Annotated in this window: 191 protein-coding genes, 3 tRNA genes and 6 pseudogenes (1 of these 200 cut by a window edge); 113 read left to right on the top strand and 87 right to left on the bottom strand. The window is 42.2% G+C overall.

The features are described 5' to 3' along the window. Both HH214_RS10590 and HH214_RS10585 read left to right on the top strand, forming a co-directional pair. Positions 1-278: the 3' portion of a M1 family metallopeptidase gene (locus tag HH214_RS10590; protein ID WP_169607501.1), read on the top strand. 1,306 nt of this gene lie to the left of the window's left edge; only the last 278 of its 1,584 coding nucleotides appear in the window; its start codon lies off the left edge, out of view; its stop codon occupies positions 276-278. Positions 279-651: 373 nt separating this feature from the next. Then, positions 652-1,704 (top strand): annotated as a pseudogene (locus tag HH214_RS10585) (YifB family Mg chelatase-like AAA ATPase); the annotation flags it as partial. On the opposite strand, the gene HH214_RS10580 reads toward HH214_RS10585, so the two are convergent. The 3 genes from HH214_RS10580 to HH214_RS10570 form a co-directional block, all read right to left on the bottom strand. Further along, the gene (locus HH214_RS10580; protein WP_169607499.1) at positions 1,679-3,169 is read right to left on the bottom strand and encodes a recombinase family protein; all 1,491 of its coding nucleotides are present in this window, start codon (positions 3,167-3,169) and stop codon (positions 1,679-1,681) included. The pseudogene HH214_RS10585 and the gene HH214_RS10580 overlap by 26 nt on opposite strands. Positions 3,170-3,272: 103 nt before the next feature. After that, on the bottom strand, positions 3,273-3,641 hold the full coding sequence (locus HH214_RS10575; RefSeq protein ID WP_169607497.1) for a hypothetical protein: 369 nt from the start codon (positions 3,639-3,641) through the stop codon (positions 3,273-3,275). 70 nt (positions 3,642-3,711) lie between these two features. Further along, complete coding sequence (locus HH214_RS10570) at positions 3,712-4,011, bottom strand: hypothetical protein (RefSeq protein ID WP_169607495.1); 300 nt, start codon at positions 4,009-4,011, stop codon at positions 3,712-3,714. 111 nt (positions 4,012-4,122) lie between these two features. Here HH214_RS10570 and HH214_RS10565 point away from each other — a divergent pair, with 111 nt between their 5' ends. From HH214_RS10565 to HH214_RS10555, 3 genes are all read left to right on the top strand, one after another. Then, positions 4,123-6,894, top strand: coding sequence for an error-prone DNA polymerase (locus tag HH214_RS10565; protein WP_248282259.1), 2,772 nt, complete (start codon positions 4,123-4,125; stop codon positions 6,892-6,894). Between the two features lie 70 nt (positions 6,895-6,964). Further along, complete coding sequence (locus HH214_RS10560; RefSeq protein ID WP_169607494.1) at positions 6,965-7,468, top strand: helix-turn-helix transcriptional regulator; 504 nt, start codon at positions 6,965-6,967, stop codon at positions 7,466-7,468. Between the two features lie 53 nt (positions 7,469-7,521). After that, complete coding sequence (locus tag HH214_RS10555) at positions 7,522-8,130, top strand: nucleotidyl transferase AbiEii/AbiGii toxin family protein (RefSeq protein ID WP_248282258.1); 609 nt, start codon at positions 7,522-7,524, stop codon at positions 8,128-8,130. Positions 8,131-8,723: 593 nt separating this feature from the next. Here HH214_RS10555 and HH214_RS10550 read toward each other — a convergent pair. The 10 genes from HH214_RS10550 to HH214_RS10505 form a co-directional block, all read right to left on the bottom strand. Further along, positions 8,724-9,428, bottom strand: a complete 705-nt coding sequence (locus tag HH214_RS10550; RefSeq protein WP_248282257.1) for a PRTRC system ThiF family protein — start codon at positions 9,426-9,428, stop codon at positions 8,724-8,726. Positions 9,429-9,522: 94 nt separating this feature from the next. After that, positions 9,523-10,242, bottom strand: a complete 720-nt coding sequence (locus tag HH214_RS10545) for a PRTRC system protein B (RefSeq protein ID WP_169607490.1) — start codon at positions 10,240-10,242, stop codon at positions 9,523-9,525. Further along, a complete protein-coding gene (locus HH214_RS10540) occupies positions 10,239-11,060 on the bottom strand; it encodes a hypothetical protein (RefSeq protein WP_169607488.1) in 822 nt (273 codons plus the stop codon). The genes HH214_RS10545 and HH214_RS10540 overlap by 4 nt, the downstream gene beginning before the upstream one ends. A gap of 155 nt (positions 11,061-11,215) precedes the next feature. Beyond that, complete coding sequence (locus HH214_RS10535; RefSeq protein WP_169607486.1) at positions 11,216-11,389, bottom strand: hypothetical protein; 174 nt, start codon at positions 11,387-11,389, stop codon at positions 11,216-11,218. Positions 11,390-11,391: 2 nt separating this feature from the next. Next, positions 11,392-11,610 carry a PRTRC system protein C gene (locus HH214_RS10530; protein WP_169607485.1) on the bottom strand — a complete coding sequence of 73 codons (219 nt, stop codon included), beginning with the start codon at positions 11,608-11,610 and terminating at the stop codon, positions 11,392-11,394. A gap of 11 nt (positions 11,611-11,621) precedes the next feature. Continuing rightward, positions 11,622-12,212: a prtrc system protein e gene (locus tag HH214_RS10525; protein WP_169607483.1), complete on the bottom strand. Its 591-nt coding sequence runs from the start codon at positions 12,210-12,212 to the stop codon at positions 11,622-11,624. Positions 12,213-12,237: 25 nt separating this feature from the next. Next, positions 12,238-12,765, bottom strand: a complete 528-nt coding sequence (locus HH214_RS21950; RefSeq protein WP_211166355.1) for a hypothetical protein — start codon at positions 12,763-12,765, stop codon at positions 12,238-12,240. A gap of 44 nt (positions 12,766-12,809) precedes the next feature. After that, on the bottom strand, positions 12,810-13,874 hold the full coding sequence (locus tag HH214_RS10515; RefSeq protein ID WP_169607481.1) for a DUF932 domain-containing protein: 1,065 nt from the start codon (positions 13,872-13,874) through the stop codon (positions 12,810-12,812). A 43-nt stretch (positions 13,875-13,917) separates the two neighbouring features. After that, on the bottom strand, positions 13,918-14,307 hold the full coding sequence (locus HH214_RS10510) for a single-stranded DNA-binding protein (RefSeq protein ID WP_169607479.1): 390 nt from the start codon (positions 14,305-14,307) through the stop codon (positions 13,918-13,920). A 331-nt stretch (positions 14,308-14,638) separates the two neighbouring features. Beyond that, positions 14,639-14,809 (bottom strand): hypothetical protein, encoded by a 171-nt coding sequence (locus tag HH214_RS10505; protein ID WP_169607477.1) that lies wholly within the window; start codon positions 14,807-14,809, stop codon positions 14,639-14,641. 40 nt (positions 14,810-14,849) lie between these two features. Between HH214_RS10505 and HH214_RS10500 the strand changes: the two genes are divergently transcribed. Both HH214_RS10500 and HH214_RS10495 read left to right on the top strand, forming a co-directional pair. Beyond that, complete coding sequence (locus HH214_RS10500) at positions 14,850-15,059, top strand: site-2 protease family protein (protein ID WP_169607475.1); 210 nt, start codon at positions 14,850-14,852, stop codon at positions 15,057-15,059. Positions 15,060-15,339: 280 nt separating this feature from the next. Further along, positions 15,340-18,195, top strand: a complete 2,856-nt coding sequence (locus HH214_RS10495) for a lantibiotic dehydratase (protein ID WP_169607473.1) — start codon at positions 15,340-15,342, stop codon at positions 18,193-18,195. Here the strand turns inward: HH214_RS10495 and HH214_RS10490 are convergent. Then, positions 18,143-18,898, bottom strand: coding sequence for a sensor histidine kinase (locus tag HH214_RS10490; RefSeq protein ID WP_169607471.1), 756 nt, complete (start codon positions 18,896-18,898; stop codon positions 18,143-18,145). The two genes, HH214_RS10495 and HH214_RS10490, sit on opposite strands and share 53 nt — an antisense overlap. A 441-nt stretch (positions 18,899-19,339) precedes the next feature. Between HH214_RS10490 and HH214_RS10485 the strand changes: the two genes are divergently transcribed. Continuing rightward, entirely contained in the window at positions 19,340-19,492 is a 153-nt protein-coding gene (locus tag HH214_RS10485; protein WP_169607469.1) for a hypothetical protein, read from the top strand. A gap of 20 nt (positions 19,493-19,512) precedes the next feature. Here the strand turns inward: HH214_RS10485 and HH214_RS10480 are convergent, their stop codons facing one another. Beyond that, positions 19,513-20,256 carry a LytR/AlgR family response regulator transcription factor gene (locus HH214_RS10480; protein WP_169607467.1) on the bottom strand — a complete coding sequence of 248 codons (744 nt, stop codon included), beginning with the start codon at positions 20,254-20,256 and terminating at the stop codon, positions 19,513-19,515. A gap of 268 nt (positions 20,257-20,524) precedes the next feature. Here HH214_RS10480 and HH214_RS10475 point away from each other — a divergent pair, with 268 nt between their 5' ends. The 9 genes from HH214_RS10475 to HH214_RS10435 all read left to right on the top strand — a co-directional run bounded on the left by HH214_RS10475 (position 20,525) and on the right by HH214_RS10435 (position 33,445). Next, positions 20,525-21,277, top strand: coding sequence for a LytR/AlgR family response regulator transcription factor (locus HH214_RS10475; RefSeq protein WP_169607465.1), 753 nt, complete (start codon positions 20,525-20,527; stop codon positions 21,275-21,277). A gap of 518 nt (positions 21,278-21,795) precedes the next feature. After that, the gene (locus HH214_RS10470; RefSeq protein ID WP_169607463.1) at positions 21,796-24,096 is read left to right on the top strand and encodes an outer membrane beta-barrel family protein; all 2,301 of its coding nucleotides are present in this window, start codon (positions 21,796-21,798) and stop codon (positions 24,094-24,096) included. 367 nt (positions 24,097-24,463) lie between these two features. Then, positions 24,464-24,661: a hypothetical protein gene (locus HH214_RS10465; protein WP_169607462.1), complete on the top strand. Its 198-nt coding sequence runs from the start codon at positions 24,464-24,466 to the stop codon at positions 24,659-24,661. Between the two features lie 141 nt (positions 24,662-24,802). Continuing rightward, positions 24,803-25,006 (top strand): hypothetical protein, encoded by a 204-nt coding sequence (locus HH214_RS10460; protein WP_169607460.1) that lies wholly within the window; start codon positions 24,803-24,805, stop codon positions 25,004-25,006. 587 nt (positions 25,007-25,593) lie between these two features. Further along, on the top strand, positions 25,594-26,952 hold the full coding sequence (locus tag HH214_RS10455) for a radical SAM/SPASM domain-containing protein (protein ID WP_169607458.1): 1,359 nt from the start codon (positions 25,594-25,596) through the stop codon (positions 26,950-26,952). Between the two features lie 76 nt (positions 26,953-27,028). Further along, positions 27,029-29,248, top strand: coding sequence for a peptidase domain-containing ABC transporter (locus HH214_RS10450; RefSeq protein ID WP_169607456.1), 2,220 nt, complete (start codon positions 27,029-27,031; stop codon positions 29,246-29,248). A gap of 555 nt (positions 29,249-29,803) precedes the next feature. Continuing rightward, on the top strand, positions 29,804-30,967 hold the full coding sequence (locus tag HH214_RS10445) for an ABC-three component system protein (protein ID WP_169607454.1): 1,164 nt from the start codon (positions 29,804-29,806) through the stop codon (positions 30,965-30,967). Next, positions 30,960-31,463, top strand: a complete 504-nt coding sequence (locus HH214_RS10440) for a three component ABC system middle component (protein ID WP_169607452.1) — start codon at positions 30,960-30,962, stop codon at positions 31,461-31,463. The genes HH214_RS10445 and HH214_RS10440 overlap by 8 nt, the downstream gene beginning before the upstream one ends. Next, a complete protein-coding gene (locus tag HH214_RS10435) occupies positions 31,463-33,445 on the top strand; it encodes a DUF3732 domain-containing protein (protein ID WP_169607450.1) in 1,983 nt (660 codons plus the stop codon). Before HH214_RS10440 ends, HH214_RS10435 begins: the two co-directional genes overlap by 1 nt. Before the next feature lie 805 nt (positions 33,446-34,250). On the opposite strand, the gene HH214_RS22105 is transcribed toward HH214_RS10435, so the two are convergent. After that, a complete protein-coding gene (locus tag HH214_RS22105; RefSeq protein ID WP_248282256.1) occupies positions 34,251-36,932 on the bottom strand; it encodes a paraquat-inducible protein A in 2,682 nt (893 codons plus the stop codon). A gap of 153 nt (positions 36,933-37,085) precedes the next feature. Between HH214_RS22105 and HH214_RS10420 the strand changes: the two genes are divergently transcribed. Both HH214_RS10420 and HH214_RS10415 read left to right on the top strand, forming a co-directional pair. Next, positions 37,086-37,499, top strand: a complete 414-nt coding sequence (locus HH214_RS10420; protein WP_169607448.1) for an AI-2E family transporter — start codon at positions 37,086-37,088, stop codon at positions 37,497-37,499. Positions 37,500-37,678: 179 nt separating this feature from the next. Next, positions 37,679-37,918, top strand: a complete 240-nt coding sequence (locus tag HH214_RS10415) for a YtxH domain-containing protein (RefSeq protein ID WP_169607340.1) — start codon at positions 37,679-37,681, stop codon at positions 37,916-37,918. A gap of 387 nt (positions 37,919-38,305) precedes the next feature. Here HH214_RS10415 and HH214_RS10410 read toward each other — a convergent pair whose 3' ends face one another. Beyond that, positions 38,306-38,854 carry a helix-turn-helix domain-containing protein gene (locus HH214_RS10410; RefSeq protein ID WP_248282255.1) on the bottom strand — a complete coding sequence of 183 codons (549 nt, stop codon included), beginning with the start codon at positions 38,852-38,854 and terminating at the stop codon, positions 38,306-38,308. Between the two features lie 738 nt (positions 38,855-39,592). Here HH214_RS10410 and HH214_RS10405 point away from each other — a divergent pair. From HH214_RS10405 to HH214_RS10385, 5 genes are all read left to right on the top strand, one after another. Further along, on the top strand, positions 39,593-40,195 hold the full coding sequence (locus HH214_RS10405; protein WP_169607446.1) for a TetR/AcrR family transcriptional regulator: 603 nt from the start codon (positions 39,593-39,595) through the stop codon (positions 40,193-40,195). 289 nt (positions 40,196-40,484) lie between these two features. Continuing rightward, the gene (locus HH214_RS10400) at positions 40,485-41,621 is read left to right on the top strand and encodes an efflux RND transporter periplasmic adaptor subunit (RefSeq protein WP_169607444.1); all 1,137 of its coding nucleotides are present in this window, start codon (positions 40,485-40,487) and stop codon (positions 41,619-41,621) included. Positions 41,622-41,644: 23 nt separating this feature from the next. Beyond that, the gene (locus HH214_RS10395; protein WP_169607442.1) at positions 41,645-44,860 is read left to right on the top strand and encodes an efflux RND transporter permease subunit; all 3,216 of its coding nucleotides are present in this window, start codon (positions 41,645-41,647) and stop codon (positions 44,858-44,860) included. Between the two features lie 24 nt (positions 44,861-44,884). Continuing rightward, complete coding sequence (locus HH214_RS10390) at positions 44,885-46,297, top strand: efflux transporter outer membrane subunit (RefSeq protein WP_169607440.1); 1,413 nt, start codon at positions 44,885-44,887, stop codon at positions 46,295-46,297. A gap of 238 nt (positions 46,298-46,535) precedes the next feature. After that, positions 46,536-46,826 (top strand): transposase, encoded by a 291-nt coding sequence (locus HH214_RS10385; RefSeq protein WP_169607438.1) that lies wholly within the window; start codon positions 46,536-46,538, stop codon positions 46,824-46,826. 316 nt (positions 46,827-47,142) lie between these two features. Here the strand turns inward: HH214_RS10385 and HH214_RS10380 are convergent, their stop codons facing one another. Both HH214_RS10380 and HH214_RS10375 read right to left on the bottom strand, forming a co-directional pair. Then, positions 47,143-47,532: a nuclear transport factor 2 family protein gene (locus HH214_RS10380; protein ID WP_169607436.1), complete on the bottom strand. Its 390-nt coding sequence runs from the start codon at positions 47,530-47,532 to the stop codon at positions 47,143-47,145. 74 nt (positions 47,533-47,606) lie between these two features. Next, positions 47,607-48,029: a winged helix-turn-helix transcriptional regulator gene (locus HH214_RS10375; protein WP_169607434.1), complete on the bottom strand. Its 423-nt coding sequence runs from the start codon at positions 48,027-48,029 to the stop codon at positions 47,607-47,609. A 133-nt stretch (positions 48,030-48,162) separates the two neighbouring features. Here HH214_RS10375 and HH214_RS10370 point away from each other — a divergent pair, with 133 nt between their 5' ends. Further along, positions 48,163-49,302, top strand: coding sequence for an alkene reductase (locus HH214_RS10370; RefSeq protein ID WP_169607432.1), 1,140 nt, complete (start codon positions 48,163-48,165; stop codon positions 49,300-49,302). Between the two features lie 170 nt (positions 49,303-49,472). Here HH214_RS10370 and HH214_RS10365 read toward each other — a convergent pair whose 3' ends face one another. Continuing rightward, complete coding sequence (locus HH214_RS10365) at positions 49,473-50,039, bottom strand: Crp/Fnr family transcriptional regulator (protein WP_169607430.1); 567 nt, start codon at positions 50,037-50,039, stop codon at positions 49,473-49,475. Positions 50,040-50,128: 89 nt separating this feature from the next. On the opposite strand from HH214_RS10365, the gene HH214_RS10360 reads away from it, so the two are divergent. The 7 genes from HH214_RS10360 to HH214_RS10330 all read left to right on the top strand — a co-directional run bounded on the left by HH214_RS10360 (position 50,129) and on the right by HH214_RS10330 (position 60,167). Then, positions 50,129-50,824 carry an HAD family hydrolase gene (locus HH214_RS10360; protein WP_169607428.1) on the top strand — a complete coding sequence of 232 codons (696 nt, stop codon included), beginning with the start codon at positions 50,129-50,131 and terminating at the stop codon, positions 50,822-50,824. Between the two features lies 1 nt (position 50,825). Then, the gene (locus HH214_RS10355) at positions 50,826-51,446 is read left to right on the top strand and encodes a chloramphenicol acetyltransferase (RefSeq protein ID WP_169607426.1); all 621 of its coding nucleotides are present in this window, start codon (positions 50,826-50,828) and stop codon (positions 51,444-51,446) included. Between the two features lie 454 nt (positions 51,447-51,900). Then, a complete protein-coding gene (locus HH214_RS10350) occupies positions 51,901-52,476 on the top strand; it encodes an RNA polymerase sigma-70 factor (RefSeq protein ID WP_169607425.1) in 576 nt (191 codons plus the stop codon). A gap of 190 nt (positions 52,477-52,666) precedes the next feature. Then, positions 52,667-53,632, top strand: a complete 966-nt coding sequence (locus HH214_RS10345) for a FecR family protein (protein WP_169607423.1) — start codon at positions 52,667-52,669, stop codon at positions 53,630-53,632. Positions 53,633-53,938: 306 nt separating this feature from the next. Next, the gene (locus HH214_RS10340) at positions 53,939-57,196 is read left to right on the top strand and encodes a SusC/RagA family TonB-linked outer membrane protein (protein WP_169607421.1); all 3,258 of its coding nucleotides are present in this window, start codon (positions 53,939-53,941) and stop codon (positions 57,194-57,196) included. Between the two features lie 13 nt (positions 57,197-57,209). Then, positions 57,210-58,601, top strand: a complete 1,392-nt coding sequence (locus HH214_RS10335; RefSeq protein WP_169607419.1) for a RagB/SusD family nutrient uptake outer membrane protein — start codon at positions 57,210-57,212, stop codon at positions 58,599-58,601. A 69-nt stretch (positions 58,602-58,670) separates the two neighbouring features. Beyond that, complete coding sequence (locus tag HH214_RS10330) at positions 58,671-60,167, top strand: redoxin domain-containing protein (RefSeq protein ID WP_169607417.1); 1,497 nt, start codon at positions 58,671-58,673, stop codon at positions 60,165-60,167. 196 nt (positions 60,168-60,363) lie between these two features. On the opposite strand, the gene HH214_RS10325 is transcribed toward HH214_RS10330, so the two are convergent. The 3 genes from HH214_RS10325 to HH214_RS10315 all read right to left on the bottom strand — a co-directional run bounded on the left by HH214_RS10325 (position 60,364) and on the right by HH214_RS10315 (position 63,568). Then, positions 60,364-61,974, bottom strand: coding sequence for a protein-disulfide reductase DsbD family protein (locus tag HH214_RS10325; RefSeq protein ID WP_169611115.1), 1,611 nt, complete (start codon positions 61,972-61,974; stop codon positions 60,364-60,366). A gap of 69 nt (positions 61,975-62,043) precedes the next feature. After that, the gene (locus tag HH214_RS10320; RefSeq protein WP_169607415.1) at positions 62,044-62,493 is read right to left on the bottom strand and encodes a protein-disulfide reductase DsbD domain-containing protein; all 450 of its coding nucleotides are present in this window, start codon (positions 62,491-62,493) and stop codon (positions 62,044-62,046) included. Positions 62,494-62,530: 37 nt separating this feature from the next. Next, a complete protein-coding gene (locus HH214_RS10315; protein ID WP_169607413.1) occupies positions 62,531-63,568 on the bottom strand; it encodes a PLP-dependent cysteine synthase family protein in 1,038 nt (345 codons plus the stop codon). 196 nt (positions 63,569-63,764) lie between these two features. Between HH214_RS10315 and HH214_RS10310 the strand changes: the two genes are divergently transcribed. Further along, on the top strand, positions 63,765-64,223 hold the full coding sequence (locus HH214_RS10310) for an Lrp/AsnC family transcriptional regulator (protein WP_169607411.1): 459 nt from the start codon (positions 63,765-63,767) through the stop codon (positions 64,221-64,223). Between the two features lie 719 nt (positions 64,224-64,942). Further along, a pseudogene (locus HH214_RS10305) lies at positions 64,943-65,032 on the top strand (SDR family NAD(P)-dependent oxidoreductase); the annotation flags it as partial. 221 nt (positions 65,033-65,253) lie between these two features. On the opposite strand, the gene HH214_RS10300 reads toward HH214_RS10305, so the two are convergent. Together HH214_RS10300 and HH214_RS10295 are read right to left on the bottom strand one after the other, a co-directional pair. Then, on the bottom strand, positions 65,254-65,664 hold the full coding sequence (locus HH214_RS10300) for a DUF2000 domain-containing protein (RefSeq protein WP_169607409.1): 411 nt from the start codon (positions 65,662-65,664) through the stop codon (positions 65,254-65,256). Between the two features lie 33 nt (positions 65,665-65,697). Further along, the gene (locus HH214_RS10295) at positions 65,698-66,714 is read right to left on the bottom strand and encodes a bifunctional helix-turn-helix transcriptional regulator/GNAT family N-acetyltransferase (RefSeq protein ID WP_169607407.1); all 1,017 of its coding nucleotides are present in this window, start codon (positions 66,712-66,714) and stop codon (positions 65,698-65,700) included. Positions 66,715-66,759: 45 nt separating this feature from the next. On the opposite strand from HH214_RS10295, the gene HH214_RS10290 reads away from it, so the two are divergent. Continuing rightward, a complete protein-coding gene (locus HH214_RS10290) occupies positions 66,760-67,107 on the top strand; it encodes a nitroreductase family protein (protein WP_169607405.1) in 348 nt (115 codons plus the stop codon). A gap of 554 nt (positions 67,108-67,661) precedes the next feature. Here HH214_RS10290 and HH214_RS10285 read toward each other — a convergent pair. From HH214_RS10285 to HH214_RS10275, 3 genes are all read right to left on the bottom strand, one after another. After that, on the bottom strand, positions 67,662-68,585 hold the full coding sequence (locus tag HH214_RS10285; RefSeq protein ID WP_248282277.1) for an NADP-dependent oxidoreductase: 924 nt from the start codon (positions 68,583-68,585) through the stop codon (positions 67,662-67,664). A gap of 247 nt (positions 68,586-68,832) precedes the next feature. Beyond that, positions 68,833-69,402, bottom strand: a complete 570-nt coding sequence (locus tag HH214_RS10280; protein ID WP_169607403.1) for a Crp/Fnr family transcriptional regulator — start codon at positions 69,400-69,402, stop codon at positions 68,833-68,835. 855 nt (positions 69,403-70,257) lie between these two features. Further along, the gene (locus tag HH214_RS10275) at positions 70,258-70,611 is read right to left on the bottom strand and encodes a winged helix-turn-helix transcriptional regulator (RefSeq protein ID WP_169607401.1); all 354 of its coding nucleotides are present in this window, start codon (positions 70,609-70,611) and stop codon (positions 70,258-70,260) included. Between the two features lie 102 nt (positions 70,612-70,713). Here HH214_RS10275 and HH214_RS10270 point away from each other — a divergent pair, with 102 nt between their 5' ends. Beyond that, positions 70,714-71,586: an SDR family oxidoreductase gene (locus HH214_RS10270; RefSeq protein WP_211166353.1), complete on the top strand. Its 873-nt coding sequence runs from the start codon at positions 70,714-70,716 to the stop codon at positions 71,584-71,586. A 714-nt stretch (positions 71,587-72,300) separates the two neighbouring features. On the opposite strand, the gene HH214_RS10265 is transcribed toward HH214_RS10270, so the two are convergent. The 3 genes from HH214_RS10265 to HH214_RS10255 form a co-directional block, all read right to left on the bottom strand. Continuing rightward, positions 72,301-72,441, bottom strand: a complete 141-nt coding sequence (locus HH214_RS10265; RefSeq protein ID WP_169607400.1) for a hypothetical protein — start codon at positions 72,439-72,441, stop codon at positions 72,301-72,303. A gap of 716 nt (positions 72,442-73,157) precedes the next feature. Beyond that, positions 73,158-73,886: a LytR/AlgR family response regulator transcription factor gene (locus tag HH214_RS10260; RefSeq protein ID WP_169607398.1), complete on the bottom strand. Its 729-nt coding sequence runs from the start codon at positions 73,884-73,886 to the stop codon at positions 73,158-73,160. After that, positions 73,883-74,917 carry a sensor histidine kinase gene (locus tag HH214_RS10255; protein WP_169607396.1) on the bottom strand — a complete coding sequence of 345 codons (1,035 nt, stop codon included), beginning with the start codon at positions 74,915-74,917 and terminating at the stop codon, positions 73,883-73,885. Before HH214_RS10255 ends, HH214_RS10260 begins: the two co-directional genes overlap by 4 nt. 217 nt (positions 74,918-75,134) lie before the next feature. Between HH214_RS10255 and HH214_RS10250 the strand changes: the two genes are divergently transcribed. Genes HH214_RS10250 through HH214_RS10235 form a run of 4 tightly spaced genes read left to right on the top strand, consistent with a single transcriptional unit; the run spans position 75,135 to position 81,149 of the window. After that, positions 75,135-77,603, top strand: coding sequence for a TonB-dependent receptor domain-containing protein (locus tag HH214_RS10250; RefSeq protein ID WP_169607394.1), 2,469 nt, complete (start codon positions 75,135-75,137; stop codon positions 77,601-77,603). Positions 77,604-77,626: 23 nt separating this feature from the next. Further along, positions 77,627-78,262: an O-methyltransferase gene (locus HH214_RS10245; protein WP_169607392.1), complete on the top strand. Its 636-nt coding sequence runs from the start codon at positions 77,627-77,629 to the stop codon at positions 78,260-78,262. Positions 78,263-78,288: 26 nt separating this feature from the next. Then, positions 78,289-79,851 (top strand): subtype B tannase, encoded by a 1,563-nt coding sequence (locus HH214_RS10240; RefSeq protein WP_169607389.1) that lies wholly within the window; start codon positions 78,289-78,291, stop codon positions 79,849-79,851. 59 nt (positions 79,852-79,910) lie between these two features. Then, entirely contained in the window at positions 79,911-81,149 is a 1,239-nt protein-coding gene (locus HH214_RS10235; RefSeq protein ID WP_169607387.1) for a dipeptidase, read from the top strand. Between the two features lie 116 nt (positions 81,150-81,265). Here the strand turns inward: HH214_RS10235 and HH214_RS10230 are convergent, their stop codons facing one another. Continuing rightward, positions 81,266-82,288 carry a beta-propeller fold lactonase family protein gene (locus HH214_RS10230; protein WP_169607385.1) on the bottom strand — a complete coding sequence of 341 codons (1,023 nt, stop codon included), beginning with the start codon at positions 82,286-82,288 and terminating at the stop codon, positions 81,266-81,268. Between the two features lie 6 nt (positions 82,289-82,294). Then, on the bottom strand, positions 82,295-82,807 hold the full coding sequence (locus HH214_RS10225) for a lactoylglutathione lyase family protein (RefSeq protein ID WP_169607383.1): 513 nt from the start codon (positions 82,805-82,807) through the stop codon (positions 82,295-82,297). 130 nt (positions 82,808-82,937) lie between these two features. Between HH214_RS10225 and HH214_RS10220 the strand changes: the two genes are divergently transcribed. Beyond that, the gene (locus HH214_RS10220; RefSeq protein WP_169607381.1) at positions 82,938-83,243 is read left to right on the top strand and encodes a winged helix-turn-helix transcriptional regulator; all 306 of its coding nucleotides are present in this window, start codon (positions 82,938-82,940) and stop codon (positions 83,241-83,243) included. A 73-nt stretch (positions 83,244-83,316) separates the two neighbouring features. Here the strand turns inward: HH214_RS10220 and HH214_RS10215 are convergent. The 17 genes and pseudogenes from HH214_RS10215 to HH214_RS10135 form a co-directional block, all read right to left on the bottom strand. After that, positions 83,317-83,613 (bottom strand): annotated as a pseudogene (locus HH214_RS10215) (winged helix-turn-helix transcriptional regulator); the annotation flags it as partial. A gap of 229 nt (positions 83,614-83,842) precedes the next feature. After that, the gene (locus HH214_RS10210; protein WP_169607378.1) at positions 83,843-84,037 is read right to left on the bottom strand and encodes a hypothetical protein; all 195 of its coding nucleotides are present in this window, start codon (positions 84,035-84,037) and stop codon (positions 83,843-83,845) included. Positions 84,038-84,259: 222 nt separating this feature from the next. Further along, positions 84,260-85,606 (bottom strand): ATP-binding protein, encoded by a 1,347-nt coding sequence (locus HH214_RS10205; protein ID WP_211166352.1) that lies wholly within the window; start codon positions 85,604-85,606, stop codon positions 84,260-84,262. 20 nt (positions 85,607-85,626) lie between these two features. Then, positions 85,627-89,724 carry a contractile injection system tape measure protein gene (locus tag HH214_RS10200; protein WP_169607376.1) on the bottom strand — a complete coding sequence of 1,366 codons (4,098 nt, stop codon included), beginning with the start codon at positions 89,722-89,724 and terminating at the stop codon, positions 85,627-85,629. A gap of 4 nt (positions 89,725-89,728) precedes the next feature. Next, positions 89,729-92,425 carry a hypothetical protein gene (locus tag HH214_RS10195; protein WP_169607374.1) on the bottom strand — a complete coding sequence of 899 codons (2,697 nt, stop codon included), beginning with the start codon at positions 92,423-92,425 and terminating at the stop codon, positions 89,729-89,731. 9 nt (positions 92,426-92,434) lie between these two features. Next, positions 92,435-93,226, bottom strand: coding sequence for a hypothetical protein (locus tag HH214_RS10190; RefSeq protein ID WP_169607372.1), 792 nt, complete (start codon positions 93,224-93,226; stop codon positions 92,435-92,437). A gap of 12 nt (positions 93,227-93,238) precedes the next feature. After that, positions 93,239-97,036 (bottom strand): baseplate J/gp47 family protein, encoded by a 3,798-nt coding sequence (locus HH214_RS10185; protein ID WP_169607370.1) that lies wholly within the window; start codon positions 97,034-97,036, stop codon positions 93,239-93,241. A 34-nt stretch (positions 97,037-97,070) separates the two neighbouring features. Beyond that, a complete protein-coding gene (locus HH214_RS10180) occupies positions 97,071-97,484 on the bottom strand; it encodes a GPW/gp25 family protein (protein WP_169607368.1) in 414 nt (137 codons plus the stop codon). Positions 97,485-97,487: 3 nt separating this feature from the next. Continuing rightward, positions 97,488-97,787: a PAAR domain-containing protein gene (locus tag HH214_RS10175; protein ID WP_169607367.1), complete on the bottom strand. Its 300-nt coding sequence runs from the start codon at positions 97,785-97,787 to the stop codon at positions 97,488-97,490. An 11-nt stretch (positions 97,788-97,798) separates the two neighbouring features. Then, positions 97,799-99,592, bottom strand: a complete 1,794-nt coding sequence (vgrG, locus tag HH214_RS10170) for a type VI secretion system tip protein VgrG (protein WP_169607365.1) — start codon at positions 99,590-99,592, stop codon at positions 97,799-97,801. Position 99,593: 1 nt separating this feature from the next. Next, complete coding sequence (locus HH214_RS10165) at positions 99,594-100,256, bottom strand: CIS tube protein (RefSeq protein WP_169607363.1); 663 nt, start codon at positions 100,254-100,256, stop codon at positions 99,594-99,596. After that, complete coding sequence (locus HH214_RS10160) at positions 100,256-100,417, bottom strand: DUF5908 family protein (protein WP_169607361.1); 162 nt, start codon at positions 100,415-100,417, stop codon at positions 100,256-100,258. Before HH214_RS10160 ends, HH214_RS10165 begins: the two co-directional genes overlap by 1 nt. After that, positions 100,418-100,867 (bottom strand): phage tail protein, encoded by a 450-nt coding sequence (locus HH214_RS10155; RefSeq protein ID WP_169607359.1) that lies wholly within the window; start codon positions 100,865-100,867, stop codon positions 100,418-100,420. It lies immediately after the preceding gene. Further along, positions 100,864-101,322, bottom strand: a complete 459-nt coding sequence (locus HH214_RS10150) for a phage tail protein (protein WP_169607357.1) — start codon at positions 101,320-101,322, stop codon at positions 100,864-100,866. The genes HH214_RS10155 and HH214_RS10150 overlap by 4 nt, the downstream gene beginning before the upstream one ends. Before the next feature lie 44 nt (positions 101,323-101,366). Next, positions 101,367-102,869 (bottom strand): phage tail sheath family protein, encoded by a 1,503-nt coding sequence (locus HH214_RS10145; RefSeq protein WP_169607355.1) that lies wholly within the window; start codon positions 102,867-102,869, stop codon positions 101,367-101,369. Positions 102,870-102,885: 16 nt separating this feature from the next. After that, the gene (locus tag HH214_RS10140; protein WP_211166351.1) at positions 102,886-103,704 is read right to left on the bottom strand and encodes a hypothetical protein; all 819 of its coding nucleotides are present in this window, start codon (positions 103,702-103,704) and stop codon (positions 102,886-102,888) included. A 6-nt stretch (positions 103,705-103,710) separates the two neighbouring features. After that, positions 103,711-104,286, bottom strand: a complete 576-nt coding sequence (locus HH214_RS10135; RefSeq protein ID WP_169607353.1) for a DUF4255 domain-containing protein — start codon at positions 104,284-104,286, stop codon at positions 103,711-103,713. 226 nt (positions 104,287-104,512) lie between these two features. On the opposite strand from HH214_RS10135, the gene HH214_RS10130 reads away from it, so the two are divergent. The 5 genes from HH214_RS10130 (at position 104,513) to HH214_RS10110 (ending at position 111,752) form a co-directional block, all read left to right on the top strand. Continuing rightward, positions 104,513-106,687, top strand: a complete 2,175-nt coding sequence (locus tag HH214_RS10130) for a glycosyl hydrolase family 18 protein (protein ID WP_169607352.1) — start codon at positions 104,513-104,515, stop codon at positions 106,685-106,687. A gap of 3 nt (positions 106,688-106,690) precedes the next feature. Then, the gene (locus HH214_RS10125; protein WP_169607351.1) at positions 106,691-107,293 is read left to right on the top strand and encodes a class I SAM-dependent methyltransferase; all 603 of its coding nucleotides are present in this window, start codon (positions 106,691-106,693) and stop codon (positions 107,291-107,293) included. Between the two features lie 292 nt (positions 107,294-107,585). Beyond that, entirely contained in the window at positions 107,586-109,376 is a 1,791-nt protein-coding gene (locus HH214_RS21945; RefSeq protein WP_211166350.1) for an eCIS core domain-containing protein, read from the top strand. A gap of 445 nt (positions 109,377-109,821) precedes the next feature. After that, on the top strand, positions 109,822-111,027 hold the full coding sequence (locus HH214_RS10115) for an alpha/beta hydrolase-fold protein (protein ID WP_169607350.1): 1,206 nt from the start codon (positions 109,822-109,824) through the stop codon (positions 111,025-111,027). Between the two features lie 344 nt (positions 111,028-111,371). Beyond that, positions 111,372-111,752 (top strand): nuclease A inhibitor family protein, encoded by a 381-nt coding sequence (locus HH214_RS10110; protein WP_169607349.1) that lies wholly within the window; start codon positions 111,372-111,374, stop codon positions 111,750-111,752. Between the two features lie 88 nt (positions 111,753-111,840). Here the strand turns inward: HH214_RS10110 and HH214_RS10105 are convergent, their stop codons facing one another. From HH214_RS10105 to HH214_RS10085, 5 genes are all read right to left on the bottom strand, one after another. Continuing rightward, the gene (locus HH214_RS10105) at positions 111,841-113,223 is read right to left on the bottom strand and encodes a DNA/RNA non-specific endonuclease (RefSeq protein WP_169607348.1); all 1,383 of its coding nucleotides are present in this window, start codon (positions 113,221-113,223) and stop codon (positions 111,841-111,843) included. Between the two features lie 163 nt (positions 113,224-113,386). Continuing rightward, a complete protein-coding gene (locus HH214_RS10100; protein WP_169607346.1) occupies positions 113,387-113,671 on the bottom strand; it encodes an integrase core domain-containing protein in 285 nt (94 codons plus the stop codon). Between the two features lie 121 nt (positions 113,672-113,792). Then, entirely contained in the window at positions 113,793-114,005 is a 213-nt protein-coding gene (locus HH214_RS10095) for an integrase core domain-containing protein (protein ID WP_169607345.1), read from the bottom strand. Further along, on the bottom strand, positions 113,989-114,648 hold the full coding sequence (locus HH214_RS10090; RefSeq protein ID WP_248282276.1) for an IS3 family transposase: 660 nt from the start codon (positions 114,646-114,648) through the stop codon (positions 113,989-113,991). The genes HH214_RS10095 and HH214_RS10090 overlap by 17 nt, the downstream gene beginning before the upstream one ends. Further along, positions 114,645-114,944 carry a transposase gene (locus HH214_RS10085; protein WP_169607343.1) on the bottom strand — a complete coding sequence of 100 codons (300 nt, stop codon included), beginning with the start codon at positions 114,942-114,944 and terminating at the stop codon, positions 114,645-114,647. Before HH214_RS10085 ends, HH214_RS10090 begins: the two co-directional genes overlap by 4 nt. Before the next feature lie 262 nt (positions 114,945-115,206). Here HH214_RS10085 and HH214_RS10080 point away from each other — a divergent pair, with 262 nt between their 5' ends. Together HH214_RS10080 and HH214_RS10075 are read left to right on the top strand one after the other, a co-directional pair. Then, positions 115,207-115,344 carry a hypothetical protein gene (locus HH214_RS10080; protein ID WP_169607342.1) on the top strand — a complete coding sequence of 46 codons (138 nt, stop codon included), beginning with the start codon at positions 115,207-115,209 and terminating at the stop codon, positions 115,342-115,344. A 133-nt stretch (positions 115,345-115,477) separates the two neighbouring features. After that, positions 115,478-115,717, top strand: coding sequence for a YtxH domain-containing protein (locus HH214_RS10075; RefSeq protein ID WP_169607340.1), 240 nt, complete (start codon positions 115,478-115,480; stop codon positions 115,715-115,717). A gap of 387 nt (positions 115,718-116,104) precedes the next feature. Here the strand turns inward: HH214_RS10075 and HH214_RS10070 are convergent, their stop codons facing one another. Beyond that, the gene (locus tag HH214_RS10070) at positions 116,105-116,599 is read right to left on the bottom strand and encodes a helix-turn-helix domain-containing protein (RefSeq protein ID WP_211166349.1); all 495 of its coding nucleotides are present in this window, start codon (positions 116,597-116,599) and stop codon (positions 116,105-116,107) included. Positions 116,600-116,646: 47 nt separating this feature from the next. On the opposite strand from HH214_RS10070, the pseudogene HH214_RS10065 reads away from it, so the two are divergent. From HH214_RS10065 to HH214_RS10055, 3 genes and pseudogenes are all read left to right on the top strand, one after another. After that, positions 116,647-117,132 (top strand): annotated as a pseudogene (locus HH214_RS10065) (magnesium chelatase subunit ChlI family protein); the annotation flags it as partial. Positions 117,133-117,266: 134 nt separating this feature from the next. After that, positions 117,267-117,833, top strand: coding sequence for a biliverdin-producing heme oxygenase (locus HH214_RS10060; protein WP_169607339.1), 567 nt, complete (start codon positions 117,267-117,269; stop codon positions 117,831-117,833). A 231-nt stretch (positions 117,834-118,064) separates the two neighbouring features. Beyond that, positions 118,065-118,439: a response regulator gene (locus HH214_RS10055; protein ID WP_169607337.1), complete on the top strand. Its 375-nt coding sequence runs from the start codon at positions 118,065-118,067 to the stop codon at positions 118,437-118,439. 90 nt (positions 118,440-118,529) lie between these two features. On the opposite strand, the gene HH214_RS10050 is transcribed toward HH214_RS10055, so the two are convergent. Further along, positions 118,530-121,529, bottom strand: coding sequence for an outer membrane beta-barrel protein (locus HH214_RS10050; RefSeq protein WP_169607336.1), 3,000 nt, complete (start codon positions 121,527-121,529; stop codon positions 118,530-118,532). A gap of 567 nt (positions 121,530-122,096) precedes the next feature. Here HH214_RS10050 and HH214_RS10045 point away from each other — a divergent pair. Next, on the top strand, positions 122,097-122,369 hold the full coding sequence (locus HH214_RS10045; protein ID WP_169607334.1) for a hypothetical protein: 273 nt from the start codon (positions 122,097-122,099) through the stop codon (positions 122,367-122,369). Between the two features lie 192 nt (positions 122,370-122,561). On the opposite strand, the gene HH214_RS10040 is transcribed toward HH214_RS10045, so the two are convergent. The 4 genes from HH214_RS10040 to porX form a co-directional block, all read right to left on the bottom strand. After that, positions 122,562-123,542 (bottom strand): YihY/virulence factor BrkB family protein, encoded by a 981-nt coding sequence (locus HH214_RS10040; RefSeq protein ID WP_169607333.1) that lies wholly within the window; start codon positions 123,540-123,542, stop codon positions 122,562-122,564. 85 nt (positions 123,543-123,627) lie between these two features. Then, positions 123,628-124,854, bottom strand: a complete 1,227-nt coding sequence (locus HH214_RS10035) for an alanine dehydrogenase (protein WP_169607331.1) — start codon at positions 124,852-124,854, stop codon at positions 123,628-123,630. 82 nt (positions 124,855-124,936) lie between these two features. Then, positions 124,937-125,365 carry a tRNA (adenosine(37)-N6)-threonylcarbamoyltransferase complex ATPase subunit type 1 TsaE gene (tsaE, locus tag HH214_RS10030; protein WP_169607329.1) on the bottom strand — a complete coding sequence of 143 codons (429 nt, stop codon included), beginning with the start codon at positions 125,363-125,365 and terminating at the stop codon, positions 124,937-124,939. Between the two features lie 134 nt (positions 125,366-125,499). Next, the gene (gene porX / locus HH214_RS10025) at positions 125,500-127,050 is read right to left on the bottom strand and encodes a T9SS response regulator signal transducer PorX (RefSeq protein ID WP_169607327.1); all 1,551 of its coding nucleotides are present in this window, start codon (positions 127,048-127,050) and stop codon (positions 125,500-125,502) included. 140 nt (positions 127,051-127,190) lie between these two features. Here porX and HH214_RS10020 point away from each other — a divergent pair, with 140 nt between their 5' ends. From HH214_RS10020 to HH214_RS09990, 7 genes are all read left to right on the top strand, one after another. Next, positions 127,191-128,417, top strand: coding sequence for an HD domain-containing protein (locus HH214_RS10020; RefSeq protein ID WP_169607325.1), 1,227 nt, complete (start codon positions 127,191-127,193; stop codon positions 128,415-128,417). 59 nt (positions 128,418-128,476) lie between these two features. Then, entirely contained in the window at positions 128,477-129,526 is a 1,050-nt protein-coding gene (gene lpxD / locus HH214_RS10015; protein ID WP_169607324.1) for a UDP-3-O-(3-hydroxymyristoyl)glucosamine N-acyltransferase, read from the top strand. A 22-nt stretch (positions 129,527-129,548) separates the two neighbouring features. Next, complete coding sequence (locus HH214_RS10010) at positions 129,549-130,952, top strand: bifunctional UDP-3-O-[3-hydroxymyristoyl] N-acetylglucosamine deacetylase/3-hydroxyacyl-ACP dehydratase (protein WP_169607322.1); 1,404 nt, start codon at positions 129,549-129,551, stop codon at positions 130,950-130,952. Next, positions 130,949-131,731, top strand: coding sequence for an acyl-ACP--UDP-N-acetylglucosamine O-acyltransferase (gene lpxA, locus HH214_RS10005; protein WP_169607320.1), 783 nt, complete (start codon positions 130,949-130,951; stop codon positions 131,729-131,731). Before HH214_RS10010 ends, lpxA begins: the two co-directional genes overlap by 4 nt. Positions 131,732-131,799: 68 nt before the next feature. Beyond that, positions 131,800-132,417, top strand: coding sequence for an ABC transporter ATP-binding protein (locus HH214_RS10000; protein WP_169611109.1), 618 nt, complete (start codon positions 131,800-131,802; stop codon positions 132,415-132,417). A gap of 102 nt (positions 132,418-132,519) precedes the next feature. Next, on the top strand, positions 132,520-133,083 hold the full coding sequence (efp, locus tag HH214_RS09995) for an elongation factor P (RefSeq protein WP_169607319.1): 564 nt from the start codon (positions 132,520-132,522) through the stop codon (positions 133,081-133,083). Positions 133,084-133,104: 21 nt separating this feature from the next. Next, complete coding sequence (locus HH214_RS09990; RefSeq protein ID WP_169607317.1) at positions 133,105-133,737, top strand: 5-formyltetrahydrofolate cyclo-ligase; 633 nt, start codon at positions 133,105-133,107, stop codon at positions 133,735-133,737. A 96-nt stretch (positions 133,738-133,833) separates the two neighbouring features. On the opposite strand, the gene thiL is transcribed toward HH214_RS09990, so the two are convergent. Next, complete coding sequence (gene thiL, locus HH214_RS09985; RefSeq protein ID WP_169611108.1) at positions 133,834-134,880, bottom strand: thiamine-phosphate kinase; 1,047 nt, start codon at positions 134,878-134,880, stop codon at positions 133,834-133,836. A 273-nt stretch (positions 134,881-135,153) separates the two neighbouring features. Between thiL and HH214_RS09980 the strand changes: the two genes are divergently transcribed. Further along, positions 135,154-136,647 carry a DNA/RNA non-specific endonuclease gene (locus tag HH214_RS09980; RefSeq protein ID WP_169607315.1) on the top strand — a complete coding sequence of 498 codons (1,494 nt, stop codon included), beginning with the start codon at positions 135,154-135,156 and terminating at the stop codon, positions 136,645-136,647. Positions 136,648-136,855: 208 nt separating this feature from the next. Here HH214_RS09980 and nadA read toward each other — a convergent pair whose 3' ends face one another. Then, a complete protein-coding gene (gene nadA / locus HH214_RS09975; RefSeq protein ID WP_169607313.1) occupies positions 136,856-137,857 on the bottom strand; it encodes a quinolinate synthase NadA in 1,002 nt (333 codons plus the stop codon). 402 nt (positions 137,858-138,259) lie between these two features. On the opposite strand from nadA, the gene nadB reads away from it, so the two are divergent. Continuing rightward, positions 138,260-139,852 carry an L-aspartate oxidase gene (gene nadB, locus HH214_RS09970; RefSeq protein WP_169607311.1) on the top strand — a complete coding sequence of 531 codons (1,593 nt, stop codon included), beginning with the start codon at positions 138,260-138,262 and terminating at the stop codon, positions 139,850-139,852. Positions 139,853-139,855: 3 nt separating this feature from the next. Here the strand turns inward: nadB and HH214_RS09965 are convergent. Beyond that, positions 139,856-139,928 (bottom strand) — tRNA-Gly (locus tag HH214_RS09965). 53 nt (positions 139,929-139,981) lie between these two features. Here HH214_RS09965 and HH214_RS09960 point away from each other — a divergent pair. Together HH214_RS09960 and HH214_RS09955 are read left to right on the top strand one after the other, a co-directional pair. Beyond that, positions 139,982-140,623: a hypothetical protein gene (locus HH214_RS09960; protein ID WP_169607309.1), complete on the top strand. Its 642-nt coding sequence runs from the start codon at positions 139,982-139,984 to the stop codon at positions 140,621-140,623. 82 nt (positions 140,624-140,705) lie between these two features. Then, positions 140,706-141,218 carry a gamma carbonic anhydrase family protein gene (locus tag HH214_RS09955; protein WP_169607307.1) on the top strand — a complete coding sequence of 171 codons (513 nt, stop codon included), beginning with the start codon at positions 140,706-140,708 and terminating at the stop codon, positions 141,216-141,218. Positions 141,219-141,282: 64 nt separating this feature from the next. Here the strand turns inward: HH214_RS09955 and HH214_RS09950 are convergent, their stop codons facing one another. From HH214_RS09950 to HH214_RS09930, 5 genes are all read right to left on the bottom strand, one after another. After that, positions 141,283-142,923, bottom strand: a complete 1,641-nt coding sequence (locus tag HH214_RS09950) for an Ig-like domain-containing protein (RefSeq protein ID WP_169607306.1) — start codon at positions 142,921-142,923, stop codon at positions 141,283-141,285. Positions 142,924-143,046: 123 nt separating this feature from the next. Next, positions 143,047-144,909, bottom strand: a complete 1,863-nt coding sequence (mnmG, locus tag HH214_RS09945; protein WP_169607304.1) for a tRNA uridine-5-carboxymethylaminomethyl(34) synthesis enzyme MnmG — start codon at positions 144,907-144,909, stop codon at positions 143,047-143,049. Positions 144,910-144,963: 54 nt separating this feature from the next. Further along, complete coding sequence (locus HH214_RS09940; protein ID WP_211166348.1) at positions 144,964-145,203, bottom strand: CBU_0592 family membrane protein; 240 nt, start codon at positions 145,201-145,203, stop codon at positions 144,964-144,966. Continuing rightward, positions 145,200-147,062, bottom strand: a complete 1,863-nt coding sequence (locus HH214_RS09935; RefSeq protein WP_169607302.1) for an ABC-F family ATP-binding cassette domain-containing protein — start codon at positions 147,060-147,062, stop codon at positions 145,200-145,202. The genes HH214_RS09940 and HH214_RS09935 overlap by 4 nt, the downstream gene beginning before the upstream one ends. Continuing rightward, positions 147,059-147,715 (bottom strand): NAD(P)H-binding protein, encoded by a 657-nt coding sequence (locus HH214_RS09930; RefSeq protein WP_169607300.1) that lies wholly within the window; start codon positions 147,713-147,715, stop codon positions 147,059-147,061. Before HH214_RS09930 ends, HH214_RS09935 begins: the two co-directional genes overlap by 4 nt. Before the next feature lie 79 nt (positions 147,716-147,794). Between HH214_RS09930 and HH214_RS22325 the strand changes: the two are divergent. The 5 genes and pseudogenes from HH214_RS22325 to HH214_RS09910 all read left to right on the top strand — a co-directional run. Next, a pseudogene (locus HH214_RS22325) lies at positions 147,795-148,142 on the top strand (pirin family protein); the annotation flags it as partial. A gap of 30 nt (positions 148,143-148,172) precedes the next feature. Continuing rightward, positions 148,173-148,505 (top strand): pirin family protein, encoded by a 333-nt coding sequence (locus HH214_RS22320; RefSeq protein ID WP_390622384.1) that lies wholly within the window; start codon positions 148,173-148,175, stop codon positions 148,503-148,505. Between the two features lie 68 nt (positions 148,506-148,573). Beyond that, positions 148,574-149,350, top strand: a complete 777-nt coding sequence (locus HH214_RS09920) for an MlaE family ABC transporter permease (protein ID WP_169607298.1) — start codon at positions 148,574-148,576, stop codon at positions 149,348-149,350. 1 nt (position 149,351) lies between these two features. Further along, complete coding sequence (locus HH214_RS09915; protein WP_169607297.1) at positions 149,352-150,137, top strand: ABC transporter ATP-binding protein; 786 nt, start codon at positions 149,352-149,354, stop codon at positions 150,135-150,137. Then, positions 150,134-150,892 (top strand): MlaD family protein, encoded by a 759-nt coding sequence (locus HH214_RS09910; protein WP_169607295.1) that lies wholly within the window; start codon positions 150,134-150,136, stop codon positions 150,890-150,892. The genes HH214_RS09915 and HH214_RS09910 overlap by 4 nt, the downstream gene beginning before the upstream one ends. A 61-nt stretch (positions 150,893-150,953) precedes the next feature. On the opposite strand, the gene HH214_RS09905 is transcribed toward HH214_RS09910, so the two are convergent. The 4 genes from HH214_RS09905 to HH214_RS09890 are packed head-to-tail and all read right to left on the bottom strand — an operon-like array spanning position 150,954 to position 155,708. Beyond that, positions 150,954-151,466, bottom strand: a complete 513-nt coding sequence (locus tag HH214_RS09905; RefSeq protein WP_169607293.1) for a glutathione peroxidase — start codon at positions 151,464-151,466, stop codon at positions 150,954-150,956. A gap of 50 nt (positions 151,467-151,516) precedes the next feature. Further along, a complete protein-coding gene (gene ybeY / locus HH214_RS09900) occupies positions 151,517-151,942 on the bottom strand; it encodes an rRNA maturation RNase YbeY (RefSeq protein WP_169607291.1) in 426 nt (141 codons plus the stop codon). Next, a complete protein-coding gene (locus HH214_RS09895) occupies positions 151,943-152,365 on the bottom strand; it encodes an ATP-binding protein (RefSeq protein WP_169607289.1) in 423 nt (140 codons plus the stop codon). 1 nt (position 152,366) lies between these two features. Further along, positions 152,367-155,708, bottom strand: coding sequence for a DUF4175 family protein (locus tag HH214_RS09890; protein WP_169607287.1), 3,342 nt, complete (start codon positions 155,706-155,708; stop codon positions 152,367-152,369). Positions 155,709-155,987: 279 nt separating this feature from the next. Between HH214_RS09890 and HH214_RS09885 the strand changes: the two genes are divergently transcribed. After that, on the top strand, positions 155,988-157,634 hold the full coding sequence (locus tag HH214_RS09885; protein ID WP_169607285.1) for an ATP-binding protein: 1,647 nt from the start codon (positions 155,988-155,990) through the stop codon (positions 157,632-157,634). Between the two features lie 152 nt (positions 157,635-157,786). Here the strand turns inward: HH214_RS09885 and HH214_RS09880 are convergent, their stop codons facing one another. Continuing rightward, complete coding sequence (locus HH214_RS09880; protein WP_169607284.1) at positions 157,787-158,146, bottom strand: hypothetical protein; 360 nt, start codon at positions 158,144-158,146, stop codon at positions 157,787-157,789. A gap of 166 nt (positions 158,147-158,312) precedes the next feature. Between HH214_RS09880 and HH214_RS09875 the strand changes: the two genes are divergently transcribed. The 7 genes and pseudogenes from HH214_RS09875 (at position 158,313) to HH214_RS09845 (ending at position 163,214) form a co-directional block, all read left to right on the top strand. Beyond that, the gene (locus tag HH214_RS09875) at positions 158,313-158,642 is read left to right on the top strand and encodes an ArsR/SmtB family transcription factor (protein ID WP_169611106.1); all 330 of its coding nucleotides are present in this window, start codon (positions 158,313-158,315) and stop codon (positions 158,640-158,642) included. Between the two features lie 132 nt (positions 158,643-158,774). Further along, positions 158,775-159,254, top strand: a pseudogene (locus HH214_RS09870) (DUF6428 family protein); the annotation flags it as partial. 21 nt (positions 159,255-159,275) lie between these two features. Then, the gene (locus tag HH214_RS09865) at positions 159,276-159,695 is read left to right on the top strand and encodes an arsenate reductase ArsC (protein ID WP_169607282.1); all 420 of its coding nucleotides are present in this window, start codon (positions 159,276-159,278) and stop codon (positions 159,693-159,695) included. Between the two features lie 3 nt (positions 159,696-159,698). After that, the gene (arsB, locus tag HH214_RS09860; RefSeq protein ID WP_169607280.1) at positions 159,699-160,769 is read left to right on the top strand and encodes an ACR3 family arsenite efflux transporter; all 1,071 of its coding nucleotides are present in this window, start codon (positions 159,699-159,701) and stop codon (positions 160,767-160,769) included. 93 nt (positions 160,770-160,862) lie between these two features. Beyond that, positions 160,863-160,936 (top strand) — tRNA-Pro (locus HH214_RS09855). 311 nt (positions 160,937-161,247) lie between these two features. Next, positions 161,248-162,477 carry a site-specific integrase gene (locus tag HH214_RS09850; RefSeq protein ID WP_169607278.1) on the top strand — a complete coding sequence of 410 codons (1,230 nt, stop codon included), beginning with the start codon at positions 161,248-161,250 and terminating at the stop codon, positions 162,475-162,477. Positions 162,478-162,584: 107 nt separating this feature from the next. Next, positions 162,585-163,214 (top strand): hypothetical protein, encoded by a 630-nt coding sequence (locus tag HH214_RS09845; protein ID WP_169607276.1) that lies wholly within the window; start codon positions 162,585-162,587, stop codon positions 163,212-163,214. Positions 163,215-163,583: 369 nt separating this feature from the next. Here the strand turns inward: HH214_RS09845 and HH214_RS09840 are convergent, their stop codons facing one another. After that, entirely contained in the window at positions 163,584-163,805 is a 222-nt protein-coding gene (locus HH214_RS09840) for a hypothetical protein (RefSeq protein ID WP_169607275.1), read from the bottom strand. Positions 163,806-164,134: 329 nt separating this feature from the next. Here HH214_RS09840 and HH214_RS09835 point away from each other — a divergent pair, with 329 nt between their 5' ends. The 9 genes from HH214_RS09835 to istB (HH214_RS09795) all read left to right on the top strand — a co-directional run bounded on the left by HH214_RS09835 (position 164,135) and on the right by istB (HH214_RS09795) (position 174,047). After that, positions 164,135-167,683, top strand: a complete 3,549-nt coding sequence (locus tag HH214_RS09835) for a hypothetical protein (RefSeq protein WP_169607273.1) — start codon at positions 164,135-164,137, stop codon at positions 167,681-167,683. After that, positions 167,664-168,113 carry a response regulator gene (locus HH214_RS09830; RefSeq protein WP_169607271.1) on the top strand — a complete coding sequence of 150 codons (450 nt, stop codon included), beginning with the start codon at positions 167,664-167,666 and terminating at the stop codon, positions 168,111-168,113. The genes HH214_RS09835 and HH214_RS09830 overlap by 20 nt, the downstream gene beginning before the upstream one ends. A 108-nt stretch (positions 168,114-168,221) precedes the next feature. After that, the gene (locus tag HH214_RS09825; protein ID WP_169607269.1) at positions 168,222-169,373 is read left to right on the top strand and encodes a phosphorylase family protein; all 1,152 of its coding nucleotides are present in this window, start codon (positions 168,222-168,224) and stop codon (positions 169,371-169,373) included. Between the two features lie 491 nt (positions 169,374-169,864). Then, positions 169,865-170,152: a helix-turn-helix transcriptional regulator gene (locus tag HH214_RS09820; protein WP_169607267.1), complete on the top strand. Its 288-nt coding sequence runs from the start codon at positions 169,865-169,867 to the stop codon at positions 170,150-170,152. Then, positions 170,153-170,887, top strand: coding sequence for a DUF3825 domain-containing protein (locus HH214_RS09815; RefSeq protein ID WP_169611105.1), 735 nt, complete (start codon positions 170,153-170,155; stop codon positions 170,885-170,887). A gap of 216 nt (positions 170,888-171,103) precedes the next feature. Continuing rightward, positions 171,104-171,271, top strand: a complete 168-nt coding sequence (locus tag HH214_RS09810; protein ID WP_169607265.1) for a hypothetical protein — start codon at positions 171,104-171,106, stop codon at positions 171,269-171,271. Positions 171,272-171,274: 3 nt separating this feature from the next. Next, on the top strand, positions 171,275-171,613 hold the full coding sequence (locus HH214_RS09805; protein WP_169607264.1) for a hypothetical protein: 339 nt from the start codon (positions 171,275-171,277) through the stop codon (positions 171,611-171,613). A gap of 135 nt (positions 171,614-171,748) precedes the next feature. After that, complete coding sequence (gene istA, locus HH214_RS09800) at positions 171,749-173,278, top strand: IS21 family transposase (RefSeq protein ID WP_248282179.1); 1,530 nt, start codon at positions 171,749-171,751, stop codon at positions 173,276-173,278. A gap of 16 nt (positions 173,279-173,294) precedes the next feature. Continuing rightward, a complete protein-coding gene (gene istB, locus HH214_RS09795; protein WP_169605652.1) occupies positions 173,295-174,047 on the top strand; it encodes an IS21-like element helper ATPase IstB in 753 nt (250 codons plus the stop codon). Positions 174,048-174,597: 550 nt separating this feature from the next. Here the strand turns inward: istB (HH214_RS09795) and HH214_RS09790 are convergent. The 6 genes from HH214_RS09790 to HH214_RS09765 all read right to left on the bottom strand — a co-directional run bounded on the left by HH214_RS09790 (position 174,598) and on the right by HH214_RS09765 (position 181,677). After that, positions 174,598-176,757 (bottom strand): CHAT domain-containing protein, encoded by a 2,160-nt coding sequence (locus HH214_RS09790; RefSeq protein WP_169607262.1) that lies wholly within the window; start codon positions 176,755-176,757, stop codon positions 174,598-174,600. A gap of 53 nt (positions 176,758-176,810) precedes the next feature. Continuing rightward, on the bottom strand, positions 176,811-177,974 hold the full coding sequence (locus tag HH214_RS09785; RefSeq protein ID WP_169607260.1) for a GIY-YIG nuclease family protein: 1,164 nt from the start codon (positions 177,972-177,974) through the stop codon (positions 176,811-176,813). A gap of 106 nt (positions 177,975-178,080) precedes the next feature. Further along, positions 178,081-179,391, bottom strand: coding sequence for an AlbA family DNA-binding domain-containing protein (locus HH214_RS09780; RefSeq protein ID WP_169607258.1), 1,311 nt, complete (start codon positions 179,389-179,391; stop codon positions 178,081-178,083). A 394-nt stretch (positions 179,392-179,785) separates the two neighbouring features. After that, entirely contained in the window at positions 179,786-180,241 is a 456-nt protein-coding gene (locus HH214_RS09775; RefSeq protein ID WP_169607256.1) for a BLUF domain-containing protein, read from the bottom strand. A 461-nt stretch (positions 180,242-180,702) separates the two neighbouring features. Then, complete coding sequence (locus tag HH214_RS09770; protein WP_248282251.1) at positions 180,703-181,122, bottom strand: hypothetical protein; 420 nt, start codon at positions 181,120-181,122, stop codon at positions 180,703-180,705. Positions 181,123-181,443: 321 nt separating this feature from the next. Continuing rightward, a complete protein-coding gene (locus tag HH214_RS09765) occupies positions 181,444-181,677 on the bottom strand; it encodes a hypothetical protein (protein ID WP_169607254.1) in 234 nt (77 codons plus the stop codon). Between the two features lie 213 nt (positions 181,678-181,890). Here HH214_RS09765 and HH214_RS09760 point away from each other — a divergent pair, with 213 nt between their 5' ends. From HH214_RS09760 to HH214_RS09725, 8 genes are all read left to right on the top strand, one after another. Continuing rightward, complete coding sequence (locus HH214_RS09760; protein ID WP_211166347.1) at positions 181,891-182,490, top strand: arylesterase; 600 nt, start codon at positions 181,891-181,893, stop codon at positions 182,488-182,490. A gap of 6 nt (positions 182,491-182,496) precedes the next feature. Further along, positions 182,497-183,096 (top strand): alpha-ketoglutarate-dependent dioxygenase AlkB family protein, encoded by a 600-nt coding sequence (locus HH214_RS09755; protein WP_169607252.1) that lies wholly within the window; start codon positions 182,497-182,499, stop codon positions 183,094-183,096. 75 nt (positions 183,097-183,171) lie between these two features. Continuing rightward, positions 183,172-184,668, top strand: coding sequence for a sensor histidine kinase (locus HH214_RS09750; protein ID WP_211166346.1), 1,497 nt, complete (start codon positions 183,172-183,174; stop codon positions 184,666-184,668). Further along, positions 184,665-186,176, top strand: coding sequence for a TlpA family protein disulfide reductase (locus HH214_RS09745; protein ID WP_169607250.1), 1,512 nt, complete (start codon positions 184,665-184,667; stop codon positions 186,174-186,176). The genes HH214_RS09750 and HH214_RS09745 overlap by 4 nt, the downstream gene beginning before the upstream one ends. Next, positions 186,173-186,853 (top strand): LytR/AlgR family response regulator transcription factor, encoded by a 681-nt coding sequence (locus HH214_RS09740; protein ID WP_169607249.1) that lies wholly within the window; start codon positions 186,173-186,175, stop codon positions 186,851-186,853. The genes HH214_RS09745 and HH214_RS09740 overlap by 4 nt, the downstream gene beginning before the upstream one ends. A gap of 328 nt (positions 186,854-187,181) precedes the next feature. Further along, positions 187,182-188,060 carry a hypothetical protein gene (locus tag HH214_RS09735; protein ID WP_169607248.1) on the top strand — a complete coding sequence of 293 codons (879 nt, stop codon included), beginning with the start codon at positions 187,182-187,184 and terminating at the stop codon, positions 188,058-188,060. Positions 188,061-188,147: 87 nt separating this feature from the next. Beyond that, positions 188,148-191,009: an outer membrane beta-barrel protein gene (locus HH214_RS09730; RefSeq protein ID WP_169607247.1), complete on the top strand. Its 2,862-nt coding sequence runs from the start codon at positions 188,148-188,150 to the stop codon at positions 191,007-191,009. 329 nt (positions 191,010-191,338) lie between these two features. Next, positions 191,339-193,531 (top strand): family 43 glycosylhydrolase, encoded by a 2,193-nt coding sequence (locus HH214_RS09725; protein ID WP_211166345.1) that lies wholly within the window; start codon positions 191,339-191,341, stop codon positions 193,529-193,531. 166 nt (positions 193,532-193,697) lie between these two features. Here HH214_RS09725 and HH214_RS09720 read toward each other — a convergent pair. Further along, a tRNA-Gly gene (locus tag HH214_RS09720) sits at positions 193,698-193,773 on the bottom strand. A gap of 241 nt (positions 193,774-194,014) precedes the next feature. On the opposite strand from HH214_RS09720, the gene HH214_RS09715 reads away from it, so the two are divergent. The 9 genes from HH214_RS09715 (at position 194,015) to HH214_RS09675 (ending at position 208,579) form a co-directional block, all read left to right on the top strand. Continuing rightward, positions 194,015-196,330 carry an amylo-alpha-1,6-glucosidase gene (locus HH214_RS09715; RefSeq protein WP_169607246.1) on the top strand — a complete coding sequence of 772 codons (2,316 nt, stop codon included), beginning with the start codon at positions 194,015-194,017 and terminating at the stop codon, positions 196,328-196,330. 416 nt (positions 196,331-196,746) lie between these two features. After that, positions 196,747-196,824, top strand: a complete 78-nt coding sequence (gene kdpF, locus HH214_RS22315) for a K(+)-transporting ATPase subunit F (RefSeq protein WP_169611101.1) — start codon at positions 196,747-196,749, stop codon at positions 196,822-196,824. Between the two features lie 12 nt (positions 196,825-196,836). Then, the gene (gene kdpA, locus HH214_RS09705; RefSeq protein ID WP_169607245.1) at positions 196,837-198,555 is read left to right on the top strand and encodes a potassium-transporting ATPase subunit KdpA; all 1,719 of its coding nucleotides are present in this window, start codon (positions 196,837-196,839) and stop codon (positions 198,553-198,555) included. Positions 198,556-198,563: 8 nt separating this feature from the next. Further along, the gene (gene kdpB, locus HH214_RS09700; protein ID WP_169607244.1) at positions 198,564-200,591 is read left to right on the top strand and encodes a potassium-transporting ATPase subunit KdpB; all 2,028 of its coding nucleotides are present in this window, start codon (positions 198,564-198,566) and stop codon (positions 200,589-200,591) included. Positions 200,592-200,623: 32 nt separating this feature from the next. Further along, positions 200,624-201,187, top strand: coding sequence for a K(+)-transporting ATPase subunit C (locus HH214_RS09695; RefSeq protein ID WP_169607242.1), 564 nt, complete (start codon positions 200,624-200,626; stop codon positions 201,185-201,187). 24 nt (positions 201,188-201,211) lie between these two features. Then, a complete protein-coding gene (locus HH214_RS09690; RefSeq protein WP_169607241.1) occupies positions 201,212-202,294 on the top strand; it encodes a porin in 1,083 nt (360 codons plus the stop codon). A 10-nt stretch (positions 202,295-202,304) separates the two neighbouring features. Continuing rightward, positions 202,305-203,441, top strand: a complete 1,137-nt coding sequence (locus tag HH214_RS09685; RefSeq protein WP_169607240.1) for a sensor protein KdpD — start codon at positions 202,305-202,307, stop codon at positions 203,439-203,441. Further along, entirely contained in the window at positions 203,438-205,210 is a 1,773-nt protein-coding gene (locus HH214_RS09680; RefSeq protein ID WP_169607239.1) for an ATP-binding protein, read from the top strand. The genes HH214_RS09685 and HH214_RS09680 overlap by 4 nt, the downstream gene beginning before the upstream one ends. A gap of 474 nt (positions 205,211-205,684) precedes the next feature. After that, on the top strand, positions 205,685-208,579 hold the full coding sequence (locus HH214_RS09675; RefSeq protein WP_169607238.1) for an AsmA-like C-terminal region-containing protein: 2,895 nt from the start codon (positions 205,685-205,687) through the stop codon (positions 208,577-208,579). A 322-nt stretch (positions 208,580-208,901) separates the two neighbouring features. Here HH214_RS09675 and HH214_RS09670 read toward each other — a convergent pair whose 3' ends face one another. Then, entirely contained in the window at positions 208,902-209,990 is a 1,089-nt protein-coding gene (locus HH214_RS09670; protein ID WP_169607237.1) for a transposase, read from the bottom strand. Between the two features lie 126 nt (positions 209,991-210,116). Here HH214_RS09670 and istA (HH214_RS09665) point away from each other — a divergent pair, with 126 nt between their 5' ends. Both istA (HH214_RS09665) and istB (HH214_RS09660) read left to right on the top strand, forming a co-directional pair. Continuing rightward, positions 210,117-211,646, top strand: a complete 1,530-nt coding sequence (gene istA / locus HH214_RS09665) for an IS21 family transposase (RefSeq protein ID WP_248282179.1) — start codon at positions 210,117-210,119, stop codon at positions 211,644-211,646. Positions 211,647-211,662: 16 nt separating this feature from the next. After that, complete coding sequence (istB, locus tag HH214_RS09660) at positions 211,663-212,415, top strand: IS21-like element helper ATPase IstB (protein WP_169605652.1); 753 nt, start codon at positions 211,663-211,665, stop codon at positions 212,413-212,415. A 13-nt stretch (positions 212,416-212,428) separates the two neighbouring features. On the opposite strand, the gene HH214_RS09655 is transcribed toward istB (HH214_RS09660), so the two are convergent. From HH214_RS09655 to HH214_RS09645, 3 genes are all read right to left on the bottom strand, one after another. Then, on the bottom strand, positions 212,429-213,010 hold the full coding sequence (locus HH214_RS09655) for a hypothetical protein (RefSeq protein WP_169607236.1): 582 nt from the start codon (positions 213,008-213,010) through the stop codon (positions 212,429-212,431). A gap of 131 nt (positions 213,011-213,141) precedes the next feature. Beyond that, positions 213,142-213,591 carry a virulence RhuM family protein gene (locus tag HH214_RS09650; RefSeq protein ID WP_169607235.1) on the bottom strand — a complete coding sequence of 150 codons (450 nt, stop codon included), beginning with the start codon at positions 213,589-213,591 and terminating at the stop codon, positions 213,142-213,144. Positions 213,592-213,675: 84 nt separating this feature from the next. After that, the gene (locus HH214_RS09645; RefSeq protein ID WP_169607233.1) at positions 213,676-214,893 is read right to left on the bottom strand and encodes a site-specific integrase; all 1,218 of its coding nucleotides are present in this window, start codon (positions 214,891-214,893) and stop codon (positions 213,676-213,678) included. Between the two features lie 1,424 nt (positions 214,894-216,317). Here HH214_RS09645 and HH214_RS09640 point away from each other — a divergent pair. The 5 genes from HH214_RS09640 (at position 216,318) to HH214_RS09620 (ending at position 225,470) form a co-directional block, all read left to right on the top strand. Next, positions 216,318-217,259 (top strand): hypothetical protein, encoded by a 942-nt coding sequence (locus HH214_RS09640; protein ID WP_169607231.1) that lies wholly within the window; start codon positions 216,318-216,320, stop codon positions 217,257-217,259. Further along, positions 217,232-217,603 (top strand): hypothetical protein, encoded by a 372-nt coding sequence (locus HH214_RS09635; RefSeq protein WP_169607229.1) that lies wholly within the window; start codon positions 217,232-217,234, stop codon positions 217,601-217,603. The genes HH214_RS09640 and HH214_RS09635 overlap by 28 nt, the downstream gene beginning before the upstream one ends. Positions 217,604-217,748: 145 nt before the next feature. Next, entirely contained in the window at positions 217,749-221,282 is a 3,534-nt protein-coding gene (locus tag HH214_RS09630) for an RHS repeat domain-containing protein (protein WP_169607228.1), read from the top strand. A 35-nt stretch (positions 221,283-221,317) separates the two neighbouring features. After that, a complete protein-coding gene (locus HH214_RS09625; RefSeq protein WP_169607226.1) occupies positions 221,318-224,998 on the top strand; it encodes a DUF6443 domain-containing protein in 3,681 nt (1,226 codons plus the stop codon). Between the two features lie 4 nt (positions 224,999-225,002). Then, positions 225,003-225,470 (top strand): hypothetical protein, encoded by a 468-nt coding sequence (locus HH214_RS09620; protein WP_169607224.1) that lies wholly within the window; start codon positions 225,003-225,005, stop codon positions 225,468-225,470. A gap of 45 nt (positions 225,471-225,515) precedes the next feature. Here the strand turns inward: HH214_RS09620 and HH214_RS09615 are convergent, their stop codons facing one another. Next, positions 225,516-225,866, bottom strand: coding sequence for a helix-turn-helix domain-containing protein (locus HH214_RS09615; protein WP_169607222.1), 351 nt, complete (start codon positions 225,864-225,866; stop codon positions 225,516-225,518). 143 nt (positions 225,867-226,009) lie between these two features. Between HH214_RS09615 and HH214_RS09610 the strand changes: the two genes are divergently transcribed. The 4 genes from HH214_RS09610 (at position 226,010) to HH214_RS09595 (ending at position 230,516) form a co-directional block, all read left to right on the top strand. Continuing rightward, positions 226,010-227,632 carry a P-loop NTPase family protein gene (locus HH214_RS09610; RefSeq protein WP_211166344.1) on the top strand — a complete coding sequence of 541 codons (1,623 nt, stop codon included), beginning with the start codon at positions 226,010-226,012 and terminating at the stop codon, positions 227,630-227,632. Positions 227,633-227,635: 3 nt separating this feature from the next. Beyond that, entirely contained in the window at positions 227,636-228,532 is an 897-nt protein-coding gene (locus HH214_RS09605; RefSeq protein WP_169607218.1) for a tyrosine-type recombinase/integrase, read from the top strand. Further along, positions 228,516-229,478 carry a tyrosine-type recombinase/integrase gene (locus tag HH214_RS09600; protein WP_211166343.1) on the top strand — a complete coding sequence of 321 codons (963 nt, stop codon included), beginning with the start codon at positions 228,516-228,518 and terminating at the stop codon, positions 229,476-229,478. The genes HH214_RS09605 and HH214_RS09600 overlap by 17 nt, the downstream gene beginning before the upstream one ends. Before the next feature lie 228 nt (positions 229,479-229,706). Beyond that, entirely contained in the window at positions 229,707-230,516 is an 810-nt protein-coding gene (locus HH214_RS09595) for an RHS repeat-associated core domain-containing protein (protein WP_248282273.1), read from the top strand. Positions 230,517-230,686 lie beyond the last annotated feature (170 nt).

Below are 230,686 nucleotides of genomic sequence, written 5' to 3'. Positions count from 1 at the left end.
CCATATTCAAACAGTGGTTAACTCAGCCTGGTCACCCGCAACTGGCGTTTAACTGGCATTACGATGAAGCCAAAAAACAGCTGCAAATTAAAATTACACAGCAGCAAAAAAATTTATTCAGCTTCCCGTTAGATTATCTAGTAGATGGCCAGTTCCAGCAAGTAGATGTTAAAGACCGGGAAACCACCATCCTGTTACCGCTAGATAAAAAAGCTTACAAAGTTGTAGCAGATCCGTATGTTAATTTACTAGGCGAAGTAGAAATAAAGGAAATGTAACAACTCATTATTTTAATTCCTCGTCGTCGTGTCTATACCCTTGCCATTGCCTATGTACTCACAGGCAATCTAATTAATAATAAAAGAAGAGTAACCTTTACACTAAGTACATTATGTTGTCTGTGAGGACACAACAACGGCGAAAGGTGCTGTGCTCTGAATTAATAAAAGAGTTCTTAATACTTGCTTGCTACTGTCTGTATCCTTACAGTTAAAACTCGCTTGTTAGTCATACTAAACACCGAGCAACTCCGCTAACCTAAATAAAGCATTTTACGTATAATGCTACAAGGCTATTACAGTGTAATAACCTTGTGTTCGGTCATTTTGGAAACTTTATCTTTCAACCTTCAACTAAACAACTTTTATCACCTTGTTAGTAAAAACCTTTGGCAGCGCAGTTTATGGCATTGAGGCTACCACCATTACGGTAGAAGTAAATATTGCTGCTGGTACTAAATATTTTATTGTAGGCTTACCTGATGTAGCCATTAAAGAAAGCTATTTCCGTATAGAATCAGCCCTAAAAAACTGTAATTACCGAATGCCCCGGCAGCAGGTAGTAGTTAACATGGCTCCAGCCGATATTCGTAAAGAAGGCTCAGCTTATGACCTAACCATTGCTACCGGCATTCTGGCAGCATCAAGCCAGATAGAAGCTGAAAATTTGGATAAATACATCATTATGGGCGAGCTATCATTGGATGGTGGTTTGCAGCCTATTAAAGGTGCTTTACCCATTGCTATACAGGCCCGTAAAGAAGGGTTCAAAGGTTTTATCCTCCCTAAGCAAAATGCCCGTGAAGCTGCCATTGTAAATGATTTGGAAGTGTATGGCGTAGAAAGCATTCGTGAAATAGTTGATTTCTTTAATGGCGATCAACAGCTCGAACGTACTGTTGTAAATACCCGCGAGGAGTTTTATAACAGCTTGAGTAATTACGCCAGTGATTTCAGTGAGGTAAAAGGGCAAGAGAATATTAAACGTGCACTGGAAATTGCTGCCGCTGGTGGTCATAATGTAATATTGATTGGTCCGCCAGGAGCTGGTAAAACCATGTTAGCTAAACGTATGCCTTCCATTATGCCGCCGTTGAGCATCCATGAATCGCTCGAAACTACTAAAATACACTCGGTAGCCGGAAAGCTGGCTGCTGCCGATGCATTAGTAACTACCCGTCCGTTCCGTGCTCCGCATCATACCATCAGCGATGTGGCTTTGGTAGGTGGGGGAGGTAATCCGCAACCCGGCGAAATATCACTAGCCCATAATGGCGTGTTATTTCTGGATGAGTTACCTGAATTTAAACGCAGCGTGCTGGAGGTAATGCGTCAGCCGTTGGAAGAACGCCGGGTAACCATATCACGCGCCCGTTTGACGGTTGATTTTCCTTCCAGCTTTATGTTGGTAGCTTCCATGAACCCATGAATTGATGTTGACTTGTTAGTTTTGAGGACGGAGAAAGGTGTAGAATTCCGACATCAATTGTGTCCTGACCGACGGTAATATATTCTGTAATGGTCTCAATAATAGCGCGTTTCTCAGGAAAAAGCATTTTGGTCCATGATTCATACAGGCCTTTGGCTTCTTTCAATACATGGTCAGTAGAATTAAGCTGTATACGTTCGAAGTCGATCTGTGCCTGGAGTTCAGGAATCGATTTATCAAGCTGATGAACCTGTGCAACAATTGGCTGATAAATCGCAGCAAAATGCTCCTTATCAAGGTCGCCGCTAACCCTTAGGGGAACCAGATCATCCATTTTTTTACGGAGTTGAGCACGCTTCTTCGTTGAGGTGGTCAGTAAGTATTCTTTTTCCGCGATAGCCTTTTCAAGTTCTTCGACATACATTTTGGGTTCAATATCGTTCAAATAGCCTTTGAGAACTTGCTGATAAATCTCATCCATATCGGCTACCTTCACATTGTTCTTGCAGTTTTTGCATGTGAATTTCTTGGCCGTACTAAATACATACATCGATGTTCCGCATGTGCATTTCACATATCCGGCTAAAAGATATTCTGATATTCTACCCTTTCTGGCACGCTTTGATAGTTGTTCTTCTAAGATGGCATTACACTTTTCCCATAGCTCTACCGAAATAATGGCCGCGCATGGAACTATAACCCATTCCTGTTGTGGTTTGGTAATCCATTGCTTACCCTCGCCAACGCTTTTGGTATGATTAGCAAGTCGTTGACCTTTAGCAGTCGTATCCCTTAATAACCTGTCGACTGTAGTGTCTGAAAAACGTGAGCCGTTCCGTGTTCGATGACCTAAGTCATTTAGTCTTTCAGCCGTCGTTTTCTTCCGTTGGCAATCCAGAAATATTTCATACATCAGCTTACGTACCGGAGCCTCTTTCTCGTCAATCACTATGTTTTTGTCGTGCCACTTATAGCCAAAACTAGCCTGTCCACCTAATGGTTTACCCATTTTAGCCCGTATGGGTACTGAAGCTGCTACACGACTGGATATTTCTTCCCGTTCCCATTCAGCCATTGCGGCGACTATGGTAAAGAATAACCGGCCAGCCGGCGTACTGGTGTCAATCTGTTCAGCCAGGGAAACCAAATCAGCTCCCTCTCGTCTAAAGATTTCCGCAAATTCAAGGAGTTCTTTAGTGCTACGGGCAAGGCGGGCAAGCTTGGAAAATACCAGACCCGTTATTCGCCCACTCCTTAAGTCTTGAAGCATCCGCTGCGCTTCCGGGTGATTCATGACGGTTTTCCCTGATACAGCCTCAAGCCGATAAACTTCCTCAACCTGCCAGTCCCTGGATTCTACATAATACCGTGCCCTCCGCTCGTGATGTTCCGGACTATCGTCCTTAACCTGCATGTCCGTGGAAACCCTTATCCAAATACCAACGCGCTTTTTATCTTCCATAATCTGGTGATCTTTGCCTAAATATAAAAATTACAAACTACTAAATCAAACTTTGGTTTAAATAATCGTCTGTTTGTCAAATGGTTAACAACTATAGTTACTTTTATTTCGAATGGTTTTTTTTCATGATGCTCTCGATAATAGCCTTCTTTATGTGAGCTTCCTCCTCGGTAACAATTAAGTAGTGTACAGTGACCCGATAGCTTTTAACGGAATCCTTGGTGATCTTTACTTTTCTAAAAGTAGGAGGTATTATTTCTTTCGAACGGTCGTTTGGTTCCTTATCGTTTATTAAGGATCGTTTTACTTTATTCTCCATTGGTGGCCATTGAATAAAATAGTTCAATGCCCATAGTGCAACCGCAATACGGGTCTCATTTGATTTCAAAAATTTCGCCCTTAATAGCGCAAGCGAAAGAAAAAATTGAGCAAAAAAGGAAGGTCCCGTACGCTCGCCGCCGGGACCTTCCAACCTAAACCTTATCACAATTGCGGGCTGAGGCCCGCATAAGGTTGTAAACTTATAAATTTTTTAATTGCCGTCAATAAAAATGACGGTTAAAAGCAGACGCACGCATGTAATCATTAAAACGCCGCTGGTATTCGCGTTCATCACTCATGCGTTTATAAAGCACGGCACACCGCCAGATACACAGCGTCCAGGTTAGCAGGGCCACGCCAAGACAGGTCAAGTTTTCTTTTTGTACTTCTGCTATCAATGGCTTAGCCGTTTGATGATGTGTTGGTGCCTGTATTTTGGCCTGCTTCTTTCCCAGAACGCCAAACAAGGCAAAAGTGGATATGAAACAGGCTGATATGACGTTGCGAACAATTGCTTTCATGATATTTTCGGTTATTTAAAGATACTAATTTAATTAGCAACTCCCGCTTGTTTTCAATTTATTTCGTAGATATTATTGCCATGACGGGCCTCTTGCACCCGCTCCCGAATCGTGTCTGTAATTTCGGAAAAAGGAATGCCATGGAAGGTAATCACTGAATTTTCGGTGTCTGTACGCCTGTTCCTGTTAAGTGAATTGGGGGTTCCATTAGTGCCCACCAATGACGTACATTATCATCACGTGTCACGGCGCGAACTTCAGGATATCCTGACCTGCATCCGGGAAAAATGCACCATTTTCAATGCGGGCTATAAGCTTCATCAGAACGCAGAACGGCACCTGAAAGAAAAGGTCGAGATGGAGCGGTTGTTCCGCAATTACCCGGAAGCAATCAGTAATACAAGGATCATTGCCGATGCCTGCAAGTTCGATCTTAAATCGCTGAAATATAAATATCCCAGTGAGTTGACCACCGAGGGGCGTACGCCGATGCAGCAGTTGGAATACCTGACATGGAAAGGTGCGAATAGCTTCTACGGCGATAATATACCCCTAAAAGTCAAAGAAGCGATTGAAGACGAACTGGAGATCATTGCGGAGCTGGACGTACCCGATTATTTTTTGACGGTAGAGGATTACGTCACCTGGGCACGTAAACAAGGGATCCTTTGCCAGGGACGTGGCTCGGCAGCAAATTCCGCAGTATGCTTCGTGCTCGGCATCACCTCAGTACCTCCTGATAAGTCCAACTTACTCTTTGCCCGTTTCCTATCGAAAGAACGTAATGAGCCGCCAGATATTGATGTGGACTTTGAGCACGAGCGGCGGGAAGAGGTGATCCAGTATGTTTATAACCGCTTTGGACGCGACCGGGCGGCGATCCTGCCCACCGTATTCATGCTCCATTACAAAGGAGCGGTCAACGACGTCGGCCGTGCCATGGGGCTCTCCGCCGATGTGGTCAAACAATTGTCGGACGCTTACGGCAATCTTACCGATGAGGAAATTACAGCGGAGCAACTGGATGCGTTAGGACTGAATCACCAAGATCCGCATTTGCTCAAGGTGATAGAACTCACTTCCCAGCTGATCGGCTTTCCCCGGCAGCTCGGGCAGCATACGGGCGGCTTTGTCATTACGGACGGTAAGCTTAGCGACCTGTGCCCGATCTTCCACGCCCGGATGGAAAACCGGACCAATATTGAATGGAACAAGGATGACATCGACGCGTTGGGTTTTATGAAGGTGGATATCCTGGCTTTAGGGATGCTGACCTGTATCCGCAAAGCTTTTGATCTGGTGCAAAGCCATTATGGAAAAACCCTTACCCTGGCTAACATCCCTGAGGACGACCCCAAAGTTTATGAAATGATTACCGCAGCGGATACGCTCGGCGTATTCCAGATCGAGAGCCGGGCGCAGATGTCCATGCTGCCGCGCATGAAACCCACCTGCTTTTATGACCTGGTTATCGAAGTGGCTATTGTACGGCCAGGTCCTATCCAAGGCGATATGGTACACCCATACATCAGGCGGCGGAACGGCGAGGAAGACGTCGATTATCCCTCCGAGGAAATACGGTCTATCCTGGAGCGAACCTTGGGCGTACCGCTTTTTCAGGAACAGGCGATGGAATTGGCTATTGTCGCTGCCGGCTTTACGCCGGGCGAAGCCGATCTGCTGCGAAGAACAATGGCCACTTTTAAGTTTAACGGAATGGTCAGCAAGTTCGAGCAAAAACTGATCAACGGGATGACCTCCCGCGGCTACAGTGAGGAATACGCCCGCCGTATTTTTAAACAGCTGGAAGGTTTTGGCAGTTACGGATTCCCGGAAAGTCATGCAGCCAGTTTTGCCCTGCTGGTTTATGTTTCCTGCTGGTTGAAGTTTTATTATCCCGAAGTGTTTGCCACGGCGTTACTCAACAGCCAGCCCATAGGCTTTTATCAGCCCGCTCAGATCGTCGGTAACGCCCGGGAACACGGCGTCAAAATGTTGCCTGTTGATGTGAATCGCTCACAATGGGATTATACGCTGGAGGCTAAGCAGGGGCAGTACTTTGCGATCCGTATAGGCTTTCGGGAAATCAGTGGCATCAGAGAAGATGAAATCGCTAAATTGGTAACAGGTCGGCTTAAACCTTACACTGCACCGCACCAGATCTGCGATGCCGGAGTGAGCGTTGCCACGATGGAAAAGCTCGCCAATGCCGATGCCTTCCGTTCCATGGACATGGACCGGCGCCAGGCGCTCTGGGAAGTCTCCACCCTGCATGACCGCCCGGTGCAGCTCATGCAAGGCCAGCCCTCACCAAGTGATTATGAACCGGAGGTTGTCCTCCCGACGCTGCGCTTGTCCGAACATGTGGTACAGGATTATGCCACGACCGGGCTTTCTATCAAGGGGCACCCACTCAGTTTTATCCGACACACTTTGGAGCTGTTGCATATCAGAACCGCGAAGGATACTAATCAAACGGAAAACAAAACGGTCATCAAAACCGCCGGCCTGATCCTAATCCGTCAGCGGCCCGGAACAGCCAAAGGTGTTTGCTTTATTACCCTGGAAGATGAGACCGGCACTACTAATTTGGTTGTGTTCCCGAAGCTTTTCGATAAATACCGTAAAGACATCCTGCATGCCCGTTTACTCATGGTAGAAGGCGTTGTCGAACGCACAGATGTTACCCATGTGATCGTCAGACGGATATTCGACATCACCAAACTTTTAGGGAACCTGACGGCTATCCGGAACGAAAAGCAACCGGTACTTACACTATCCCGGGCCGATGAGAAGGCCTCACCGTTTGTCCCGATGGACAAGCCGTTAAAAACCTGGCAGCAGCCGGAGGACAGTTTCCATAAAGGCCGAAACTTTAAATAATTATTGCATCGAATGATCAATTAATTTCTGAAAAGTTGAATAAAATAAACAAATCTGTTTATTTTTGAATATGGAGAAGTGGATTGAGAAATATTGTGGGATTCATCCCGGAGCCATTCTTGACCGGCAGCTCAAAAAAAGAAACCTGAAGCAAAATGCTTTTGCCAGGAATATTCACGTTCCTGCCCAGACCATCAATGCCATCATCAAAGGCAGCCGGAAAATGACGCCCGAAGTAGCCGTGAAAATTGATGAGGGGCTCGGATTCGAGGAAAGCACCATGGCCGTTCTGCAAGCACTATACGAAACGCGGCTGGTTAAGGACAAACTCCATAAAACTGACCATCCTGATTTTTCAAAGATCAGGAGGATTCTTTTTTGGGATACCGATTTCGCTAAGATCAATTGGCAGCAGCAAAGGAAAGCGGTTGTTCGCCGCGTATGGGAACGCGGCAACGAAGAAGAAAAACAGGAGATCAAGCGGTATTACGGAGCGGATATAGTGGATGCCATTATTAATCATACGAAAGCACATTCCCGCCAGCCTTCGTTTTTAAGACAAAAGACCAGTTGATGCTACACTGGGAAACAGTTTCGGATCGATTGCGCACAACCCTGCTTACCCTCATGAAGGGCGAGCTCTTAAAAGGCCACCGGCTCGTCGGGGGTACAGCTTTGAGCCTGTACTTAGGCCACCGCATGTCCGTTGACATCGACCTGTTCGCGGATGCCGGTGACTACGGGACGGTTGACTACAAAGCGATTGAGGCGTATTTGCAGGAAACCTTTCCCTTTGTAAGCGGTGATTTCGGCAACGACCCCGTATTTGGAAAATCCTACCTGGTTGGCGAGCATAAAGACGAAGTTGTCAAAGTGGATATTTATTATTCCAGTGAATCCTTTATGAACGAGGTGACGGAAGTGGATGATGTCCGCCTGGCATCAGTGGCAGACATTATCGCGATGAAAGTGGATGTTGTACAGCGAGGCGGCAGAAAAAAAGATTTCTGGGATTTACATGAGCTCCTGGAGCAATACAGCGTTAAACAAATGATCGATTTGCATGCGAAGGCTTATGAATGGACGCATAATGAACAACTTGTCTTTCAGAAGTTTACGGACTTTGAACAGGCTGACGAGGATTTTGACCCTATCTGTCTAAAAGAAAAGGAATGGCCTTTCATTAAGGAAGATTTCGAGGATGCCTTGGAAAGCTTCGCTCAGCCGCCTCTCTGACCATTGCCTTAAAAGCGACCGTTTTCGCATGAATCCTGGGCAAAAGCGCCCCGGAATTATGCCTGTTGCTTTTGTGAGTCAGTGCCTGAAAAAAATAAAGCGGAGTTCAGCTGAATTACCTATCGGTCTGCAATTTGCATAGGGAACCGGGCTTCCGCACGGGAATTTTAACCTTCCCCTTATCCGCATGTAGGGTGGTTAACCTTATCCCGAAAACATAAGTGCCTGAGTTTAGATTCAGCCGGATCCATTTTTTACCTTGACCATTCTTTATATAAGAACAAGCCTGTATTTCAAAAAAGCAAGCTGACCATAGGGGCGTGATTCTTTGAAAGTCAGGCACACCACCTGCCGCACGGCCTGTTGCGGATGCAAGGAGCAAGTGGCCGGGCGGCGCACTTATATTTTAGGTTTTCAGCAGCAATAATTTTAGGCACCAGTCTACCCAATAAGCCTGTCGTTTTTACCAGTAACAGCTACACCGAGTCGGCATAGCGGTAATGCTGGTAATCATCGGCCTGCAGTAAGGCCAGCGGCTAATCTTGATTTCAATAAGCTGCCCGTTCAGGTCGGTGATTTCCATACCGAATGATTTAAGCCACTTTGATAGGCTGTGCCCTGAAATCGTGTAGGTTCAGAAAGAACCCCCGGTGCAGCAAAATCCCTTCCCGGAACAATTGCCACAAAAGAGAGGCCCCCATGTTGGCTAAGGTGGAATTGATAAAAAGATCCTGTTTGGTCAGGGCTTCTGCGAGGGAGCAGCTTGGCGTATCGTCCGTGGCGTCCGCGGTTTCCAGTAAATCTTTAAAGGTCTCCGTCACAAAAGGCAGGTTACCCACCGGGGTGAACTTTTCCGAAGGGGGCTGTTTCAGGTTGCCGATGGTGGATAACAATACCTGACCGGTATCTTTGCTGTTGCCCAAGTCCATCCAATACAGCGGTTTGTTACAGTCATAGCCATAACCTGACCGGTACTGCGCTAAAATCGAACCCACCTCAAAACGTGCGGCGGCATGATCCACGCAGGTAATATACAGGTTGGCCTTGCCGTGGTCGGGCAGGTAGTGCAGCGTTTCGGTATCGTACCGCTTGGTAACCGCTTTCCAGTTCGTTCCGAAAAAGCGGTTAATCCGGTTGACCAGAGCGACACTTTTAGGTAAGCCTACCTCGGCTTCTGCAAACAACTGCCTGCCGAGGTTGGCAGGGCTTACCGTATCATCGTCATAAACGGTGACCATCAGGCCGGGATAGTCGAGACCAAGCATGGCCTGGTTCATCCGGGCAAGGCTGGTGAGCATCTGGCTACCCGTTCCCCCTGCGCCTATGAGGTTAACGGTAATCGGATAGGATTAACTAAATAACTATCGGTGAAATGTACGGCGGTTAAAGTATTCATCGGAGCAAGTTTTTGAGTTGGTATGGGGTTGGGTTCAGTACTTCGGTTGGGAATGGCTCTGCGTTGGCGGTCAGTTGTTGCCACAACTGCACGATATTCCCTTTGATGGGTTCATGGCCGCCGATCAGGTGGCTGAAATAGCTGTTGAAAAAGTACTCCTGCCACCGTTCCATAAATCGTTCCAAGCCACAATCGTTCGGGATGCGGATGCGCACGTTACCCATGCATACCCTGCCATCAGGATAGATGTTAAAGAACGGGGCATAAAAAAGCGGTGTAGTTTCTTCAAATTCCGCAGCATATACGGCAAATAGCTGCAGGCTGCCTTTCCCGGCTTTCCATACCAATGCGGGGATATGGGCCATTGCAGAAGGAATACCTAAATTTTCGGTAAACAATAGTTTAACGGGTTGGGGTGGCGTATGCCATATCACATAACCGTCCGCACCGCTGTTCAGGTGCAAAACGTTCGGGGGCATTAAGTCTTTAGGCGTTAAAAATCCCTGTGCTTTCTTTTCCCCCGCCTGCAAGGCTTTCGCCAAGCTGTTGCTTTCCCTGACGGATAAGGGATGCCCGTTGATGGGGCAACCTTTGTCGTCCATGTCGTAACTTTCGATATAATAATCGCTTTGTTGGCTTTCGCCTGTCTTGCGCAGGATAATTAAAGCCTTTACTGGCTCATATAAATTTCCGAATGTGCCGGTTAAATCTTTCATGGCTTACGGTATAAAAGGGTACATAAATCGTCTATCAACCTGAACGCCCGTTGCTCATAGGCTAATTCATTCATATAGGCGGGTTGGGCTTTGTTAAAAAAGGTAATGATTTCGGGTTCCTGATAACGGGCGCGCTCATTAAAATCATCGTTGACCATGTTTTTCAAACGTTCGCTTAGATTATCGTTCACGCTCCCGATAAAGGAAATATATTCCTGCATGCCTACGTCATGATCTTCGTAATCCTCTACTTCATAATCCTGCAAACTGGCATGCTGAAACAGGTTAGCGTTCGGAAAATCCTTTTCTAATTGCAGACAAGTTTGCGCAACTTTAAGGCATTCCTTTTCAAATGCACTCCCGGCTTTAAAATTGGTGATCAGGCTGTCCAGACTTTGACGAAAGCCCGTTTCCATCATTTTAGCCTGTATGAAATCACCCTGTATCTTCGCATTTTCAAGGTCTGCCTTTTCAAGGACGTATTCATCTTCCTCGCCATCGTCCCCATCATCGTTTATCCAGTCTTCCATGACCTCGTAATTGGCATACATATACGTGTCTTCGTCCCGATAATAACTGATACCAGCTCCGGCATAGAGGTAAGCGCAAACGGCGGTCAGCAGTTCGGCGCAGGGTACATGTGCTTCGTTTTGCCATAACTGGTAAATGGGCATGACAGGGATATAGTACAGGCAAAAATCCTCGTCGAACGTTTCTGCGATGGTCAGGCAGAGTTCGCTGTTCTCCTGCGCTGTAATGGTCAGGTGGCGGTACTTGTCTTTCACCCGCAGTTTGCAAAGCAATTCCCGTTCAGCCATCAGCACATTATAGGGATACGGCAGGGAACGAAAATCGGCCAGTTCCAACTGGTAATGATTCCCGAGGTAAGAACGGGATTTAAAAAAATCCCGTTCTGTGGTAGAACGATCCGGCAGGTCTGGGGCCGGTGCGTACATCGGTGTAAAGCGGTGCCTTAAAAAACCATCGGTAACAAATGCTGCGGTGCGGTGCGTGGCGGATTTTGCCGGACTTCCTGCGCATCGGGTAACCGGTCGAGGTCTTTGGCAAAGTGTGCGATTTGCTGATGTAGTTTCCATTGCAGTGGGTTTCGTTCCTGTATTAATCTGTCTTCGTTGTGCTTTTTCATGGTTAGCCTTTCGTGCCGATGGTCGATACAAATTCGTATTCCCTGAAATCGTTTTTGAACTCCGGGCCGACAATTTTGGCGGTGGTCAGGATGGCATAGAGGTTGGCGTAATGATTGCAAACCGCTTCGGGGCTGAAGTCCTCGTTCGGGTCGGTCAGGCGTATTTTTTGTCCGTTCTCGGTGTGGATAAAAACCCGTGGCAGTAATTTTGTCTGTATCATAGCGGTAAGGGTTAAGCGTTAAAGTTTAAAAGTGCTTTTTCGTAGAGGTTGGCCTGTTGTTCCAGATACTGGCGTTTCTTTTTCAACTCGTTTGCTTTGTTCGGATGGTCTTCGATGGCTGGCAGGATGCTCAGCGCTTCGGAAAATTTGAACTTTTTAATCCGTTCGGTTACCTGTTCCATTGCTTCCTCATAAATTTTCTTCTTTTCCTCTTTGCTGATTTTGGGTTCGGGCAGTTCTACATCGTCGGTTTTTTTCGTAGCGGTTGCGGTGGCTTGTGCCTTTTCCCGGTTCTTTTGATCCTGTTCCATTTTGGAGGCAGCTTGGGCTACCGTTACGCTTTTTAAATGGGCTTCCATATTGGTTTGCAGTCCTGCGCTTTTGAGGGTCGGTTCGGTTACCGTGTCAAAAAAGGCTTCGTCCAATTCTTCAGCGGTACCGGAAAGGGTCAGCGGCACAATGAGGTTGACGGCTTTATCCCCGCAGGCGGTATGAAATAATTGGGATACGATAAAATGGCCTTTGTCGTCGGTGGTAATGGCCAGTTTCCAAACCCCTTTCAGGTTCAGGCTAGCTATATTTTGAAAAAAGTTCGTTGTCATTTTTGAGAGTTCTTAAGGTGGATAATTACTGTTCGTCTTTTAGGATTAGGAGGGTGTTCCCTTTCCTATGGTAGAGGAAAGTACCGTTGGATAGCAGGCTCCTGCGGGTAAGTTCCGTAGCCTCGTCATTCCGTTTGAAGTCAGGCAAACTGTTTGCCCGTGCAATGAGTTCCTGATTGGTCAGGTGCTTAAATTTCCGTTTGGTATGTTTTTCAGCATCGCTTTTTATCTTTTTGAGATAAGAAAGGTAGCGGCCTGTCAGGTCTAAGCCCCTTTTAAATGTGCCCTTAGCGGCCATATAAATTTCCTCGTAAAGGGTAATGTTCTGAGCGGGTAAATTAATTTCATAACGATAGGTGGCGTTACTCCGCTGTTCCTGCATGGTGCAATGTTCCTGAAGGAGTGTTAATTCCGTTTCTGCATTTTTAAGGGATAGTAACGGTAATAAAAGCTGCTCTACGATGTAGCCCTGTTCAGGTGCGCTACTGCTGTCGGCAACACATTGCATACGTTCGCCGTTACTTAAAGTGATATGAAGATTTGAACGTGTCATATTGCGTTTTTTAAGAAAGGGGGATGGCTCCCCCTTTAGGATGATTAATTGAATTGCAGCAAATTATCGTTAAGGTGCCTGTAGAAATCCAGGCACAGGTCAAAGGCGGTTTGCGCTCTTTGTTTGGCTGTTCCTTCGGTGATGGATTTAAATTTGGCTTCACCGTCCTTGTAGTTCCGTACATTTTGAAAGTATCCGGTTACCGAGTTATAAGCCCCGAACAAAGTACCCGCAGTCGTTTTCATTTGCTGTGTCGGACTGCTCATAGCATATTCGTAAACCTTGTCTACCATGTTGGTGTAGGTAGTTGACAATTTATCGGTTTTTCCGGCCATCAGGTTATGGAATACCTCTTTATTGGGTACCATAGCGACTTGTATCAGTTTCTTCACCTCCTGATCCGTAATGCGGACGGTAGACCAATGGTTAAAGATTTCCTGCATTTCATTTGCCATGGTGTTACTGATACCCATCAGCGTATGCGCCTGTTTAAGCCGGTCGCCAGCAGATGCGGTATGACGGATTTTGATAGCGTTGGTATGGTTACGCATTGCAGCGTTAAGCGTATTGTTACACACAATTCTGACGGGGGTGAATGCTGCGGTAATGCTGCCGAAACCATCGTGAGAGGTGGTTAGAAACAGGTACTTTTCTATAAAATCGTCTTTGCCGACACGGATATAGCCGGGCAGCTTGGCGGTGATGAATATGCGTTCGCTTTTGCCTAATGCGCCTGCTGTTTCATACAGCATACCCTGGCCACCGCCGACTATCGCATCGAAAAACTCGAATGCGTTTACATTCTGTACAACCTCATAATCCTTACCGACTACCCCTAAAACCTGCTCGGTGTCGCTGCGGATGGTGGCAAAATAATTTGGTACGGCTATATCGGGAACGGCTTCTTCGTTGTTCCGGCAATCTGTGTTGCTGTCGATGGTAAATAAAGGGCGTTTTTCTACAGTGTAGTTCAAACCGGCGAATTGTATCGCCTCTGCGCTGGTGAGGTATTGTTCTACGATTTTGCCCAATCCATGCCAAGCGCGTTCTTTTACGCTGAAAAAGCTGTATTCCTGATGGGCTTCGTTGAAATTCAGGTGGTGTGCCATGTTTTTAAAATTTGTTGATGAATAAATAGGAGTGGGAATGGGATTAAAATGGCAGGTCGTCATCGTCCTGACTTGCGCCTGCGGTAACCGCTTTTTTTTCCTTGCCTCCGGCGGGCTCTGCGCTTTTAGCCATTGGGCTGAATAGCTTGATGGTGTCGCAGGTGCAAATCAGTCTTGACTGTAAACCTTTGGTTTGGCTTTCATAGGCCTGCGCTTCCACCCATCCTAAGATTTCCACAACGGCGCCTTTGGAGAGAAATTCCGCAAGGCCGGTATTGCGCCAGTAGGTGCAATCGACGAATACTGTTTTTTCCTTTTTTTCGCCCGCTTTATTCTTCCATTTCTCGTTAATGGCTACGGTGAAATTGATGAGTGATTTGTCGTTAACCGTTTTAACTTCTGCTTTTCCGGTCAGTCTTCCTGTGAATAACATGCTTTTGATTTTTTAATGAATAAATTTTTGTTGGTTGCTCTTCTCCCGTCCCAATGCCCTGGTGGATTATTTTTAAAAGAAAAAGGGAAAAAAGAAAGCAATAGGAAGTGCCGGAAAGCAGGCAAAAGGAAATGGAATAATTGGAGGGGACCCTTTGGGGAGGCAGCCGTTTATGCCGGACATCTTTTGCAAACCCAACAGTAAATCCGGCAAGATATTAGCTGCCCTTTTTACCCGTTTCGCCTAAAAATATTCGATGATTAAATAAGAAATACCCTTGGAGTCAAAGGCGATGACCAGGCTCGAAACGCCTAGCGAGTGTTGCCAGCACTTAGTCACAGATTTCCGCCGTTACACTACCAGTTACCATAGGAGGTTCTATTGCTGCTAGTGGCGAACGAACGCTAAATTTTACATCGGATAGCGGGAAAGCGTTCAGACAGATGCTATCCGGCGAAGTGCAGATGAAAGAGGCGCTAAACGGGTCTGTGAAAATCGCCACGATGTTTGGCGAGCACCTCGAATGGAGACGGTTTTGAAGTTTGATTGCCCTGCTATCTATCGGCATTGGTTTTATCAATATCCTACCCATCCCCGCATTGGATGGAGGGCAAGTGCTACTGGTGACCATTGAAGGGGTATGCGGCAAGCCAATTAAACCGGGAACCATGCAAACGCTACAGGTAACAGGTTTTGTAATCACGATAGGCATCCTGGCTGGAGGATACGGAAGCGTTGACCGTTTGGCTTAAAAAGGAGTGACCATATCTTCCGCAATACTTTGACCATCTTAACTACTTGAGTCTAATGTTAGTATTTAGCATTGTTTATTAGCTGAAGTAAACAAGAGAAGTGTGCATTGGTTATCCTAGTGAAATTGTTACCTAATTTCGGTGGTAGCTGATCGCAGTTTCCCTTTCAATTCGATTATAAATAAATTCTTCATCATTGTAACACTTAAATCCGGTGTTCTGTCCTTAAACTTTCTGTTTTAGCAGTTAGCAAATTTGCTTTGCGTATTTCGTAGAGCGTATGAAACCACCCAATCAATTGAATATTTATCCGCAAGTCATCTGCCGGACACCAATTTTTTCCATCCAAGCAGTAATGCCTGAAAAATTTCCTTTACTTAAAGAGTTAATTCGCGATGCCTCGCCAGACTTACATCAGCTCTTCTGTGATTTAGATTACAATTCTTTAAGTAGGAGTCGATCCAAAATTAGTTTTTCCTTATGGAAATACTTTAATAGAGCCAAGTTCAGAGCAACTCCGTTCGGGCGTTTTGCAGCAGTCACGTTGATTACACTACAGACGGCACAGCTGCAAGAAGCTGCTATATACCTGCAGGATGCGCTTACACCGATTATTTTTCATGATTGGGATTTCGGTTTAATCTGCAATGAGTCTATATCTTCTTTAATAAATAAGTCTAAATATTTCATCGTAAATCATACTACGTATAAGGCTGGAAATAACTGGCGATGTGTTGCTTATGTTGATTCTCACTATCAAATCAATTGTATATCACGTTTTGAAGAAATGGATTATATCATTCAATTAACAAATAAATGTGTTTCCAAAATTGATTTGTTGAAAGCAGTGTGCTATAAATTTAATTTAAGTACAGGATCTGTACTAAACCTTATTATGCAGTTAGTCGATATTCAGCTGCTTTGGTGTGATGCGATGATGAACATTACTGGTGAGGATTTCTTCATTAGGACTAAGCAGGAACTGACCGGAAGTAGTAAATATATTATTTCAACACGCGCATGCCACAGTGGCGGATACTTCAATCCTCAAATCAACAAGGTTACTGAACTGGTACATTTTCTCAATCAACATCTTCCATATTCAGCCAGTAAAAATTTACAGAACTTTAAGCATGCATTTCAAAAAAAGTTCGATCGCAGAGCTGTTCCACTTTCAATAGCATTAGATCCGGAATTGGGTTTACCATATGCAGGACGCGCTGTCGTCATAAACGATACCCAGCAGCAGTTAATGGATCAAGTTTTTACCTTCTGTAATCAAGATTCGTCCACTCAATTACTGCTAAATCCTCTGTTAAAATTTATTTTGAACTCCATTACATTAGGGGAAAAAATCACCCGTTTGGAAAATTTACCTACATCCAAAACGATGACTGTGCCGTCCCTGCCCAATACATTTAACCTGCTTTACCACGAATATAAACAGCAGCCGGTCTTACATCATTTCGGAGGATGTTCCGCCAATGTACTACTAGGAAGATTTACTATTGCGGATGACGGCTTGGAAGCTTTGGGCAAAGAAATTGCTCAGATAGAACAACGAGCCAATCCCGATACTTTGTTCTTTGATGTAAGTTACCATGCAGAAAAACATGTAGATAATATCAATCGTCGAAAGCAACTTTATTCCTATGAACTCCCGCTATCCGGATGGTCACCAGGCGAATTAAAACTTCAACTGAAAGACATTGATGTGTTTTTAGACGGCGAGGAGCTTGTTTTGTACTCGAAAGTGCTCCAGAAACGCCTGATACCACGCATACCAACTGCTTACAATTCTAACCGTGCGGAGCTGAACATTTATCGTTTCCTATCAGATGTGCAAAGTCAGTCACTTCGGACCGACCTTAATTTACGAGTTCAGGACTATCTACCCGGCCTTGATCATTATAGCAGAATCGTTTATAAAGAATTTATCTTAAGTCCTGAAACTTGGCGGATATCCGACGAAATTTTAAAGAAGCTTGGTTCAGGAGGAGATGATATCGCAAAGGAAACTTTAAAAGGCTGGCTTGATGCCATTGGTATCAACACCTACTTCAAGGTGGGCCTCACAGATCAAACGCTGACTTTTGATCCAACTCAGGAAGATGACTTATTTGCTTTTGTTAATTATTGCAGGCAGCAACAGAAGACTGCCATCTATATTACGGAAGCACTGATTGACTCAAATACCACAGTTAAGAATGAATACGGTGAAGATTTATCGGCTGAAATATCGTTAACCCTTTATCATCACGAAAAGATCTATGAGGCATGTAGTCCTCCAATGGTGCTTTATGCTGATCAGAAAGCCGCTTTACGAAATATCTATCCGGGTAACGATTGGCTGTACTTCGAAATCTATATGCATCCATCCAGAATGAATCAAGTACTGACAAGTAACATCAAGAGATTTTTGCAGGTCAATAAAAAGCTGATTAAACTCTGGTTCTTCGTTCGTTATGATGATGGCGGCCCACATCTGAGATTAAGACTTCAACTACGGGATGTACAACAAGCATACCATGTGATCAGCCAATTAAACCAAACACTCAAACAGGAATTAAATCTTGGAATAATTTCAGATGTACAGTTAAAGACCTACTCACGGGAGTTGGAACGGTATCATCCATCTCGTATACATCTGGCAGAAGCCATCTTCTATCAAGACAGTAAATATGTATTAACATTGCTGAACGGTAAACCCACAACCACCTATTTATATCATTATACTTTACAAATCATGCTTTCCCTTTTAGAAACCAGTTTCGATGATGAAGCTCATAAACTTAGCTTTGTTATGAACGTAGCTGCAAATTTTAGTAAGGAGTTTGATTTTACTGGCACGAGTTTTAAAGTAATCAATCAAGCGTACAAGCAATTCCGTTCTGACTACCCTTTTGCAAAATGTGACCATGGGCAACTTCCGAAAAAGTATATGTCGGCTTTTAGAACCTATATTAAAACAACAGATTCAGCTGAAACTGTAGCTTTTGTTGCCGACGCTTTTCACATGCATATTAACCGGGTTTTTACCCAAGACCAGCGTAAGCATGAGGCTATTCTTTATCAATATCTGGTCAAGGATATGAAAACTTACCAATATCATTCAAGGAAGACAGGGCAACCCTGATTTTCACATTAAAATATACACCATCAATACTTCCATGCTCAAAATGGAAATTATTCGGATATGCCGTGGCAAGCCTCTTTTGCATATTCAGTAGCCCGGTATTGGACTTCACTGACGCCACCATGGTATTCACCAGATTATGAGTTTCAATGACCAGGAATTGTTGGTCAATAGCGATCCGTATGTGAGCCTGCTGATGCTCTTTGGTCAGGTTTCCGTGTTTGAAAATGTTTTCTGTGAGTGTAAGTACAATTAGCGGTATAAAAAATAAATCCTCGGCAGCTTGGGCAACATCTAAACGAATATGAAGTTGCTGCCGGACCTGATGCAGGTAGATCAAATTCTCAACTTGTTCTACTTCATCTCCTAAACGTATCAATCCACCAATCTTATCCGCATTAATGGCAAACCGCATCATACCGGCTAATGAGCTAACGGCATCTGCTAATTCTGGTGCAATCTTTAACAAGCTATGATAGAAGTAGTCTAGGGTATTAAAGAAAAAATGCGGATTGATCTGAGCCATCAGAAAAGCATTTTGTGCTCTCATAGCTTCTTCTTCGGCTATTTTCCTCTGTATGATTTCGTTCAGCCGATCTCGCTCCAATTGTTCAGATTTTTCTCGTTCGCTCAAGTAATTTCTCAGGTAGAAGTACCCCGTTGAAAATCCCAAAAACAGCAATCCTCTATAAATTGTCTTCATTGTATAAATCAAAGTAGGTCGAAATGAACGGGGCTGAAGATTGATTTTAATGTAGCTTAAGCCTGTATCCACACAATAAGAGAGAAAAATCAAGACAACAATTTCAGTAATGATCACTAACGGAAGCTGCCATAGATAATAGTTTTTGAATTTCGTTGTCCACGGGAGTATCAATAATGCATGCAAGTAAAATAGAAAGATAAGCAGCACATAGTGCCCCAAATAGGTTAATGGGTGTCCAAAGGAACCTACCGATATACCAATGATGAAGGTTTCTAAAACGATATATAATCCCCAAATTAGGATATGCGTCCTGTAGGTAAGAAACCATTTTTTGAGTTGTCCTGTCACTTATTTCTCCTTTTCTAAATCATAAACAAACCATTTTATCCTATGCATTCCGTTAGAGATTGCAAACCTGCTATTTTTAAAGAAAAAATCATGAAACGTAAAACCTTTAAAATCACCCGGTCCACCCTGTGCACCTTTGCCAACCCTGTTTCCGGTCCAAAACCGAGTATGGAAACTGATCCAACTACTAGCGTAGTGACCACTACAGCTACAGGAGTTTTTACAGTGAGGGTGCAAAGGTAGAGCATGGAGCGGGTGACGATCTATTTGTTACCCGTTCTTAATATCTTCTCCGCTAAAAATTGAGCAAATTCCTTTCGATAATAATCGCCAACAGTAACTTGAAGACTATTGGACATCTTTATCGTGTTGCCATAAATATAATCGATATGTCGCTTACCGATGATAAAACTTCGTTGAAACTGTCCAAACCCAGCATAGGGTTTGAGAGATTTTGAAATCTCATTGAGCGACATATGCGTTAATACATTTCCTGCAGTTGTGTGAATCAATACATAATTTTGTTTACTTTCAACCGCAACGATGTCAACGATTCGAATTTTGACTAATTTAAGGTTATCGTTTGAGTTTTTAACAAGGACAAAGTCTTCGACGTCCATAAGCTGCCCCGGCGAGTGAGTCGATGAGTTAGGAAATAGTTTCATCACAGTCGCTGCAAATTTGGAAAAAGAATAAGGTTTAAGCAGATAGGCATCTACATTCGCTTCATAGGCTTCGTATGCAAATTTCTTGTAAGCTGTAGTAAAAATAAGTTTTTGCGTCTTCCCTCGGAGCTGTTGCGATAACTCTATTCCAGATATGTATGGCATTTTTATATCCATTAATATCAAATCGACCTTTTGATTTCCGGATAGATCTGCAAGAGCATCTAACGGATTAAGATAGGCTTTTTTAAGCGTAAGGGTAGGTAAGTTGTTAACGTAACCTGTTAACCAATCGATTGCGAAAGATTCATCGTCAATAATAATACAAGAGTAAGTGTTCATACCTTAAGAATGTGTTTATATTTTGGTACTAAACTTAAGAATGGAAACTCCATGTGTGACTTGGCCTTGAACTCCTTTTAACCGAATAGACTACAAAAAGTACTTTTACATACAGAAATAAAACTGTTTCAAAAAAGGTGGCAAATTGTAGATTTATACTGCTAATTTGCTGTGCACTGTAGGCCAGCTACAGAATTGTAAATATTCCATTTGATAGCTGAAGTGCGTGGATGAAGTGTAGATTTTGATATCTTAAATAGACAAGAATATGTTGAGATGCATAATTATAGACGATGAACAATTTTCGGTAGATGCATTATCGAGTTATATTCAATTACTGCCCGGATTGGAGGTGGTCGGTATTTATCTGGACCCGCTTGAGGCATTAAGTAAAATCGATTCCAGCGACCAAATCAACATCATATTCATGGACATCGATATGCCAAACTTGTCGGGCATTGAATTGGCTAAAGTTTTACGCCACAGGACGGAGCGGCTTATTTTTACCACATCACATTCACAGTACGCTTTTGACGCCTATGAAGTTGATGGAGACGCGTTCTTGCTGAAACCCTTTACGTTCGTAAAATTTACGACCACCATAAACAGATTTTTTTTTAAAAAAGATATTCACCAAAATGATAGGCCGCTTACCTTGAGAAGTAACCACTTTTTCGTTAAAAATAAGGATGAAAACCTGCGCATTCTAAATGTCTGTTTTGATGATGTGATCGCTTTTGAAAGTGCAAATAACTATGTGAAAATTCATGTACAAGAAAAAAAGTATATTACGGCCTATCTAACTATAAGTGATGTGCTGGATATCGTCAGTGATCGTAAAGAATTCCGACAGTTTCATAGGGCTTTTATCCTTTCAACTCGTCATATTGAATATATTGAGGGAACGGTTATCAGGTTAACCAACCTTTTGCAGGTTAATGTAGGCGAAAGTTTTAAACCTGATTTTAATGAGTTTATGAACGAACGCCTGCTGAAAACAAGCAGAAAAATCAAGTCGTAAATTCATTTTGAACCTCTAAATTTACTCCAGTTCCTCTTTTCTTCAGGTGTTTTAGTAACGAATCATTGAAAATGATTTGTTGTTGTTGTGTGATGCTGTTTGCCGAAGAAACATGGCATGCCTGTTAATTAGCTAAAGTAAAAAGTTTAATCCTCGCTTCCTTGCGGCATGAAGTTCCTATATCAATTGTTTCGCTTTTAGCAGTATTATAGACAAAGGAACGGACGATTAATCGGATGTTATTTAGCGCGAACCATTAATCGTCCATAACAAGACAATTCAATAAAGACAAGTTTTCCAATAGGTGACATCAATTTTCTTGGTAGAACGTATGATTTTCTCGGCATAAGGCTGTTAAAAAATTCCCTAACAAAGAACTATCTGCTTAAATTTATAAAAACGAGCCAATGCCCCTAAGTTATAGGTTGACTTGATAACCCTATAAATATTTAAGCTTCAATATGAAATTTTTGTGCCTGTTAAGTTTATTAATCATCACACGTACTGCCCTTAGTCAAATGTTATCAGGAAAAATTTATAATAAGAAAAAACAACCGCTCGAAGCAGCTACGATTGTATTGCAAAACAATTCGAACATAAAGAAGACCGTTTTCTCTAACCAAGATGGTAGCTATTATTTTGAAAAGATACAACCCGGAACCTATAAGATAACAGTTACCCATACTAGTTACAACACTAAAGACACTACATTCACTATTGATAATAATACTGAACTTAATCTCGTCATGATTGAAAAATATGTGCAACTAGACGATGTTGTGATTAAATCCCGGAAAAAATTTATCGAAAAAAAGGTTGATCGTATAGTTTATAATGTTGAAGGAATCAGTTTGTATGAGAATAAGGCCGTTGCTGATATCTTAAAAAGTTTGCCTCGATTGAATGTGACTCGTAGCACAATTGAGATCAAGGGACTCGGACCTGCAGCAGTTATGGTTGACGATCGGCTTATTTATTTAAGCAATAAAGATTTACTTGACTATTTGAATATTTTGAAAGATGAAATTTCTAGTATTGAAGTAATCACCAATCCGCCTGCTAAATATGATGCCCAGGGGAGCGGACTTATTAATATTGTTACCAAAAAGAAAAAGGCTTACGGACTCTTTGGGTATTTGGAGTCTAGTTTCACAAAAAACTCTTACTTTATTAATGATGGAACTATAAATATAGGCTACCGAAACAAAAATCTTAGTTTGATATCGTCTTTAGGTGGCGCTGTTGGAGCTTATAAGGAGACCTTGCAATCAAGCGGCACTTTCTTTGATTCCGGGCAAACCGATTGGAGAGACGAAGGGAAAAACAAAACTAAGTTGAACAACGATAGATTTAATGTAGCTCTGGAGCTATTACTTAGCAAAAACACAAAAATCTATTCCTCATACAGTTTAGCTACCAATCATAACAAAAGCTTCAAAAATCACAAGTTAAGTTATGAATATAATGCAATCATTGATTCTTTGGGGTTGACCAATGGTTTAAACAAAGACCGTGGCTACACTCATATCGCAAGTGCTGGAATAAATTCCGTGTTTGGAAAAAACAATAACTCATTGGCAGGTACAATTGATTATGTAAACAAATCCAATTCCAGCCAAAGTAATTCCACGACTGTTGATTATTATAATAATTTAACACCGACTAATACGCATATTGATCTTTACAATTTTGGTGATATACCTAAAAATGTTTTTAGTACTAAGTTAGATTTCTCCTTTCCGAAATGGTTTGAGAAAATTGACTTGGAAACAGGTCTAAAATATACGTTATTTAACAATCATAGTCGTACTGATTACGACGAGTTGATTAATGGAGTTTCAATTTACAATCACATCGTTACTCCAGATACATTTGCCTACAAGGAGCAAAATCTCGCAGCTTATGTGTCATTCAGTAGAAATGTAAGAAAGTGGAACTTTAAAGGGGGTATTAGATTTGAAAGAACAGTAACTAATGGATCATCAGCTCAACAGGACACTCATAATACCTTCAGTAATTTTTTTCCAAGTTTATTCGCCCAATATAAATTTACTGATGAAACATCAACAGACGTTTCGTATACGAGAAGAATATTAAGACCCACCTTATTTGATGTAAATCCGCTACGCGTCTACAATAGTATTTTTTCGAGCTATATTGGTAATCCTTATCTTATTCCAAGTCTACAAGATAACATTAACTACAATTTTGTATGGAAAAGTAATTACCTTTTTAGTCTATTTTATAATAAAACTCATCTCCCCATAGTATCATTACCTTATAATACAATTGGGAGTACGATTGAATACCAAAAAGAAAACAGTGGGAATCTTTATAATTACGGGATTAATCTGGATGCTAGCTTTAGCTTAAATTCTCGAATAAGGAGTAATCTTAGTTTGGGTATAAATGGCTTCCGGTACCACACGGCCTATAATTACAATTTAAGTAGAAAACCACTGAATGTTACATTTTCTACAAGTCAATCTATACAATTCAACTCTACATTCTCTTCAGATATCAACTTTTCAGCTGTATTCCCTGGAGCAAATAATGTGTCTACCCAGAAAGGTTATTCTTCATTCGATATTGGATTTACAAAAGCGCTGATCAATAAGAAGCTGATCTTAACCTTAGCAATCCAAGATCTATTTCGCTCGTATTCGCAATCGAGCATTACATCAACAGACTCATTCAAAATTTATACTTATAACTATTACGATTTTAGACAATTATCTCTTTCGGTAAAATACAAATTTGGGACTGAACTAAAGGTAGTCAAGAAAAAAACAAACATTCAAGAAATAAGAAGACTGTAATGTCCATATGATGCTCATATAAAGCAAATCGGTTCGAATCGTTGAACACCTAATCTAAAAATGTCATGTTTAAAGAAAGAATGAAAGTACTATTGCCACAAGTGCACACCAGAGAAAACTTTTGGAAATAATTTGCATGCAGCAGGCAGGCGATTTGATTCGAGGCAAAGCAACTTTTGTTGTCAGCTGTAATCCGTTTACTGAACAGGGTATTGATCTCACTTCATGCAGCAATTTTATTAAGTCTGCCGGATCAAACTGTAAAACTAATAGTGTACGCTAATAAGATAGCCAGCTAATGTTAACGATCAACAAATGAGTAATATCGCTAAACTTTCTCAATGGTTTCACTTTATTCATTAACAAAATGCTAAAAAACAAAATTCAAACACTGGTTACCAGGGAGAATCTTGGTGACCGAGGAAATTTTGAGATCATTTATGACTCAAATGCAGCAGACATCTTAGGAGGTTTAGAAGCTTGCCCTTACTTGGGTAAGTGTGGAACTTATACTGGTGATTGCCAAAACTTAACAAACTGCGGTACTTATACCGATGCTGCTTAGTATTTCCTAAACCTTATCATTCAATAATCAAATCAAGAGGATCTTGACATCAGACCTGATAAAATAGGTTCTCTTAAACGTTGGCCACAATGTTCATTTTAATGATTGGCTGATTTCTAACACTTTTTAACTTATTAGAATATGCTTAATAAAAAAATACACTCGCTTGTACTCCAACGTAAGCTTGGACAGTTCGAAGATTTCGAAATCATTTATGATTCAAGTGCATCAACAGTTGTTGGCGGCCTGGCTGCTTGTGACAAGTTATCGGACTGCGGCACTTTCACTGGTTCTTGTGATAGTTTAAACAAATGCGGCACTTTTACTGAACAGCAGGCATCTTGATTTTGAACAGAGTATCAACTTTCAAAAGTAAAAATAATGCTTAAAACAAAACTACAATTACTAGTAACAACGGGGTACCTAGGTAAAACATCCCATTTTGAAATTATCTACGATGCTAATGCAGATAAGATTAAAGGAGGCCTAGCATTCTGTGGTGAACTGCAGAGTTGTGATAATTTTTCGGGAACCTGTGACAAGTTAAGTACTTGCGGCACATTTTCAGAAAAACAAGCTGCTTAGTTCCGAGAAACATGAAGTCAAATTAACAAATTCTTAAACATTTTAATTTTTTAATCATGCTCAAAAAAAAGATTCAAACACTGGTTGCTAAAGAGAATCTTGGTGACCAAGGAAATTTCGAGGTCATTTACGATTCAAATGCCGTTGACATCATGGGTGGGCTAGAAGCTTGTCCAAGGCTATCAAACTGTGACAGCTACACAGGGGATTGCTCCGCATTATACTCATGTGGCGTATATAAGGATGCTGCTTGAGGTACAGAGGTCATTGATTAACAGTTTTACTATCCAATAACATGTGCAGGGGTCTTAACCACCTGCACATGTTTGAACCCAATCATAAATAAAATGAAATTATCGAAATATATTCTATCTACTGATTCACTTGAAGAGGTAGGCTTAAATAACAAGCGTATTATATTTTCTACCCGCTCAGCAACTTCAATCCTGATAGAAAACGAGATCTTTGATAATTTATCAAATGGTAATTTTAATAGCGTTGCACCTGAATTGTTAACTGTGCTTAATGAAAAGGAATTTTTGGTCCCTATCGAACAAGATGAATTTGAACATATTATATCTACTAACAAAGGGGTTAAAGATGCCAGTAACTTTTTGTCTATGACTATTCAGCCTTCTGCTAACTGTCAATTAGGTTGTGGGTATTGTGGTCAAAATCATTCCAAACATTATGCAAGTGATTCGGTGATCGAAAAATATTATGAAAGGATTGTTTATTTACTATCTCAAAAAAAATATGAAGGTATATCGATTACATGGTATGGTGGCGAACCACTTACTGGTTACAGTGCAATTAAGAAAACATCAAAAAAATTAATCCAATTAGCTGAAGAGCGTGGTTTGAAATATGTGTCAGACATGATCACTAACGGTTTAAGCTTGAAGCCGTCCTTATTCAAAGAGCTCGCCGAAGAATGCAAGGTAACACACTATCAGATTACGCTAGATGGCAACGCAGAATCTCACGATCAACGACGATTTACCAAAACCGGAGATCCTACATTTGATATTATTACTAAAAATATCATTGATGTTACCAGTATGAAAGAATATTATGACAACAGATGTCATATTTCAATCCGGGTAAATATTGATAAAACTAACTATCAATATGTAGATCCACTGATAGACTTTATCAAAGACACCGGTTTACAGCGAAAAATTAGTATGTATTTCGCAACCATTGTAGATTTTGGCGGGAACGACGCAGGAAAAGACAGTTTACAAAAAAACTTTTTTGCAGAGAAGGAGATTGAATGGCTTCTCAGATGTTATGAAAATAATATTAATATGAATGTCATGCCTAAACGAACTTACTCCGTTTGTATGGCTGAAAAAAAAGATTCGGAAGTGTTTGATGCATTCGGAAACATATATGCATGTTGGGAATTTCCCTATTCAGACGTCTATGGTGCAGGCGACAGTTTGATTGGAAACTTGTTTTTCCCTAAAGAGACTTATAATGAAAATGCTACTTTAAGGGATTGGAACGAAATGCTACAATCCGGCAAAACCTGGTGCAAAACTTGTACTCATCTTCCTATTTGCGGAGGTGGCTGCCCAAAATCATGGGTCGAAGGGACACCTGCCTGCCCACCTTTTAAATCCAACTATAAAGACAAGCTACTTTTAGATTACTTTATCAGAAAGCAGAGTGAACAAGGAGCAACAAATACATTCGCATAAAGAAGGACTGGCAATTCTAATTCTTTTAACCTGATTATAAAAGAAGTTATTTCTATCAATTTAGAACTTAAAGATTATGGGGTATCCTTTTTATCGTCAGCTTGACTCTTTCGATTGCGGTCCTACTTGTCTAAAAATGATCGCAGAGTTTTTCGGTAAAAAGTATTCGTTAGAGTTTTTACGGGAAGCTTCTTATATCACACGCGAAGGCGTGAGTTTACTGGGTGTAAGTCAGGCAGCTGAAAAAATTGGATTTCGGACACTTATGGTGAAAGTCACCTTAAACGGATTGAAAGAGGAATGTCCCTTGCCAGTCATTTTGCACTGGAACCAAGAGCATTTTGTTGTCTTATATCGTATTCAAACAAGCAACGGATTTGGAATAAAAAACAAAACTTCAAAATATCTTATTGCTGACCCTTCTCATGGAATAACTAAGCTAAGTGAAGATGCTTTCATGAAATATTGGCATACCAATGAAAAGCAACAAGGAATTGCATTATTGATCGAGCCTACGGCAGCCTTTTACGCTCCCGATCTGGGCCGGCAAAAAAACAAAAGTGAATCTTCATTTTTACTAAGTTACCTGCGTCCTTTTAAACTCCCATTGTTAAAACTACTGCTCTGTATGGGACTATCAGTCGGAATAACGATAACCTTACCGTTCCTGACTAAAGGTTTAATAGACAGAGGTGTATTAGGGAAAAGTTATAATTTGATTCTGCTATTTATAGGCTTTCAAATGCTGCTTTATATCAGCAGCAGCATTCTTGATATTCTTCGAAGTTGGCTGCTTTTACACATGAACGCCAAAATCAGTCTGAACATTATTTCTGATTTTTTAAAAAAAATGATGCTGTTGCCAATTAGCTTTTTTGATTCGAAATCAGTTGGTGACGTTTCTCAAAGAATTAGTGACCATCATCGGATCGAAGTATTTTTAACTACAGAAATAATCAACACACTTTTTTCTTTCTTTCAGGTGTTAATTCTTTCCACAATCTTATTGTCCTACAAGCCCACTATTTGGGCTACCTTCATTTCATTTAGCGCCATAGGTGTGATTTGGATTATCCTTTTTCAAAACAAGCGAAAAAAGATGGACTACCTCCGATTTCAACAAGGTAGAACTGCACAAGAAAAGCTCTATGAATTGGTCGTAGGTATGCAAGAAATCAAACTATATGGAAGTGAAACAGAAAAACGCTGGGAATGGGAGCATTTACAAATGCGTCAATATAGACTCAATATCAACAGTCTCAAGCTCGAACAATTTCAACAATCTGGATTTATTTTTTTTACTCAATTCAAGAACATCCTAATATCTTACCTCGCTGCAACAGCAGTATTGCATGGTGGCATCAGCTTAGGAGTAATGCTTAGTATTTCATTCATCATAGGGCAGACCAACGGTCCATTACAGCAGTTGACTCAATTTTTTAAATCCGGACAAGATGCGAAACTTAGTTTCAGCAGATTACAAGAAATTCATGTTAAAGATGATGAAGAAGTTGATGGTTTATATACAATTCAGTCTTCGCAACGAAGTCGTATCTATGAAAGTCTACATTTAAACGCTGTAGGATTTCAATATCAAGGTCCCCGATCTCCATTTGTTTTAAGGAATGTCAGTATAACTATACCCAGGGGCAAGACTACTGCCATTGTAGGAGCGAGTGGTAGTGGAAAAACTACTCTGTTAAAAATTTTACTTGGCTTCTATAAGTCCACGCAAGGGGAAATTCTTGTAGGGGAAGACAAATTAGCTGAGCTATCACCCAAGTGGTGGCGAAGTCAATGCGGTACAGTTATGCAGGACGGATATGTTTTTAATGATACAATAGCAAGAAATATTGTTGTGGATGGTAAGACAATCGACACAGAAAAGTTTAAAGAAGCGATTCGTGTAAGTAACGTCGAGGAGTTTGTTAATCAACTTCCGTTAAAATATAACACTAAAATAGGAACAAGTGGAATGGGTTTAAGTGGCGGACAGAAGCAAAGAATACTAATCGCCCGAGCAGTATATAAGAACCCAGAATACTTATTTTTTGATGAAGCTACGAGCAACTTAGATTCTACTAATGAAACTGAAATTATGGATAATTTAAACGAGTTTTTCTTAGGTAGAACTGTTGTAATTATAGCTCATCGTTTGAGCACGGTCAAAAATGCGGATCAGATTATTGTTATGGAAAAAGGGCGAATTGTTGAAGTTGGAACTCATATGGTATTGACAACCAACAAGGGTGCTTATTATAAATTAGTTAAAGATCAACTTGAATTAGACGTTTAAAGGTATCTGTCATTAAATTTTTAATACACATTGAGATTCCAGTTTCTATACTGCATGTGGCAACGGCAATGAAAAGAGTGAAATTGTAATGCTTTTTAAGCAGATATTCTGTTGTTTAATAATCGGTCTTCATATTGGCAGAGTGTGATGAATCAGTGAAAATACGGAAGTGTTTACCACTTGGCTTGAAAATGCGTGACCATGTATTCTGAAACACTTTGACCATCTTAAATACTTGGATTTATTCTTAAATTCAATCCCAACTCACACAATTGTATGCTCAAAGGAGCAAGGAATGATATGGTCAAGGGCTCCGTATTGTCCATTCTGGACCTCTTAATAAGTACACCTAATAGCAAACTGGAATATGAGCAAATTTAGTTTATTCATAACACAGGCTTGTCGCAATATTATTTAACACTTATTGCTTTTTTTAATTAAAAATAATATCATTACAGTTAATGCATTGAGTACGTGACCCAAACACCAATTTGAAAAGATGGGTACGATTTGTACTAATCGTATTAAAATTAGGATTTAACTTATTCTTATCACATGGCAAATAATGCCCCCGGCCAGCTATTAGGATTTTCATTACAATATCCGAGAGCGCTATGGCACCTCTTGAATTGCAGCCAAGATCATAAAGTTTGTTTGGAGGTTATAGGAGACGTTGGAGTACTTCAACCTGATAATGGCGTTGTGAGTGAAGAAGACAAATCATCTCAAGTAAGCAATCCTGTAACAGACAAATCGATAGATTTATGGAAAACTCTAAGCAACTGGGTTAAAGCTGTAATTGAAGGCGAAATTGATGCCGATAAGACTAAGTTTTTATTGTACACAAATAAAAAAGGGCGCAAAGGAATTGTAGATTCATTTCATGCCGCCAAGGACATTGCTTCTGCTAAAACCGCTGTTCATGCCGCTTGGAAAAATTTAGCTAAGATTAAATCAGATCATGAGATACATAAATATATAGAGTTTTTAAAATCTAACGAAGATATACTTTCTGATATCGTCTCCAATTTTGAATTTCAAATTGGTTCAAGTAATGGAAGTGAAGAAGTAAGAAAAGCCATCCGAGCAAAGCATGTGAGCGATTCTCAAGTCGAATATATTGAGCATGCATTATTAGGGTGGCTGCACACAAATGTAACAAAAAAGCTATCAAACAAAGAGGACGCAATTGTTTCATGGAATGAATTCGATGCCTATGCAAGTGTTGTATTTGGCAGCGCAAGGCGACGGGAACTGATAGATTTTACGCTGCAATATCCTTTAGAACATTCTGATGTGAAGAAGCAAAAGCTTGAGCGTCCTCCATACATCCGTCAACTCGAAGCAATAAAGGGGGACGACGATGATATTCAGCAGGCTGTAACTGATTTTCTAAAAGCTAAAGTGAATCGTTTCAAGTGGATCGAACAAGAACTTATAGATGAACCAGCAGCAAGAGAATTTGAAGAAAAATTAACTGACTATTGGAAGTCCCAAAAGAAAATGGTCAATATAACACACCCAGGCCTTGGTGAGGAAGAGAAAGGGCAATTGGTATATAATCAATGTAGAATCAGGCAACAAGTCATCAAAAATCAAGATCCTCCACCTGCGACTATAGCTGGTACCTATCACTTGATGTCTAACAGCTTTACTATTGGGTGGCATCCTAAGTGGGAAGAATCATTTATAAATAATAAATCGCAGGAAAATGAGTGAATTAATGGAAGAAGTGAGATTGTGGAATACTCCTATTGTTGGCGCATTTTTACTTTATAAATTCACGCAAGGATATATGTCGTCTCATCCAAATGGTGAGGCTCCCATGGCTATTCAACATTTTATCGCAATAGCAATTCTGACAAATGAACGGCTTAAAGCGCCAATTAGCAATTTAAGGGAGAATCTTCAATCATATGTAAAGAGTTTTGAGGATAATCGTAGTTCCGATATACTTCTGAGCATTCAGGAAAGAATAAAAGACAAGCTTCCCTACACTTGGTCTTCGATAGATATAGCAGTTGCAAATGGGCTATTGTACTGGGATGTGGATGAAGCCAAGCTTTATGCAAGGCTTTCTGAAAGGAGTCCCGGCTATGGAAATGCTCCAAAAGCGCAAGTTAAGAAAGATGGTGAAAAAGCTGAAATACTAGGTAGATGGTTTTCACAGCACACTATAAATGCTATAACCGCTTATTTTAAAATAATACTTTAATGCAGTTTCAGATAGTTAGAATTATTATTTGGCCAAAAAAAGAGGAGCTTATTCCCCAAGTAGTTGACTTCGCGAAAGGTAAACTAAACGTAATAACAGGAGCATCACGCACAGGAAAATCAGCAATCATTCCAATAATTGATTATTGCTTAGGATCGAAAGATTGTTCCATACCGATAGATACAATTCGTGATTATGCTAGTTGGTATGGAGTAGTAGTTAGTACCTCTGTCGAACAAATCCTGTTTGCAAGGCGCGTTCCAATAGGTAATCAATCATCGAATGATTTTTACATGCTTCGCGGAATCGCTATTGTGCCTCCTATAAAAATTACTGAGCCTAATGAAAAGTTAGAAAGTATTAAACATATCTTAAATGGAATATCAGCTGTACCATACTTAAGCCTCAATGGAAATGACGAAATTGGTTTTTCAGGTAGGCTAAGTTTTAGAGACTTGATGGCATTTGTGTTTCAAAGCCAGGATATAGTTGCAAATCAAAACATCCTCTTTTATAAAACACATGCTCATGAGCATAGGGAAAAACTTCGAAACTGGTTTCCCTTTATAATTGGCGCAGAAGACACACAAATGCTTCAGTCACGGATCAGGATACAGGAAATTGAAAAGAATCTGAATCGCCTGAAGAGAGAACTGGAGCGGGTCGGAAATATTTCGGCAAATTGGGTGAAGAATATGCAGGGTCATCTAAGAATTGCCAGGGAATATGGTCTTTTGAGTGATGATTATGTTGAAACTAACGATACCGATTATCTTATTGAAATTGCCTCATCATTATTAGAACTAGAACCGGATCATTCACGCACATCTGTTAAAAATATAGAAGGATCAAATGAAGAATTGCGAGCGTTAGAAGATGAAGAAGAGAAGCTTAGCTTTGATATTGCAGCTATCAAAAAGCGGCTGAACGATCTTCGAGGTCTACAATCTGGTTTGCAAGATTATGGCAATTCAGTAATGCGTAGAAGAGATCGTCTTCACATCTCCAAATGGCTTGACGACATGAGCACTACAAGTGGCGCATGCCCCTCATGTGGCAGTACAGAACATCCATCTGAATCTTCTGAATTAGAAAAAATTTCTAGAGTTTTTAAGAAGTTAGAAGAAGAGTCAAAGAAGGTAGCTGAAGTTCCCGGATCATTCCCTCGTGAGGAAGAAAAGCTAAAACTAGATTTGGCGAAATTGTTAGAAGATAAAAGAGTATTACAAGAGAGATACGACCTTATAAGAGCCAGGGACAAAAAGGTTCAGGAGGAATTTCAGCAGCGTAAAAACATGTATCTTTTTTTAGGTCATTTAAGGGCCCACTATGAAATTTTTAAACAGCTGGGTGATGGAGGTGACTTACAAATTCAAATTGATCTTTTACAAACTGAATACGATCAATTGCTCAAATTAGTGGATGCAGAAGGAGTAACAAAAAGGGTGCAGGCGGCTACAGCAAGAATTGCTACTAAGATGCTTACTCACTTAAAAGGCCTTGATGTTGAAGATAAATATAAAGAAGTAGCGCCAAGATTTGATATAAGAGATTTAAACATCCAGGTGCTCGGAAGCACCAGCCATTGGCATTTTCTAGCCCAAGTGGGCAGTGCTTCTAACTGGGTTTCATTTCATATTGCCTTAATGTGCGCTTTACAAGAATTCTTTTTGGGCTTAAAAAATTCGCCAGTGCCTAGTTTCGTCATTTTCGACCAACCTAGTCAAGTATATTTTCCCAAACTTAAGAAGAAGCATAGCGATGAGTCCGTTGATCTTGATGTGAAATTTGAAGATGATGAGGATGCAGAAGCTGTAAGAAAAATTTTTCAAACAATATCTAAGTCAATTTCAGAATCTAATGGTTTGTGGCAAGCGATTATTCTCGATCATGCTGACGATTCGATATATGGCAAAGATGTTCATGAGGTTGCAGTTTGGAGGAACGGAGATAAATTAATACCAAGTACATGGGTTGAATAATCGTTAAAAAACATACCACCTAGTTTTTTTGCCGATACCAGGTATTGATTAGTTAGTATGTAACCTGTGAAAAGCATTCGCTGGCATTCTATGACCGGGTAGAGAGCAAATATTTTGGCACTCTTTTGTCAAAAGTTACCTTGAATCAGGATCGACGGTATAGAGCAGAAATTAAACGGTGAATTGAACACGCGTGCTGCTAAAAAATTTTTATAGCATGGTCCGTTGAAACACCTGAAGACATGCACATCAATATATTCTTGAGGCTTTTTAATTTAAAAAGGAGAGTATGATTTCATTAGAATCTCCACCTCTAATTAATAACTTTCAAAAGTTTGTTGCCATCGCAATATTTAAAAACAGCCTGATAGTAAAAGTTAAATTTATGACGATAAAAACAAATTACATCTCGTCGCCAAATTTCTTAACGGCCCTTTGGTGAAGTAGGCGTAGACAGTTAACCAAGTTGCCGTCTGGGTCACGCAGTAAAAGGGTTTTATTGCCCCATGACATTAGGGTAGGCGGTTGTATCAGCCGGTCTTTGGCGGGATTAGCCAGAGCGCTAGCGGCACTAATGATGCGAGATCGGCTTCTGTAGCTGTTCTGATGGTCTCTATATAGTATGATATACGATTAGATTGGATAACGATGAATTTATTGGCCGATCCGAACCTTTTCTGGTCCGGTGACAATGATCTCCGGTTTGCCTTGTAATCAATCAGTTTATATTTGTTTTCAAACAGGAGGCGGTCGGACTAATGACATCCGTTTATTTCCTGATTCTTTAAAGCTGCTGGCCTCTATCTCAGGCTTTATTCGTGATCTGCTTCAGCATCTTGCTTAATACGATTTCATAAATTACATAAGCCACAAAAACAAGGAAGCCGGGTTGCAAAGATGAATTGTTGGTGGTCACCGTGGTCAACATATCATTATGAATGTTCAAACCTCCAAGCTGGCTCTTCAGAATCCCATTCAAACCAATATAGGTCATGGCAATGCCCACCACCATCACGTCTGCCATATTCCACTTACCGGATTCAAAAGCAAGATAACGGATGACCTTGTTTTCCGCTATTCGCTCGTTTCCTAACACATGCAGACCTGAAGCGATCAGGATGAGTACAGGCAATACAATCACGAACAAGAACAGCAAAACACCTACGAGTACGGCATCAGGTTTAGGCTGCGACACCAGTACCTGGATAATTTCCAGCAAACTTTTGTTCTGATAAAAAAGCACCTGGTTCTCAAAACCCAGTTTTTCACCCAGCAGCATAAAGCTCATGCTGCCAATACGGGCATCGACTTCAATGATGGATGAAGTAACGCCAACCACTAAGAGTACGAGAGCGATCAGTAAAGACAGGATGAACATTGTTGTCTGCAAATGTGCCTTACGGCGCAGCAACCACCATAACAACGTCACAAACAGTACACAACCCAACATGATATACGCATAATAATAATTCACCTTGCGGATATCTTCTAATTGATGAGTAAGTTTTGTATTGAGTTGCGTAGTGCTGTTGACCTGATATTTAGCGTACATCGCCTTTGCCAACACAACCTGAGCTTCCCCAGTACTGTCATAGGTCTGGCGCTCCAGTTGCCCCAGCTTGCTGGTGGCAATATTTTTTAGCCTTTTGGTACTGGCCGGGCTGTTCACTTTTGTGATGATCGTCCGGGCAAATGAAGGTACCTGAGCCTGGATATCCCGAACATCAATGACCTGGTTGAAGGCAAACTTTTTCAACTTGCCGGCAAAGGTTTTCTGAGGCCGGTTGATCTGTGCCGCAGTTTTGGCAACCAGTCCGTGCAGTTGTTTTTCCACCTGTGCCTGCATCGCCTTCTTTTGCTGGCGGCTCAGCTTGAAGTTATCCACCCTGCCATTCACCACCTCCATAATCTGTTCACGCCACTGGTCGATAGAAAAAATGCCGAACGTAATATTATTGATTGTACTATAATCTTGTTTCAACTGCTCCTGCTGGCGGGAGAACAGGCTTAAGTGGTAGCCGCAATAACCAGTGATACCAAGCAGGATGGCGAGGGCAATGGTCAGGATGATATTGCTTGTACGAAATGTGGGCTGCGATGCAGTCGTCGAATCTGTATTTAAAACTAAAGTTTCTGCAGACGGTTCCGGTTCGGCACTGCCCGGCTGATGCGCATCATGCGGTGTAATGAATTTCAGTATGGTTGAAAGAATAAGGCTGTATAAGACGAAGCAGATGAAAATGATATAGCCCGGTTGTAAGGCGGTGTTGTTGGTGGTGACAATGGTCAGCGGATCACTATTGATCTTTAGGAAAGCCAGCTGGCTTTCGAGCAGGCCGTTCAGGCCGATATAAGCCATCAGGATAGCGATCACGATGACATCGGCCATGCTCCATTTACCGGATTGAAAAGCGAAATACTTGATGAATTTGTTTTCCGCCAGTTTGCGTTTACCGAGCAGGTGAATACCCGTCGAAGAAAGCTTCATGATCGGAAATAGAATACTGAAGACCATGATCAATACCCCCACCAAGATGGAATCTACTTTGGGCTGACTGATGAGTACATGGACAACGTCCATGATGCTTTTACTTTGAAAGAACAAGACTTGGTCTTTAAAGACCACGTGTTCGCCCAAGAGCACAAAATCCAGCGACTTGATACGGGCATCCACTTCGATCATGGATGCGGTAAGTCCGATGCCCAGCAAGATAAACGCAAAAAGCAGCGACATTATAAACAAGGTGGCGTGCAATGGGGTGTTCTTCCGGAAAAGCCACCACAGGAGCAGCACCACCACGACAATGCCCAGCATCGCTGATGAGTAAGTGTACATTGTCGAACGGATCTGACCCAACGATCGGTCAAGATGCTGATTCAAGGCATCACGGTCGGTAACATGATACTTTTTGTACAGCCTGCCGGTAATCGCATGATTCGCTTTTATGGTACTGTCCAGATAAGGGGTGCGTTCCAAAGCAGCGACCTTACCCATGGCCATTTTGCTAAACTGATTTTTATTAGCCGGGTTATCTACCCTGGCAATGACCATGCGCGCAAATGAAGGTACCTGCGCCCTGATCTTGTCTGTTTTAACAAATTTATTGATGGCGAACAGCTTGATTTTACCGCTGATCGATTTCTGCGGTTTTTTAACGAGTGCTTCGGCTTTATTGATCAGCGCCAGGATGATCTGTTCAACTTCCTTCTGCAACTGAGCCTTCTGTTTCTTCGTTAAAGTAAAGTGCCTGACCTGATGATTTAAAATGCCGGCTATATCATCATGCCATTCCTCCACCGAAAACAGCCCCAGGGTGATGTTATTGGCAGCGGAATAGTCTTGTTTGATCTCTTCCTGCTGTGCAGAAAGCACATGAAGCCGGTAGGCAAAATAGGCTTCACCAGCCAGTAAAACGGTGAGACCCAGGATCAGCAAAAGTTTACTTAAAAAAGAGCGTTCGCCCTGCTGAGCGGTTTGTTCAGGCATGAAGTTCCAAGTTTATAATTATTGATGCTGTTTAACCAAATAATCGCTCCAATGTTTTGCTCATGTCCAACTGATTTAAACAGTTGGACCATAGCCGTCTATTACGTACAACTTACAGGAAAGTTTAGCGTAATCATCAGGATTTTAATCGAAGTGGCCATCGTTACATTTGTCGTCAGTTTGGCTTTCTTTCTGATGGATGTAAAGTATGCATTCCTATTGGGGCTCATCACCGGACTGTTCAACATCATTCCTTGTAGCCGCATACTGACCGCATTGATCCTGAGTGCTGCAATCACGTTTGCGACCGCCGCTGTGACAAGTGAAGTGTTGCTGGCGATCATCCCACGGGTTATCGCGCATCTGATCGACAGTAATGTATTGTTGTCGGTGATTGTAGGATCCAAGGTACGGACCAACGCCTTTATGACCGTGCCGGGTGTAGTGATCGGCGAAATGATAGGGAGCGTACCGGGCATGTTTTTATCGATAGCAGTCATTGCTGTGTTAAAGAACATATTAGATCTGTGGAAAGCCTGCAATTTGGGGCATTACACTTGGCGATGAAGAGAAGCAGCAAAACAAGTTGGGCAACCAAGCTGATCGCACCTGATAAAAAAGTAAAAGGTCTGTCGTTATCCCATTCAGGTTTAAGCCTAAACGATTTGTAAAGCGGGAGAGAGGATAGGCATGAATATTGTCAATATATCGACATTCCACTATTCATTTAATACATAAGAAATACTATGAAAAACCCATTTGAAAAAGAAGACCACACCGTTCTGATCTCTTCAATAGCCATCGGCGCATTGGTAGCGGGAGGACTGGCCTATCTTTATTTAACAGAAAACGGCAGGAAATCACGCGAGGCAATTGGCCATAAGATCAAGGACGAAGCCAAGGATTTGGCGTCTGGTGTTATCAGCGGAAAGACCGGCATAGGTAAAGATAAAGTAAAAAAAGTGGCTGATTTTGTAGCGGAATAAGCCTGGCTAATGTCGTTTACTGCGTTCGGAACTTTAATCTCCAGGTCACCCTCATCAAAGTTGTTCTGTATGATGACTTTAATGAGGGTGATTACTTGTATGTTTGATGCAAATGAAATAATATTCTTAAGTTACTGTGCTATAATGTAGAGTATAGATAGGCAGACAACTAAACTTTAAAACGATAATCAACGGTTAAGCCTGTTGTATTACAAATGGTGATAAATTACGCAATCCATCATTAAAGGATCGTTAACAGTAGCAACCAGTATCCAATCTTGAGGATATGGAAGCGTTGACCATTTGGCTTGAAAGGGAGTGACCATGTATGCCGAAACATTTTGACCATCTTAAACCACTGACTAGTAAATTATATTTTGTTTCTCATTAACACAACCCACTGATCCGCCTCCTACGGAAACGTCTGGTCAATGCTCCCAGAATAGCAAAATAGATTACCAGATTTGACCTATCCATACTAAATGACGCCCCTGAAAATTTTTTGAAAAGGGTATTGATCTTTTGTAATGTTCGCTGATAAGGCTGACTTTCGCCTTGTTCCCAGCTGCATATGGTAGCACCGTCCACATTCAGCATTGTGCCCAGCTTTTTCTGACTGATCCCTTTTACGTGCCTGTAGGCTTTCAGCTTGCCGGATAGTGTTGTCAGGTCAAAGCTGTATGGCAGGTAACCTAGAAACTGGATGATATTTGGAAAGAATTGTATTTGGGGAATACTTCTGTTTTTTTCCCAGTTAGTGATGCAATCTTCAGTGACACCCAATATCTTTGCTACATCTTTTTGCAATAGCTTTGAATCAATCCGCTTCTTCTTCAGGTGTTCGCCTATCGTACCTGGATTTGCAGGGTAAGAAACGGGCACCTTTTTTCCGGTTTGGCTTGAAAAACGCAAACAAGGCAACGCAGTTATGTCCATTTGCTGGAAATGTCAACATGAAGTTTAGTGGATGAAATGTTTTGAAATTTCACAAAAAAGTCACTTTTATCCTATTTCACAAAAGAGTGATTGCTCAATCATAACCCAGCTTCTTGTGACGCCTAGTTAAACAGATTCATTACAAAGTCCAATTTTCGCCCTAGCAAACGGAACTCCTGAGTAATATGCAGACGTAACAATTGCTTGATCGAAGGAATCGTCACTCCATTAAGCATGTGCATAAAGACAGTATGTATTGCATCTGACAACTCGCGCTCATTTATAAAGCCATCTAAAACCATCCAACGGATATGCTAGATTCCAGTAAGTACATTAGAAGGGGTATCCATTACCGAAAGATTTTCAAGGCTGAGATTGTATTGATGAAATCTACCGGCTATTTGCTCGGTGAATTGCTCGTTTAGCTGGCGTACACTTGGCGTAAAATGCCTATAGCTGTTTTTGATGAACTCATCGAAACCTGCGTTATCAATAAGCAGCGATCGTTTAACAAAATACTCAGTGCTTATAATCTTTGGTTTTGGGGTGCCAAGTCGGTAATATATCAAATCATCGCTAACTTATTGCAATTCCAGGCCGTCTTCAAGCAACAAAGGCATGTTCAAATAGTATTGCACAAATTCGTCTTTAATACAAATGACAATCAAATGAAACGTGTTTTATTTAATAGCTGTAACTTTGTCTAACGGCGTTAAATAATTTAATACTATAAGTAAAATGGCAAGCAAAGACAGGATATTACGTTTGAAGGAAGAAACCAGAATTAACATTCTGGATGCTGCCTTACAAATTGTAAAGCATGAAGGATGGCAGGCCCTGAGCATGCGCAAGATTGCTGATGTGATTGAATATACTGCACCCATTATTTATGAGTATTTTGCCAACAAAGAAGCTATTTTGCTGGAGCTTACCCGTAAAGGGTATTTAATGCTGTCAAGGGAATTGCAGGAAGCCAAACAGGAGCACCGTTTACCCGAAAATCAGCTAGAAGCGATGTGGCTGACTTACTGGAACTTTGCTTTTGCCAACAAAGAGCTGTATCAGGTAATGTTTGGTGTATCTACCAACTGTTGTTGCGAAATGGTTAATAAGTTGCCCGAAGCCGAGTTGCCTTGGGATTTATTCAGTACAGCTATTGGCGAACTGATGCAGATAGAAGATATAGGTTCGGATGTGATTTGCACCAAGTATTACACGTTCTGGTCCATCGTTCACGGGCTCATTTCCATTAATTTAGTAAGTCGCGGATCATCAGATGAGGTTAACCGTCAGGTACTTAAAGATGCAATTACCGGCATTATCAAGTCTATAACACCATAATTTTTTTAAAGTAAATTTTACATTGTTAAGTTATTTAACAATGTAAGGTAAAATTGCCATAGTAGATAGTATTAATTGAATGCAATGACACAACACAGTTCCTATGTATGCGCCATGAGGTTAACGCCGTTAAATAATTTAATACTGTTAAGCTGGTTATTTGGTCAAAGGCCATAACCAGTTCCTTCTATATCCATCAAATTATGAGGCTGTTGAATTATTAAGCACAGTTACCGTCATAGTTTATCAAATCATTAAACAAGAACACACAAACATCAAACAAATAATCATGAAAAATCTCGTTTTAGCAGTTGCTGCGCTAACCTTATATAGCTGCTCGCCCAAACCACCCGCGGCACAGGCGCCGCCGCCACCATCTTTACCAGTTGCCAGTGTAACCTCGGCTACACAAACTACCTATCAGGAGTATCCGGCATCGATTGAAGGTGCTGTTAATGTAGAAATTCGGCCGCAGGTAAGCGGTGCCCTGGACAAGGTATTTGTTGACGAAGGTGCTTTGGTGAGTGCCGGGCAGCCCATCTTTAAAATTAACGAGCAGCCTTATAGGGCGGCGCTCAACAATGCTTTGGCCAGCTTACACGCTGCTGAGGCGGCAAAGGGTAATGCACAACTGGAGATAGATAAACTTACACCCCTGGTGGCTAACAAAGTAGTATCTGATTACCAGCTAAAAACTGCAAAGTCTACCTTTCAAGTAGCGCAAGCAAATATTGAATCGGCCAGGGCCAATGTTGCTACCGCCCGTATCAACCTGGGTTATACACTAATCAAGGCCCCGGTGAGCGGCTACATTGGCCGCCTGCTGAAAAAGCAGGGTAGTCTGGTGACTCCGCAGGATGCCCAGGTGCTTACCCAGTTATCAGATGTGCATGATGTGCATGTTTACTTTTCATTGGGCGAAAAAGATTTTGTAAATTTTAAAGAAGAATACCCGGGTGCAACCTTAAAAGAAAAACTGAAGCACTTACCCGCTGTAGATTTACTGCTCTCTGATGGTACTACCTATGCCAAACAGGGCAGGATAGATATTATTGACGGTCAGTTTGATAAAACAACAGGCGCTATCACCGTTAGGGCAAGTTTTGCCAATCCAAATGGCTTATTAAGGTCTGGCAATACCGGCAAAATTCGTTTGAGCTTACAGCATACCAATGCATTGATTGTACCCGAATCTGCCACTATTGAAATGCAGGACAAGGTATTTGTTTTTACCCTTGCCGACAGCAACAAGGTAAAGAAGGTTCCTATCACCATTGCCGGTAAAAGCGGAAGCAATTACCTGGTTACAGAAGGTATTAAGGCCGGAGACCAGATTGTACTGAGTGGTGTGGACCACTTACAGGAAGGTGTAGTTATTCACCCCGAAAAGCCAACCGATAAAGTAGCAGCCGTATCAACTAAATAATATCCTACTTAAGCTTTAACGTCATGTTTCAGAAATTTATAGAAAGACCGGTATTATCCACGGTGATTTCCATTTTATTGGTCATCATGGGGGTACTGAGTTTAACCAAGCTGCCTTTACAGCAGTTTCCGGATATAGCGCCGCCTGCGGTACTGGTTACCGCGGTTTACCCGGGTGCCAATGCCGAAACGGTACTGCGCTCTGTTGCGCCATCCCTGGAAGAATCCATCAACGGGGTAGAAAATATGAGCTATATGAGCTCAACCGCCAGTAATGATGGTTCCCTGGCCATTACAGTTTATTTTAAACAAGGCACTAACCCCGATCAGGCTGCGGTAAACGTTCAGAACCGGGTAACCCAGGCCACCAGTCAGTTGCCTGCCGAGGTGGTGCAGCAAGGTGTAACTACCGTTAAACAGCAAAACAGTTTAATAGGTGCAGTAGGGATATATACAGAAGACCCTAAAAAGTACGACCAAACTTTTATTGCCAACTACGCGCAAATCAATATCATACCTGAAATTAAACGTATACCCGGCATAGGATCGGCTACCATATTTGGTGGAGTTAAAGATTACTCCATGCGTATTTGGCTAAATCCTACCCAAATGGCCGCTTACCAGATAACTCCTGCCGAAGTAATGGCCGCCATTCAGGATAAAAACCTAGAAGCAGCGCCGGGCAAACTGGGCGAGCGGAGCAAGGAAGTATTTGAATATGTAATTAAGTATAAAGGTAAGCTAACCAAGCCTGAAGAGTACGAGAATATAGCTATCCGTGCTAATCCTGATGGTTCGGTATTGCATTTAAAAGATGTGGCCCGTGTTGAACTGGGCGCTTATTCATACACCAGTATGACCCATTTAAACGGTAAAGATGGTGTTGCCATTGGTTTAATACAACTGGCCGGATCTAATGCTAATGAAATACAGTTAGCAGTTGATAAGGTAATGGAAAAAGCGTCGAAAGATTTTCCGGTGGGTATAAAGTACAATCAGTTTTACCGTACCAAAACTGCGCTGGATGAATCTATTAAACAGGTAGAACATACGCTGATTGAAGCCTTTATACTGGTATTTATTGTGGTGTTTATTTTCCTGCAGGATTTTCGTTCCACATTAATTCCGGCCATTGCCGTTCCTGTAGCAATTTTGGGTACATTCTTCTTCATGAACCTTTTTGGTTTCTCTATTAACCTGCTTACCTTATTTGCGCTGGTACTGGCTATTGGTATTGTGGTGGATGATGCCATTGTGGTAGTGGAGGCTGTGCACGCCAAAATGGAACTGGAACATCTGGCTCCAAAAGCGGCTACAACCAAGGCCATGCACGAAATTACAGGCGCTATTATATCTATCACCTTGGTAATGGCAGCGGTATTTTTACCTGTTGGCTTTATGACGGGTTCTACCGGTATATTTTACCGGCAGTTTGCCTTTACCATGTCTATCGCTATTGTTATTTCGGCAGTTAATGCATTAACGTTGAGCCCTGCGCTGGCCGCTTTATTTTTAAAGAGCAACCATGGCAGCGACGAGCACACCACCGCTAAAAAAGGCTTTAAAGAGAAGTTTTATGCCGGCTTTAATACCGCATTCGGTTCCATGACCAACCGGTATGTGGGCGGCTTAAAGTTTCTGATTAAAAATAAGTGGGTAAGCATGGGCGGCCTGGCCTTGATAACAGCAGTTACTATTTACATGGTAACTACCACCAAATCTGGCTTTATCCCTACAGAAGATCAAGGCTTTGTGGCTATCTCGGTATCTACGCCATCTGGTACTTCGTTAAACGGTACCACCCAGGTATTGCAACTGGCAGAAGATAAGCTAAGGGCACTGCCTGCTGCTCGGTTTGTAACGGCTATATCTGGTTTTAACCTGTTAACTAACTCCAGCAGCCCGTCATCAGCAGTAGTATTTGTGTTGCTGAAGCCTAACGAAGATCGGGGCGATGTTAAAGATATCAATGCCATTCAGAACATTATACGTGGCCAGTTGGCTGCAGTAACCGGTGGCAGCTTCTTTGTGTTTAGTTTTCCAACTGTGCCGGGCTTTAGTAACGTGGAAGCGATGGATGTGGTGCTGCAGGATAAAACCGGCAGTAAACTGAGTAAATTTAGTGATGTAGCCAATAACTTTATTGGTAAACTGATGCAGAAAAAGGAGATTGCATTTGCGTTTACCTCCTTTAAGGCAGATTATCCTCAGTTACAATTAGAGGTAAATGATGATAAGGCCAACCAGCTGGGGGTAAATGTTAAAGACATTCTGCAAACTATGCAAGCCTACTTTGGTAGCTCTCAAGCTTCAGACTTTAACCGTTTTGGTAAATATTACCGGGTAGTGGTGCAGGCCGATATTGCCGACCGTACCGACCCGGCTTCTATTGACCGTGTGTTTGTAAAAAATAAAAGCGGCGAAATGGTGCCTATTAACACGCTGGTTACTTTAACCCGCGTGTATGGTTCAGAAACAGCATCACGCTACAACTTGTTCAACTCCATAGAAATCAATGCTATTCCTAAACCGGGCTTCAGTTCTGGTGATGCCATCAGGGCCATACAGGAAACTGCTAAGGAACAACTCCCTTCAGGGTTTGCCTATGAGTTTTCTGGTCAAACACGCGAGGAGATTTCCTCGGGTGGACAATCGGCAGTTGTGTTTGCGCTTTGCTTAGTGTTTGTATACTTCCTGTTATCTGCACAGTATGAAAGTTATGTATTGCCGTTTGCCGTAATCTTATCTATCCCTACAGGTATCTTCGGTGTATTTGTGGCCTTAGGCTTAACTGGTATTGAAAATAACATCTATGTGCAGGTAGCCTTGATTATGCTAATTGGTTTGCTTGCTAAAAATGCCATTTTGATTATTGAGTTTGCTGTGCAGCGTAGAAAAGCAGGGCACGGGCTTGTTGAATCCGCTCTGGAGGCTTCTAAATTGAGGCTACGCCCAATTATCATGACTTCCCTGGCTTTTATATTCGGTTTATTCCCCATGAGTATTGCTACTGGTCCGTCTGCACAGGGTAACCACTCTATTAGTATGAGTGCTGCTGGAGGTATGATGTCTGGCGTATTGCTGGGCTTGTTCATCATCCCGGTACTATTTGTCATATTCCAAAGCATACAGGAGCGTATTACCAGCTTGCCGTTAGCGGTATTAAACGGAGATGGTACATCGGGTACCCCAAACGGAGACGCTGTTAAGCAGGAACCGTATGCATTACACAATAATTAATTGAGTACAGGTAAATATTATAACATGAAAACCTCTTATCTATTACCGGCCTTAGTACTGATGGTACTAAGTGCCTGTAAAGTATCAAAAGATATTCAAACACCTAAACCTGCTTTGCCCGTAGCCTTTAGAAATGAAGTTGCTACTGCCGATACCAGCAGCATTGCCGATGTGCAATGGAAAGCCTTTTATACAGATGCCCAGCTGCAAAAGCTTATTGACAGCGCCATTGTGAAAAACTATGATATGCAGATCGCCCTCAAAAATATTGAAGCTGCACAACTGGTTTTTAAACAGGTAAAGTGGGATTACGTACCCCAGGCCGACCTTAATGTTACGGCAAATAACCAACGCCCTTCTGATAACAGCCTTACCGGTCTTAGCCTTAGTCAGTATAACATTGGTGCCAGGCATATTGAAGATTACTCGGCCAACGTGCAGCTATCATGGGAAGCCGACATTTGGGGGCAAATACGCAGCAGGCAAAGGCTTGCACTGGCACAGTACCTGCAAACTAAAGAAGCCAGAAAAGCCATACAAACACAGCTGGTGTCTGATGTATCACAAGGTTATTATAACCTGCTGATGCTGGATGAGCAGTTAGCCATTGCTCAAAACAATGTAAAGCTGAACGATAGTACCCTGCGCATTATACGCCTGCAATATGATGCAGGGCAGGTTACCCTGCTGGCTGTACAGCAGGCACAGGCACAGCAGCAATCAGCAGCACAGTTGATACCCCAGTTTGAGCAGAATATTACCATTCAGGAAAATGCATTAAGTATTTTAACCAGTGCATTGCCCAGTCGTATTGCCAGAACGGCTTCCATAGAACAGCTTACCGTGCCCGATCAGGTATCTGCAGGCCTGCCTGTAATTATGGTAAGCCGTCGGCCGGATGTGCGAAGTTCTGAACTGGACTTACAGATTGCCAATGCCAATGTAGGCATTAACAAAGCCGAAATGTACCCGGCCTTAAGACTTACGGCAAGTGGCGGCCTTAATTCATTTCGGGCCAGCAACTGGTTTAATATTCCTGCATCGCTGTTTGGTATAGTGGCAGGCAGTGTAGTGCAGCCTTTACTTGATCATAAAGTATTAAGTACAAACTACCAGATTGCCAAGGTTAACCGCGACAGATCTGTTCTGCAATTCAGGCAAACGGTATTGAATGCCGTAGGTGAGGTGTCTGATGCATTAGTAAGGATTGAAAAATTGAAACAGCAACAGGTAATAGCGGCAGCCCGGGTAAAAACCCTGCAACAGGCTACTACCAATGCTAACTTACTATTCAAAAACGGGCTAGCCAATTACCTGGAAGTAATTACTGCGCAAAGCAATGTATTACAAAGCGAGCTGGAACTGGCCTCACTAAAACGCGACCAGCTGGATGCGGTTTCAGACCTGTACCGCTCACTGGGTGGTGGCTGGAATTAAGAAGTTAAACAATGGATTTTTTGCTGATTAATCAATCAGAACGCTCTTGAAATAAGAAGAGTCCGTCTCATGAGTCAATTCTGAGGCGGTTTTTTATTTGATAAGTTTATTGTGTTTGCTGATATGGCAGCATGTTACTACGCTGATTCGGGAAAGGGTGAGATCGTTTTGGAGTTGCTACATTTGACTAGAGGGAAGTTATAGGCAGATTTAAATAAGGAGTTTAAATTTGATTATAATGAAAAAGCGTGTGTATGATTTGGCCTTTAAGCAAATGGCGGTGGAGCTATCAGATGCCAGAGGATCAGTAAAGGCAGCAGCCGAGGAATTGGGCATTGATCCAGGCAGGATTAGTAAGTGGAAGAACCAGTATAAAAGTGGTAGTGTTGTGTCAGCAAGCAACCTGAGCGATGAGCAAAAAGAGATCAGGCGGCTGCAAAAGGAACTCAGGGAGGCACAGCAGGAGCGTGATATCTTAAAAAATGCGGTCAGCATCTTTTCTAGGGGAGACGGCAGATATTCACATTAATAAAAGTTCATAAAAATGAATGTACTATTAAAAAGATGTGTAAAGTATTAGGCTTAAGTTGGAGAATACGGAAGCATTGACCACCTGTCATGATAAAGAGTGACCATATGTTTCGAAACACTTTGACCATCTTACATACTTGGATTCGATGTTTAAACTCAATCTTTATTCACACAATTGTATGGCTCAAAGGAGCACGGAATAATATGGTCAAGGAGTCTATATAGTCCACATTTTATTGCAGATCCAATGAGATCTTCTACTTTGTAATATGCCAAAGGATGGTGAATAACCTAAGCCATCGATCGTTCTACAGTTACGTCGATGCAGGCAGTTTGGCACTTTGATGCGCAACGAACCTCCAGTGTGCATTCTCCAATCTCCACACGCCAACATAGAGACAATGCAGGAAAACAGGAACTGAATGGATGGCAGCCTCAACCTTTATCTCACCGTTCAGGGTGAAGGCATCCTGACCCAAGGACACTACTTCATGCACCAAAGATATAACTGGGTTATATTTAACAGACCCAGAAACCAGACGTTGAATGAAACTTTCGAACCTATCAGAAAACCCGTCTGCATGTCCGTAAAATAAATCTTCAGAAAAGCATTTTCTTAGGTCATTGATGTTCCCGGTTACCATTGCAGCACAGCGTTGGTTTTCCAATTTTACCGCCAAATCGAATAAATCTTCTTTATTCATTGTATTTTGCTTCTTTAGTTATAGTTTGAAATCTTAAATTCAGATTTCTCATCTAGAAAATTCATACCAAAATTTCATCCGCTTTTACGCTCTGCAAGCATATGCCGGTAAACATGGCAGGGTGATTTTGAAACCTGCGTTACTTTAGGATCTTGGGTGATTACCGTTTCCAAAAACTGCCGGTTAGCATCCCCCCACTGGTTCATGGCATCAATGATAGGCATCAATGACCAACCTATCTCTGTTAATGAATATTCTACTTTAGGCGGCAACTGCGGGTAGATCTTTTTCTCTACCATGCCATGTTCCTCTAACTCTTTGAGCTGTACGGTCAGCACCCTGCGGGTGACACCAGGCAATAGACGCAGGATTTCACTGGGCCGTTTTATATCCATCGAAATAGCATTCAGCAAGGCCGGCTTCCATTTGCCATTCAGCACCTCCTTGGTCAGGTGCAGGCCGCAATCGATAGTCAACGGTATCTTTCTTTCGTACATATGCCGGTTCTCTTTATTCAAAAATAGGCATTGTATCACAATTTAGTATAAGGGATGAATTTATCCCTATGCCATAAGGTTCTCCCTTATTGTACCATTGAAGCATATGCCCGAGGTTTGCTTAAAAAAAGCAATGAAAAATACAGCACAACCCCTTTTAGAAGAATACCAGTTAGGCGATTTAAAGTTAAAAAACCGGGTAGTTATGGCATCCATGACCCGCGGCCGTGCCACCAATACAGCACTGGTACCTACGCTATTGATGGCGGAGTATTATGCGCAACGCGCTTCAGCAGGACTAATCTTAAGTGAAGGCACGTGGGTGAATCCAAAATCTATAGGCTTTATCAACGTACCGGGCATCTACACCCGGGAACAGATTGAAGGATGGAAACTGGTCACCCAGGCCGTACATGATAAAGGCGGTTTGATCTTCTCCCAGATGGGGCATATTGGCTCCGCCTCCCACCCTGATCATCTTAACGGCGAACTGCCTGCTGGGCCATCCGCCATTAACCCGCAAACGCAATCGTATACGCCTGACGGGTTTAAGGATTCCCTGACACCGCGGGAGCTGACCATTGCTGAAATCAGACAGACGGTGCAGGATTATAAACAAGCTGGTCAAAATGCTAAGCATGCAGGTTTCGACGGTGTTGAAATACATGCGCAGGCAGGGATGTTGATTCCGCAATTTTTAAGCTTATCCACTAATCAGCGTACGGATGAGTATGGGGGTAGCATCGAAAACCGAGCCCGTATTATTTTTGAGATTCTGGACGCGATCATAGAAGTTTGGGACAGCACCCGGGTAGCCATTAAGTTTACGCCGGTTATGTACACCCATGTGGGTATTGTAACCCCTGATGAAGAGACCATACCCATGTTCCAGTACATCTTAAAGAAGCTGAATGATTACAACCTGGCCTTCGTGCACATTGCAGGTCCGGCACAAGACTTAACAGGTACACCTGTTGAGATATTACAAAACGACTATTTTAGCCATTTCCGCCATCATTATAGGGGCAGGTTAATGGCCAACCTAGGCTTTACACAGCAGACCGGCAATGCCATCCTCAAAGAAGGCAAAGCTGATCTGGTATCTTTTGGCCAGTTGTTTATTGCCAACCCTGATCTGGTTGAGCGTTTTAAATATCAACTACCACTATCTGAAGCTAATCTGGACACCTATTACACAGGAGAGGAAAAAGGGTATACCGATTATCCAAGAGCGTCGCATGGTGGCGCTATCACACAAGCAGGTATCAAGTAATAATTGAGGATTCTGGGCCAAATTTTTTCTAACTAGCTTGTTGGCTTATATGATTATGAATAGAATGGAGCCTCTGATAATATTCCCCTCGTTTCGAAGCAAGATTAAACAATTAATATCTTGGAAATAGATTAATTTAGTGCTATTCAACAGAATCATGTACAGGTATTTCATTCATAGTGATTTTTCAATGCCCTGTTCAAGCTCCTGATGTTGATACCCAAGTAGGCCGCCATGTCTTCTTTGGAGAGGTTAAGCTGCTGTTCAGCTATCAGTTGTAATAATTTAGCTAAGCTATATTCAACAGTGTATAACTGCTGAAAAGAGGCACGGCTTGAGGTGTTGGTGATTCTCTGGGCAAAGGTATCAATCAGCAATTGATTAAACTTTAAATCCCTGTCCAATAGCTCTTTGAAATAAACGACCGATAAAGCGTAAGCATGAACTTCCGTGATGGCCTCGATATTACACAGGGCAGAAATCTTTCGAACGGCTTCAATTTCTCCCACGATCTCGCCCTTGCTTAGAAACTCTAAAATGAACGTTTTGCCATTTTCTTCGGCAAAAAAGCACTTGGTTATTCCTTCTTTAATCAGCAGAACCTTATTGAAGTTCTCGCCTTGCGAAATCATACGCTGTTTAGGAGCATACCGCCGTAACATGATGCCTTCTTTACGATTCTGACTTTGATAAAGGTTTTCAATATAAATAAGAAAAGATGGATTGATACGCAGCATGTCCCTTTGTTCTTTTTGCTTAGGACAAATGTCCTTCTTTCGGTTTTCGGATTTATGGAAGTTTGTTGGCAGAAATGTACAGATTACCGATGAACAATCAAATCACGACCATCGCCTTTGATGCAGATGACACTTTATGGCAGAACGAAATTCATTTTCAGGATACGGAACGAAAATTTTGTGCTTTATTAGAAGATTATCTTCCCCAGCATACTATTACTCAAGAACTATTTCAGACAGAGATGCAGAACCTTTCTTCGTATGGTTATGGTGTTAAGGGATTTATGTTATCTATGATTGAAACAGCCTTGCGCATTACAAGCCATAATCTTCCAGCAGGCTTAATTAACCGGATTATTACTTTGGGTAAGGAGCTATTAGCAAAGCCGGTAGAGCTACTACCAGGCGTAAAGGAAACATTGGAAAGCTTGTACCCCACACATCGTTTAGTCATTGCGACAAAGGGAGATTTGCTTGATCAGGAGCGTAAACTGGAAAAATCTGGCTTGCAGCAATACTTTCATCATATCAGCATTATGAGCGACAAACAGCCCAAAGACTATCATAAGTTGTTACAATCGCTGGATTGCTCACCGGAAAACTTTCTGATGGTGGGCAACTCCATCAAATCGGACATTATTCCGGTACTGAAAGCCGGTGCTTTTGCCGCTCACATCCCTTTTCATCCCACCTGGGTTCATGAGCAGGTAGAAAGCCCTTTAAAGCATCCGCGCTTCATACCATTAACACACATTAACGAGATCACGAAACGTTTTAGCCACTAGTATGAAAACCTTAATTAACTTAGATACCTGGATTCGAAAAGATCATTTTACGTTTTTTAACCAGTTTGAAGAGCCGTTCTTTGGTGCTACGGTTACTATAGACTGCACCCAAGCGTACCAGAAAGCCAAGCAAAAGAATGCGTCTTTCTTCCTTTATTATCTTTACCGTGCCTTGCAGGCTACTAACGAGATAGAAAATTTCCGATACCGGATTGTACAGGGGGAGGTTTATCTGTTTGACCAAGTGCACGCCTCTACTACGGTTAACCGCAATAACGGGACTTTCGGATTTGCCTATCTCAATTATGAGCCACAGGAAAATCAATTTTATCAGTCTGCCAAATCCATCCTTGATGAAGCCAAGTCAACCCAGGGACTCATACCCTCATCCGAGGGACAGAACGTGATTCATTGCTCCGCCATTCCCTGGTTGAATTTTACCTCGTTATCTCATGCAAGATCCTTTAGCATTCCGGATAGCTGTCCTAAAATATCTTTCGGAAAAATGACGGAGGAAAATGGAAAGAAAACGATGCCGGTATCTATCCATGTTCATCATGGATTAGCTGATGGTTATCACGTAGGCTTATGGGTAGAAAAGTTTCAATCTTTGATGTATTAACTGAGCAAACTTAAACACTTATAGTAAATTCATTCGAACACGGTAAAGTTTAGTAGCTGGAGATAAAACCAATACTTTTTAAAGCTGGAAAGAATAAGAACGATCAGTGTAAGCATCCTTGAAACGGCAAGTAAATGTTTGAGTGTTATGGGGCTCACCTCCAATTTGCTAACTCTATCAGAACTGAAGCTTGGAGGGTACGGAAGCTTGACCCTTTGGCTTGAAAGGAGTGACCATGTATTCCGAAACACTTTGACCATCTTAAGTACCTGAGTCTGGTGTTTAAATTTCATGCCTATCCACATAATTGCATGCTCAAAGGAACACGGAATAATATGATTAAGGGCTCCATATTATCCACTTACGACACTCAGGCTTAAAATCGGCCTCAAAATAGCGCGAATTATAGCCTAGTCATTCAAAATTCACATAAAGTTAATATATTGGCCTATCAATGGTCAAAAAGTATGACGATCAGCAACTAGTGGAAGCTCTTCAGGCAGGGGAGAAAGCCGCTATTACTGAGATTTATCGCCGCTATTGGCAAAGATTACTGGCTATTGCTTATAATCATACAAAAGATAAAGCGTCTGCTGAGGAAGTGGTACAGGAGGTTCTCATTAAATTATGGGACAACCGGAACAAGATACGGCCGCACTCATTGCCTAACTACTTGGCTACAGCGGTTAAATACAGCGTATTAACCCACTTGTACCGTGAAAAGCGCAGAAGCAATATTGCGGCCAGTTTATACCTAAGCCAGGAAATGGATCTCGCAGACGAAAGAATATACGCTCGTTTCCTGCAGCAATATATAGATGGTGTGGTCGACCTGCTTCCGGAGAAATGCAGGCTGGTATTCCAGCATAGTCGTTTGCAAGGCAAGAACAATGCGCAGATCGCCCGGGAAATGCAGATTGCCGAAAAGACAGTGGAAGCCCATCTGACGAAGGCTTTAAAAACTATACGTTATTCTCTAAAAAGCGCTGGCTTGCTGATTATTCTTCAAATCATACAACTTTTTGTGTAAAAGCTCAACCCTGCTGGTAATTTACGGAAAATTCCACTTCAAAAACTTCCTCCTTTCTAAAACTACCCCAACTTAGTTAGATTTTATTGCCATTTTTTTAATATAATATTTTTTTTTCCATAAAATGTTACTTTTCACTAAGGGTAAACCTGCTTCTTATGTAACTATAGTTTAAAAGAATCAGAAAACAGTGGAAGAAAGACATCTTAATGATCTGATCCGTAAATTTCTTTCCGGTGAAGCTAGCGAAGCGGAAAAGAAAGAACTAAACACCTGGTATGAACAGCAGGCTGACCAGCAAGCCATTTGGCCTGCCGAGAAAGGAGAACAGGAAGCCCTTGAGCAACGTATGCTGAACCGGCTGCAAAACCATGTTTACGGCTCGGCTGCTCTCCGGATCCGTTACCGGGCATGGTATTACGCAGCGGCCGCCATCACCGGATTGCTGCTGATCACCGGAATTTACGTCAGCAGGATCAAACCGCACGCGCCTGCTGCAAACATGATTTTCCAATCTGTTACAGCACCGGTGCAGTTCCGGGAAAACCGCTATGTGCTCCTACCGGACAGCAGCACGGTTTTACTGCATTCCGGGAGCAGCATCGCCTTCCGCTTCGATGCCAAGGCGCGAAGGGTAAACTTGAAAGGAGAAGCGTATTTCGATGTCCGGCACCGGAGCAACCAACCCTTTACGGTACAAGCCGGTCCGGTAACGACTACGGTTCTGGGAACAGCCTTTAATATAAAAGCCAATCCTGGCCAACAAATTATTGTATCGGTGACCCGCGGCAAAGTAAGCGTGAGCAACGCCCGGAAAAACGTAATGGGTGTGCTGCTGCCTGACCAGCAGCTGGTTTACCGGCCGGATCAGAAAACTGTCGCCAAGCAACTCGTGACTCATTCGGCCATCGTAGCCTGGGCCGGAGCGGATATGCAGTTCAACGACATGCCTTTTAATCAGTTAGCCGAAAGACTAGGCCGACGGTACGGCGTTGAAATCACCTTTACAAACGCTACCGTCGCCAAATGCCTGATCAGTGGTCATTTTAACGGCATGGAGTCTTTGGACCAGGTCTTAAGCCTGTTGTCCGGCACCGTATCGGCCACCTACCGGATAGAAGGCCACAAAGCTTTTATCGACGGGCCGGGCTGCTGAATCTATTTTTCAATCACCTTAATTAATGACTACATGATTAAACAACCCGACCAATAACGTTAAACAGGCCGCTTGCGCGGGAGGCGCAGGTGCCCATAAAAAAACTCCTCGGCCTTGGACAGCAATGAGGAGTTGGATTAAAAAACATTTCGCGTATTTTTTAAACTTATACAAATAATGCAAAAAACTACTGCTTTTGCAAAGGGGAATTTCTGTCCCTTTATTAAAGCCTTTTACAAATATAATTTATTGTTTATCATGAGGTTAAGCGTTTGTTGCGGAGCTATCTTAATCTTCAGCTGTAACATGTTTGCAGCCGTCAGAACACTGGGGCAAAACGTCTCGGAAACCCAAATAACGTTCTCGGCTCAGCAGGAATCACTCAAAGCTGCTTTGCAGCACTTACAAGACCAGTCCGGATTTAACATCTTTTACCCGTCGGCCAGAGTTAACGAAATCAGGAACATAAACATCAGCCGTAACCAACGTACGGTAGCAGAAACCTTGAATCTGTTATTGGAAGGCTCCAGCCTAACCTACCGTCAGCAAGGCCATAATATCATTTTGTTTGAGCAGCCGGTGACCAGTACTGAAAATAGCTTACCCGCCCAGCCACCTATGCGAATCATCGGTTTGGTGCTTGATGAAGACGGACAGCCCCTACCTGGTGTAACCATACGTTCAAAAATGAACCGTGCAATCAGCACAGCTACCGATGCGAACGGCCACTTTCACTTGGATGTGGAGTCGGAAAACGATATACTTATATTCACCTTTGTCGGATACAAAACGCAGGAAGTATCTGTGACCGGCAAAACATCTGTTCAGGTTAAGCTGCTGCCGCTGGCCGGTAGCCTGGACGAAGTACAGGTGATTGGTTACAGCACCACAACCCGCAGGGACAATACCGGAGCCGTGAGTTCGATAACCGCTAAGGACTTGGGCAAAGAAACGGTTGACAACCCGCTTACGGCCTTGCAGGGCCGTATCGCCGGCATGCAGATCACGCAGGATAATGGTCTGCCGGGTGCCGGTGTCCGGGTGAATATCCGGGGTGGGGGTAACGGCGTATCCAGCGCCGGATTTGTACCGCTGTACGTGGTGGACGGCGTTCCTTTTACCCTGTTTAATGGTGGCTCGCCGGCCTCCGATAACCTGAATGCTTACGGTACGAGCGGCGCTAACGGCGGCGTGAGCCCATTCAGTGTCATAGCGCCGGAAGATATTGAACGAATCGACGTGTTGAAAGATGCCGATGCGACCTCCATATACGGATCCAGAGGCTCCAACGGTGTGATCCTGATTACCACCAAGAAAGGACGGCAGGGGAAAACAGCTTTCAATTTCAACGTTTACAGCGGTATTACCAACGTCAACCACTATATCCCCATGATGAATACGGCAGAATACTTGGCCTTGCGCCGGGCTGCCTTCACAAATGCCGGCGTAACACCAACGGCCGCTAATGCACTGGATCTAACGACATGGGATCCGAATGCCTACACCGATTGGCAGAAATGGGCTATTGGTGAAACTGGCCATACGACCAATGCAAACGCTTCCGTATCGGGCGGTGATGCACAGAACACTTTTTTGTTTACCTCAACTTACCGTAAACAAGGCACGGTTTACCGCGGCGATTATGGTGCAACCACCTTTTCTGGTCGGCTAAATGCCGGACATCGGAGTAAAGATGGTCGGTTTAGCATTGATGCATCGGGCAATTATTCTTACGAGGGCACCAACCTGCCCAGTACGGATTTAAGCACAATCTATAACCTGCCGCCTAACTACCCGCTTTATAATACAGACGGCAGCTTAAACTGGACGCTCACCAACCCGCTGGCTTATCTACTGCGAACCACCAAAGCACAAACTACTAATTTAATCACTAATCTGAACCTTGGTTACCGGATATTACCCGGTTTAATGGCCAAGGCGAATCTGGGTTATACCTTCACCCGCCTGAAGCAGCAAGCCACCAATCCGGCCAGCTCACAAAATCCCGCCAATTCAACCAACAGTACCCTGGTGTATACGGATAATGATAACAGCAATTACATTATTGAACCGCAACTTGAATACCTGAAAAGCATCAGCCAAGGTAAGTTGCAGGCCTTGGTGGGCAGTACCTTTCAGCAAACCAAAGCGACGGGTGTCTATCTCACAGGATCAGGCTACACAAATGAAGCACTTTTGAATTCACTGGTGGCTGCCTCAAATATCACAACCTCCTACAACAACAATTCCACCTACAAATACAACGCGGTATTTGCCCGGCTAAACTACAACTGGGAGGACAAATACATCATAGATGGTACTTTCCGGAGAGACGGTTCATCACGCTTTGGTGAAAATCATCGCTTCGGTAATTTCTGGGCAACCGGAGCATCCTGGATTTTTACACAGGAAAGCTTCATGAAAAACGTGAACTTTTTGAGCTTTGGTAAGCTGCGCGGGAGCTACGGCGTCACCGGCAATGACCAGATACCCAATTACCAGTACTATGCCCTGTACTCAACTACAGGTACGACCTACAGCTACAATGGCACGGCTACTTATACGCCTTCCAATATTGCCAACCCCAACCTGCGCTGGGAAACTACCCGAAAGCTGGATCTGGCCCTCGAGCTCGGCTTTTTAAAGGACCGTATTTTGCTGAAAGCCGATTACTACCGCAACCGGACTTATAACCCGTTGAACTACATGACCACTCCGTCACAGATCGGCACAACCGGCTATTCGGGTAACCTGGATGCTGTGGTGCAGAATAAAGGATGGGAGTTTGAATTGACAAGCACCAATATCGCCGCTAAAGATTTCCGTTGGGTAACGAATTTGAACCTGACGTTCAACCGGAACAAGTTACTATCGTTTAAAGATCTGGCGACCTCCAGTTATAAAACCACGTATATCATCGGCCAGCCTACCAATATTACGCAGCTGTATCATTACACCGGCGTCAACCCGCAAACCGGCCTGCCCACCTTTCAGGATAAGAACAGCGACGGTACCATTGCTTTTGCCGATGACCGTTACGTAGCACCCTATGGTCATCCTTACTATGGTGGTATAACCAACACCTTAACGTATAAGAGCCTGCAGCTCGATTTTACCTTCCAGTATAATCATCGTTACGGTTACAAAAATAGTACACTGTCCTCTAACCCGTATGGCTACAGTTACACCAACCAAAGCACAGCTATTCTGAACCGCTGGATGCAGCCCGGCGACATGGCGTTTTTTCCGGCAGCCAGCGTCACTTCAAATACTGCCTATTCAACCCTTGGCAGCTCGGATTACAACTGGGGAGATGCCTCCTACCTGAAGCTTAAAACGGTCAACATCACGTATAGCCTACCCAAATCGTGGATCAGCCATGCCAAGCTGTCTTCAGCCAGTGTATACCTACAGGGACAAAACATCTTTACTTGGGCAAAACAGAAGTACACTTATGACCCGGACACCACGGTTCCTGGAACCGGCTCCGGCTTAGGTACCGGTCAGTACCTCGCCTTACCCCAGTTACGCACCCTGGTGATCGGTTTAAACTGTACATTTTAATTCTTAAAGCATCATGACGCACAAACCTATATTTCAGAATTTTCAAAAAGTCATCTTAGCGCTGCTGTTTACGTTTTCCGTAACATCTTGTAAAAAGTATGTTGATATTGACGTAGCGCCAAACTTGTTGGAAAAAGATCAGGCATTTACTTCCGATGCCTCGGCAACCAGCGCCTTGCTCTCCATCTATTCCTACTACCCAACGACGTATTGCCTGCAGTATTTCACTTATCTGGGCGGTCTGGAGGCAGATGATCTGCAATATCCGGGTACCACGGCGGAACTACAACAGTTCGCACAGTCTGCTGTCCTGACCACCAACTCCACAAACGAGAGTTATTTATGGACCTATCCTTACCAGGTGATCCGGGAGACGAACTTAGCTATTGACGGCATCAGTAAATCAACCGGTATGTCCGCTGCGGTTAAAAGCCAGCTGACCGCCGAAGCCAAATTTATCCGTGCTTTTATGTTCTTCAATCTGGTCAATTACATGGGTGGCGTACCCCTGATACTTGACCCGACGGAACTCAACAATGCTGCGGTTCCCCGTTCAACAGCCGATGCCGTGTACGCCCAGATCATTACCGATCTGAAAGATGCACAAAGTGCGCTACCTGCCACTTACGCCGGAACGGCTTCCCTGAAAGCGCGGGTCAACAAGTGGGCCGCCACGGCTTTACTGGCAAGAGTTTATTTGTACCGGAAGGATTATGCAAATGCCGAAGCACAGGCGACTCAAGTCATTAGTTCAGGCACTTACAGCTTACCAGCGCTGAGTAATGTTTTTATCAATACCAGCAGCGAAACCATCCTGCAATTCAGTACTTATTATGGTTACTCCACTGTTGGGGCCAGTTACCGGACATCCACCTCAACAATGACAATTGCCCCGCCTACTTATACGTTGCATAACAGCGTCATGAAGTCCTTTGAAAGCGGAGATGGCCGCAAAATAGCCTGGGTAGATTCCACCATCTATAACGGGGTAAAATACTACCGCATTTACAAATATAAATTGCCCACGTCTACTGTGACCGGTGGCAACGAATATAATGTGGTGTTGCGGCTGGCTGAACAGTACCTAATCCGTGCGGAAGCCCGTGCGCAGCAGGGCAACATCAGCGGCGCACAGAGTGACCTAAACCTGGTACGGGCCCGGGCTGGCCTGACGGGTACAACAGCCACGACCCAGGCAGCTTTACTAACCGCTATTGCGGCCGAGCGTAAGGTGGAGCTTTTCGGCGAATCCGCACACCGCTGGTTCGACCTGAAACGTACCGGGCAGGCCGATGCGGTACTGGGGCCACTTAAATCCAGCTGGAAATCGACAGCTGTTTTGATGCCTGTTCCTTACAATCAAATTTTACTCAATACCAGTTTAACGCAAAACCCTGGTTATTAACCGAAAATACGCTATGCCTATTGCAATACGTTTTTTCGAATACACTAAATACTCATTATCATGAACACTATGAATAAAACATTCAAACACCATAGCCTGCTGCTCTTGTCGGGCTTAGTACTGAGCGCATCCGTCACCCAAGCGCAAACTCCGGTAAACAATGCCAGACAAGAGCTGGACAAATTACTGCTGACCAAACAACCAGCAGACAGCGCACAGGTTGACCGGCAATTAAGTAAACTGGCCGCCAGCAACCAGGAAGCGGAGATGATGCTGGCTGCTCAGTATTATTACCGGCTGAAAAACACAGGGAAATCAGATTCATTAGTCAAACTGGCCCTTGAAAAGTTTCCGAACGGTGTGCAAGCGCGGGCTAAAGCCGAACAAGGAGTTTACGATGCGAAAACAGGTGCGGAAAAAGAGATCTTGTACCGGCAGTGGATTAAAAAATTTCCGCCGGAAAGCTTCCCCACTGCCCAGATCGACGACCGTTTGGTCTATGATTACGCCCGTTCAGCTATCGCCTCGCGATATGCCGAAGAAAAAAACGTTGCCAAAGCCGATGCCTTTGCCAATATGCTGGAGGTCGATTTCTGGAAAGGCAATGCTTACGCCGGACTGACGCAAGCCTTTTTAAAGAACGGCGATCTGGTACATGCGGAAATATACGCGAAGAAGGCGATGGACAGCGCCGGCTCCTACCTGGATGGCCAAAAAGGCGACAGCAATGCTGCCAAGTTTGCCGCTTCCGGTTACCCGGGACTCACGACCACCTATGCCAATATCCTGTTTGATGAAAAAAAATATAATGAGGCTTTGAAGTATTCGGAAATGGCCTATCAAAAATCAACGTCGCTTAATCCGCAGCTGAATTACCGTTATGCACAAATTCTGGAAAAATTGGGCCATAATCAGGAAGCGTATGATAAGCTGGAGCAAATTGTAAAAGCCGGCAAGGCAACACCGGAGATGGCCGCCCTTTTTAAAACCGTTTATGTAAAAGTAAAAGGCAGTGATGCCGGATTTAACGAATATGCGGCTGATCTGCACAAAAGCTTTATCGCCGGCCTGAAAACCCGGCTCACGAGAGAAATGCTGAACGAAAAAGCAGCCACCTTTACCTTAACCGACCTGAATGGTAAAGAAGTTTCGCTGCAGGACTATAAGGGCAAAATAGTCGTACTGGATTTCTGGGCGACCTGGTGCGGTCCTTGCAAGGCATCATTCCCGGCCATGCAGATGGCAGCCAATAAATACAAAAACGATCCGAATGTACAATTTCTATTTATTCATACCTGGGAACGCTCGGCTACTGCGAAGCAGGATGCCAGTGCCTACATCAAAAGTATGAATTACAAATTTGAGGTATTGATGGACCTGAAAGATCCTGCAACTAAGGAAAACAAAGTGGTGAGCAGTTACAAAGTGGTCGGTATACCGGCCAAGTTTGTGGTGGATGCCGAGGGTAACATCCGCTTCAAGCTGACCGGTTTCGACGGCAGCAATGAAGCCGCTGTAGAAGAACTGTCGATGATGATCGAAATGGCCCGGAAGAGCAAAGCCTGAGAAACTCTGGCTTTCATCAAATAGATATACGGTCTATGAAAGGGAGCAGTATTAGATTACTGCTCCTTTTTCTATTACCTTATCCTTTCCTTTTGAATAAATTAAAAGAACATCATTCTTCAGGATGGTGCTTTTGATTGATACTACACTAACTTATTAACGCATAAAGAAACAAGAACGGTTGAAGACTTTCTGATTAATGTTGTTTATAGACGGTTAATCCGCTATCCAGGTAAGCTCCGTACTGCTGCACGTCAAAGATGGCGCCCTGCGGCTCTACCAGGGGCTGCTGCGAATCCGGGTCGAGCAGTACGTAGAAGGGTTGCGAGTTGGCGCCAAACCTGCTGGTTTGCAGGTAGCTGTACCGGTTACCAATCGTTTTGAGTTTCCGGCCTTCAGGTGTACTGGTTTGTTCGGCCTCAGGCAAATCTGTCTTGTCATCCACATACAGCTGAACAAGTACATAATCTTCATTGATCCGTTTAGCCACCTGCGGGTCAGACCATACGCTGGCTTCCATCTTGCGGCAGTTTACGCAGGCATGGCCGGTAAAATCGAGCATCACCGGTTTGTGCACTTTTTTAGCGTAAGCTAATCCTTCTGCATAATCAAAGAAAGGGTTAAAACCTTTGGGTTTGTCAAACAATGCTGCATACTTGTGCGGGCCGGAATCCTCCATCGCCTCCCTGCTTCCTGTAGTATTCAAACCTGACGACAAATCAAAGTCCTGCGTTGCCATCGGCGGCAGAAAGGCAGAGATGGACTTCAGCGGCGCCCCCCAAAGCCCTGGCACCATATACAGCGTAAACGATAATACCGCAATGGCCAGAAACAAGCGGGGCACCGAAACAAACGGCAGTGTGCTGTCGTGGCTAAGGGTAAGCTTACCCAGCAAATAAAAGCCCATCAGTGCGAAAATAACGATCCAGAGCACCAGGAAAACCTCCCGGTCCAGCCAGTGCCAGTGATAAGCCAGATCCACGTTGGACAGAAACTTGAAAGACAGGGCTAACTCCAAGAAGCCCAGCACCACCTTTACGCTGTTGAGCCACCCGCCCGAACGGGGAAGCGCACTCATCCAGCCCGGAAACAGGGCGAACAAGGCAAAAGGCAAAGCCAGAGCAAGCGCAAAGCCAAACATGCCCACGGCGGGTCCTAGCAGCGCGCCTGAAGTGGCTGCCTGTACTAGCAGCGTACCGATGATAGGTCCAGTACAACTGAAAGATACCAGCGACAAGGTAGCTGCCATAAAGAAAATACCCAGCAAGCCGCCTTTATCCGATTGGGCGTCCATTCGGTTCACCCATGAGCTTGGCAGCGTAATTTCGAAAGCGCCCAGGAAAGATGCGGCAAACGCCACCAGCAGCAGAAAGAAACAGAAGTTAAATACGCCACTTGTAGAGAGGCTGTTTAATGCATCAGCGCCAAAGATGACGGTAATCAAGAGTCCCAGCACCACATAGATAACGATGATGCTGATACCGTAGAGTACAGCTTTATCCACGCCGCTGCCCTTATCAGCGCCCTTGGTAAAGTAGCTGACCGTCATGGGCAGCATCGGAAAGATACAAGGCATCAGTACCGCAGCAAAGCCGCCTAACAGGCCTGCGATGAAAATTGCCCATAGCGTTTGCCTTTTTTGCTGGTGATCGATTTGCTTAGCTACTTTTCTTTGAGTCAGCTTAACAGGTTTTGCTTTGACAACAGCCTGCGTTGCCGGAGCAGGTGTAAATTCAAAACCTTGGGTAGAGAGCGTGTCTTGAGCTTGGCCAGGAAAACATGAACCTGCCGCTGCCAACGCTGCCATAATTAGCAGGCAGACCAATACTATTTTTTTCACTGTAATTAAGAATAAGGCTGAAAGGAACGGCTATGCTTATTTAATCGGGATGCTAAATTCCAGATCTTCAGGAGGTAAACACTTTTGGTCGTTACAGGTCATGTATTCCAGGCTGCCTTTCACCGTTACAGTACCGCTGCCCTTAAGTTTGATTTTCTGCTGAAAGGTAACCGACTTTTCAAAGAAGCTCACATCCATCCCAAAGGCTTTCTCCATGCGGGTGATAGGCGTGGGTTCCATAGTTTTACCCACCAACGTGTAAGCACCGGATGGTGCAAAGGTGAAGGCGGTTTTGACCGGACCACCATTTTTGACGTTTTGTGAGTATACATGCCAGCCCTCGTCTATAGTCGCCCGCATGAACACTACAGCTTCAGTAGAGCTGAGCCGTTTCGCCGCATAGCTCCAGTGCACAGGTGTCAGAATCTGTGCGCCTGCCCGGCTTACATTTAGAAAAATCAGGAAGAATAAAAGTAAACGGATCATAGTTTTTATATCAATTGAGACGAGTGTAATAAATGATTTAGTTGAATATCGGTTTAGCTAAACGGCTGATGGGATGAAAACCCGTAAACCTGACCTCCGGCGCACAGTACCCGGCTTTAAGGGGTTCTTCTTTCATTAGGTCGGTGCTCAGGTATTTCTTGTTGCTGTCGCACAGCAGCGTAACCACCACCGCTTCCGGGCCAAATTGCTGCTGGAGCCGGATAGCGCCAATCACGTTAGCCCCGGAGGAGATACCAACAGCGAGACCCAGCTCCCGCGACAGATTTTGCGCCATCAGGATAGCGTCGCCATCTGAGGCTTGTACCACTTTATCCAGTTCATCCAGCTTAACAATAGCGGGAATAAACTCGTCCGAAATACCTTGGATACGGTGCGTACCCACTTTATGACCCGTGGTCAGCGTTGGTGATTCGGCGGGTTCGAGCGGATGAATTTTGACGTCGGGTTTCATCATGCGCAGATAACTGCCCACGCCCATGACCGTACCACCGGTTCCTACACCCGCCACAAAGGCATCGGGCATCAAACCTGATGAAGCCAGTTGCCGCCAGATCTCTTTACCTGTCGTGCGCTCATGCGCTTCAGCATTGTAAATATTCTCGAACTGTCGCGGCAGAAAAACGCCTCCGGCTTCCGCCATACGCTCCGACAAGGCAATGCTACTTAGAAAACCACCCTCTTCCTTACTAATCAGAACGACCTCTGCACCCAGACTGCGGATAATATCCAGCCGCTCTTTACTGAGCCAATTGGGCATAATGATTTTGACCTGATGACCTAATGACTTGCCAATGGCGGCAAACGCAATACCTGTATTGCCACTGGTTGCCTCTACGATCACATCCTGAGGCTGTATCTGCCCGGTTTGATAAGCCTTGTGCATAATGTACAGAGCCATCCGGTCTTTTATGCTGCCGGTCAGGTTATAGTGTTCGCACTTGACAAAAATGCGTCCCGGTTTACCCTGGTATTCATAACGCAGCTCCAGCATGGGCGTATTGCCTACCAGATGCCACAACTCAGTAAACTGCTGTTCGTACGGTGATTCCAACATAAGTGCAGATATAGAACGATTTGGTAACTTGTTTTCTGTAAAGTTTAACTTATTCCGTACTTTTATCAACACTCAGCTTCAACTTCAATAAAATTTATGGTGAAATTCACTTTTAGCTATACTTTTTTACTTCATGCCTTCAATTTTAACCTAAAACCTGTATAATTTTCAGAAAGCAGAAATTACTCAAGTAAAGATGAATATAGACAAGACCGATACTGAGATCCTGAAGTTATTGCAAAATGATGTTTCGTTAACCAATAAGGAGATTTCTCACCGGCTGCACAAATCCGTTGCTGCCATTCATGAGCGTATCCGCAGGCTGCATGAGCAGGGCTATATCAAGAAGACCGTAGCGTTGCTGGACAGAAAGAAAATTAACCGGAGCCTGATTGCCTACCTGCATGTTTTACTGCATGACCATACGGCGGCCACGCTCCATGCCTTTGAACAGCGGGTGGTTCAGTTTCCCGAAGTCATGGAGTGTTACCAGATGACCGGTACCTTCGACTTTTTGCTGCGGATTGCTACTTCCGATATGGACGCCTACCAGGATTTCTACCGGAACAAAATGGCGAACCTGCCTAACATCACTACCATACAAAGTTTCTTTGTACTGTCTGAAATCAAAAGCGACACCGCTTATCCGTTGTAAAGAACTTAATAATCGTTGTATTACATTCTAACTGTGATCCTCTGATCTTCGTTATAAAGCTTTCTGGTCAATAAAGGCGTTCTTGATTTGCTTGTTATAGCTTGCCCCGGAATGGAATGATCATCCTGAATTGCTCCTGGCCTCATCCGACGTAAATTAAAAGCTTTAAACTGCTGGTTGTGTTTAGAGGCAGAGAGGTTCTGGAACAATTCTATAGTGCCCGTTTGTCATTCAATCCCGCCACTGGATCCAGCCGGAACTTGTCGATCACTAGTATGTCTAGTTGGCGTAAAATCCGGATGAAGGATCAGTGAATACCTTTCGCTATCCATACAATTTTCAATATTGACTATAACTTAATGGGTGGAAGATAAATTAAAAGCCTACGCTCGTACATAATGCAGTAAACTATGATAATAACCGAAATGAGTCGTTAGCTATTGTTCAGCAGCAGGATGTACAGCAAGGATGAATAATAAGCCGAACCCTCTGAAACAAACTATTAAAGACTGCAGAAAAGCAACCTGAGACACTATCTGGTGACGACGATGAACAGCGCGAAGCTTTGAGTATAATATCCGCATACTGATATTTCGGATGGCCTGTAGAATCAAGTCAGCAGCAGCAATCGGTAAAAATTATATAACTTCCCTGCATTTGTATTATCTGCTGCTGTACATTTCGGCTGACCTTTACACCATCATTTAAAACGTAGCAACATGAACAACACTATTTTAATTACCGGTGCCAGCAGTGGTATAGGCAAGGCCACAGCCGTACTATTTCAGGAAAAAGGCTGGAACGTAATTTGGATATTCTGGAACCATTGACCACCGCATTCCGGAAAAGAGGTCAGGTCATTCCGGTACGCTTTGACCATGCTAACTTGCTGATGCAAATAATTAAAAGTGTTATTTGTCAACACAACTCATTGCTCAAATGCGCACGGAATTGTATGGTCATGCTGGCCGTAATATCCATTCAGTTAATGATATCAGTTTACCGGGAATAACATTAGATGGCAGATTCCTTAAGAATGGAATTTGAGTTTATCGATCGCTTTATCAACCTTTTTATTCTCCCCGTATACAATAATCCCTACCAAATCCAATTCAACATCTGCGTTTTTAGCAACTTCCGTCAAATTACCTTCCTCGTTTTTCGTTGCAAATAGCCCCCTGGTATAAACGCCAATATGCAGCCCACGTTCACTAGCCCGGTTGAACGCCCTTTTTATTTGCTCATCAGTCTCAGCTGCGTAAATCAATACAGGATGCTTGAGAAAGGGCAGGTATTGTGTGCCCGATGCACTAACGAGCGGCGCACCATGTGTTTCGGGAAATGCAATCGCGACTGAACTTGCCAGAAAAGCGGTGACATTTAATTTCTGCCATTGAGCCAGGCCACTAACAATGACAATGGCTATTTTATTTTCGTACATCTTTAATGGTTTATTCTATGAATAATTTGTTGATCATTTATCCCTTTTGCTAATATCACAAGCCATCTGAATGTTGCACCTCTCATACGGGGTAGCATGACCTGCGACTTTTTGAAATCCAAGTTTATGGTAGAGGTTAATAGCCGGTTTCAGTATCGTGTTACTTTCCAGATATATTTTTTTTGCACCTTGCTTACTTGCGCAATCGAGTGCCGATTGGCCGAGCAACCAGCCTATGCTTCTGCCTTGAGCAAGAGGAGAAACGGCCATTTTAGCAAGCTCAAAATCATATTCGTCACTTTTCATTTTAATCAGCGCGCAAACACCCACTGGTTTGTCTTTGTCAAGGGCGACAAAAATATGCCCTCCTTTTTCCAAAATATATCCTTCGGGATCGTTTAAAGACTTATAATCTGCTTCCTCCATCTTAAAATAAGCGGAAATCCATTCTTCATTCAATGACTTAAATATTGCCGCATACTGCGGTTGGTACTCTACAATTTGTACATCCGCGCTTTCCAGGCGTTTCTTTTCTTCAGTTACCCTACGTAGCAAAGATTTCTGTTCAAGCAAGAATTCCCATTCTTCTATAGCCTTCCATAAGTTATGTGTTGCCTGCGAGTTAACCGCTTCAATGGCATTCTCAACATCAGTATATTGATCCTGGATTTTTTCTGTATAGCCAATTCCTTTTTCAGAGAGGCTTACGATGTTTCGCCTCCCGTCAGCAGCATCTTTTTTTTCCAGAACAAGCCCTGCTTTGATCATCTCGCTTACTATTTTACTCACCGAAGGATGAGAATGTCCAATTTCAGCAGCGATTCCAGTTATCGTTTTTCCTTCACTTCGAGACAGTGCATAAAATACAGTAAACCACTTTGGCTGAATTTCAATGCCGTACAACTTATAAATACCCGCAGCATCATAAGTAATCTTTTCAGTCAGCATTCTTAGTCTGCTTCCTAAAGCTTTTATCCCAATTGATTTAAAAAAATCGTTATTTATAATTACGTAATCAGTTACGCAAATATAATATTTTCGGGATTGCATTTACGATATAAAATAAATGCTTGTTCGATCATGTGATACTCCCATATGGCTAGTGAACGCAACATACCGGAAGAAGCGTTAGCAGATTTCAAGGTAGCCTTAGTCGCCGGCCTTCTTTCGCGGTCTGATGAAGAAAATGCCGCTTGGGCGTTAAGACAAGCCTACATTGCCTTTGGAACTACGTTGATCACTGCGGCGAAATTAAAAATAGACACGACATCTATGGAGGGGTCTGACGCTGCAAAATTCGATGCTCTCCTCGGGCTTAAACTAAAAAGCTTCAAATCAGTCGTCGCCTTATCATTAGGGTACCGTGATGCCGAAAGTGACGTATTTTCCACTTTCAAAAAAGTTAGGCTCCCGCTTGCTGATTTCGCAACGTTCATCGAATAAAAGGTAATAAGCAGGAATATCCTGCTTAGGATATCCCTGCTTATTACTGATGCGTTATTGATGTTGGTGAACTCGCTCGACCTCTTTTAAATATCTAAACATAGGAATATCTGATTTATGATCATTGCTTTTGAACCTATTACTGCTGTCATCTGCTTTCGAACAAAAGAGGGTAAGGCAGTATTGGCCAGAACGCACTGATATTAGTTTCAAAAACCGTTTCAGCAATGAAGAGGGCTGTTGCGAGATCAGGGTCCATGAAGATCCGGCTGACCCTTAAAAAATTATTACTTGTAGAATATTGGTCAAGCACAGGACGGCTATTGGGACCTCATATCGAAACCGCACATAGCAAAGCTTTCAGAAAAGAAATAGAATCTTTTGTAGAAGTTGAACCCAAAGTCACCTTGTGGTATAAAGTCATTTTTTAATTACTTCATGCCACAAGTGAATCTTCGTTATATCATATGCTTGCTTTATTATCATTAATCATTTTTTAAATACAGTGAAGACCGTTGAACTATCATTGTGTCATGTTGAAACGCTACAATTGCCTAGGCAACCGTAAGGACAATCTTACCTTGAATGTGACCTCTTGAAGCTCGTTCATGTGCCTTCCAGGCATCTTCCAGCGAAAACGTACTGTCAATAACCGTACAAATTGTACCAGAATCAAACAAACGTCCAAGTTCTGCAAGTTGCAGGCCATTGGAGCGAACCTGTGTTGTCGAAAGGGTTACGCCAAGCGTCTCGGCTTCGTCACCGCCTACGGCTCCTAATCCAAAGATCGGGAAAAGTGCGCCCCCGCGTTTGAGCGTGCGCAGGAAACGACTGGTAGCCGGACCGCCAATGGAGTCAATTACAAGATCAACGTCACGCACAACATCTTCGGCAGCAGTTTTGGTATAATCCATAAATTCGTCTGCGCCGAGTTCCCTTAACAACGCCTCGTGTTTGCCGGATGCCGCCGCAATGACGTAGGCTCCTTTCCACTTGGCAAGTTGCAGTGCAAAATGTCCCACACCACCTGCCGCGCCGTTAATTAGTACTTTTTTACCATTTAAAGGTACTGGTATATGCCGGTGTGGTTGTATCGGGTTTGGCACATCGTGCCCTTGTTCAATCAAAAACTGCCATGCAGTAAGAGCGGCCATTGGTGCCCCGGCGGCATGTACGTGGTCAATGCCCGCAGGTTTAAGTGCAAAGTCCGTAGCCGGGCCAGCTACAAATTCAGCATAGGCGCGGCTTTCGCCAAAGCTTGGAAAGCGAACCATGCCATACACCTCATCGCCTACAGAAAATGCCTGTACATCTTCAGCAACCGCCTCAACTACGCCGGACACATCGGTTCCGGGAATGGCCGGCAGGGAAATCTGTGGCCTCCACTGTGGTGGCAGCATTTTCAACCCCTCACGAAAATACCAGTCGGGAGGATTGATGCCTACTGCATATACGCGAACAATTACCTCACCGAGCATTAAGTCGGGCACCGGTGCATCTTCATAAATCAATACCTCCGGTCCCCCATATCCGTGCAGCCGGACAGCTTTCATTACATTTTTTGACTTGGTTTCTACATACTCACCCGTATTTTCAGCAACCTTGTTTTCCAATTCACTTGACATAATATTTTACTTTTAATATAAAGTGAAATTGCACGAAAGGCATGATTAACGAATTGACATGGAATCAAGAAATACATTGACAAATGTCAACGGGTTCGGCTTAACGTGCGTGACGCAGGCGGCTTAGGGTTTCCGGTTGGATACCCAGGTAAGAAGCAATCATGGCCTGTGGTACCCGAAGGGCAAGATCGGGATAACGCTTCACAAAGCTTTCGTATTTCTGCCTGGAAGTGCTAGTTATGGATTCATGAACCCGGTTTTGAAAGGTGACAGAACTTTCATTTTTCATGATGTTGACCATTTTGGCAAAGGCAGGTAGCTTTTCGATCAGCATATCTTTACCGGCGTTCTCAAACAGCAATACTTCCGAGTCTTCAATGGCATCGATGTTAAGTTTACTGGGTGTGCCCCTGTATAAGCTTTCACAATCACTGATCCACCCGTTCTCATTAGCAAAACGGAGGATGTATTCATTTCCCTTTTCATCCACCGAATAGGCACGCAGTATGCCTTTGGTAACAAAGCAGTGATGATGGGCGATCTCCCCCTCCTGTAATAAATACTGATGCCGTCTCAGCTTCTTGAGGCGAGTGGCAGATTCAATCATGGCGAGTTCATCCTGATTGAAGTCAGTATGGCGTTTAAGGTAAGCTTTGAAAATATCCTGCATAATCCGATGATTGCAAAAATAGAAATTAATTACTTTTTCTCATTGGTTCGCCACCTTTGTAAAGCTAGCGACCTAGTATTGACATTTATTAACATGTTTGATGGCCCGATAGAAACTTTATTAAAATGAAACTAAAAACTTGGATGTACAAATAAATTTTCGCGATAGAATAATCACTCTAAATTCTGCGGAGTTTATTACGTGCTTGCTGATTTCAAAAGTTTTTTAAAAGTAATAAATTAGTCCACTACCTTTATCCAGCGATTGGATCGCTGTCAGATCATCTGAAGACCACTCAAAGTTAAATACGTTGAAATTTTCATTTATCCTTTTCCAACGCTTCTTAAATGAGCCCATCGAGTTTGTAACCTTATAAAGACTTTAGTCCATTTAATTTGAATCAAGTTAGCTCTGGCCACTCTGCGCTTGTCCGAATAAGGGTTCCATACCCAAGCTTTGTAGTCCCGGTCATCCAATAACCCAACCATTGAACCGATGAGACTGAAAAAATTCTTAAGCGGTTGAGTTGCTTCTGAAATATCTAAACCCTTTCAAAGCAGAATTTAGCCATAACTCTGCATTATCTAAGAAAAGCAAGCAAAGGTCATTTTCAATTAAAGACAAATCGAATTGCTCAAATTCTTCAAACCATTTTGTCAACGGGTCGAAATAAAAGATTTCGGAAAGAATATCTTCTAAAGATATTCATGTTGAATAACTTCGTTTACAGCAAGAAAAAAGTCCGCGTGATCAAGGCGCATTGCGGTACAAGGGAACAAATTTAATAGCAGATTACTCCCGATTCACGCGGGTTGAGATCTATCCTGTTCTCAGAATAAGACCATGCCTTTGCAACTATTTTTCACCGATCGTTTTCCGGTGCAGTAAACCCCAGTTGCGTAAAGCCAGCATTACTTCGTATAGGGAATCTGTGTAATTTGTCTTTCGGTACTCCACCGTAGGCGGAAAGGTGTCGTACACAACTCTTGTAACCAGTAAATTGGTTTCCAGCGCTTTTAACTCTTTTGACAGCATTTTATCGCTAATGCCGCTTATTTCTTTGGCGATTTGCCGGAAACGTTTCGGCCCTGAACCCAAAGCCAGCAAAATCTGCAATTTCCAGTTACCGCTGAGGGTTTCCATCGCATCTCTGATCGCTCTCAGCGTTATCGCGTCACATTTGATCTCCTGTCCATCGCTAATTATCATAACACAAATATTAATACTAACCTCCCCGTAAGCACTAACCGCGAGGTTAGTACTTACCGCTGGTTAGCAAATATAAGTAGGTTTGTATCTCAGTCTATTATTATGATGAACAAAAAAATAATTTTTATTACCGGTGCTACCGGTGGAATGGGTAAGGCAACAGCTATCGCGCTAGCCAAAATGAGCCATACAGTTGTTATCCATGGCAGAGATGATGGGAAGGCAAAGGAAGCAGTCAATGAGATAAAGTCTGCTTCAGGCAATCCGAATATAGATTATGTCACGGGAGACCTTTATATGATGAGCGATATCAAGACTATTGCTCAAAAATTAAAAGCAAAATATGATCATCTTGACGTACTGATCAATAACGCCGGTGGCATAATGGACAAAAAAAGGGAAGTTACCCAGGATGGCTTTGAGAAGACGCTGGCCCTGAATGTACTGGCACCGTTCCTTTTAACAAGGTTGTTGATTGGGCATCTGAAGAAAAGTGAACAGGGAAGGATCGTGAGCGTTTCCTCTGATGCCCATAGCCTGGGTGCTAAACCAGATTTCGATGATATTGAAATGACAAGGAGATATGATCCCATGACCGCGTACGGAAATGCTAAGCTTTACGTGATCTGGCTCAGTCAACTACTTGCCGCTGAACTGGCTAAGTGCCAATCCAATGTCACTACAAACACGTTGCATCCCGGAGCCGTGAAAACGAGTTTTGGTAGCGGAAGCAACCTCGGCTGGTTCTATAATATTTTTTCCAAACTAGCCAGACCATTCCTGAAGACGCCGGAACAAGGTGCCAAAACCGCCATCTATTTAGCCTCAGCGCCTGAAGTATCAGGAGTTACAGGCATGTACTATGTGAATAAGAAAGTCTCGAAAACATCAGCTAAGTATTACAGTCCTGTTAACATGACACGAGTTTGGGAGTACTGCTATCTCAGCACGAAAAAATGGGTTGATGCGGAATAATATCGTTTCAGTAGACAATGGAATCTCAAATTATTTAAACAATAATAGCGTCGAATATCAGCTTATGGGAAATAAAACGCTTGTTATTCATTGGCGGGGGGGGCGGGAATCGGAGTCGCCCTAGCAACAGAATTCGGTAAGGAAGGGTTTCAGATAGCGCTTGTTTCCCGAAATGAGAATATGCTTGTTCTTATGGTCGGTCAGCTTACAGGCCTGAGAAATCTACGCCAAATCATTTGTCGCAGACATTACAGATCTCCGTGGTTTTTTACAAGCATTGCGCCGGATCAAATCTTCAGAACGAAGCAATGCTTAAACAATTGAATTTGAACAGTGCTTTTATTCCCGGCTTTGATAAAATACGTACCAATGCTTATCTGAAATTTCTTGAGAACAATAGCAAAGCTTCTGTTATTTGCCTGCCGAAGTTCACTCTTATATGCACATTCAGGATCCAAAAGTCATTGCTGCTAGAATTCAGACCACCTATAATAACGCTCAACTGATGAGTAGAAACAATTGAAATTACAGCTAACTCTCAATATCTCCTACTCAACATAAATCTATTTAGGAAACGAGTATACTAATGGATATTCCGGAGCCATTGACCACCCCGTTCCAGAATAGCAAACAGTTAATTCCGTAACACTTTGACCATGTTGATTGATTAATTACCAGTCACGCCGTCCCAAAATATCTACACAACCCGGTGCTTTAAAGCGCACGGAATGGCTTGGTCAAGCCTAACGGATTATCCAGTTCGCCTATCGTACCTGTATTTTCAGGATAGGAAAAAGGCATTGGTTTTCCGGTTTGGCTTTCATAACGCAAACAAGGCAACGCATGTATGTCCATTTGTTGGAAGCATAAACATGAAGATAGATGGGTAAAATGTCTTGAAATTAAACTTATAGGGCACTTTTCTCAGAATCCAAGGCGTAAAGAATAATTTGATTAAAAGGTTGTGTTGATATGTTTTTCTCATGATTTAGGCGAAAATTCAAAGATAGAATGCCGTCTACCAGCTTTGGCATGAGTATAAATTAGTTTAGTGACTCATATTCAAAAATACTTATACTATTGCAATGTTTACAACATGATATAAGAGATTCAAGTCCTGCTTGGGCTACCTATCTTGTCAAGCTCAAACAGGATCAAACTCCAATCAATTGATGGCGGATTCAACATGGATGACGTTGTAATATGTAATTCAATCAATCAATTGTAACACTCGATTAAAGACGAGTTAACAATTAGATGGACCTATACTTTATATCTTAAATTATTCCTATAAACTGTTGTATGTTAACTAGAGTTAAGCTGGTTGCATTTTGAGAATCTTGAGTCCCAAGCTGTCTCCGTCCCATATACAATAGTAGTTATCAAGAAAAGAGATACATTAAAATATGGCGTAAGAAGTTACTTGAATCCGGCTTCTACACTTTTGTTCATTCTGTTATATTTTAAAATTGCTCTGATTAACAAAGGTCAACCTATTGTACAAAAGTACAGGGCTATAAAAATCAGCCCCATGATAATGATTACACTAATAACCTCTAAAAATCGCTTACTCATTGCCACTTCGCTAAGAATTTACCGAAGTCTTCCCTGTATTGTTCCGAAACCGGAAACATCAGCTGCTCGATATAAACGGCATTTTTAGTAACAGAAGTTACCTTATTTAGTGCAATAATGGTTGATTTATGTATCCTCATAAATTTACCTTTCGGTAACTTCTCCTCTAAAGCCTTTAACGTTATCAGAGACAAAAATGGCTTATCACTGGTATCGAGGTGTATTTTCGCATAGTCTTTCAGTCCTTCAATATGCGTGATCTTGCTGCAGCCTATTTTTACAGTTTGAAATTCTACTTTGAGGTAGATATATTCTTCGTCCTTTGATGCCGTTTCAACCGGTTGAATTTTTAATTCGGCAAGCTTTAACGCTTTAGTAGCTGCACGCATAAAATCTTCATATCCGAATGGCTTAAGCAGGTAGTCTATTACATCCAGCTTGTAGCCTTCCAGTGCAAATTGATCAAACGCCGTAGTGAAAATAATGGATGGCGACTGGCTCATATTTCTGCCGTTCAGGATACGTGCCAGTTCTATGCCGCTCAAATCAGGCATCTGGATGTCCAGAAATATCAGGTCTACCGGGTTTTCGCTGATATAGCGCAAGGCTTCAATAGCGTTGTCGAAACTGTTTGTGAGTTTCAAAAATGGCGTGCGCTCTAAAAAACGGGTTACCAGATCCAATGCAGGCGGTTCGTCATCAATGGCGATGCAGTTGAGTATCATAGCTGCAAAATTAGTTGTACTTCGTATTCTTGTTGATTGTTCAAACCGGTAGTTAGCGTATACTTATCCGGATATAGCAAATCCAGCCGGCGGGTGGTATTGGCAATGCCAATGCCGTTGCTTTGCTCTTCACTGTTGCTTCGGGTTTGATGGATGGTGTTACGCACTTTTAAAATAACCCGGTCTGCATGCTGGGTAATATGAATCACAATATGGCTTTCCTGAATGCTGCTGACACCATGCTTAAAAGCATTTTCTACAAAAGGCAGGAACAGCATAGGCGCAATCATTACCTCCTGGGCCTGTTCTTCTATTTGAAGTTGCACAGTGGTTTTTCTGCTGGTACGCAATTTCATCAACTCTACGTATTCTTGAATAAAGGCAATCTCCTTGCTTAGTGGGGTTTGCTTCCCGGCCGCATCATACAGTACATAACGCATCATTTTAGATAAGTTGGTGATGGCCGTTCTGGCAACGTCGCCATCTGAAAGCGTGTAGGAATAGATTGTGTTGAGCGTATTGAAAAAGAAATGCGGATTGATCTGTGCTTTCAGCATGGTAAGCTCCGTAGTTACTTTTTCCTGCTCCAGCTGCTGCCGCAAGGTAACCTCTTCCTGCCATTGCTTGATAAAGCTCACCGTAATTCCCAATCCGATCATCAGCAGAATCATACCGGGGACAAACGTATTAATGCGATGCGGCGGGCCATGGTGTGGAAAGGGCAGCTGATTTAAGTGAAACACCTTGTTAACCCCATCGTTTAGCAGCGTTAAACCGATAATCAATGTAATAGTAATTATTGCATATAGGCCTATCTGCTTGCGCAACAGCAAACTAGGAATCAGCAGGTTATAGTTCAGATAAAAAGCCGTTATCAGAATAGCCAGCAACAAGTTTTGTCTGATCCAGAACGCACGGGGCACATTGTCGCCCCACTCGGGCGGATGGCTGTACAGGAAGCCCAATGCCAGGATGAGCCAGCAAATGAGGTGAACCAGGAGGAAAATATGGTGTCTTTTAAATAGCTGCATCGTTATCAATTTCAGCACAATAATAAATATACGGTTTCAAAGCAAACTACAAGATCGCTCATCCGGCCTTTCCTGTCGACGAGCCAGTGGTTTTTCCCGACCTGAGGATGATGCAGCTCTTCATATTTCCGTTACGTCGATAAGTTTTTCCAAATGGTCTATTGTGCTTTTTTAAGAACGTGAGCCACTGCTTCTTTGCAGTGTGAAAAGAAAACATATGAAGAAAATAGTTTTGATGATCGCGCTGCTCGTGCCACTTTTAGGCTTGGCAGCTACAAATCCGTTCCCTGCCGACGCTTCTATCACAGGTACCATCATAGACTCGTTAAGCGGGAAACCTGTTGATTACGCCACCGTTTCAGTTTTGGATCAGACAAGCGGTAAGGTGGTTTCCGGGTCGCTGGCCGACGGGGTAGGTAAATTCACAGTAGATAAGCTAGCAGCAGGCACCTATCAATTAAAAGTGAGTTTTATGGGTTATGCAGGCAAAGTAATTGCTAACCTGAAATTAGAAGACGGTGCTACGCTTAAGCTTGGTAAGATAGTGCTAAGGCCCGATAGTAAAATGCTGAATGAAGTAAAGGTAACGGGCCAAAAGGCGCTGATAGAAGAAAAGATTGACCGCACCGTTTACAATGCCGAAAACGATTTAACTGCACGGGGCGGCGATGCTACCGATGTGATGAAACGCGTACCCATGGTATCAGTAGATATGGACGGGAACGTAAGTGTAAGGGGCAGCTCAAATATAAAGGTTCTGATTAACGGCAAGCCATCAGCCATGATGTCGGCTAGTGTATCTGACGCTTTAAAGCAAATTCCATCCGATTTGATCAAAAGCGTGGAGGTGATTACTTCCCCTTCGGCTAAGTATGACGCGGAAGGCTCGGGCGGCATTATCAATATCGTCTTAAAACAAAATACACTTGAAGGATTGTCGCTTAATGTGAACTCGGCGGCCGGTACGCGCGGTTCCAGCCTGGGGTTAAACGGCGGCTACAAGGTGGGTAAGTTTAATTTTTCGATAGGTGGTTTTGGCAGAGGCAGCTATAATACGCCAGGTGCATTTACCAACAGCCAAACCATCAGTAGCTTAACTTCTAATGATGTGAGCTTAACCACGCAATCGGCCACTACCAGCAACACTTCCCTGATGGGCCGGTATAACCTGGGGATGGACTATGATATTAACAAGCGTAGCTCTTTGAGTTTAGGTGTGGTGATTGGCGCTAATAACCGGCCAACCAAGCAGGATAATTTCTTAACGCAGAATTACCTGAACAATTTGCTCATCGGCTCCATGCTGCAGCGAAACGATATTACCAACAGCTCCAACCAACTGGATGCTACGCTAACTTATACGTTAACCGGAAAAAAACCAGAGCGGGAGTTTAGCTTGCTGACAGAATACAGCCAGAACAACCGGGACAATAACTTCGAAAATATCTTTCTCGACCAAAGCAACGGGTCTGTCCTGAATGGCTTGAAGAATCTGAACAGCAGCAAAAATAAAGAGCTAACCTTTGAAGCGGATTATCAAACGCCCACCTTCAAAAATACTTTACTGGAATTTGGTGCAAAAGATATCATCCGTACGGTAAACAGCGATTATACTTATTATTCTGCAGCTGATGGCTCATTGAATTATCAACCCATCTCATCCGGAAGTTTATCCAACGCTTTTAATTACAAGCAAAATGTAGCGGCCGGCTATTTATCCTACACCATTTCATTGCCTAAAAGTTATACGATTAAGGCCGGCGCGCGATATGAGTATACCAGCATCACGGCTGATTTTCAGTCAGGGTCATCCGTTAATATTCCCAACTATGGGGTATTAGTGCCAAGTGTAAACCTAGCCAAGAAATTTGATAATGGTGATATGATAAAACTGGGTTATAACCGGCGCATACAACGGCCATCGCTGGAGTATCTGAACCCAAATATTCAGGCATCAAACCCTTTGAACATCACCGTTGGTAACCCGAGCTTGCAGCCCGAGTTTACTAATAATTTCGAGTTGGCTTACAGTACGCACATCAAAAACAATAACCTGAACTTATCAACCTTTATGCGCAATACCAATGATGCGATACAAACCATTCGCAGCGCCAACGGCGATACTGTGCGTACCACGTATCTGAACCTCGGTAAGCAAAATGCATATGGCATGAGTGCTTCATTAAATCTGGCGTTAACCAATAAATTAAACATCAACGGCGGTGTCGATTTTTATCATCTGAGCTTGGATAACAAAGACCCCGATCCGCTTTACCATGCGGCAAACAGCGGCTGGGTGACTAATTACCGTTTGTTCGGCAGCTATGATCTGTCAGACAAATATGCCATTCAGGCCTTTGCTTTTCACCGTTCCAACCAAATTCAACTACAAGGTTATCAGGGTGGCTTTGGCGTGTACAACCTGAGCTTTAACCGGTATTTTGCCAATAAAAAAGGAACCATTGGTATTGGCGGCGATAACTTTTTGACGCACGGGTACAAAATACCTACCGTAGTTACTTCGGGTAACATCGCACAAAATGCTGTAAACATTAATTACATCCGCAGCTTTGAGCTAAAGTTCAGCTATAAAATAGGCGGGCTGCACAACAAGCCGCAGAAGCCCAAAAAGAGCATCAACAATGACGACCTGAAACAGGACAACGGCGGAACTAACAACAATTAACTGATTCTAAAAATTTATGTCATATGAACATCTTAAATAGCAAACCTGTAGCTGAAACCTTAGCAGTATTACATGAAAAAGCAGCAGCCGATCATCAGGACAGGCAAGCGGCCCGGCAGCAGGCAGCCAACCAGGGTAAACCGTTTGAACACGCATGGGCTACGGCTTATATGGCAGTAGGCGCCGAAGAAGGCAGACTGTTGCATTTGCTGGCCAGGGTGGCCAGGTCGAAAAACATTGTAGAGTTTGGCTGCTCTTATGGCATATCCACCATCTATCTGGCAGCAGCAGCAAAAGCCAATGGCGGAAGGTTAATTACCACAGATATCGAACCCACCAAAATAGCAGGTGCCCGGCAAAATATTGATGAAGCCGGATTGCTGGACGTGGTTACTTTGCTGGAAGGTAATGCCCTGGAAACACTGGCTACAGTAGAAGGTGAGATTGACTTTCTTTTTCTGGATGGTGCTAAAGAATTATACTTACCGGTGTTTGAGTTGCTGGAAGATAAGCTTGCTGCGGGTGCCATCATTATCGCAGATAATGCCGACAAAGCAGAAACACATCCTTTGGTTAACCGCCTGGCGGCAGATACAGACCGCTTTAGTACAACGCATCTTTTTGAAGGGCGCGCATTCATAGCTTATTCAACGCATTAAATGTTGTTTTTATGAGGATCCAAAAAATGAAATTATCAATGTTTAAAAAAGCAGCTTTAGTGCCTGCTTTATTATTTCCATTCGCATCAATGTCACAAGGACTAACATTTAACCCTCAAAACTATACCGTGCAAGAAATTGCTGTAAACGGGAAGCAAATGAAGGTGCGTGCCTACGAGCATGTGGTGTATGTGGCAAAACCGGTAGATACGGTTTACCAGCAGATGAACATATATATACCCGAAGCTTATTTTAACAAAGGCAGCATCAATGGCTATACGGCCCAAACAGCACCCATCTTTTTTCCGAATCAGGTTGGTGGCTATATGCCGGGGCGTCCGGGAACAGCAATTAACGCTGGTAGGGGGCCTGGTCCGGGTGGGCCAGCAGGAATGCCTCCGGGGGGGATGCCTGCTGGAGGTATGCCACCGGGTGGGCCCGGCAGTAATATGGGGCCTGGAGGTAACCGGGTATCAACTATTGCTGCTGCTTTATTAAATGGTTATGTAGTGGCATCGCCAGGCGCACGTGGCCGACCCACCAAAGATGAAAAAGGGATTTACACAGGTAAAGCACCTGCGGCAATAGTAGACCTGAAAGCGGCTGTGCGGTATTTGAAGTTTAACGACAAACTAATGCCCGGAGACGCATCAAAGATCATATCGAACGGTACCAGTGCCGGCGGCGCTTTGTCTGCGCTATTAGGTGCAACTGGTAACAACAAGGATTACGAGCCCTATCTCAAAGCTATCGGTGCGGCCGATGCAAGTGATGACATTTTTGCAGTTTCGGCTTACTGCCCAATTACTAACCTCGATCATGCTGACATGGCCTATGAGTGGCAGTTTAATAGCGTAAATACCTATAAAAAGATCAATATCAGTATGCTTGATTATAAAGTGCAGCGTACAGAAACGGCAGGCGAACTGAGTTCAAAAGAGCAGGTGGTTTCCGCACAATTAAAAGTCCTGTTTCCAGCTTATGTTAATAGCTTGCAATTAAAAGGAAAACAAGGGCAGTTATTGCAATTAGATAAAGATGGAAATGGCAGCTTTAAAAATTGGGTTAAATCTTATGTGATTGCATCTGCGCAGAAAGTGTTAGATTCAGGAAAAGACCTCTCTGCATTAAAATGGTTGACGATTACGGGTGGAAAAGTGACCGGCCTTGATTTTGATGGTTATGTGCATTATATGGAGCGGATGAAAACGCCGCCCGCTTTTGATGCCTTAAACCTCTCTACCGGCGAAAATCAGTTATTTGGTACGGCAACAGTTGATAAAGCACACTTCACCAAATTCTCTGCAGATAATTCAGCTGTAAAAGCAGTAACTGCTGATGCTATTGTAGTTAAAATGATGAACCCGATGGACTATATTGGCCGGGCTGATACCAAAACTTCTGCTCATTGGCGAATTCGTCATGGCACGAAGGACAAAGACACAGGACTTGCCGTATCTGTCATGTTAGCCACCTTGCTGCAGAACAAAGGTTACGATGTTAACTTAGAATTGCCCTGGGACAGACCCCATAGCGGCGACTATGATCAGAATGAACTCTTTAGTTGGATAGATGGAATCAGTAAATAGCAATATCACATTAAATTCACTTGCAAATTTATTTATCAAGATACTTATTCCTATCAGCCATGAAAAAAACACCACCAAAAGCAAACCAATCCAGGCGCAATTTTCTAACCGCAATAGGTTCAACCGGGGCGGCATTCCTATGCAGTCCGCTGGTTTCCTGGATTATTCAGGAGAATCTCGATCCAAGGGTCGCGGGCATTGTAGCCCGTACCATTGGTGTTGACACGCATAACCATATCGATGTTCCCCTCACTGCTACTGAACTGCCAGGCCCTGATATAGATCTGATTCGTGAAATGAAAGCTTCAGGCTTAACTGCCATTTGCATGACATTCGCACTGGATTATCAACGGCTCACTGAGCCAGGGCAAGTTTGGGAGCGCTTTCAAAACGGGCTCACCGCAATGGATGAGCAACTTGAAAAGAGTGGTTTGAGACGGGCTTTGAACCTGAAGGATTTGGAAAATGCACATAATAAGCATCAGCCAACGGTTATCCAATCCGTAGAAGGCGGGCATTTCCTGGAAGGCAAGCTGGAAAGGTTGCAGGAAGCATATAGCCGTGGCCTACGCCACCTGACATTGCTCCATGACAGTGACGCCTCTGTACCCTTGGGGGATGTATACACAAATGCTCCAAAGTTAGGTGGCTTAACGGCTTTTGGTGCAGATGTGATCAAAGAATGTAATCGCCTGGGTATTTTGATCGACCTGGCTCATGCCAATACAGCAACAACTGCAGCTGCATTAAAAGCAACCACTCATCCGGTGATGATCTCACATATGGGCTTAGATACCCAACTTGGATCCGACCCTCACATGGCGCAGATGATGAAGCCCAGGCTGATTGGTAAACAACAGGCCAAAATGATTGCTGACGCTGGTGGCATTATCGGTGTCTGGACGCACCTGGCAGATTCTCCATTAGAATATGCCAGGAATATCAGAGCCTTAGTAGATGTTATCGGTATAGATCATGTTTGCTTGGGTACCGATACCAAATTAACACCTGCTTACCGGGTTGGAGGATTTGGTCCTAAACGATTAGATAATGCCGGAGAACCAGGCAAACAGCCGGTCTCTCCTACGGCCGAAGACCGGAACGGCGATACCCGAAGCGGACAAATCAAAGGCCGGGTGGGTGAACGCACCAGCAATGCCTGGGCAGGACAGCAGGAAGGATTTTATTATTTAGTGGTAGATGCGATGCTTCAAACCGGCTTTACAGAAAAAGAAATCGAAAAAATTGGCGGGAGAAACTTCTGCCGGGTATTCAACGCAGTTACAAAAGGACGTTAGCAGAAACAGGTTGATTTGTAAACCATAAGGCTTTCTTGTGCAGACCAATTTAAAGGATTTAAAAGGTCTGCAAAGGAGCTTGATCTATGCTTTTTAAAATAGGTTAGGTGTTCTCGTTATTTCATCTCTGTAGATTTAATTCCGTCAGGCCTTCCGACAGGAATTCTCTTAATTTCTTTTCTGCTGGCCAGATCAATCACTGATACATAGTTATTGGGCGTACAGGAAACAAACATCCGGTTTTTACCCTTGTCCATGTAAATGCCTGCGCCCTGACCCAGGTTTGTTTTCTGTTCCAGTTGGTGCGTTGCTGCGTTATAGTATAACAGGTTGCCTGTTTTTACGCTCACTATGCAAACGGTCTTACCATCCGGCGTAATCCCAAGGCGGTGCAGGCCCGAAACATGCGTATCAATGGTAGCCTTCGCTTTTTTAGCAACCAGGTCAACAATGACGATCTTGCCATCCGGTCTTGCCGTCCACAATTCCTTACCATCTGCCGATACATCGAACCCTTCAGCGCCAATCCCAACATCGACCAATGTCTGCCGCCATTCCAACCTTTGTTTGGCATGAGCGGGCAGTACGCCGGTCGGCGGCATATATGGTGGGATCAGCCGTTTTTCATAAATACTCACGGTGCCAGATTCCACATTAGTGGTGTAAAACGTTTTGGCATCGGGCGTTAAACGGATCAGATGCGTAAAATCCTGCCCGGTACCCAGCACCTGCACCGGTTTGTCCTGTTTTAAGTCATATGCAATCACAGCCTTGGAGCTCTGGGCAGTAAACCATAAAGTGTCTTGGTGAAAAGCCATGCCATGCGGTACATAGAACGGCCGCGTATCGATGTCCTTTACCGTTTGCAATTTTTGCAGGTCAATAACATTGATGATATGGCCAGTGCCAGCAATAACCGCATTGGATACGTAGGCCGTCTTCTGATCTGTCGATAGTTCAATTTCGTGCGGGTCTTCGCCAACGGGGATTTTAGTAATCAAGGCAAGTGTTTGGTAATCGAGCACCCACATTTTCTTTTCGCCTTTGGACAGTACCAGTACATACCTGCCGCTTTGTGCCTGGGCAAAACCAGCGTATAACATACCGAGTATAAGAAGTAGTTTCTTTAATACTTTCATATCGGGCTATTTGGTATAAGCGCCGGAGGAATAGGTCAGTTCATAACTATGACTGTAGACTTCGAATACAATACCAAACGGGTCTTCCACATAGCACATCCGGTAAGGCTTTTCATCGGGGTAATAAGAACGGATTGGCATGCGCTGCTTACCGCCATGTGCTACAATCTTTTCCACCAAACCTTCAATATCCGGATCCTGAATACAAAAGTGAAAAAGGCCGGTATTAAAAGGACTGAAAGCAGGTGCTTCTTTCGTGCCTTTGGGAAAAGAAAACATCTCGATGCCGATGCCGTCTGAGGTAGAAAGGTGCGCTATCTCGAAATGGCCCCAGCCTTTGCCAAATACATCGATACACATTACGCCAATAGCTGAATCTGTTTCCTCAGTCACTACGCTGGGTGGCATAATCAGGTACCAGCCCATTACTTCGGTGTAAAACTGAACGGCAGCATGAATATCAGGGACGGTGATGCCGATATGGGAAAATGCTTTGGGGTATGCTTTAAATGTTTCCATAGGTAATAGCTTTAATTGTTCGGCGTAAAAATATTCTATATTAGCACCTCTTACAAGTACTTACTATTGAGTAATATAGTTACCAAAAGGAGTAAATTGCTGATTTTTAGATAACTTGATTTATGCAGGCATGAAAAATTATTACTGTAGCCTTCACCTGACGATGGATATGATCGGCAACAAGTGGAAACCGCTGATTCTGTTCCATTTACTGGCTGGTCCGCAACGCTCGGGCGCCTTGCAACGCTCCGTGCCGGAGATTTCCAATAAAATGTTTACCCAAACCATAAGAGAGCTGGAACGGGATCACTTGCTGACACGAACAGTTCACCCCGTCGTACCACCGCATGTAGAATATGAGCTGACCGATTTGGGAAGATCATTGGAGGATATCCTGAAAGAGCTGGATAACTGGGGCAAGAAACTGATGCCGTAAAATTCAGGCTTACCTGATGCCAGCAACCTGACCTGCTTTTGAACGGTAACCTACGCCATATTTACTTAGCATGTCACTTTTCTGCGGTTATAGTATATCTTCTAAAAAGTCCATCTAAACCGGTGCTTACCGGCGATGTAAACTTATGCAGTGGTGATTGCCGTGCTTTGCAAAAGTTGATTACCCCATGTGGTACAGCATCTAAAACGGGAATGAAAAATTTGCCCAGATCAGTGAAACTGTAAATCACTTTCACGGGCGGCTTATCACCATACACCTTTCTGGAAACCATGCCGTCTTCCTCTAATTGTTTCAGTTGCAGGCTTAAGGTCATTTCCGTCACGGTCGGCATTTCCTTACGAAGTTCACTAAATCTTTTTTTTCATCTTTTCAAAAGCGATAGCGAAGCTCTCATCGCTTTTATCCGGGAGCTATTAATAGTATAATGCTCATCAACTGGACATTCTGGAACCATTGACCACCGCATTCCGGAAAAGAGGTCAGGTTATTCCGGTACGCTTTGACCATGCTAACTTGCTGATGCAAATAATTAAAAGTGTTATTTGTCAACACAACTCATTGCTCAAATGCGCTCGGAATTATATGGTCAAGCGGGCCGGAATGCCTACTTCATCTTCCAAATTGGTTTGCAAATGCAATGGGTTTTGCTTCATCTGCAAGTCCTCTTCCTCTTCACCCATAGCTTTTAGTTGCAGTGGATTAGTAGTATTTTTACCTTCGGTAGTGGCCGTATTTTTCGGGGTTTCTTTTTGCAATGAGGCGGTGGTTTGCATAAGGTAAACAGGTATTCAAGTGAGCCCGTAATCAAATATAAACAGTAAAGTTCTGGGTTCAAATGCAAGTCTTACAAATACTTGTAAAATATTTACGTAAAGGGAAGCTCTTAACCTATGCAAATTTTATCACAGCTTGTTTGCAATTTCAGCTTTTGATCCGCACAACTTTTGATGATTTACAATGACTGATGATCCATTAACCTTAATGCTGACTTTCGGCTAAAACAAAGCTTTGCCCTCTTTATGCATTTCCTTGCGTATGGCCTGTTTTATATCGGGCAAAATAATTTCGGTGTTGCCGCGTCCTAAAGCCCGCAGGCTGCAAAAGCGCAGTACATTCATAATGGAAGCGCCGGTAATGGGGTACTCAGCCGCCAGTTTAGGCAGGCTAACATCGACAGCTAACTGGCAGGGTGGCGTAAAGGCATTTTTCCACAACTGCAGCCGTTGATGCTCATCCGGTTTTTGAAAATCTATCATGACTTGGAAGCGGCGGGCGAAGGCTTCGTCCACATTGTTTTTAAAGTTGGTAGCCAGTACAATCAAACCATTATAATCTTCAATGCGCTGCAACAGGTAGCTCACTTCCTGGTTAGCATGGCGGTCGTGGGCATCACCCACGTTAGTGCGCTTGCCAAACAGGGCATCAGCTTCATCAAAAAACAGAATCCAGTTCTTGTTCTCCGCCATGTCAAATACGTTCGCCAGGTTTTTCTCTGTTTCGCCGATAAACTTGGATACCACCATGGATAAGTCGATACGGTACACGTCCATACCCGCCCATTTACCTAGCAGTGCAGCCGTTAGCGTTTTGCCCGTACCTGGCGGACCGGAAAACAATACCCGGAAGCCAGGCTTTACCTTGCCGGCAAAGCCCCAATCGTGCAGTAAGGCAGGGCCATGCTGTAGCCAGGTCTTGAGCTCTTCCAACTCGGCCATAACATGGTGTGATACCACCAGGTCCTGCCACTCCATACCAGTGGTGAGCCGCTTGGCCGGGAAGTTGGCGGTAAAATTGGGTTTAAAAGCTTTCCCGGTGGTCAGTAAGGCCAGGTATTCTGCTGAAGGAGTAAGTAATCCGGCTAAGCGCGGCTCTCCGGCGTTAACCGGCTGCAATTGAAGGAAGTTATGTTTGTGAAAAAAGTGTTCTTCATCAAACAACTGTAACAACTGGTAACGCTGTTGCAGGTCATTGCCGGCCAGCAGGAACACCGCCGTTTCGCCTGTAGGCAAGTAACCGCCATGTGCGCCTTTCTGCCCACCTAACTGGGTAAACGGATGGTCAGTAGCCGAATTTTTCATCAGCAGTATATCCAGCAATTCAGGCTGCAGGTGGGGCACCAGCGCCAGGATAAGCACAAAGCGCTCTGCATGCCCCATGTTAAACTGCCGTATAATTGCAGCATAGGGTGATGCATCCTGACTTACATCCGGCGGCAAAATGCTGGCAACCTGCGGCTGAGCCTTATCGTTGTTAAACGAGATAGCGCCACGGGCTGCAATCACAGTCGAAAACCATTGCAGTTCTTGAGTTGCTGTATTAGCATTAGCCATCAGTGCATCCACTTTGATCGGGTTTAGTTAAGTTAAACTTGTCTCCATTCTATCGTTAACATCGTCTTCATCCATGCGGCTTTTACCATATTGAGGCCCCAGGGCAGCGTTTGTAACAGTATATCGTACCCGCGTGGCTCTACCGAAAGCTGCCAAATTCCATCCTGAAAAATTAGGGTACCATTGCGTTGTAAAAAAGATGCCCTGAAATTTTCGACAGAAGCATTTTTCATTTTATCCCAATGTGTAAAAAGTACTTTGAACAATTCGGTTGTTGTGTTGATCTCCGTAGCCGTCAGTTCAATTCGGGCAGGTATGGTTTCTTCGGGCGGCAAGCCAGCCATTACTTTATTAAGCAGTAAATCTTCCTCTGGCTTATCTGTAGTACCATCTACCAGGTATTGCAGCAGGTGTACTGCGCGTTGTTGCTGCGTGTGGTCGATAAATGCCCCATTAGTTGTCATTCCTAAACGGCTAAAGAAAACGCTTAAAAAGGGATGAAGAATAACCAATCCCGCATTCGTGATAGCAAAGCTTTGGTTATCCGGTAAGCTGAAAGCAGGCAATTCCTCTTTTGATGAACTGCTCGCTGTGGTTTGATTTAATTCATTAGTCATATCTTCTCTATTTATTATCGGGGGTAACTCTTGCAGTTTATTCAATTCTGCTACTACGTCAGCTTTGCTTTGTATTTGTACCAGTTCTTTTTGCAGCTGATTTTGGAGTAGTGGTAATACCTGTTTACAATTTGCTGTTACTACCATATTATTTAGTTCATTGTGGATGGCCGACTTCATCTGTTCGGCAGACAGCATGTATAGGTAATCGTCAAAATATTTGAACAAGTACTGTATATACTCTTCATAACTTATGTGATTACCCTTGCTTAATAAGTACTTTAAATTGAACCCGCGCAAGCTGCTGGAAAGCAAGTTTTGATCAGACTGATTGGTCAAGGCTGATAAAATACGCTGGATATCTTTTAAAAAGTCGACCATGCCAGTACTTAGCTGGTGAACCGCTACTAATAAGCGGTACACTTGCTCGTCAGAATAATGTACCCTTATAAAGTTTAGCATACTGGGCTGATGTAGAATTTCTGGCCATAATGCTTTTATTGCAGGATGACCTTCGGGCAACAACTGAAGCCATTGAAGAAAATCTTCGCGCATATCGCTGTTGTAAGCAGGAGCAACGTGCTTTAAGTACATTAATAAATCATGGCCTAAATAGGTTTCCAGAAACGCCTTCACTTGTTCATTATCACGGCCTTTAGCCAAAGCGAAAATATTGTGCAAGCGCATTTTCGCTTGTATGTTGGCAGATTTTTCAAATGATGACTGTATTTGTATCCTGTATGTTGACAGCAGCGCAGTAACAATGTATTGCAAGAATGCATCTGTCTGCTGCTGATTTAGGCTCAGCCCTGGCGGCAGCTTACCGTAATTCAAGAAATAAATTAAAGCACGCAGCAACTGTTCCTGGTAGGTTTGGTTAGCGCTTGCTTTGCTGATGTTATGTTCAGCCGTAGCCCCATTAAGCCAGTTAATGGCTGTATCAGGCAGCTTAGCAGATAGCTTTTTAACCCAATCGTTATTACCACCTAAACCATTCGTGGTTTGGTTTAAGTAACCAGCCGTAGCCGGTGCGCGCGCATTATCCGGCGATTGCGTATTTGCATTAATGTTTCCGGCAGCACTGATGATTAGACGATGAACATATTCTTGAGCTGTTAAATGATACGCTTGCCTCAACAAATTGTATATCTGCATCCGGTAATCAGGCCATAATAAAGTTATGATATATCTTATAGCTTCATCGGTACTTATCCCGTTAATTATTAAGGATAATGGCAGTTCGTCATAAGTCAGGTATACACTAATGGCATGCAGGAGTTCTTGTTCAAACCACGACTGCCTTGCCGTGGAGGCTAAAACCGTTTGATAGGTGCCTAAAACAGCCGTAATCCACTCCCGTATTCTCACAGGCAAATCGACACCTGTAAAATGGTAGTTCTCCGCTTCTTTAGCTAATGTGGTAACGGATGGTTTCCAATATTCATACACAATGTTCTTGGAAATAGAATTACTTATAGCAGCATGGATGAAGCTTTTTTTAATCGTAAACCAGTTAGTTACCTGTGTTAAAATGTAGTCTAAGAATGTTGTTGTAGCAAAGCTTTGGTACCCGGCACCATTATAGGCAGCCAATAATCCATGCAGCAGAATTTTTTTAAGCGTACTATGCTGTGCATCATTCCGGATTAGCGTTGTGCTTAAAATTGAGAAAAGGTCGTTAGAATGGGTGACTGCAGAGTTACCATCCGGCAAATAATTGATGGCTTTTAACAAATTCTCATAGGCAATTTCCTCAATAAGCAAGTGGATTGCTGTAGCCGAACTACCTGCAAATTTTAACAGATGAATCAGATACTGCCGGTTGCCTTTATGAAGCAGATCGGCAAAGATTGCCTGCACCTGCTTATGCTGATGACGGTACCACCAGGGCAGCTTTTGATAATTAAGCCAGTAGATTAGCACATCCCTTAATTGCTGTGCAGATGCCGTTTCCTGGTTAGTGTTTCGGATAGGTTCATTGCTTTCTATGCTTGATTTCGGCTGGGATAGGCGTGAGTCGGTTAAAGAAAGCTGAGTCAGTACGGAAAAAAAGGTATCCATAAATGGTGTATATACCGTACCCTTTGCCATTTCTTTAAGACTTGAAATCAGGTCCTGAAATTTGATATTATAATGTCTAGCTATTCCATGCAAGTTGCTTTCAAGAAAACTTTTCCGGTTGAACTCCGAACCACGCCTGTCAAATACATAATTGAGAATTAGAGTCCAGACCAAATCGGCGTACTGCTGCTGCGGTACGCTGACTAATTGCTGCTTATGATGTGCCTGAACAACCATGTCTTGATAATGAATCAAAAATTCGGCATGTGAAGGTTCTTTAAGCGTAATTAGGCTGATAATACCAGGAGTATTTAATAAGGAAATCGCATTTTCAGCCGTCATGCTATCATATTCCCAACGATCAAGCATGGCACTCACTGAACGGGGAGCTTGATTAATTGCTTCCATCAGGTGTTTGTTCAATGCAGGTTTGTCATAAGCTTTCCAGGTACCTGGCAGCGAGCCATTTTTTAAATAATAATGTATAGCCTGAAGATGATCGTATAGCTCCGTTGTCCGACCGGTCAGGCTTTTCGCAGCTGCCAATAAAGATAACTCATTTTTCTCATTACAATCTTCCTCCCATAAGTTATCAACCAGGCTAAGAAGTTCAAGTTGCCCTACAACTATGTATTTTACTTTACTAGCGTTGTACAGAACATTCAATAATTCCTGATAAGAGACATTGTAATAAGCAGCTAACTGGGCAATGTTAGCCTTGACAAACATTTTCCGGTTAAAGTAACCTGAAACAGAAGGAAGCAATGTATTAAGGATAAATCGCCATACTATCTTTTCAAAGTGCCCGCCGTGGTCATGTATAATACTTTGTTTTTGCTGCGTAAGTGTGATCTGATGATGGTAACGAAAAATAAACTCAGCATCACCCGGTTCCAATAGCTTAATTAATTCTTTAATGTGCTCAACGGGCAGTTGCATAGCCATTCGCTTCTGAACCGTATCGTATCTGCCTATCTGTAACAACAGTGCTTTAAGGTCAGCGGCTTTGGCTTGATAGAGGTAAATTAATATATCTTCAACAGGTTGTATTTTTAATCCTCTGCTCCACCACGGTAACGTTCCGTACAGCAGAAAGTATTCAATAACGCTGATGTAATTTCCCGTAACCCGGTTGTTGCGGCTGGGCAGAAGGCGTAGCGGTGTATTTTGCTGATCATTCAGAAAAATGGTTAGCTCGCGTTCTAAAGCGGCTATAATATTACTGGTTAAGTCTTTTTCAATATCATTATAATCTACACGACCGGCATCAATCACTAACTGGTCTATCTGCAGTATGATGTCTTCGGCAATGAGCCGGTCAAACAATGAGGTTATAGCATGGGTTAGCTGTTGATTGAATACTTTGCTCAACTTATCCTGTAACTGGTGCGCTTGACTTTGCTGGCTAAAATTTACATCAAACATTTGCCGGCCGATGGAGTAATAAGACATACAATTATATTTCTGCCTGCACCAGGCTGATCAAATGTTCGGCCAGGTCATACCGTTTATCATTATTTTGCTGGTAGGATGCTTTCCACTCAAAGAAATGGTTCTCAAATTTTCGCATCTGCTGTAAAGACAGCCAGCATATGTTCACTTTAATATTGGCAGGTACATTCAGCAAAATCAACTCTTTCACAAACGATTTAAAATTGTCATCCTGAAATCGGGCCGGCCATAATGGAAGTAAAACAGTTAGCTGAAAATCAAAAAAGCTTTCGGCAATGATTTCCATGTTTTTCAGTTTAACCAGCAGTTCTACGCGCAGCCCGGTTAAGTGATTGTAATGCTTCAGCGCGGTGTCAATATCAGTTTCGCGCCCCCAAAAATCGTTACAATCAGGATGAGTATGAACGACTTTATCCAGAGCCAGCAATCTGAATGTATATGCCTTGGAAGTCAGCGAAGGTCGTAACAGAACATGATCGACCACGTATAGCCCCTCAGAATCCATACTGATATTCCTGAAATGGGCCACCAACTTTCTTAAAGCTGCCATGGCGTTTGCATCATTCTGGTACCTGCTGATAACATCCCATTTGTTATCCTGCGGGTACTTGAATAACAACAATACACCCCGATCTGGCTGGTCAAAATCAGGAATGATACGGTAGTTTTTATAGACAATAGCTTCCGAAAACAGCGTCATTCCTCTTGCGGCAAAGAAAATCTGATTTTCACTTAGTTCAGGACTATGGTTCAATTGATTTTGATGCAGTTGCTGAGCTTCTTTACGCGGCATCACAATCTGTGGAACATCTTCAATCCAGATAGCTTCTTCTGCTGGCGGATGGGTGACTTCCACCATCGTTTGAGAGGGTTCAAAAGCTAACTTTCCATTATTAAAAGCATCTGAGAGTTTTCGTTCATAATAAAAACCTTTAATGCACAGCAAAAGCTTGATCTTCTTTTCAAAATCAAAAACGGTACTATCGTTTACTTCTTTTAAATAGTTGAAGCCCTTGGTTTCGCCGCGTTGAATGTTAGCGATGTTGTTCAGATAAAACCTTTTCCACTTGAGTGTGTCAGAAAAGCGGTCTTCCAGGTGTTCCGCATTATATACCTCTCTGTATAACTTGACAGGGTAATCAATCAATACAGTATTGAACCGGGCCAACAGATGATCGAACTGCTTATGTTTTTTTCTCTGATATTGGGTATTATTATCAGCTATTTTACCCAAGCTTCTTTGATAACCATTCTCCTTGTCGTTGACAAAGTTCTCCCAATCCTGATCGGCTTTATGACCAGTGCCATCATAAAAAGATTTAAGTATATCTCCTAACTCAGGAATATCATATGGGGGCTGGTAATAGCTGGAAGTATCATCGCGGCGGGGCAGGCTGCAACAGAAATAATCTTCAATGTGTGAAAGATTATACAAATAATTTGACAAGAGTTGTTCAAACAATACGAGGTATGCTTTCAGTTGCTTTACCTGCCCTATCCGGGCAGCCGTACGTTCTTTTATTGGCAAGCCCTCACGACCAATTCCATAAATATGCGGAAAGTTGTGCTGTATAGAATAATACTGACTCGTACTTTGGTGCCTACCGATTACGCGTTCGTTATGGGCATTATAGAATGAAGATACAAAGGTCCGGTCTTGTGAGGCATGTAGTTTTACCAATAAATTTTGAAATACAGCCTGTTTAATATGAACTTGGTATTTATTGGTGAACAATTTCAGCAAAGCGCCGCTGCCTTCATCTAAAAACGGGAAACAATCCTTTTCAAGTTTAAGAGGCTTACTGGTATACTGGGTGCCATCGGCAGATAAGGCAACTTCCTTTACCTGAACAACGCCCTCAATTCTTGAAAGCAGTTGAGTAAGTTCTATAGGGTCAATCTCGTTTTTTCTCGGCCTGAGTTCACGATCCGGAATCAAGCCGTGGTGCAACCTGGGCCCGCTATGAATTTCTTCGTACGAATAGCCCAGATCTAACAACTCGGCTTCTGTATAATATTTTACTTTAGCACTAAGCAGATTTTCTATACCGGAGTAAATATGTGCTAGTAATAATTCGGGCTGATACTGCTCCGTTATGACAATGTCAGCCTTAACTTTAATGCTTACGGGCTTCAGTATTTTTACTTCTTGTGAAAGATCTTCACATAAGTTTCGTTCGGATACAAAAACAGCGCGTACAAGCTGTTTAACCCGTTGCTCCTCGCTGACATCACCCTTCCATTTTTTTACCGTATCGCGACTTACCTGTACAGTGGCCTGATAAACGCCTTTTACACTGTCGCCAGCATAGCGAGAGTACAGCGGAGTTAACCAGACGTTGTCAATTTCACTAATACGGTCAATCAAAATCTTTCTGAAATCATTTGCAGTAACAGGCCTGGAGAACAGGATTTCGTCAGGCGTATAAAATGAATTTTTTTTATAGTCAATTTGTCCTTTTGCGTCAGCCAGTAAATCCTGGATCGGAAAATTAGTACGGTAAGCTAAATCTGTAATAGCAAAGCAAAGTTGCTCAATAATCGTAACGCCGGGATCATGCAGGTTGTAATCTGTCCAGTTGCTGCCGGCCATCTGCTGTAGCAAGTCAATAGCCTGCTGGCGCAATGCAGCAAAATCATGCACATCGCCTGCCTTTACGTCACTTTTACGCGCAATAGTTACTGGTTTGATCGCGGGCATAAATTTCTGCTATGCTTCTCTATTGGGGTCATAAATATCATTCTTATCCAAGAACAGCTCATCGTTCCATAACTGGGTGACGTTATAGTTCACGTAAGCATCCCGGCCATAATTGATGTTGGTGCGTATCTCTAACCTGAAGTTATGCGTTGTGCCCCGCCAACGCAGGTTTAACTTGTTCCAGAACCAGCCAAAGTAGCTTCTGAGCTTCTGAATTTTACTGCCTGATGGCCCGTAAGCACTTATGGCTATGGCATGCATCATACTGAAACGGCCGGTACCTTTTTTTCCGGCGCGTGCTATAACTTCAAATGCATGGCAATTATCCAAGCCCTCGATAATAGCATGCCATTTACCATCAGCCCGGACAGCGCCTTTTTTGTAAGTACCTATGCGCCCCTGCATAGCTGCAAAACCATCAATATCTATTTTTGAATTACTCTCCGGTTTTTTGCCCACACCCAAACTTCCGTCTACATTAAAAAAGAAGCTGTTGTGGCTGTTTTCAGCCTTGCTGAATGGCCGTAACTTCAAACACGAAGGCTCATCCTCATCCTTTGTAATTTGATAGTAAGGATGGATATCATTGACATCAGCATAGAAAGAAAGCAGGCTTTTTTGGGCCTTGTAATTGTATACGTTCAATCCATTTTCCTGATCTTTTGAAAACCCGTCGTCGGTTTTATGTACCATGGAGTTGATCAGTTCATGATAATGCACCTCTGATGGTATCTGGCCGTTCCTGAAGTATTTTTTTAACTGCTCTCTATTCTGAATTTGATCGGTAAAATTTTCACTCATGATGACATCGATTTAAAGATTTGTGATCGTCCAGTTAAACACCTCATTCTTCGGTTGTGAAGCTGCAATCGGCGTAGGGCTTTTCAATTCTTCACTTTCATCCAATACCAGAAACTCTGTTCCAATAGATAAATCGCCGATGCCCACGTGCCTGGGTGTTTGGTAACTGGTATCTTCCACAATGGTGATCAAATGCTGGTCTGCCGGTATCAGTATAGCCTCAGGTACTGAAGCCTCTACATAGGCAGCACCGGTTAGAGCCAGATCATGTAACCCATGATGTTCTTCGCCGGTAAGCGGGTTACTGGTCTTAAAAAAATGAACCATTGAAAACTGGCTGGCTTGTAATATGTAAGAAAGGTCCCTAATATAACCCAGTACATGGGCAGTAAAAATTTTTGTTACTACTTTGGTTTGGGTTTCATTACCGTTCAGCCAGGGGCAAATGAACGCTTTGATATCGTCTATGAGCTGGCTTAGTAGCGCCTGCTCGCTGAAGTTTTTGTACGGGGCAAAGGTTACAGTGAATACGAACTTTACCTGTTCGTACACGGGGTTCGTAACTTTAATATTAAAAAAGGAGGGCATAGCCTCTTTAAGCAATTTATGCACCCTGAACAAAACCGCTATGCTTGCCCTGGGCTGATCGGTATTCAGTTGCTGCCCTTCGTGTATGGCTGGTATAACCATTACTTTGAGCGTTACCCCAGGTAAAGCATCCTGCAAAATTAAGGTATCGTTGCGGGTTATACACTTTACTACCGCAATACCGGGAAAATGCTGAAGAATAAAGGCTTCAATCTGATTAACTGTTACCGGCCTGCTCTTGTGGTTCAGCAACTCACTTATCCGTACATAAAAGTCGTCTACAGATTCAGCCGCAACGCCGTTGGATGAGCTGAAAGGCTGCCAAACCTTCTTGATGCCTAAAACCCTGCTCTTGAAATCCGTTATCGTTTTTGCAGGCAGTACCGTGTCCCGGTTTTTTTGCTCAGGTGTTAGTTGACGAGTAGCTGTCACTGCATTGGTATAAACAGCAATAATTTTAGCATGTACGTCTCTGTTATCCGTAGTTGAAGCTCTGATCCAAAACAGCCCCGGTTCCAATATGGTATTTTCGAGGCAAAGCTCATTAGGCAGTCTCAGGCGGATAATGCCGGTACTGATTAAATGGCTGGTAGAATCCTCCAAGGTACGGGCAGCACTGAACGGAATCCATCGGTTCTGATCTAAATAGCTCCAGTGAATTACTGTGTCATCACTGATGCTGTCAACCGTAATGTTTTCTTCCAGATAAAATACTAAAGACAACTCCTGCCCGGCGGTTACGCTACTCAGGCCTATATATAAGTTCCGGTTGTCCTCTACAGGCGTAAACAGGTTATGTTCGCCTCCTTTGTTGGCAGGATAAGTATTTTCAAACCCAAACGGATGAATATGCACCATTTGCATACTGCTTGCATCTGAATGATAATTTAAAGCATCACTCAACGACTCGGTGATTTCTAAAACATAGCTAACCTGTATGCTCTTTATCGTCGGAATGTATGGTGGGTTCGGGAGTGCCCGTTTGGCAGTCAGCCTGCGGCTGTTATGCATTACTGTTTCGGAAACCAGTTGCGGGTAAACTCTGCCGCCAAAGCCTTCGGCAGGCGAGGATAGTTCCAGTTTTAAAGTACCGTCTTTGGTCAAGGCCGCATTTTCTTGACTATTCTCGGCATCCATAAGCGGATTATTAGCATATTCCAGTGGCTGAAAAAGTATATTGTTCAGCATGGTAACTTTCTGCAATATTTCCTGTCCTTCTGTGTCATGGTTAATTTGGTAAAGATTGAGTTCTTGCCGTTCGCTGTCATCCGGACTGCTTTTCCCTCCGTTAACGGAGCTGAACTTTACTTTAAACGACTCATTTTTGATGTTTAACGGGTAAGCATCATAATAAGCAGCGAAACCGCCCGACAAATCCGGCAGACCTATCCAATCCAAATTGACAGCTACTGCAGTGGTATATTTATTGAAAACATTGGTATTTTTAATCATCAGCGCCGAACCCGGCAGCGGGCTGGGGCCAAATGGCTGAAAAGCCGCTACAGCACTTAGCGCGCCTAAGTTATTAAATAGCTTAAGGGAGCTAAATCCGTTCACCTGCACCTTAATGGACACTCTCTGAACAGAAGCATGGCGCAGGAATGAATAAGGATTTACCCCCGAATCGTTGTTGATAGCAATGCGAACAGCAGGTTTGTCAATGCCTTTAATGTAACCATGCACTTCGGGTGAATACAGCGTAATGGCAGGCTCCTGATTCCCCATCTCTGTGGTCAGTTCCAGAAAGGTATCAGCGGCTGCTTTTTTGTAGATGACAGCGAACTTTTTAAAGCTTACCCAACCCGTTTCGGCAGTGTAGCTTAATAAGAAAGCATTGTTGAACAGGTTATAAACAATCTGATTAAGATTAGTATAAGGATTCAGTTGCTGAAAATGCTGAATATAATCATCAATTACCCGGGCAGAAGTGTTACTCAGGTAAATACATAAAGTAATCTTCCTTTCACCTTCAGGCAGATATAAAACCGGAGAGGCAATCAGGGTTGAAAGCTGAGCTTGCGTCATGGATCTTTCTGTTATGCCCATCCGGTTTTGATCTTCGCCCATAGCGTACCAGGAAGTAAAGCTGTAATCGTTTTTGCCAATGTCATCCGGATTAACCAGTCCGCGCTCAGCCTGGTATATGGTTGTTTCGTCCGTTTCGGCTAAAGGAGATAATCTTTGCCGGGCTACGTACAGCGATCGCAGGCGCTCTACTTTAGCAGGAGTTACGGTGAGCGAACGATCAAGCGTGAACAGAATGGGCTTATTTTCAAAGCTACCAGCTAAAAGTTCCTGACCGGCATTCAGCTTAACGGAGTGACGTAAACGATCCAGCTCAAAAAAGATATGAACACTATCAGGTTCGGCCGCCCGCTCTTTGAAACCTAAAATATCTCTGTAATATAAATCCAGATGTTTTTTAGGCAGGGCATTTACCTCTTCTTGTAAATGTTTATGAAGCTTGATAAAGGTTAGTATGATGGCCAGATGCGGTTGTTGCCTGTCTGCAAACAGGTCATAGCTTTTCAGGTAAAAATTCAGCTCACCCAAAAAGGTATTATACCGTATCCGCATTTCATTGAACAGCTTTTTCAGATAAGTGAGTGCTGCAACTATTTTTTCACGTACTGAAAGGTTGTCTTTATCAAATAGAACATATTCAAAGCTTGGCGGGTCAGGCAACTGATCAATCATCGGAATATCGGCCAGTCGTCCTTCAAATTCTGTTTTGAACTGTTTATGAGCCGATTGGTAACGGCTGAATATATCTTCAAAACCGGCTATCTGAATAACAAACCGTCTGACAATATGATCGGTAACCGGAATAGTGGCAAACTGGCGGCTTAACTGCTTAAGACTGTTAACTGCTTCGGCCAGAAAATCAAACAGGCTTTGTATGTGTACAAAAAGTTCATCATCACTTACCGATAGTTGCAACTGCGTTTCAATGTGTTCAAAACGGGTCAGGTTTTCGGAAAAATCCAGATGAGAGGTCAATGTAATCAGCAGGTTAGGGTTGGCTAGAAAGAAGCTGCGCCAATCGCCTTCTATTTCATTCTCAAAATTGTAATAGTTCAACTCAGCAGCTAAGTCGAACATGTACTTCAAAAGCTCAACACTGCTCTTGTCTTCAATCCGGAAACTTTCAGGAAACAGTGCAGCAATCCGTCTCTCTCCCTGATTAAGGCCATCTTTCGCATTCAACAACAGTCCGCTCATGTGCACTCTTCCTTATTTAACAGCCGCCTGCCTGCTACAGGTTGGTTCCTTCGATCAGGTAAAATGGATATACTATATTGTGCCGGGTATTGGTTATAATTACATCAAAGATAATTTGCAGCGCAAGCATACCTTCAGTAGAATCAGCATGAAGTACGTTCAGACTAACAAACTTTACCCGGGGCTCAAAGTTGAGCAAGGCCTGATAAATCATATGCTGTAAGCGTGTAATTAAATTAGAATCTATTTCCTCAAAAACTAAACGGTGCAGTTCGCATCCAAACTTAGGCTGCATCAATCGCTCTCCGGGTATAGTGCTTAAAATTAATCGTATGCTTTCTTCAATATCTTGAATATCAGATACCATCCGCACAGTATTGCTAACCTTGTCAAAGGTTGGCGGGAAACCCCAGCCTTTACCTAAAAAAGTCTGATCTTTTGCTTCCATGCTTTATCCTCCAATTATTACCGTAGGGCAACCTAAAATAATGGTGCCGCCATGCGCGGTGGTGTCGCCCATGCGGGCCGCAGGCTTACCGCCAATCATGACGCTTGTTGAACCCATAATGATCGAATCGGGCGGTCCAACGCATATGCACGAATCACCGAGCACGGCAGCCGGAAGTTTACCAATAAGTACCGTAGGCACTCCCGGACCAATAACCGGGCCGCCAACATGGGGTATAGGCGGAATACCGGGTGTCACCATCGGGCAGGTATGCATATCGGTTAATCTGGCAGCCATTCCCATAAATATCTTGTTTAATTAATCATAACTATTGCGCCTTTAACGGTAGTTTGCCCGGATGCAGAAAGCTCGGCAGTGGCGCTGCCTTTACCGGTGAAACCCATTTGGGCTGTATTGCTAATATTCATTCCACTAACCGCTACATCCTGCTGTGCGGCTAATGAAATTTTACCTGTTGCATTCAAATTGATGTTGCCGCTTGCCGACAAGGTGATATCTTTTGCCGAATCAATTGTAATATTTGACGAAGTCATCTTTATGGAATTGCCATTCTGATCCATTATGGAAATTGCTTTATCCTGATCAGACAGTACAATCTTGTTAGCTCCAGGCGTTTGAATGGTGATTATTTTGTTTTCATCATCAAACTTAAGTGTAAGCTGTGCTTTCGTCATCAGCATCTTGATATAGTTATTATCATCAGTTGCAGGACTGGGATTAGCATTTGTGCTGCTGTATAAGGAGCCTAAAATTACCGGGTAACGCGGATCATCTTCCAAATAGCCGATAATAACCTCATCGCCAACCTCGGGCATAAAAACCGAGCCGGCAGACACTGTAGCATATGGGTTGGCTACACGGGCCCATAACGTTACCGGATTGGTTGATGGTGAAGCTATAGTCACTTCGGCACGAAACTGAGAATCCGGATCAGAAGATAATTGCTTGATGATACCTATTTGCAAACCATTGATAGCCGGCAGTAAGCCAAACGCCGGAGGGTATGAAACTGGCGCCCGCTCGTGCAAAGGTGTATCATCCAGTCCAAACTTAGCGGTGGTACGCCAGAGGCCGTCTCTGAGCGTATGTGTAACGGCTGATATGAAAGCATCACCGTTAAAGCGGGCCCCTACGCCAATCAAAGTCAGTAAGGTGTTGGTTTTAGCAAGCGCACTGCCAATAAACGTAACTTCACCTCGTACGGCAGCCAGGCGCATTCGTAACAGGCTGGCATCTGCCCACAGCTTCAGCTCATCAGTGGCCATCAAGGTTCCGGAGTTCAGGTTGAGCGTTTGCTGGCTGAGGTTAGAGGCGAGCGTTGTACCTGATAGGTTACCTTGATGGTTAACCGTTGGCTCTGTAGATGTGCAATTACCGGCAGCCAGCGACGTAATATCCCAGGCATTGGTTTGCACCGAAGTAGCCTGCCGTTCGGCACTAACTTCGGCTTTAAAGGCTAATATATCCGATCCTAAGGTTACTTTCAATGGTGCACTTCCTGACACGGCGGGCGGCCCAATAGTAAGCGAAGTGTCATCCAGCGCGATAACATATCCCAGAAATTCAGCGCGTGAGACCACAAAATCCCAGTCCGTGGCCATTTTTTGATACATGACCTCCTGTGTATAGGAGGTGGAAGTTACCGTAGATGACATAGCGCTGTAATTGCCCAGTACAGCAGTCATAACAGCGCTATCCGTTTGGTTAAAGAACACAGTTTCGGTCCGGTTAAACGTCATGGCTACGGCCTGATGCTTGCAGGTGACGATTAACTGACTGGCGGTATTATCCGTTTCAAGTGATTGCTTGACAATGATGCCCGTAAAAATGGTTGATTCACTATCGTCGCCATAGGTAGCTGTTACAGATATAGTATTACCCGGTATCAGATCGTTGCTCTCGCTTATCGGGAAATCACTGTTTGTAATATCACCATCATTTAAAACCAACTCGGCCCAAGAAATTTTGTTCAGTTCGTGTTTGATGACGATACTGACTACTGAGTAACTATCATTTAAGGCAGAACCATTAGTAAGTATAGAGTACCGCAGTGTAGGATCTGTAATTGTTGCCGGAGAAACTGCCATGTTATTTTTTTATGGGCGGAAAGTAAATCTGATCGCCCGGTTTGATTGCCGAAACACTGGTTAAGTTATTGGCTCTGGCTACCTGCAGATAATAGGAGCTGTCTCCGTATATCTGATAAGTCATTAAGGGCAAAGTATCGCCGGCTTTTACTGTACGCACATGGGTTAAGTCCGGAGAGCTTTTCTGAGCTTCCTGTGCTTTTGTTTTAAAATCAACTGTCCCGGCAAATATCACATTTAGCGTAGCCCGCAAGGCGGTACCATCTTGGTTAAATAAAGAGTAAGCCACGTTAACCGAAGTACAAACGCAAACAACTGACAAACTCCCCCAGGTTAACTTCAGATAATTTGGACGATGACTGGAACCCTGATAATTATATACAACGGATAAAAAATTGGTAATGTAAGCATCTACACTAGTAGCCCCCGGAAGCGGAACAATGCCGGTACCATCAACAATCAGCTTCAGATTGAGATCACTTTGACCAATCCGTCTGAAAATCATGGTTGCAGCGCTCGAAGCGATCTCATCAGACATCTCATAGCTTACTGTGTAGCTGCGCGTATAACTTTCAGGATTAAACATTGCCGTAATACTGCCAACCGACTGGCCGGTACAGTTGGCCTCGCCATAAGCATCTATTTCTAATTTAACCAGTGCCATTACCTGTCTCTTTGTGCTTTGATATTAGCCATAATAGCAGCCGTACACTCTTTTACAATAGCTGCCTTTAATTTATTCAGGTCTTTGTCAGTCGTGGCTGGCTTTTCGTAGCCGCTCTCGACATTAATTTTAATAACAAGTTCTCTTATCTCCAGAGGCATCTATAATAATCTTTGTAGGGTTGTAAAAGCAAGTTCCAAGGTTTCAATCACGATGTTGCTGTCCTGCGCCTTAAAGTCAGATACTTTCAGGGATAGCGGATATGCATTGGCCACATTCCATGCCGCTAAAGGCAGGTCTGCATTACTGCTGAGCAGTTGTATGATAACTGTCTGGGGCATAAACGTAAAGTTTTCAACAGCTAACCTCGCCCAGTCTATCAGAGCCGATCCAGTTACCATACCGCGCTTAAGTATCAGGTTTGAATATTTAGGTGGCGTAGGTAAGCGATAAATAAATTGGTTTTCGCCGCCCTCTTTAATATCTTCCGTACCCAGGACCACGTTCAACCCGCTAACTTCCTGAAAAGTAGTGTCACTGATGAAAATTCCAACAGTGACACTAAAATAGAACCCAACAGGCGGATAACTACTGCCGGCAACCGTTATCATTCAGCCTTTAGTGTTAATCCTTCGTGGGCAACTTCCAGGGTTTCTATGGCCACTTCATTGCCATCGCTTTTCATATCCGTTCCGGAATATTTGGTAGGGAATGCATTTTTTAGCGTCCAAGTCATTATCTCCTTGCCGGTTTCATCAAGCAAGCTAACCGTAATAGGTATACGTTTGAAAGTATTCATCTTGATGGTAGCGAATTGTGTCCATAGAGCCACATCGCCTTTGAAAATCCCCTTTTTGAACGTGATGTTGCCAAACTTTTGCAAGCCGGGCATTTTCACTGTAGTAAAGTCTTTACTATTACCGCCACGGTATTCAATCACCTGAGATTCTGCATTCAAGCCGGTAACTTCCTGAAAAACAAGCTCCGTAGTATCCCATTTTACCGAAAATGCGAATTTAACTAAAGGCCATATCGCCGTGCCTTGTGCTGATCCGTCATCTGCCATTATTATAAGTGTTTAAATTGTATTTAAGTGATTTATTTAAATAATTAAGATTGCTGCATTTGTTGCTGGAAAGTGATGATGATAAACTCAGCAGGCCTCACGATAGCCACCTTAACCGAGATCAGCATTTTACCGTCCAGAATATCGTTGGGCGTCATGGTGGAACCCAAGCCAATCTGTACGTCAAAGGCCTGCTCAGGAGCGGCGCCTGCCAAGGCCCCCTGCTTCCATAAGTTGGTCAGGAAATTGGTCAGCATACTTCTGACCGTAATCCAGGTACCGGAGTCATTGGGTTCGAATACATAGGCCCGGGCAGCCAGTTTGATAGATTGCTCAAGCATAATCAGTGTGCGCCGAACGTTAATGTAGCGCCAGTCCTGACTGTTGCCATCCAGCGTGCGCCCGCCCCAAACCAGGGTACCTACCCCCGGAAACGGACGGATAACATTGATGGATTTACCGGCCATAACATCCACGTTGAGCTTTTCTTGCGCGTCATGCGATACCGTGTACGTTGGGGCATTAACCATACTCAACGACACGTTAGCAGGCGCCTTCCATACCCCACGGGTATTGTCAACCATAGTATAAATGCCTGCCATAGCTCCGCTTGGCGGTAGCTCATTTATCTTGTTCCTGATTTCTTCTAAAATATGTACATAAGTCAAGCTCGTTGCTTTTAACGAGAGGTGATAATTACGGTTGTCATTATCACTGGGCGCTTCTTTGGCTTTATACCGAGTAACCACATCTTTGGCAGCAGGCTCCGGCAGCAAGGTTTCCAAGTCAATACCAGCATCGAGATTGGTATAGCTCACTTCATCAGCCTGTGCAACCGTGGCTCTGAGCCACGGGTAATAAGCCGCGCCATAATTTAAAGCATTGATGCCAATTTTATCCCGGAAACTGGATACTACAGCGTCGGTCTGATCGGCTGGCGTTTGTTTGACCAGGTCAAATATGCCGAAGCGGCTTTGTGTTTTCTGGCAATGAGCCAGTACTAAGGTGTAGATAGAGGTATAACATTCTTCACCCAGGGCAATGGCGTCCGGAATGACGATCAGGGTAGGTTCCGGCTCGTTCAGTAAGGCATCCAGCGGGCCCGGCGCTTCGGCAGACCCGGTGAAGTCAGCAGCGTTGATCTCGAATCCGTCCGGTTTGTCACCATAGGTGCCTACCGACACGATATAGCACGGACCGCCCCCGTTGGCGTAAAACAAACGCATAGAATTAAAGAGATAAAAAATATTATTGTCTTTAAACCGGATTACTCTTTCAGCCCCGTCAATAACGAACGAGTCTTCTTTGACGTTTTTATCCGGGTCGGCAATTACAAACCTGGGGTTGAAACGACCGCCGAAAAGCTCAACATATTCTGTAAAGGAGTTGACCCGAATAGGTTGGCCAACCAGCGACTTGCCGTTCCTGACGGCAACATCTGTGTAGCCGATGAAAGCCGGGATGGCCGTTTCTACCGCAACGGCTGAATTGGGAAATGCGTTTTTTTCTTCAATGTAAACGCCGGGGGTCATGTAATTGGACGCCATGGTTTAGTTAGTTTGTTTAAATGAATATTTCTGAATGAGTAAACTGTTTGTTCGGATTGGGCGATGCACAGGATATCTGATTGATGTTGGGTACCGGAAGCCGGCGAATGACCAAGCTATAACCTGTTGAACCGGCTACGTAGTTTTCGACCAGTTTGTTAAAACCGGATGGATTTTGAGACAATTTGATCGGCTGTACTGATTTGAAAACAACAGCTCGTTGTTTGTCAGGTAACCGGATTTCTTCCGGCCCGTCAAAAGGTTCATTATTGTCTCCAATCACCGCCAGAGATTCCAACTCTAACAGGTGCTTGCTGATAAGAATATATTTCCAATAAGTATCTTTTGCCCGAAACTTAATGAACAAGTCTGCCGGCATCTCTGGATATAATTGCACATCTACACAGGCAACAGCATCAGTTAAAGGCGCATGAGCAAGCGCAGTTGATTCTTGAATATCTTTCTCTCCAACAAAATCATCTTGATGCAGATTGTTATAACCCACCTTGCCAGAATTTTCAGCTGATGTATTATTCAGATATAGGATTTCCTTTGAGCTGTCTTTGTCTATACCGTGTGTATAATTTGAAAAATATACATCTGTAATCTTCAGAAGGAAACGCAACTTTAAATGCGTATGGAGTAATTTATCCAGCTTTTCTTGTTCAGCAAGAAATCTTACCTTATTACTTCTTTGCTTAACTATTACGCCCCACTTACTTAAAAATCCTTGAGTTACAGGATCGGGCATAAACTCAAAGCCAATAAGCCTTTGATCAGCAAAATAGTTATGCTGTAGTCTCAGCGTCAAGAAATTGTGATAATAGGTTGTCATTTCACTTTAAGGTTTGGCGGATGTTTGCTGCCCTAAACCAGTTATCGCAGGTCTGATTTCCTGAATTATGGATTCATTAAAGGTTAGCATACGCAGTTTATATATAACAGATGGCATATATTTGGCCCCCAGCATGCTCCAGATATTGTTGTGTTGTTCGGGACTAAAGTTGACCATCTCAATCATCATCTTATCAATTCTAGAATCCAGGCCTGGTGTATTAGCATGAGTAAAAACCCCATTGGATTGAAAGTAAGCAATGATGAATGATATAAACCGCAGTGCTTCCGGGTAATTATTGGCAGCGAAGTAGGCAGAAAACATTAAGGTAAGATTTACATTGGTTGACTGATTCTTTTTTACACTTTGCCCGGCACTCAATGTGGATCCTGCATTTAGACCATTTATCTCTTTCTCAATATTAACTAAAGTGATGACTATTTTATTTTCACTCTGTATAGCTGTGCTTCCATCCTGGCTGGTTAACCCTGAGATAATTATGCGATCATCATTAACTTTAAGTTTAACCCTGAAAAGTTCATTAATTTCCTCTGCAATACATTTTAATGCCTCATAAATCATATTCGGGAAGATGCAATAATTTGGAAAAAATTGATTGAGCCTAAATTATGCAATTTTAGTATAAAGAGAAATATATTTAAATTATTTTTAGGCTGTTGCAGGTAATCAAAACCCTGTTATATTTAGAGAAATTTTGGTTAGTTAAAGATGATGTAATATGAAATAAAGCGTTTGTATAGACTAGTGACTGTTTCAAAAAAGCTACTTTTAAAACCTAATCTAATTCATGATTTTTATTTTTAAGCAATTTCAGATATTAACTTTAAAGATAATAGTATGTGGATTTGCTATTGTAATATTTTCATTAATTACACCTAACCTATGTGCATTTGCTCAGAAGCCAATAATTGACTCATTAAAAAACAAAATTACGCTTCCTAAAGCGCCCAAGGTACCCGAAATTATTGGTGATTCACTGCAGAAAACAAGTGTTACGCTCAAAGGATCAGTCAAAGCTTTGAAAGCAGATGCATCTCTGTTAAAAAAGATGCTACAAGCATTAAAGTTTAAACAGAATGCAAGAGCCAAAGAAAAACAAAGAATCATATTCTTGATAGACTCTTTGGTGCTTAACAACCGGAATTTAATTACTTCAAGAAATCTTGAACAACTCCAGCAACGCCTTACAGATACCAGCAGGCAGCAGTACAATGAGCTTTTAGCGCATATACAGGCTCTGAAACTCAACCCGCAAATCGTGCAAGATACTACCGGAAAGGAAATTGAACAGCAGCAGAGTATCAATTCTGTTATTGCAAAAGTGTTACCTATGCTGAAAAGCATCCAGAATACACAGCATATCAACGTTAAGCAGCTGACCAAGTTACAATCCATTAAAGCGCTTTACAGCCGGTCGCCCCAACAGATGGATACCGCCAAGTTAAATGATAGCACGCTATTGGTTTACAAGCTGCGTTTAAGACATGTTCTGAATGTAATGGGCTACATATCCTACCAAAGCGAAAAAAGCGGAGAGGACTACAATTATAACTTATTAAGCAGCATAGCCTTGTTTACTTATGAAATTAATACCACTACAGGCTTTGTGCGTGATTTAAATAATGCTAATACAGACAGCATATATAACCATGGCGTAAACAGCGGCCGTAACACTTACCTGTCATTCTTCACCAATACCGACCCCGCTAAGTTGCTTAACAATCCCATCGCACAAAACAATTTCTTTACCACTGCAACTAAACAGCTTAAATTAAAGCGCGCGGCCGGACTTAACATTTATCTTAGTGCATTAAACGGACAGTCAAGGTTGCAGCTAACCGGCTTTATTAAAAGATTATACGAATATCTTCGGATTAATTATCCTGGCTTTCAGCTAAGCATCACTGTACCGGGGACGGGCGAGGCTACGGCTTATGATTTGCAGGCGCTGAATGCTTACGCCAACCAGTTTGTTATTGACTTTACAAAATATAATCCCCTAAAACCAGGCCCTATAGCACCAATAGCTGACTTTGGCAATAACAATCTGCAATCCGCCATTTCGAGATTTATCAATCAAGGGCTCCAGCCTGCGAAAATTTATCTATGCCTTCCCTATCATGGCGTGCGCTGGACTTTTACTAAACCTGCAAACAAAGGGCAATACCCCATCTATCTACCTTACAAAATCATCCGCTCCCATTACAATACTTCCTTTTATAATCTGGATACCAGCATTGCGTTTTCAACAGAAACAAAAGGCAAAAACTCCGTTGATACGGTTTGGTATGATGATGAAAACACTTTGGCCAAAAAATATGAACTGGCTTTGCTGAACAAGATTGGCGGGATAGCCTTATTTGATTTAGGTGATGGTGAAGGCTACAGCGAACTTTGGGACGTAATAGCCGAAAAACTGCTGACCATTGATACTATCAAAGTAAAAACAATTTCTCTAAAGCATCATCAAACCCAACTAACTTTCGGCCAATACGTTCAGTTATATTACTATTTTTTGGAGCAACCATGTAGCAATACATTCTCACCCGAACTTGCCGCTTGGCTTGGCGTACAACATGATTGTAAAAAAAACGAGGCTATATATAGGCAGATGAACTTAAAAATGCAGTACGTTTTGTGGATAACTGATATCATCCTAGGGCTACTCTTTATGCTTAGCAGCATAGTGCTTATCTATTTTATCAGGCGGGAAGGAGAATGGTGGGCTTGGAAAAAAGCATTTATCTGGATGATATCCTTTTTTGTCATACTTTTAGTATTAGCCATTTTTATGTCGCTCTATATGGATGATAATATTCCGTGGTTTGGGGGCAGCAACAAAGACTGTGTGAATATGCCTTTTCATAATGTACTGGCTATAGTTATCGTGAGTATGGTCACGGGAGCACTTATCACCCGGTTCTTGATATTTCCTTTGTTAAAAAGAGAAGACATTCCCTGATTTATGAAAGCTATCCTAGATACTGTCTCCGTACTTCGTTATCATAAGCGGCAAATACAGTTGCATGGTGCCCGCCATGTCAAGGCGTTGGGCTGGCGAAATGCATACAGTCAGTTGATCCGTTTTCAGGCAATGTTTTCTATGATTGATTTAGGTAGCGGCTCTGTACTTGATGCAGGCTGCGGCCATGGAGATTTGCGCAAATATCTTTATGACTTATACCCACAAAATACCTATTACGGTATAGAGCAAATACCCGAGCTGCTTGATGTTGCTGTAGAGCGCTATGCCAGCTATCCTGACACACATTTCTACTTGGGCGACTTTACTACTGCCGACTCACCGGTATGTGATTACGTGTTGGCATCGGGTTCATTAAGCTATCAAAACAGTGACCCTGATTTTATTTTCAAGGTCATAAAAAAGCTGTATGCATGTTGCCGGCAAGGGTTAGGATTTAACTTGCTAAGTCGCGTTGCTCAACAAGGTTGTTTAGTCGCATATGATATGAAAGAAATAATGGATTACTGCTTGAAATTATCTGAAAAGGTTTTGGTCAAGACCGATTACTCTGAGGAAGATTTTACAATGTTTGTGCTCAAATAAATAGTCTGTCATTGAAGGAAGCCCTGTATCGGTTTCATAACAAACAGATTATTAACTTCTATGCTATCCAATCAGAACAACAACAGAATATAATTTCCCGTAAAAAAACAAGTACAATGAGCGTAATTCATTCAGTGTAGAAATTTAGTTATATAAAATAGAACAGCAACTGCAGTTATTATACTGGAGATTAATCAAATCTATAATTGATCTGATAAGCGGACATCTCTGTTAATATTAAACAATGCTACTGTAATCAGTAATATAGAGATCAATATTTCATCTTTTCCTTATGAAGAGTTTTATACCAGATAAACAATCAATAAATTCAGCAGTAAAGGCCCCGGGCAAGATTACCAACAATCCATTGCAACGAAAAGGTGCTGGAGAAGAGAAGGATGCTTTGCAACGGAAACAAAACCCTTTACAGCGAATGGTGGACAAAGAGGATGAACTGTTAGAAAAGAAAGACAACCCCTTACAGTTAAAAAAAAGCAGCCAGAATCCGTTGCAGTTCAAGCAGCCTGCCAACAATCCTTTGCAGTTACAGACTGCGCCTAAAGCTAAAAATAATACCGGATTGCCGGACAGCCTGAAAGCCGGAGTGGAGAACCTTTCCGGCTATAGCCTCGATGATGTCAAAGTACATTATAACAGTGATAAGCCAGCGCAGTTGCAGGCGCATGCTTACGCACAGGGTACCGACATTCATATTGCACCGGGGCAGGAGCAGCATTTGCCGCATGAAGCTTGGCACGTGGTACAGCAAAAACAGGGGCGCGTGCAGCCTACCATGCAGCTGAAGGGCGGCATGCCTGTTAATGACGATGCCGGCTTAGAAAGTGAAGCAGATAAAATGGGACACAACGCGAGTAGCTATACATCATCTTTGGCCTTAACATCTGGAAATATACAGCGGGTGGCAAAAACTGTGTCACTTGCAACTATTCAGCGAAAGAGTGAGGTAAATTATAAAACCCAAAAGGTTTCCTATACTGATATGCACGGTAAGAGCCATGACGAAGAGGTTGGCTATCAAGCAGATGCTTTTATTGATGTTACTGACCCTATAATAGGTGCCGAGCCAGACAGTAAAACACAGCAAAAGGCAATGTATGATACCTTAGCAACCATGCATGGTATAAATTATTTAATACGAGGACATTTACTGAACGGTAATATAGGAGGGGTAGGTGCGGTATATAATCTTTTCCCAATAACTTCTCATGCCAACAGCCAACATAAAATGACAGCTGAAGGGCATTTAAAACACCATGTACGTGCCGAACAGCAGGCTTTTAAGAATAAGTCTGCCGGGCCGTTTTTTGTTCGGTATCGTGTTACGGCAGAAGCTGAAAACAGCAGCGACCTAAGCAGCAATGCCAGTGCAAAATTCTTTTGTGAAATGGTTAGTGCCCATTCTAGCCTGCCTGGAGGCAAGAACGAAGTCTGGACAGTTTTCAGTCAACCTAATAATAAGGTTCAGGCAGATGGAGATAAGTCCTCACATTATGATTACTCAAATAAAGATTTGGGTGGATTTGAAAGCTCGGGTAAAGGCGAGAGCATGGAAACGTTTACCAGCAGGGTGCGAAGTAATGTAAACGGATGGAAAGGCAACAAAGACAATGAGTTTACGCCTGGTGCTAAAGGAGCTGATGTTACTGCTCATGTTGAGCTGTCGGCCATAAAGGAAAGGCTTCTTGTAAATTTAGAAAACGAAATAGACAAACATCCTTTGTGTGAAGATTTGTTTTTTATTGCACCGGAGAAACTGAAAGAGCTGTTTGCAAATACCTATAATTTAACTGATGTAAATCAAGCATATAATTACATCTGGGATCAGGTTTTGATTTATGAAAAAGGTCAGGAAGCACAGCTAAATAATAATAAACAAGCCTTGCTCAATGATTTAGTGCAATATCTTGAAGGTGTGAGCATTTCTAAAGATGCAAAGTTTAACACTTATACAATAATTGAGCAGCACGTTAAGACAATTGCAACCAACGATTTACTTGAACAAAGCATAAGTGAGATAGTTAACTCGGTCAACATGGAAATTCACAAATACCTTCAACATTGAATATGAACCGTTACATACTTTAGAAGGTAACTGCTATTCAGCTGGGGCAAGGACGATCAAATAAATAAGTGGCCAAAAAATTTAGCCGCTTATCATTAAAGTATGAAAATCAGGACTTGAGTTGACTTTTCATAGTTCAGACGGTAGATCAGTTTGCGCCGGAATGTGGTGGTCAAGTTCAACAGAATCTCCAGTTGTACAACAGAATAAAGCAGCAATGGCCAACTACGGAATTGTAGATCATACGATACTAATAGGACGGATAAGGTTTTAGAGCAAATAGTCTGTAACCTAAGTTGCCCAACTATCAGATAGCATCCAGGCTTGTTCCATGAGAACGCAGAGGAAACTTATTATTTTAAAAACGCCTGCTTGATACAGGAGAAATTATCCGAATTAAAATGTTAATCATTTAATGGGAACATTGAATGATTAACTTTATGCAATGAACAAAAGAGCAAAACCTTGTAGATATTTTTATTATTTCAATTTATCCTTTATTCTATTATTGATATTTATTTCCTTACCCAAAATAGTTACTGCCCAGATTGACTCTTTACCTATCCACAACGAAAAAGCAATATTATTGCATTCAAAAGTCATGTCTGAAGATAGAACACTTTGGATACATCTTCCAGCCAACTATACATCTACATCAAATTCATATCCCGTATTGTATGTGCTCGATGCAGGTAATCATTTTAATCATGCTTCAGAAGCAGTAGGTTTTCTGGCAGGATATGATCGCAATAGAATGCCTGAAATGATTGTCGTTGGAATAGTGAACGTAAATCGAGGTAGAGACTTTACTCCTGTCTATTTGAAAAATGCTAAAGGGGCGCTTGATAGTTCTAAAACGACAAGCAATGCCGGAGCCGATAGATTTTTGAGATATATAGCAGACGAAGTAATTCCTTACGTTGATACTCACTATCGAGTACAACCATATCGAATACTGACCGGACACTCTTTGGGTGGTTTGTTTGCATTGTACGCTAAAGAGCAAATGCCAAAGTTATTTCCAGCAATGATTTTAACAAGCCCTGCAATTAACGGGATTAATGATAGGATGTTATCCAATATTCATTTGTTCATAAAGGCTTCGCACCCTCACAATGGCAAGTTATTTATAGCAATTGGTAATGAAAATACGCAGAAAGTTGATTCATTAACATCTGAATTGAAGCAATTTGCCCCAACATGGTTGAACTGGGCATACAAAAAATATGAGGAGGAAAACCATTTTTCTGCTCCATATAAAAGCCTATTTGATGGACTTAAATTTATTTATAAAGACTGGTTTATAGACTATTACGGAAATACGAGTATTTCTTACCAAGATATTCTTCGGCACTTTAAAATATTATCTGATGAATTTGGATATAACATGACCGCAACAGAAGACTTCGTTAATAATTGCGGTTATAACCAGCTGAATGCTGGGAAAATAGAAAATGCTATCGGGCTATTTGTTGAAAATGTAAAAGCACATCCCGATTCTTATAATGCTTACGACAGCCTTGGAGAGGCATACATGAAATCGGGTAATACTTCACTTGCTATATTTAACTATAAAAAATCTATTGAGTTAAATCCTCACAATGAAGACGGAAAAGAAATGCTTGAAAAACTCATAAAGGGTAAGAAGTAAGTTTTGTTTGTGATATTCTTACTCTTCACTTTTTTAGAGGAACCTTATCACAATAACAGACCAGTAGGTCTGTATGCTGCGAAAGTATACGGATTTACTGACTTGTACAAATCACTAATAGCAATGCCCTTTAAATAGCATTGATATTGTAAGTGGCAAAGAATACTACTTCTTATTCTCTCAGCGGATTATATGCCACCGTAAACGAAGGAAATATAATGAGCATTTTGTTCTATAAGTAACGGTAAGTAAAGACAGCTCGTTACTTACAAGAATTTTCTACGGTATGCGCAAACAATCATCCAACGTTGTCCTTTAACTCCTAACTACAAATCACTACCGAAATGAGCATACAAAGCAACCTGGAACAAGCAGCTAACGGTCTTCAGATGATGAGTGAATCCGATTACCCGTTCACGTATGTCTGTACAGAAGCTAAAGTGATTGATAATGACTTGGTACTCAAGATAGCTGCCAAACCACAAGGCACGCCCATTGAGCAAACCACCATCGAGCACCTGTTACGAAATATGACCGATGCTTCGTCAGGCTCTGTCTCTCCGCAAGTGGCAAATCAGTTCCAAAACCTGGCTGCAACGCTTAAAAGTGAACTTAGTAATCTTACTGTGTACCGTGTAGGTGAAGTGCAGGTCGATGTGTTCATCTTAGGGCTGACTAAAGAAGGTAATGTTGCTGGTATGCGTACTAAGCTGATTGAAACATAATTAATGTAACCATAGCAAACAACAAAGCCAGGCATCATGATAGATACCTGGCTTTACTTATAAAGGTGGTAACAGTATTGTTCTGTTATTACTGATTATCCACTTTGGTTTCAATGGCATCCTGTACCGATTGTGGTAAAGCTGACAAGAGGTTATACCCGGTTGCCTGTTCAATGCTTCTCACCGTGCAGCGGTATTGTTTCCAGTCGGTGTTGATGCTGTTGATGTTAGGCGTGTTTACCGCAATTACCCTGGTTGAACTGGTAACCCTGCTCAAATCATTGTTGCCGTTAGCCAGCACTACAATTACTTTCCAGATGTTGCTTGGCACTACCACATTACCATTGTCTACCGTAGTGGTTGTTCCTCCATTAGAACCTGTACCGCCTTGTCCGTAGCTGCCCATGATCACGTAAATCTCGTTTCCAGCAGTCACCAGTGACCTTCCATAGTTCTCTAGGTTCGCCCAAGTTTGCTGGTTATTGTTCGGGGCTTGTGGCACCATATTGCTCATTAAAAACGTGGCTTGGTTAGCTGCGGTCGTAGATGTACGGTCTGCACTGGGGCAGTTGTGCCCGCGATCAAAACCTGAACCGCTGTAGCTGCTGGCCGATACCTCGTACCAGCCGGACGGTAAACCCGTATCCGCACGGAAGTTATCGGAACGGTCGGTAGAACCTAAAGAACTGGCTCCTACATACCAGCTGGTCCAGTTCGGCTCTCCCTTGCTGCGATTGTAGCTCTGGGTAAAGTAAGTGAGGTCACGCAGGTAGTTATCGCTATTAGCGGTGCTGGTCGTGGCACCACTCGGGTTACCCATCAGCAGGTTGCTGTTGTCTGTAGTAGAGCCGCCTGTACTACCTCCACCACCTGTTGAACTATTATCATAGCTGTTAATGGTAAACTCATCAATGTTGATACGGTTCGAGCCGCCTGTGGTTTTACGCAACTGGAAACGCAGGTTACCGGCCTGGTTCACCGTGAACGTGGCCGTACTTAGTGTACTGCTCGAAGCCGTTACCGTAGCGCCTGTTTGACTGTAACTGCTGCCGCTATCTGAGGATACCCATAGCTGGAAGTTAGACGAACCATCCGAGCCGTACACTGCATAGCGTACCGTTACGGTAGAAGCGCCTGATGTTACGTTGAAGTTCATGCCCAGGGTACCGGTGCTGGTAAGGCGTACCGATTTAGAGCCCACTTTAGGGTCAGAAGTGGAAGTGCCGATCAGCGCATTGTTCAAATTCCACGAGCCGCTGCTTAGCGTGACATCTGCTGCTGCATAAGCCGTCTTGCTGCCCGATTCAAAGCCTTCATCAAAGGTCTGGGTAATGACTTTGGTGCCGGAAACAGCACGGGAAGCTACGGTTAAGTTGACGGGCTGCGTAGCTGGTGCCGTTACCTCCTTGGAGCAGGAGGTCAGCAACAGGGCTGCCATCAGTGGCGAAAAGAGTAAATGTTTGAATTTCATATACGGTTTGTTGGATTACCAAGTATACGGGAAAGCTTTATCAGGGTTGTTAACGCAAGATGAACAATGCATCATTTTTGTTAACACTTTTAATCTAGCTTATAAGAAGGTCTATGCTCTTGTCAGCTTCCCTGCTTTTAGGGCCAATCAAAAGTAGAATTTTCTACGTTGAGACATCTTGCAATAAATCGACTTGCGTGCGGAATTTTAAGGCATGATGTGGCCGGTAATAATTGTAATCTACCATCCATTCCTCTGCCTTTTCCCTGACCTCATCCAACGTTTTAAATACGTAGGCATTTAGTAGTTCCCGTCTGATATTACCATTGCACCGTTCGACATAAGCATTCTGCATCGGCTTGCCCGGCTGAATGAAAACCAAGGTGATCTTGTTCTCCTTGCACCATATGTCCAGCTTATGCGAGATGAACTCCGGCCCGTTATCCATTCGGATCATTTTGTGGCAAATCCCTGTGTTCTCTGAGCTGTTCCAATACCCGGATCAGCCTCAATGTGGAATTGCAATGTTTTATTGGAGAGATTTTATCAGGCAGACATTTTATTGTTGTTTAGAAACGCTTCTTCATCCTGGCAGGGTGTAAGATATCCCAGCGCTGAATGCCTTCTTTGCCGATTGTACCCAACCTTGATGTGTCTGGAGACACAGCTAACCTGGCTTCGGCTTTAGTTTGAAATGACCTGTGATAAACCATTTCAGTTTTCATAGTTTTAAAGAAGCTCTCTGCTACGGCATTGTCCCAGCAATTACCTTTTCTGCTCATGCTTTGCTGTTACCTCAGGATACTTCTTTAACAGCTCGGTAAAGTCACTACAGGCATATTGTACACCTCTGTCCGAACAGAGCGAAAGCTGCTGCACTACAGGCCTGTGATTCACAGCCATTTTAAAAGCTGCAAGCGTAGCATCTATAGCTTTCATTGTTTCACTTAGTGCCCATCTGGTGACTTTACGGTCTACAAGGTCTATAATCGTGGTCAGGTACAGCCATCCTTCACCGGTTTTAATATAAGTGAGATCAGACACCCATTTTTGAGCCAATCTATCTACCGCAAAGTCCTGCCCGAGATGATTCTCAGCCACTGCATACGTATGCCTGGAATCAGTAGTCTGAACACGATATTTCCGCTCCTGGACAATACTTTTTAAGTTCGCTCTTTTCATTGCTTTAGCCACGCACGGCCTGGAAACGTGGATGCCGACTTGTTCTGGTTCTATTGCAATGCGGGGGCTACCATAACAACACCTGCTTTTACGATAGATACTTTCTATTTGTGAGAGTAGTACCTGCGATTTAAGTTCTGTTACGCTGACAGGGTGCTTTAACCCGTAATAGTAACTACTGGAGCTTACACCCAGTACCTTGCACGTCTTTTCTACGGTGAATTCTGTTTTATGTGCCTTTATAAATCTGAATATCTCCCGTCTCCCTTGGAAAAGATGCTGACCGCCTTTTTTAGGATATCTCGCTCCTGCTGCGCCTCCCTTAATTCTTTTTGCAGTCTTCTAATCTCTTTTTGCTCATCGCTCAGAGCAGTGGCTGACTGGCTGCTAGTTCCATCGCTTTTATATTGGTTTTTCCACTTACTAATCCTGCCTGGATCAATGCCCAATTCCTCGGCTGCCTCCTTTACTGAACCTTTAACATCAGATAACTCCACAGCCATCCTTTTAAACGATTCATCGTACACTCGCTTTTTCATCTTAGTCAAATTTAATCTTTATTAAATCTGCCTTGATAAATCTCTCCAATCAAATGTAGCAACTCCATATATTGGTTACTCACCGCATTGATCCTGAGTTCCGTAATCACCTTTGCGACCGCCGCGGTGACGAGTAAAGTGCTATTGGTAATCATAACAGCAACATATTGTTACCGGTAATCATTGGATTAAAAGTAAGGATTAACACCTTGATGACCGTGCGGGATGTAGTGATCGGGGGGATGATCTGGATATACGAGATATGTTTCTGTTTATACCGGTCATTGCTGTGTTAAAGATCATATTTGATCCTGTGGAAAGCCTGAAATTCTGGAGCATTACACTTGGTGATGAAGAGAAGCAGCAAAACAAGTTGGGCAACCAAGCTGATCGCACCTGATAAAAAAGTAAAAGGTCTGTCGTTATCCCATTCAGGTTTAAGCCTAAACGATTTGTAAAGCGGGAGAGAGGATAGGCATGAATATTGTCAATATATCGACATTCCACTATTCATTTAATACATAAGAAATACTATGAAAAACCCATTTGAAAAAGAAGACCACACCGTTCTGATCTCTTCAATAGCCATCGGCGCATTGGTAGCGGGAGGACTGGCCTATCTTTATTTAACAGAAAACGGCAGGAAATCACGCGAGGCAATTGGCCATAAGATCAAGGACGAAGCCAAGGATTTGGCGTCTGGTGTTATCAGCGGAAAGACCGGCATAGGTAAAGATAAAGTAAAAAAAGTGGCTGATTTTGTAGCGGAATAAGCCTGGCTAATGTCGTTTACTGCGTTCGGAACTTTAATCTCCAGGTCACCCTCATCAAAGTTGTTCTGTATGATGACTTTAATGAGGGTGATTACTTGTATGTTTGATGCAAATGAAATAATATTCTTAAGTTACTGTGCTATAATGTAGAGTATAGATAGGCAGACAACTAAACTTTAAAACGATAATCAACGGTTAAGCCTGTTGTATTACAAATGGTGATAAATTACGCAATCCATCATTAAAGGATCGTTAACAGTAGCAACCAGTATCCAATCTTGAGGATATGGAAGCGTTGACCATTTGGCTTGAAAGGGAGTGACCATGTATGCCGAAACATTTTGACCATCTTAAACCACTGACTAGTAAATTATATTTTGTTTCTCATTAACACAACCCACTGATCCGCCTCCTACGGAAACGTCTGGTCAATGCTCCCAGAATAGCAAAATAGATTACCAGATTTGACCTATCCATACTAAATGACGCCCCTGAAAATTTTTTGAAAAGGGTATTGATCTTTTGTAATGTTCGCTGATAAGGCTGACTTTCGCCTTGTTCCCAGCTGCATATGGTAGCACCGTCCACATTCAGCATTGTGCCCAGCTTTTTCTGACTGATCCCTTTTACGTGCCTGTAGGCTTTCAGCTTGCCGGATAGTGTTGTCAGGTCAAAGCTGTATGGCAGGTAACCTAGAAACTGGATGATATTTGGAAAGAATTGTATTTGGGGAATACTTCTGTTTTTTTCCCAGTTAGTGATGCAATCTTCAGTGACACCCAATATCTTTGCTACATCTTTTTGCAATAGCTTTGAATCAATCCGCTTCTTCTTCAGGTGTTCGCCTATCGTACCTGGATTTGCAGGGTAAGAAACGGGCATCTTTTTTCCGGTTTGGCTTGAAAAACGCAAACAAGGCAACGCATGTATGCCCTTGTGGCTACTATAATCACCCCGAAAAGGAATGCGTCTGCCCGCCGGGTACCGTACAAAAGTACCTGAGCAAAGTATCAGGCCCATTGCTTGATCGTATTGATTTGCATGTGGAAGTAACCCCGGTTAACTTCAATGAGCTGGCATCCGACCGACTGGCCGAAAAAAGTGAAAGCATCCGTGAGCGGGTAATTAAAGCCCGTGATATACAGTCTGAGCGCTTCGGTAATCAGCCGGAGCTGCATGCCAATGCACAAATGAGTTCAAAACAAGTACGTGAGGTTTGCAAAATTAGTGAAGCCGGACAAAACTTACTTAAGAAAGCAATGGAGAAACTAGGCCTATCAGCCCGCGCGTATGATCGTATCTTGAAAGTAGCACGCACTATTGCTGATTTGGCTGGCAGTGAAGATATTCAATTAGAACACCTGGCTGAAGCCATTCACTTCAGGAGTTTAGATCGTGAAGGTTGGGCAGGATAAACTTTTTGTACCTTGCTTTTGTTAAGTAACCTGCTTGCTTTTGGCTGAATGAGGATGTAAAGAATATACCATCCAATACCTTAAGCCAGGTAATCGCGTTATTTAACTTTGAATATTTGTAAAACATCCATCAAATGCTTGCTGAGCAATTAAAAAAAGATACCCTACAAAACCATCAACAACTAGAAAAAATGCTGGTAGGCCGCATGAAAGCCATTCGTTCGGCAACTGATTATGTAAACCTGCTTCAACTATTTTACAGCTACTTTGGTGGTTTAGAAACTCAAATAGCACCTTTCATCAACCAAAGTAACCTGGCTGATTATGCCGACCGGCGCAAATCAGAAGCGCTAGCAAATGATATTAAAGCTTTGGGCGGGCAGCCTCATGAAAAAGCCTCCGGTACTCATCTGCCTGCTATTACCAATACGGCCGAAGCTTTTGCTGCTTTGTACGTAATTGAGGGTTCAACCTTGGGTGGCAAAATTATCAGTAAAATGATGGCGCAGCAGCTAAACATTACTGATGGTCGCGGCTTAACTTTTTTTAGTGGTTATGGTGATGCTACAGAAAGCATGTGGACTGGCTTTAAAACAGCATTGAACGCCCAAGCCGGTACACCCAGTCAACAAGCTGATATCATCAACACCGCTAATGAAACCTTTGCAAAATTTAAGCAATGGGTAGAAAAAAATAACTAATAAGTACATAGGCCATTAAAATACCTGATGTACTAGCAATACCACCTTACCTATCCCACTTTTTTAATAGTATAAGTGCTGCCTGATACGGTTGTACTATCGTAATTTTGCCAGCTGTAACTCAGTAATTAACAGGTTAAATAAATGTTTAACCCTTATTAAATTGTAAATAATTCGCTTCAAATCACAAATTTATATTTGTAAATTTGTAAGTACTACACTATCAACCCTATGAGTAATAATTCGCCAAAAAGAATTGTAATTTTTGATGATGATGAAGATATTCTTTCCATTTGCTCTTACATTTTAGAAGAGCAGGGCTGGGAAGTACATACCTTTACAGATTGTAACAGCATTACGGAAAAAGTATCTACAGTGCAACCTCAGGTTATTTTGATGGATAACTGGATACCTGATGCGGGTGGTATTATAGCTACCCAAACCTTAAAAAATGATGCAACACTGAAAGATATTCCGGTAGTTTATTTTTCGGCTAACAGTGATATTCAGTTACTGGCCGATCATGCTGGCGCCGAAACTTATCTGGCAAAACCTTTTGATTTGGACGAGTTGGAAAGAGTAATCAATGACGTTTTAGTAAAATAATTTTCAGCTATATTTTATCTGTATTCTTCATAAAAAAAGCCGATCTGTTATCTACAGATCGGCTTTTTTTATAGCCTTGTTTATCAGAATTTAATAATCTGATGGGCCACCAGGACCGCCGCCTGGACCGACGCCAAAACCACCAGGACCACGACCTTCGCGGCCTTCACGACCACCTCTCTCACCACGATCACCACCAAATGGTGAACGACCGGCAAATTTTTGTAAGCGCAGCGTGAAAGATACCAGGAAGTAACGACCTAAGCGGTTTACGTTACTTTGTGTAATAGAGGTACCGCTAGTGGTACTGGTATAACCTGTGTTCTGGTTAAATATATCGAAAACACCGGCGCGTAAAGTACCTGCATAGTTTTTTAGGAAACGGCGTTCAACATAACCACTCAAGATATTTGGATTTTTGATTTCGCCTTGGTAACCATAATACATGTAACGATAAAAATCATAGCTTAAAGTCCAGTTTTTCCAGAAGTAGTTTTTACCGTTAGCTGATAGCGTTAATGTTCTGAAGTTTGAAAAATTGGAAATGGTGTTTGTAGTACGGTTTATAGCATAGCTAACACCAACTTGCGCATCAATCACATCAGTTATATCCGTGCGGAAGCGAAGATCTGGTGTGTACTGCCAGTTTTTAGCAATGTTTTTCTGTGATGTTTCGATAAGTGATACAGAATCAACCCGACCAATGTAAGATGGATTGTTGGTGTAAGATACCGTACCTCGCATATACAACGTATATCTGCGGTTTTGCCAAGGTTTAGCATAGGTAACCTGACCACTGCCGGTATAATAGCCATCTACGTTGCGGTAAGTATTCAAGTACTTATTGGTAAGATTGCTATAGAAACTGCTGGTACTTAAATTACCACCAGTAGGTACATAAATTTGGTCGGTTACTATCTTATTACTGGTTTGAGTAAACGAAAGGTTAGTAAAGATCAAATCGCCGGTTTGAAAGCTGAATTTATTGTAACGTAAAGAGATTGTATTCTGGAACTCCGGTTTTAAGAAAGGATTTCCAAGCAATGCATAAGAAGCATTGGATAAATCAAGTACCGGTTGTAACTGGCTAAACGTAGGCTGATTGTTGTTACCATTATAGAATACCGTAAAGTTTTGACTACGTGAAAAGTTATATACAAAGCGTGCTGCTGGCGCAAAGTTTACCGTAGTTTGGCGGGTATCGCCTGGTGTTACCGTTTGATTGTTAATGATGATTGGAGTAGCATTGGAGTTGTGTCCGCTCAAAATAGCTGGTTGTAAACCCACACCTAAAGTATAGTTGTATTTAGGCTTAATCACCCTAAAGTTAATGCCGCCACGGTGGGTATCAAAATTAAAGTTGTAAGTGTTGCTGTACAAAGCATTGTAAAAGTAAGCTTGAGCAACATCATTAAATGTATTTGTTTCCTTATCACTGGTAGTATAAGAGTGATTGTAGGCATAATTAAACTCTAAAAATGCCACCTTACTTAACGGCTCAATATAAGAAAGCGATGTACTTGCTGTATTGGTACGGCTGGTAACTGGAACATATTGTGTACTGTTGTTAGGTGTTCCTAAAGTGTACAGGTAAATTGGATTTTGTGTGTTGTCGCTTTTGCTGGTTCCGGCAGTAAGATTTAAGCTAAAGTTACGGCCAAAATGCTTGAACCTGTGGTTATAAAGCGCAGTAATGTTAGCGTTAGGCGATGATGAATTAGCGTAGCTATTTACATTATAAGCCAGGTTACGCGCTGCTATTGGTGAGGTTTGTGTTACATCTTCGGTAGAGGTAGTCAGCGTTTTAGCATAAGAAAAGTTAGGTGTAATCTTTAAATAATTTAAAGTATCGGGCCTGATTTCTGCATTGAAAGTAAAACGGTGATTTATCGTATTATCATTTTCTACACTATGCTGCGTAGTGTTTACCCCTGTACCTGTATTTTGCTGAATGGTGTTGCTGGTGGTATAAGTGCTGTTATCGGCAAAACTATAACTGCCATACACCTGAACATACTTGCCCCACTGGTCGCGGAAATTGCCGCCAAGTGAACGGGCATTGGTAATACCATTTTGATTGGCATTAGTGCTGCTGCTACCGCCTCCACCACCGTTACGACCACCATTACCACGGCCACCACCGCCACCGCCGCCAAAGTTGCCGCCAGCGCCGCCTCCACCACCAAAGTTAAAGGTGTTTTGGTTAATGTTGTTGATATTGCCTAAAATTGATATTTGCTGGTCACCTTTAAACTTGAACAAGTTAAGTGAAGCCTGATAACGACCTTGATCTTTTTGTGGTTCTAAAAATTGAGAATTATTAGATTGTGATTTGGGCAACAAATCTGAACCACCACCAACTGTGGTTTGCAATGAGTAGCCATAGTTTTTATCCTTACGAATAGTGATGTTCAATACTTTGGTTGGCTCACCGGTTTTAATGCCGGTTAAGTTGGCTTGATCACCGTAATCATCCACAATCTGCATGTTCTCGGCTAAATCGGCAGGCAGGTTACGGGTTAATGAGGTTACGTCTCCACCCATATAATCTTTACCATTAATACGAACTTTAGTAACAGATTGGCCCTGTGCTGTAATAGCGCCGGTACTAGGATCTACATCTATACCTGCTGATTTTTTCAAGGCATCCTCCAGCGTAGCGTTAGCACGCAGGTTTAATGACGCTACATTATATTGAACAGTATCTTCTTTAATTACAATAGGGTTAGCTTTACCTACAATAGTTACTGCATTTAATTGCTGAGATTCGGCTTTTAAAATAATCACACCCACATTGGCAGGCTTACCATCGGCTGCTAACGTGTAATGCTTAATGATGCCCTGGTAACCGATAGAAGTTACTGTTAAAGTAATATTACTGCCTTTAACGTTTTGGAACGTAAAGCGGCCATTAGCATCAGCTATAGTATTGGCTGTTTCACTTTGTTCGGAGCTAAGCTTTACGGTACTGCCCACCAAAGTTTGTTTGGTAGAATCAATAACAATACCCGTTATAGAACGCGGAGTTTGGGCAAAAGCACAGGTCACTGTGCAGATTAAGGTAAACGAGAATAGTAAAAATCGCTTCATATTTTGTGTGTGGCAATATATTCGTATGGAAAAAGTAAATCTTATTACAGGATTAGACTACAAAAGTTCAATTTCTTTTAATTAAATAATTAATATTCATATGATTGTTACACATACAGGCATAATAAGGCGCTTTAATCTAATTGATCGTAAAAATGATACATAATACTACTAGCTGTAACTGATAATTCTAAAAAAGATAGATTGGTTGACATTGCTAATAAGTTACTGCTATATAAATATTTTAATTAGCTGATATGCAAGCTATATCAACAATGTAGTGTCTGATAATCAGTTCAAAATGTTTGATATTCAGGTACAGTGTATTGTTTGCCTCTTATATTTTAACTATTGCGCAATAATAGTTTAATCATTTATAGTACTTATATTAATAAAATACACATTTTAATCTGATAATCAGGATATTAATTTAAACTTATAAGAAAATTGGCATAAATTATGTGCAGCCTGTTGTCCATGCAGCTAATCAGCTAATTTGTACTGGTTCGCTGTTATTATTTAGTATAAAATATCATATAGTTTTCGCATAAATTAATAACAGGACCTATGAACAACTTAAGCACTACCTTGCATGATAAGGTGCACAATTGGATGAACATGATTGGCTTTCGGCTTAACTCATCTGATACAAACAACCAAAGTAAAACTGTTACCAAGCATTATTTTTTTGAAACCTTCAATTGCTTGGAAAAGGTTAAAACGGATGAACCTGGCAAAGCAAAGTTTATGTGCTTTGATACTTATGGTGAAACCTTGAAAATAAGATCTCTTTCTGATTTACAAACCGCTTTTTACGATAATATTAGTCAGTTAAAATAATTGGCTTTCACAAAGCAGCATACTGGCCATAATGCTTTTAAGGTCGGTATGCTGCCCGCACAACAAAGCTTTGAAGCAGTAGCATATTACATTTTGAAGTTATTTCTCTGCATTGTTTATTCCTACCAAAACCATTTTGTAGTCAGCTAAAAAAGACACAGTTACCTGTTTGTATAAAACTTAGCAGTTCGACTACTTATCTGTCTTTAACTGGCCTTGCAGTTCAGGATTTTGCAGAGGCAATTTATCAACATCTTTTTCTACTTCAGTTTGCTGAACATGTACGGCATAATCAGCAGGTTCAATATGGCTGCCTTTAGCCTCGGCATATACCTGGGTAAATTCCGCACCGATGTATAGTATGGCTGCTGTATAGTAAATCCAAAGCAACAATACGATGATGGAGCCCGCTGCGCCATAAGCTGAACCCTGAGCCGAATATTTTAAATAAATACTAATCAGTAACTGACCAACCATAAACAATATAGCTGTAAATATAGCACCCGAACGTACATCACTCCATTTGATTTTTACATCGGGCAATACTTTAAATATGATACCGAACAATGTAGATATTACTAAAAACGATATACCCAAGTTGACGATTTCAATCAAGCGCTCGGTTATGGCAGGCAAAAAGTGGGTTAATTTGTTGCTTACCGCATTTACTATAATGTTTACCAGCAACGAAGCCAGTAACATAAAGCCTAAACTTACAATTAATGAAAACGACAAGAAGCGGTTTTGTAATATTTTAATCCAGCCGCGTTTAGGTTTGGCTTTTACCCGCCAAATAGTGTTTAATGAATCTTGTATTTCCAGAAAAATACTGCTGGCACCAATAAGCAGGGTAACGATACCTGAAACCAATGCTAAACCTGATTTACCTGAAAACTGCAAATTTTTTATAATATCCTGTATCTGTTTACCGGCATCAGCACCTACATAGTGGCTTATTTGATGGTAAAGGCTATTGCTAGCCGAAGTAGCTTCTTTACCCAGAAATATGCCGGCTAATGAAAGTACTAAAATTAACAACGGAGCTAATGAGAATATAGTGTAGTAAGCTAAAGAAGCACTTAGTTTTAAGCCATTATCATCAGAAAAGCTGGAGAACGAGGCTTTTAAAACGGTCCATAATCTTTTAAAATATTCTTTACTAAGTCCTTTCATATCGGAAAAAAGCTATTTGTTATGTAATGTCTTTTCCTGGTAATTGTTTGAAGCGTTGTATAACGTTATGCCTTAACAACTAACCTTACCTATGCGAAACAATCAACAAATCCAAATCTTTACACGGGATGTTAAAGCGCTCGGCCAGATGCTTATTGGTTAAATGACCATTGTAAATATAAACGGCATTGCGTACGCCTGCTTTCTGCCATATTACATTGTTGATACCGCCTTTTTCGCCGATATCCAATAGTATTGGGGTAAATATATTGGTAAGGGCATAAGTAGCTGTACGGGCCACACGTGAGGCTATATTAGGCACACAGTAATGAATTACTTCATACTTACGAAACACCGGGTGGGTATGGTTGGTAACTTCCGAGGTTTCAAAACAGCCGCCCTGATCGATACTTACATCAATAATTACCGAATTGGGTTTCATGCGGCTTACCGTTTCTTCAGTAATTATACAGGGGCTGCGGCCATCTTCGGCACGTAAGGCACCAATCACTACATCGCAGGTAGTGATTGCTTTTTCCAGCACAATAGGCTGTATTACTGAAGTAAATACTCGGCTGCCAATATTATTTTGCAAACGGCGCAGCTTGTAAATTGAGGGATCGAACACCTTAACTTCGGCACCTAATGATATAGCGGTGCGTGCTGCATATTCGCCCACAGTACCTGCACCTAATATTACAATTTCGGTAGGGGGTACGCCGGTAATACCGCCCAGCATTAAACCTTTACCACCAAATACATTGCTCAAATATTCGGCCGCAATAGATATAGAAGTAGCACCTACAATTTCGCTCATGGCGCGTACTACGCTCAACACATTACCTTCATCGCGCAGGTTTTCAAATGAAAGCGCCGTAATACGCTTACTGATCATCGCCTGCAGGCATTCGGGTTTCAGTGTAGTCATTTGTAGGGTTGAAATGAGTATCTGCCCAGGCTTCATCAACTCTATCTCATGTAGCATGGGTGGTGCTACTTTAATGATAATATCGGCCTCATATACCTTTTTGATATCATATACAATTTGGGCACCTTGCTCACTGTAATGGTTATCTAAAAAATTAGCGGCTTTACCAGCGTTACTTTCCATGATAACCTCATGCCCGTTGTTAGCCAGTAATGCTACGGAAAGAGGCGTAAGTGCTATCCGGTTTTCCTGAAAAGATATTTCGCGCGGGATGCCGATGTATAACTTGTTCTTTTTACTTCTTACTTCCAGCATCGACTCCTGCGGCTGCATCATAGCCTGCTTGGCCACGTCAGAAAATCCACTATATAACCCTGAGCTCATAGATCAAATTTTAACCAATGCTTTGCATTCAAGCCATAAAAGCATTCGGCTGATGAAGATAAGCAAATTTACACAATCGTTTTTAAATACATTCAAAGCTAAAATGCCGTGTTTGTTCTGCCGTTACCTGTATCATTATTTTAATATAATGAGGCGGCAGTAAATCCGGTATTTTTTCAGGCCACTCTATCAAACAGTACGCACCCGAATAAAAATATTCTTCGTACCCCACATCATAAGCCTCATTCTGGTTTTTAAGGCGGTAAAAATCAAAATGATAAACGGTTACCGGTGTACCTGCATATTCATTTACAATAGAAAATGTCGGGCTACTTACCGACTCCTCTATACCCAGCTGTTTACACAACGCTTTAATAAATGTGGTTTTACCAGCCCCCATATCGCCATAAAACAAAAATATTTTTTGCTGGCCCGCAAAGTCCAGCAAAGTTTGGGCAGCGCCTGGTAGTTCGGCTGGTGAAGAAAGCGTGAGGTTGATTAATGTTTGCATGTTTATTTTTTAAACATATAGATTAATCATTATTACAAGGAACAAAGCCATTTTGCGCAGTAAGCAGTATACTTAATGTCTCTATAGCTTTGTTCCTTTTCTATAAGCAGAATCTATACAAAATTAACCTTCGTTTACTTTACGCCGTAAGTAACCACCGGTATAATCATTTCTTCTAATGATATACCACCATGCTGGAAGGTTTCATTATAGAAGTTTACGAAATGGTTATAGTTGTTGGGGTACACAAAGTAGCTGTCTTCTTTAGCAAAGGCAAAGCTGGAACTTACGTGTAACTTAGGCAACATGGCATCATGCGGGTTACGGATATGAAATACCTCTTTCGCATTAAAGTTCAGGTTTTTACCTTGCTTGTAGCGTAAGTTGGTATTGGTATTTTTATCACCAATAATTTTACTTGGTGTTTTTACCCGAATAGTACCATGATCGGTAGTGATAATTACTTTCACTTGCTTTTGCGACAGGAATTTTAGCAAATCCAGCAATGGTGAATGCTCAAACCAGGATAGCGTAAGTGAACGGTAAGCGGCATCATCACTAGCCAACTCACGTATCATTTGCATATCGGTACGGGCGTGCGATAACATATCGACAAAGTTGTACACTACTACATTCAGCTCATTACCCATTAAGTTATTTACCGAGTCATTTAAAGCACGCCCTTCATCAATGTTCAGTATTTTATGGTACGAGAATTTACAATCTTTGCGCAGGGTACGTTTAAGGTTATCGCCCAGAAAACTTTCTTCGTGCAAGTTTTTACCACCTTCATCCTCGTCGTTCTGCCACATACCCGGAAAACGCTTTTCCATGTCTAACGGCATCAAACCGGCAAATATGGCGTTACGTGCATATTGGGTAGCTGTAGGTAAAATACTGTAGTAAGTATCTTCCTCTTCCAACCTGAAGTACTCAGATATAATCGGGTTGATAATCCGGAACTGATCGTACCGTAAATTATCAATCAATATAAAAAACACCGGCACATTATCCAGCTTTGGAAAAACCTTCTTTTTAAATAGCTGGTGCGATAGTATAGGTGCCTGATCCGGGTTTTTGAGCCAGTTCAGATAGTTCTTTTCAATAAACTTGCAAAACTGTACGTTGGCCTCAGCTTTTTGCAGCGTCAAAATTTCGTGCATGCCGGCGTCTTCCAGTCGCTCCAGTTCAAGTTCCCAATAAATTAGCTTTTTATATACATCCACCCATTCCTGATAGTTCAGGTTATCATTCAGGGTCATACCCAGGCTTCTAAAGTCCTGCTGGTAGGCCATGGTAGTTTTTTCCGTAACCAGGCGTTTATTTTCAGTTAGCTTTTTAACCGTTAGCAGTACCTGTTTCGGGTTAACGGGCTTAATCAAATAATCATCAATGCGCGAGCCTATGGCATCTTCCATCATGGGCTCTTCCTCATTTTTGGTAATCAGTACTACCGGTATATCGTTGTTAATGCTTTTAATTTGTGAAAGGGTTTCCAATCCGGTAAGCCCAGGCATATTTTCATCCAGAAAAACCAAGTCGTAATAGTTGCTACGAAAAGCATCTACTGCATCCATACCATTGGTTACAGTTTTTACTTTGTAGCCTTTTTCATTTAAAAATAATATATGAGGCTTCAATAAATCAATCTCATCATCAGCCCAGAGTATCGTAGTTTCCTGCATTTTTATGCTATTTTGATTGGATTATAACTTCTATCCTTATGTTTTGTTGTACCAACTTGGCGCCTGTTTGTAAAAATTAACAAATATATGCTTACAGCTTATGTTAATTTAACACTTTTGTAAAGTATTACAGCACTAGCTTGAACAAGAAAAAAATTATTAACGATCCGGTTTACGGTTTCATCACTATCCCTACCGATTTGGTGTTTGACTTGATGGAACACCCTTACTTTCAACGTCTCCGGTATATCAAACAGCTGGGCATGACGCATCTGGTGTATCCGGGCGCATTACATACCCGTTTTCATCATGCTTTAGGTGCCATGCACCTCATGAGCCTGGCCCTGCAAACTTTATGCGATAAAGGTGAAAAATTAACCGCCGACGAACAGCAGGCTGCCATGATTGCAATTTTATTGCATGATATTGGTCATGGCCCATTTTCGCACGCGCTTGAAAAAAATATAGTAAAAGGTATCGACCACGAAGATATATCAACCTTGCTCATGAACAAACTGAATGAGCGTTTTGGTGGCTTTCTGGATATGGCTATTGAAATTTTTAATGATACCTATCCGAAAAGGTTTTTACATGAACTGGTATCCAGCCAACTGGATATGGACCGTTTGGATTACCTGAACCGTGACAGTTTTTACACTGGCGTATCTGAAGGTATAATCAGTTCAGAACGTATTATTAAAATGCTGCGGGTGGTTGATGACAGTATTGTGGTAGAAGAAAAAGGCATTTACTCGATTGAAAAATTTCTGGTAGCCCGCAGGCTCATGTACTGGCAGGTATATCTGCACAAAACTGTTACCGCCGGCGAGCAGCTACTGGGTAAAATTTTAGATCGTGCTCGTAAACTGTCTTTGGCAGGTGAGCAGCTTTTTGCTACGCCCGCTCTAAACCATTTTTTGGTTAATACTATTACTAAAGAAGCTTTCATTCATGAAGATCATCATATTGAAACTTTTACCTGCCTGGATGATACCGATATATTAGCCTCAGTAAAGGTTTGGATTGGTCATCCGGATAAAGTACTAGCCATACTTTGTAAAAATTTTATACAGCGCCATTTATACCATGTTGACATCAGCAATACCAAACCTGATGCTGCCAGAGTAGAAGAACTGCGCCAACGGGCTATGAAAAAATACAATGTGAGTTTCGAAGATGCGGGTTACTTCGTATTTACTGATACTATAAGCAATAATGCTTATAAAGTAAACGACGCGAACATTAAAATACTCATGAAAGACGGCAGTATAAGAGACATTACTACAGCCAGTGACAACTCAAATTTGGAAGCGTTGGCCAAAACTGTAGAAAAATATATTTTTTGCTATACTAAAGACCTTATTTAATCGTATGGAGCGTTGTGTTAATAATTTGTTGCTTAATTTTTAACCTTTAAATTTGCCCGATGCAATTTACTGCTCTGGAAATAAGTTTGCTGCTGAAAGGTACGGTTGAAGGCGACCCGCAAAAAACCGTTAGCCAATTGGCCAAAATTGAAGAAGCTAAAAAAGGATGCCTATCTTTTTTAGCTAATCCGAAATATGAGCAGTATTTATATACTACTCAAGCCTCGGTAGTTATTGTCAATAAAGACCTTAATCTTACCGAGCCGGTGCAAGCTACCCTGATTCGTACTGATAATGCTTACAGCGCTTTTTCTGTACTGCTTGAAAAATTCAATTCCCTGCGGCTTAATAAAAGCGGTATTGAGCAACCTTGCTTTATACACCCTTCAGCTACTATAGGTAACAACGTATATATTGGAGCTTTTGCTTACATTGGTGCTGATGTAAAAATTGGCGATAATTGTAAAATATATCCGCACGCTTATGTGGGCGATAACGTGGTTCTTGGTGATACGGTTACGCTATTTGCCGGTGCCAAAGTATATTTTGATTGTGTAATTGGTAATCAAGTTATTATACATTCGGGCGCTGTTATAGGCAGTGATGGATTTGGCTTTGCACCTTCGGCCGATGGTACTTACAACAAAATAAGCCAGATAGGCAACGTTGTCGTTGAAGATTCGGTTGAAATAGGTTCCAATACTACCATTGACCGTGCTACCATGGGGTCAACCCTGATACGTAAAGGTGTGAAGTTAGATAACCTGATACAAATAGCCCATAATGTTGAAATAGGCTCTAACACCGTAATTGCAGCGCAAACTGGTGTTTCGGGAAGTACCAAAATAGAAGAAAATGCTACCATTGGTGGCCAGGTAGGTATAGTAGGGCACATTAGCATAGCTAAAGGCACGCAAATACAAGCAAAAACCGGCGTTAACCGAACTATTAAAGAACCCGGTAAAAAGTGGGGTGGTGCCATATTACAACCTTACCAGGAACATTTACGCTCACAGGTTATTGTACAGCAATTGCCTGAATTGAAAAAACGAATAGAAGAACTGGAAAAAATTATCGCTGAGCTGCGCAAACAACAGGAAATACAATAATTGTACGTAGCCGACAAACTATATGAACGTGAAGCAGAGAACTATTAAAACATCGGTTGCCGTATCGGGCACAGGGTTGCATACCGGCGAAAGCGTAACCATGACTTTTAACCCAGCGCCTGAAAACCATGGGTTTAAATTCAGAAGGATTGATTTGGAAGGATCGCCCGTTATTGATGCCGACGTTGATAATGTAACCGATACCTCAAGAGGTACCACCATAAGCCAGAATGGCGCCAGTGTAAGTACGGTTGAACACGTGCTTGCTGCTTTGGTAGGTCTGGAAATTGATAATGTGCTGATTGATCTAAACGGACCGGAAACACCAATCATGGATGGCAGTTCTATGTTCTTTGTAGATGCTTTGCAGGAAGCCGGTTATCAAGATCAGGATGCTGACCGCGAGTATTACCACATCCCGTACAATATTCATTACTCTGAAACCGACCGTAAGGTAGAAATGGTAGCCATGCCGCTGGATGATGATTACCGCTTTACCTGTATGGTTGATTATAACTCGCCGGTATTGGGTACGCAACATGCTACCATATCATCCATTACCGAGTTTAAAAAAGAAATTGCCAGCTGCCGTACCTTCTGCTTTTTGCACGAGTTAGAAATGCTGTTAAAGCACAACCTGATTAAAGGCGGCGATATTAATAATGCTATAGTAGTAGTTGATAAGCATGTAGATGAAGCCGAACTGGCGCATCTGGCTACGCTATTTAATCGTAAAGATATTAATATAGCGCCGCAAGGCATCCTGAATAATATTGAACTACGCCATCAGAATGAGCCTGCCCGTCATAAACTGTTAGATATGATTGGCGACTTGGCTTTAGTTGGCGTTCCGCTACGCGGCCATATTATGGCTGCTCGACCCGGCCATGCAGCTAACGTAGCATTTGCTAAAAAAATTAAAGCTTTGATTAAAAAAGAGCGTAGCCGCAAGCACATTAAGGTATATAACCCGAACGCCAAAGCGATATATGATACCGTTCAGATTATGAATATTTTGCCACACCGGCCGCCTATGCTGCTGGTTGACAAAATTATCGAGCTGACCAAAACTCACGTAGTAGGGGTAAAATCGGTAACCATGAATGAGCCTTTCTTCCCAGGCCATTTTCCCGGAGCACCGGTAATGCCAGGCGTATTGCAGGTAGAAGCTATGGCGCAAACCGGCGGCATACTGGTATTAAACACCGTACCAGACCCTGAAAACTACCTGACACTGTTCTTGAAAATTGAGAATGCCCGCTTTAAAGAAAAAGTATTGCCAGGCGATACGCTGATATTCCGTTGCGATTTAAGCGCACCTATACGCCGTGGTATAGCTCAAATGAAAGGCATTGGCATGGTAGGCGAAAAGGTTGTTGTAGAAGCTGAGTTGATGGCGCAGATTGTAAAGTATAAAGAATCATGATTCAGCCATTAGCTTACATACACCCCCAAGCAAAAATTGCCAACAATGTGGTAATTGATCCTTTTGTTACCATACATAAAGACGTTGAAATTGGCGAAGGCACCTGGATTGGTTCAAACGTTACCATTATGGATGGTGCTCGCATTGGTAAAAACTGCCGCATATTTCCGGGCGCGGTTATCTCTGCTATTCCGCAGGATTTAAAATTTAAAGGTGAGAATACGCAGGCTGTTCTGGGTGATAATACCACCATCCGCGAATGTGTAACCATAAACCGAGGCACCAAAGATCGCTGGAGAACCGAAGTTGGCAGCAACTGCCTGCTTATGGCTTATTGCCACGTAGCTCATGATTGTGTAATTGGTGATAACTGCATTTTTTCAAACAACACCACCATTGCCGGGCATGTTACCATTGGTAATTACGTTGTGCTGGCGGGTATGGTAGCTATACATCAGTTTTGCAATATAGGCTCGCATACCTTTGTTACCGGCGGTTCGCTGGTGCGTAAGGATGTGCCACCTTATGTAAAAGCAGCCCGTGAACCTTTATCGTATGCCGGTATCAATTCGGTAGGTCTGCGTCGCCGGGGCTTTAGCGATGATAAAATTAACGAGATACAGGATATTTACCGTACCCTGTTTATTAAAAACAGCAACGTAACCAAAGCTATGGCCATTATTGAAGCTGATTTCAGGCCGACAGAGGAACGTGATGAGATTTTGAATTTTATTCAAAGCTCACAACGCGGCATTATGAAAGGCTTTGGCAATAGCTAGTTCATAGTCTCAGGTTCATAGTAAGTAACTATGAACCTGGAACCATCAACTTTATGAATTATGAACCCATTAGCATAACCCTGGAAAATGCCGGCCGCCGATTTAACCGCGACTGGATTTTCAGGAAAATCAGCTACACTTTCCAAACAGGTGATAGTTATGCTATTTTGGGTCCTAATGGTTCTGGTAAATCTACCATACTACAACTACTTAACGGCAGTTTAAGTCCGTCAGAAGGTAAAGTTAGCTTTTTAAGTGCTGCTAAACCTATAGAGGCTGAACATATCTTCCGTTACCTCAGCCTGGCTGCTCCTTATCTGGAGCTGATTGAAGATTTTACATTGAATGAGGTTATCGACTTTCATTTTAAATTTAAAAACTGGTTACCCGATTTGGATAAAGGTAAATTGATTGATTTACTAGGTATGCAGCCGCATCGAAATAAATTGGTCAGGTACTTTTCATCAGGTATGAAACAGCGGCTTAAGCTGGCTCTGGCTTTTGGTTCGGCTACACCTATACTGATGCTGGATGAACCAACTTCCAACTTGGATACCCAAGGCGTCGCCTGGTACTTGAACCTGATTGAGCAGTTTACTGCTAACCGCCTGCTTATTGTTTGCTCTAACCAGGAGCAGGAATACAGCTTTTGCCATCATCGGCTACACATTACCGACTACAAGTAATACTGCATTTGTTTATGCTGCTCTAAGCTTATGTACAAGCTGTTTACTAACTGCTTGATTGTTTGCCCATAAGTGCCTAATTTTGCACCACGAAAAATTTTTATGGCAAAAGCATCAGATATTAAAAACGGAAATATACTTCGCTTTAACGGGGAGTTAGTGCAGGTAGAAGAATTTATACACCGTACGCCGGGTAACCTGCGTGCTTTTTACCAAGCTCGTATGCGCAACGTAAAAACCGGTAAGCTAGTTGAATACCGGTTCCGTACCGACGAGGAGGTAAACATTGCCCGCGTTGAAACCAATGATTACCAGTATTTATACGAAGATGGTAATGATTTGGTAGTAATGGATAACAACACTTACGAACAGTTTAACATACCTAAATTCTTGTTTGGCAATGCGGTTAAGTTCCTGAAAGAAGGCGTGAACGTAATTATCGCTTTTGAAAGTGATGAACCCATCATGGCCCAGGCTCCGGCTTCGGTTGAATTAGAAATTACCTATTCAGAACCTGCTGTTAAAGGTGATACTTCAACCAACGCTTTGAAAGCAGCTACTGTTGAAACCGGTGCTGAAATACGTGTGCCATTGTTCATCAACCAAGGCGATAAAGTAAAAGTTGATACTGCCACCGGCGCTTACATGGAGCGGGTAAAAAGTTAATTTATCTTACAACATATCAAAATGCCTCCTTTTTTGGAGGCATTTTTGTTTAATAAGACCTTTAAACTTTTAGCTTCTCTTACCTTGACCAAAGCAGAACTTCGTAAATTGTTCATCAACAAGCGTAAGCAGCTATCACTGGCTGAATACGGAGATTTGAATCAGAAGCTATTACTGCAATTTACGCAACTGGATTTGCAGGGGGTACATTGCATTCATTTGTTTTTACCTATTCATGAACGCAAGGAGCCAGATACTTTTTTGATGCGTGAATGGTTATCCAACCATCATCCGCAAATTACCCAGGTATTTCCAAAAGCGAACTTTGCTGATTATACCATGCAGAACTTTGCCGATGATGCTCAATTGGAATTAGCTACGAATGCTTTCGGCATCCCGGAACCGGTTAATGGCAATAAAATTGAAACTACAACCATTGATTTGATATTGATTCCTTTACTGGCTTTTGATTTAAAAGGATATAGGGTAGGGTATGGTAAAGGCTTTTATGATCGTTTTATTGCCCAGTGCCGGCCTGATGTACGTTTGGTCGGTATATCGCTTTTCGAACCGATTGAAGTAGTAATGGACGTAAATGAATTCGATCAGAAAATGCAGCAATGCATTACACCCAATAAAATTTATATTTTTTAGAGTTGAGAACCAGGAATCAAGACAGTAAAATTATTACTTTATAACCGCGTCTGCTTATTATCTTGATTCCTGATTTTATATTATTGACTTTACTTGTTACTGCTGCTGCTTGAAGGCATTCCAGCCCTGGGCTTTCAGCTCGTGTACCTGTCCGCTTTTAGAAATCAAATTACGACCTGCTGAGGGCTCTGTAATATAGCCGATGATGCTGATATCCACATCGTGCTTAATCTTGTCATAGTCGGCTTGTTTTACGGTAAACAGCAGCTCATAATCTTCACCGCCACTTAGCGCGCAAACGGTAGGATCCAGATTGAACTCGCGGGCGGTATCATACGTCATCGGGTCAATCGGTATTTTTTCTTCATACAGCTGGCAACCTTTATTGCTTTGGGTACAAATATGCAATACTTCGGAAGCCAACCCGTCCGATACATCAATCATGGCGGTAGGCTTTACCTTCACACTTTTCAGCAGTTCAATAATATCTTTACGAGCTTCCGGTTTCAACTGGCGCTCAATAATGTAATCTTTCCCTTCCAGATCGGGCTGTATGTTGGGGTTTTCCAGGTAAATCAGTTTTTCTCGTTCCAGCAGTTGCAAACCGGTATAAGCACCACCTAAATCGCCCGATACGCAAATCAAATCACCTTCTTCGGCGGTGTTGCGGTACACTATGGTATCTTCATCAGCGTAGCCTATAACGGTTACACTAATTACCAATCCTTGTTTGGATGAGGTAGTATCGCCACCCACAATATCTACGTTGTACTGGTTACAAGCCAGGTACATGCCTTCATACAATTCTTCAATAGCCTCCAGCGTGTATTTGCTCGACATGCCGATAGATACGGTTACTTGTGTAGGTAAAGCGTTCATAGCGCAAATATCGCTCAGGTTTACCTGTATGGCTTTATAACCTAAATGCTTGAGTGGGGTATAGGCCAAATCAAAGTGAATACCTTCCAGCAGCATATCGGTTGATACCAGTATTTTCTTGCCGGCCGCATCCAGCACCGCAGCATCATCGCCCACACCTTTCAGGGTGCTTGTATTTCTCAGCTTGATATTTTTCGTCAGGTGCGAAATCAGGCCAAATTCACCCAACTCGTTGATGTTGGTTTTATCTATGTTATCGAACATATCCATAACAGCACAAAGTTTAAGCAGCAAAAATACAAAAGCTACCAGTAATTTACGGGATAGAGCATTTTTACTGCTCATGGTTTATACAAATACTTTTAATGCCCTGTTATTCAAGTACTAAATACAATGTTATTACTCCAGTACTTTATATCATGGGTTAAATTATAAAATAACCAAGTTAATACCTTTTGCCAAAATGTTATTACAATTCATATTTATTAACAGTTAGTTAATATTAACCTTTCATATTTGTATTCCAAATTACACTATATGAATTATAAAACTCTACTAATTGGTTTATCAATCTCCTTAGCATTAAGCAGTTGTAAGAAAGACCGGAACGATGATTCGGGAACTAACACGGGCACTACTACACCGCCTAAGCCGTTCACCATTACTGAAGATTTTGAAAATGGTACCAAAACCAGCTATGATGTAGGTGATGTAAGTACCATTACCGGCTCCTGGAACATGGATGGTACTTTGCTGGGTACCGATAAAAGCGACATCAAAGACGGCAAGAAAGATGTTCGTATTCAGGGTACTAAGAACAATGCCAAACGTAATGGTATGTTAACCATGAATTTTGATGTAAGGCATTTAAGTACTATCAGCATTAAAAGTGCATTTACCAACTTTTCGGATAAACAACGGGTCAGCTCAACGGTACCTGTACCTTTAAAAGCTACCTGGGAGTTGCAGGTATCTAAAGATGGTGGTAAGAACTTTACCAAAATGGGTGAAACGGTTACCGATGCAGATACTATACTAATTACAACCACTTACAAGATTACAGATACTACGGCTCAGCGCTTCCGTATTGTGAATACATCTGATTATAACGGTGATAACCGTGTACGGATTAATATTGATGACATTGTATTCAGTGGGGTAGGGGAGTCGGGTATCGTAGTAGGCGGCAGTCCGGATACGGCACCAGTTGATACTACCAGTTCATCAAGTGCTACTCCGGCTCGTGGTGTTACTGTAGGTACAGATGCGCCACCTGCCAGCGGCGATAACAACAACATATTACTGGGTATGCCATCTAACGCCAATAACATTACCACCACCGATTATTTGATTAATCAGGGTTATTACGTAGAATCATACAACGCTACACGGGGTACACCAAACTGGGTAAGCTGGCATTTAGATGCTACTAATACTACGCAAGTAGTTGGCCGACAGGATAATTTTGCGGCATTCAGCGGTTTACCCTCTACTTTTTATGCCGTACAAAGCAATAGCTACTCAGGCAGTGGGTTTGATCGTGGCCACAACTGTCCATCAGCCGACCGTACCAGCTCAGCTAATGCCAACTCGGCAACCTTCCTGATGACGAACATGATTCCGCAAGCACCTAATAGTAACCAAGAAACCTGGGCTAACCTGGAGAACTACTTGCGTGCACAAACTACACAAGGTTATGAAGTTTACATTATCATGGGTAGCTACGGTACTGGTGGTACCGGCAGCAATGGTACAGCCAACACTATTAATGGCGGCCATGTAACGGTACCTAGCAATGTTTGGAAAGTAGCGGTGCTGATTCCTAACGGTAATACCGATATTGTACGCATCAGCAACACAACCCGGGTAATTGCTGTAAATACGCCAAACGTGAACTCCATTAATTCAGACTGGACTAAATACATTGTAACCGTACGTGATATTGAAAAAGCTACCGGCTACAACTTATTGTCGCAGTTACCACAATCAGTACAGGACGCGATTGAAACTTCTAAAGACAGTGGTATTTAAGATAAACTGCTTAGAAGATTAACTTTGAAACTACACTACGGAAAGTGTTACAGGTGTTACATGTTACAGGGTGTAACACCCTGTAACACTGACAAACCATTGACAGTGGTGGCATTGTTCTGTCAGTAAGTAGTTTTTATAAGAAACAAAAAAGGTGATTAGTTATGTGCTGATCACCTTTTTTGTTTCTATTAGTAAAGCTGTAACCTTACAATCCCAGCTGTGCTGATATCTCCAGCATGCGTTCAATAGGCTTTACGGCGCGGGCAATAATGTTGGCCGGTAAAGTAATTTCAGGCATTTCGTTTTTCAGGCATAAATAAAGCTTCTCCAGCGTGTTTCTTTTCATGTGAGGACAATCATTGCACGCGCAAGTATTATTCGGTGGAGCGGCTATAAAGGTCTTCTCCGGGTTATCTTTTACCATCTGGTGTAGTATGCCGGCTTCGGTAGCTACAATAAACTCTTGGCTGGGGCTCTTGGTTGCATAGTTCAAGATGCCTGTAGTTGAGCCAATATAGTCGGCCAGCTGCAATATCGTTTCCTCACATTCCGGGTGAGCCAGAATTTTGGCATTCGGGTAGCGTTCTTTCAAACGGGTAATCTTCTCGCGCGAAAAAATTTCATGCACCATGCAGGCACCGTTCCACAGCACCAGGTCACGGCCGGTTTTTTTGGCTACATAAGCGCCCAGGTTGCGGTCGGGTCCAAAGATGATCCTCTGATCGGGCGGCAGGCTTTCTACAATCTGTACGGCATTGCTGGAGGTACACACAATATCGCTCATGGCTTTCAGCTCGGCAGTACAGTTTACGTAGGTAATCACCAAATGGTCGGGATACTGTTCCTTGAATTTCCTGAACAAGTGCGGCGGGCAACTATCGGCCAGTGAGCAGCCTGCTTTAATATCGGGCAGCAAAACCTTCTTGGTAGGCGAAAGTATCTTGGCTGTTTCCGCCATGAAGTGCACGCCGGCAAATACAATAATATCGGCATCTGTTTTGGCAGCCTGCTGCGAGAGGCCCAAACTATCGCCAATGTAATCGGCTATATCCTGAATGTCGCCTTCCTGGTAGTAGTGCGCCAAGATCACAGCATTCTTTTGCTTTTTCAGTTTTTCTATTTCGTCGTACAGGTCAAGTGTCGGGTCCACGTACTCGTCGGCAAAACCTTTTACATTAATTTCTTCCAGAACGTCTGTTGTCAACATTACAATAAATACTAAAATTATATTTAAGATATATTCTTATTGTTTATTAGGGTGTTGGTAGTGTGAGTTAAAAGCGCTTAAAATATTTTGTTTAGCTACTTATTCCACTTTAATCCACAGGTTATCCACACTTTAAAATATTCAATTATCTGATTACCAATAGTTATTGGTTATCCACATCTATGTTAATAAAGTTTTGTGTTGAATAAATATACGTTTTTCAAATGTGAGTTTCCTGGTGATTTACCCCTGAGTTCAGTGATAACCATGGTGGATATCTATGTCTGATTTTTGAGTTATCCACATTTCCACAACTTATTAGCTTTTTGCTCAGACAAAATTAACATCTTTTAACGTGGTTATGCACACAGGTGTTACTTTTACACATTTTAGATGCTGTTTATGAGGAAAAATGTGGATTTCTTGGTAGTAGGTTCTGGTATTGCCGGATTAAGCTTTGCGCTTAAAGCGGCTAACCATGGTAAGGTTCTGATAGTTACCAAAGCGAACGAAGATGAATCGAATACAAAATATGCACAAGGCGGTGTTGCCGTGGTTGTGGATAAAAATGAGGATTCGTTTGAAAAGCATATTGAAGACACCCTGATAGCCGGTGATGGCTTGTGCGATGAAGAGGTGGTAAAAATTGTAGTGGAAGAAGGGCCCGAACGTATCCGGGAGATTATTGATTATGGTACCAACTTTGATAAAACGAATGAGGGAATGTATGATTTGGCCAAAGAAGGTGGCCACTCCGAATACCGGGTACTGCACTATAAAGATATTACCGGTTTTGAAATGGAGCGCGCCCTGCTGGAACAAATCCATCAAAACCCGAATATTGAAATTTTAACCCACCACTTTGCGGTAGATCTGATTACCCAGCACCACTTGGGTGAATTTGTAGATAAATCGACTCCTGATATTACCTGCTATGGTATTTATGCTTTCAATACCGAAACGAAGGAAGTAGAAACCATTCAATCAAAAGTAACGGTAATGGCCTCAGGTGGCGCCGGTCATATTTATGCTGTTACCACTAACCCGATTATTGCTACGGGTGATGGGGTAGCGATGGTGTACCGTGCCAAAGGTAAAGTGCGGAATATGGAATTTATACAGTTCCATCCAACAGCGTTGTATAATCCGGGTGAATATCCTTCCTTCCTGATCTCGGAAGCCGTTCGTGGTTTTGGCGGTATTTTGAAACGCACCAACGGCGAAGAATTTATGCAGGAGTATGATCCGCGAAAATCATTGGCGCCGCGTGATATTGTAGCTCGGGCTATTGATGCCGAAATCAAAAAATCGGGTGAGGATTATGTGTACTTGGATGTGCGGCACAAAAGCAAGCAGGATATATTAGCCCACTTCCCGAATATTTACGCCAAGTGTTTAGATATTGGTATTGATATGACCAAAGATATGATACCCGTAGCACCGGCTTGCCATTATATGTGTGGCGGTGTAATGGTAAACCATAGCGGTCGGTCATCCATCCAGCAGCTGTATGCCTGCGGCGAGTGTTCATCTACAGGGCTACATGGTTCTAACCGTCTGGCTTCCAATTCTTTACTGGAAGCTTTGGTGTTTGCACACCGTATTTATGAAGATGCTATTGCTAATTTTGAGCACTGCTATGTACCGGATAACATACCCGATTGGGACGAAAAAGGTGTACAGCTTTCTGATGAAGACATTCTGGTAACGCATAACATTCGTGAAATGCAAAAACTCATGAACGACTATGTCGGTATTGTTCGTTCCGACTTTCGTTTAGAACGGGCCATGCGCCGGTTAAAGTTGTTGTATGAAGAAACTGAGGAATTTTACAAACGTACCAAGCTATCGGTTAAATTATGCGAGCTGCGTAACCTCATCCAAGTATCGTATATTGTGGTGAAATCGGCCATGATGCGTAAAGAGAGCAGGGGCTTGCATTATACAACAGATTACCCGAAGCATGCGGAAGTGGTGGAGGATACAGTATTTTAAAAGAGCGGAAAACGGGGTTCGAACCCGCGACCTTCAGTTTGGGAAACTGATGCTCTACCAGCTGAGCTATTTCCGCTTTGGTAGGTGCTAATTTAGTTATTAAAAAAGTTATTCAACAATAATTTCATCATGCGTAGCTATAATAAGTTCTTCCTAATAATATTGATTCTTTGTATACAAGCTTATGTAAGTTACGGACAGCTCAAGATTGATCAAAATTTTAAATTAGACGAAAACAGTCAATCCGTTCAAGAATTTACAAAACAGAGTAAGTTCGATTATGTGCTGTTACACTGGTCAACTTCTAACTGGTTTAATTCCACCAACGAATTTACAGGTGTAGTAAAGCAATATGGACAATGGTATGCGGTTCATATTATTAGAAAAATTAATTACAAGCCGGATGTTTCCGAGCCAATCATTGTTACACAAAAGCATTTAACGCATCATCAAAAGGATTCATTGTTGCGTGTCTTGAAAGCAGATGCCGCTTTTAATTACCGGCAAAAAGATTTTGATAGTTTGCCTGACACCTGTAGTTACATGAAAAATGGTGTGAAATTTACTAGGTATAATGTTATGGATGCTAACCACGAGCATTTAATTAGGTATACAAAAAGCAAGTTTACTTACTTAAACCGCTATGCACCTGATTATGCTTTAGAACTTTTTGCTATTTGCAATCCAAAGTTTAACATTTTAAAAGATTATACTTATACCATCCATCGTTTATACGATTTATCGAAAGCCATCACAAACCAGACACCCTAAGTATTGAGAAATTGTATTGGTTGTAAAAAAGTGTACCCAACTCAAAGCACAGTATTAGTTAACTCATAATCTATTTATTAATATGCCTCTTATTCTACCTGTAAAAGATAAAAAACCCACTTGGGGAACTGATTGCTTTATTGCTGATAACTGCACTATAGTAGGTGATGTAACCATAGGCGATCAATGCTCGGTGTGGTTCAACGCGGTTATTCGGGGTGATGTAAACAGTATAACTATCGGCCATCATACCAATATACAAGATGGGGTAGTTGTACATGCTACTTATTTGAAAGCAGCTACTCATATCGGGAACTATGTATCGGTAGGGCACAATGCAATTGTACATGGCTGCACCCTGCACGCTTATGTTTTAATAGGTATGGGCGCCATCGTGATGGATCATGCCGTAGTAGAAAGCAATGTTATTATTGCCGCAGGCGCTGTTGTATTGGAAAATACCGTATGTGAATCGGGCTATTTATATGCTGGTACACCTGCCAAAAAAATTAAGCCATTGACCGAAGAACAGGTACAATGGCTTAAAAATCTGCCCAACAATTATAATTTATACGCCAGCTGGTTTACTATATAAACAGCTTTATTTTTTGAATAGGATTCGGAAATGAGTTCCGCATCCTACCACTTTATCCTTTTCTTTATGGCGTTGCCGGTTCTTTAGGTATCGCTACGGCTTCTTCCTGGTCCCAGTTGGGGCGTAACGTAAGTACTTTATCACTAATCCATATTTTTTCCGGGTATATCTTAGCCTTTACATTCCCGCCATCAGCCTTGCCATTCCGGTTATCATCGTACGTAACTTTTACTTGGTATTTACCCGTGAATAAGTTTTTGTACACTACTGATGTACTTTTGCTAATAATGTCGGTACGAATAGTTGCTTTCTTGCTGTCCACCAGTTCTACCAGGTACTGTATGGCTGTATCAGGAACGGTTACTTTCAAGGTAAGTGTTCCGTAGTTTTCGATTTTGTCGATAGTGAAACGTTTGTTCAGCTCTTTATTTTTATCACCATAAATATCAGTCAGTGCTTCTTCACTGATTACCAGTAGGTAGGCTGCATTCTGTTTCCAGGTATGTTTTAAGGTATACTTTTTAGGATTAGCCGGATTTTTTATCAAGTTTAAAGGATTTACCGGAATAGAATCTTCCAGTAGTTTGATCTTGCTTGCATCCATATTTTCTAAAGGAAAATTAGCTGTAAGTTCCAGATCGGTATAAGGCCGTAGGTGGTTATCAATATTGATATTGTAACCTAAGCCCAAGTTCCGCTTAAAAGTTTCTTTTAGGCCTTTGCGCTGATAAACGGTGTCCAGCGGTTTATTCTGGTCCAGAATAGCTACGCTTACCGAATCAAATTCCATGTTTTTGAAATAGACCAACGCGGTATCTTTCGTCTTACTAAAATCTACAAACTTCTGATTATCCAATGCCGGGGGATACAATATCTTGATAGAAGGATCTGTTAGTCGCTTGTTGAAGATAATATCTAGCTTACCATCATTATCAAACTTTTTAGAGGCTATCCTGAACTTTTGTGCAGGCTGCTTAAATAAGGTCAGGTTTACATCTTTTACATCCGACTCCAATTTAATAGGCTTTTTCAAAAAAGCAATCTGCTCATTTTCACTATTGTAAATTTTATCCGGCGCAGCCTCTTTCAATGCATAAATGGTATAAGTACCGGTATGCAGGTTGTTTAACGAAAAATTTCCGGATGAATCAGTAGTGGTAAAAATATTCGGTTTCTTTTTGCCAAACAATGCCGAATCCTGGCTGGCCGGAAACAGCATAACCGTAGCATCCTTTTCTTTTTCTAAAGTTTCGGTATTAGTTACACTACCGGTTATGCTTAGCGAGTCGATGTGATCACCAGTCGAAAATACATAAGTGAAATTCTTGAGTACGTTGCCTTCATGTACATCAGCAATGGCTTTACCAAAGTTGATAACGTAGGTGGTATTTTTTTGCAGACTGTCTTTAAAGTTGATGACGAGGTTTCTGCCTTTGGTTAAATATTCGGGCTGCTTTTCAAAAGCAGGACTCACGCTGATTTCTTGATAGGTATTAGCCAACTTAAAATATTCATCAAATTCAAATATCACCTGGCGAGCGTTAAACCGACGCGTCATGTTCTCGGGCGTTGCTTTCAGTAACTTGGGCGGGTTACGATCTCGCGGACCACCTTGCGGGCGCTGCATACTGGCACAGCCAGCAACAGCAAGTAATAAAATAGAGGAGAAGTAAGCTAAAAAGAGGTGTCTTGATTTTAAGCTCATTTTTAAGCGTTATAAACGATTTTAACTTTTTTTGGTGATGCAATATTAAAACAAAAAAATAATGGCTCTAATTAATTTTATTAAAGCCATTATTTGGTATGAAAAACTAATATTTTTAGCTTCTTACCTGGATATATGTACCATCAGCACCGAGATGTCGGATGGTGATACGCCCGAGATGCGAGAAGCTTGGCCTAAGGTGCGTGGTTTAATACGCATTAGCTTTTCACGTGCTTCTTTTGATAATGATACTAGCTGCTGGTAGTTGAAGTCAGGATTAATTTCCTTGTCTTCCATCTTCCGCATCTTTTCTACAATCTCCAGTTCTTTATCAAAATAACTCTCGTACTTAATTTTTATTTCAGCCTGCTCAATAGTTTCTTTATCGTAAGCTGATAAGAGTACATCCAGAGAAGGATCAGCTGTACGCAAATCTCCAAAAGAAACTTGTGGACGGCTCAACAGCGAAAACATTTTTACATTCTGGTTCAGCGCCGCAGTACCCAGTTCTTCCAACAAACCATTTACTTGTGCAGCCTCAACCGATTTAGTTTTGGTGTAAGCTACAATATCATCTGAGTTTTTGATTTTCTGTTTTACCTTGTCCAAACGTTCATCACTAATCAGCCCCAGTTCATGGCCGATAGGTGAAAGGCGTACATCGGCATTATCCTGACGTAACAATAAACGATGTTCTGCCCTGGAGGTAAACATGCGATAAGGTTCTTCTGTACCTTTAGTCACCAAGTCATCAATCAGCACACCAATGTATGATTCGGAACGCTTCAGAATTAGCTCATGTAAATCATGTACTTTCTGGTGCGCGTTTATACCTGCAATCATCCCTTGCGATGCTGCTTCTTCATAACCAGTTGTACCATTAATTTGCCCAGCCAAAAACAGGTTGCTGATCAACTTCGTTTCCAGTGTTGGTTGCAGTTGGGTAGGAGGGAAGTAGTCGTATTCAATGGCATAACCTGGTCTGAACATCTTGGCTTTTTCAAAACCTGGTATTTGGGTAAGCGCCCGGTATTGTACATCTTCAGGCAACGAAGTAGAAAAACCATTTACGTAAATTTCTACTGTGTTGAAACCTTCTGGTTCTACAAATATCTGGTGACGCTCACGCTCCGCAAAACGATTAATTTTATCTTCAATAGACGGACAGTAACGCGGGCCTAAACCTTTAATGCGCCCGGTAAACATAGGTGATTTCTCAAAGCCTTCTTTTAAGGTTTCATGTACAGCTGTGTTAGTATAGGTAATCCAACAGCAACGCTTTTCGGTTGGCCGTTCTACATCGGTGAAAGAAAAACGGCCGGGGTTTTCATCGCCCCATTGTTCTTCCATTACACTATAGTTTAAGCTGCGGCCATCAATACGCGGTGGGGTACCAGTTTTCATCCGACCGGCTTCCATGCCCAGCTCTACTAATTGTTCAGTTAAACCGGTAGCTGCTTTCTCGCCAGTGCGACCGCCGCCAAAACGTTTCTCGCCAATATGTATAGTACCGTTCAGGAAAGTGCCGTTAGTTAGTACAACCGCGTTGCATTCTATCTCAACACCTAACGAGGTACGAACACCACAAACTGTATTATTTTTAACGATTAATGAGGTAACCGTATCTTGCCATAAATCAATATTGTCAGTGCGCTCCAAAGCCAGCCGCCATTCTTCGGCAAAACGCATCCGGTCATTTTGCGACCGCGGACTCCACATGGCCGGACCTTTGGATAGGTTCAGCATCCGAAATTGTATGGTGGTTTTATCGGCAATAATACCGGAGTACCCACCTAAGGCATCTACCTCACGAACGATTTGCCCTTTAGCTACACCACCCATAGCCGGGTTACAACTCATCTGTGCTATGGTTCCCATATTCATGGTAATGAGCAAAACTGATGAGCCCATATTAGCTGCGGCAGCAGCGGCTTCACACCCTGCATGGCCGGCTCCGGCTACTATTACATCGTACTTCTTAAACATCTAATACCTCCCATGTTCCACGTGGAACTATACGCAAATTTAACACGTTGTAGCTCATGTTCCACGTGGAACCTTAAATAATGATACTAACGCTACAAACGCCCATATACCCTCTAATATTACGAATGGATAGAAGCTAATTAGGTACGATGAGTACCCGCACATAGCTGCACCAACGAAGTTGAGCGAAGCATAAATCTTGCTATCAGCCGGAAGCTTTTTGAATAAGTTCAGCATAAAACCAATTAGCAAAATGATGACGCCAACGGATGCTATAATATCTGATGTTTTCATGATTCTTTTAATTCAGTTAACTCCATCCAGCGCATCGTTTTTTCATCCAGTGCATCATTCAATGTTTGAATTTCTGCAGCTATATCTGTTAACTTTTGATGATCTGTAATCGAGTTTAATTTCTTAGTTAATTCTTTAATACGGGTTTCAGTTTGGTTGATTTCGGCTTCTGTAGTTTCCAGTTCTTTTTGCTCTTTGAAAGATAACTTGCTCTTTTTAGGTGTAGCTACGGTTTGTGCTACAGGAGCAGTTTTCTGCTTTTGTAATTGTTTTTTTTCTTCCTGTTCCAGGCGGAATGATGAGTAGTTACCATTGTAAATATCTACTATACCATTGCCTTCTACTACAAATAACTGGTCGGTTAATTTATCCAGCAAATACCTATCGTGCGATACCATCAGTAGTATGCCAGTATAGTTGGTCAGGAACTCTTCCAGCACATTCAATGTATCAATATCCAAATCGTTTGTTGGCTCATCCAGTATTAAAAAGTTAGGATTTTTCATCAGGATATTAAGCAAATGCAAGCGCTTTTTTTCGCCACCGCTTAATAAACTGATAAAGCCATGCTGACGGGCAGGAGGGAACAAAAACAGGGTTAATAGTTGTGATGCAGAGATCATTTTACCATCGGCCATGGTAATGTATTCCGCTACATTTTTTACTACATCAATTACCCGTTCGTCATCTTTAAAAGTAATACCTGACTGGTTGAAGTAACCGATTACCGTAGTTTCACCTTTTTCAATGCTGCCTTTGTCAGGCTGTAAAAGGCCGGTAAATAAATTGAGTAAAGTAGATTTGCCTGCACCATTGTTACCTGCAATACCTACACGATCGCCTTTCTTAAATACGTAGCTGAAATCATTAATTATAGGTTTGCCATTAAAGGAAATACCTACATGATGTACCTCCATAATTTTACCACCCTGGCGCGAAGTTTTAACGCTCAGTTCTACCTTGGCGTTAGGTCCGGCATTCTTGGTTTTTTCTTCCAAATCATAGTAGGCATCAATACGGGATTTTGATTTGGTACCGCGTGCTTGCGGCTGACGGCGCATCCACTCCAGTTCCTTTTTTAACAGGTTAGAGTTCTTTTGAAACTGTGCCTCATTGGTAGCCTCCCGCTCAGCTTTCTTTTCCAAATAGTACTGATAGTTGCCATTATAGTTGAAAATTTTTCCGCGTTCAATCTCGATGATTTCGTTGCAGACATTATCCAGGAAGTAGCGGTCGTGCGTTACCATCAAAATAGTTTTGGCACCTTCGGTAAGTAGCTTTTCTAGCCATTCAATAGTGTCAATATCCAGGTGGTTGGTAGGCTCATCCAGTACGTAAACATCCGGGTCTTCAATCAGCAGCTTAGCCAAAGCCAAGCGCTTTTTCTGTCCGCCCGATAAGGTATCAATACGTTGTTGCAGCTGATGAATATCTAAACGGCCCAAAATATTTTTAATCTTGTACTCATATTCCCAAGCATTAACGGCACTCAGTTCTTCAGTTATCTTGTCGATAGCTTTAGTATTGTTCGGATCATCTTCCAGTAGTTGCTCATATTTTAAAATGAGTTGTTGCTGTACATTATCTTTATGAAAAATGTAATCACTAATAGTAGAATCCTTTTCAAACTTCGGATCTTGCTCCAGGTACCCCGGCCTTAAATCACGGGCCGAAACTACTTTACCTTCGGTAGGGGCAATCTTGCCCGAAAGTAACTTTAACAAGGTGGATTTTCCGGCCCCGTTAACGCCTACCAAGGCTACGCGCCGACCGCGATTAATACCTAAAGTTAGGTTACGGAATAGCCAATGGTCATGAAAAGAATGACCTAAATTTTCTGCTGATAAATAAGTACTCACGCTAAATTTTTAATATGGTCGGAAGGATGAATAAACAAGCCTTCGTCGGTGTTTAAAGATTGATTGTACATGGCCCGCGCTACAGTAGCAGCCGGTATGCTCTGGTATTTTTTAAATTTGCCTATCAAGAAGGCATTGGCTATTTTCATACCAGCTGTAGCTAAACGTTCGATTAATCGAAATTCTTTACGGTTACCAGTTAATAAAGAAGGCTGATAAATATGCAGCGCTTTTAAACCCAGGTGTGCTATGGCGTTTTCTGTTTCTCCTTTCATACGGGTATAAAAGTTAGAAGAATGAGAATCGGCACCAAGGGCAGATACTAAATGGTATTGTTGCATACGGTTGTTTAAGGCTATTTGTGCCAGGTTTACCGGATAATCATAATCTACCTTACGATACTGGTTTAGATCAGGCGTTTTTTTACGGGTAGAACCTAAGCAGCAAAATAAAGCATGTCCGGTAATGGCATGAGCATAGGTATGCAGCTGCTCAAAATCAACCACTAGTTGAACCAACTTTTTATGTTGCACAGGTAGGGGCTTGCGTACTAAAATCAGTACTTCGCCATACGTATTTTCCTGCAATAATATTTGAAGCAGTTCATTACCTACTAATCCGCTGGCTCCAGCTATAACTGCTTTGTTTACCATAAGTTAAATGTTACTGCAAAGGTACGTAAAGTAATTTATGGTCTGAAAATTGCATGTTTAAACGTATAATTTAAATTTCATGAAAACAGTTTTTCATCCGGCTAATCAGCGCGGACATAATGACCTCGGCTGGTTACAGGCTAACTTCTCTTTTAGCTTTGGCCCATACTATAACCCAGAAAGAATACAATTCGGTGCCTTACGTGTTTTGAATGACGACTTTATTGGCGTAGGACGTGGCTTTGGTCAACATCCGCATGATAATATGTAAATCATCACCATTGTACTACAGGGAGCTTTGGAGCATAAAGATAACCTAGGCGGTGATGGAATTATTAAAGCTGACGAAGTACAGATTATTACTGCCGGTACAGGCGTTATGCATTCTGAATATAACCCATCGGCTACTGAAATTACCAACTCCTTACAAATTTGGGTATATCCAAAACATATAAATGTGCCGCCTGATTATAAACAAAAGAGCTTTGCTGATGCATTTAAACCTAATCAGTTTACCCAGCTTATTTCGCCTGATGGAAGGGAAGAGAGCTTGGTGGTTAATCAGGATGCTTATTTTGAAATGGGCACGTTTGATGCTGGGCAGCAAATCAGTTACTCAATAAAACAGGAGGGTAACGGAGCATATGTTTTTTTACTAGAAGGAGAAGTTGAAATTGCAAACAACACGTTAAACAAAAGGGATGCGTTAGGTGTTTATGATACCAGTTCATTCACTATAGCAACTAACACACCATCGCACATCCTGATTATGGAAGTGTCCATGTTATAAACCATTACTGTTTTAGCATATAGTCTTGAGCAGGTATCTAGAAGTTACTATTTTATAATTTATTTTTTATGGCAGATCAAGCTATAAGTTCAGGATGGAGAGGCTGGATAGAAAGCGTGGGCGACCAGGTTATTTTTCTGTCACGTTTTTTCCGCAACTTATTTTCTGGTGGTTTTGAATGGTCTGAGTTTGTACGCCAGTGTTACGAAATTGGCTACAAATCGCTCCCATTAGTTAGTATCACTTCATTCATTATGGGCTTAGTGCTCATATTGCAATTACGGCCTACACTGGTAGAGTTTGGTGCCGAAAGTATGTTACCACATACTTTATCGGTTGCGGTAATACGGGAGATAGGTCCGGTAATTACGGCTATTATTTGCGCTGGTAAAATAGCATCAAGTATAGGTGCCGAGCTGGGTAGTATGAACGTAACTGAGCAAATAACAGCTATGGAAGTATCGGGTGCTAACCCAGTACAGTATTTGGTAGTTACCCGCATATTAGCTACCTGCTTAATGGTTCCTTTATTGGCTATGATAGGTGATGCCATTTCGTTGTTTGGCGGGTATATGGCCCTCAACTTTACTGACGATATTAGTTTTACACTGTATTATACCAAATGTATAGCTGCGCTTGATTTTACCGATTTTATGCCGGCTCTGATTAAAACCTTCTTTTTTGGTTTTGCTATCGGCTTTGTAGGTTGCTATAAAGGTTTTTCATCCAGTAAGGGTACCGAAAGCGTAGGGGTAGCCGCTAACTCGGCCGTAGTTACCGCTTCTTTATGGGTATTTTTTATTGATATGATTGTAGTGCAGATTACCAGTCTTTTATATTATTGATATGGAAGAAGAAAAAGTATCGCAGCTTAATCAGGAATCTACCATACAGGATGAAGTAGTGGTAGATATAAAAGGATTGAAAAAAGCATTCGGCTCAAAAGAAGTACTTAAAAATATAAACCTGACTTTAAAAAAAGGTGAAAACCTGATTGTACTGGGCCGATCTGGCCAGGGTAAATCCGTAACCATACAGTGCATTGTAGGCTTGCTTACACCCGATGAAGGTACGGTTAAAGTATTTGGCGAAGATGTACCGCAGTTAAATAATCAACAGCTGAAAGAATTACGTACGCGCATAGGTTTTCTATTCCAAAGCGGTGCCTTATATGATTCCATGACGGTTAAAGAAAACCTAGAATTTGCTTTAACTCGCGTATTGAAAATCAAAGATCAGAGCGAACTTGACCAACGGGTACAGGAAATGCTGGAAGGCATTGGTCTGCCGGAAGCCGTAGATAAAATGCCTTCGGATTTATCAGGTGGTATGCGCAAAAGGGTAGGACTGGCCCGTACGTTGATTGTAAAGCCGGAAATTATGCTGTATGATGAGCCTACAACCGGACTGGATCCTATCACCTCACGTGAGATTAGCGAGCTGATATTGGAGATGCAGAAGAAATACAAGACATCCTCTATCATCATTACGCATGATATGGAATGTGCCCGTATCACGGCCGACCGTGTAGTAGTAATGAAAGATGGCGAATATATAGCTGAGGGTACATTTGAGGAGCTACAGCACTCAGAAGACGAATTTGTAAAATCATTCTTTTTAGATACAATATGAAGACGACATCGGGACAAAAAATAAAAATAGGCTTGTTTGTGATAATAGGCTTAGTCGTACTTTTTTTAGGTATATTCTTGATAGGTAGCCAAAAAAGTATGTTTAATTCCACATTCGGCGTTTATGGGATCTTTAAAAACGTGAATGGCCTTATGGTAGGTAATAACGTGCGTTTTGCGGGTATTAACGTAGGGGTGGTGGAAAGTATCAACATCGTAACTGATAGTAGCGTACGCGTTGATTTAACGCTAAATAACAACGTTAAAAAGTTCATCAAGAAGGATGCTAAAGTGAGTATAGGCAGCGATGGGCTTATGGGTGATAAATTGGTAGTAATTAGCCCCGGCGGCGCAGCAAGTCACGAGGTAAGCAGCGGAGATAAACTAACTGCTGTAAACCCACTGGATATTGACCGTATCATTAATAAACTAACCAGAGTAGCTGATAATGCCGAAGAACTAACCAGCAATTTAACTGGCATTGTGCGGGATATCAATCATGGTAAAGGTTCAATAGGTCGTTTACTGCATAATGATAGAATGGCTAAAGATTTAGAGACTACGGTATCATCAGCTAAAACTACCATTGCTAATGCTAATAAAACTACAACAACTTTAAACCAGGATTTAAAAGCAGCGCAGCATAACTTTTTGTTAAGAGGATTCTTTAAAAAGAAAGAGAAAGATCAAAAGCGCCGCCAAGATTCTATCAAAAAGGCTAGGGAAGAAGCTGGTAAAAAGAACAAAGAAGATTAATATTTACAAGGCTAAACAATGAATAAAAAGGCGCTTACTCAATGTAGGCGCCTTTTTAGTTTTATAACTGACTGGTAATTTCAGGTGACAATGGTTTTACCTGTGAACGGTAGCGATGAATCAGCTTGCCGTTTTCATCAATCAGGAACTTTTCAAAGTTCCATTTAATTTCGCCGGTAAAATCAGGGTTTTCTGTAGTGGTTAAGTATTTAAACAATGGGCTGATATCATCCCCTTTAACGCTAACTTTTTCACTTAACGGGAAGGTAACACCATAGTTTTTTTGGCAAAAGGTTTTAATTTCACTATTAGCGCCTGGCTCCTGTCCGCCAAAGTTGTTAGCTGGAAAACCTACTATAGTTACTTTATCTTTATATTCATCAGCCAGCTTTTGTAATTCGGCATATTGTGGTGTAAAGCCGCATTTAGATGCTGTATTAACAATCAATAGCTTTTTACCTCTGTACTTTTTTAAATCAAAGTTTTTACCATCAATAGTTTTTAGTTTGAAATCATATACGGTGGTGGTGGCTGTAGCAAACAGCAGTACAAAAAGCAGCGTTAGCATTTTCATAAATAAATGGAGTTATAATTTAGCTATAAAGGTAGGTAAATACTTGATTATTAAAAAGATTTCCTAGCAAGGTATTCGTCTTCCTTGGCTGTCATCTGCTTTTTGTGAGCAGCAGATTTATCTTTATACCCCAACAAATGCAAAGCACCATGAATAATAACACGGTGCAGTTCTGTTTCAGGGCTAACCTCAAATTTTAGGGCGTTTTCTTGAGTACGCTCTACGGAAATAAAAATATCACCATTGATTTCTCCGGCAGTATCCGAATTATCAAAGGTAACAATATCTGTGTAGGTGTCATGATCCAAATACTGCTGATTGATGTTCAGCAGGTAAGCGTCAGAACACAATATATAATTAAGTTCGCCCAGCTTAAAGCCTTCGGCTTGTATAGTATCTTTTATCCAGCGTTTAAGATTATTTTTATTTTTTAATTTATAGCTGGTATCTTCTGCAAAAAAGTGAACGGCGGCCATTTATAATTTAAACTGCAGCTCTACTTCATTGCCTTTATCATTGAATACACATTGGTCGGCCAGGTGTTTAATAATATATACGCCACGTCCGGTTAATTTTTCCAGATTTTCTTCAGCCGTAGGGTCGGGTAAATGATTATAATCAAATCCTTCACCTTCATCGGTAATGGTCCATATAGCCCGTTTAGGGTCAACATCTACATTTATGATCACCTTTTTTGCCGTATCTTGCTTGTTGCCGTGTACAATTGCATTAATAACTACTTCATTAAGGCAAGTCATCATATTGGCAAAAACATCTTCACTGATATGATATTTATCGGCTATTTCTTCAATCAAATTTTCAAGCAAAGTGATGCTATCCAGTTGTGACGGAAGCTGCAGCGTGTATAACTGCCCGGTTTGAACACTATCTGTTTGCATTTTATTTTGCATTAATTTGGCTAAAATAACGTTTAATTTTTTGTTTGTAATATAAATTCAAAGCGGAAGGCACCGTTTGCAGCTGTTCTGTTTGTTTTGCTTTATGTTGCTGAAAACCTTGCAATGCTTTAATATAACCAGGAGGCAAATCCTTTCCCGCCTGACTTTCACGTTGCTTATCCTGTTCTCGTTCCTGTTCTGCTTTTTCGGCTTCCAGCATGCGGGTTTGAATCTGCTGCTGTCTCTTTAACGATTCTTCTGTAATTTTCTTGTTTACGAGATCACTTTCTGTTTGTTCCATATCTTTGGCAATTTTGTCCAGATTGCCTAATTTGCCGGTTCCATCTTTATTGTTTTCACGGTTCAGCTGCTCAAGCTGTTGCCTGATTTGCTGCTGCTGACGGGCCATACGGGCCAACTGCTCGCTCATACTGCTGCCAGGAGCCTGGTTTTGCTGACCACCTTGCTGGCTTTTGCCCTGATTACCTTGCTGTTGCAGCTGTTCACGCATTTTTTGCATATTTTGGTTTAACTGCTGTTGCATTTGGCTAAGCTGAGCTATAGATTGTTGCTTTTTACCACCTCCCTTACCGCTATTCATAGAATTTTGCAAGTGTTCCAATGCTTCGCTCAACATTAATGCCAAATTATTCATCGAGGTCATGGCATATTGCTGGTTGCGGTTCGCTTCTGGTGTACGCCGGTCGCCTAAATTTTCCAACGCTTTATCAATATGATCATTAATGCTGCCTACTTCTTGGTTTACAGTAGCTTGTATTTGGGGTATACGTCGGCTTAAAGCATATAAGGTATCTTCAGCAGTTTTCAGGTTATCTTTAATATCTTTTTGTTTTTGCGCCATGTTAACGTAGCTTGGGTCATTGCTACTCATGCCCCGTAAGCTTTGCATTACCTTTTCTTGATTGAACGAGCTATTAACCAAAACTTTAAGCAATTCGCGCAGTTGCTGCACATCTATCCTGTTTTGCTCCTGTTCGCCTTCCTGCTCATTTTGCTGCATTTTGCTGGCCATTTGCTGCATGCGTTTAGCAGTCTGTTGCTGAGCCTGTGCTGATTTCGAGCGATTATTTTTTTGCAGTTCATCTTTACTGTTCTGCATGCTTTGCTCTACTGCATTTTCATCCTTTTCAGGTTTGTCAAAATTATTGCGGCGCTCCAACTGTTCGTTAGCTTTGCTCAGGTCATCCAATGATTTTTTTACATTCTGAAAGTCCTGCTGTAGTTTTTGCTGCTCCTGTTGTAGCTGTTGTTTGTCGGTGCCAGACTGTTGAGTTTGCTCAGCCAGCTTTTGTTGCTGTTCTGCCAGCTTGTTAAGTTGATTGACATTTTCGTTCAGCTTTTGCTCAAAATCCAGTTGTTTGTACAGTTCCAACATACGGTCCAGTTCTTTCTTGATCGATTTGTTGTTGTTCTGCATCTTGGCAATTTCATCGCGGGTAGCATCTTTTTGTTCCTGTTGCAGTAAGTTTTGCAGTTTTTTCAGCAACTCTTGCGTTTTATCATCTAATGCATTGTTGAACAGGTTTTCTATCTCTTTTTGCTTTTCCTGCAACTCCTGGCTTTGCTGCTGGTTTTCACGCCGGTTGTATAAGTTTTTTTGATTGTCTTCTTTAATATCTTTTATCAAATCATTTAGTTCGGCTTTTCTTTTCAGCAAATCCTCAATCTGTTTCTTTTCATCAAAGCTTAAGGTTGTTTTATTTAGCAGCAACTGATTAAGCTTTTGTGCCTCGCGTTCCAGTTGCCCAGCCATTTTAATAGCCGATTGCATTTTTTGCTTGACAACCTGCGTACCGGCATTTAACTGCTCATTCATTTGCTGCTCGGTAGGGGCCTGTAAGGTATGCTCGGCTGAGCGCACGCTTTTAGGGCCATTTACCCCATCATTATCGGCTACTTCAAAGTAGTAGGTAATTTGACTACCTGGCGTAATATTTAAATCTTTTAGGTTCCAGTAGTAGAAAAAGTCAGCTTGAGTTTGGCTCAAATTAGCTTTTACCGGCAAGCTTACAGTTTTACTCTTGCTACCCGCAGCTTCTGTACGGTAGTGAAAGGTTAAAGATGAAAAGCCATGATCGTCTTGTATGTTGCCAGAAAAATACAAAGCTTTACTACTTACCGAATCTTGCTTCTCCTGTACGGTAATGGCAGGCATTTCATCGGCAATAACGTTGATACGATAGCTCGTAGCCTCGCCCGCCTGCGTAGCCGATGTAAGTGGCTGTACGGTGTAAGTAGTGTTCCGGTAAATGCGTTCGGTATGCGTAAAAACATCAGTTTTTGCTGGGGTTAACTGGCGTTGTGTTTGGTTGATGCTAAAAGCCAGTTGCTGTGCAGCGCGGGTATGCAATTGCCATTCTACTGATGTACCGGCCGGCAAAGTCATGTCGCCCGCATTTGATAAAGTTTCAGTAGCTTTATGCAGGTAAGCCGGATAATTAAGCACCACATCAAAATTCAATAAAGCTGGTTTCTGGTTTACTTTAACCTGATAGGTTGCCGAAGTAAACCCGTTAGCAGTAAGCCGGAAACTGGTATTTTGTTGTAAGTTGGTAAACAGGTACTGGAAGCGGGTTAAAGTTTGCTTATCCAGTTTAAAGGTATTGCTGCCTGTTTCCAGATATAGGTTAGCCGGTAATTGGTTGCCATCCAGCTTTACCTCCAATTTTAAATCCTGCCCCTGCATTACCGATAACGATGAGTTCAGCACTACAAACTTAAATGGGGCAACTGGTGCAAAATACTGATCGTGTTTAATAAGCCTTTTGGTACTTTCTGTTAATACCGCTGGTGCTGCTATGGCCAGTATGGCAATAATAACAAAAGGACCTATTACCCATTTTAAATAACGGGCATTCTCTTTCAAATTGATGGCCGATGGAAAACTGACCGGCTTTAAAGTTTCAATTTTCTGATTAATACTGGCTTCAATCAGTAAACGGTGGCGGGCATCTTCGTTGGCCAGCTTTTTAAGCTGTAGGGTATTCAGCAATTTGTCTTTTACATCCTGAAAGTGCAAGCCAATAATTTCGGCTGCTTCATCATGCGTGAGGGTTTTGCCTAATTTTAAGTAGGCAAGTAAAGATGGAATGACCAGCCACGCTACTAAGAATAAATTTAGTATAACAAAGCTGTAAAATAGAATTGAACGTAAGGCAATATCGAAGTTGCCAAAGTACTCCAGCACTACAATAACCAAGTAAGCCGATAGTAAACCTGCTCCTAAGAAAATAAGGCCACGCAGCAAATTATTTAGATAGTATTTGCGTATAAATGTGTTTACCTTATCAATTAACAGTGTATAATTATCAACCACCGACATATTTATAAATACTAAGATAATTAAATAATAATTAAACAAAAAGAGCTGTTATGATTATGTACAACGAACTGGTTAAATTTAAATTGGGAACGTTAAAACATGTACAGTTCTCCATTTAAATTTGGTTAGCTAACTGCCTGTATAAGTTTATATAGGTATGCTTTGAACTGGTGATGATAATTGTGATAAATATTAAGCAAAAGTTATCACAATCATTTTCACCAAAACGTTGTTTCATCACATGACATACTTTGATAAATATATAATTCCGTGAGATAGATGAAAGCCGTTGCCCCTATGTTTGAAGCTTTATTTAACCAGTTAACCCATCCAGTTGCCGTATTAAAAGCAGATGTACCCAGTTTTACTATTGCAGCCGTTAATGAACAGTATAAAAAAAGCTTACGTTCAACAACAAACAACCTGATAGGTAAAGCTGCTTTCGATGTTTTTAAACCCTGGGATTCAGCCAGTGAAAAACAATTTGATTTATTAAGAAACGGATTAATACAGGCTATTACCGAGAAACAACAGGTTGATTTACCTACAATCAACTTTGAATCGTGTGTTGTGGATGGAGTACTAGCCCAGGCAAGCTGGTGGCAAATACAAATTACACCGGTATTCAGTGAAGACGGACAGGTAGATTACCTGATGTGTGTAAACCGCAATGTTACCGATCAGAAAGAAGTAAGCCTGTTGGTTGAAAATGCCAGTCAAAAAGAGCAAGAGCTGCTGGAAGAACTGCAAGCCGTGAATGAGGAACTGGCATCTACCAACGAAGAGCTTATGGCAACGGTAGATGAGTTGAACCAATCGCAGGAAAACTTATCAGTATTAAATAATGATCTGGAACAACGCATTATAGAACGTACGGCAGCGTTGGCAGCCAGTGAAAGGCGCTACAGGTCTATCTTGAATGCATTGCCACATATTGCCTGGACAAGCACGCCAGAGGGTGAGATAAATTTTTTTAACCAGCGTTGGTATGATTATACCGGGATGCATATTGAACAAACACTGGAAAAGAATTGGGAAGATATACTTCATCCGGATGATTTACAAACCGGCCTGGCTACTTACCAGAATATTATAGCCAGTCAGCGCCCAGGCGAGTACGAGGTACGTAAAAAAAGTATCAATGGAGAATACCGCTGGCATTTACTGAGAATTCAGCCCGTACGTAACGAACACGGAGAAATAGAGCACTGGGTAGGTACTTCTACAGATATAGATGCTATTAAGCAGTTACAGCAGCAAAAGGATGATTTTATTAGTATAGCCAGCCATGAGCTGAAAACACCAATAACCAGTTTAAAAGCCTCGTTGCAGTTAATAGATAAAATGAAGGATAACCCTTCTAAAGAAATGCTGCCCAAACTTATACTGCAATCGCGTAAAAGTATACAGCGTGTAAGTACATTGGTAGAAGATTTGCTCAACGTAAATCGTCTGCAGCATGGCGAAATACATTTAAACAAAACGCCTTTTATCCTATCGCAACTGCTAAATTCTATCTGTAACCCCATCAGCATCATGGGAAAGCAAAAAATTTATATTACCGGTAACCTGGAGCTGATGATTTGTGCGGATGAGCACCGGATAGATCAGGTAGTAACCAACCTGGTAAACAATGCCGTTAAGTATGCGCCCGAATCAGCCATTACCTTAAATATACAAGAAGAAGGCAGCATGGTTCGATTATCAGTTACCGATGAAGGACCAGGCATACCGGAGAATAAAATACCTCATTTATTTGACCGTTACTTCAGAGTGGATGATGCCGGATACCAAGCTTCAGGCTTGGGCTTGGGACTTTACATCAGCTCAGAAATCATCAAACGGCACGATGGTGAAATAGGAGTACAGAGCGAGTTGGGTAAGGGAAGTACCTTCTGGTTTACTGTGCCTATTGGAGCATGTTGAGCCTTTCAGAGTAAGGTATAGGTATTTGTTTAGGTAAAGCAAATAGCCTGACGTAAGTGATTTCACTTAAAAGCGGCTATTATAACAGTAGAAATTAGTATTAATTAAAAGGGACCATTAAATAGTGTAATGGTCCCTTTTATAATTATGGCTTAACCTCTGGTGCTACGACGTGGAGTAGCACGTTTAGGTACTGTTGTAGTTGTATGCTTCACGGTAGAAGTATGTACTACGTGCGATGAAGACGTATGTACCGTGTTTGTAGCAGCCTGGTGGGTAGCCGGTGTGTTTACTGTAGTTGTAGTGGTGGCTGGAGTAGCTGCAGGTGCTGTATTTACATTTACAGTGGTAGCAGCTGGTTTGCTGGTAGCTGCAGCGTTTGTACGCGGACTAGCTTTTACGGTTTCTTTTATTTTATGTCTCTTGATTTTTATTTTTAAAGAATCATATTGAGCCTGAGATAAGCCTACTAGGCCCAACAGGGTAACAGCTAAAAGGAGGGTCTTTTTCATATAATAGTCAGTATAAAATTTGTAATAAACCATCAACAGGCGTGTTGCAAGCTTTGTTTTGCGGGAGAGTAGCTCGGGTTCAGTTTTATAATTAAGAAAGCGCTTTCTATTAATAAAAGTTTACTTGACAGCTTACTATATTAATCGTAATATTGCGATTGTTATAATGGGAGTAACTAAATCAGATATATTTAATGAGCAACAGAACCAATTAGCGGTCATGTTGAAAGCCATAGCACATCCGGCCCGAATTGCTATTCTCCAATACATCATTAAAGCTAATGCTTGTATATGTGGAGACTTAGTTGATGAGCTTGGACTTGCCCAAGCTACTATATCTCAGCATTTAAAAGAACTAAAGAATGCGGGATTGATACAAGGTACCATTGAGGGAGTTAGCGTTTGCTACTGCATTGAGCCTAAAGCGTGGAAAGCTTTACAACAACAGTTAAACGGCTTCTTTGATGCTTATAAAGGACCCCTTAGCTGTTGCTAAATTTTTTATAATCAAACATCGTAATATTGCAATAAAACGTTAAGTAAATTATATATAGAACTGATGAATTGGCAAACATTTAAGGAACGGTTAGAAGCTTATCCAACTAGTATTCTATAATTTCAGTATGCGCCTGATACACTTGTAGAAGCTTCTTATCACATTACAGAAATTAAACAAGCACCTATAACCTCGGTAGACTGTGGAGGCGTAATGAACGCGTGGACAGAAGTAATTGTACAATTGTGGGTGCCTCAGAACGAGGAACAGGAAAGAGCTATGCGTGTAGATAAAGCACTATCCATTATAGCCTTAGTTGAAAAGGTGCTACCACTTAGCCCCAATGCTATGGTTAAAGTAGAGTTTGGGAATTCACAATTTGATACCAGGCAGATGTTACCCAAAGACATTCTAGTTGAAGGTGAAAATCTAATCGTAAACCTTCAGGCTGATACAGTGCAATGTAAAGCTGTTGAGCGAGGCGGAAGCTGTGGAACGAATGATAAAGGCGAGGAGTGCTGTACGCCTGTTGTTACGATAAAGCCTAAAATACAATTAAAGAACCTGGCGAGTGTTACTACAACATGTACTCCCGGTTCTGGTTGTTGCTAAGTATTTTAAACAATAAAGACGATGAAGAACATTTTAGTCCTGTGCACCGGAAACAGTTGCCGCAGCCAAATAGCTCATGGCTATTTGCAAAGCTTTGTGGGTGATAAGGCTCATATTTATAGTGCCGGAATAGAAACACATGGTGTTAACCCTAAAGCCATAGCCGTTATGGCCGAGGATGGCATAAACATTTCACATCATACCTCAAATCATGTAGATGAATATGTAACGGTACCCTTTGATTGTATAATAACGGTTTGTGACCATGCTAACGAAGCTTGCCCTTTCTTTCCGGGCAACTTACAACGATTTCATCACAACTTTCCTGATCCGGCAAAGGCAACGGGCACACCAGAAGAAATCATGAATGAATTTAGAAAAGTAAGGGAGATGATAAAGACTTATGTTCACAACTTCGTTGCTGAGTATATTAACGTTTAAAAGATGAGTGTCAATAATTGTGCACCTGCTGCAAACCGTAAGCAGCTCAGCTTTTTAGATAGCTATCTAACTTTATGGATATTTATTGCGATGGCAATTGGTGTAATCGCGGGTTATTGCTTTCCATCATTAGCAGGTACGATAAACGGTTACTCGAGCGGTACAACTAACATTCCGATAGCTGTAGGTTTAATACTGATGATGTACCCGCCGCTGGCTAAGGTAAAGTACGAGAGCTTAGGGCAAGTGTTTAAGAATACCAAAGTGCTTAGTGCTTCGCTACTGCTAAATTGGGTCATCGGCCCGGTACTGATGTTTGTGCTGGCCATACTCTTTCTCAAGGATAAACCAGATTACATGGTTGGACTTATCATGATTGGCTTGGCCCGTTGCATTGCTATGGTGATTGTATGGAATGAGTTAGCAGAGGGAGACCGAGAATATGCCGCAGGATTAGTTGCGTTGAACAGCATTTTTCAGGTATTGCTTTATAGTGTTTATGCATACCTGTTTATCACTATTTTATTGCCCCTGTTTGGCATAAAGGGCATGCGGGTGAATGTTGGTATGGGTGAAATAGCAAAGTCGGTAGGTATATACTTAGGATTACCATTTGCAGCAGGTGTACTCAGTCGTTATCTGCTTATCCGAACCAAAGGCCTAGACTGGTATAACCAGCGTTTTGTTCCCCTAATATCTCCTATAACGCTGCTTGCACTATTATTTACCATTATTGTAATGTTTACCCTGAAAGGCCAGCTTATCGTACAATTGCCTTTTGATGTAATCCGTATTGCATTACCACTGGTCATCTACTTTGCTGTAATGTTCTTGGTTAGCTTCTTGGTTGGGAAGCGGTTAGGTGCTGATTACACAAAGAACGTAGCCATAGCGTTTACAGCCGCAGGGAACAACTTTGAATTAGCTATAGCCGTCGCAATCGGCGTATTTGGCATTAACTCAGGACAGGCGTTTGCCGGCGTTATAGGGCCGCTGGTTGAAGTGCCGGCACTGATAGCCTTAGTTAAGGTGGCTTACTGGATAAAGGCCACTTGGTATGATAAACCTGTGTAAGGAAAAATTATATATTTGCAACCCAATATTTGTACTCTTTGTCAATAGCGGATTTCTAAATAGTATTTCATTAACAAAGAGTTATAAAAGCTTCGGGATGTAGCGTAGCCCGGTATCGCGCCAGCATGGGGTGCTGGAGGTCGTAGGTTCAAATCCTGCCATCCCGACAATTAGACCTCTAAAAGTCGGTAAAACCCCTTAAATCGTATGATTTAAGGGGTTTTTTATTTTATTCCACCCCAAGTTATTCAAGTAAAACCAAAGAAAATGAGACCTATTCGGTTACCCATTTTTAATTCTTAGGTTTGGGTCACTGAAAGTATTATAACTTGTTGATAGTCAGTAATTTGATGAGTTAATTTTGATCTGTTTTAATGCGATTTGATGGCTGTATTCCAGTCGAATCGGTATCCTTCTTTCAAGGGACATATCCAACCGGTCAAAACCATGCTTTTGTAAATTATTAACAAAAATAGCTATGAGTACGACAAACAACACTTTTGGCGTTGCCTTTTACCTGAAAAAACAAAAGACTAACCAGGCTGGAAAGTCACCGATCTATGCCCGTATCACTGTAAACGGCAAGCGTATTGAAATTTCTGTTAAACGTTCCATTGAGGAAAGTCACTGGAATCCCGTTAAGGGGATGGCAAAAGGTAGTAGGGAAGAAGTTTCCAAATTGAATAAATACCTTGACCAGTTTAAGGCTGGTATAATAGAGAGTTACCAACAGCTCTTATTGCAAAAAAAGTTTATCACCGTAGAAATCTTAAAGGAAAAAGTAACCGGAGGAGATCAGGCAGAGTTTACGCTCTGTAAATTGATGGAGTATCATAATGCCGAGCAAGCAAATGTCTTGGAACCTGGCACCATGAAAAACTATAATACCACCCAAAAATATATCAAGGAGTTTATCAAAGAACGGTTTAAAGCGAGTGATAAATACCTGTCAGAATTAAGCTACAAGTTTATTACTGATTTTGAGTATTACCTACGAAACAGAACACCGGAGAAAGGGCAAAAGCCATTAAATAACAATGGCCTGATGAAACACATTGAAAGGTTCTGTAAGATGATCAACCTTGCTGTCAAGCTGGAATGGATTGATCGCAATCCATTCCACGCTTACCAATTGAAATTTGACAAGGTCGAAAGGGAGTATTTAACCAAAGACGAATTGGCAAGGATTGAAAAAAAGCATTTCAATATTGTACGGTTACAAGTCGTGCAAGACCTTTTTATATTCAGTTGCTATACCGGATTGGCCTATATCGATGTGTTTAACCTCACCCCTGATAATTTGGTAAATATATCCGAAAATAAAATATGGATCATGACCAGCAGGCAAAAGACTAATGAGCCTGTCAAAATCCCTTTGTTGCCAAAAGCTTTGGCTATCATACAAAAATACAAAGGCCATCCGCAGGCGTTGGCTCAGGGCAAGGTACTGCCAACGTTGAGCAATCAGAAATTAAACAGCTATTTAAAGGAAATAGCTGATACGTGCGGCATCACTAAACCGCTTACCTTTCATATTGCACGGCATACATTCGCTACAACGGTAACCTTAACCAATGGTGTACCCATAGAAACCGTTAGCAAGCTATTAGGTCATAGCAAGCTATCAACTACCCAAATCTATGCAAAAGTCGTTGAGAGTAAATTGGGCGATGATATGGCAAGGCTTAGTGAACGGCTGCAAGCATAATCGTAAAGGTTAGTTAATTTTTGTTTAAATGAATATAGTACATAAATAAGCGCAAGACCAACAATCGGATTTATTAAATAACTTTGTTAACTTAATTATAAATAGCAATGGGGAAATCGTTCTATGATCTTGATTATATCATCGAAATTAACGAAAAGCGGGTGGAACAATATACATCTGCATACCAACAAGTATTGTCAAAACTGACCAATATCATTTTAATTTATTCCGCAATAGCTATTTTTTTGATACCGATTATCCAAGAAGTTTTTACACCTGGTAAAAGCATTGTTTTATATATCTGTTTTACTTTATTTACAGGTTTATTTATAACCTCATTAGTATTTACCATTAAGTTGATATTCCCCATAGAAGTGGCTTATCTAACAGAACCAGGAAAATATTATAAAGACTTCCGAATTCAATACGAACTTACTGAACCGGATCAAGGTAAGGTAGATAATGCATTAAAGGCATCCTATATTGGTGAACTTGAAAAGGCCGTTGAGGTTAATGACAAAGTGTTTAAGCGTAAAAGTTCCTTTTATTATAACGCCTTGATTTTTGCACTGACATCAACCATTCCTTTTTTGCTTTGTTTAGGTTATCATATATTCCAAAAAGATGATAAGGTTCAAAAAATAGAAATTGTAAAATCAAAGATTAATTGTAACTTAGATAAAAAATCAGGCAATGGCCAATCAAAACACACAGACACAACCTGCCGCTACCACTAGTAGCACAACTACGACAACCACGCAGTTGCCAGGGATGAATAATGTGCAGGTGATTGTTTCTGCACCGCAGTTGGTGAAGGAAAATTCTCAGTATTCATCCACAGATAAAAAGAAGTAAATACACGTTATTAAAAAATTTAAAGGCACTCGTTAGAAGTGCCTTTTTCGTTAATAGCTTAGTGTAACCTATTCATAATGTGGCTGACGGGTGGTACGATGTTTCTATCCGAAACCCGATGCAATTGCAACCATATACCGGAAAAGGGAACCGTATTTTTCGGAGTTTTATACGGATCACTTGCAAAACGCATTCCAAAATCTTTGTCATACTGGTTTCGTAAGTAATCATTATTAAGTTTGTGTCCAATCTTATAAGGGTTCGTTGTCGGTTGTTCGATGTGAATTATTAGTTACATCAGGCGTTCTAATCCCATACTCACTGCTTAGAATGATTGATAGTAGTATGCCTGGCTTTTGTAAATTTTCTTGATCGCTTCCACCCCGCGTAAGTAGTTCTGCAATAATTCCCGTTTCTCTGTTAGTAATATTAAACTTTTCAGTGGTAGAACGTAGAACGGTATTAGTTTCCATGATTGTATGATTGAGGTTGTATATCTAAAGTAAATTTTTATAATGAATATGCTTTATAATTCTATGCAATTGGCTTCGCACCGAAACATTCGCTGTATCTGCCCTTAGAATGTCAAAATTTTTTACTTACAGGGTATTGCCTTCATTTTTGATGTAATTAACGCTATCTGTAATACTCAATATGTTCGTATAAACCACCATATTTCGAAGCAATCTCAACAATCGCCAATTTGTAAATTCTAAATGATCCATCAAAGTTCATATATTTGAACTACAATTATTTAACCTACACAGCTCAATAAATTAATACCATCGAGTACTATTGATCTATGGCACAAACAAAAACCGCTAACATATCCTCATTAATATTTAAATTTCTATCAGAAAAAGATCGGTATACTTTTCTAGCGAAACTCAGGGTAAGCATACCACAATCGCAATATGGAGTTTTTGCAGATGAAATTCTTAAATACCCAGCGGCATTAAACAAAATTGCCGCGTTTAAAGATAAGCCCACCTACGCAGACCTTCAGGAATTCAAAACTTTATCTCCAATAGACATTTATTCAGAATTAAGTTGGATGAAAGCGTTCTTAATACGTACGGTTTCCAAACTGCAAGAATTCATCAATTTGTCAAAGGATTTTTCAAAGGCTATTGTTTGTGCAGATTATTCAAAAGCTACCAATTTACTAGAACAAATCGAAGAAAGATATGGCTGTTCCATCTGGCTCATTAAAAACAAGATGGCATTGTTGCAAATTAGTCAGGGACTGCAAAGCCAAAAATCATATGCCGACCTTATTAAGAAAGAAGTTAATCATACAGGCACAATCGCCTATTTGACGTATTGGATCAGTCTTCGGAATGAGGAGTCGGTAACAGCGAATCGTTTTGAGTACCAGTTCGAACAAAATTATAAGGACTGGAACCATAAAACACAAGATGATCTGGGTACCTATATCAGATTTCATTTATTAGGCGATGAATCTTGCGAGGTAGAAGATGCAATTAGTTTACCCAGAATAGATTTTTCAAGGTCGCTTATAGATTTTTACGAATCTTTCTTGACTTTTTGCAGGCTTGCTACAATTTCAGACGCCAATTTTAAATCAAGCGTGACCTATGCACTTAAAGCTTTACAAGAAAAGATCGAGGATCAACGGGTGAACTTTTTGGTTGCACTGCATTCCGGGGTAAGTTGTAAAAAATGCAATAATGTATATGCTTATGAGGCCTACGATCAATTTATACAGGGAAACATTATTGAAGCTTCAGAGCTGGCAAAGATAGGATTAATAGAGGAACCTGATGATATTTACCTATTGTTTCTCGTATCGTTTACAAAAGCCTTACTGTCTGAACCTCCTAGTGTCAAAAGTGAAATACAGAATTTATCTGAGCAATCAATTCTTGCCGACACTCCACATTCAGAATCGATTACTTCCGATTCTTCTCTAAGTATCAATGAAAATATTCAAACTGCTCTTTCAGAACTCTTCAGGTCGGGTTTGGGAAATCAGCTCGCGTTAAATACAATAGAAAAACTATTTCTGAATTTTGCTGGGTTGGCTTGGTCCGGGGTATTTAACCTTGCCGTAAACTATATTGACTCCGAGCAGATTGATCAAAAGCAAACGATTGGGCATTTACTTAAGTCGGGACATATTCACCCACTACTGGTAAAGGCGACTGAAAATCATCCGTTATTTCACCCTTGTCTTACCTCTTCCTTAGCACACAACGATTCAATAGGTGTTAAATTTACAATGAATTCCTCTACACAAGATCTGTCCAATCTTGTAGGAACAAAACTTTTTGACGAAGAAGTTTATTTGCATCAAGGTAAAAAAGCATTTGCACAAAAAGACCTTGAGTTGGCTATTGATTTCGCAAACAAGCTGACCACATCATCCCACAGTTTTTACAGAATACAGGGTATTCAGCTTACGACAGCTTCTTTATTGCTATCGAATAGGATATGTGACGTTTGCTGCTATATTGCGCAACACTACGTCATTGATAATTCTATTGCAACTATTTTTCCGCTCGAAGAATTAGCAAAGATATTAGCCCCACAAACGGCTGAATGGAGATCTGTTAATCATACGATGGCACTTTCCATCGTATTAGACGCTATCATTAAACAATCTATAAGCATAGAAGAATCCTACAGAGCTTTTGCTTGTGAAGATTATCTTACTAAAAATGGATTCTTAAAACCGTCGGAAGTGCCTTTTGATGAAAGTTCGGAAATGATCTATTACTTCCGGTATCTATGTATAGAGTCTATCATGGATATTTCTACAGAATACGATACCCCGGACGAAGTAGAAAAAGAAAGAATGCTAATTCTGAAGAAACTAGTAGAAATAGATGAAACTAATAGATTTGAGTATCAGCTAGAGATAAAGAAAATTATACGCAAACAAGTTATTCGTCAAAAAATGCTCGAAATGGAGCAAAACAAGATATATGTTGACCTTGAAAAGTTCCGGGCTTGGGCAACCAAGGAGATCAAAGAAAGTTTTTTGAGATATCGGGTTTATCTTAAAAGTGGTTTAGATGTATCCTCTCAACAACAATCCGTAGAAGCCAAAACTAAAAACTACGAAAATGATATTGTCGGTTTGATTAATATGGTTGTACCGATAAACGAGCCTTTTTCGCTGTTGAAGTCTATTTTGGTTCAAATATTGGAAGCGTATCGCTCTTCGTCTGAATTTGGTCTCGATAAATACTTGAGCACACGATTGAGGCATGGGGCGATAGAAAATCAACTCCGTAAATTCATGTCACAAAATCACCTGATCACTAAAAAGGAGAGTAAGGATGGCATTTACAAAAGGAACTTCCACTGGATCGGTATATTAGGGGAGGATCTATATCAATCCCGCGATTTAGATCCCATCTTTAGAAGGTTTTCCGAACGGTATGACAAGTTTATTGATATGATCAAAAACGAATGGATTGTCATCAATCGAGGGAATAACGATCGAGCCTTGTTTATGCCGCCATTACGTGATGGAGAAGTTGCATTGCTACAATCAAAAATATCGGTTGATACCAGTTTTACCCAATTTATGGAGATCGTGATCAGTTATATGGAGGAAAGGCTGACCGGCACACTAGAATTGGTAAAAGAGAAATTAAACGATGTCGCAAAACCGGATGTCATAAAAATGCTAAACAATTTGCAGCAACAGGTGGCTAAAGGTGGCGACATTAGTGAACTTGACAATGCAATTCACACCTGCCGGACCCAAGTTCAAAGTGTTTTCGAGCGTATTAGCGACTGGTTCAATCCGGCAGCTTCTTTTGAAAACACGGAATTTCCATTAGAAGATGCGATCACTGTTGCTGAAGCCATCGTCCAAGATACCACTCCGGAGTTTAGCGTTCGTTTTAATATTGAAAAAAGAGAGGAACCAGTCAAAGTCAATAAGTTGCCGATCTTTTTCGACATTATGACCAACGCATTTGAGAATGTAGTAAAAAGAGCAGGACTGGATATTCCAATGGTTGATCTAAATATTTCCGTTATCGATAATGGTGATGAAGAAATGCTTTATTTTAATTTCACTAATGAGTTAGGACCCGATGTTGATTTAGACGCTCTTAACAGTTTGATCATTGAAAAAAAGTTGAAGATCAAAGAAAATAGCTACCATTCTGAGATAATAAAAGAAAACGGTTCGGGACTATATAAAATTGCGCAAAGTCTTAAGGATCTAAACCAATCGCCAAACTACATGGTTACAATAGATTTTGGTTTAGATGGCCGTTCTTATTTTCTTAATCTTACTTTCCCGCCTACCAAAAAAAATAATGATAATTTAACATTAATTAATTTGACAGATGCGAATCCTTATAGTTGAAGACGATGATGACAAACGCATTCAAATTAGCAAATTTGTCTGTGAAGATATTTCCAGTGATTACGCAGAAGCAAAGTCCTTAAAAACAGCCTTAAGGACTATCATTGATGAAAAGTTCGACTTGATACTCTTGGATATGACTATGACTACTTTTGATGTTGCATCTGGTCAACAAGGTGGACGGCCCCAGTCATACGCTGGAAAAGAATTGTTATTACAAATGGTTAGACGTGACATCAAATACCCGGTGATCGTTGTAACCCAATTTGATATTTTTGAGCCTAATGGCGAAAAAATAACCTTAGAACAATTGGATCATGATTTGTGTGATCAATTTCTAGGCACATACTTAGGCGCGGTTCACTTCAATGTCAAATATGATGACTGGCGCGATAAAATAAAAGAGCTTATTAAAATCAACCATCTATAAATAATGTTTAAGATCCTAGTAGTAGAAGACGAATCGTATAAGATAAAGCCCCTCTTTCAAATATTCGAAAAGGTGATAAACCTATCCTTAGATGATATTACGATTACTATGGATGCTAATGAAGCTAAGAAGCTTTTAAAGGCCAATCATTATGATTTATTGATATTAGATATTGTTATCCCCTTAAAAAAATCACAAGATCCTGACCCACTAGGGGGTATCAAATTGCTTGAGGAAGTACTGGAACGTGGGATCTATAAAATTCCAACTCACATAATTGGACTGTCCGCAAAAAGAGATTCCTTCAGTGCGGCTGTGGGAAAATTTGGCAAGGATAGTTTAACCGTAATTAAGTTCGAGGAAGATTCTGATGAATGGCAAGCAGTGATGTTAAGTGGCATTCAGCATAAAGTATCTTCTAAGCAAAGTCAGTTGTTTACTCAACAGAACTATCAGTATGATATTGCTATTATTTGTGCACTGAAAGAAGAACTGGACGCAAATCTAGAAAACGGCTGGAAATGGACTGTAGCTAATTTTCTCGCTCATGATGATACAGTTTATCATGAAGCAGTCATACCCGGAAAACCGGATGTTAAGATCATCGCTGCTCATGCCATGAGAATGGGCATACCAGCTACGACTACTCTTGCCACGAAGATGATTTCAAATTTTCGGCCTAAACTCTTTATTATGACGGGTATCATGGCTGGTGTTTCATCGAAAACTCATCTTGGCGACACAATTTTGGGTAATCCGATCTGGGACTGGGGAAGCGGCAAATGGACAACTGAATTAGAAGAAAAGCCTGAGCAGCAAAAGCAATCTATCAGCGTTTTTCAAATAGAACCATTTCAATACAAACCTGATACAAGGATCGTTAAATACATTTCGCTGCTTGAAAACGACAAAACTTTCTTTTTTCAACTTAGAAACAGCTTCAAAGGCTCAAAACCAAATTATGATGTAAAAATGCTCAACGGACCGATAGCGTCTGGCGCATCTGTCTTGGCTAATAAAGAAAAATTTAATGCTATTGTTGGTCAAAATAGAAAATTATTGGGAATCGAAATGGAAGGTTATGGCCTAATGTGCGCAGCAGATTCCGTCGCCAATCCCAAACCTTTGGCGATGTGCGTTAAAACAGTAGTAGATTATGGAGATACAGAAAAATCCGACGATTTCCACGAATTTGGATGTTATGCTTCTGCTAAGATCGCGCAAAAGATAGTTGAGGACTACTTTTTACTGGAATGCTGATTGTACGGCAACAGCTATCAAGTAATAAACTTAATAGCTGTTTGCTAAAGAGATCACTTACGAAAACGATTTATTTGTACATACGAGCCTTGATAAACACTTTTTACCCGAAGGTGCCGAAAAATATTTTACGCTGGCGCAAGGTCTTGAATGGACTGGTGAAGATTCAATTGATGATTATTGTTAACGAAAGCCATTCTTATTCCTAAACCAATACAATAATTTATGGTTGCAGCATCTATTTAGGATTCATACCGAAGCCATGTCTAACAAATATTTCAAGCTGCACGAAACATTAGATCTTAACTCACATAAATATGATGTTGGTGTTCTCATAGGATTAAAGGATGGTTACGAAGACAATCTTTTTATCAAAAAGGTACTTGAATTTCCGGAGCTTGAATAGGAGCCATATTACCGATACCACCTGGATTATTTTTTAGGCAAATCTGCATGGTCGCGCGCGCTGTTTTTCTCATTTCATTTGCTGCATGGAGATAATAAACCAAGAAGCCCTAAGCCGGTGTGTCAGGGCTGCAGTAAGGGCAGAATTACAAGAGCATTTTAACGCAGGTGGGGACCCGCCGCAGGATGAACGGCTATTATCCAAACAGGAATTGTCCGAGGAGTTAGGCGTATCGTTAGTCACGCTTACCGACTGGATGAAAAAGGAGCTACCCTATTTGCGCCTGCATAAGCGGATGTACTTTAAAAAGAGTGAGGTGCTCAAAATCATGCAACAAAAAACCAAAGATCAAGGAGGAAAAGATGAACGTTGAATTAATCGTCAAAGCGGAGAAACATGGGAAACGCCGTATCAACATCTGGCAGAAACTATAGAAAAAAAAGAGGATTGGAATTTCCAAAAAGCCGAGTTTAAATCGCGTTATAAGCAGAAGTACCCAATTTTAACGAACTATTTAAATTACACTTTTCTTAGAGCCCAAACGCTAGAGTTAATTTCGTATTCTGCTGATGGTGATAAGGCATGCTTCAATACAGGTCTTCAGACGCGCGACGAAAAAGATATATTTGCCCTTTTCTTTAAGAACAAGGATGCGGTAAAATATAATACAGCAGACTGGACATTTATTACATTCGCTGATTCATACTCAACGAAGCTTAATCCCTACAGACCCTTACCTGAATTACCGACTTATGTTAGTAACCCTGTAGATTTGGTTTTTGACACGAAACTTGAAATTGAAATTAACACGGAACACATAATTGACGAAAATAAGAATCGTCTACCTCCTGTACTGCAAGCAAACAGAAGGCTTGCAATGACTTCTATTGCCGGAGCCATTGAATCAATCAAAGCAAAGGTTGTTAGAAATTATAAAGTAGCGATCCCGCATTGGTATGATGGTCGAGTTCAACTATTATTATTACCTTTAAATTTAACCGATGATTATATAGCAGACGTAGCCTTAGTTGTTGATAAGGACAGGCAAAGGAATATTTACAGGGCTGTAACAATTTTAACTATGGATTTGGCTTACATTGACGCTTGACTGATTAAGAGACCAGACAGATTGGCTGAATCCATAATCTGAAAAATCATCATTAGCGTAATCTTCTGTAAACGCATAATTTGCGCACTTGTCTAGGCTGAAAGTGGACAAACAAAGCTATGTGATTTTAGCCCTTCTTCAGATTTATGTTGCTATATTTGCTTTATGGTCAAAGATACGCTGACAATCGAAGAGCAGGTGCTGATAAAAGGACACATGCAGAAGTCGCCCTTCGGGATGAGCCCGGACGAGTACCAAGCCTGGCAAGCACAGGAAAATGCACATGCTAGGGAATATTTATTTTCTATCGGGCAGCCGCTCGTCTATGAAAAGGATGGTCAGCTAATTGCCGAATATCCGGATGGCACTATAAAACCAATTTGACCCTTGGCTAAAATCTATGTCATCGCAGGTCCCCCTGGCGTAGGCAAAAGTACCTCGGGCAGTGCCTTGGTACCCGATGGCATACCAATCTTGGATCTTGACCTGATCGCCGACCGTTACAAAAAACAAGGATTCACCACCTACCAGGGGATTGCCAACCTTTCTTTTCAGGACCTGGTAAGAAAAGAACTCATCGCTGGCCGCGACTTCGCCATTGAACTGAATCTGGGCGATGAGCAGCATTACGACTATGTAAAGTCACTTAAGGGATTCAGTGGGTATTCTGCTGAAAATGACCAGGTGTTCTGTCTTAAAGAGGTCAGGCGTTCCGGCGTAAACTGACCACCCCATTCCGGGGCAAACTGACCAGGGATTCCGGGCGAAACTGACCACCCCTGGAATGCAGCTGATGCGGTAGCAGCCGTCATCTTTGTAGGGTTACAAAACTCTCAAAGTATGGCTAACACTACGATCAGTATGAGTAAGATAAGAAAGATCTTAAGGATGTACACCAACGGGCGCAGCATCATGTCTATAGCAGCCCAGGCAGACGCATCCAGAAACACCGTAAAGAAGTATCTGGCCTCTTTCAAGGAGAGCGGCTTCAGCTTTGATGAAGTCAATGCTTTGAATGATAAAGAGCTGGAAGACTTGTTTGGCAAGGCTAAGGAGCGCTCTCCCAACAGCCGTATGCAAGCCATGCTGCGCTGCTTTCCCAAAGTAGACAAAGAGCTGAAACGTACCGGTGTTACCCGTCAAATGCTTTGGGAGGCTTATCGTAAAGAGTTTCCGGACGGTTACCAGTATAGCCAGTTTTGCTTTTATTATACCCAGTGGCAGGCCCGGGTTAACCCTGTGATGCACATCGACCACAAGGCCGGTGATAAGCTGTATGTGGATTTTGCCGGTCAAAAGCTGAGCATCACAAACCGGGATACCGGGGAGATCATTCCTGTCGAGGTCTTCATCGGCATACTTGGGGCCAGCCAGCTGACCTATGTCGAGGCGGTCATGAGCCAGCAAAAAGAAGACTTCATTTCCGCTTGTGAGCATACCCTGCATTACATTGGCGGCGTGCCGGAGGCCATTGTTCCGGACAATCTGAAAGCTGCCGTCACTAAAAGTAACCGTTACGAACCTACGCTGAATGAAACGTTTGAAGACTTCAGCAATCATTATTGCACGACCATCTTACCTGCCCGGGCATTCCGCCCTCGTGATAAAGCGCTGGTAGAAGGTGCCGTAAGAATCATCTATAGCCGCATTTATGTTCCCCTGCGCAAGAGCGTTTATCATTCCTTGCAAGAGCTGAATGCCGCTATTCATGAACTGCTGGAAGCCCATAATAACCGGCTGATGCAAAGCCGGCCTTACAGCAGAAGGCAGCAATTCGAGGAGGTAGAGCGTGAAACGCTTATGCCTTTACCCGTGTTGCGCTATGAGCTTAAAAAGCAGTTTCATGCCACCGTGATGAAAAACGGGCATGTCAGCCTCGGGCCTGATAAGAACTACTATAGTGTGCCTTACCGCTTCATCGGCAAAAAGATCAAGCTGCTGTATTCCAGCACGACGGTAGAGGCCTTCTATCATTATGAACGCATAGCCATTCACAAGCGTACCAAGGGGCTGCACCGCTACATTACGGATAAAGACCATCTGGCTTCCACCCACCAGTTCGTTGCCGAGTGGAACCCGGAAAAGTTCCTGTCCTGGGCCGCATCGATCCATGAGGATGTGCGCCTTTATATCCAGCATATCCTTAGCCGCAGGCACCATGCAGAGCAGGCTTACCGATCCTGCATCGGTGTGCTGGGCTTTGCCCGTAAAGCCGGGAATGAACGCCTGATCCTGGCCTGCAGAAGAGGCCTGAGTTATGGCATGTACAGTTACAAGACCATACAAATGATCCTGGAAAAGAACCTCGATCAGTACGAAGAAAGCTTATTTGCCAATGAACTTACCATGCCCGAGCATGATAACATCAGAGGCGAAGACTATTACCAGTAAACACGAATCAAGTCATATGAATACAAACACTTTAGACAAACTGCGGAAGATGAAGTTCTTCGGCATGTTCCATGCTTTTCAAAGCAGCCTGGAAACCGGGCAAACAGATCACTACACGGCCGATGAACTCTTGGCCTACCTGGTGGATGCCGAATGGGATGACCGGCATAACCGGCGTATAGAGCGCCAGATCTATCATGCCAAGTTCCGCTACAAAGCGTCCATTGAAGAGGTGAACTACCAGGCAGAGCGGAGCATTGACCGCAACCTGGTCATGCGCCTGGCGGACTGCACCTTCATTGAGCGCAATGAGAATGTGCTCCTGACCGGCAGCACCGGCATTGGCAAAAGCTACATCGCCTCTGCTATTGGTTACCAGGCCTGTATGCAGGGCTATAGGGTATTCTATGCCAGTACACCCAAGCTATTTGCCAAACTCAAGATGGCCAAGGCTGATGGCTCCTACATCAAAGAGATCGCAAAGATTGAACGCCAGCAACTGCTCATACTCGATGACTTTGGCTTGCAGCCTTTTGATGCACAAAACAGGGCTGCCCTGATGGAGATCATTGAAGACCGGCATGGTAAAGCATCCCTGATCATTACCTCACAGCTTCCGGTCAGTAAATGGCATGAGGTCATCGGTGAAAAAACAATAGCTGATGCAATATTAGACCGTATCGTACACAGCGCTCACCGGCTGGATCTCAAGGGTGAATCCATGAGAAAAAAACGCAGGGCTGATGAAAAGGAAATCAGTTACCAATAATAACTTGAGATAGCTAACTTTGTAATAATGCTTCTACAGCATTGGCTGCATCATTCCGCCAGTTCTCAGACTGGTCAGTTTGCCACGGAATAGCCTGGTCAACATCCCCGGAATACCTAGTTAAGCGGCTGGGTTGCCTTACTGTTGGCGACTATCGAACAGGTGTACCAGCAGTTTATCAGCAGCAAGCAGGAAACAGTATAAAGGCACCTTAAGCAGCGGGCGGGCGGCTCAAGTTCTCACGCCGCTCCGCTTTGCTGTTTGATTATGCGACTTATGGTAATAAGCTCATCAAAAACGTGAAGGTAGCCCCCGCCGGAATAAAGCGTCAAGGCTATACAAAGCGGGCCGAAGTGTCCACTTTTCAGCGGCTGGCCCGGCCTTGACACTTTATCCGGCTAAACGCTTTAAGTTGCTTACATGGTGGTTAAGGGGCGGTGTGCGAATTCCCATGATGTTACAGCACAGCCATCGGTAGTAAAAACTGAAGCATCCCTAATTCCATTTCTCACCATTCCGAAAACGTTCCTTTATAGTAACCTTGTACTTGCTATTCCATGTAAGTTAGGGAACCATAATAATATAAATTGTCGTAATCTACTTTGGCAGAATAAGCGATTCGATCAAACAGTTCACTATCATCAAGGTGTTTCTTCAATTCCTCAACAACCGCTTCTTGTCCTTGTAAAAATATGGACAGCGCGTTTTGGTACGATATCAAATATGGATTTTTATCGGCCAAGGATATTCCCAGCAACAAGCCTGTAATAAGCCCAGCATAGTCGTCGATCGGCCACTGATGGCTTAACAGCGATTGTGCGGGTGACGCTAATGCGGCACCGAAACCTACAGACCCGGGGGAATTTAATAGCGTGGTGGTCGCACCATCACAGGCATTGAGGGCTAACAACCTTCTCCCCGTCGATTGGGGCCGCTCATAAACAAGGTCCTTGAGGGCAAGTGTCTGGTCGGATATCTCACCAGCATCCCGGTTTAAAACGAGGTAAGAATCGTGCGGTTTAAAATGATCGAATTGCCCATGACAGGACATCCAAATCAGATCAAAAGAATCGTTTTGATATGCTACCGCGAAATCGGTTGCAGTATGTTCATACCAGTTATAGCGACATACTTCAATTCCGTGTTGCTTAAAAATCTGCTGCAGGCCATCACATTCATATTGGGACATAGGCAGGTCGCCTTGCCAGACTAGCACTTTTTTTATAGTCCGGATCGGATGCGGAATGCGGAAAGTTTGGATCAAAGGAACCGTTACGCCAGTATATTTTAAAAATAATGCTTGCAAGGGTAACTGGAACTCAGCGAGCAAATAATATGCTGGTGAGGATTTGATTAGTTCCTGAATATCCTCGCGCTGCAAGCACAAATGCGCAACCAAGATTTCTTCCAGCTCTTTTCCATGTTTAGGGTCCGGTGTGCCTATCTCTTTAGCTGAAGGGGCTGACTGGCTATATTCAAAATCATCAGTAACCGTGATTGTCTGGCTTAAGAACTCGTTCAGTTTGGTGATGAGTAAAGGGCCATAGTGGAGCGGATTGGTACCGGACACCAGGACCTTATGCTCCCGGCTATATCGTACACCATCTATCGTATTATGCTCAATGACCAATGGTTCGCCAACATACAATTCGGATTCAGCTATCTTAAAGAAGTTGCCGATGATCAGAATCACTATCTCAACATCCCCGCTTTTCAACAAAGTTTCGATTAAAGGATGAATTAGAGAGAATATTCGACTTACTTCAAAATCACGCTGCTTTTGGTCTGAAATCGCCTCATCGATGGCATCATGATAGGCGGCTAAGGCTTGCATCAGCAATTCTAAATTCTCTTTGATGGCCTCGCTGTTTTCCTTGAGCTTAACAGATAGTATTTGCAATAGCTCGTATTTGGACAGGCCGATTTTCGTTAAAACCAGATCGCACCAACCTTGCTGATCGAGGTGGGTATATTCCCAGCCGCAGAAACAGAACTGCATGGCTGCCATTTTTACGCCCGACATAGGTACCCATTCTTTTAAATAAAAGTAAAAGAGGGCGTGTGAGCAAGCGTCTTTAACGTCCGGAAAATTATTGTTGCTTGCCCAGGTCTGTATATTGCAAAATGCTGAAATAAGTTGATCGTCGTAATGCAGGATTCCGGGTAGTGTTTTCAAGTACGGAAAAAACACATCGATATAATTTGACACGACATCCTTTAGTCCCCCTTTTACCCGTTGCTGGTAAAATAGCATACCCGTCCATTCGACAAAAGCGCTATAGGAATAAGCTTTGATATACGGATGGGCAGCCTCCATAAAATCTGCGATCCGTCCTGTTTTAACCTCTTTAGCTACGCCGAACGACAGATCATCACCCAAAGCATTGGTCACCCATTGGAATAAGTGAGGAAATAATTTCTTGCCGCCTACCGATTGTGCCTGTTTGCTTGCGATCTGGAATTGTAAAAAATTTAACAACACTTCGTGTTCCGGGTAGCTGGTGTGCAGGTTGAGTAAATCCTGGCATAATGCTGTCGTCTGCCTGATCTGTATTTCATACTGGTGGTTGGCTTGCTTTGCGCTCAATATCCATAAGTCGGTTATGTTTTCACAGGCAGTTTCTGAGAAATCAAAATCTTCCGACCAGTGGGCGTCGTCAAGACTTTCAGCGATCTGATGAAATAGTGGAAATAGGGTTTTAATATCCATATGGGTCTCGGTTGTGTTGGTTAGGAAAAGGCTTTAATAGTTGTGAGTATGTGTCAGGACAGTAGCGTCGTGATAATGTCCGAGACATCATCTGGCGAGAGCTGGAACCATTCGCCCCTGATACGCTGTTGAGCATAAACATCGTGTAAGGCCTTCTCAAACGCGGCTGCTATCTTTCGTCTGATGAATTTTTTTGCCGCTAAAAGCTTGATGGTGGGTTTTTCACTTTGCAATGTTTTCTCGCGCCATTCAGGCTGATTGGATATACCTATTTTATGAAAGCAATTAATCGTGTCGTGCATCAAATACACATAACAATTTTCCGATAGTGTATTCTTACCTGTCGGCGTTAAATCCCCCCTGAAGGTTAATGGCGTGTAGTCGGGTATTTCTGCACGCACAACCTCTCTGTATTCCTTGGCCAATTTTTGTATGACCTCCATCAGGTTTTTGTGAGGTGTGTACGACCCGTACCCACCGCTTTCGCCACCGACAACCTCCCGGTTTTCCTGCTTTAGCGTTAATTTCCATTTCAGCAGTCTAAAATTTGAAAGTTGATCCAGCTCCAAATCAATTAGGGGAATCTTAACCTGGTATAGTCCTTTGATAAAAGGATGTGACGCTTTATAGGGCTTTTCCCGCACACTATAGTTTAGCACTATGTTGTTTTCGAGTAACAAGGCGATGTCATCGCCCACCGAAAATTTGATTTCCTTGGGGAGGTAATCGAAAGTTATGAAGTCCTGCTTATTTAAATAATTGAATGACATGATAAGTGAGCTTTGCTTATCGTTTGAAATCGAAACAATCCCTTGCTGATGCCCGTCAAGGGCTCCCACACGAACCCACCTGATTATTTTTTCTCCTTTCGACTCATCAAGCACCACTTCGGGTACATTGACATATTTCAATGCGATTCGGCTTTCATCCCTTTGGTGCAAAACGTATAAGAGTTTTTGCTCGGACATGTCATTATACAGAAAGGCGTCAGCCATTTTGTTGAGATAGCCGGACGCTCCGGCAAAATGGGTCAACGTCTCTTTGTTTCCGTAGGAGGTTTGATAACCAAAAATGATCAGCGGTTCTCCTTTTATTACATACTCACTTTCCGCTTTTTTCCATTCCAAAACTTTCAGCTGGTGATGCGCATAACTTGAAGGTATGTCGAAATGGCTTTTGCTGAAATAATAAAAGAAATCTGAAGGCTGGGTTGTCAAAGTAATTTAGGTTTTTATAACGGCAGTGCATATTCTGCCTTGTTTGATAATATGTACTTTCAAAGATAGCAGCTAATTCAATGGGCTAGTACCGGCTGTTGCAGATTTAACGCTGGAAAATTCCCCTTAGCCAATCTTGCTGCACGGATTTTATAGTGTCAGGAGACGGATGATAGTCAAACCTTGATAATATTTCCAATATAAACCGATTGCCGATATTGATACCGTCGCCGATTAGATCATCTACAGTATATTCTCCTCCCACAGCAATGGTATCCGCCAGTGTGACGCGATCATACATGAAAGGCGTTCTGCCGGTGGCATCGAGTTTAAGTTGCCTGTTCTTCATGCGGTTTAATGTCAGTTCGATCTTAACGCCGTGTTCATAAAATCCGTTTTGGCCTAAGCGGGAAATAAATTCAATCACCTCTGTAATTAACAACGTTAACGAAGTGTAAAGAGTTAAGAATTTTCCTACCGGGTATTCCAGGGCGATGGAAGATAGGAATGAATCGTCTGCATACCAATCCTCGACCAGGCTGCGGTACATGATAAACCGTTCCGATTGGTAAATTTGCCAAACTTCTTTTCTCGCGCCAAGGTTAGATTCTGCCTGGTAATAATTGCTCCCCGGTCGGAGCCATTCCTGATCGTTATTATTGTGTGGCACATGCGGAAAGTCCCAGTTTAGGCGGGTGCGTGAACGTTCAACAATTCCAAGTCCTTGTTTTAGCGGGCGGGGGGGTGGAAGTACAAGCGGTGTTAAGTTGATTTCCCAATATCCCCTTTGTTTAATTATAGCTAAAATGCCGTCATCCGGGACAGTGATTGATTCTGATCGATCCTTTGTCCTCGTATGTTCTGTTTTCTCAGTTTTTACCGGCTCGAATTCAGCTAAAATGAACCCTGCTGACCGCCGTATCTGCATCATTTTGACGGCAGCAGCCTCAATGATATCCCGTAGATCATTGGAATTAGCTACTGGTGCGCTTTCCACCCGTTTGTTAGTGTTACGGTAATAGATTGTTTGTCCTTTTAGTTTACCTTGAATATCCGTTCTACTGATTACCGGTACATCCTTGAATGGAGATATTTTAATAACAACATATTTGCGGTCTCGTAAATCAAGCGGTGTGAAAACTCTGAAATCCGGTAGCGGGTCCATATATCTCGCCAATTTATCCCGCATAATATCTGTACTGTAAGTCTTGATGTTAGCCGCGCTAACTCCTGTCCCTATAAAGGAATCGCCCACCTCGTTAACTCCAATGACAATCGTACCGCCATCGCGAACGTTTGCCATTGCAATAAAATCTTTAGCCATGTCCTGTGGATTCCAAGGCATATCCGCTTTAAAATCCAGATTTTGGGTTTCAGTTTGTACCTCAATAAGTTGTTCAAGTTCTTGCGTGGTCATTAGGCAAATTTAGTTTTTGATTATTAGCTTTGATAGGTAAATCTTTATCCTGCCATTAAAATGGATGAGGAGTTTTAAGACGATAACATCGCAGTTTTTTTAAGCCAAAAACATTTCCTATATTTGTATAACAAGTTCATTGACTAATCGTTATAAGGCCTTTTGTAACGCAAATGCATTCAAATGATGTTCAATAAAATGAGACCCATTTGGTTACCGTTAACAAAAGATTACTTGATAACTATATCATAATCAACGCATTAAGGAGTAGGATAATCGTCCTGCCATCCCGACAAAAAACAGGCTTTATGTAGTAAACATAAAGCCTGTTCTTTTTATTTTAATGCTGCTTTAATCAGCAGAAAGTTTAGCTATATCATTCTTTAAATGCATTTTAATTTGAATGCACCGGCATGTGCATGTCGTAAAAGGATTTCAAGAAGTTCAACGGAACGTTAATTGACTTGGAAGAGGTGGATACAAACTTATGATCCAGTTCAAAAAAGCCAGGTAATTCTTTATAGTCTTCTTTGTTTAAAGACTTAAATCCCATCGACCAGGATGCAAAGTTTCTTTCCTGAATTTTGCCTTGATCTACCATTGTTATATTGTGGTGTCTGGAATCTTGCTTGATTTTCGAAAAAGTATATTTTACTTTCTGCTCATCACCTTCTAATACCTGTATAAACCTGCCGGCCGTTTGATTAAGAAACTTACCCTCAACATATAATAACATACCAGTCAGATCGTGCCCGAGATTCCAATCCAACGAAACTTTTAAAATGTCGTTTAAGTCATTCTCCTGCATTAAACGCATGGCTTTACTGATGTAAATTAAATAATATAGCATTACCTTGTAAGATAAATTACCGAATAAAAACAAGTATGTAAGACCGGCGCATATATGGCTAAGGCATCAAAGAAAAGAAGAAGCAAGCATTGTCAAAATAGTATGCCTGTTAAATACAAATTCTTCTTTATATCAGGAACTTTAAAAAGTATCAGAAAATACAATATAGCAACATGTACTTAGTACAATTGTTTTGCTATTACACAAGCCAAATTTAGTAAATAAATGTAATTGCAACTAATAAAACGGCCTTAACTGTTACAAACCAAAAACGGATGTTTTTTGATGTTATGACTGATCATTTACTAGCTGGTAGTTACAATACGTTATTCTTTCTGGTTTTAGGCATTTCAGCTGGAAACCAGAAAGAATAACTATGATTATCAATCAGCATACTTTATGCAGGTGATTGTTAGCGCAGTTGCTCTTGATTGATCTTAAATTCAGTAATGCTCTTGGCATTAAAACATAAGTAGCGGGAGTAAACTGGCGCCTACTACCAAGCTAGCCAGGTACTTATTTGTAGTAATTTTAATTTGCTTGTTCAGGAGCTGATTATACTGTTCCAAAAGCACTAGGTATTTATTTTTCCAAACCTCTTTTTCCTCAAAGCTTGACCTATCCGGAACAGGCGCCATATCAGAAGCTGTTGAACGAACTTTTTTAAATTCAGTGCTGGAAAATAATTCCGGGAACTCTGTTGAAAAATCGTGATGAATAATATTACCGATGCGGTAAATAATGCTGCTCTTTAAGTGTGCTTGTTTAAACCAGTTATATAATGATCGTCTGTTTACACCTAGTTCATTAGATAGTTCGCTTATACTGTATCCGCCTTTTCGTACAGTATATTCTACAATTTGGCCGTGATGTTTATTCATAATAATAGGGTATCTACTTTAAGAATTTGCAATTAACTAGCCAAAAACATTAATTACCTATAGGTTATAAAGCAGTTTTTTTAAGAAGATGGTATTCATTAGTTCACAATAAGGTGTGATGTGAAATTTATAGAGGAAAATTAACAAAAGGTTAAGGTAAAATCTAGGTAATATTTTGGTTATATATCTGGCATAGGTTTAGCTGCCAAAAAACACCCAATTGGGGAAGGTGGAATATATTCCTCAAACTGTGGCGTTCTTTACTTTTTTTACACACTTGCATTACATAAATGTGTAACAAAGTGAGCTGTATTGCACAGCTTAATGGCTGGTTTTTGAAGAAGAAAATGCCGACCAGCCCTTTTTTACTTTATATTTATTCAAAGATGGCAAATATTTTCTGGAATCATCCTGATTTAACGCATCTCTCAGCAGCAAAATTGATTGTTGCAACATCGACTTTTCCTTTGATCCTAAGGGTGCATTATCATATTTAATCAATAATACGTCTAAAGCGCTTTGCAGATTTTGCGGTGTGTTCAGATGCGTTTTCATGCCATTAAGATAAAATGGAAATGCTGATGGTTTTTGGTGAAAATAGTTTTGTGTAGCAAAGTGTGTTGTAGTGTGTGCAATAACTATTGGTTAAACTTTTGAAGTGCACAAAAGGATACGTAAGCTGTAAACCAGAAGTTAATGCAATGCATGTACAGGTACTGCCATTAACTTCAGAACGGTTTATTATTCAACAATATAATTTTGCTTTTCATGATGAACATTAGCCGTCATGAACAGGTTAATATGGGAATGAATAATTTGCTTTTCTTAGGCGATAGTTTAACGGCCGGTTATGGTTTGCAGAACGTGCATCAGGAATCTTTTCCGGCACTTATACAACAAAAAATCAATCAGAACCAGTTGCCTTATCAAGTCATCAATGCTGGGATTAGTGGTGATACCTCAGCGGGTGGTTTAAACCGTATTGATCGTTTATTGTTACAACCTATCAATATTTTTGTGCTGGAATTGGGTATTAACGACATTTTACGCGGTATTCCTCCGGCTATTACCCAGCAAAATTTACAAGCAATTGTAAATAAAGTTAAGCAGAAGTACCCGCAAGTACGCATGGCACTAATGGGTATGGAATTACCACTTAACTTAGGCGGTTTTCTGGCAACTGAGTTCCTGGCCATTTTCCGCAAGGTGGCCGAGGCTAACCAGATGGCTTTTGTTCCATTCTTTTTGGAAGGAGTAGCCGGATTGCCACACCTGAACCTGGCCGATCGGATGCATCCATCTGCAGCCGGTTACCGGATTATTGCCGATAAAGTATGGCCGGTATTAAAAAGTTTAATGATTGAATGATTTTGTATGCTGACGAATGTTGAACAACCATTAAACCTTCTACCTTACCAAGGCGAAGCTTTTTACTATCCTAGTTTTTTTACTGAGCAGGAGAGTGCCTATTATTCAGCAGCCTTGCAACAGGAAATTGCCTGGAAGCAAGAACCTATCCGGATGTTTGGCAAGCTGGTAATGCAGCCGCGTTTAACGGCATTGTACGGGTATGCCGATAAACCTTACCAATACGCCGGACTAAAGTTGCACCCTTTACCCTGGACGGGTACCTTGTTAGCCATTAAAAACCATATTGAAACCATAGCACAGGTGAGCTTTACCAGCGTGCTGTTGAATTTATACCGGGATGGTAAAGATAGTAACGGCTGGCACCGGGATAATGAAAAAGAGCTAGGCACCAATCCGGTTATTGCTTCCGTAAGTTTTGGTAGCAGTCGTAACTTCCATTTCAGGCATCATCAGCATAAGGAAGTAAAGCGGTCTGTAGAGTTAGTTAATGGCAGCTTTTTGCTGATGCAAGGTGAAACCCAGCACTATTGGGAACATCAAATACCTAAAAGCGCTAAGGTAACAAAGCTCCGCATTAATTTAACTTTTAGGGTCATTCATTAAAAGCATCCATCACATTTTTAGCAGGTTTCGTCACATTTATTTTTGCTACTAAATAAAGCGATGTAAGCTTGTTGCATGAAGTTTAAATATGCCGAGCTAGCTATTGCTACTTTGTTCTTGCTCATCACTATTTATGGGCTGATGGGTACAGCCGATAATTACTGGCACAAGTTATTTACTCCCGAATCTTTTGGTGCTAATGAATTTAAAGCGCATAACCTGCGGTTTGATTTTACGCTGCATTACCTACTGCCTGAGTTTATTGAATATCTTACTTATTATTCATCCTTTATTTGGGTAGCCTGTTCGCTGCCTAATCGCTATCTTACCCAGCGGAAGTGGGTTGGCGCTTTCTGGACCATAATATTGGGTTTCCTGGCTTGTTGGTTCCTGCTTAGCTTTAAAACTTACTTAATCAAGCCTTGGGAGTATAATTGGTTATGGAGTATAGCTTATAGCAAGCTCAGTCAAGCCAGTATTTTATATATAGTTTTGCTGCTCTACCAGGCGGCTAAACAAGCTGCAATGTGGTTGCTGTCGCAAGGTAAGCTCACTATGGCTTCAAACAAAAAGTGGATAGCTAATGAGGTGGCAACCTTTGTAATTGTTTGGCTTGTTGTATTAACCAGCTGTACTATACTAAAGGTATATTGGGGAGGCAACTTGTTTATAGCCTTTATTGTTCCCTGTGCTTTTGCTACTTATTTGGTAAATGTGTACTGGCTTATTCCGCGTTATTGGCACCGGCATAGTAAAGTAACCTTTTGGATAAGGCAATTTTTGGTAACACTTTGTTTAAATGCCCCTCTAAATGGCTTTTATTCTTCTAAAGCAACTTATGCCAGTGGCCCATTCTTGATGTTCTTTACATTTATGTGGCTGGTGCAATTGCTTGTCATCATTCCGTTGAGCTTATATGTGGAACACACCCGTGAAAAACAGCAGGCTGAGCTTACCGGGTTGCGAACTAATTTGGGTGCATCAGCAGCCAATTTGCAGTTTCTGCGATCGCAAATCAACCCGCACTTTCTGTTCAATGCTCTTAATACTCTTTATGGCATGGCCTTGACCGAAAAGGCCGAACAAACCAGCGAAGGCATACAGAAGCTGGGCGATATGATGCGCTTTATGCTGCACGAAAACCAGCAGGATAAAATAGCCTTACAGCGGGAGATAGATTATTTAACCAACTACATTAATCTGCAAAATATGCGTATTGCTGCATCCCCGGCAATTGAAATTACTATGCAGCTTCCTGAAGTTAAAGAATATTATACCATAGCTCCCATGTTGCTTATTCCGTTTGTAGAGAATGCCTACAAGCACGGCATCAGTTTAAAAGAGCGTTCTTGGATTCACATTAGCCTGCAAGTAACCGATGATACTTTACATTTCGATGTGCATAACAGTATTCACGCCAATAGCGATGATAACCCAGAAAAGAACAGGTCAGGCATTGGGCTCGACAATGTGCAACAACGTCTGCAACTGCTTTATCCGCAAAAACATGAACTCATTATACGTCCAACCCTCAACGAATTTTTTATTCACCTAACCATTCAATTATCATGAAAGCATTACTTACTACTATGGTGCTGCTCATTGCTACTACCTTAAGCAGCCTGGCCCAGTTTACCCTTAAGGGAAAAATTTTGAACGCAGGTAAACCAGATACCTTATACCTGAACATTCCGCTGGTTTATGGTTATTATAACGATAACACAATGAAAGTTCCCGTTAACAGCAGCGGTCTCTTCAATACTACTATCCAACTACCCGAACAGAAGTTTGCTACGCTGGAATACAAAGGTCATGAACATACATTGCTGCTAACGCCTGGCAAAGCGCTCAACCTCGTTTTTAATACAGATACAATGCTTAACAATTTTAAAGGTACAGCAGCTCCTGAAAACCAATTGATGTATCGGCTGCACCTGAACGAAATTCCTTTTTTCGGTAAACAAAGCCGGGAGCACAACCCATACACCAAGTTGTCGCATACTGGTTTGCAGGATTCGGTGATAAAACCTTGGATGGCCATACGAGATCAAAGACTGGCAACGGTGCGGACTGCTGCTATATCCAACTATGACAAACGGTTGATTGCTCAGGAGGTAAAAGCAGATGCCATCACCCAACTCAGCTCTTTTGCCCGGGGTATTATAGAAATGAATAAACGGGAATTGATTAATACGATGATCAATGATATTTATAAAAATGTTAGTGTAAAACCGGACATTTTACCTGCTGGACCACAATACTATACTTTTGCCGATAGCTATATTGGGTACATGGAGGCTTTGGCTTTTACCGACATGCAAAAGCATAATCAAGTAAAAAATAGTAAAATGCCTTTAAAATTTTATAATATCTCCTTAGATAGTGCTAATGTACTGGCTAAAACCAAAGGAAAGATGTTTATAAACTGGTTGGCTATCCGGAACAACTATGATAAACGTGTAGCTGAAGCGATGCTGGCACAGGCTATTGCTGTGCAGTGCGATGAAAAAGACCTGACGCATGCCAGACCGCTGATGCAAGAATTAGAAGTTTGGTGTCCTGAAAGCCGGTATAAGCCTATGCTAACCGCCAAAATTAACCATATGGAGGCCGCATTAGCCGCAAACCAGAACAATCAGGCTATAAAGATTGCTAACGGATATGATAAGCTTACTTCGATATACCAGATTATTAGCCAACTGAAAGGTAAAGTAGTCTATCTGGATATATGGGGTACCTGGTGCCCCTCATGCCGGGATGAATTAAGATTTATACCTCAGCTTAAACAGCATTTTGCAGGCAAAGAGGTTGTGTTTGTTTATCTGGATATGGACGATGATGACCAAGATAATCATTGGCGCAATTTTATCAAGATTAATAATATGGCTGGTTTGCACCTACGCAAGAGCAATAAGAACATACAAAGCATATGGGAAGAGTTACAGCCATTGAAAGACAAGCGTGGATTATACCCAACTTACTTTATATTTGATAAAGGCGGAAAGCTGGTGACAGTAGATGCTAAATACCCAAGTGCTCAAACCGAATTATACCAGCAGATTGAGAAATATTTAGAATGATTAGAGCGATTGCCATTGATGATGAACCCTTTGCTTTAGAGGTAATCCGGGCACATGCTAGTAAAGTTCCTTTTCTGGAACTTGCTGCTTGTTTTACGGATGCCTTTAAAGCCATTGAGTATTTAGCTACCGAATCGGTCGATCTGCTTTTTTTGGATATTAAAATGCCGGATATATCGGGTATGGAACTGGTGGAAAGCTTGCAGACTAAACCCCTGTTTGTATTTACCACTGCCTACGCCGAACATGCCGTGCAAAGCTATGAACTTGATGCTATTGATTACCTGCTGAAACCTTTCTCATTTCCGCGTTTTTTAAAATCCTGCCATAAGGCTAAAGAAGTTTTACAAACTAAACAGGGCCCGCCAACCATAACGGATAGTATATTCATTAAATCAGGTTATGAAGCGGTTCGTATTAGTTTTCAGAATATCTTATACCTGGAAAGCAGTGGCAACTACATGACCTTTGTACTAGCTGATGGTCGCCGTGTTGTAAGCCGGCTTACTATGCAGGAAACATTAACCATGCTACCCCAACAGCAGTTTGTGCGCGTGCACCGCTCGTATATCGTAAATAAACACCGAGTTGATCGGGTAGAGCGTCATCAATTGCACCTGCAAACTTATATAGTTCCGGTAAGCAGTACTTACCCGGTAACACTTCTTCATAGTTAGCGAATTTACTCTCACTTCGCTTCTTCTTATTAATCAGCAGTTACACAGAATTAGTCTGAGGTAATTAGCTGTAAATCTTATGTTTAGTGCAAAATGATTGTAACAAATTTGCTAGGCTTGAACCTTTGCTTTTAAAAATGTCAAAGCTAATAAGGTGTATGCTATAGGATGGCGATGTAACATTACTGTTTAAAATGCCTGAACATATAAATACTTATTACATTGAGCTTATGTTACTTGTCTTCTTTGCAAAAAAAGACAAGTAAACGTTGCATAAACCATTATAAGCCATCAGCAGCATACCATTAAAAATATTAAACGTATAATTATGGGTACCAATTTACGAGAGTTTACAAAAGCCGTTTTAAGCGTAGTAATTTGCTTAGGAATTTCCAGGCAAAGCCATGCACAAAGCGTACAAGAGGGTAATGTCTGGGCACCAAGCAGCGTTAAAATTGATGCTAAGCTTACCGAGTGGAATAACTCCTTGCAGGCGAATAACAAAACCACCAACCTGTACTATACCATTGCCAATGATGATAAGAATTTATATCTGGCCGTAAAATCAACCGATCCTTCCAACAATACGAAAATAGTAAGCGGTGGTATTACTTTTACCATTAACACATCGGGCAAGAAAAAAGAAAAGGATGCTTTTGCAGTTACTTTTCCGGTAGTTAACCGATCAAGCATGGGCAATTCTTTCAGGCAACGTGGCGGAATGGGCGGTGATATGCAAAGACCCGATTCGGCAGCTATGGCTAACATGCGTACCCAATTACTGGCTACTGCAAAAGAAATTACGCTAAAAGGCTTTACAGACATTCCGGATAGCATTGTTTCTATTTACAACGAGTATGGTATTAAGGCAGCCGTAGGTTATGATAACAACGGAAACTTTATTTATGAATTAGCGCTACCATTAAATCATTTAGGTTTATCAGTAGGAAGTGCAAAAGAACTGGCTTATAACATCAAAGTAAACGGCATGCAGTTTGGTCAGCGTGACGGAAACGAAGGTAACAACTCGCCTGATCGGGCAGAACGTGGTAATGGTGGCAACCGCAGTAACCGAGGCAGTGGTTTTGGCGGACGTGAAATATCCATATCTGCCGGGCGTATGAACGGGCGAGGCGGCATGAGTATGCAGGATATGATGAGTCCTACAGACTTTTGGGGCAAATACACCTTAGCTAAAACTAAGTAATTCAAGTAACATCACACAACTTCCTGATAAACCTGCCAAAGCCAGTCAGACTAAATACCTATTACCTGATTAAACAATTACCCGCTCATGAAAAAAGCACTATTTATAGCGCTGTTAATGTTCTCGTCAAGTATATTGTATGCACAAGTACCCGGAGGTATGCCGCGCCGGCAACAGCCTGCTGCGCCTCCGTTACCAACGCGGCAGGTGAGCGGTGTTGTAAAAGATTCGGCTGATAATACCTTGCCGGGGGCTCTGGTTAAGCTGGAGTCAAAAAACGACACCATCAGTACCTCGGCCAATGCCGATGGTATATTCATTTTTAAAAATATAAAGTCGGCTACCTTCGTGCTCACGGTATCAAATATAGGCTACCGTAAGCTGGTAAAACGCTTTTTAAACAATGATGCTGTTCCGCGTTTAGTGCTTGATCCTATCATCTTAAAATCAGAAGCCACGGCTTTAAAAGCGGTGGTGGTTAACGGTACACCAAGTATCACCTATAAGGTAGATACGGTAGAATATAAAGCTGGTGATTATAAGGTGCGTGAAAATGCAACGGTTGATGAGTTGCTCAAGAAAATGGAAGGCTTTGAAGTAGGAACTGATGGTACGGTTACCCACCAGGGGCAGCAGATTGCCAGAGCCAAGCTGAACGGAAAGGAATATGCCGGTGGCGATGTAGCACAGGCCATACAAAACCTGCCTGCCGAAATTGTAGAAAAAATACAGGTGGTGGATGATTACGGCGATCAGGCTGCTCGTACAGGTATTAAAGACGGTGATCCGCAGAAGGTATTGAACATTACCACCCGTGCCGACCGCTCGGTAGGTACCACCGGGCGCATGACTGGGCAGTATGGCAGTAATGACCGCTACAATGCACAACTTTTTGTACAGCGTATTAATGCGAATCAGCAAATAGGTATTATCGGTCGCTTTGCCAATACTGTAAACGGCATAGCCTCCTCTGGTTTAGCTGGGGGAGCTACTAATGGTGGCGGTGGTGGTGGAGGCAATGCCGGGCGTGGTGGTAGCCCGGGTACTACCCGGTCGGGTTCGCCATCATTCAACTATCGCGATCAGTGGGGTAAAAAAGTCGAAGTAATTTCCAGCTATACTTATCGGTTCAGTAATAATAATGCTGTTAATGATAGTTATGGGCAAAGATATTCTACCAAAGGTTCCAGCGACTTTGTAGATCACAGCACAGCCGAAAACGACAGCAAAGGCCACAATCTTCGTTTCGAGATAGACTACAATATTGATAAAAGTAACTATTTACAAATTACGCCTACGTTCAGCTATTCAAGCTCCAATAGCTTGAGTAACTCAATGGCTGATAATGTTAATCATTACACCACTGGTTTTGAGCATCAGGTAGTTAATACGGTTAGTCAAAATACCAGTACTGCGCCCACTTATGGCATTACCGCTTTTTACCTGCATACTTTTAAAAAGGCCAGAAGAAACGTTTCTCTACAATATAGCGTTACCACTTCTAACACGCAACAAAAGGGTGATAAGAATACCGATTACCAGTATTATGCCGACAGTACCCGTAATACGCTGGTAAGCGATTCGCTTTCGCATTTGTTAACCAGGCGCACCAGCAAAAACACGACTTACAATACTACCGCAACGTATGTAGAACCTATCGGCCAGTATTCACAAATTGAGTTTACCGGGCACATCCGCAGGTCGGTTTATGATAATACTGCTGTATCAGACACTGTGCTGGCTAATGGGCAAACACAGCAACTTACCCGGTTAGATAATATTTACAATTACTCCTTTACCGAATCAAGGTATTCGGTAGATTACCGTTATAACGGTACTAAGTACAACTTGTCTGTAGGTGTATTGGCTTTGCCGAGTAATTTAGCTGGTAATAAGGAAAATAATAGTGGAGATGGTAGTACCATATCTACCTCACACAACTACTTTCGCATTATACCGGTATTAAGGGCTTCTTACTCCTGGTCGCGTACACAAAGAATATCATTTACCTATTCCGGAGATAATGCGGAACCCCAGTTCCAGCAGATACAACCGTTTACCGACCGTACGGATCCCAACAATATTGTGGTCGGTAACCCTGACCTGAAACCTACATTTACCAACTCCCTTAATCTGAATTATAATAACTATTTGCCTAACTCAAAGCTGAACTTATCCTTCAATGTCAATGGAACAATCTCTCAGGATCAAATCACCAGTAATACGATTCAGATAACCCAGGAAATTAATAACAATGGCGCTACTACACGTAAAACCATTAATGAAATTACCTATGCCAATGTAAATGGATCGCACGCCATTGTAGGCAGATATAGTATATCTAAACAGCTTTCCGATCGCCGCTACAACCTGTCGTTAAACGGAAACATAACTTACAATTACAGTGTGGCTATGAGTAATGATCAGTTATATCATAATACCAACTGGCGGTTTGATGAGCGTTTTGGCCCCAGAATAAACCCTACGGATAACATTGAAATCAATCCATATATAGCCTACGATTTATCACGTTCATTTACGACTTTGCTGGGCGCCACGCCTACTATGCTGCAAACCACTTCACTGGCTGTTGACGGACGGGTTTACTTTTTAAAAACCTTCCAGATAAACTATAGCGCTGCTAAGAGCTATGTTACCGGCTTAGGGCGTTTAGGAAACCCAAGTCCGTTAGTTATTAATGCCGGCTTTGAAAAAGAGTTCTTTAAACGCAGAAATCTGGTATTAACTTTTAACATATATGATTTGCTGCATCAAAACAACTTTATTCAGCAATCCGTAACTGCGCAGGCAGTAACCAATACGCTTTCTAATACTTTGAGCCGGTATTATTTAGTAGGCTTGCGTTTAAATCTACAAAAATGGAGCGGCCGACCTTCCCGTAATGGCCGACAGCTACAACGCCGTGGTGATGGTAGCTTTATGTATTAGTAAGAGGTATAAGCACGAGTATAAACTAAAAAGCGCACTTGCTTAACTAAGCAAGTGCGCTTTTTAGTTTAGGAATAATTATGAAACAAGAAGTTTTTTCAATGTATTTGACTTTTAATATTTTACCATACATTTACTGAGAATCAATTAAAACCATTACTGCTAATATAAAAATAACTGATCTGTCGTTAGGCGGTGTAGCTACAGCTGTGCTGCTAATTTTATAGCATTGGCTATAAAATTACAGTTTTGCAGTAATTGTTAAGTTCAATATCAAACAGTAAGATTGAACAAACGCAACATAAACTATAATTATCATCTACTAAACTATGCATCTAACAAAAACAAGATTGGGAAGGAAGCAAAAACGTGTAATACATTTTATATCAATATTAAGTAGTTGGATGTTGTTGGTAGGTGTATCATATGCCCAGAAAGTGCAACAGCCATACAGTGCCTATCTGTTTACCTATTTTACCGGTAATGGTAAAGGAGCAGAGGCCATCCGGTTTGCTATTAGTGCTGATGGTTATCATTACCGGGCGCTCAATTATAATGAACCGATATTAAATAGTGCCGAAATTAGTGCTACAGGTGGCGTGCGTGATCCGCATATTTTGCGCGGGGCAGATGGCAAAACTTTTTATATGGTAGCTACCGACATGGTAGCAGCTAATGGCTGGGATTCTAACCGAGGCATGGTGCTTATGAAATCGAGCGATCTGCTGCATTGGACATCTAGTAAAGTAAATATTCCTCAAGCTTTTACGCAGTTTGCCGATGTAAACCGGGTATGGGCGCCACAAACTATTTATGATGATAAAACAGGCAAATATATGCTGTATTTTTCGATGCGTGCCGGTAAAGAGCCCGACAAGATCTATTACGCTTATGCTAATAAAGATTTTACTGCATTAGAAACCTTACCCGAACAACTGTTTTTCAACCCAACAGGAGGTGCCTGCATTGATGGCGATATTATAGTAAAAGATGGTAAGTACCACTTGTTTTTCAAAACAGAAGGTGAAGGTGCAGGCATCAAAATAGCGGTGTCAGATAAGCTGACTGAAGGCTATGTACTGCAAAATAAGTTTGTACAGCAAACCACCGACCCGGTAGAAGGTGCCGGTGTATTTAAGCTGAACAATGGCAAAGGTTATATTTTGATGTACGATGTATATACCAAAGGCCGGTACCAGTTTACTCAAACGCAGGATTTGAAAAACTTCAAGGTGGTAGACAATGAAATAAGTATGAACTTTCACCCGCGGCATGGAACGGTTATGCCCATTACTGCAAAAGAAGCACAAGCCTTGATGCGCAAGTGGATGACGCCTGAAGATGTGATACAAACCGTACAAGCTCAAGATTTAAGGCCTATCAATGTAAATTTAGATAGTGCGGCACACAAGCTATACCTGCCTGTAAACCCAGGTACCAACCTGAAAACATTCAAACCTACGTTTATGGCTTTACCTGGCGCAAAAGTTACGCCGCAAACACCAATTAACTTTGCTGCTGGCCCGGTAAAATATCAGGTTAGCATTGCTGGAGAGAAGCCCGTAAGTTACCAATTGGTTGCAGTTAAAAATCATAATCCGGTTTTAGCAGGCTATTATGCTGATCCGGAAATTTTGTATGCTGCTAAAACAGGCAAATTCTATCTGTATCCAACTTCTGATGGGTTTACCGGCTGGAGTGGTACCTATTTCAAAACGTTTTCTTCTCCCGATTTGGTTAACTGGAAAGATGAAGGCGTTATTCTGGATTTACCTAAAGATGTAAGCTGGGGTAAGCGTAATGCTTGGGCGCCTTGTATCGTTGAAAAAAAGATAAATGGCGTGTACAAGTACTTTTATTATTTCACGGCAGCGCAAAAGATAGGTGTAGCTGTAGCTGATAACCCAACCGGGCCATTTACCGATTCGGGCAAACCATTGATTGAACAGCATCCCGAAGGTACCAATCGCGGTCAGCAGATTGACCCTGACGTATTTACTGATCCGCAAACCGGAAAAAGTTATTTGTACTGGGGTAATGTATATATGGCCGGAGCAGAGCTCAATGAGGATATGACTTCCATTAAGCCGGGTACAACAACCATTATTACGCCCGATCGTACCTTTCGTGAAGGGACTTATGTATTTTACCGGAAAGGTAAATATTATTTTACCTGGTCGGAAGATGATACCCGCAGCGAAAACTATCGGGTACGCTATGGTGTAGCGGATAGCCCGTTAGGAAAGATCAATGTGCCGGAAAATAATTTAGTGATTGCTAAAAACAAGGAAGCGGGTATTTATGGTACCGGACACAATTCTATTTTACAACTACCAGGCACTGACGAATGGTACATTGTTTATCATCGCTTTAATTATCCAAAAGGAATAACCATGGGGGAAGCGGCAGGTTACAACCGCGAAGTATGTATTGATAAGCTAGAGTTTAATGCGGATGGTAGCATTAAACCTGTAGTACCTACCCATAAAGGTATTGAGCCGGTTACTTTATCAAAAAAATAGAGGGAAATCAAAGAGTAAAGGTCAGCGTCTATTCGTAAAAAAGTAGACTGCTGGCCTACGCAAGCAGAAAAGCACTTTAACATAGATTAAAGCCGTATAGTTGTTTGTATTAAATTTGGTAAGGAATTAGTACCTGTTGTACTAAATGGATTCGAAGAGAAGATTTTGGAGCGAAAGACGAGATTCGAACTCGCGACCCCGACCTTGGCAAGGTCGTGCTCTACCAACTGAGCTACTTTCGCTTATAATCCCCGTTGAAAGGGGACGCAAATATAGGTATAGAAGTGATAATTACAATAGCTTATTTGAAAATTAAACAGGTAATAAAAAGAAGAGAAGGCATTACATAAAGAATAACTAAAAGTGTAGATCTTCATAACAGCCAGCTTTGATAAAGATGGAACAGGCATAATCAGGTTGCAGATACAAAATCAGGCAAATTACTGTTATACTACTATATCAATTAATTTGTGCCGATCTGTAATGAAAAACAAAATACGTGTAGCGTTAAAGTCTGTACTTTTTTCACCTCTAATATTATTCTCTTTGCCTAGTCATAGCCAGCAACTGAATACCAGCACCCAATTGCTGGACAGCATGCGGATAGCTGTTCCGGAGATGGCTAACCGTAGTATTTCCTTTACTAATAAAGAGTCGGCTTACTATTACACGCAATCGCATCAAACCAATCATCAGGAATATGCCTGGTTTGAGGGGATGAATATTGCCAAGAACCGGGTATTTGGCGGGTACAACTTGTTTGCTGATGGTCGGCTGTTGAGCAATCAGAATGCGCAGGTTTGGGTATATCCTTACAAAATGGTACGTGAGCACTTAGGGCAAATCAGTGAAGAGTTATGGATGATAGATTATAAAAACATCATTGAGGTAAGCTTAACCGGCCCTAAGCAATCTATCGGTATTGCATTAAAAGGTAAAGGCATTCGGTATGTAAACACTATTGGAGATATGGCTTTTTTTACCCCGGTAGAAGGGAAGTATGTTATAGCCGTAAGTTCCAAAATAGAACAATCCATTCAAGTACAAGATCTGCAAGTGATAACCTCGGCAAAAGCGGGCGGCTTTTACATTGCAGTAGGTAAAACCAATGAAGAAGCTATTGCTTTAATCCGCGAAACTAGAGCTCATAATTTAGCACTAAAGAGTGAGCGTGCGAAACGTATGCAAGACCTGCTAACTAATAAAGTGTATACTACTTCAGGGAACGATTCACTCGCCGTAGCTTTAAACTGGCTGGAAATAACCACCGACCAGTTGCTTACCCATCAGCAGGGATACGGTATTTACGCCGGGCTGCCTTGGTTTAATGAATATTGGGGGCGCGATGAGTTTATTTCTTTACCAGGAGCTGCGCTGGTAACCGGGCAGTTTGCAGTGGCTAAAAAGATTCTACAATCATTTGCTAAATACCAGCAAATAGATCCTGCGTCTAAATACTTCGGGCGGGTGCCTAATATTGTTAACCCCAGCAATATTGATTACCACACTACCGATGGTACCCCGCGTTTTATTATTGGCTTGCAGGATTATGTAAAATACTCGGGTGATGTATCCTTGATTAAAGAGCTGTACCCTAACGTTAAAAACAGCATTGAAGGTGCGCTGAAATATTGGGTTGATGATAAAGGTTATTTACTGCATGAGGATAATGAAACCTGGATGGATGCCCGTGATGCCAACCTGGTTTCATATTCGCCACGAGGCAGCCGGGCAAATGATATACAAGCACTATGGTACAAGCAACTTTTAGCCGGTGTATATTTTGCCCGATACATGAAAGATGCCACTAATGAACAAAAATGGCAGCGCATGGCCGATAAGGTAAAAAGTAATTTTGCTAAAGATTATACAGATGCCAATCACTCTTATCTGGCCGACCGTTTAACCAAAGAAGGCAAAGCTGATTTTACCTTGCGGCCAAACCAGCTATTTGCTTTGGATATGATTAGCAATACAGGATTAAAAGGGCAGGTACTCAGCAAAACATGGCAAGAATTAGTATATCCGTGGGGCGTAGCTACCTTAGATAAGCACGACCCGTTCTTTCATCCTTTTCACTTGACCAATGATTATCCTAAAGATGAGGCTTACCATAATGGTACTATATGGCCTTGGCTAAATGGCATAGCCATGCAACGCATGATTGAGGCAGAACAAGCCGAAACAGCTTACCAGCTATTTAAAAACATGAATTGGCAAGCCTTAAACTTAGGTGTAGTAGGGGGCTTAGGCGAAAACTTGGATGCCTTTCCACACAAAGGACAAAAATGGCCTAAGCTTACAGGAGCCTATTTGCAGGCATGGTCAAACGCGGAGCAACTGCGTGTCTGGTATCAGTACTTTTTAGGTATTCGGCCAGATATGACCAACCACCAACTGGTTCTGGCTCCTCGTATTCCGGCTGAAGTAACAGATTTACATTACAACTTCTTTGCAGGTAATGAATTATACAAGGCCAGCTACGAAGGTGGTAAGATGCAAACCTATACTTACCAGTTTGGCCCCACACCGCTTACAACTGTTGTAGATATTTATCCTTATGCAATAAACAAGCTTGATGTTGCACCTAATTCCATTTTGCAAATAATTGTTGCTGATAATGAGCTTACTCTTAAGATGCAAAATAAGCAGGGAAAGGTACTGCAACAAGTAAAGACAACCCCATCAAAAACACGTATTAGTCAGGATGGATTATACCAGCAGCAGCTTGAACATATTCAGTTTGCCAAACCCGATGATTTGAGTAACCATAAAGTGATTAAGGATTTGTTACAGTAATGAACCGGCAGGTCAGAATTAGTAAGTGAAATCTATCAAGTATATAAACAGTATATCCTTTAATATGAAATAATGTAAGTCCAGAATTAATATAGAGGTAAGATAAAACCGCATATCAGCTCGCTGCTCTTAATCTTAGCCTCCTGCTAATACCTGTACTTACTTTTTTGAAAAGCGAACCCTATCAATTTGATAGGGTTCGCTTTTTTTATGGTAGAGAATATTTAGATAATATGATATTAACAGGCTGATTTGCAGACCATTGGAAATTTAATTGTGCTGGGTTGGTCTGTGTTTTGCCATGTGCCGAATAAAATATATAAAGCCATGCTCACCTTACTCTTGTTCCTTGCCCTGCTTATTTGCTGCTGGGTCATTTTTAAATCTGTTGACTGGTTCGAAAAAATCTGAAAACTATGATCGCCTTATTTATTGTAGCCATTGCAGTATTCATCTACATGGTATATGTACTGCTTAAACCCGAAAAATTTTAATTCTGAACAAACATGAACACCGAACTTTTGGGCATCCTGGCCTCGTTCCTCATCACATTGCTCATTGCCATTCCGCTGGGCAAGTACCTGGCTAAAATGTATGCCGGCGAAAAAGTGTGGACCGACTTTTTTGCTCCGCTTGAACGCGGTATCTATAAGCTAGCAGGTATTAACCCTAATGAGCCCATGAACTGGAAACAGTTCTTAAAAGCTATGCTTACCATCAACAGTTTGTGGCTGGTATATGGGTTTTTTATATTGATTTATCAGGATAAATTGCCTTTAAATCCCGACGGGAATCTCGGCCAAACACCAGATTTGGCCTTCAATACCATCATTAGCTTTGTGGTGAACTGTAACTTGCAGCACTATTCTGGCGAAAGCGGGGCCACTTACTTTACCCAGCATTTTATTTTCATGTTCCTGCAATTTACTAGTGCGGCTACGGGCATCGCCTGTGCCGTAGCGGTATTCAAAGCCTTTCGAGATAAAACTACGCAAGATGTAGGTAACTTCTGGACATTCTTTACCAAATCCATCACCCGCCTGCTGCTGCCATTATCAATTGTAATCGCATTGATTTTGACCTTCAACGGTACACCAAGCAGTTATAAAGGCAAAGATCAGTTTATATCGTTACAAGGAGATACCATAAATGTGTCACGTGGCCCTGCAACGCAAATGATTGCCATTAAGCACCTGGGTACTAATGGCGGTGGCTGGTTCGGTGCCAATTCGGCCCATCCGCTCGAAAATCCAAACTATTTGACCAACATGACGGAGATTATTGCACAGTTCATTGTTCCTGTAGCCATGATCCTGGCTTTTGGTTATTACATCCGCCGTAAAAAGCTGGGCTGGGTAATTTGGGGTGTTATGATGGTGGGCGTACTCATGCTCATGATTCCGACTATCAGCAGTGAATTGAGCGGCAATCCTGCTATTGCTAAAATGGGTATTACGCAGGCCAGCGGTGCTATGGAAGGTAAAGAAGTACGCTTCGGGCCTATGGCTACGGCCTACTGGAGTACTTTAACTACCGTAACCTCAACCGGTTCGGTAAATGGTATGCATGATAGTACTATGGCGCTTACCGGTGCCTGGCAGTTACTGGCTATGATGATTAACGGCTTTTTTGGAGGCTGCGGCGTTGGTTTGCTCAACTACTTTGTGTACCTCATTATTGCCGTATTTATATCTGGTCTGATGGTAGGCCGTACGCCTGAATTTTTAGGGCATAAGGTTGAAGCCCGTGAGGTGAAGATAGCAGCATTAATTACATTGCTGAGTCCTTTCCTGATTATGGCAGGCACGGCATTATCCAGCTATATTTTTGTAGCGCATGCTAATGCTAGCTGGGCGGTAAAACCATCAGCCTGGCTTAACAACCCTGGTTTTCATGGTTTCTCTGAAATGTTATATGAATATACTTCGGCCAATGCCAATAATGGTTCAGGCTTTGAAGGTTTGGGCGATAATAACATCTTCTGGAATGTTACCACAGGCTTTGTGCTTATCCTGGGCCGTTTCCTGCCTATCATCGGTCCGGTAGCTATAGCGGGTTTGCTGGCGCAGAAGAAGTATGTGCCCGAATCAGCCGGAACCTTACGGGTAGATACCGTAACATTTGGTATCATGACCATGGCTGTCATTCTGGTGCTGAATGCCTTGTCTTACTTTCCAGCCTTGGCTTTAGGTCCATTGGCCGAATATTTCTCGATGATTAAATAAGTGACTTCATGAAAAATCAACCCAATAAATTATTTGAACCCGCTTTAGTGCAAACTGCACTGAAGGAATCATTCGTCAAGCTTAACCCGCGGGTGATGTTACGCAACCCAGTAATGTTTACTGTCGAAATTGGTACCGTGGTGATGTTATATGTAACTTTTTATAGCTTCACCCATCAAGGGCAGGGATCTTTCACTTATAACCTGGTCATTTTCATTATTCTACTGCTAACCGTATTGTTTGCCAACTTTGCCGAAGCTATTGCCGAAGCACGAGGTAAAGCACAAGCGGATAGCTTACGGAAGACCCGCGAAGAAACACCGGCTAAAGTGCTTGCTGCCGATGGCACACTTACTACCAAATCATCAAACGAATTGCGTAAAGGTGAGGTGTTTGTTTGCGAACCTGGCGATATCATCCCAACCGATGGTGAGATTGTTGAAGGCATAGCTACCATTGATGAATCAGCTATTACGGGTGAATCTGCGCCTGTAATCCGTGAGGCTGGCGGAGATAAATCATCCGTAACTGGTGGTACCAAGGTACTGTCCGACAAAATCAAGGTGGAAGTAACTACCCAACCTGGTGAAAGCTTTTTAGATAAGATGATTGCCTTAGTGGAAGGTGCATCTCGTCAAAAAACACCTAACGAAATTGCTTTAACTATTCTGCTGGCTAGTTTCACCATCATCTTCATTATTGTATGCGTCACTTTAAAGCCCTTTGCTGATTATGCCAACACGCCTATAACCATAGCCGCTTTAATTTCCCTTTTCGTGTGCTTAATTCCGACTACTATCGGCGGCTTATTGTCGGCTATCGGTATTGCTGGTATGGATAGGGCTTTACGGGCGAACGTAATCACCAAGTCAGGTAAAGCGGTTGAAACTGCCGGTGATATAGATGTGCTATTGCTGGATAAAACCGGTACCATCACCATTGGTAACCGTAAGGCTACCCAGTTTTGGCCAGCAAATGACATTGCTCCTGGCGATTTGGTGATTGCCGCTGTGCTTTCATCATTAGCCGATGAAACACCTGAAGGTAAATCTATTATTGAGCTGGCTAGTGCACAACATAAAATACCTGCTACACCAGCTGGTGCTGAGTTCGTGAAATTTACTGCCGAAACCCGCTCCAGTGGTATTAATACTGCCGATGGTATGCGCATTCGTAAAGGTGCTTTTGATGCCATTCGCAACATTGCCAAAAATGCCGGTAATCCTTTTCCGAACGAGGTAGAGGAGCGGGTAAAAGCTATTTCCTCCAATGGTGGTACACCGTTGGTAGTATCACAAAACGAATGCATTTTAGGCGTTATTGAATTGCAAGACATTATTAAGCCCGGCATTTCTGAACGTTTTGAGCGCCTGCGTAAAATGGGGGTAAAAACCGTAATGGTAACAGGCGATAACCCGCTTACGGCCAAATATATTGCCCAAAAAGCAGGTGTGGATGATTTTATTGCGGAAGCTAAGCCGGAAGATAAAATGAACTACATTAAGCATGAGCAAGCTAGTGGCAAACTGGTAGCCATGATGGGCGATGGAACCAATGATGCTCCTGCATTGGCCCAGGCTGACGTAGGGGTAGCCATGAACAGCGGCACCCAGGCAGCCAAAGAAGCCGGTAACATGGTTGACTTGGATAATGACCCTACTAAACTAATCGAGATAGTAGAAATTGGTAAGCAGCTACTCATTACGCGTGGTACGCTCACTACGTTCTCTATCGCAAATGATGTGGCTAAATATTTTGCTATTGTGCCGGCTTTATTTATTGCTTCTATCCCGGCACTGCAAAGCTTGAATGTTATGCGCCTGCACAGCCCAGAGTCAGCTATTCTTTCTGCTGTTATTTTCAACGCGATTATTATTCCGCTGCTCATACCATTGGCTTTGAAAGGAGTGGAGTATAAGCCTATTGGCGCTAGTGCATTGTTACGCCGCAACCTGCTCATTTATGGCTTAGGCGGTGTAGTAGCACCCTTTATTGGTATTAAATTAATTGACTTAATGGTTGGTCTGCTGGTATAAAGCAGACCTTTAAAGATAAAACTTCAAAAGAAATGAAAAGTTATATTGTTCCTGCCCTACGACTCACTATAGTATTCATTGTATTATTATGTGTGGTTTACCCCTTAATCATTGCAGGTATAGGGAAGTGGTCTGAAGGCCATGGTGATGGTGAAACTATCACCCTCAACGGTAAAGTGGTAGGTTATGCCAACATCGGGCAAAAGTTTGATCAACCCCAGTATTTTTGGGGACGTCCTTCTGCTGTTGGTTATAATGCCGCTGGTTCGGCCGGGTCTAACAAAGGGCCTAGTAACCCAGATTACCTGAAAGAGGTTAACAATCGTGTTGATACCCTACTAAAATACCATCCGTATTTAAAACGAAGCGATATACCTGCTGATTTAGTTACCGCATCAGGCAGTGGCTTAGACCCAGATATTTCGCCTGAAGCAGCACAAATACAAGTACAGCGTGTAGCTGAATATCGCAAGTTGGATAAAAATAAAGTAGCTGCTCTGGTAAATCAGCAAACAGAAAAACCTTTGCTAGGCTTATTAGGTCCAGCTAAAGTAAATGTACTTAAATTGAATTTAGCGCTTCAACAATTAAAATAAACAAACAGCCTCACTGTAATAATCATGAAAAACTCTTTATTAACTATCCTGTTTGCGTTCCTGGTGGTAGCTGCAAGTGCGCAGGATACCACTAAGGCAGGCAGCCATCTTACTATTAGTGGCTATGCTGAATTATATTATGGGTTTGATTTCAACAAGCCCGCAGACCATAATCGTCCAGGTTTTGTGTATGCCTACAATCGGCACAACGAAGTAAATTTAAATTTAGGCTTTATTAAAGCAGCTTATGATAACGGTACGGTACGAGCTAATTTAGCATTAATGGCCGGTACCTACGCCAATGCCAACCTAGCTGCCGAACCTGGCGTACTCAAGAATATATTTGAAGCTAATGCCGGTGTAAAGCTGAGCAAAACAGCTAATCTGTGGCTAGATGCGGGTATTTTTGCATCACACATTGGTTACGAAAGTGCTATTGGTAAAAACTGCTGGACATTAACCCGCAATATAGCATCCGACAATACACCTTATTACGAAAGCGGCGCCAAGCTAACCTATACTACAGCAGATAGTAAATGGACATTAACCGGCTTGTACCTTAACGGCTGGCAACGCATTTCCCGACCAGATGGCAACAACAAGCCTGCTGGTGGCATTGAAGTGTATTACACGCCTTCTTCAAAAGTAACTTTAAATTATAGTAACTACCTGGGTTCGGAAGGTGCCGACTCTGTAGGTGTACGCAGGTTTTATCATAATTTTTACGGCATATTCCAGCTAACCGATAAGGTAGGTATTACCGCAGGTTTTGATTATGGTATTCAGCAAAAAGCTAAAGGAAGTTCAACTCATAACCATGTACTATCGCCAGTTGCTGTAGCACGTTACCAGTTTGCAAGCAAGTGGGCTGTTGCCGGCAGGGTAGAGTACTATCAGGATAAAAATGGTGTCATTATCAGTACGGCTACCCCTAATGGATTTAAAACTACAGGCTACTCCCTGAATCTGGATTATGCACCAATCACTAATGCATTAATTCGCTTAGAAGGTAAAGTATATGATAGCAAAGATGATATATTCTTGAAAAATGGAAGTTATGTAGGTACTAGTCCGGTTATAACGGCCAGTTTTGCAGTTTCTTTTTAATTCCGCTGTGATGCCTGAAGAAGAGGAACATAAAGATGAGTCGGTAAAAAGCTTTCTGGAGCTCGTTAAAAAGTCAAGAAAAGGGAAGCTGAAAGTCTATATCGGTATGAGTGCAGGGGTGGGTAAAACGTACCGGATGTTGCAGGAAGCACATGCCTTACTCAAAAACGGCATTGATATTCAGATTGGCTATATTGAAACGCATAATCGTACAGAAACACATGCTTTACTAGATGGCGTGCCGCTGATAGCACGACGCACTACCTTTTACAAAGGCAAGGAGCTGGAGGAAATGGATTTGCAAACTATTTTGAACCGGCACCCGGAGGTGGTAATTGTTGATGAGCTAGCCCATACCAACATTGAAGGCAGTAAAAACGGTAAACGCTGGCAAGATGTATTTGATATTCTGGAAGCAGGTATCAGTGTAATTACGGCTGTTAATATTCAGCACTTAGAAAGTTTGAACGAGGAGGTTGAAGATATTACCGGCATCTCAATTACTGAGCGTATACCTGATAAAATACTGCAATCTGCTGATGAAATTGTCAATATTGATTTAACCGCCGATGAGTTGATTGACCGTTTACGTGATGGTAAGATATATGACAAGAGTAAAGTGACTACCGCTCTGCAAAACTTCTTCAGGAACGACAAGATACTGCAACTGCGCGAACTGGCTTTGAAAGAAGTTGCCCACCACTTAGAGCGCAAGATTGACGTGGAGGTGCCTAAGCAAATCAAACTTCGGCCTGAACGCTTTTTAGCTTGCATTTCAACCAATGCAGATACCGCAAAAATTGTAATACGTAAAACAGCCCGGTTAGCATCTTACTATCGTTCGCCGTGGATAGTGCTTTATGTGCAAACCGAAAGAGAAAGCGGGGACCGGATTAAACTGGATAAGCAACGTTTTTTAATTAACAACCTCAAACTAGCTACTGAATTAGGAGCAGAGGTGCTGCGCCTGAAAAGCGATCAGGTAACACAAACCATCATGAAGGTTGCCGTGGAGCGGGAAGTGACTACCATTTGCATGGGTAAGCCTCATTTAAACCTTTTTCAGGTTATTCTTAAAACCAATTCATTTAATCAGCTGCTGAAAAGCTTGGCAGCTACCGAAACTGATTTAGTTATACTGTCATGAAAATAAAAAATAAACTCCGGCTGGGGTTCGGCTTCCTTTTCATTGTTATTCTTTTTTATGGTGCTGTTTCCCTCTTTTTCATTCAGGAAATATCTAAAAGCGCTAAAGTAATTTTAAAGAACAATTATGAAACGCTAAGTTTCACCAAAGCCATGCGTACGGTATTGGATGAAAACCCGATGCCTTTAAGCAACACCGAAGCGGCTACTTTCAATGCTCAGCTTATTGACCAAGAGCATAATATTACAGAAGTAGGCGAGAAGCAAGCAACTATACAGTTGAGAACGTATTTTAAACAGCTAACACAAGGGGGCAATACAGCAGAACAGCTGGCGGAAACAGAAAGAGCTATGCGGCAACAATTGCGTACCATTGAAACCTTGAACATGCAGGCCATTGTCAGGAAAAATGATAAAGCACATGACTCGGTTAACCGGGGTACCATATTACTTAGCTTGGTGGGTACGTTTACCTTTCTGGTACTATTTAGCTTCAGTGTTAATTTTCCGGATGTAGTGGCTGTACCACTCCGGGCCTTGCTGGAAGGGATACAGGAAATCGGCCAAAAGAACTACAGCCAACGCTTAAACTTTAATAAAGATGATGAGTTTGGCGAAGTCGCCACAGCGTTCAACAACATGGCTGCCCGGCTCAATGAATGGGAGAACAGTAACCTGGCAACGGTACTATCAGAAAAGCGGCGCATCGAAACTATTATTGAGCAAATGCAGGATGCTATTATTGGAGTAAATGAGCGTCAGGAAATATTGTTTATCAATCAGGTTGCACGGAATATATTCAATTTAAGCAGTGATAAGATTGTAGGGCAAAATATTACGGAGCTGAGCAAGAGCAATGATTTGTTACAATACATTCTAAATAACAAAACATCACCTAAGCCATTTAAAATTGCTTTAGAGCATAAGGAAGATTACTTTCAATTAGAAAGCCGGGAGATTGTTGTTCCTAATTTAGCTGATCAATCTCAGCAAACGTTGCGTATTGCGGGAGTATCTGCTGGTATGGTGTATATCTTGAAAAACGTTACCGAATATAAAGAACGTGATGAAGCCAAAACTAATTTCATCGCCACCATCTCTCATGAACTGAAAACGCCTATCTCATCTGTAAAGATGAGTTTGAAGCTGCTTAAAGATGAGCGGGTAGGAATTTTAAATACAGAACAAAAAGAGTTGCTGGAACATATTCAAGAAGATAATAATCGCCTGCTGAAAATTACAAGCGAGCTGCTCGATTTATCACAAGTAGAAACGGGTAACCTGCAGCTCAACTATGTTAATGTGGACCCGGCACAAATAGTAAATTATGCGTTAACCCCGGTGCGCTTTCAGGCTGAGCAAAAAGGCGTACAGCTGGAGTTTGTGGCAAATAGCAACATGCCACAGGTGCATGTAGATGTAGAAAAAACAGCCTGGGTACTGGTTAATTTTCTATCCAATGCTTTACGCTATAGTCCGGAAAAATCAAAAGTAATCATCAGCACACGCGAAAGAAACGGGCAGGTGGAGTTTTCAGTTAAAGACCAAGGCAAAGGCATCGACGAGCAATATCAAAAACGTTTGTTCGATCGCTATTTTCAGGTGCCTACCGATGCGCAGAACAAATCAGGATCCGGTTTAGGCTTAGCTATATCGCGTGATTTCATAGAAGCCCAAAATGGTAAAATATGGGTAGAGAGCGCTATTGGAGAAGGCAGCGTTTTTAGCTTTTCTCTACCAACAGCAAAAGTAATGAATAAGGTAGTGTGAGCTAAAATATATAGCTTACTCCATAGTGTAAATTGTGCTATACCGTAATAGCGTCTGTTAAAACCTTAGCAGACGCTATTGGTATTATAATGCGGCAATACTGTTTTAATCAAAAAGCATCAAGATGGTTCATTTTTTAGGATCCTAAATGTAGAGTAACAAGTGAGCTATAAAGTATATGAATTAATTAAATTTAAAATAGTCTTATTTGATAGGCAATTTTCTATGTTCTATTCGCGTTCAGCCATAAATTGCAACCCGTATCGAGTTTCAGACCTTTAATAACTGAAATAGTATTTCCGGGTATATTCGTTCTAAAATAAGTACTCAATATTTTTTACCAGCAAAAGAAGGTTTAGCTAAACTTTTATGAATGATGTTCATTATCATAAATGGCTTGGTTTTAGATAGCTAAAATTATCCATACTTAATAGGTGATACCTGCTGTTAAAATTAAAATAATGATATCGATTTATGGAGAAGTTTAAGCGACCAATTTTGAAGACCCTAAAATGGATTGGAATTTTTGTAGCATCTATATTATTCTTGATGTTTATCATTCCGATCCTGTTTCCCGGAACTATATCTGAGCAGGTGAAAATATTTGCTAATAAGCGCTTGGCTGGAAAACTGGATTACAAAAAGGTGCATCTTACATTTTTTCGGCATTTTCCCTCTCTTACCGTATCCGTAGATGACTTATTACTCAGGGGCTCTAAACCCTTTCAGCAGGATACTTTACTGGCAGCAAGAGAAGTGGCCGCAGGCATCAATCTGAAAAATCTGATTTTTGGTGGTGGAGTTAAGATTGATGAAATTTACGTAACGGATGCTTATGCCAATGTTTATGTTAATAGTAAAGGACAGGCCAACTATAACGTTTATGTTTCCAGCCCTTCTAAAACTCCAAAAGATACCACGGAGAAGGGCATGTCCATCAAGCTTGAACTCATCAAATTTAAAAACTGGCGTATCAAATATATTGACCATAGCGCTACCGTATTAGTGGATGCCAAAGGGCTTAATTATACAGGGCAAGGTGGATTGAGTGAAGATATTTTTGATCTTAAAACTGATTTGAAGATTGATTCATTAGATTTTAGCCTTAACCGAGTCTATTATGCACAGCAAAAATCCTTGCATGCTGACCTGATTACAAGAATCAATACCAATGCATTAACTTTTGTACTCAGAAAAAATGAACTGAAGATTAATGATCTTCCGCTAAAATTTACAGGATTAGTGAGTATTCTAAAGGATGGGTATGACCTCGATATCAAAGCTGCTTCAGAAAAAACTACCATTCGTGATATGATTTCTGTGCTGCCGCCGCAATATCTCGATTGGGCAAAGGATACCAAATTAGAGGGGAAAAGCGATTTGTTTTTCAGCCTGAAAGGAAGGTTCAGTGAACCCAAGAACCTAAAGCCAAATTTTAAAGCGCGTCTGTTGGTTAATGATGGTACCATTTCCAACGCAAAGGCACCGGTACCTATGAAGAATTTGAATGTTGATTTGAATATTGATCTACCTTCATTAGATGTGGAACAGTTAGGATTGGATCTAAAAAAATTAAGCTTCGACCTTGGGCAGAAAAACAATTTCCGGGCGGTTGTTAAAACCAAAGGATTAAGCGAAATGAGTGTTAATGCCAGCATTAAAGGTGCGGTTAATCTGCAGACACTGGATGTGGCCTTGGGATTGAAAGATCTGGATATGAAAGGTCTGATGAATGCCGACGTGAAAGCGAACGGTATTTTCAGCATGAATAAAAAACTGTTTCCGAAAACCAATGGATACCTTGATTTGAAAGACGGTTGGCTGAAAACAACAGCTTATCCGAACCCAATAGAAAATATCAATCTGACCGCTAACATCATAAATACGGATGGCACCTTCAGTAGCCTTGGTGTAAAGTTGAACCCTTTCAGGTTTGATTTTGAAGGAAACCCGATATTCGTTAACGCCGATTTACAGAATTTTGAAGATATGCTGTATAAGGTACGCGCAAAAGGGGTTTTAAATGTAGGAAGGATATATAAGGTATTTACAAGGAAAGGATTAGATATTAGTGGGTTAATCACGGCGGACCTTTCTCTTAATGGGCGACAAAGTTATGCCACTACTGGTCAGTACAGCAAGTTGGATAACAAAGGCACCCTGATTCTTAAAAACATAAAAGCAAATACTGCATACCTGCCAAAGGCATTTTATATTAAAGAGGGTAATTTCCAATTTGAGAATGAAAAAATGTGGTTCAGGAAGTTTTATGCCACATACGGAAAATCTGATTTTGCGCTGAATGGCTATCTGCTGAATACGATCAATTATTTCATTGAACGCAAAGGAACGCTTCATGGAAACTTGGTGTTGAATTCCAATTATATTTTGGTTGATGAATTTATGGCGCTAAAAAGTGGCGACAATGATGATAAATCTATAGAAGTTGAATACGCAAAAGCTGAAAACCCAAAGAGCAGTGGTGTGGTGATCGTTCCTAAAAACCTGGATGTTTCTTTAACAGCCAATGCAAAGAAAGTAGGATTTAAGGGAATGGACATTAGTCACCTTAAAGGAATTGCTGTGGTGAAGGAAGGCCAAGTCTATTTAAAGAATACCTCTTTTGACATGATAGGCAGCAGGATGAATATCGATGCCCGTTATCAGAATGAATCTCCGTTAACTGCCAATTTTGATGTTGCCCTTAAAGTGATGGACTTTAATGTACAAAGGGCCTACAAAGAAATCGACATGGTTCGCAAAATGGCTACTTCTGCCAAAGACGTAAGTGGAATTGTGTCGCTGAACTATAAACTGAAAGGTGATTTCGATGCGAACATGAATCCTATTTACCCTTCTTTAGAAGGTGGAGGGGTGGTGAACCTTCGGGATGTAGCAGTGAAAAACTTAAAAATGCTTTCGGTGATCGGTGATAATGTTGGGGCTGATGCCTTTAACAATCCTGATATGAAAGGGGTCAACATTGAAACTCATATTAAGGATAACCTGATCCACATCGATGAATTCAAATTTAAAGTCTCCGTTCTCAGACCTTCCATCAGCGGAACGGCAAGCTTCAACGGATTGTTAGATATTCTGGTAAAAGTAGGGCTGCCTCCTGCTGGTTGGATTAGTGTTCCGGTTGCCGTAACAGGAACGAGTGAGAAGCCCAAAATTAAGTTTTTCAGCAGGAAAGGTCAGGGAATTATAGATGCTTTATATAACAGAAAATCCAATAAAGTAATTCGGGAGGAAAAACGTGCTGCAAAGAAATCAGGGAGAGAGCAGCGTAAAGAGAAAAAAGCGCAGGAAAAGAAAGCTAAAAATGTAGAGAAGCAAGTAGATAAAGACCTTAAAAAAAGTAAATAAAGGAAGTATTTTAATTTTACGAGGTGGAGAGTCTAAATAGTTTGATTCTGTTATCTCATTTGTATATGAAGCAGTGAGTTTTGATACTGCATCTAAGAAGCGCTTTGAAAGGCTTCCGTAAATGCTCGCACCACACTCACTGCTTTTTAAAGCAATAATGAGGGTTTGACATTGTTGGAGGCCGTCTCATAAGTCAAATATGAGGCGGTTTTTTATTTAGTTATGATTTTTGGTTGGAAGGTTGAGTGAAAGATGTCAGCAGCCGTTTAAGAACCGGGGGATTGATTCTAACAGGTTCTAAAAGTCTATAAAAAGCTTGTTTTCAGGTTTTCCATTTTCTTAGGTTATGTGCGATGGATAATAAGCCGATTTCGACCTCGGCCTTGGACATCCCTTTCAGCAGGAATCGTCTGAAGCCATGGTTATGCTTTAATTGGGCGAATACCGGTTCCACATCGGCCGGCCTTCGTTTCCTGAGGTTGATACCCTGTTCTGTATTCAACCGTTCTTTGGCTGCCTGTTTATGTTGTCTTAGGCTGTGGTTGATCTCAACGACCCGGTTACCCTGTGTAGTATGGCAAACACCACGCATCGGGCAACCTTCACAGTTCTGGGCACGGTAACGGCTGATCAGTTGTACAAAACCAGATGAAGTGACTCGCTGACCGTTACCGATATGCGCCATCCATTGACCTATCGGACAAACAAGGTAATTCTCCGCTTCGTTATAATGCAGGCTGTCGTTACTGAACGCTTTGATACCGTCCTTTTGTTCCTTATCGAACGTATTGTATTTGATGTAAGCCTCAATGCCTTTTCGCGCTAACACACCGTAGTTCTCATCCGATCCGTAGCCGGCGTCGGCAACAATGGCTTTGGGCAGGTCTTTATATAAGGCTTGGTATTGTTCAATATGGGAAGACAAGGTTTGGTAATCGGTTGAGGTTTGATGCAGGGTATAATTAAGGATGAATTGCTCCTGGGTGGATATCTGCAGGTTATAGGCCGGCTTAAGTTGTCCGTTCAGCATATGGTCTTCCTTCATCCGCATGAAGGTGGCATCCGGGTCGGTCTTTGACATGCTGTTACGGCCGGCTAATAACTTTTCCTGCTCGTCATACCGTGCCAGGCTCTCCGGCCAGTGCTTCTTTGCGTAGTTCAGCTTTTGCTTTACTTTTTTGTCTACGTCTTCTTTATCATCTAAGGCTGCATTGATCTTTGAGATGGTTTCCTTTACTTTCTCCGGGTTGATCTCACTATATTCCAAGGGCGCTGTATCTTTTAGTTCTTCGGCGGCAATGCTTTGCGCATAACCCCACAGTTCATCAAGCTGGGTGGGTATTCTGCTGAAAATGACCAGGTGTTCTGTCTTAAAGAGGTCAGGCGTTCCGGCGTAAACTGACCACCCCATTCCGGGGCAAACTGACCAGGGATTCCGGGCGAAACTGACCACCCCTGGAATGCAGCTGATGCGGTAGCAGCCGTCATCTTTGTAGGGTTACAAAACTCTCAAAGTATGGCTAACACTACGATCAGTATGAGTAAGATAAGAAAGATCTTAAGGATGTACACCAACGGGCGCAGCATCATGTCTATAGCAGCCCAGGCAGACGCATCCAGAAACACCGTAAAGAAGTATCTGGCCTCTTTCAAGGAGAGCGGCTTCAGCTTTGATGAAGTCAATGCTTTGAATGATAAAGAGCTGGAAGACTTGTTTGGCAAGGCTAAGGAGCGCTCTCCCAACAGCCGTATGCAAGCCATGCTGCGCTGCTTTCCCAAAGTAGACAAAGAGCTGAAACGTACCGGTGTTACCCGTCAAATGCTTTGGGAGGCTTATCGTAAAGAGTTTCCGGACGGTTACCAGTATAGCCAGTTTTGCTTTTATTATACCCAGTGGCAGGCCCGGGTTAACCCTGTGATGCACATCGACCACAAGGCCGGTGATAAGCTGTATGTGGATTTTGCCGGTCAAAAGCTGAGCATCACAAACCGGGATACCGGGGAGATCATTCCTGTCGAGGTCTTCATCGGCATACTTGGGGCCAGCCAGCTGACCTATGTCGAGGCGGTCATGAGCCAGCAAAAAGAAGACTTCATTTCCGCTTGTGAGCATACCCTGCATTACATTGGCGGCGTGCCGGAGGCCATTGTTCCGGACAATCTGAAAGCTGCCGTCACTAAAAGTAACCGTTACGAACCTACGCTGAATGAAACGTTTGAAGACTTCAGCAATCATTATTGCACGACCATCTTACCTGCCCGGGCATTCCGCCCTCGTGATAAAGCGCTGGTAGAAGGTGCCGTAAGAATCATCTATAGCCGCATTTATGTTCCCCTGCGCAAGAGCGTTTATCATTCCTTGCAAGAGCTGAATGCCGCTATTCATGAACTGCTGGAAGCCCATAATAACCGGCTGATGCAAAGCCGGCCTTACAGCAGAAGGCAGCAATTCGAGGAGGTAGAGCGTGAAACGCTTATGCCTTTACCCGTGTTGCGCTATGAGCTTAAAAAGCAGTTTCATGCCACCGTGATGAAAAACGGGCATGTCAGCCTCGGGCCTGATAAGAACTACTATAGTGTGCCTTACCGCTTCATCGGCAAAAAGATCAAGCTGCTGTATTCCAGCACGACGGTAGAGGCCTTCTATCATTATGAACGCATAGCCATTCACAAGCGTACCAAGGGGCTGCACCGCTACATTACGGATAAAGACCATCTGGCTTCCACCCACCAGTTCGTTGCCGAGTGGAACCCGGAAAAGTTCCTGTCCTGGGCCGCATCGATCCATGAGGATGTGCGCCTTTATATCCAGCATATCCTTAGCCGCAGGCACCATGCAGAGCAGGCTTACCGATCCTGCATCGGTGTGCTGGGCTTTGCCCGTAAAGCCGGGAATGAACGCCTGATCCTGGCCTGCAGAAGAGGCCTGAGTTATGGCATGTACAGTTACAAGACCATACAAATGATCCTGGAAAAGAACCTCGATCAGTACGAAGAAAGCTTATTTGCCAATGAACTTACCATGCCCGAGCATGATAACATCAGAGGCGAAGACTATTACCAGTAAACACGAATCAAGTCATATGAATACAAACACTTTAGACAAACTGCGGAAGATGAAGTTCTTCGGCATGTTCCATGCTTTTCAAAGCAGCCTGGAAACCGGGCAAACAGATCACTACACGGCCGATGAACTCTTGGCCTACCTGGTGGATGCCGAATGGGATGACCGGCATAACCGGCGTATAGAGCGCCAGATCTATCATGCCAAGTTCCGCTACAAAGCGTCCATTGAAGAGGTGAACTACCAGGCAGAGCGGAGCATTGACCGCAACCTGGTCATGCGCCTGGCGGACTGCACCTTCATTGAGCGCAATGAGAATGTGCTCCTGACCGGCAGCACCGGCATTGGCAAAAGCTACATCGCCTCTGCTATTGGTTACCAGGCCTGTATGCAGGGCTATAGGGTATTCTATGCCAGTACACCCAAGCTATTTGCCAAACTCAAGATGGCCAAGGCTGATGGCTCCTACATCAAAGAGATCGCAAAGATTGAACGCCAGCAACTGCTCATACTCGATGACTTTGGCTTGCAGCCTTTTGATGCACAAAACAGGGCTGCCCTGATGGAGATCATTGAAGACCGGCATGGTAAAGCATCCCTGATCATTACCTCACAGCTTCCGGTCAGTAAATGGCATGAGGTCATCGGTGAAAAAACAATAGCTGATGCAATATTAGACCGTATCGTACACAGCGCTCACCGGCTGGATCTCAAGGGTGAATCCATGAGAAAAAAACGCAGGGCTGATGAAAAGGAAATCAGTTACCAATAATAACTTGAGATAGCTAACTTTGTAATAATGCTTCTACAGCATTGGCTGCATCATTCCGCCAGTTCTCAGACTGGTCAGTTTGCCACGGAATAGCCTGGTCAACATCCCCGGAATACCTATTAGAGCCGTAAATTGTGTCACAAAACAACGGTTTCGGCCTGTTAAGTAGTAGATATCCATTAGAGGTCTCTTTACGTACTTCATCTAGCTCAGTATCTATAACCAACTCTGTAGTATCTCGAGGCTCTCCCCAACTTATCGTTATTTGCTCAAGCTGGTATTTAGATTTCAAAACAGCTTCGACGTAGGATCGGGCGTTACGACATTTTGCGTCTGTTGTAGGATCTAAACCGTCGATACTGCATCCTGTAACATAGATTTGAATGGTTTTGATTCCTTTTAATCCACGTGAAACTTTTGCTAAAAAATCTTCTAACGGTCGATCAACATCCATATTCGGGTGATGAATCATCCAAGCTTTTTTACTGCTTTTGTGATAAACTCCCACAGCGATACAAGGACCCAATCTGCCAGAGTGTATTTCACCTTTGGTCACATAATTGTCCTCAAATTGTTCAAGTATAATTTTTGCCATGTAAATTCAAATACAATCATAGGATTAAGTAAATGTAGAGGAGCTAATAATCATTAAGCGAATTTGCTTCTAGCTTTTTCGAAATTGGTGGACTGTTAAACATCGAAAATGGACCATCAATTGGTTCTATTTTAGTTCTGTTGAACCTTTAAGAACAGCTCAAGTAACGGTAGAATAAGTTGCTCGGTCTGCTCCTTCAACTTTCGCTCATTCAGCGCATAACCGCTAAGTAGATATTCTTGTAAAATTTTATTTGCCCAAATCCTGAACTGTGTACCCCGTATAGAATTGACGCGGTATCCCACGGAAATAATCAGGTCTAAATTGTAGTGGCTGATATTTCGTTTGATTTTTCGACCGCCTTCTTCCTGAACTTGTGCAAATTTTGCACAAGTTGACTGCTCGTCCAGTTCGCTGGAGCGATAAATATTTTTGATATGCTTGAGGATGGAAGTGCGGTCGGTGGTAAACAGGTCAGCTATTTGATATTGATTGAGCCAGATGGTGTTTTCTGTTAGTTTCACATCCACTGACATTTGTCCGTCTTCTGTTTGATATATAAGGATTTGCTTGTTGGTCATTACTTTAAATGTAGGATTTAATTATGTAGGTTAATAGACCAAGTTACCGCAATCAGGTAGTCTGGTCTATATTAAAAAGATGAATTAGCCGACAAATAGCTTTTCTTTAAGCGCCTGCATATCCTCGCTAATCTTATGATCCATAACTTTTGCATAGATCTGTGTGGTTTTTATACTGGTATGCCCCATCATCTTGGCAACACTTTCAATAGGAACGCCGTTATTAAGCGTTACTGTGGTCGCAAAAGTGTGTCTGGCAATATGGAAGGTCAGTAGCTTATCAATGCGGCATAGGTCAGCTATTTCCTTCAGGTAGGCATTCATCTTCTGATTGCTCATCACCGGTAATAGCTTGCCATCAATTAGGCATTGCGGATGGTCCTCATACTTTTTGATTATAGATAGGGCAACAGGTAATATGGGTATACGGGATAGCGTATCTGTTTTCTGACGGTTGGTATAAATCCACAAGTCATCATCGACACCTTTAACCATTTCCGAACGTTTTAATTTTCGGACATCCACATAAGCCAAGCCTGTATAGCAGCTGAAAAGGAAAATGTCTCTGACTAAGCCAAGCCGTTCTACGGTAAACTCTTTATTGGCAATACTTAGCAACTCATCTTTCGTTAACACTATCCGGTGTACCTTTTTGGTTTTTGGCTTATAGTTCAAATAGGGATCTACGGTCAGCCAGCCATTACCCAAACAAATACGAACAATCTTCCCTAGGTTTTTGATGTACTTGATAGCGGAGTTGTTAGCGCATTTACGTACACTGCGCAGATAAAACTCGAAATCAGTCAAGAACTCGAAGTTGACTCTTTTGAGTTCAATGTCTGAAATATTAAACTTCCACTTCATAAAATCAACCGTATGCATCAGGCAGGTTTCATAACGCTTCAATGTGCTTTTCTCAAACTCCTGACCAACCAATGCTTTCATACGGGCATTATGTTCCTGAAAGACGGAAACCAGTGTTCTTGCCTTTTCCAGTTTGCCAGTGTAACGGTTCTTTAGCGTTTCAGCTGTGATCATTTCATCTGCCTCGGTCATCTGACGGTGAATCTCAAAAATTTTGCTTTGGATGTCATCTAAATAAATGTTCAAAGCCTTAGCATCAGCCTTTGTACCCGTAGCCCGGCCGGTCTGGCTATTCCATTTTGCAGAATCATACTTTCTGCTGACGGCAATTTCTGTGCGCTGCCCGTCAACGGTGATGCGCAGATAAACAGGCATAGAGCCTGATTGATAGTGCTTGGGCTTTTTTAAATAAAAAAGCAGCGTGAGTGAAGTTCTCATGATCATGAGGATTAATAGTGAAACAATATTAATTAACTCACCATCTGAAATCAAGATGTTTAATGGGTGAACAAGCTGGCAAACAGAGCGTTAAACCAAAATTCGAGAGTACTTTAGCAGACTTGAAAATGACTCTCGAATTACTCCCTTTTATAATGCGAAAAGATGAATAATTTGGTATGCCCTGAAAACAAAAAACCCTTCAAATGAGCTCATTTGAAGGGTTTTTGTCTTTTTTCGTATTGAAAAAGCGGAATGGACGGGACTCGAACTTTAAACAAATCACGCTCATTTTCAATCATTTATAATCTTTCAATCTGATGACGCCATAGATGACGCGGTAAATTGACAAGCTTAAAATTTCTTCACAAAATACAGCCCTTCTTTCTATTAAAAAGTGATTGACACTGCAATTTCTTACCAAATATAAGAAATTGTTTGGGCTAATAAAAATTACCTGTTTCGAGAATTAGTTTAGACTATACTATGATAAAATTATTCAAGCGATGAATCCACCATCTATAGTAATAATGGAACCGGTGAAATATCCAGCTTCTTGAGATGCCAAGAAATTGATTGATGTAATGGATCGTGGACCATTAATTTACGTGCACGTTCAAAATAATGGCGTAGTTTCATTTGTTATTGAACGGCTTACATTCATCAAAGGTGATAAAAGCTACCACAGCATTGTGGATTGCTTAACCATTGATCCAAGATCTTATCAGCGATGCTGTTTAAATGGTGATTCTGCCGGGGAACTATCATGAGGTTTTCTCTACACAATCCGAAAACAATAAGAGCTACAAAGAATTAGAGGATATTCAACGTCAGCTCTCTGAAATCACATTGAGGGTAGATAGTAGCGACATTTATAAGGACAAAATTATAATTGAACGTAACCTTTGTTGGTTTACCAGACACAAGGTTTTTAAACCACAATAAGCTTTGGCATCCTGCTTACAGAAGAATGCTTATTAATACCGTTTTGCAACTATTGAGTGATTTGTATTAGAGCAGGTGAAGTTTCTAATTTCAACTCTTAACAATATAGTGGAGTTTTTTTCATTGTGCTTCAGGACTTACAAAGCCAGTGACTTCTATGTATGTGCCAAAGTTCGGGTTGGAATACAGCAGCCAAGCTTTTCTTTGGAAAAAGCTATAATAATAACATGTTTATAATCTTAACAACAGATTGTGGTAACCTTTAATTTCCCACTACGTATAAAGTTTACTGTTCAACCTTTAAGTATTCACAATGTATGATCTATATTAGATTTATCTCTACTACCGTCTAAACGGCTCCTTTCATAATTCCTGATTTTGATTAACAGCTTCCGTAAGCTGTGTGATCATGGTGTGTCTTACCTGTCGATATTCTCAAGTTCTATATTCTTTATGCTTATCCGTTTTAAAAATAACATATGAAAAAACTCTACTTTCTCTTTCTAGCCGGTATACTGTACGGCACAAAAACGCATGCGCAGAACACGTTTCCGACTAATGGGAATGCTGCTATCAACACCAGTGTTCCTTCGCAGCATGTTGATGGATCTTACCGAGCATTGTGGATGCCTAATGGTACCGCATTGATGCCAGAAGATGCGTCTTCGTATGCAGGTATCTCACTTACCTCTAATTTCTTAAGGACATCGAACAACGCCTGGGGGTTTGTTAATTCAGCTTTACCAGCCTGGAAGCTTTACATGGGACATGGAGCAATTACCGATTACTTTGGTATTAGCAGGTCATCGTCAGGCAGTTTCAATGAGCAGTCTTTATTTAGAATAAACTCTATTGGGAATATAGGTATTGGTACGGCTACGCCTCAATCCTTAGTGGAAATAAGAAAAGATGCCAGCCACGGTCAGGGTGGTGTTTTGGAGATTACTAATGGTGGTGGTGGTATTGGAACCAGCTCTGAAATTTATTTTTCTACCTATCAGCGGGATGGTCAGAATCCATCCGCCCGCATTAAGGTGGCTGATGATGCTGACTGGAGTGGGGACATGTTTTTTGATACCAAAGGTGCAGCAGGTTCAGCACCACTGTATACCCGGATGTATATAGAAGGATCCACAGGTAAGGTGGGTTTAGGTACGCTTTATCCGAATGGTAAACTCGATGTACGTGGTCCTTTGGTTACAGGTAGTAGTGAAGGTAACTTAGACCCTGGCTCTACGAACTTGGATTTTTTAGCAACAATGGGCCAAATGGTAACAGGCTGGAATCGTTCTGCTGGCTTTGGGGAAGCAGATTTTATCGCCAATCAGGGTGCAGGATCAGTGGGGGCTTTGCTTTTTACAATCACAACAACAGTAATCAAGAAACTAAACTTATGTGGATCAGAGGAGATGGTAATGTAGGCATCGGTATTGATGACCCGCAAGCCAAGTTAGCCGTCAATGGTATGATTCGTTCTAAAGAGGTTAAAGTAGAAACCGCCAACTTTCCGGATTATGTATTTAAGTCATCTTATCGTTTGCCTTCGTTGGAAGAAGTGAAAACCTATATTGATAAGAACAAACATTTACCGGAGGTACCTGCAGCAGCTGAAGTGGAAAAAGAAGGTATGAACCTGGGTGAGATGAATAAAGTACTCCTCAAAAAGGTAGAGGAACTGACGCTGTATCTGATCCAGCAACGAAAGTTAATGGAGTGCCAACAATTACAAATTAATAAACTCGCAAATAAGCTTAGAAAAAGATAATTGTAAGTTAAGAGAGAACTAAGCTGCATAATGATCTAAACCAAGCAATAACTCAGAAGGCAATATTTACAATTGCCTGAACTATCTGAATTAATGCCTTGAGAAGCCTTTAAAGCATCGACTTGTGAAGACAAGATACAATTACATGAAATTATATATAATTACTTTGGCATTGTTACTACAATTCAGTAACCTGATTTTTGCCCAACAGAGACCATCATCTATCAACAATTTTACCTTACCCAAGGCACCTGATATTGCTACTCTTCTAAAGTTTGCGGAAACTCCAGTATCCTATTTCAACGGTACAGCAAACATTGAAGTTCCCTTATACGAGATTAAAACTGGTGATCTGTCTTTTCCTATTTCAATTAATTATAACACTAGCGGAATAAAAGTTGCCGAGGAGGCGGGTTGGATAGGATTAGGCTGGAATATTTCCACTGTGGGAGCTGTTCAGGAAACTCCTTTTTCTACCTTCGAGAACAAGGAAAAATTTGATATTGTCCCACCCTCATTCACCGGCCAACCTACACCGCAAACAGTACTCACTAACGTTGTAAACCGAGGAACTCTTTTTTCTGATTCGCAAGGCGAATGCCACCTGTATAACATACAAGCTGCAAGTGCTAATTATGAACCCGATTTGTATACTATGAGTGCAAATGGAATATCTGAAAAGTTTTTTATTCCCAATGGTTCTATAAATAAGCAAATGGTTAGTGTTAATGGCCAAAATATAAGATTTACAGCGAACGGAGAACATAATTTTACAGCCATCATGCCCGATGGAACTCAGTACATTTTCCGTGATGTTGCCGTTACGCAAACTCCAGGACTTTCAACAACCGCTCCAAATACAACTTTCCAATATTCAGTTTATTTAAGCCAAATAATCAGCCCAGCAGGTCGAACAATATCTTTCAAGTACAGTCCTGCTATAAATACCTTTTCTCAACAAACCAGGTCTCAAACTTGGGCGGTAGATACCTACAATCAGTTTTTTCCAAATGACTTTTTGAATGCTTCAAGTAGTATCCAAAATCTTTATTTAAGCGAAATTAATTTTGATAATGGGCACATAGTTTTTAATTCTAGTGAGCGTGAGGATATGGCTGGGAGGAAATTAGATCAAATTGCAATTTATAAGGAAGGCAACGTTGATCCCATTAAACTTGTTAAGTTTGGATATACATATTTTGCAGATCCTGTAGGATCATACGGCGATTATACTGTTGATAATCTGCCGTCTGACAATCCAAGTGTTGCAACTGCAGATGAATCCTACCGGCAAAAAAGGTTAAAACTACTTTCCGTACAGATTGATAACAATCCTGCTTACCAATTTGATTATGATTCAACTCCATTACCTTATAAAACATCTTGGGCTCAAGACATTTGGGGATATTTTAATGGTAATACTATTAAATCATTGTTGCCTAACTACAACGATCTGGCGTTTACCGATTATCAGCCTAGCTTAGACATTATTGAAGCGGCAAAAAAAACAACTTTAGGGTTTCGGGCGGCAGATTTTAATTTTACAAAAGCAGGAATTTTGACCCGTGTGACTTATCCTACTGGGGGCTATACTGAGTACAAATATGAACCACATACCTTCAGTAAGGAACAGCTTTCCCAGAATTTAGTAGATAACGTTGTAGCGGTTGATGCAATTGGGACCGGCATTCAGCAAAAAGAATTTGATGTGCCAGCCGTTAACTATGTTTCTGCGAATGGAACAGTTAACCCCACCTATTTAAATGTACGTCTGTTCTGCCAAGGTGGAGTCGGTAAATGCGCAGTTGCAGGTCAAGGAACGGCTGGTGGCGCTAATCCCTATTTTCCAAATGGAAGTGGCAACAATAATTATAGCATGTATGCTTTGCTCGAAAAACAAAATCCCAACACAGGAATTTGGGAACTTGACCAGAATAACATATTCGATTCCAATAATTCATTGATTAGTAGTGGAGCTTACTGCGGTGTAGCTAATGTACTTAGAGAACTTGCACCAGGTCATTATCGCCTTACAGCTCAATTCCCTGTTAATCAAACAGGCACCTTAGGGGGCTTCAGCTCTCATATAGATATCACCTATAAGGTAATGAATTCAACGGTAAACAAAGTCACATATTCAGGACCAGGATTACGCATCGGCCAAATTATAGATTATACAAGCCAAGGGCAAATCGCTCACCAACGCAAAATATCTTATGAAGGCGGACAATTAATGACCCCGACAGTTTTTTTTCGATATAGTTATGGTCCTTTTGGAGGCTACATGGGGCCTAGTTGTTCAACTAATAAAGATCTTGTCGATCAATATAATGCTATTTTAAGAAATAACTCTGCGCTTCGGAATTCCTGTCATGGTAGTGAATTTCAGACGGCGCCACCAGATGTATTAACCACGCGTAATTATTCTATCTTGTACTCTAATCCAAGCTTGCCATACTCTTATTCTGCAAACGGCAGCCTTTACGGTTATTCAACAGTCTATGAGCAACGCATTGGTGGTAATAATCAAGATCAGGGGAGAACTGTTTACCAATACAATTGCAAGCCAGATGCCTACTTTTTTTATGGGTATAATTTACCAGGTATACCTTCGGTACCTTACCTGGACAATGGTAAGTTAATAGAACAGCAAGAACAAAAAAGGAATGATAAAGGAGACTACACAACTATTCACTCGGTACATTATGATTATACCATAGGTAAACCTTTTGTATACTGGGCCTCTAAGGGAGAATACTTGCCAAGAATCAACCAGGACGGAAGTCCAGAGTTTAGTTGCCGTGGCGCGTACTCGTTTGATCCACAAGCCGAGTACCTGCACTTTTACCCAATTAAAACCGGACATGTTAATGTAAGTAGTAAGATTGAGAGTAGCTTGGATGGTAATAGTTCATTAATAGCTACTACAACTTATATATACAATATAAATAATCAACAGCGTATAACTTCAACTCTCGGTAGCAATGGTAAAACCTATACAGTTCAGAATTATTACCCAAGTGATTACAATGTCACTGATGATTTTACCAGTGATATGCGAAACGCCAACATGTTAGATTATCCTATAGAAAGTGTTGTCTCCATTGATGGGCAAGCGTCTCAGGGAAGCTATAACGAGTATGCGAGTCATGATAAAATTATAACTCCAACTAACTCTTATGCTCTGCAAACATTATCTCCATTTGCATTAACGCCCTCAATCCCGAACAACAAAAGGGATAATCATTACGTGCAACAAATACATTATACTTATAACAGTAAGGGCAACCTTATTGATAGCCAGAAACCATCCGGACCAACGACGGTGTATTTATGGGGTTATAATAATCAGTACCCGATAGCGGAGGTGAGGAATGCGAGTTACCAGGAGGTGGCGGCGGTACTGGGGCAGGCTACGATTGACCAGCTGGCGGGTAGCACGAGCAGTGATGCGGCAGCAGTGCGCAATGCGCTGAATGTACTGCGTACAGATAATCGGCTCAAAAAAGCGATGGTGACGACATATACGTATGAGCCGTTAGTGGGGATGACCTCGCAGACGGATGCCAAGGGGATGACCACGTACTACGAGTATGACGGTTTTCAGCGCCTGTTGAACATCAAAGATGCGCAGGGTAACATCGTGAAGCACTATGATTACCATTACCAAAACCAGTAATGATCTTTGTTCAACCCCACTTACCCTTACTCCCGATGAAGAATCAAACCTCAGCCTGGCAGCATGGCGCTGCCCGGCTACGCTATAGCCTGATGCTGCTGGCGCTGCTGTGCACCAGTGGTGCCCTACAGGCCCAAAAGCCGCTTTCGCAGGATAATATTACCGGTACGCTGGACGCCGGCGTGTACTACCGCCCGGACCAGATCATCCTGAAAGACTTTCACTTTACGGCCAGTTCCGGGCAGAGTCTGCGCCTGTATACCTTGAATGGCAGCAGCGGGGCGCTATGCACCACCTTGGGCACTGCGCCCAGCAACAATCAAAACTACATTATCACTTCAGTTCCTCGTCAGCCCAGCTATGATCCACAAGTGAACACGTACAGCACCTGCGATGTAATGCAAAGCATCCAGTATTTGGACGGGCTGGGCAGACCTTTGCAAACGGTGCAGGTGAAAGGCTCGCCCAGCGGCAGTGACCTGGTGCAGCCTTTTGCTTATGATGCCTACGGCAGAGAGGCGCAGAAGTACCTGCCTTATGTAGCGGTTTCGGGTCTGGCAGGCGCTTACCGGAGCGATGCCCTGACGCCGGGTGCGGGCGTGTACCGCTTTTATAATCCTGCGGGTAACGGAGCCAGCGGCACGCAGCAAGATGGTGGTATCGTAACCATTCCAAATCCTTATGCCCAGACCAGCTTTGAACCTTCACCGCTTAACCGTATCCTGGAGCAGGGCGCCCCTGGTGATGCCTGGCAGCCATACAGCGCTTCGGTAGGCAACTCGGGTCATACCCTGAGAACCGAGTATGGCAGCAATGATGCCGATGGCACGTACGGAGTAAGGCTTTACCGGGCTGATGCGGTGATGACCTCTGGGCAAGAGTATCAGCGTACGCTGAGCAGTTCGGGGAACTATGTGGCGGGTCAGCTGTATCTCACTATCAGCAAGGATGAGAACTGGAAGCCATCGGATAACCTGGCTGGTCAGGTACACGAGTACAAGGACAAGGAAGGGCATGTGGTGCTCAAACGCCTGTTTAACCACAACAACGCTACTAACCAGGACGAGGTGCTCTCGACTTACTATGTGTATGATGATCTGGGCAACCTTTCTTTTGTACTAACGCCGGGCGTCAATCCGGATGCCGGACGAAGCAGCGGGAGTGACCAGACCCTGCTGGATAACCTGTGCTACCAGTACCGTTATGACGGGCGTAACCGTTTGATCGAGAAAAAACTGCCGGGTAAAGGCTGGGAGTATATGGTGTATAACCTGCTGGATCAGGTCATATTTACCCAGGATGCCGTGCAGTACACTAAGCAGCAATGGAGCTTTACAAAGTATGATGCACTGGGAAGAGTCGTAATGACCGGGGTAGAAAACGGACATGGCCAGCAAAAGCGGGCGGAGCTGCAAGCTAGCGTCACCACTTTATTACAGCAGGTAGGGACACCAACCACGGAGTGGGAAGTTCGGGATGCGGGCGGCTTTTTCGGCTACACGAACACGGCTATTCCCAGCGGAGCCAACAAGCAAGCCTTAGTAGTAAACTACTATGATGACTATAACGTGCCTGATCTGCCTACTGCCTTTAGTTCACCCAGCGGAGTAAGCGCCCAAACGCAGGGGCTGTTAACAGTCAGCCGTACGGCGGTACTCAACACGATGGGCAACACGGCGCCGGATATGCTTTGGTCAGCGAACTACTATGATGACAAAGGGCGCAATACCTTGAGCTACCAGCAGCATTACCTGGGTGGGGTGCTGCAGGCCGGCAACTATGATAAAGTGACTACCACGTACGACTTTACGAACGAGGTGACGGCGAGCACGCGGGAGCATTATACCCAAAAAAGCGGCAGCTCACCTGCGCTCACGATTGCTGGTAGTTATGACTACGATCATATGGGCAGAAAGCTGCAAACCAGGCAGAAGATGACCGGGGACCAGGACTGGGTGGTACTCTCCAAGCTAGCCTACAACGAAATCGGTCAGCTTAAAAGCAAAACGGTGGGTAACGGGCTGCAAACCACCACGTACAACTACAACGAGCGGGGCTGGCTCCGGGTTGCCAACAGTGGCAATAACCTGATGGTGCTGGATCTGGCTTACAACAGCCCGGAAGATACGGTAACGGCCCAGTACAACGGCAACATCGCAGAGATGCTCCTGAATGGCAACTACCCACAGCAGAAGACTTTTAAGTACAGCTATGATGCCTTAAACCGGCTGACTAGTGCTATTTACCGGCGCGATACCCTTAGCGAGCGGATGAGCTACGATCTGATGGGCAATATCACCAGCTTAACGCGGAGCGGCCAGAACTACCGTACGCTGGCTTACGGGTACGAGAGTGGCGGGCAGAGCAACAAGCTGAATTCTGTAACGGGTAGCGGGTTTGCTACGCGCAGCTACAGCTATGACCTAAACGGGAATGCAAATTCGGATGGCGGCAGTAAGCTGATCGGCTACAATGTGCTGAACCTGCCTGAGCGCATCAGTGATGCAAATAACACCACACTGGCTACTTATACGTATGATGCTGGCGGACGTAAGCTGCGCCACCAGTCCATGCAAGGTGCGGGCAGTGTAACGGATTATGTCTCGGGCATACAGTATAAGGCAGATGGCTCGATTGAGCTGGTGCAAACCGAGGAAGGCAGGGCAACACCGAATGGCAGCGGTGGTTACACGTACCAGTACGACCTGAAAGATCATCTGGGTAACGTACGCTTGAGTGTGGACAAAGACCCAACTACAGGCGGCATCCGCATCTTGCAGCAGGACGACTACTATGCTTTTGGTTTACGGTATGGTTTATACCAGGGATCTCATCCGAATCGTTATCTTTACAACGGCAAGGAGGTGCAAACCGAGCTGGATAACCAATACGATTACGGTGCACGTTTCTACGACCCTGTAATTGGGCGTTTTACTTCAATTGATCCGATGGCAGAGGTATCAAGACGATGGTCAACCTACGCTTATTCATATAATAATCCAGTCAGATTTGTTGATAAGGATGGGATGATACCAGGTGATTTCCTTGATGAAAAAGGAAGAAAGGTCGGTAGCGATGGAAAAGATGACGGAAAGGTTTATGTCATAAAAACAACAGATAAGAATTTCGATAGCGGTGCCCCATCTGCCGGTATTTCAAAAGATGATAAAAAGGCGACTGAGAAGTTCATTAAAGATAATAATGGTAATACGTCCGCATTTGAAAGTAATGACATTGCTTATAAAAACAGTGTTGAGATAGAAGGTAAAGCATCTACCCGACAAGGAATGGTAGATGTTGTAAATCAAGATAATGGACGAGGTGGTACTTCCGATGCTAATAACAGAGAATATGGGGGTGCTGTAAAAAGTGATGGTAGCGGTACAGTTGAACAGGCAAAACCAGGACCTGTTGCCGACCCTATAAAAGACCCCAATGCTCATATTGATTTACCTGCATACGAAACCCGTTCAACATTCCACTCTCATCCCAGTGGGACTAAATTCCTATCATCGGGGGGAAGTAATACAATAGGCGGTAGTACTACCTCTGGTAACTTTTTGAATGCACCATCTAATGTTGGAGGGGATGTAGGAAATAGCGGTAGTAAAATAAACTATGTGTTTTCAAGAGGTAACGGAACAGTTTATATATATAATAATACAGGAGTAATAGCTACAATTCCACAAGCCAACTTTGTAACACCAAAGCAGTAACATAATGAAAAAGACGTTTTTTATAGTACTTGTATTAATTGCTGCGTTAAAAGTTAACGCACAACAAAATAAAGACGAATACAAAGTAATGATTGATTCCGCGATCTGCATTAAATACACTGCGTTTAAGGCGGCAACTAAGAATCAAAACAATAAAGATTACTTTGACAACTTGTATTTACTAAACGAACAGGATCAGCCGTTAAATTACCTTCCATCATCCAATAAGTTTAAGGCTATTACTGTTTATGATGATCGCAATCGCAAGATTATTAAAAAAGGGATTTACGCTTGGAAAGTCTTTGCCTCATTAAATAACAATCGCTTTACAGTAACAATTGTCGACTTCTATATAACTTATAAAAATCACAATTATAACTTTGCAAATGGTGGTGGGTCAAAAACCACATTTGATTATGAATGCGGTTCAAACAATTGGAAACTACTTAGTTCTGAGAATAAAGGTAATTAAGAAAACAACAAAGCCCCGATTGGGGCTTTGTTCGTATTATAGCTTTTACTTAGCCAATTCCTGAATATGCCTTTTAGTAATAAAGGCATCAATAAACGTCTTGACCAAATGCTTATCCTCTGGGCTAAATAACTCCACTTCCTTAAACTGTTTAAGCAGTTCCCGGTCGGTCAATTGCGCCGCTATAGTCGGATCACTCACATCATCATTCACCAGGTAATCAGCAGTCGTATCCAATGCTTTGGCCAGCTTAGAAAGCATATCGGCTGCTGGTTTAGCCTTTCCTATCTCATAACGGCCAATCTGTACATACGTCAGCCCGACGATCGCGCCAAGCTCCGCCTGTTTCAGTCTTTTTTGGGTACGTAGCTCCCTGATCCGGCTTCCTAAACTCATTCTTCCTTTAATCCTTTAACATCAAAAATACTAAGAATGATACATAAAATGCGTGGTAAAATACAAATGGGTATCATTTGCTTTTATGAACATAGCATCATTATTATTGCTGCAATAAAAAGCATTATAACATCTGATTTTATATGAATGTAGTACCTAAGCTAATTACAGATAATCCAGAGTTGTTACTTTACATGGATGGAAAACTTCACACTACGGTATTGGGCGGCATCAAACTGACCGGCTTTGACCGCTTAAAAGTAACATTGAAGATTGTCAGCGGTGGCAACACCAACAAGGCCTTTCGCCACAACCTTGACCTGTACAACAGTGTTCACACCGAGCAGCTGATAGAGAAAGCCGGTGATGCGCTGGATGTGGCTGCCGCTGAACTGGCCGGGGTGATCAGCCGCCTGACTGCTGCCCTGGAAGATTACCGGACCGAGCGGCTGGAAGCCATGAAGCCAAAACAGGCAGAAAAGAAACAGCTCACCGAAGCCGAGCGCAAAATTGCGCTGCAATACCTCAAAGCGCCCGGCCTGCTCGGACGGACCCGGCAGGCGATCTCGGCCAGCGGCATTGTCGGTGAAGAAGTGAACAGCCTGATCGCCTACCTGATCTATACCTCCAGAAAGCGGAATACACCGCTGCATCTGATGTGCCTGGGGCCTTCCGGAACCGGCAAGACCTGGTTACAGGAAAGGGTCAGCGAACTGATCCCGGAAGAAGATAAGCTGGAGATCACCATGCTATCGATGAACGCTTTTTACTACTTCGGTAAGGATGAGCTTAAAAATAAGTTGCTGCTGATCGAAGATATGGATGGTGCAGATAACGTGTTGTACCCGCTCCGGGAACTGCAAAGCAAGCGCAGGATCAGCAAAACGGTAACCCTGAAAGACAGCAAGGGCAACCTTAAAACGGTTACGCTTAACGTAGAAGGCCCGGTTTGTGTCAGCGGGTGTACCACCCGCGAACAGCTTTACGAAGATAACGCCAACCGCTGTATCCTGCTCTACACGGATGATAGCCCTGAGCAGGACAAAAAGATCATGGACTACCAGCGCAGGCAAAGCGCAGGGCTGCTTGATCACCAGGCCGAGCGCAACGTGCGCGAGCAGCTGAAGAATGTGCAGCGCCTGCTGCAGCCGGTGAGCGTTAAAAATCCGTTCGCTACCTACCTGCAACTGCCGGAAGCCATCTTTAAGCCCAGGCGTACCATGCTGCTGCTTTTGTTGTTCACCGAAACCATTACGTTCTACCACCAATACCAAAGGGAACTGCAAACCGATACCACTACAGGTGAGCAGTACGTAGAAACTACGATTGAAGATATTGAGGTTGCTTTTTCGCTGCTGGAAACAACCCTGCTTAAAAAGAGCGATGAGCTGAATGATGCCTGCCGTTCATTCTTTGAAAAGTTGAAAGCCTGGCTACGGCAAAACGACAGCGAAACCTTTTACAGCAAGGAAGTGCGCCCGGTCTTTCGCCTCAGCCCAAGCAGCCTAGCTCGTTACCTGTATGAACTGGAACGCATGGGTTATATCAAGATCGCGCGCGGCAGCCGCTATAAAGGCTTTGAATACAAGGTACAAAGCTGGGATGATCTGGAAACCCTGACCAATGATGCCCATGAAATGATGGAAAACATCCTTGCTGAGATACGTAAGGTAAATCATAGTATCCCAGGTGTATCCCACAGTCCCGATGGGTTACATAACGTGCAGAAAACCAGCAAGAAAAGTACAGTAACCCAACAACAATAGAAAATGCAAGGCACCTTAAAAAATCCGCTGTATATCCGGCTGCATGCAGGCTTTACCCAATGGCTCAGGATACTCAACTTTGAACCTACCAGTCCCCGCGATATGCCCAAAATGTTGGTGGAGTTCCTGCTTTACTTAGAAGCGCAAAACTGCGACCATCCACATGATATCCAGCCCGATCACCTGAAAAAATACCTGGAATGCCTCCACGAAAGGCCAAGCCAGACCGCAGCCGGTGCGATCAGCCTCAACTATATTCGGAAACACTTACAGGTGATCCGCAAGTTCAGCCGTTACCTGATGGAAAGCGGCCAGCCGAGCTTTACTGTGAAATTGCGCATCAAAGGAAAAAGCACCAATATCAAAAGCATACTGACCCTGGCCGAGATCAGCAAGCTTTACGATGTGGTTAAAGATGATATATACGGGCTTCGGGATCGGGCTATGCTTGCCCTTTATTATGGTTGTGGCCTGCGGAAAAACGAGGCGGTTAATATCAATGTCCGCGACATCCTGCCGGATAAAGAACTGGTTTACGTTCGCAAAGGAAAAGGTTATAAAGAGCGTTATGTGCCATTGGCCGGTACTGCTAAAACCGATCTGGAGAACTATATCCTGTATGCCCGTCCACACTTTGCCGGTGATAAAAAAGAAGATGCCTTATTCCTTAATGTCAGTGGCGCAAGGCTTACCGGCCAAACCTGTTATGATCGTTTACAGACCTTAAAAAAAGCTGCGGCCATTCCTAAACCCGTCGGGCTGCATACCCTGCGGCACAGTATTGCCAGTCATCTGCTTCATTCTGGTATGCAATTGGAACAGATACAACGCTTTTTAGGGCATGGCAGCATGGAAAGTACGCAGATCTACACCCACCTACAGCATGAACAAAAAATATGAGTTCGGCCTGGCTACGCTGGCCGCTTTAGAGCCTTTCCGGGCTTACCTGAAACATGAGCAGTTCAGTCACAGCTACATCCATCAAACCATCAACTATACAGCCACATTCCACGAATGGCTAACTGGCCAAAGCCTGGCTTTAGCGCAGATCACACACGCCGATGTGATGGAGTTTGCCGACCATCTCAGGCAGAAAGGCTTTAGTATCAAGCTGATCAATCAGATCATGCGGACCTTACGGTATTACTTCTCCCACCTGCAACAGGAACAGGAAATTGGCATTAATCCGGCAGCGGGAATCATACTTAAAGGTACAGTCAGAAACCTCCCGCACGACCTGTTAACCATGCCTGAAATGGAGGCGCTTTATGAAAGTTACCAGGTCACAGACAACCGTACCTACCGCAATAAGGTAATTATAGGATTACTTGTTTATCAGGCCATTACAAGAGATGAACTGAGCCATTTGCGCCCTGAGCACCTGAAACTGAGAGAGGGCAAAATCCATATTCCTGCAACCGGCAGACAACTTGGCCGTTTACTTCCATTGCAGCCCCATCAGATCCTCGAACTGCATGAATACTTGTTGGTCATCCGCCCGAAAATACTGGCTGAGCGCCTGGCCGAACGACCGGGGCGCAAGCCGGATCGCTACAAGGATGAACAGGATATCGAGCGTTTGTTTATCAGCATCAACACATTAGAGGACATCAAAAACAGTCTTTTACACCTCAACTATGCGCTTAGGAAACTGAATCCCAAATACAAACATGCTAAGCAGATCAGGCAAAGTGTGATCACGGAATGGCTCAAAGAAAAGAACCTGCGTACCGTTCAATACATGGCCGGGCATCGTTATGTCAGTTCAACTGAAAGATATAAAACCACCAATCTGGAAGACCTGAAAGAGGCACTTAACAAGCATCATCCACTGACTTTATCTTAAAAAAAAATACCCTATTAAGTCCGTAGAACTCGAAAAACAACCAACCCGGCGGCGGCCTGTGGTAAAAATCAACCAACCATCAGGGCTTGTATGAAAAAAAATATCTGTTAACTTTACGAGCCTAAACGTTCTTTATAGCACCGAAAAAGTGCAAATGGAAAAACCAGGGAAAATCGTAAAACTTATAAGGGGCAATACGATTACGGTGCACGTTTCTACGACCCTGTAATTGGAAGATGGACAACCATTGATCCGATGGCCGAATTAGGTAGAAGATGGAACCCGTATAATTATGTAATGAATAACCCTATCAGGTTGACAGACCCTGATGGAATGTGTCCGGAGTGTGAGATCAAAGTAAAGAATCCAACAGATGGTCAAACCTATATATCGTCTGGAAATGCCACGTATACCTATTCAAATGGTAACTGGACAAGACAAAGCGGTGAATTAGACGAAATAAAGGTTGTAGCAAGCAGTTACGCGCAAGGACCATACGCTGATGCCGCTAATGGAAAGGCCGAATTTGGTTTATATCGAGCAGGCTTTAATGCTGATGGTGATTATGCAGCTGCATCAGGAAACGTAGCTGGCTTTTCAGGGGAAGCACATGCTAAAACCGATGATGGTTTCGATTTCGGGGCTTCTGCGGCTGTAGTTAAAGCTGATGGAGCCGCGCGGTTGGGTACAACGGATGTTAATGCTAATGGAAAAGCAAGCGGCAGCTTACTATCAGCAAACGCTGGAATAAGTGGTGAGGTCAATTTGTCAAAAAATGGTGTGACCGATATTGGAGGTAAAGCTGAAGCCGGTGCTTATGTAGCAAAAGGTGAATATACTGGCGGGTTTAATATATTAGGCGTCAAGTTCGAATTTACACAGGGTGGTTCAATCGGCAGTGCGCATATTGGTGCAGAAGGATCGGCTGGACTTAATGTCAAAAAAGGAAGCGCAAGTATTGAAGGCAGCTTTAATATTGGTTTAGGTGCCGGTGTGAAAGAAGGCTTTAAATTAGAAATCCCGTGGTTCAAAAAATGATAAACTACTTATAATTATGCTTATAAAAATTATATACATCATATTCATTGCAGTAGCTGACTTTTTACTGTATTCAATGCTTAATAAAACAGCGAAAGTAAACTCATCCCTTTTGTGGACGTTTTGGATTATATTCTTGCTTGTTGTTTTATTGCATACAAGTTTGTTTA

Source organism: Mucilaginibacter robiniae, assembly GCF_012849215.1.
GTDB lineage: Bacteria > Bacteroidota > Bacteroidia > Sphingobacteriales > Sphingobacteriaceae > Mucilaginibacter > Mucilaginibacter robiniae.
The sequence above is the reverse complement of the archived record's forward strand: the minus strand, read 5'-3'. Positions and strand labels throughout refer to the sequence as shown.

What these genes read in the sequence shown, in the direction of transcription:
- HH214_RS09930 (WP_169607300.1), bottom strand. Translation starts at nt 147,715, where the DNA reads ATGGTAAACAAAGCAGTTATAGCTGGAGCCAGCGGATTAGTAGGTAAT.
- HH214_RS10495 (WP_169607473.1), top strand. Translation starts at nt 15,340, where the DNA reads ATGAAACCACCCAATCAATTGAATATTTATCCGCAAGTCATCTGCCGG.
- HH214_RS09690 (WP_169607241.1), top strand. Translation starts at nt 201,212, where the DNA reads ATGAAAAACTCTTTATTAACTATCCTGTTTGCGTTCCTGGTGGTAGCT.
- HH214_RS10210 (WP_169607378.1), bottom strand. Translation starts at nt 84,037, where the DNA reads ATGCAAACCACCGCCTCATTGCAAAAAGAAACCCCGAAAAATACGGCC.
- HH214_RS10490 (WP_169607471.1), bottom strand. Translation starts at nt 18,898, where the DNA reads ATGAAGACAATTTATAGAGGATTGCTGTTTTTGGGATTTTCAACGGGG.
- HH214_RS10165 (WP_169607363.1), bottom strand. Translation starts at nt 100,256, where the DNA reads ATGGCACTGGTTAAATTAGAAATAGATGCTTATGGCGAGGCCAACTGT.
- HH214_RS10135 (WP_169607353.1), bottom strand. Translation starts at nt 104,286, where the DNA reads ATGATTTATGAGGCATTAAAATGTATTGCAGAGGAAATTAATGAACTT.
- porX (WP_169607327.1), bottom strand. Translation starts at nt 127,050, where the DNA reads ATGCAGGAAACTACGATACTCTGGGCTGATGATGAGATTGATTTATTG.
- HH214_RS10080 (WP_169607342.1), top strand. Translation starts at nt 115,207, where the DNA reads ATGTTTCTGTTTATACCGGTCATTGCTGTGTTAAAGATCATATTTGAT.
- HH214_RS10060 (WP_169607339.1), top strand. Translation starts at nt 117,267, where the DNA reads ATGCTTGCTGAGCAATTAAAAAAAGATACCCTACAAAACCATCAACAA.
- HH214_RS10315 (WP_169607413.1), bottom strand. Translation starts at nt 63,568, where the DNA reads ATGTTGGAATCACCGTACGAACAGCAGTTTACTGAGTTGTGGCATCTG.
- HH214_RS09655 (WP_169607236.1), bottom strand. Translation starts at nt 213,010, where the DNA reads ATGGCAAAAATTATACTTGAACAATTTGAGGACAATTATGTGACCAAA.
- nadA (WP_169607313.1), bottom strand. Translation starts at nt 137,857, where the DNA reads ATGTTGACAACAGACGTTCTGGAAGAAATTAATGTAAAAGGTTTTGCC.
- HH214_RS10455 (WP_169607458.1), top strand. Translation starts at nt 25,594, where the DNA reads ATGAAATTATCGAAATATATTCTATCTACTGATTCACTTGAAGAGGTA.
- HH214_RS10220 (WP_169607381.1), top strand. Translation starts at nt 82,938, where the DNA reads ATGAAAAATTATTACTGTAGCCTTCACCTGACGATGGATATGATCGGC.
- HH214_RS09790 (WP_169607262.1), bottom strand. Translation starts at nt 176,757, where the DNA reads ATGGATATTAAAACCCTATTTCCACTATTTCATCAGATCGCTGAAAGT.
- HH214_RS10540 (WP_169607488.1), bottom strand. Translation starts at nt 11,060, where the DNA reads ATGGCTGAACGGGAATTGCTTTGCAAACTGCGGGTGAAAGACAAGTAC.
- HH214_RS09885 (WP_169607285.1), top strand. Translation starts at nt 155,988, where the DNA reads ATGAAAGCCGTTGCCCCTATGTTTGAAGCTTTATTTAACCAGTTAACC.
- HH214_RS10330 (WP_169607417.1), top strand. Translation starts at nt 58,671, where the DNA reads ATGAATAAAACATTCAAACACCATAGCCTGCTGCTCTTGTCGGGCTTA.
- HH214_RS10290 (WP_169607405.1), top strand. Translation starts at nt 66,760, where the DNA reads ATGGCTAGTGAACGCAACATACCGGAAGAAGCGTTAGCAGATTTCAAG.
- HH214_RS09960 (WP_169607309.1), top strand. Translation starts at nt 139,982, where the DNA reads ATGCGTAGCTATAATAAGTTCTTCCTAATAATATTGATTCTTTGTATA.
- HH214_RS10400 (WP_169607444.1), top strand. Translation starts at nt 40,485, where the DNA reads ATGAAAAATCTCGTTTTAGCAGTTGCTGCGCTAACCTTATATAGCTGC.
- HH214_RS09840 (WP_169607275.1), bottom strand. Translation starts at nt 163,805, where the DNA reads ATGGAAACTAATACCGTTCTACGTTCTACCACTGAAAAGTTTAATATT.
- HH214_RS10320 (WP_169607415.1), bottom strand. Translation starts at nt 62,493, where the DNA reads ATGATCCGTTTACTTTTATTCTTCCTGATTTTTCTAAATGTAAGCCGG.
- HH214_RS09715 (WP_169607246.1), top strand. Translation starts at nt 194,015, where the DNA reads ATGAAAAACAAAATACGTGTAGCGTTAAAGTCTGTACTTTTTTCACCT.
- HH214_RS10530 (WP_169607485.1), bottom strand. Translation starts at nt 11,610, where the DNA reads ATGATACAGACAAAATTACTGCCACGGGTTTTTATCCACACCGAGAAC.
- HH214_RS09675 (WP_169607238.1), top strand. Translation starts at nt 205,685, where the DNA reads ATGGAGAAGTTTAAGCGACCAATTTTGAAGACCCTAAAATGGATTGGA.
- istA (WP_248282179.1), top strand. Translation starts at nt 210,117, where the DNA reads ATGAGTAAGATAAGAAAGATCTTAAGGATGTACACCAACGGGCGCAGC.
- HH214_RS21950 (WP_211166355.1), bottom strand. Translation starts at nt 12,765, where the DNA reads ATGACACGTTCAAATCTTCATATCACTTTAAGTAACGGCGAACGTATG.
- HH214_RS10525 (WP_169607483.1), bottom strand. Translation starts at nt 12,212, where the DNA reads ATGACAACGAACTTTTTTCAAAATATAGCTAGCCTGAACCTGAAAGGG.
- HH214_RS10225 (WP_169607383.1), bottom strand. Translation starts at nt 82,807, where the DNA reads ATGGAAACATTTAAAGCATACCCCAAAGCATTTTCCCATATCGGCATC.
- HH214_RS10360 (WP_169607428.1), top strand. Translation starts at nt 50,129, where the DNA reads ATGAACAATCAAATCACGACCATCGCCTTTGATGCAGATGACACTTTA.
- HH214_RS10055 (WP_169607337.1), top strand. Translation starts at nt 118,065, where the DNA reads ATGAGTAATAATTCGCCAAAAAGAATTGTAATTTTTGATGATGATGAA.
- HH214_RS10045 (WP_169607334.1), top strand. Translation starts at nt 122,097, where the DNA reads ATGAACAACTTAAGCACTACCTTGCATGATAAGGTGCACAATTGGATG.
- HH214_RS09680 (WP_169607239.1), top strand. Translation starts at nt 203,438, where the DNA reads ATGAAAATAAAAAATAAACTCCGGCTGGGGTTCGGCTTCCTTTTCATT.
- HH214_RS09770 (WP_248282251.1), bottom strand. Translation starts at nt 181,122, where the DNA reads ATGAATAAACATCACGGCCAAATTGTAGAATATACTGTACGAAAAGGC.
- HH214_RS10275 (WP_169607401.1), bottom strand. Translation starts at nt 70,611, where the DNA reads ATGATAATTAGCGATGGACAGGAGATCAAATGTGACGCGATAACGCTG.
- HH214_RS10550 (WP_248282257.1), bottom strand. Translation starts at nt 9,428, where the DNA reads ATGCTCACCAGCCTTGCCCGGATGAACCAGGCCATGCTTGGTCTCGAC.
- HH214_RS09695 (WP_169607242.1), top strand. Translation starts at nt 200,624, where the DNA reads ATGAAAAGTTATATTGTTCCTGCCCTACGACTCACTATAGTATTCATT.
- HH214_RS10375 (WP_169607434.1), bottom strand. Translation starts at nt 48,029, where the DNA reads ATGTACGAAAGAAAGATACCGTTGACTATCGATTGCGGCCTGCACCTG.
- HH214_RS10340 (WP_169607421.1), top strand. Translation starts at nt 53,939, where the DNA reads ATGTTTGCAGCCGTCAGAACACTGGGGCAAAACGTCTCGGAAACCCAA.
- nadB (WP_169607311.1), top strand. Translation starts at nt 138,260, where the DNA reads ATGAGGAAAAATGTGGATTTCTTGGTAGTAGGTTCTGGTATTGCCGGA.
- HH214_RS10075 (WP_169607340.1), top strand. Translation starts at nt 115,478, where the DNA reads ATGAAAAACCCATTTGAAAAAGAAGACCACACCGTTCTGATCTCTTCA.
- HH214_RS10480 (WP_169607467.1), bottom strand. Translation starts at nt 20,256, where the DNA reads ATGAACACTTACTCTTGTATTATTATTGACGATGAATCTTTCGCAATC.
- HH214_RS09915 (WP_169607297.1), top strand. Translation starts at nt 149,352, where the DNA reads ATGGAAGAAGAAAAAGTATCGCAGCTTAATCAGGAATCTACCATACAG.
- HH214_RS10245 (WP_169607392.1), top strand. Translation starts at nt 77,627, where the DNA reads ATGAACATCTTAAATAGCAAACCTGTAGCTGAAACCTTAGCAGTATTA.
- HH214_RS09980 (WP_169607315.1), top strand. Translation starts at nt 135,154, where the DNA reads ATGAATTATAAAACTCTACTAATTGGTTTATCAATCTCCTTAGCATTA.
- HH214_RS10010 (WP_169607322.1), top strand. Translation starts at nt 129,549, where the DNA reads ATGAACGTGAAGCAGAGAACTATTAAAACATCGGTTGCCGTATCGGGC.
- lpxD (WP_169607324.1), top strand. Translation starts at nt 128,477, where the DNA reads ATGCAATTTACTGCTCTGGAAATAAGTTTGCTGCTGAAAGGTACGGTT.
- HH214_RS10365 (WP_169607430.1), bottom strand. Translation starts at nt 50,039, where the DNA reads ATGCTGCGTATCAATCCATCTTTTCTTATTTATATTGAAAACCTTTAT.
- mnmG (WP_169607304.1), bottom strand. Translation starts at nt 144,909, where the DNA reads ATGTTTAAGAAGTACGATGTAATAGTAGCCGGAGCCGGCCATGCAGGG.
- HH214_RS10555 (WP_248282258.1), top strand. Translation starts at nt 7,522, where the DNA reads ATGAAGGGCGAGCTCTTAAAAGGCCACCGGCTCGTCGGGGGTACAGCT.
- HH214_RS10100 (WP_169607346.1), bottom strand. Translation starts at nt 113,671, where the DNA reads ATGGATAACGGGCCGGAGTTCATCTCGCATAAGCTGGACATATGGTGC.
- HH214_RS09845 (WP_169607276.1), top strand. Translation starts at nt 162,585, where the DNA reads ATGGGGAAATCGTTCTATGATCTTGATTATATCATCGAAATTAACGAA.
- HH214_RS10160 (WP_169607361.1), bottom strand. Translation starts at nt 100,417, where the DNA reads ATGCCTCTGGAGATAAGAGAACTTGTTATTAAAATTAATGTCGAGAGC.
- HH214_RS09955 (WP_169607307.1), top strand. Translation starts at nt 140,706, where the DNA reads ATGCCTCTTATTCTACCTGTAAAAGATAAAAAACCCACTTGGGGAACT.
- HH214_RS10460 (WP_169607460.1), top strand. Translation starts at nt 24,803, where the DNA reads ATGCTTAATAAAAAAATACACTCGCTTGTACTCCAACGTAAGCTTGGA.
- kdpF (WP_169611101.1), top strand. Translation starts at nt 196,747, where the DNA reads ATGATCGCCTTATTTATTGTAGCCATTGCAGTATTCATCTACATGGTA.
- HH214_RS22105 (WP_248282256.1), bottom strand. Translation starts at nt 36,932, where the DNA reads ATGCCTGAACAAACCGCTCAGCAGGGCGAACGCTCTTTTTTAAGTAAA.
- HH214_RS09610 (WP_211166344.1), top strand. Translation starts at nt 226,010, where the DNA reads ATGAATGTAGTACCTAAGCTAATTACAGATAATCCAGAGTTGTTACTT.
- HH214_RS10325 (WP_169611115.1), bottom strand. Translation starts at nt 61,974, where the DNA reads ATGGCAGCGTTGGCAGCGGCAGGTTCATGTTTTCCTGGCCAAGCTCAA.
- HH214_RS10250 (WP_169607394.1), top strand. Translation starts at nt 75,135, where the DNA reads ATGAAGAAAATAGTTTTGATGATCGCGCTGCTCGTGCCACTTTTAGGC.
- HH214_RS10385 (WP_169607438.1), top strand. Translation starts at nt 46,536, where the DNA reads ATGAAAAAGCGTGTGTATGATTTGGCCTTTAAGCAAATGGCGGTGGAG.
- HH214_RS09630 (WP_169607228.1), top strand. Translation starts at nt 217,749, where the DNA reads ATGAAATTATATATAATTACTTTGGCATTGTTACTACAATTCAGTAAC.
- HH214_RS09910 (WP_169607295.1), top strand. Translation starts at nt 150,134, where the DNA reads ATGAAGACGACATCGGGACAAAAAATAAAAATAGGCTTGTTTGTGATA.
- HH214_RS09810 (WP_169607265.1), top strand. Translation starts at nt 171,104, where the DNA reads ATGCAGAAGTCGCCCTTCGGGATGAGCCCGGACGAGTACCAAGCCTGG.
- HH214_RS09835 (WP_169607273.1), top strand. Translation starts at nt 164,135, where the DNA reads ATGGCACAAACAAAAACCGCTAACATATCCTCATTAATATTTAAATTT.
- HH214_RS09745 (WP_169607250.1), top strand. Translation starts at nt 184,665, where the DNA reads ATGAAAGCATTACTTACTACTATGGTGCTGCTCATTGCTACTACCTTA.
- HH214_RS10095 (WP_169607345.1), bottom strand. Translation starts at nt 114,005, where the DNA reads ATGAGCAGAAAAGGTAATTGCTGGGACAATGCCGTAGCAGAGAGCTTC.
- HH214_RS10545 (WP_169607490.1), bottom strand. Translation starts at nt 10,242, where the DNA reads ATGAAAGATTTAACCGGCACATTCGGAAATTTATATGAGCCAGTAAAG.
- HH214_RS10410 (WP_248282255.1), bottom strand. Translation starts at nt 38,854, where the DNA reads ATGGACATAACTGCGTTGCCTTGTTTGCGTTTTTCAAGCCAAACCGGA.
- HH214_RS09725 (WP_211166345.1), top strand. Translation starts at nt 191,339, where the DNA reads ATGCATCTAACAAAAACAAGATTGGGAAGGAAGCAAAAACGTGTAATA.
- HH214_RS10175 (WP_169607367.1), bottom strand. Translation starts at nt 97,787, where the DNA reads ATGGGAATGGCTGCCAGATTAACCGATATGCATACCTGCCCGATGGTG.
- HH214_RS10335 (WP_169607419.1), top strand. Translation starts at nt 57,210, where the DNA reads ATGACGCACAAACCTATATTTCAGAATTTTCAAAAAGTCATCTTAGCG.
- HH214_RS09650 (WP_169607235.1), bottom strand. Translation starts at nt 213,591, where the DNA reads ATGACCAACAAGCAAATCCTTATATATCAAACAGAAGACGGACAAATG.
- HH214_RS10395 (WP_169607442.1), top strand. Translation starts at nt 41,645, where the DNA reads ATGTTTCAGAAATTTATAGAAAGACCGGTATTATCCACGGTGATTTCC.
- HH214_RS10190 (WP_169607372.1), bottom strand. Translation starts at nt 93,226, where the DNA reads ATGAGTGAAAATTTTACCGATCAAATTCAGAATAGAGAGCAGTTAAAA.
- HH214_RS10440 (WP_169607452.1), top strand. Translation starts at nt 30,960, where the DNA reads ATGAGTGAATTAATGGAAGAAGTGAGATTGTGGAATACTCCTATTGTT.
- HH214_RS10200 (WP_169607376.1), bottom strand. Translation starts at nt 89,724, where the DNA reads ATGTCTTATTACTCCATCGGCCGGCAAATGTTTGATGTAAATTTTAGC.
- istB (WP_169605652.1), top strand. Translation starts at nt 173,295, where the DNA reads ATGAATACAAACACTTTAGACAAACTGCGGAAGATGAAGTTCTTCGGC.
- HH214_RS10195 (WP_169607374.1), bottom strand. Translation starts at nt 92,425, where the DNA reads ATGCCCGCGATCAAACCAGTAACTATTGCGCGTAAAAGTGACGTAAAG.
- HH214_RS10145 (WP_169607355.1), bottom strand. Translation starts at nt 102,869, where the DNA reads ATGGCGTCCAATTACATGACCCCCGGCGTTTACATTGAAGAAAAAAAC.
- HH214_RS09875 (WP_169611106.1), top strand. Translation starts at nt 158,313, where the DNA reads ATGGGAGTAACTAAATCAGATATATTTAATGAGCAACAGAACCAATTA.
- HH214_RS09920 (WP_169607298.1), top strand. Translation starts at nt 148,574, where the DNA reads ATGGCAGATCAAGCTATAAGTTCAGGATGGAGAGGCTGGATAGAAAGC.
- HH214_RS10110 (WP_169607349.1), top strand. Translation starts at nt 111,372, where the DNA reads ATGAGCATACAAAGCAACCTGGAACAAGCAGCTAACGGTCTTCAGATG.
- HH214_RS09830 (WP_169607271.1), top strand. Translation starts at nt 167,664, where the DNA reads ATGCGAATCCTTATAGTTGAAGACGATGATGACAAACGCATTCAAATT.
- HH214_RS09600 (WP_211166343.1), top strand. Translation starts at nt 228,516, where the DNA reads ATGAACAAAAAATATGAGTTCGGCCTGGCTACGCTGGCCGCTTTAGAG.
- HH214_RS10350 (WP_169607425.1), top strand. Translation starts at nt 51,901, where the DNA reads ATGGTCAAAAAGTATGACGATCAGCAACTAGTGGAAGCTCTTCAGGCA.
- HH214_RS10475 (WP_169607465.1), top strand. Translation starts at nt 20,525, where the DNA reads ATGTTGAGATGCATAATTATAGACGATGAACAATTTTCGGTAGATGCA.
- HH214_RS10255 (WP_169607396.1), bottom strand. Translation starts at nt 74,917, where the DNA reads ATGCAGCTATTTAAAAGACACCATATTTTCCTCCTGGTTCACCTCATT.
- HH214_RS09820 (WP_169607267.1), top strand. Translation starts at nt 169,865, where the DNA reads ATGGAGATAATAAACCAAGAAGCCCTAAGCCGGTGTGTCAGGGCTGCA.
- thiL (WP_169611108.1), bottom strand. Translation starts at nt 134,880, where the DNA reads ATGTTCGATAACATAGATAAAACCAACATCAACGAGTTGGGTGAATTT.
- HH214_RS10560 (WP_169607494.1), top strand. Translation starts at nt 6,965, where the DNA reads ATGGAGAAGTGGATTGAGAAATATTGTGGGATTCATCCCGGAGCCATT.
- HH214_RS10265 (WP_169607400.1), bottom strand. Translation starts at nt 72,441, where the DNA reads ATGGACATACATGCGTTGCCTTGTTTGCGTTATGAAAGCCAAACCGGA.
- HH214_RS09620 (WP_169607224.1), top strand. Translation starts at nt 225,003, where the DNA reads ATGAAAAAGACGTTTTTTATAGTACTTGTATTAATTGCTGCGTTAAAA.
- HH214_RS09760 (WP_211166347.1), top strand. Translation starts at nt 181,891, where the DNA reads ATGATGAACATTAGCCGTCATGAACAGGTTAATATGGGAATGAATAAT.
- HH214_RS10185 (WP_169607370.1), bottom strand. Translation starts at nt 97,036, where the DNA reads ATGAGCGGACTGTTGTTGAATGCGAAAGATGGCCTTAATCAGGGAGAG.
- HH214_RS10285 (WP_248282277.1), bottom strand. Translation starts at nt 68,585, where the DNA reads ATGCTCGGTGAGGTAATTGTTCGCGTATATGCAGTAGGCATCAATCCT.
- HH214_RS10040 (WP_169607333.1), bottom strand. Translation starts at nt 123,542, where the DNA reads ATGAAAGGACTTAGTAAAGAATATTTTAAAAGATTATGGACCGTTTTA.
- HH214_RS10510 (WP_169607479.1), bottom strand. Translation starts at nt 14,307, where the DNA reads ATGTTATTCACAGGAAGACTGACCGGAAAAGCAGAAGTTAAAACGGTT.
- HH214_RS10150 (WP_169607357.1), bottom strand. Translation starts at nt 101,322, where the DNA reads ATGGCAGATGACGGATCAGCACAAGGCACGGCGATATGGCCTTTAGTT.
- HH214_RS09635 (WP_169607229.1), top strand. Translation starts at nt 217,232, where the DNA reads ATGTGGATCAGAGGAGATGGTAATGTAGGCATCGGTATTGATGACCCG.
- HH214_RS10310 (WP_169607411.1), top strand. Translation starts at nt 63,765, where the DNA reads ATGAATATAGACAAGACCGATACTGAGATCCTGAAGTTATTGCAAAAT.
- HH214_RS10515 (WP_169607481.1), bottom strand. Translation starts at nt 13,874, where the DNA reads ATGGCACACCACCTGAATTTCAACGAAGCCCATCAGGAATACAGCTTT.
- tsaE (WP_169607329.1), bottom strand. Translation starts at nt 125,365, where the DNA reads ATGCAAACATTAATCAACCTCACGCTTTCTTCACCAGCCGAACTACCA.
- HH214_RS10155 (WP_169607359.1), bottom strand. Translation starts at nt 100,867, where the DNA reads ATGATAACGGTTGCCGGCAGTAGTTATCCGCCTGTTGGGTTCTATTTT.
- HH214_RS09865 (WP_169607282.1), top strand. Translation starts at nt 159,276, where the DNA reads ATGAAGAACATTTTAGTCCTGTGCACCGGAAACAGTTGCCGCAGCCAA.
- HH214_RS09625 (WP_169607226.1), top strand. Translation starts at nt 221,318, where the DNA reads ATGAAGAATCAAACCTCAGCCTGGCAGCATGGCGCTGCCCGGCTACGC.
- HH214_RS10270 (WP_211166353.1), top strand. Translation starts at nt 70,714, where the DNA reads ATGATGAACAAAAAAATAATTTTTATTACCGGTGCTACCGGTGGAATG.
- HH214_RS10580 (WP_169607499.1), bottom strand. Translation starts at nt 3,169, where the DNA reads ATGGAAGATAAAAAGCGCGTTGGTATTTGGATAAGGGTTTCCACGGAC.
- HH214_RS10240 (WP_169607389.1), top strand. Translation starts at nt 78,289, where the DNA reads ATGAAATTATCAATGTTTAAAAAAGCAGCTTTAGTGCCTGCTTTATTA.
- ybeY (WP_169607291.1), bottom strand. Translation starts at nt 151,942, where the DNA reads ATGGCCGCCGTTCACTTTTTTGCAGAAGATACCAGCTATAAATTAAAA.
- HH214_RS09740 (WP_169607249.1), top strand. Translation starts at nt 186,173, where the DNA reads ATGATTAGAGCGATTGCCATTGATGATGAACCCTTTGCTTTAGAGGTA.
- HH214_RS09940 (WP_211166348.1), bottom strand. Translation starts at nt 145,203, where the DNA reads ATGAAAACATCAGATATTATAGCATCCGTTGGCGTCATCATTTTGCTA.
- HH214_RS10435 (WP_169607450.1), top strand. Translation starts at nt 31,463, where the DNA reads ATGCAGTTTCAGATAGTTAGAATTATTATTTGGCCAAAAAAAGAGGAG.
- HH214_RS10105 (WP_169607348.1), bottom strand. Translation starts at nt 113,223, where the DNA reads ATGAAATTCAAACATTTACTCTTTTCGCCACTGATGGCAGCCCTGTTG.
- HH214_RS10465 (WP_169607462.1), top strand. Translation starts at nt 24,464, where the DNA reads ATGCTAAAAAACAAAATTCAAACACTGGTTACCAGGGAGAATCTTGGT.
- HH214_RS10450 (WP_169607456.1), top strand. Translation starts at nt 27,029, where the DNA reads ATGGGGTATCCTTTTTATCGTCAGCTTGACTCTTTCGATTGCGGTCCT.
- HH214_RS09685 (WP_169607240.1), top strand. Translation starts at nt 202,305, where the DNA reads ATGCCTGAAGAAGAGGAACATAAAGATGAGTCGGTAAAAAGCTTTCTG.
- HH214_RS10370 (WP_169607432.1), top strand. Translation starts at nt 48,163, where the DNA reads ATGAAAAATACAGCACAACCCCTTTTAGAAGAATACCAGTTAGGCGAT.
- HH214_RS09890 (WP_169607287.1), bottom strand. Translation starts at nt 155,708, where the DNA reads ATGTCGGTGGTTGATAATTATACACTGTTAATTGATAAGGTAAACACA.
- HH214_RS09780 (WP_169607258.1), bottom strand. Translation starts at nt 179,391, where the DNA reads ATGACCACGCAAGAACTTGAACAACTTATTGAGGTACAAACTGAAACC.
- HH214_RS10235 (WP_169607387.1), top strand. Translation starts at nt 79,911, where the DNA reads ATGAAAAAAACACCACCAAAAGCAAACCAATCCAGGCGCAATTTTCTA.
- HH214_RS10415 (WP_169607340.1), top strand. Translation starts at nt 37,679, where the DNA reads ATGAAAAACCCATTTGAAAAAGAAGACCACACCGTTCTGATCTCTTCA.
- HH214_RS09880 (WP_169607284.1), bottom strand. Translation starts at nt 158,146, where the DNA reads ATGAAAAAGACCCTCCTTTTAGCTGTTACCCTGTTGGGCCTAGTAGGC.
- kdpA (WP_169607245.1), top strand. Translation starts at nt 196,837, where the DNA reads ATGAACACCGAACTTTTGGGCATCCTGGCCTCGTTCCTCATCACATTG.
- HH214_RS10085 (WP_169607343.1), bottom strand. Translation starts at nt 114,944, where the DNA reads ATGAAAAAGCGAGTGTACGATGAATCGTTTAAAAGGATGGCTGTGGAG.
- HH214_RS09730 (WP_169607247.1), top strand. Translation starts at nt 188,148, where the DNA reads ATGAAAAAAGCACTATTTATAGCGCTGTTAATGTTCTCGTCAAGTATA.
- HH214_RS09895 (WP_169607289.1), bottom strand. Translation starts at nt 152,365, where the DNA reads ATGCAAACAGATAGTGTTCAAACCGGGCAGTTATACACGCTGCAGCTT.
- efp (WP_169607319.1), top strand. Translation starts at nt 132,520, where the DNA reads ATGGCAAAAGCATCAGATATTAAAAACGGAAATATACTTCGCTTTAAC.
- HH214_RS09605 (WP_169607218.1), top strand. Translation starts at nt 227,636, where the DNA reads ATGCAAGGCACCTTAAAAAATCCGCTGTATATCCGGCTGCATGCAGGC.
- HH214_RS10295 (WP_169607407.1), bottom strand. Translation starts at nt 66,714, where the DNA reads ATGCAATCCCGAAAATATTATATTTGCGTAACTGATTACGTAATTATA.
- HH214_RS10230 (WP_169607385.1), bottom strand. Translation starts at nt 82,288, where the DNA reads ATGAAAGTATTAAAGAAACTACTTCTTATACTCGGTATGTTATACGCT.
- HH214_RS21945 (WP_211166350.1), top strand. Translation starts at nt 107,586, where the DNA reads ATGAAGAGTTTTATACCAGATAAACAATCAATAAATTCAGCAGTAAAG.
- istB (WP_169605652.1), top strand. Translation starts at nt 211,663, where the DNA reads ATGAATACAAACACTTTAGACAAACTGCGGAAGATGAAGTTCTTCGGC.
- HH214_RS09645 (WP_169607233.1), bottom strand. Translation starts at nt 214,893, where the DNA reads ATGAGAACTTCACTCACGCTGCTTTTTTATTTAAAAAAGCCCAAGCAC.
- HH214_RS10355 (WP_169607426.1), top strand. Translation starts at nt 50,826, where the DNA reads ATGAAAACCTTAATTAACTTAGATACCTGGATTCGAAAAGATCATTTT.
- HH214_RS10035 (WP_169607331.1), bottom strand. Translation starts at nt 124,854, where the DNA reads ATGAGCTCAGGGTTATATAGTGGATTTTCTGACGTGGCCAAGCAGGCT.
- HH214_RS10070 (WP_211166349.1), bottom strand. Translation starts at nt 116,599, where the DNA reads ATGCCCGTTTCTTACCCTGCAAATCCAGGTACGATAGGCGAACACCTG.
- HH214_RS10260 (WP_169607398.1), bottom strand. Translation starts at nt 73,886, where the DNA reads ATGATACTCAACTGCATCGCCATTGATGACGAACCGCCTGCATTGGAT.
- vgrG (WP_169607365.1), bottom strand. Translation starts at nt 99,592, where the DNA reads ATGGCAGTTTCTCCGGCAACAATTACAGATCCTACACTGCGGTACTCT.
- kdpB (WP_169607244.1), top strand. Translation starts at nt 198,564, where the DNA reads ATGAAAAATCAACCCAATAAATTATTTGAACCCGCTTTAGTGCAAACT.
- HH214_RS09615 (WP_169607222.1), bottom strand. Translation starts at nt 225,866, where the DNA reads ATGAGTTTAGGAAGCCGGATCAGGGAGCTACGTACCCAAAAAAGACTG.
- HH214_RS09640 (WP_169607231.1), top strand. Translation starts at nt 216,318, where the DNA reads ATGAAAAAACTCTACTTTCTCTTTCTAGCCGGTATACTGTACGGCACA.
- HH214_RS09825 (WP_169607269.1), top strand. Translation starts at nt 168,222, where the DNA reads ATGGATGCTAATGAAGCTAAGAAGCTTTTAAAGGCCAATCATTATGAT.
- HH214_RS10140 (WP_211166351.1), bottom strand. Translation starts at nt 103,704, where the DNA reads ATGACAACCTATTATCACAATTTCTTGACGCTGAGACTACAGCATAAC.
- arsB (WP_169607280.1), top strand. Translation starts at nt 159,699, where the DNA reads ATGAGTGTCAATAATTGTGCACCTGCTGCAAACCGTAAGCAGCTCAGC.
- istA (WP_248282179.1), top strand. Translation starts at nt 171,749, where the DNA reads ATGAGTAAGATAAGAAAGATCTTAAGGATGTACACCAACGGGCGCAGC.
- HH214_RS09765 (WP_169607254.1), bottom strand. Translation starts at nt 181,677, where the DNA reads ATGAAAACGCATCTGAACACACCGCAAAATCTGCAAAGCGCTTTAGAC.
- HH214_RS10535 (WP_169607486.1), bottom strand. Translation starts at nt 11,389, where the DNA reads ATGAAAAAGCACAACGAAGACAGATTAATACAGGAACGAAACCCACTG.
- HH214_RS10050 (WP_169607336.1), bottom strand. Translation starts at nt 121,529, where the DNA reads ATGAAGCGATTTTTACTATTCTCGTTTACCTTAATCTGCACAGTGACC.
- HH214_RS10300 (WP_169607409.1), bottom strand. Translation starts at nt 65,664, where the DNA reads ATGTACGAAAATAAAATAGCCATTGTCATTGTTAGTGGCCTGGCTCAA.
- HH214_RS10180 (WP_169607368.1), bottom strand. Translation starts at nt 97,484, where the DNA reads ATGGAAGCAAAAGATCAGACTTTTTTAGGTAAAGGCTGGGGTTTCCCG.
- HH214_RS10380 (WP_169607436.1), bottom strand. Translation starts at nt 47,532, where the DNA reads ATGAATAAAGAAGATTTATTCGATTTGGCGGTAAAATTGGAAAACCAA.
- HH214_RS10115 (WP_169607350.1), top strand. Translation starts at nt 109,822, where the DNA reads ATGAACAAAAGAGCAAAACCTTGTAGATATTTTTATTATTTCAATTTA.
- HH214_RS09850 (WP_169607278.1), top strand. Translation starts at nt 161,248, where the DNA reads ATGAGTACGACAAACAACACTTTTGGCGTTGCCTTTTACCTGAAAAAA.
- HH214_RS10570 (WP_169607495.1), bottom strand. Translation starts at nt 4,011, where the DNA reads ATGAAAGCAATTGTTCGCAACGTCATATCAGCCTGTTTCATATCCACT.
- HH214_RS09735 (WP_169607248.1), top strand. Translation starts at nt 187,182, where the DNA reads ATGGGTACCAATTTACGAGAGTTTACAAAAGCCGTTTTAAGCGTAGTA.
- HH214_RS10445 (WP_169607454.1), top strand. Translation starts at nt 29,804, where the DNA reads ATGGCAAATAATGCCCCCGGCCAGCTATTAGGATTTTCATTACAATAT.
- HH214_RS10130 (WP_169607352.1), top strand. Translation starts at nt 104,513, where the DNA reads ATGATTTTTATTTTTAAGCAATTTCAGATATTAACTTTAAAGATAATA.
- HH214_RS10405 (WP_169607446.1), top strand. Translation starts at nt 39,593, where the DNA reads ATGGCAAGCAAAGACAGGATATTACGTTTGAAGGAAGAAACCAGAATT.
- HH214_RS10470 (WP_169607463.1), top strand. Translation starts at nt 21,796, where the DNA reads ATGTTATCAGGAAAAATTTATAATAAGAAAAAACAACCGCTCGAAGCA.
- HH214_RS10390 (WP_169607440.1), top strand. Translation starts at nt 44,885, where the DNA reads ATGAAAACCTCTTATCTATTACCGGCCTTAGTACTGATGGTACTAAGT.
- HH214_RS09950 (WP_169607306.1), bottom strand. Translation starts at nt 142,923, where the DNA reads ATGAGCTTAAAATCAAGACACCTCTTTTTAGCTTACTTCTCCTCTATT.
- HH214_RS09755 (WP_169607252.1), top strand. Translation starts at nt 182,497, where the DNA reads ATGCTGACGAATGTTGAACAACCATTAAACCTTCTACCTTACCAAGGC.
- HH214_RS09750 (WP_211166346.1), top strand. Translation starts at nt 183,172, where the DNA reads ATGAAGTTTAAATATGCCGAGCTAGCTATTGCTACTTTGTTCTTGCTC.
- lpxA (WP_169607320.1), top strand. Translation starts at nt 130,949, where the DNA reads ATGATTCAGCCATTAGCTTACATACACCCCCAAGCAAAAATTGCCAAC.
- HH214_RS10280 (WP_169607403.1), bottom strand. Translation starts at nt 69,402, where the DNA reads ATGCAGGATATTTTCAAAGCTTACCTTAAACGCCATACTGACTTCAAT.
- HH214_RS09670 (WP_169607237.1), bottom strand. Translation starts at nt 209,990, where the DNA reads ATGGGGTGGTCAGTTTACGCCGGAACGCCTGACCTCTTTAAGACAGAA.
- HH214_RS10485 (WP_169607469.1), top strand. Translation starts at nt 19,340, where the DNA reads ATGAAACGTAAAACCTTTAAAATCACCCGGTCCACCCTGTGCACCTTT.
- HH214_RS10125 (WP_169607351.1), top strand. Translation starts at nt 106,691, where the DNA reads ATGAAAGCTATCCTAGATACTGTCTCCGTACTTCGTTATCATAAGCGG.
- HH214_RS09905 (WP_169607293.1), bottom strand. Translation starts at nt 151,466, where the DNA reads ATGAAAATGCTAACGCTGCTTTTTGTACTGCTGTTTGCTACAGCCACC.
- HH214_RS09990 (WP_169607317.1), top strand. Translation starts at nt 133,105, where the DNA reads ATGCCTCCTTTTTTGGAGGCATTTTTGTTTAATAAGACCTTTAAACTT.
- HH214_RS09775 (WP_169607256.1), bottom strand. Translation starts at nt 180,241, where the DNA reads ATGCTATATTATTTAATTTACATCAGTAAAGCCATGCGTTTAATGCAG.